Below are 192,835 nucleotides of genomic sequence, written 5' to 3'. Positions count from 1 at the left end.
TCGAAATGCTCATAGCTGTGGCTTATTCACTGAGATATGAAAGGTTGAAAAACCTTGAATTTTCAATAAAAAACACTTGATTATATGAGGAGGGTGAGAGGATATAATATAAAATAGAGGCTTATATTTTGTGTGTTATTTGAAAAATGTTTACGAGAGCATATGAAAAAAATGAATAATCCGGGGTGAAATCCATCGCCTGTTCGGTGTATGGAAATCACTATTCCGTTTTATCCTCTGCCCAGGGCATTGACTAAATATTTTCATTGGTAATCAAACCTGTCTGTATGAGGAAGCGGGAAATCTGCTGAAACAGGAACTCCGGGAGCCGGCCATTTATAATGCAATTATTAAAGCAATTGCAGAGGGCGCTTCCTGAATGAATGATATCAGGATGAAAGTCGGCGAGGATAATTCGGTCGTATCGAAGTATCTGAAAACACTGATTGACCTTGGAATTGCGAAGAAAGAAACCCCAATTACAGAAAAACCGAGCAAGAAAACCATCTATCTGCTGGCTGATAATTTTTTCCGCTTTTGGTATCGGTTTGTCCCGGTTAATATGAGTGCAATAGATTCTGATAGAATTGCAAAGACCTACCCACACGCAGTAAAACAGTATCTTCCGGATTACATGGGTTTGATTTTTGAGAAGATGTGTCAGGATTATTTGCTTTATTATTCAGAGGATCTTCCTATTGAGCTGAGTGAAATTGGTCAGTGGTGGGGGACAGACCCAAAGAAGAAAAAGCAGATACAGATTGATATTGTCGGAACACCTGTGGAAGGTAAGGACTATATCATTGGTTCGTGTAAGTATAGAAATGAGAAAATAGGTGTAGATGAGCTTGATTTGATTCGGGATTACGCATCGGTCTTCGGAAAAGGTAATAACTATTACTATTATATCTTCTCGAAGGGCGGATTTACGGATGGACTTCTTCAGGCACAGGAGCGAGGCGAAGTACGGCTGATAACGCTGGAGGATCTTTACAGGTAAACAATCTAATGGAAACCCTGTTGGTGAAAACTGGCAGGGTATTTTTAGTTTGCGCGCCATGGGCGCGCTCTAACGGGTGAAAGTCCCGAACACGCCTAGGCGACAAGGAAGTGTATAGCTGAACAGCAAGGGTGTCTATCGTAAGGTAGAATCTGAAGGAAGCTGTAAGCAAACTCTTGGTCCGACGGATAGAAATCACATATGAGGCTAGGTTCCGCTTGGTAAGTCTGCTAAATAAGACAAAGCCGTAAAGTTGCCGTTTGTAGGAACCGAGTAAATGTGGCGGATATATGAGAGGAAAGAGCGTGCACCTTAAGCGTGGAGGTCTCACAGAGGTTTCATTAGCCTAGTAACAACGAACTGTGAGAAGTCAGCCGAGCCCATAGTAGCGAAGAAGTCTCTGTAATGGAGATGGAGCGAAGGGGCGAACAATCAATAAGTTTGAGTATGTCTCGTATTGCAGAAATGACAACATCTGCCGTAACCAATCGGAAAAAGGGTGGTCAAATCAAGCGAGACGGAAAGGAAAGAACGCATGGACACAAGTAGTCTAATGAAGCAGATACTATCCAGCGATAATCTCAACAGAGCATATCTGCAAGTCGTACGAAATAAAGGTGCCGAGGGAGTGGACGGAATGAAGTACACAGAACTTAAAGAACATCTTGTAAAGGACGGCGAAATTATCAAGGAACAGTTGAGGACAAGAAAATATAAACCTCAACCAGTACGAAGAGTGGAGATACCAAAGCCAGACGGTGGTGTCAGAAACCTGGGAGTACCAACAGTAACAGACAGATTCATACAACAAGCCATTGCACAGGTCTTAACACCAATCTATGAGGAACAGTTCCATGACCATAGCTACGGATTCAGACCGAATAGATGTGCACAGCAAGCAATCCTAACAGCACTTGATATGATGAATGATGGTAATGACTGGATTGTAGACATTGACTTGGAAAAGTTCTTTGACACAGTAAATCATGATAAGTTGATGACTATTATTGGTAGAACGATTAAAGATGGAGATGTCATCTCTATTGTTAGGAAATACCTAGTCAGCGGAATCATGATAGATGATGAGTATGAGGACTCTATTGTGGGAACACCGCAAGGAGGAAACCTTTCGCCGCTACTGGCAAACATCATGCTGAACGAACTGGATAAGGAAATGGAAAAGAGAGGGCTTAATTTTGTACGATATGCGGATGACTGTATTATCATGGTTGGAAGTGAAATGTCTGCAAACAGAGTTATGAGAAATATCTCACGATTCATCGAAGAGAAACTAGGGCTCAAAGTCAACATGACTAAGAGCAAAGTAGATAGACCAAGTGGACTTAAATACCTTGGGTTTGGATTCTACTTTGATTCAAGAGCACATCAGTTTAAGGCAAAACCGCATGCAAAATCAGTAGCGAAGTTTAAGAAAAGAATGAAAGGACTCACCTGTCGAAGTTGGGGCGTCAGCAACAGCTATAAGGTAGAGAAGCTCAATCAGCTTATCCGAGGTTGGATAAACTACTTCAAGATAGGTAGTATGAAAATCTTATGTGCGAAATTAGATGCAAATATTCGGTATAGACTTCGTATGTGCATATGGAAACAATGGAAAACTCCGCAGAATCGTGCGAAGAATTTGATGAAGCTTGGAATTGACAGGATTACAGCATACAAAGTTGGTTATTGTTCAAGAGCCTATGCTCATGTATGTAGCTGTGGTGCTGTAAATATAGCAATAACAAACAAGAGATTAGCCTCATTTGGACTAATCTCAATGTTAGATTATTACACTGAAAGGTGTGTTACATGTTAAGTTGATTGAACCGCCGTGTACCGAACGGTACGCACGGTGGTGTGAGAGGTCGAAAATTCCTCATCAAGAGGAATTTTCTCCTACTCGATTATCCAATTTTTCGGATAAATGAAAATTATTCGTAAGCACTTAGTTTTTGGGTGAATTCCCATCCATCACCAGATAGCTTATAATGAGCGGATTTTATCTCGGGAACAAGACAGGAGATTGACAGTGGTAAATCCATGTCCATAGTAATTAATATTTGCGTAAACGGTAGAGAGACTATGCCATAGAACATTTCTGCTTTGAGGTGACCAAAGAAGCCCTCACATGCAGAGTTATCAGGAGAACAACCTTTCTTGGACATGGATCGTGTAAGGTTTGCTTCTTCCATTATCTGTATCGAGACCGCTATGCCTATACTCCTTCTATAATCTAGAGGACTAAGTCCTCCGAGTGTTGATTTAATTCTATCTTTGCAATACCAACCCATATAGCCATTTATCTCATGGATAAATTCTTCAATGCTATATTCATCCCAGTCATATCCATAGAACATTTCTGTTTTGAGGTGACCAAAGAAGCCCTCACATGCAGAGTTATCAGGAGAACAACCTTTCTTGGACATGGATCGTGTAAGGTTTGCTTCTTCCATTATCTGTATCCATTCTGGCCAACGATAATGGCATCCCCTGTCAGAATGTACGATAGGTTTTTCGTTTGGTTTAAGTGTAGCAATAGCATTCCTTAACATGGTGTTGGCAAGTTCTGCGTTCGGAGAAGTGCCTATAGTCCAACTCACCGGCATACCATCAAGGCAGTCAATTATCGGCGAAAGATATATTTTTCCTGCTTTGATAGAAAACTCTGTGATATCAGTAAGCCATTTTTGATTCGGTTTTGTAGCATGGAAATCTCTAGCTATAACCTTCTCCACCGCAGGTGTTATTTCACCTTTATAGGAGTTATATTTCTGTCTGCGTTTTCGTCTGATAATTAGTTTTTCCTGCTTCATAATACGACGAACCACTTTTTCAGAAACTTTTATACCCTCACGATGAAGCAGCATATGAATTCTCCGATAACCAAATATATCACGATTTTCATGAAACAGTTGTATGATTCTTTTGCGAAGATTGGAGTATTTATCCTCTGCATAAATGGGTTTTTCTTGATAATAATAGCTACTTTTTGCAAGGTTTAGTTTTTTTAGAAGATCCGGTAGTGAATACTTATTTTTCAGGGCATCGATTATCACTGCCTTCTCCCGATACTCCCTAATCCATTTATATATCAAGGAAGGTGTGTATCCGATTTCTTCTGCCACTAATTTTACAGGCTCGCCCTTAATAAGGCAACGTTTAATTACGTCATGTTTCAATTCTGTTGGAGCTTGTCTCCAATGCTTTTGATTTGGAACATCGTAATATTCAGGATACTTTTTACACCAATGATAAAGCATTGGTGCAGATGGATACCCTAAGGTTTGGACAACTTTGTCTGGGGATCCTGTCGCTTTTAGTAATACAAGTGCTGTCGATATTTGTTCTTGCGTGTACCTCATAACATGTCAGGCATTACACAGTCCAACTTTTCGTCCGCATGCCCCTTTGCAAGGTGGATTTTACTTTTTCAATTCACCTACGTTTCCCAATTAGAAATGGAAGATATCGATCATATACATACATGATTGGTAAATTAGCGGCAATTATCAAAATAAATATTAAAATTTCCCCATATAGATTTGCTGTCAGCAATGGCATGATATTGAAAAATGTTATTGAACACAAATTCCATACGATTCCAAATACTATCATGTGTGTCCCCATCATTGTCATTGTATTTTGTCCTATAAACACAAGTAATTTAGATTTTATGTTCTTCGATAAGCCAATAACCCAATAGGCTCCAATCAGACCACCAATCAAACACAAAATTGGATTTCCCACTCTACTGCCCCAAAAATCAATTTGCCCATTAAGCATCGCTATTATATAGGTAAGGACAACCGAAAGAACAATAACATCCCATTGCTTATTTACATCATTTTTATAGTAATCTTTTAAGTAATACCCCACTAGCATAAAAGTAAATGCAATCACACCACGCACAAAAACATTTATCCAGTGTGTTGAAAATGGATAATACCGAGGTATAATAAGAAATGGAATCCATACAAAATACTTATATATACTTCGATAATATTTTAAGAAAAAGTATAAAAATATTTCTCCTATAAATAGTGCCGATATAAACCAGTTTGCTCCAACATTACAATGAATCGTTAACGTATTTTTCACGACTTCCAGAATAGAAGAAATCTGTATTTCCGAAGAAACAACCGTCCCATATAAACCTGCTGTAATATCCAGAAACAAATATGGGACGACCAATCCCTTCACCTTTTTAATCAAAAAATCAAAAAACGAAAGATTACGAAATGTTTTTTCTGAAAATAATATTCCTGAAAGAATAAAAAACAGTGGCATATGAAACGTATAAATAAAGATTAATATTTGAGAGCACTCTATTCCTTGAGAATCTCTATAAAATTGATTTATATGTCCAAGCACAACAAAAAGAATCCCTATTGCTCTGGCAATATCTATATACGTTAGTCGTTGCTTCATATTTGTTCCCCCCATAATAGGTCTTTCCTCTTTATTTCAACCTGATCTTCGAAGATATTCCAAGCGCAATTCCCAAAATGAATTTCTTATATTTTACCATTACTTTGATGTAAGCACAATGGGTGATGATATTTAATATATGTTAACTTCCAATTATACTCTTAACTTCCAGCGAGAAGTGACACTCAATTGAATAAATACGTCTAAAAAGGGCAGAAAATGATATATACGAGATAAAATAGACGTTGCCATTCCACCCTCATAATGCTAAAATGATCATATCGGTCAGGGTCAATACCTTTTGACTCTGGCCGAGTTGTATTTGGAAGTAATTTAATGGGAAAGGCCGGCAAGAATGGAAAGCTTGAATATTCCGGTAAGAATTTCGGATTTTGGAAAAATCCGTAGCGAAGAATTTTACTATGTGGATAAAACAGGACTGATTGCCGAGCTTCTCAGGGCAAAAGCAGAGGTAACCCTGATTACGCGTCCACGGCGATTTGGAAAGACGCTGGGCATGAGTATGCTGGAGTCTTTTTTTGATATCCGTAAGGACAGTAGAACGTTATTTGAAGGTCTTGAAATAGAAACAAATCCGCTTCTTTGCCGGGAATGGATGAATCAGTGGCCGGTGATTTTTTTGTCGTTAAAAAATGTGGACGGTCTTTGCTTTGCTGACGCATATCAGCAGCTTGTATATGAAATCAGCTGTCTTTATCAGGAACATGCGTACCTTTTAAAAAGCCCTGTTTTGAGTGAGCTGGATAAAGCTACTTTCAAGAGAATCCTGGAGCGTCGGGCGGAAAAAACAGAGGTGTCGCGTTCGATTCAGCTTCTGTCACAATTGATGAACAGATATTATCAGAAAAAAGTGATTCTTTTCGTGGATGAATATGATGTCCCGGTGGCAAAGGCAAACAGCAACGGCTATTATTATAAAGAAATGCTGAATGTTATGAAGAGCCTGATGCATTCCTTGCAGGTATTTTTACGGGCGCAGGTTATATGGTAGATTCCAATAAAGAGCATGGAGAAGGGCGCAGCGACGTCATTGTTTATGATCCGCTTCACGGCCGACTTGCAGTTTTTGAGGCAAAATACGTAAAGAATCTGGAAAAGCTGGAAAGCGAATGTGACGCTGCCTTGTGACAGATTAATACAAGAATGTACGCGAAAGAATTCGAAGAGGATTATGATGAGATTTTGTGTTATGGTATTTCATTCTTTAAAAAGCGCTGCATGGTGAAAAAATCGTAGGATGAAATCCCGCCTTGTTACTCACAGGAAAGTATGATATAGTAAACTGATTGACAGAAACAGAAAGGTTGCAATTTGATGAGCGATATTTTAATAGCAGTATTGGTAGCTGTTTATTATTTCACATGCTTTTTTGTGCTTGGAACCTGCCTGCTGAGGCTGATTCGGGTAGATTTTTCGCTGCCGTTGGCGATGGTGACAGGTGGATTCTCTTATTACCTGTTCTTTAATATCGTAGCGTTACCGATGAAGCTGAAGTTTTATCCACTTTCGACATTGACAAAGACGTGGTGCGGTGTGGTAGTGGTTGGTATGGCGTTGCTGATTGTGCTGGGGCGGAAAGCACTGGGACAGGCCTGGAAAGAGAGCGTTGAGAAAATAAGGAAGAGGCCGAAGTTTTATCTGGGCGTATTCAGTTTGATTCTGGTACAGTATGTCTATATGGGAAGCGTGACAGCCAGCTTATTCGGAGTTACGGATGACAGATATTATATCGGTGATGTAATGACTTCCTTATATACGAATACGATACAGCAATACAGCTATATTGATGGAGGAAAGTATGCTTATCTGGATGTTAATTATTTGCTTCAGATGTACCCGATTCATACAGCTGTAGTTAGCCAGGTGACAGGCCTCCATCCACTGATTGAAAATAAGTGGGTGCTTACGGCAACCTGGCTGATTTTGGTAAACTGTGTATTTTATCTTTGGGGGCGACTTCTGTTCAAAGAAAACAGTAAAAAAGTTTTCTGGTTTCTGGTGATTATCACGTGGTGTACCTATGCACAGAGAGCAGTGGTAGAATCATTCGCCCAGCATCTGGTGTATAGGATGGCAGAAGGAAAGAATCTGTTGGCAAACCTGATTATTCCATTCCTATTTTACTTATTTGCGAGAATTGTGAAATCGGATGGAAAATGGCAGAATTGGTTTCTGGTGTTCTGGATAGTGTGTGGAAGCTATTGTCTGGTAATGTCCTCCTTCTTTATTCTGCCACTTGTGACGGGTAGCTTTTATGCCTGCTATGTGGTACTGGGAAGAAGGTGGAGGCAGCTTGTGCCGGCCGTTCTTTGCTTTGTACCCTGTGTGGCGGTGCTTTATATCTATTTGCTGGAGACAAGCGGAAAATTGCTTTTCTATATTCCGTAGATGAGGTTATAATATGGAATTATTGAACCAATTGTATGAGTTTTACCGGGGAGTTCAGTTCGCACGGATAGGAGATTCTGTCTGGATTCTATTGATGGCAGCGGGCTGTTATGTGATTTATCAGGGAAAAAATGAAGTGTTAAAAAAGGCTGTTATTTTTCCCAGTGTTTTCTATACAATTTTTATAATGAACTCCTATACCATGAATCTTTTATATACAAAATTTGGGTTTGAATCAAGAGCCTATCGCTTTCTGTGGATGTATCCGGTATTATTGATTGTGGGGTACGTGGGAGTTCAGCTATTTGATAAGATACAGTCTAATAGGAAAAGGATATTCCTGGGTATATTTCTGGTAGTTATTACGTTTTTCACGATAAATATAGACACGGAAACATACCGGACCGAGAATATTTATAAGGTACAGAACGAATTACTGCTAACAACAGAATTGATTCACAAAGATGGGGCAGAAGAACCTTGGGTATTCTACGAAGATGAAAACCTATATTTGACAGCAAGACAATATGATGCTTCTATCAAAATTATGTATTGGCAGCCGGCGGTTTCAGAACCGTTAAACCAGGCGAAACAGGAAGAAATCTCCTGGGATACACAGGAATATCACGATTGGCTTGTAGGTCAGTATCTGCAGTACATGGTAATGAATAAAGATACCACCGTTCTCGACGGCGGCCAGTACTTTGAACTGGTGGCCGAGACAGATAAGAGTAAGATTTATCGGGTGAAATAGAATGATGAATATGATAAAAATAGCATATTACCTGTTCCTGTATCCGGTGTTGGCCGGATGCTTTGCGGAACTTCTGCTGAGGCAACCATTGAAAATGCGGACACGTTACTGGTGGGAGGGAGTGCTGTGGGAATTCGCTTCACTCTGGGGAGTTCTTTGTCTTGGTAAATTGGTTCGCTGGGAACTGGCTGGAGTCTATGGCATATACAGGGTAGTAAGCCTGGCAGTAACGATTCTTGCGATAGGTTGGATTGTGAAAGCCGGAATACAGGGCGGAAAACAAAAGAGACAAAAAAAAGAAACTGCGCCGATGGAACGCGATTGGAAAGCGATAACGGCAGCAGTTCTTTTGGCGTTTATCTTTATCGGGCTGATAGGGCTTCAGATTTCAAAAAATGGAACGATTCAGGAAAAATACAACGGGGATCGTATGGCGATTTATATCAATACGATTTTAGAGGATGGCAATCTCAGAGCTACGAATCCGATGACAGGTCTTCCCTATTACGAGGGACAGGCAATCGTGCGTTATCCGGTTTACACGGTATTTTATGCACTGATTGGATATTTATTCCCGGGAAATACATTAAGCCTGGTATATAAGATAATTCCGGTCTGGCTGCTCTGCCTGTTTTACAGCATGCAGTACGGCATTGGCCTGGAACTGCTGGGAGGGAAAAAGTGGAAGGGTCTTCTATATGGGATTGCTGTTTGTGTGTTGAATATTTTTGGAGCAGCAAAGCAGTGGATATGGGGTTCGTTTTTGATGCTTTATCCGTGGACGAACGATTCCATACGGGTGTGCATTATGATTCCGGCTGTGATCTGGCTTTTGGTAAAATTTGTAGCAGCAGTAATGAGAGGAGCAGAACATGAAAGAGCTGATTGAGTTTCTGCATACTACATGGCATCAGGATGTGATGACCTATCAGGGCTATTTTGCCCTGTTTCTGGTGTCGCTGCTTTATGTATACGGATTAAAAAAGAAAAATCGTTTGGTGCGGGGATACCTGGGATTCAGTATGGGATGGATTCTGCTTTTCTGTTTCCTGCCATTTACCTGGGTTTGTACCAGATATCTGACCGGAGAAGGAACCTATTTCCATCTGCTCTGGGCACTTCCGGTGGTGCAGATGATGGCGTATGTGTTCGTGCATTGGATGAGCCGCCTGAAAAAGGTTTCCCAGAAAATAGTCTGGCTCGTCTTTGCGCTGTGCCTCGTCTGGTGGGCGGGAAGCTGTGTATACTGGAGAGCTGACTGGAGTCAGAATGGCTACAGTACCCGAAACCCGGATTTGGAAGAACAGATGGAGATCTGCCTGATTCTGGATGCTTTAGACGGAGACAAAACCGTGATAGCAGACGATGATTTTCTGCCGTTGCTTCGGCAAGTTTCCGGCAGTATCCATCTGCTGTATGGTTCCGATATCGGAGAAGAAGGCGCATATCCGGATGAAATTCAGGATCTTCATAACAAGATGACAGCGGGAATGTTTGATTCACAGTATCTGATCAATACGGCCAGTGATTTGGGAGCGAATTACATGATTGTCGCTCCGGATGTGAACGCACCGATGCCGCGATTGGATGAGCTGGAGAGTAATGGGGAAATTCAGATTTTATATATAACGGAGCATTATACCCTGGTGAAGTTCTGATAATGAGGAGAAAGGTTTTATGATCGTTTTGGTTACAGGCACTCTGGTTCCAGGGGAAAATGTATTTGCATTGCAGCTGGTAGATCGGGATAAAAGAATAGGAGAATATGCGGAAAGCCTGAAGAAGCTTATGGCGGCGAAGTCTGTGGATAAGGTGGTATTTTGCGAAAACAGCGGTGACGAACAGGCCGTAGAGAAACTGAGAGAGCAGCTGTACGATGGAAAACCGGAAAATAAACTGGAGATTCTGAGTTTCCAGGGAGACGGGGATAAAGTAGCGAAGTATGGAAAAGGCTATGGAGAAGGTGAAGTAATAAAATATGCCCTTCATAATAGTAGATTTTTGAAAAATGAAAAAGAGTTTATAAAGCTTACAGGACGTGTAACGGTTGAAAACCTGGATGAAATTATAGAAAAAATGAAAAAAGGAATCCTCTATTTTAATCCAGTAAAGATATATGGGAAAGATAAGCAGACGGACACAAAGTTTTATAAAATTCCTATAAAAGTATATGAAACGTATTTTTTAGAACTATATATGCAGGTAAGAGATAAAGACGGAATTTATATAGAGCACCTGTTCTGGAAATGCCTGAAAGAAAATAGGCTTGCTTTCAGAAATACGCCGGAATATCCCAGATTTCAGGGAACATCCGGTAGCATTGGAATCTCCTATGGGACAACAGAGTGGAAATATCAGATAAAAAATATACTGTGTAAATTGAAGCTCTATAAAAATCAATGAGGATAGAAAATGAAACCGCTTTTAAGCATTGTAATTCCAAATTACAATAACAGTAAATATCTGGATGATTGCGTGGGAGGAATTTTGAAACAGACGTATCGCCCCCTGGAAGTGTTGCTTGTGGATGACTGTTCAACAGATGATTCCCGCAGAAAAATAGAAGAATACACAAAGGCGTATCCATGGATCAAAGGGATTTTTCTGAAAGAAAACGGAGGAGTGTCCCATGCCAGAAATACAGGGGCGGCGGAGGCTTTGGGAGAATATATTACATTTTTGGATGCGGATGATTATTACATAAATCCGGAAAAATTGAATAATGAAATGAATCTCATTTTAAATATGGAGAAGGCAGGCAAAAAAAATATTGGAGCCTTTTCCAAGCTTAGAGCTGTTGATTCAAAAGGAGAGTATTTGTGGGACTATCAGACAAGAAAAAGATTTGATAGAGGAATTTTATCCCGTGATTTCTTGAGTCAGAAAAATATTCAGCTGCCACGCGATTACTGTCTGCGACGCCAACTGTTTCTTGATACAGGAGGGTATACGGAAGGACAAAATTTATATGAGGATACGGAAATTTTGTTGAAAATTTCTGAAAAGTGTGAGTTCGTGTGTACGGATGAAACAGGCTCAGCCTATCGAATTACAGCACAAGGATTATCGAGCGCAGCAAAGGAGAAACATAAAGCGGTTTGGAAAACCCTTCGGGCACAGTACATGCCTACATTGCCGGTATCGGATAGAATATGGGTATATGGAAGTCTGATAAAAAATGAGAGCATATCATTGGCAAAACAAATCTGCAAAGATATTTTGAATATGCTGGGACTTAGAAAAAAGCGAGCATGGGAGTAAGAAGAGCATGAAGATAGGAATTCTCTATGGACAAAAATTGACACCCGAACGGGATATGCGACATCCGGAACTGGGTAATCCTGGGGTGGGAGGAACACAGTTCTGTATCGGAATGCTTGTGCGGTATCTGTCAGAGTATGAAGAGTATCGTATTACAGTCTATCAATATAATGATACGATTTTCCCAGAAAAGGTAAAAATAAAGAAAATAGAGAATTTTGAGCAGGCTCTGCAGGATGCATCAGATCAGGATGCATTTATCTGTGTACAGCCGGAAATACTGGAAGACTATCATGCGATGTCCCGGGCAGCTTGCAAGATAGTACTATGGGTACATAGTCCTTTTAAGGAGGGGGAAGCCGCGAAAGTGGCAGACTGTGCCAATATAAAGAGAGTTGTATTTGTAGGACGTCAGCAGTATGATCAGTATATTGATCATCGCATCTGCAAAAAGGCAACATATGTATTTAATATGTTTTACGGAAAGCTGGCTCAATATCAGAGAAAAGATGATTATGAGAAGATTGTAACCTATATGGGGAGCATTATTCCAAGCAAGGGCTTTCATATTCTGGCGGAACAATGGAAGAAGATTGTTGAGCAGGTACCAGATGCAGAGCTGTACGTGATAGGAAGCGGTTCCCTGTATAGTAAGGGTGCCAGACTGGGAGAGTATGGAATAGCGGATTCGGAGTATGAAAAACGCTTTGTGCCTTATCTCACGGGTGAACAGGGGAAAATTCTAAACTCTGTTCATTTTTGTGGAGTTTTGGGACAGGAAAAGTATGAAATATTTAATAAAACAGCAGTAGGAATTATCAATCCTTCAGCCTGTACAGAGACATTTGGACTCAGTGCAGTGGAGATGGAGGCTTGTGGGATTCCCATTGTCACAAAAGCGAAAAATGGATTGTTGGATACTGTCAGACACCACGAGACAGGTTTGATGTATCATAAAGAAAAGAAGCTTGCGGATGACGTGATCCGGCTTCTTCAGGATAGAAAATTAAATCAGACATTGGGAAAAAATGCTCAAAAGTTTGTCTGTGACGCTTTTGATCCGGAAAAGCTGACAAAAGAATGGATGAAAGTGTTAGAAGAAGTAAAGATGGACGTACCGGCTGTCTATCAGAAGCCAACAGGATTTTTCAGCAATCAGGGAAAATGGCTGAGAATCATAAATCGAAGGATTCAGGTCGTATTTGGAACAGAGAAAAGTCTGGGAGAAATAAAAGCAGTCATTAAGAAATGTGTAGGTAAAAAATGAAAACAATTAAAATCAAATTTACTGGATTTTGGAAGAACTTTAATGAGAATGATAATTTTATTTTAGATATCCTGAAAAAAAATTATGAAGTTGTTCTGTCGGAGACACCGGAATATCTGTTTTACTCGGTGTTTAATGATGATTATATAAAGTATGACTGCGTACGTATTTTTGTGACAGGGGAGAACATCTGCCCGGATTTTCAAATGTGCGATTATGCGATTGGATTTGAACGAATGGAGTTTGAAGATCGCTATTTGAGATGCCCATTTTATTTTGTTATGAAGGAATATCGGGAAGATTTGGATGCGGCGCTCAAAAAGCATTTGAATGCAGAAATGACACTGGCCGGTAAAACAGAATTTTGCAGTTTTGTGTATTCGAATGCGGATGCAGACGAGATGCGTACGGAGATTTTCAGGGCAGTGAATCAATATAAGAATATCAATGCAGGGGGGAAGGTTTTTAATACCTATCAGGGAAAAAGAGTAGATTCTAAAAGAGAATTTGAAAGGAAACACAAGTTTTCGATTGCATGTGAAAACAGCAGACATAATGGATACATTACCGAAAAGATTATGCAGGCTTTTGCGGCGGGAACGATACCGATATATTGGGGAGCGGCCGATATAACAAGGGATTATAATGAACGGGCGTTTATTAATGTGACGGATTTTCCAAGCCTGGAGGAATTGGTTGCTTATGTAAAAAGAGTAGATGAAGATGACGAGCTGTATTTGAAATATTTGTCAGAACCTGCTTTTTCAGAAAAAATTCAACCGGAGAAGATGCAGGAAAAACTGGAGCAATTTATAACACATATTGTGGAACAATCTGTGGAAGCTGCATATAGGAGAAACCGAGTATTTTGGGGGAAAAGCTATCAGAGAAGATATTGGGTATATAAGCGGGCACATGGTTTTCTGATGAAGCTTCAGAAGATAACAGGTCGGAAAGTGATTGAAAAAATAGAAGGTGGAATGTATGAATAAGCTGGTCTCTATCATTGTGCCGGTATATAATGTGGAAAAATATTTGAAAAGATGCATGACTTCTATATTAGAACAGACGTATTCGAACCTGGAAATTTTGTTAATTGATGATGGTTCGCCGGACAACAGCGGAAATCTATGTGATGAAATACAGAGCACGGATGAACGGATTAAAGTGTATCACAAAGCGAACGGTGGTTTGTCTTCTGCGAGAAATTACGGTCTGGAGCGATGCACAGGAGAATATATTTTTTTCATAGATTCAGATGACTGGATAGAAAAGAATGCGATAGAATTACTGGTTTCCCGTGCGGAAGAGACAGGAGCGGATCTGGTCTGTGGATCTTACAAAGAAGTCCGCGAAGATGGAAATGTGATTAGAAACGTAACCCAGGAAAGGAAAACGTTCAATCCAGAAGAGGCTATGTATGCATATTTGAATGGAACAGCGATTCACAGCATTGTATGGGGAAAGTTATATAGAAATACAATGTTTTCTGGGATACGTTTTCCGGAGGGATGCCTCCACGAAGACGAGTTTGTGACTTATCAGTTGATTTATGCGGCAAATCAGATCGAGACTTTGCCAGAGGTACTATATGATTATGTAATACGTGAAAATAGTATAACTTCAAAAAAATTCAGCAAGGCCCGGCTGGTTACGATTGACGCAGCGCGAGGCTTATATGAAGAGACACTCAGGCACGATGCTAAAGAAATACAGGAGTTGGGATATAGAAAGTATATAAAAACCCTGGAAAGTATGTATGTCTGTGCGCAAAAATATCTGGATGACGAACAGATAGGCGGGTTAGAGCAATATCAAAAAGAGATTCATACGGAATGTAAAAAAGCCTGTAAAAAGTTACAGGGAAAATCAGAACTCAGGAGACAGGCATTTTTGATTGCATATTTTCCATTATATTTTACAACAATGCGAAAAGTACGCCAGATAGCGAAAAGAATAGCGGGTAAGAGATAGAAATGAGAAGATTCAAGGCTTTAAAAAATAGTGGATTTGCGATTGCGAGCCAGATTTTAATCGTATTGCTTCAATTTATTAATAGAAGATTTTTTGTATTATTTTTAAGTGAAGAGTATCTGGGAGCAAACGGACTGTTTTCAGACATTCTGAATATGCTGTCGGTGGCGGAACTCGGACTGGGAAGCGCGATTGTTTTTGCAATGTACAAACCGTTTGCAGACCAGGACATCCCAAGGGTGAACGCCCTGATTCGATTTTACAAGAGCTCTTATTACAAAATTGGAGCAGGAGTGACGGCAGTAGGGTTGGCGCTGATCCCATTCCTTAATTTTTTCATAAAAGATCCGGGCAATGTGGAACATATCAGGCTGATTTATTGTCTTGTTTTACTGAATTCCACAGTTACGTATTTCTTTTCACACAAAATTACGATATTAACCGTTGCTCAGAAAAATTATATACAGAATATTTCAAATGTATTTTTTAAAATTGTACAGCTGGTGGGACAGATGGTGGTATTATACCTGACCAGAAACTACTTACTGTACTTAGCGGTACAGTTCCTGTGTACGATCTTAAATTATGTAATTTTATCTGAAATAGCACAAAAGCAGTATCGGGAATATTTTGATACAGATAGTAGTTATGAACTGACGGGGAGTGAAAAAAAAGGTCTATTTAAGAATATAAAAGCATTGTTCATGCATAGAACAGCGTCTTTCCTTGTAAATGGAACGGATAATATTATTCTTTCCAAATTTATGGGACTTGCGACAACAGGCGTGTTCAGTAATTACAATTTGATTTTTACTAATGTAATGAATTTCTTTACCATACCGTTTTCGGCTATTACGGCTACGGTAGGAAATTTCGTCGCGTCAGAGTCCAAAGAAAGCGCGAGAGCTATGTTTTGGAAATTAAATTTTGTCTCCTATTGGCTTGCGGTAGTCTGTGCAACGGCCTTGATGAGTCTCTCATCACCGTTTATCAGATTGTTTTTCGGAGAAAAATACGGCATGAATATGGCGGTTCCGTTGATTATGTCTCTGAATTTTTACATTAATGTAATGCGTCAGCCGGTGAATGTATATAAGAATACAAAGGGGCTCTTCTGGCAGGATAGATATAAACCGATACTGGAATCAGCGGTAAATCTTGCGGTTGGAATATTTTTGGTGAACAGAGTCGGAGTCATCAGTGTACTGCTTGGAACCACAGCCAGTGCGCTGGTAGCGGGATTGCTCATAGAAATCCACATTATATATAAATATGGATTTCAGGTAAGCGCCAAGGAATACTATCTGCGTTATGTAAAAGATTTCCTTATTATGAGCTTAATATGTTTATCCAGCTATCTTTTATGTGGTATAATAAAAAGCAATACATTTTTGAACTTAATTGTAAAGGGCATCATTTGTATGGCTGTTTCGAATGGAGTATTGCTTCTTATTTATGGAAAAACAGATGAATTCCGGTATTATTTGAACTTTGTGAAAGAAATTGTTCAGAGAAAATCAAAGAATTAAGAGAAAGGCGCACCCATGACCACCCCACCCCTCTGCCCAATCCTGGGCGTACACATCGCGGCCGTCGATATGAAAACGGCCCTCAACTATATTCGTGAAAATTTATCTGCCCTGCGGGGAAAATATATCTGCATCTCTAATGTTCATACAACTGTCATGAGCTACGAGGAGGAGAGCTATCGGAAGGTGCAGAATGGAGCGGCGCTGGCGCTGCCTGATGGGAAGCCGCTTTCTGTGGTATGCAGGAAGCGGGGATTTGCGGGGGCGGACCGTGTGACCGGGCCGGATTTGATGCAGGAGATTTTTAAATGCTCCCGGGAATATGGATACCGGCATTATTTCTACGGCAGTACGCCGGAGACGCTGAAGCTGCTGGAGGAGAAGCTCGGAGAGACCTACGGACTGGATATCGCTGGCCTGGAATCGCCGCCCTTTCGGGCACTGACGCCGGAGGAAGATGAGGCGGCGGTAGAGCGGATCAATGCATCCGGCGCTGATTTTGTCTGGATAGGCCTTGGCGCGCCCAAGCAGGAGCGTTGGATGGCGACCCATGAAGGGCGTGTGCAGGGGCTTATGATAGGCGTGGGAGCCGGCTTTGATTATTTTGCTGGCAATATTAAGCGGGCGCCCATGTGGATGCAGAAGCTGAGCCTAGAATGGTTCTATCGGTTACTGCAGGATCCGAAGCGCCTGTTCAAGCGTTATCTTATTACGAATACCAAATTTCTTTGGTTGATTGCGAGAGGAAAATGATGAATTTCTGTACCTTATTTGACAGCTACTATCTGGACAAGGGACTGGCTCTGTACCGCTCCCTGAGCAAAGTGACGGAGGATTTTACCCTGTATGTATTCTGCTTTGATGACAAAGCGAAAGCGATTCTGGACGGAATGACTCTCCCTCATCTGGTGGTGCTGCACCATTCGGATTTTGAGACGGAGGAGCTGCTAAAGCTGAAAAAAGAGCGTTCCCGGGCGGAGTACTGTTGGACCTGTACATCTGTTATTATTGAATATGTGCTGGATCATTATCCGGTGGACAGCTGTACGTATCTGGATTCCGATTTGTATTTTTATGCGGATCCGGCATTGCTGTTTCAGGAAATAGAGGCGGAGAAGGCCGATGTGGTGATTGTGCCCCATCGTTTTAAGGATAATGACTATGGCCGGAAGTTGGAGGAGCGCAACGGTCGGTACTGCGTACAGTTTAACTATTTCCGGCAGACGGAGAACGGACGTCGGGTACTGACCTGGTGGAAGGAAAAGTGCATGGAATGGTGCTTTGACATCCCGGAGCCGGATCGGATGGGCGATCAGAAATATTTGAACGGCTGGCCGGAGAAGTTCCCGGGAGTCTGGGAGCTTCAGCACCTGGGTGGTGGTGTGGCTCCCTGGAATCTGGAACAGTATAGGTTCTGCGGCGCGGAGAACGGGAAGCTTATGATGGAAGACGGAAAGTCGGGAGAGAAATTCCCCCTAGTCTTTTATCATTTCCAGAACCTGCGTTATATGCCGGGACGCCGGGTCAATATCAAGTCCCAGACAAAAAACAAGAAGCTGAAATACCGGATTTATATCCCTTATCTGAAGGAAACGGAAGCGATTCGGAGAATGCTGGAAGAAAAGTATGGTCTGTCTTTTGAGCCAAAGAAGCTGCAGCGTTCCAGTAATGTGCTGGTGGGCTTTTTACAGCGGCATTTTGCGGCCTTTAAGATACAGTCTCTTTCGGATATCATTGACCTGGACAGGCTGGACAGCTATGTGGAGAAGGATGGAAAATAAATGAACTGGGCGATTTTGGAATTATATTGCGGCGGTTCCGGGAAACTGGGCTTCTATAACAGCCAGGAGCTGGGTCTGGCCAGGGCGTTGAAAAAGTCGGGCATGCAGGTGACGATTGTATACCCAGATAAGAGTGGAAATCCGGACTGGGAGGAAAGCCCGGAAGAAGGAATCACCATCCTGCACAAGGCCTGCCGGGCACTGGGAGTACACGGTTTTTACAATCTGGATTTTCTGACAGAGCGGAAGATCGACGTGGTTCATCTGGACAGTGATAATCAGATGTATGCACCGACTGTCGTGCGCTTTTGTGAAAAGCATGGAATTTTCTGCTATCATTATATCGGAACGGTATACAGTGATACGGAAAATGGGCTGAAAAAGCAGCTGATGAATCTGATATCCAGGCGGAATATCCGGATGTTCCGGAAAATGCTGACCATCGGAAAGACGGAGGCGGTCCGAAAAGCGATGGAAAAGAGCGGAGTGAGCGGAGTTCAGGTGGTTCCGGTGGGGCTGGATACCTCTGTGATACAGACTGCGGAGGTGGGAAAGGACGAGCTGCGCAGAATGCTTGGTCTTCCCACAGATAAAAAACTGCTGCTTTTCGTGGGACGACTGGAGAGCTATAAACGTCCCTTTGCCGCCCTGGAGCTTCTGGAGAGACTGGGAAGCTCATACGCGCTGGCCATTATCGGGGACGGCGGGCTTCGGGAGGAGCTGAAAGAGAGAATCCAAAAGAGCGGGAATGCGGATAATATTTTTTATTTTGACCGGATTCCGAATACGCAGATGTATCAATATTATGCGGCAAGTGATTGTTATGTAAACTTTAATACCCATGAAATTTTTGGCATGAGTATTTTGGAAGCCATGTATCAGGGCTGTCCGGTGGTGGCCCGCAGAGCGCCGGGACCGGAGCAGATCGTGGAAAATGGCGTATCCGGATATCTCTGCAATTCTGAGGAGGAAATGGGACGCATCATCGCCGGGGGTATCGCACCGGAGATCGGGCAGCGGGCGGCGGAGCGTATCCGGAAGGAATTTACCTGGGAGAGTAGTGCAGAGAAGATACAGAAGCTGGTCAGGAGCCGTAAGGAGGAATAGAGCATGAAAATAGCGGTAGCGGGAATGGGCTATGTGGGACTGGCCAATGCAGTCCTTTTGTCCCAGCATCATCAGGTGACGGCTGTGGATATCCTGGAGGAACGGGTGGCCATGCTGAATCGCAGGCGGTCTCCCATCGCGGATCCGGAGATCGAACGGTATCTGGCGGAAAAGGAATTACAGCTGTCCGCCACCACAGACGGAGAGGCGGCTTACCGGGACGCAGAGTATGTGATTGTGGCAGCGCCGACCAACTACAATGCGGAAAAGAATTATTTTGATACCTCTGCGGTAGAAGCGGTGATCGAACTGGTGCTGAAGGTGAATCCGGAAGCCGTGATTGTGATCAAATCCACGGTTCCGGTGGGATATACGAAAAGTGTCCGGGAAAAGTATCAGATAAAAAATCTGCTTTTTTCCCCGGAATTTCTGCGGGAAGGAAAGGCTCTGTATGATAACCTTTATCCATCCCGGATTATCGTGGGAACGGATCTGGAAAATCCGGATCTGACACAGGCGGCCCGTACCTTTGCGGAGCTTCTGAAGGAGGGCGCGCTGAAGGAAGAGATCGACGTGCTGCTGACGGCTTATACAGAGGCGGAGGCCGTGAAGCTTTTTGCTAATACCTATCTGGCGCTTCGTATTTCATTTTTTAATGAGCTGGATACTTACGCGGAGATGCGGGGATTGAATACTCGACAGATTATCGAGGGCGTGTGCCTGGATCCGAGAATCGGAAATTATTACAACAATCCGTCCTTCGGGTATGGTGGTTACTGTCTGCCCAAGGATACAAAGCAGTTGTTGGCCAACTATGCGGATGTGCCGGAAAATCTGATTGAAGCCATCGTGGAGTCCAATCGGACGAGAAAGGATTTTATCGCGGATCGGGTTCTGCGCCAGGCCGGATACTATGCCTATGGTGATAATAATACGTATGATGGCCGGAAGGAAAAGAAGGTTACGGTGGGTGTCTATCGTCTGACCATGAAGGCCAACAGTGACAATTTCCGGCAGAGCAGTATTCAGGGGGTCATGAAGCGGATCAAGGCCAAGGGAGCCGAAGTCGTGATCTACGAGCCGACGCTGGATGACACCAATACCTTTTTTGGCAGCAGGGTAACTCATGATCTGGAAGGATTCAAGCGAGAGTGTGATACCATTCTGGCCAACCGATATGACAGTCAGCTGGACGATGTGAGGGAAAAGGTTTATACGAGAGATATATTCAGGAGAGATTGATTCATGAAAATCATGTATGTGGATACCAGTGTGGGCGGCCATCATCTGATTTATGTAAATCATCTGCTGCGCATTGAGCCAGAGGAAAGCTTTGCAGTGCTGCCGGAAGGACAGGAGCAGGTGGAGGGAAGATGTATCCGTCTGCCTGTCCGTTCGATTCGCTGTCCAGGAGATTACCGAAGCTGGATGAAGGAGCTACACCGGATAGCGAAGCATGAAAAACCGGATGTGGTTCATTTCCTGGATGGAGATACCATGATGCGCTATTTTGGCCTGGGACTGGGCGGCTTTGGAAAAAGTAAAATCGTAATTACGTATCATCATCTGTTTCCGGGAAAGGCCCGGGAAATCAGTATGAGACGGATGCTGAAGAAAGCGGCGGCCGGGGTATTCCATACGGAGGAGATACGGCGGACGGTCGAGCAGTATGGCTGTGAAAATACCCGCTGGATTTCGTATCCCTGTTTCCTGAAGACAGAGATGCAGGAGAGCGGTGTGTACCGTCATATGCCGCCCGTGCTGCTGTCTTTGGGAGGAACGAGACAGGATAAGGGACTGGATATTCTGCTGGCAGCGTTGAAAATGGTGAAGACACCGTTTCACCTAGTTGTGGCCGGGAAGGAAGAGGATTTTGACCGGGCCTATATAGAGCGGGAGACGGCTGGATATCGGGACGAGACGGAGCTGATTTTGCGATTTTTGACAGAGAAAGAGGTCCTTGGGTATCTGACAGAGGCGGATATCATTGTGTTGCCCTATCGAAAGGTGTTTGACGGAGCAAGCGGCCCCATGTGCGAAGGCATTTATCTGGGAAAAACCATTGTGGGACCGGATCATGGCAGTCTGGGCAGTCTGATTCGGCAGCAGCATGTAGGGTATTCCTTTGAGAGTGAAAATCCGACAGCGCTGGCGGTATGTCTGGAGAAAGCCCTTAAGGAACCCTGCCGGTATGATGAGACGGCCCGGAAAGCCCAGAAGGAGTTGAGTCCGGAGCTTTTTCGGAAACGATATCGACAATTGTATAAAGAAATTATAAAATAACAGCCAAAGCCCCGACCCTTCCCATCCCAGGGAAGCAGCCGGGGCTTTGCCGTACTTACGTCACCTGCATTGCGGAGATCAGCGGGTAGCGGTTGAGCAGATATTCGCAGAAAATGGCGATGAGGTCTTTGGGATAAGGCGTCTTATCTTCCCAGGCCGGACAGCCGGTCATTTCCACGAGAAGGTGGTGGCCGCCGTTACGCATCATGACGTCCCGGACGGTTCGGATGTTGCGTTCTACGCTGCTGACAGTCGTAGAGAACTCGGATGCTACGGTGACGTAGATTTCTTTGTGAATACACTGGAGCCTCGTAGGGTCCTCAAGGGCCAGCTCCACCGCGCGGATAAAATAGCGGTACCCGCAATAGTGACTGAAAACTCCGGTGGTATTCAGCAAAACCTGGATTTTCTGTTTCATATGTAAAACTCCCCTCGAAAAAAGTAAAACAAAAAGATTTGTTTGCAGTAGATTATAATGAGAAAGTGTCGGAATGGGTAGTATATTCGGAGAAATAGACAAGGATCGACATAAATAGACATAAAGTTATCTGACATCGACAGACGGGTTGACGAATATACGAACTATAATATTTTGCAAAAAAGTACTTGCTTTTTCCGGAGCGCTTTAATATAATAGAGCAAACAAAAAAGACAAATGTGCGCGAGAGAAAGACAATCAACGTTAAAGCGCCGGAAAACGAGGAGGATCTTACAATGTATTCATTGGATGAAGTGAAGGCAGTGGACAGGGAAGTGGCGGCAGCCATCGAGGCAGAAATGTCCCGCCAGAACAGCCACATTGAGTTAATTGCATCAGAGAACTGGGTATCCAAGGCAGTCATGGCAGCCATGGGAAGCCCGTTGACCAATAAATATGCGGAAGGATATCCGGGAAAGCGTTATTACGGCGGCTGCGAATGTGTAGACGAGGTAGAGCGTCTGGCAATCGAGCGGGCAAAGAAGCTGTTCGGCTGCGAGTACGTGAATGTACAGCCCCACTCCGGCGCCCAGGCCAATATGGCAGTGCAGTTCGCCATGCTGAAGCCGGGAGATACGATTATGGGACAGAACCTGGCCCACGGCGGACATCTGACTCACGGAAGCCCCGCCAATTTCTCCGGCACCTATTTTCATGTGGTACCTTACGGAGTCAACGATGACGGCGTGCTGGACTATGACGAGATTCTCCGAATTGCGAAGGAATGCAGACCGAAAATGATTATCGCAGGAGCCAGCGCCTACGCGAGAACCATTGATTTCAAACGGTTCCGGGAGATTGCCGATGAGGTGGGTGCTTACCTGATGGTAGACATGGCGCACATCGCGGGACTGGTGGCTGCAGGCGTGCATCCGAGCCCGATTCCCTATGCCCATGTGACGACAACCACCACACACAAGACCTTACGGGGACCGAGAGGCGGCATGATTCTCTCCGACGCGGAGACGGCGAAGCAGTTTAATTTCAATAAGGCCGTATTTCCGGGAATCCAGGGCGGCCCGCTGATGCATGTGATTGCAGCCAAGGCAGTCTGCTTCCAGGAGGCGCTGCAGCCTGAATATAAAGAATATCAGCAGCAGATTGTGAAGAACGCCCAGGCGCTCTGCAAGGGACTGATGGATCGGGGAATCAAGATTGTGTCAGGTGGTACGGACAACCATCTGATGCTGCTGGATCTGACGCCCTTTGATCTGACCGGTAAAGAGGTGGAAAATCTGCTGGATGGAGCCAACATCACAGCCAATAAGAACACCATTCCCAACGATCCCAAGTCCGCGTTTGTGACCAGCGGCGTCCGGATCGGAACTCCGGCAGTTACAGCCAGAGGGCTGAAGGAAGAGGATATGGAGACCATCGCCGAGGCGGTAGCCCTGATGATCAAAGAGGGAGAAAGCGCCACAGAAAAGGCGAAGACCCTGGTTAAGAGCCTGACAGACAAATATCCGCTGGATATGTAAAAAATACAGAGAAAACAATGTGTGCCCCCGGAACCGGACAGCGGTTTCCGGGGGTTTTTGACGGCCCGGATTTAGGCAAATTAAGAATTAATTAAATAGTTTTTCGTATATCTCTGTGCTATACTGAACATATATAACACTAGATATGGCAGTCGGCGGGAAAATAGCCGGGCTGCGCGCACAGGAGAGAGAGCATGGCGCAGAAAAGAGAACCTGTGATTCAGGTAAAGAATCTGTACAAGATCTACCGGGTCGGCGAGAACAAGGTACGGGCGCTGAACGGTGTGAATTTGACCATCTACCGGGGCGAGTTTTGTTCCATTGTGGGAACCTCCGGTTCCGGTAAGTCAACGATGCTGAATATGCTGGCGGGTCTGGAGAAGCCCACCAAGGGCGAGATTGTCATTGCAGGACAGCATTTAGAAAAAATGAATGAGAATCAGCTGGTAAAGTTCCGGCGGGAGCATGTGGGCTTTATTTTTCAGTCCTTTAATCTGCTGGGAACCATGGACGCGGTGGAAAATGTGGCGCTGCCGTTGATGTTCCGTGGGATTCCGAAGAAGGAACGGATGGCGAAGGCAGATAAGATGCTGGATCTGGTAGGACTGTCCAAGCACAAGGATCATCGCCCCAACGAGATGTCGGGCGGTCAGCAGCAGCGTGTGGGCGTGGCCAGGGCGTTGGTACTGGATCCGGAGATTATCTTTGCGGATGAGCCTACGGGAAATCTGGATTCCAATACATCGGCAGAGGTCATGCGGCTGATGCAGAAGATTGTGCGGGAGCGGAACCAGACACTGGTCATGGTAACCCACGACAATCATCTGGCCAGCTTCGCGGACCGGATTTTCCATATTATAGACGGTAAGATTGTGAAGATAGAAGACAACCGAAATAAATCAGAGCAGATAGAGGGGGAATAAGAAAAATGAAGAATACGTGGATGAAAAAAGTACTGGTGCTGCTGATGTGCGGCGCGCTGGCAGTTCCGGCAGCGGGAATGGCGCAGCCCATGGTGGCGCAGGCGACAAGTCCGGCAACGGGTGGAGGAGCCGCTACGCCGTCTCCTACGCCATCACCCAGTGCGTCTCCGGATAAAACGACAGAATCCCTGAAGGATGCAAAGACCAATATCGCAGCGCAGCTGGACGATTATTACGCTGCACTGGAGTCTTCCATTCCGGATGATAAGAAATCCGCGGCGCAGGAAGAGATAAAGAAAGCGAAGATTGTCATTGAAAATATGAAAACAGCAGAGCAGGTGACCGCATACCTGGCAAAGGTGACAGCCAAGCTGGATTCCTTCGTACCATCTGCCACTCCTGATAACAGCGGCGACACCCCCGACACTACCCCGACGACCACCAACAATAACATCATGGTGGGTGGTAACTGGGTCACTCCGGTGGCCAACGCGGGCCAGCAGGTCAACGTGGTACTTCCGGTGGTGAATATGGGACGTACCGGCGTGAAAAACGCAGTTGTGACTCCGGCTATCAGTGAGGACGCAGCCAAATGGCCCTTTGAGATTGAGACGTCCAACTACAGCCAGACCATCGATTACCTGCCTGGCACCGACGATGGCGGATCCGATATGGATCGGCGCCGGGAGCTGACCTGGACCCTGCGGACCAGAAAGGACGCTCCCAGCGGCTATATGCCCATTTCCTTTAACGTAACCTTTGAAAATGATGATAAGAGCCTGAGCAACGTAACCCTGACTTCCTATGTAAAAGTAGTGGGAACCACAGGAATCTCAGCAGACGGCAAGTCCTCTACGCCCCGTGTCATTGTAACCGGATTTTCCACCAGTCCGGAGACCGTACACGCAGGCGACACCTTCACGCTGACCCTGCACATGCAGAACACCTCCAAGGCTACCGCGGTAAAGAATATGGTATTTGATATCCAGGCAGCCAGCGAGAGCACCGATACCACCTATGTGGCGGCTTCCTTCCTGCCCACTGCAGGATCCAGCACCGTATTCGTGGACAAGATTGCGGCAGGCGCGAACAAGGACATCAGCATTGAACTGGAGGCCCGTTCCGACCTGGCTCAGAAGCCTTACGTCATCAATGTAAAGATGAATTATGAGGACGAGAGTGTCAACGCTTATGAGAATACCGCCAGCGTATCCATTCCGGTGCGCCAGGAGGCACGGATTGACACCAGCAGTATCGAGGTGACGCCCCAGTCCATCGAGGTGGGCGGAGAGGCCAATGTATCCTTCAGCCTCTATAATATCGGCAAAACCAAGCTTTACAATGCTTCTGTAAAATTCCAGGCAGATTCCGTCACCGGCGGCGACACCTATCTGGGCAATATCGATCCGGGCGCAACCGGTTCCGTGGACGCGTATCTGAGCGGCGCGGCAGCCACCACAGACGATGGCAAGGTGAAAATTCTCATTACCTTTGAGGACGAGTCCGGAGAAAAAACAACCATCGAAAAAGAGATGGAGCTCTATGTGACGGAAATGATGAATTATGATGATGGAATGACGGACGACGGAATGATGGACGATGGCAGCCAGTCCCAAGGCGGCTTCAAGATCTGGTATGTCCTGATTCCGCTGGTGCTTGTCCTTGCAGCTGTTGTGGCTGTTATCGTCATTCGTAAGAAAAAAGCAAAGAAAGCGGCAGCTCTTCTGGACGCAGAGGATCTGGACGGCCTGGAGTAAGTGGATCTGGGCGGGGACGCAGAAGACACTGACGACGCAGACGATACAGAAAAGGAGTAATCCATGAGTTTTAGCGATTTGCTCAAAATGAGTCTGAGCAGCCTATGGAGGCGGAAGCTCAGAACAGTTCTGACGGTGCTGGGCGTAGTTGTGGGAACGGCTTCCATTATGGTTATGATTTCCCTGGGACTGGGACTCAGCAAGTCCAATATGGAACAGATCGAGCAGTACGGAGGCCTGACCACGATTACGGTCTATCCCAATGAAAATGGCGGCGGAATGAATTACGGCGGGGGCGGCATGGCCATGACTGCGGAAAGCGGTTCGTCCGGCTCTGCCGGCAATGAGCCGATCCGGATCAACGACACCATGATGGAGACGCTGGCAACCATCGATCACGTGGAGCTCGCCTCCCCGGTTCTCTCCACCTCAGCCATTGCCAAGTATGGAAAATGGGAAGCTTATCTGAATATTCAGGGTATGAGTAAGGAAGCCCTGCAGAAGATGAACCTGGAGCTGACAGAGGGAAGCGAGCTGCCGCTGTCAGATTCGGAGCTGAAATTTTTATATGGAAATACGGTAATCACAGACTTCTATGACGCAAAGACGAACCAGTATTACTGGGATACGGGCCAGCTGGCAGACATTGATTATATGAAGGATCCGCTGTTTATCATTTTCGATACGGACGCCTACTGGAACAGCAAGAATGGAGGTACCGACGAGAAGGGAGCTCCGGTGGCAGCGCCGAAGAAGTATCTGATTCCGGCCTGCGGCGTGATGGCGGGTACGGAAAATGACTATACGGAGAATTCCAACAGCGTACTCTGTGATGTGGAAGCGCTGAAAATGCAGTTGAAAAAGATTTATAAGGGAAAGGCCATTCCGGGTCAGCCTACCACCAAGGCCGGCAAGCCTTATAAGGAGATTTATTACGATTCCGCCTATATCCGCGTGGACGATATGAAGAATGTCAAGGCCGTGCAGCAGGAGATCAAGAACCTGGGTCTGCAGGCCAACAGCAATGCGGAGTGGATGGAGCAGGTGCAGCAGAGCTCCCGTTCCATTCAGGCAACCCTGGGCGGTATTGGCGCCGTATCTCTATTCGTGGCGGCGATCGGTATCGCGAATACGATGATGATGTCCATCTATGAGCGTACCAAGGAAATCGGCGTTATGAAGGTGCTGGGCTGCGATATGGCGGCTATCCGGAATATGTTTCTGGCAGAGGCCGGCTTCATCGGCCTGATCGGCGGCGTAGTGGGAATCGTTCTCAGTTATATGATATCGGCCATTATCAATTTCGTCCTACGGGACAGTTATTACTCGAATGTGTCATACATTCCGCCCTATCTGACCCTGCTGGCGCTGATATTTGCGGTGGTGATCGGTATGGTGGCCGGATTGTTCCCGGCGCTTCGGGCTATGCGCTTAAGCCCGCTGGCGGCGATCCGAAACGAGTAAGCGAAAAGCCCGGAAGAGGGCTGCAGGTAGAAGTAAAGACGGTAAGAGAGTATGAAAAAGAACGGCAGAAAGAGACGGAAAAGAGTATTGCTCCGGCTGCAATATGTTCTGACGGGAGCGGCGGTGGTCTGCGTGGCAGTCATTGCCCTGCTTCTGGTACATACGCTTGGAGACAACGAAATCAGCGGACCTGGCGGGAATGCCGGGTCTGCTCTTTTGGCCTCCGGGGGAAATGCGTTTGCGGCAGCGGGAGAGGAAGCAGCACAGATGGCGGTTCCGGTAGTTTCGGAAGATGCGACAGCAGGACAGGAAAAAAATGGAAACGACGAAATGCCAGACGATGTAGAAGAAATCACACGGTCGAGTCCGGAAGAACTGGCTGCGGAATCTGGGGTTCCCCGTATCCGTATCGTATTGGATCCCGGTCACGGTGGACCCGGAACCACCGACGAGCAGGAGCTGGGCGCGAAATACAGGGATACCTTTGAAAAATACCTGACCCTGAAAATCGCTCAGGCGGCAGGGCAAGAGCTGTCCACCTATGGCAACGTGGAAGTCCTGTACACAAGAGAAACAGATAAAGCCATGACACTGAAGGAGCGGGCGGCCTACGCCAAAGCTGTAGACGGAGACTACCTGATCAGTTTTCACTTAAATGCCTCCGAGGAACATAATTTCTTCGGCTCTGAGGTATTTACATCGGCTTTCGGAAGCTATTACGCCTGGGGCAAGGGCGTCGGTGACCAGGTGCTGAAGCAACTGGAGGCAGACGGCTTTGTATCCAAAGGAGTGAAAACCAGACTGGGCCGGAAGGGTGCTGACTATTATGGAGTGATCCGCGAAAGTAAAGAACAAGGAATTCCCGCGATAATCATTGAACACGGCTATATGGATCAGGACGGCGACTGGAGCCGTATGGATACCGATGAGAAGCTGATACAGCTTGGGAAAAGCGACGCTGCCGGAATTGCCGCGTTCTTTGGCCTGCAGAAAGGCAAAAATTTGTCAGAGCTGCCCGCTGCCGATACCACGGAGCCGGTATCTTCTCCGGTGCGTCCCGACACCACCGATCCGGTCAATGTTTACTACACACTGACCCGCCAGGATACGGCGAACGCCCAGATCACCCTCCACGCCGAAGACCCCGACAGCCGCGTTATGTATTATGATTACAGTATGGACGCAGGGGCTACCTGGTCCGAACTGTATCTGTGGCCGGAAGAAACCGGCGAGGATATTACCTTCATGCTCCCCGTGATGGAAGCCGAGGAAGCAGAGCTTCTGATACGTGCCTATAACACCTACGAGCTCCGAACAGAAGCTGTGAAAAAGTAAATATAAGCGAGAGAAATCCCCTCTCACTGGGAAAACAATGCGTTCCCGGTGAGAGGGGATTTCTCTCGCTTCTGTGTATCAATTTAAGATTCTTTGAGGCCGAGTAGTTTTGCTCCATTCTTATAGAGAATTTTTTCCAATTCTTCATCCGTAAAGCCAATCCGTTTGATATACTCCACGTCCTCCTTCTGGCCGCTCCATGGCGAATCCGTCGCAAACAGGATCTTGTCGATGCCGTGATTCCGGCTCATGCGGAGAATCTGCTCCGGCAGGGCCAGGCGCAGGATGTAGGCCAGATCCATGTAGTAGTCGCCGCCCACCAGAAGCTGCTCGGATTCATTTTCCATATCATGACCGCCCAGGTGCGCCAGAATCAGCCGGGAGGTATCTCCCTTATCATTCGGAAACACATCTTCAATCATGTGATGCAGCCTGGTCGGAGTGGCGTTTACCTGGCGTGGAAAGCCCAGATCCCGGCCGCAGTGGATGGACACGAGAAGCCCCAGCTCGGTGGCATAGCCGATGATACGTTCATAGCGGATATCATCGATGTAAGTGTTCTGATAGGTGGGATGGAGCTTAATGCCCTTCAGTCCCATATCCCGGATAGCCCGAAGCTCGCCTTTGTAGTCGGGGGAATCCGGGTGGATACCGCCGAAGCTGATGATGGAAAGGCCGTCCTCGTCCGGCTCCTCATGGGTGATGGAGCAGGCAAATTCATTGATGTGGCGGAACTGGGAGGGCTTCGTCACGATGGGAAGCACCACCGAATGGGTGACCCCAGCCTCCTTCATAGAGTGCTTCAGATCCTCCAGGGTACCGTCTGTATAGGCCACCACCCGGCCCACCTGCTCCAGGTTGCAGACCGCCCGGTGTGCCACTGTGTTCGGAAATATATGTGTGTGAAAATCAATAATCATTGCGAAAATCCTCCTGTAAATCCATAGAATGAAACATGCGTACGAATTGACATAGTAATATTTATATAGAATGAAATGTGCATATCATATAAAATTTCCAGTAAATTCATAGTATTTAGTATAGGAGATTTTAGTGTATTTTTCAAGTGGAGAGCAGACAGAAGAAGTTTGAAATAAAAAAAGGAATTCTGAATCCTCAGAATTCCTTTTTGATGAGAGCGATAGACGGGGCTCGAACCCGCGGTCTCGACCTTGGCAAGGTCGCGCGTTACCAACTACGCCACTATCGCATTTGTGTCGGCTGTTGTTCATCAGCGACATGTTGTATCTTACAGGATTTCGACTCATTTGTCAACAGGTTTTTCAAAAAAAGTTAAAAAAATTTTCGATAGGGTGCAAACCCTTGTAAACAGGCCGATTATTTCCTATAATAGAAAATAGTGAAAAGGGATTACGATTCAGAAAGACCGCGCGGAACGGCAGAAAGCGTAATACCTGACGAGAGCGACAGGGAGGAATCTACCGCATGAGCTATGCAGATCAGATATTCAAAGAGATGTGCCGGGACATCATTGAGAACGGTACCAGCACCGAAGGGGAGAAGGTGCGGCCCAAATGGGAGGACGGCACTTCTGCCTACACCATCAAGCGCTTCGGCGTGGTGAACCGTTATGATTTATCGAAGGAATTTCCGGCGTTGACGCTTCGAAGAACGGGGCTTAAGAGCTGTATGGATGAAATTCTCTGGATTTACCAGAAAAAATCCAACAATATTCATGATCTGAACAGCCATATCTGGGACGAATGGGCCGACGAGACCGGTTCCATCGGCAAGGCTTACGGCTATCAGATCGGCGTGAAGAGCCATTACCGGGAGGGCGACATGGATCAGATGGATCGGGTGCTTTTCGATCTGAAGCAGAATCCCTACAGCCGCCGGATTATGACAAATACCTATGTATTTTCGGATTTGAGTGAGATGCATCTGTACCCCTGCGCTTACGGCGTTACCTATAATGTGACCAAGCGGCCGGGCGAGGAGAAGCTGGTGCTCAATATGGTGCTGAACCAGCGCTCCCAGGACGTGCTGGCGGCCAATAACTGGAATGTGTGCCAGTACGCCATCTTACTGATGATGGTGGCCCAGGTCTGCGATATGGTGCCGGGCGAGCTCCTGCATGTGATTGCGGACGCGCACATCTATGACCGCCATGTGGATATCATCAGGGAACTGATTGCGAGACCGGAGCATCCGGCGCCGAAGGTGTGGCTGAATCCGGAGGTGAAGGATTTCTACGCGTTTACCACGGAGGATCTGCATGTGGAGGGGTATGAGACCGAGCCGCAGATTAGGGATATTCCGATTGCGGTATAGAAGATTTCCTTAAAAAGTGAAAACAGATAAGGGAAAGCATAGTACTGTTATAAAAAAATGGAAAATGTAATTTGAAATAAATGTAAGTACTTGCGACCGTTGTATGTAAGAAAGTATGTTAAGTAAAAATATGTAAAAGGAGTTTTAGAACTATGAATCTGATCGTTGCCGTAGATAAAAACTGGGCCATCGGCTACCAGAATAAGCTGCTGGTCAGCATCCCGGAGGATATGAAGTTCTTCCGCACTGCCACCACCGGAAAAGTGGTCGTCATGGGCCGGAAAACCCTGGAGACCTTCCCGAACGGCCTGCCCTTAAAGAACCGCACGAACATCGTGCTGACCCGGAATCCGGAGTACCAGGTAAAGGGCGCAGAGGTGGTTCACACGGTAGAAGAGGCGATGGAGCTTATCAGCGAGTACCCGCCGGAGGACGTATATGTCATCGGCGGCGACACCATTTACAGGCAGTTCCTGCCCTACTGCAACGTGGCCCATGTGACCCGTATCGATCATGAATACATGGCCGACGCCTGGTTCCCGAACCTGGAGGAGGATCCGGAGTGGGAGCTGACCGGGGAGAGCGACGAGAAGACCTATTTCGACCTGGAGTTCACCTTCTGCAAATACGAACGAAAAAAATAGGAAATTAACACTTTTTCTCATTGCAGTATCAAAGAATCTGATCTATAATATAAAAAATTAAAGTTCAGTACGGGTAAGACCGCGGCAGCCTCAGTGTGAATACAGGCATACGGCTGGAGTAAATTTTCAGGAATCCCCAAAGGAAAATCAGAAAATTACTGAATGAGTGTAAGGAGGAGCTTTGACATGGAAAAGAAAAATTTAGACTGGTCAAATATTGGTTTCGGTTACGTACAGACAGATAAGCGTTACGTATCCAACTTTAAGGATGGCGCATGGGATGAGGGCGGCCTCACCGACGACGCAAATGTAGTCCTGAATGAGTGCGCAGGCGTTCTGCAGTACGCGCAGACTGTATTTGAGGGTATGAAGGCATACACCACAGAGCAGGGCAAGACGGTTATCTTCCGCCCGGACCTGAACGCAGAGCGTATGGTTCAGTCTGCAAAGCGTCTGGAGATGCCGGTATTCCCGGAGGATCGCTTCGTGGACGCAGTTGTACAGACCGTAAAGGCAAATGAAGCCTATGTACCGCCCTACGGAACAGGCGCAACTCTGTATATCCGTCCGTATATGTTCGGAACCAACCCGGTTATCGGTGTAAAGCCGGCTGACGAGTATCAGTTCCGTGTATTCGGTACTCCGGTAGGACCGTATTTCAAGGGCGGCGTAAAGCCCCTTACCATCAAGGTATCTGATTTTGACCGCGCGGCACCCCATGGATCAGGCCACATCAAGGCAGGTCTGAACTACGCCATGAGTATGCACGCTATCGTAACCGCCCATCAGGAGGGCTTTGATGAGAACCTGTACCTGGATGCAGCGACCAGAACCAATGTGGAGGAGACAGGCGGAGCAAACTTCCTGTTTGTAACGAAGGATGGCAAGCTGGTAACTCCGAAGTCCAACAGCATCCTTCCGTCCATCACACGCCGTTCTCTGGTATATGTAGCAAAAGAGTACCTGGGAATGGAAGTAGAGGAGAGAACCGTGCCGTTTGCAGAGGTAAAGGAGTTTGCGGAGTGCGGACTTTGCGGAACAGCAGCCGTTATTTCTCCGGTAGGAAAGATCGTAGATCATGGCAACGAGATCTGCTTCCCCAGCGGCATGACCGATATGGGACCGGTTACCAAGAAGCTGTATGACACCCTGACAGGTATCCAGATGGGCCGCATCGAGGCTCCGAAGGGCTGGATCAAGGTTGTAGAGTAATTTTTAAACAAGACGGCATTTTAAGTTACATAAGAGGCGGGATAAGGAGACTTATCCTGTCTCTTGTTATGTAATAGAAAAATCCGTTGGAATCCCCTGTTACATAACAAAGGATCTTTGACGGATGTCCGTTTTCGGCTTGCAAGAGGGATGGGAAGAAAGTATAATAAAATGTAAACGAGTTTCAAAAAGGAGTGCCAGATGGCGAATAAAAAGAAAAAGAGAAGAGTTCTCTCTTATCTGTTCAGTTATGATATGAACCTGATCGTAGCCGTCTTATTTTTGATTGTCTTCGGTCTGGTGATGATATACAGTGCCAGTTATTATACGGCCAGCATGAGCGACGCATTCAGGCATGACCCCACATACTTACTGATGAGTCAGCTGAAATACAGCATCGTGGGTATCGCAGTGATGCTGGTTATCGCCAATGTGGATTACCATTTCTGGCGGCATTTCGCCATGCTTGGGCTGGTAGCGTCGATTGTGCTGATTTTGCTGCTGCTGGTGCCGGGACTGGGCGTCACGGTCAAGGGCGCAACCCGCTGGATCCGAATTCCGGGCATCGGACAGTTCCAGGTGGCGGAGCCGGTGAAGGTGGCGATGATTCTGTTTTCAGCGACTCTGATAGGAAATTATTCCAGTCGGCTGAATAATATGAAGACCTTTATCACGGTGCTGATTCCGACGGCTGTAGTGTCCGTCCTGATTTTGAAAATCAGTAACAACATGAGTACCGCCACCATCGTGCTGGGTATCAGCTTCCTGATGGCCTTTATGGTCTATCCGAAGTACTGGCCCTTCGTACTGCTGGGCGGCGCGGGAGCTACGGGAATCGGAGCCCTGATTTTCTACCTGAAGCGGAAGCTGGCCTCAGGCGAGGCAGGCAGCGGCAGCGGTTTCCGTGGCGCGCGTATCCTGGCCTGGCTGGATCCCTATTCCTACGAGTCGGACAAGGCCTACCAGTCCCTGCAGGCGCTGTACGCCATTGGTTCCGGCGGCCTCTTCGGGAAGGGCCTGGGCAATAGCATCCAGAAGCTGGGACGTATCCCGGAGCCCTATAATGATATGATTTTTTCCATCATCTGCGAAGAGCTTGGCATCTTCGGCGCAGGCCTGATTATATTGATGTTTATCTACCTGCTGTACCGGCTCTACAGCGTGGCCCAGGAAGCGGAGGACGTATTTGGAAGGCTTCTGGCCATCGGCGTCTTTTCCCATGTGGCGCTGCAGGTGGTGCTGAATCTGATGGTCGTTACCAGCTTATTTCCCACGACAGGCGTAACCCTGCCCTTCTTCAGCTATGGAGGAACGGCGTCGGTGTTCCTGCTGTTCGAGATTGGCATGGTGTTAAATGTAGAAAAGCAGAGTCGTTTTAAAAAGGAAAAAGAATTACGGGAGGCAAGAGAACATGAGAGAGCATACGAAGGTTATTAAAATCGGCGACCGGGTCATCGGAGGAGGCAATCCGATCCTGATCCAGTCCATGACCAATACAAAGACAGAGGATGTGGAGGCTACCGTGGCCCAGATTCAGGCGCTGACGGCGGCGGGCTGCGACATTATCCGCTGCGCGGTTCCGACCATGGAGGCGGCGGAGGCCCTCGGCGAGATTAAGAAGCAGATTACGATTCCGCTGGTGGCGGACATTCATTTTGATTATAAGCTGGCCCTGGCGGCCATCGAGCACGGCGCGGACAAGATCCGCATCAACCCGGGCAATATCGGAAGCCGGGAACGTGTACAGGCCGTAGTAGACGCTGCGAAGGAGCGTAACATCCCCATCCGCGTGGGCGTCAACAGCGGTTCCCTGGAAAAAGAACTGGTGGAAAAATACCACGGCGTCACCGCAGAGGGTATCGTGGAGAGCGCCCTGGATAAGGTACACCTCATCGAAGACATGGGTTATGACAACCTGGTCATCAGCATCAAGTCCTCCGACGTCATGATGTGCGCCAGGGCCCATGAGCTGATTGCCACGAAGACCAATTACCCGCTTCATGTGGGCATCACCGAGTCCGGTACCCTGTATTCCGGCAATATCAAGTCCGCAGTGGGACTGGGCATCATCCTGTATCAGGGCATCGGCGACACCATCCGTGTGTCCCTGACCGGAGATCCGCTGGAGGAGATTCGCTCCGCAAAGCGCATTCTGAAGACCCTGGGGCTCCGCAAGGGCGGTATTGAGGTCGTATCCTGTCCTACCTGCGGCAGAACCCAGATCGACCTCATCGGCCTGGCTAACCAGGTGGAGCGCATGGTAGAGGATATTCCGCTTAATGATATCAAGGTGGCAGTTATGGGCTGCGTGGTAAATGGACCGGGCGAGGCGAAAGAAGCTGACATCGGAATCGCGGGCGGCAAGGGCACCGGCATGCTGATTAAGAAGGGTGAGATCGTACAGCGGATGCCGGAGAGCGAGCTTCTGGGAGCATTGCGCGAGGAACTGCTGCACTGGAACGAGAACTGAGCTCAGAAACGCAGACAGTGCGCAAGCCTGTGACAGATGAGAATGAGATAGAGAGGGATAGAATGACAAAAATGTTCGCGGAGGTCTTTCCGCCGCTCCATGTGGAGCAGGGGCTTCAGGATCTGCTGGAGCAGGTGAAGGTGGAAAAGGTCACCTCCAACCGGGCAAAAAATTTCATAAGAGTATATCTTGTGAGCGGAAAGCTGATCCATAAGGAGCAGCTTTTTCAGCTTGAAAAGACTTTAAAAAAGCAGCTCTTCGGGGCGTCGGATATCACAGTCAGGATTCTGGAGCGCTATGAGCTGTCGGGGCAGTACAACCCGGAAAAGCTGATGGAGCTCTATAAGGACAGCATTCTCTTTGAACTGCGCCATTACAGCATGCTGGAGTACAACCTGTTCCGGGGGGCGAAGATCGAGTTTCCGGAAGCCAATATCCTGAAAATGGAACTTGCGAAGACCACTCTGGGTGAGGACGCGGCCGATGAACTTATCCGCATTCTGTATAAGATTTTCACGGAACGATGTGGATTGGATGTGAAAATCCAGGTGGAGTTTGTGGATAAAAAGGAAGAAAAGAAGAAGCGCAGCGGCCGTGCGGACGTGGAGAAGCAGGCGGAGGCCCTGAACGCGGCCATGTGGGCGGCCAAGCAGGCGGCAGACGCTGCGGAGAGTGCAGAGAACGCGGAACGCGCGGGCGGAAACAGTACGGCAGCAGGAGACGTCGGCAGCTCCGGCGGCATGAAAACGGAGAAGAAGCCTGCGGCTGCATCCACAGGCGGCAAGAAGAACTTTGGCAATTTCGGCAAAAGCGAGTACGCCTACGGCAAGACCCTGCGTTCCGGCGGTGGTTTCCGAAGCCGTGGCGCCAGCAACAATCCTGACGTGCTTTACGGTCGTGATTTTGACGACAGCGAGCTCATCGATCTGGTGCAGGTCATTGGAGAAATGGGCGAGGTGGTCATCCACGGCCAGGTGACCGGCTGGGACGAGCGGGAGATCCGCGGCGAGAAGACCATTGTAACTATCACGGTGACCGATTACACGGACACCATCCGTATCAAAATCTTCGAGAAAAATGACGAAATGGAAGCCTTCCGGGAGAAGTTGAAAAAGGGAGCCTTCATCAAGCTGAAGGGTCTTACCGCCATGGACCGTTTTGACAACGAGCTGACCATCAGCTCCGTGGTGGGAATTAAAAAATCTTCGGATTTCCGGACGCCTCGGGTAGACAACAGTGAGCTGAAACGGGTGGAGCTTCATTGTCATACGAAGATGAGTGATATGGACGGTGTCTCTGAAGTGGAGGACATTATCAAGCGGGCGAAATCCTGGGGACATAAGGCTATTGCGGTGACGGATCACGGCGTGGTACAGGCTTACCCTGCAGCCAGCCACAGCCTGGAAAAGGGCGATAATTTCAAGGTCATTTACGGCGTGGAGGGCTATCTGGTCGACGACCTGAAGGATATCGTCACCGACGCGGCCGGACAAAGCCTGGACGACGCCTATGTGGTCTTTGACATTGAGACCACCGGCTTTTCCGCGGAAAATGACCGGATCATTGAGATCGGAGCCGTGCGGGTGGAACAGGGTGAGATCACGGACAAATTCAGTGTATTCGTGAATCCCCAGACCCCGATTCCCTTCGAGATTGAGAAGTTGACCGGCATCAACGATGAGATGGTCATGAACGAGCCCACCATCGAGGAAATCCTGCCGAAATTCCTGGATTTCTGCAAGGGCGCGGTCATGGTGGCCCACAATGCGGGCTTCGATATGAGCTTCATCCGCAAAAACAGCGAGCGCCAGGGCCTGCCCTGCGAGTTCACCGTGGTGGATACGGTGGCGCTGGCCCGGATTCTGCTGCCCCAGCTGAACCGTTTCAAGCTGGACACAGTGGCGAAAGCCCTGAATGTGTCTCTGGAAAATCATCATCGGGCCGTGGACGACGCAGGCTGTACCGCGGAAATTTTCGTGAAGTTTGTGCAGATGCTGAAAGAGCGGGATATTTTCGACCTGAACGGCGTCAACCGGATGAGTACCCTGGACGCGGACGCCATTAAGAAGCTGCCCTCCCACCATGTGATTATTCTGGCGAAAAATGAGATTGGCCGAGTGAATCTGTACCGGATGGTATCCTGGTCTCATATGGATTATTTTGCCCGGGTGCCGAGAATCCCCAAAAGCGTGCTCCAGAAGCACCGGGAGGGATTGATCGTAGGCTCCGCCTGCGAGGCCGGAGAGCTCTATCAGGCGCTGGTGCGGTCTGCCCCTGATGAGGAGATTGCGAGACTGGTGAACTTCTACGACTACCTGGAGATTCAGCCTCTGGGCAATAACGAATTTATGCTGCGGGGAGAACGGCCCACCTTCGAGTTGAAGGACGATCTGATCCGTCTGAATAAGAAGATCGTGTCTCTGGGAGAGCAGTTTCACAAGCCTGTGGTGGCCACCTGCGACGTGCATTTCCTGAACCCGGAGGACGAGGTCTACCGCCGGATTATCATGGCCGGAAAGGGCTTCAAGGACGCGGACGATCAGGCGCCGCTGTATCTTCGGACTACCGAGGAAATGCTGGCGGAATTTGAATATCTCGGAAGCGATAAAGCAGAAGAGGTAGTCATCACTAACACAAATAAGATTGCGGATATGATCGAACGGATTTCCCCGGTGCGCCCGGATAAGTGTCCGCCGGTTATCGAGAATTCGGATCAGACGCTCCGTGACATCTGTTACGAGAAAGCCCATTCCATCTATGGCGGGGAGCTGCCCCAGGTGGTAACGGAGCGTCTGGAGAAAGAGCTGCACTCCATCATTTCCAATGGATTCGCGGTTATGTATATCATCGCCCAGAAGCTGGTGTGGAAGTCCAACGCGGACGGCTATCTGGTGGGATCCCGAGGATCCGTAGGTTCCTCCTTCGTGGCCACCATGGCCGGAATCACAGAGGTCAATCCGCTGCCGCCCCACTATTACTGTCCGGCCTGCCATTACAGCGATTTCGAGTCGGAAGAAGTGCGCAAATACGCGGGTGCAGCCGGCTGCGATATGCCGGATAAGGCCTGTCCGGTCTGTGGAGGCCCCCTGAAGAAGGAGGGCTTCGATATTCCCTTCGAGACATTCCTGGGCTTTAAGGGAGATAAGGAGCCGGATATCGACCTGAACTTCTCCGGCGATTATCAGTCCAAGGCCCACAAATATACGGAGGTTATCTTCGGTACGGGTCAGACCTTCCGGGCGGGGACCATCGGAACCCTGGCGGACAAGACGGCCTTCGGTTATGTGAAGAATTATTATGAGGAGCGGGGCCAGCACAAGCGGAACTGTGAGATTGACCGTATCGTGCAGGGCTGCGTGGGCGTGCGCCGCTCGACGGGCCAGCACCCGGGTGGAATTGTCGTACTGCCCCACGGGGAGGAAATCCATTCCTTTACGCCCATTCAGCATCCTGCCAACGATATGACCACGGACATCATTACCACCCATTTTGACTATCACTCCATCGACCACAACCTGTTGAAGCTGGACATTCTGGGACACGATGATCCGACCATGATTCGTATGCTGGAGGACCTGACCGGCCTGGATGCGAAGACCATTCCACTGGATGACCAGGACGTCATGTCTTTGTTTAAGAATACAGAGGCTCTGGGAATCAAGCCGGAGGATATCGACGGCTGCCCCCTGGGATGCCTTGGCATTCCCGAGTTCGGCACCGACTTCGTAATCCAGATGGTGTGCGACGCCAAGCCTCAGTCCTTCTCGGACCTGATCCGGATCTCGGGACTGTCCCATGGTACCGATGTGTGGCTGAACAACGCCCAGCGCTTTATCAAGGAAGGCAAGGCCACCATTTCCACGGCTATCTGTACCCGGGACGATATTATGCTGTACCTGATTCATCAGGGCGTGGAACCCAGCCTGTCCTTTACGATTATGGAGAGTGTACGAAAGGGAAAGGGACTGAAGCCCGAATGGATCGAGGCCATGAAGGCCGAGGGCGTGGAAGACTGGTATATCGAGTCCTGTAAAATGATTAAATACATGTTCCCGAAGGCCCATGCGGCGGCCTACGTTATGATGGCCTGGCGAATCGCCTACTGCAAGATCAATTATCCGCTGGCCTATTACGCGGCCTATTTCAGTATCCGTGCTTCGGCATTCAGCTATGAGCTTATGTGTCAGGGAAAAGAGCGTCTGGCTTATTTTATGTCGGATTATAAGCGCCGGAGTGATTCTCTGTCCAAGAAGGAGCAGGACAGCATGAAGGACATGCACATCGTCCAGGAGATGTACGCCAGAGGCTTCGAATTCTGGCCCATCGACATCTACCGGGCGAAGGCCCATCGTTTCCAGATCATCGACGGCAAACTGATGCCGGCCCTAAGTACCATCGAGGGCCTGGGTGACAAGGCAGCCGATCAGCTGGAAGCCGCTGCCAAGGACGGCCCCTTCCTGTCCCGGGACGACCTGCGGACCAGAAGTAAGCTCTCAAAAACTGTGATTGACTTCATGGGAGATTTGGGATTACTCGGCGACCTGCCGGAGTCCAATCAGTTGTCGCTGTTTGATTATGTATCATAGTGTAAAAACGTACCGTCTTAGACAACCGATATAATAAAACGCAGGATAAAATACCCATCCTGCAAAGTCAGGAAAGAGAGAATGCCTCCCTTGATCTGAGGTTAGCTTGATTTCCCGAGGATTCGTTTGCGCTAGGCAGCCCCCGAAGGAGCCACTGTCTGAGGCCGAAGGCCGAGTTTGGCGGTCGGGGGCGAATAAGCCGTGCGAACCTAATCAGGGAAATCAATGCGTCTCAGAGCGAGGGAGGCATTCTCTCTTTCCGTCCGTTACTATATTTTATATCCTGCGTCCCCGCGCCTGCACCAGCGCCGCCAGCGACACATGAAACGTCGTAATCATATCCTCGATAAACTCCTCCTCCGAAGGAATCTTCCGAAGCAGCACCCGTACAATCATCCCCGTCATACCGCTGGTATAAAAGGAAGTCAGATGCTCCCGGTAAGCGTCGTCAAGCGTTCGTCCGGTCTCGGTTTCGGCTTTCTGAATTACCAGCCGGATAGGTGCGGAAAAATCATCATAGAGAAAATTCCGGAGCTCATCATGCCCCAGTTCATTGATGACACAGGTCAGAAGCTGCCGGTTCTGTTTAATATAATGCAGGGCAAACCGGATCACTTTCTCCGGATCCGACGTCAGCTCATTGCTGTCCACCACCGACAGCAGATCCTGTTCCAGCATCCAGCGCAGCAGCGAATAGATATCCTCAAAGTGATAATAAAAAGTCTTGCGGTTAAACCCGCAGTTCTCCACAATCTCCGTCACCGTAATCTTTGAAAATGATTTTTTCGCCAGAAGCTGCTTTAAGGAATCCGCCAACGCCTGCTTTGTAGCCAGACTCTGTATCTCATGTTTCATAAATATCCCATCCCATCCTGTGTCATTCATTTAAGTGTACTGAATTTCCTCCGGTGAATCAAGGAAATCACTGAAATTTATAAAAAGTTCATCATTTGCAAAGGGAAAAAAGGAAAGTACAGCAAAAATAGTCAAAAAGAGGGGGTAAAAAATGTGGAATCTTGTAAAAGTCAGGAATGGACAATCAGAAAAAATGGGAGTATGATAAAGCAGGTAGCATTTATGAGGGGAATATTATGTAAACGGGATTTTACCGTGGGGATGGAGGTAATAAATGAGAAAAAAATCACATATTTCACTGGCCAGATACATCGCGCAGGACATGGACTTTCCGACCATGAACCATCATCGGAAGGCGTTCTATCTGGGAAGCATACTCCCGGACTGTAAACCGTCCTTTCTGACCCAGCGCCATGAATTCGTAGGAACCTTCGACATGGTTCGGGAGCGCATTTGTAATCTGTCACAGGATTCAGATCTGATGCTGGACAACGGACGCGCCTATATGCGGCGTCTCGGTGAAATCATTCATTATATTGCGGATTATTTCACATTTCCACATAATAAGATTTATGATGGCAATCTGAAAGATCACTGTATCTATGAGAAAGAACTGAAGTTCCGGCTTCGGGAATATGTGAAGAGCGGGGAAGCCTTCCGGGTCCGCATCGATACAAAAAAGTTTGAGACGGCAGAGGCAGTTTGTACCTTTATCAAAAAAGCCCATGAGGATTATTTGAAGATTGAGCATGGGGTGAAGGAGGACTGCGAGTACATTGTGCGCGTATGTCACCAGGTGGTACAGGCTATTCTGAATCTGGTCAGTATCGCAGCAGGAAAGGAAGTCGAGAGACGGCTGTGTCCCGCGTAAGAGCAGGCGAAAAATGAGAAAACAAAAAAAGTCCGGCAGATGTCACCATCTGCCGGACTTTTTTGACTCAGCCCTCCGAAAACCTAATCCACCTGCCGGATGCCGGAGATATCCGAATCGATCATCAGGGAATAATTGGTATAATACACCACGAAACCGGGTTTCGCGCCACCGGGTTTCTTCACCTGCTTCTTCTGGACATAGTCGATCTCTACCTTGTCGCCGCCCCGGTTTTTGGAGTAGTAAGCAGCCAGCTTTCCGGCTTCCTCAAAGGTGCGGTCCGGAAGCTCCTGCCCATTCGTCTTCACGATGACATGGGAGCCGGGCGCGCCCTTGGCGTGGAACCACCAGTCATTTCCGGTGGCAAACTGGAAGGTCAGCTCGTCGTTCTGATAATTATTTTTTCCCACATAGATATCAAAGCCGTCGCTGGAGAGATAGTGATAGGGTTTGGAAGTGATCTTCACCTTTTTGCCACCACCCTTCCGGCGGATATAGCCGGATTCCACCAGCTCCTCCTTGATCTGCACCAGATCCTCCTCGGAGAGAGCCATATCCAGGGCCGTCTGCACGGATTCCAGATGTTCGACTTCAGCCCTGGTTTCAGTCAGCAGGGTGGTTACAGCCTCGAAGGTCCGCTTGAGCTTGCCATATTTGTCAAAATATTTTTTCGCGTTCTCCTGAGCAGAGAGGGTCGGATCGAGAGGAATCGTAACCTCTTCATTGGTGTAATAATTCAGAGCCTGCATGGACTTTGCGCCTTCCGGTACGCCATAACCGTAGGTGTGAATCAGTTCTCCCCAGATCTGATACTTCTCCCGCTTTTCTGTATCGGCCAGCTGTCGGCTCTGCAGATCGTATTTCTTACGGCTTCGCTCCAGGGCCGTCTGCACGATGCGCCGGAGATCCGAGGACTTCTGGCGGATGCGGGTCAGGGTATTCTTTGAAGCATAGTAGCTTTCCAGCAGGGCGGAAATGGAGTCGAAAGCCTGGTCGGTCAGATCCCCGTACATGGTCAGCGGAACTGCGGAGAACTCTGCCGGATCCAGATTCTGCCCGGGCTGTGGGAATACGGTATCGGCGGTGGAGTCTGCATTTTTATAATAAATATGAGGCTTAAAATCACCAGCCTGAACCGTCTCCATAAGCCGCAACAGCTGATGCGCCAGCATCTCCCGCTCCGGAGCCTCTAAAGCCCCCGCAGGCCGCGCAGATTCCACAGAAGCCCGGTGGCAGAGTTCCTCAGCCATGACCGGGGAAAAGCCTGTCAATGTGGTGTAGATGGCCTTGGAGAGGGGCATCGGCTTTTGACAGATAGCTGAAACCATTTCCACGGGATTGGCAGTCAGTGGATCCAGCTTGTCCTGGGTATGGGGAATGAAGTAAGTCCGGCCCGGCAGCACCTCACGGACGGAGCTGACCGCCAGGGACACATGCTTGATGCTGTCCAGGATCATGCCGTCCTCCCTGCAGAAAATCAGGTTGCTGTGCTTGCCCATCAGCTCCACGATGAGGGTCTTGCGGCAGAGATCGCCCATTTCATCCAGATGCTCGATATGGAAATGGAGAATGCGCTCCAGGGAAGGCTGGGTCACAGCCACGATGCGCCCGCCGCCCAGGTGCTTGCGAAGCAGCATACAGAAGCCCGGCGCGGTCATGGGCGCGGGCTTATTTCTGTCCGTCAGGTAGACCAGCGGCAGACTGGCCGAAGCGGAGAGTAGTAGCCGGTACTGATTCGCGTTATTTTTTATGGTAAGCAGAAGCTCGTCGGCCTCGGACTGGACGATCTTGGTGATGCGTCCCCCGGTCAGTTTATCCGACAGCTCCTTTCGAAGACAGGATACAGTAATTCCGTCAAATGCCATGGTGAAAACGGCCTCCTTAAACTAGCTTTTTCCATTAGTATACTTGACATGTTGAAAAAATTCAACTACAATGAAATCCAAATGAGCAGTGCAAAGACTCGGAAGAAAAGACACTGCAGAGCGGAGAAAACAACCATGGTAAAGAGTATGACAGGCTTTGGCCGATGCGAGGTATCCGAAGGGGAACGGAAAATGACGGTGGAGATGAAGTCCGTCAACCACAGATATCTGGACGTGGCCATCAAGATGCCGAAGAAGCTGAACTATTTTGAATCTGCCATCCGAAGCCTCCTGAAGACCTACATCCAGCGCGGAAAGGTGGACGTCTTCATCACCTACGAGGATCTGTCGGAGAGCAATATGGCGCTCCATTATAATAAAGAGATTGCCGCGGAATATCTGAAATACTTAAACCAGATGGCAGAGGACTTCGGCCTGGAGCAGGACGTGAAGGTAGGAGCCCTGTCCCGTTATCCGGAAGTTCTGGTTATGGAAGAGGTACAGGATGACGAGGAGGAGCTCTGGAAGCTTCTGGAAGAGGCCCTGAAGGGCGCCTGCGGACAGTTCGTGGCTGCCCGGGTGACCGAGGGCGAGAACCTGAAGCGGGATCTCTTGGCAAAGCTCGACGAGCTGCTGATCCATGTGGATTATGTGGAGGAGCGATCCCCGCAGATCGTGGCCGAGTACCGGGCAAAGCTGGAGGCAAAGGTGAAGGAGCTCCTGGCAGACACCCAGATCGAGGAGAGCCGCATCGCTTCCGAGGTCACCATTTTTGCGGATAAGATCTGCGTGGACGAGGAGATCGTGAGACTCCGCAGCCACATCGAGCATACGAGAGCCACACTGGAAGAGAAAGAGAGCGTGGGCCGCAAGCTTGACTTCATCGCCCAGGAGATGAACCGGGAGGCCAACACAATCCTTTCCAAAGCCAACGACCTGGAGATTTCCAATCACGCCATTGAACTGAAGACCGGCATCGAAAAAGTCCGGGAACAGATTCAGAATATTGAGTAGGGAGAATAAGATGGACAGAAAAGGAATTTTACTGGTTGTGTCCGGCTTCTCCGGAGCAGGAAAAGGAACGCTGATGAAGGAACTGGTGGGACGTTATGATAATTACGCCCTTTCCATCTCAGCGACCACTCGCAGCCCAAGAGAGGGCGAGTTGGATGGAAGAGAGTATTTTTTCCGCACCAAAGAAGAATTCGAACAGATGATAGCCGACGACGCGCTCATTGAGCACGCCTGCTATGTGGGCAATTATTACGGAACCCCCCGGGCTTATGTGGAAGAACAGCTGGCCCTGGGCAGGGATGTGATTCTGGAAATCGAGATTCAGGGCGCTTTGCAGATTAAAAAGCGGTTCCCGGATACCTTATTATTATTTGTATCCACACCGGACGCGGAGACCCTGAAGAACCGCCTGATAGGCCGGGGAACGGAAAGCCTGGACGTGGTAGAAAAGCGTCTTTCCCGTGCTTCCGAGGAGGCCGCGGGCATCGAGAATTATGATTATTTCATCATCAATGATGATTTAGATACCTGTGTTACACAGGTGCATCAGATTATCCAGGGCGAACACAGCCGTGTCTCCCGCAATCTGGAGCTTATTAACACGATCAAAAAAGATATCAGCAAATTTCAGAAAGGTTAAGGTGAAAACATGTTACATCCGTCATATTCCGATTTAATGAAGGTCGTCAACAGCGAGGTAGAGGAGGGCGAAACTCCGGTCGTGAACAGCCGTTATTCCATCGTGCTGGCTACCTCTAAGCGTGCCCGTCAGATCATCGGCGGCGAGGAGCCGTTCGTAAACGGCAAGGGCAAGAAGCCGCTGTCCATTGCTATCCAGGAACTGGAACAGGGCCTGATCAAGATCATGCCGGAGGATGATGACTCCTCAGATGAGATGGACGCGGAGCGCGCAGTGCTTCACGCAGATCATTACAATGAGGAAATGGCTGCGGAGCGCGCGGCAGAGGCAGAAGAGGAAGCAGAAAAAGAGGCTGCTGCAGACGGCGAAGAGTAAGCCGGAAAAAGACACAGCGATTTTTCATACGGGCGGACAGGCGAGAAACCTGCCGCCCGTATTTTTCTTCCTCTGTAGGAAATACCATGTTACATGAAAGCGTGAAAGTTATGCTTCCTATAGAGCAAAAAACCCTCCGCAGAAAATGTGGAAAGTTGTCTGACATAAGTGGGATTGTGTAGATTTTGGAAAAAGTGTCACAAAAACACAAATAAGTTGTACAAATCGGTAATGCCGTTGACACAGGCTTTTCCCATTGCTAAGATAAAAATATCGATGATATCGTGCAAGGGAGACCACGGTATCAAACCTATGTGAAATATTGATTTCAGGAGGGAATTACTATGAATATCATTACCGTAAAGAACTATGAAGAACTGAGCAAGATGGCAGCGCACATTCTGGCAGCGCAGGTGATCGAGAAGCCGGATAGCGTTCTTGGTCTGGCGACCGGCTCCACCCCCATCGGCATCTATGACTGCCTGGCTGAGTGGTGCAAGAACGGAGAGGTAGACTTCTCCAAGGCTGCTACGGTAAACCTTGACGAGTACAGAGGACTGGATCATGACAATGACCAGAGCTACTACTACTTCATGAACAAGCATCTGTTCAGCAGAATCAACATCGACCCGAGCCGCACCAACGTACCGGACGGAACCGAGCCGGATCCGGAGAAGGAGAGCAAGCGTTACGAGGCACTGATCAAGGAGCTCGGCGGCATTGATATTCAGCTTCTGGGTATCGGTCATGACGGACACATCGGATTCAACGAGCCGAACAGCTTCTTCGATAAAGCGACACATTGCGTAGACCTGACAGAGATGACCATCGAGGCCAACAAGCGTTTCTTCGAGTCCATCGACGACGTACCGCGTCAGGCATACACCATGGGCATCGGAACCATTATGTCCGCGAAGAAGATCCTGATGGTTGTGACGGGCGCAGATAAGGCTGATATCGTGGCAAAGGCCTTCTACGGCGAGGTAACCCCGGAGGTTCCGGCTTCCATCATCCAGTTCCATCCGAACGTAACCGTGATTTGCGATGAAGCAGCTATGTCCAAGGTACAGAAATAGAAAATAACAGAATGAAGCAGGGCCCGCTGTCCGAGAACAGCGGGCCCTGTTTCATTCAGATGAATTGATTGGTGCCGGGGTCGTAAGCGTAGTCAATGGAAGAGAGGGATGCTTCGACAGCTTTCCGCTCCAGGTTCTCTGCGCCACAGAGCTCGTCCAGGGACGGATAGAAGTCACGGAGCTGCGTATTGATCCAGCTTAAGAGCATCGCAGGGTCTTTGGGTGCCATGGGACATTACCTCCTGTCATAGTAAAATATATGGTAACTGTAAGACATCCTGTGGAAACTTGCAAGGTGTATTTTTTTCTGGTACACTAGGAGACAGAGAGTTTACAAAGGAGAAGGAAAAATATGGAAAACAAAGAAGCGATGGAAAAAAAGAAAAAAGCAGCGCAGAAGCTGACCATGCGGGTACTCCTGGCCATGACCTTGATCGTCATCGGCTATGCGGTCTATGGCCTGATCACGAAGGACATTAACATGATTCTGTTCGAGATCCTTCTGATACTGTTCGTGACGGTTTATCTGGTTTTCTCCGACGTGGTGGAACCCTGGAAGACGGGGCTTCTGCAGGATCTGACCCCGGATCGGAAATCGGCGTACCTGAAGATCCTGGCGGCGGACGTGATCGGTGCGGGAGCGCTGTTTTACTGGATCTCCGGGATGAATTCCGAGGCGGGAAATGATTTCCTGATCCCGGTGCTGATCTATTTTGTCGCGACGCAGATGAAACGGAAGATCCGGCCGGAGTTTGAAAACGGAAAAGAAGAAACCGGGACGGAAGCAGAGACAGAGGCAGACCCAGAGGACGATAACGGGGAACAGTAAAAAGACAGGGAGCAGGCTCATACGCCTGCTCCTTCTGCATATATTATAGGAAAAACGAACCGGAGACGGAACGTGAATAATGAGAAAATCAGGCGGATTCCTAAGTGGAAGCGGGGCTTTCTGATCGGCTTTCTGGGTCTGACGCTTACGCTGACGGCGGCCGGTTTCCGGGTCAGGATGGAAAAGGAGGCTCAAAAGGTTCTGGCGGGCGCGAATGCAGTGGAGGCAGGCGTCGAGACCCGACGGATTGCCCTGACCTTCGACGACGGTCCTCATCCCTATTATACGGATTTATTGCTGGACGGTCTTGCGGAGCGGGGTGTGAAGGTCACCTTTTTCCTGCTGGGGGAGAATATCGAGGGCCGGGAGGACGTGATCCGCCGCATGAGCGAGGAGGGGCATCTCATCGGCAACCATACCTTTTACCATGTGGATATCAATAGCCTGTCCATGGAGGAGGCCTGTGCGGAGATAAGGGACACCAGCGAGGCCATCCGCGCCATTACCGGGCAGCAGGTGGAGTATGTGCGCCCGCCCTACGGCAACTGGAATAAGGAGCTGGAATGTCAGGTCATGATGATCCCGGTATTCTGGACCCTGGATACCCTGGACTGGAAGGTGAAAAATACGGACCGGATCGTCCGGGAGGTGCTGGAAGATGTGGAGGAGAACGACGTGATCCTCATGCACGATTCCTACCGAACCACCGTGGAGGCGGCCCTCCGAATCGTGGATGAGCTGCAGAAGAAAGGCTATGAATTTGTGACGGCCGATGAGCTGATTCTGGAATAAAAAGACGGAAAACCGTTCGCGGTTTTCCGTCTGAGAAAAATGCTTATAAAGTCTCCGGTTCCGGATAGTCCACGCCGAAGGTGTCCACGGTGACGCTCTTCATGACCTGCGGAGTCATGGGGCGATCCCGGAAATCAGTCCGGGTGGTGGCGATCTTGTCTACCACGTCCAGGCCCTCGATGACCTTGCCGAAGGCGGCGTAGGAGCCGTCCAGATGGGGGCTGGTCTTATGCATGATGAAGAACTGGGAACCTGCGGAGTCCGGATGCATGGCTCTGGCCATGGAGAGGACGCCCGGTGTGTGGGCCAGATCGTTCTGAACGCCGTTCTGGGCAAACTCGCCCTTGATGGAGTAGCCCGGTCCGCCGGTGCCGATACCGTCCGGGCAGCCGCCCTGGATCATGAAGCCATTGATAACCCGATGGAAAATCAGGCCGTTGTAGAAGCCCTTCTTTACCAGGCTGATGAAGTTGTTGACGGTGTTGGGGGCGATTTCGGGGTAGAGCTCTGCCTTGATGAGATCGCCGTTTTCCATTTCAAATGTAACGACTGGATTCTGTGCCATATTGAATTCTCCTTTTTTATAAAAAACTATCTGTCTTTTATCTTAACGGAAAAGACAGAAAACGTAAAGGGCTTTTTGCTATCTGCGGACACAGTCCCGGGTGATCTCGTCGAGGGACGCGACGCCGCACATGGCCATGGTGTCCTTGAGCTCCGCGCCGATTTTGTTGATATAGGACTCGACGCCCTCCCGGCCGCCGCCGTACACAGCTGTGACGAAGGGACGGGCGATGATGACTGCGTCGGCTCCCAGAGCCAGGGCCTTGAAGACGTCCGTGCCGGAGCGGATGCCACCGTCCACGAGAATCTTCATGGAACCGCCCACGGCTTCGGCGATCTCCTCCAGGACTTCCGCGGTGGCGGGGCACTGGTCAAGGACGCGGCCGCCGTGATTGGATACGACGATGGCTGCGGCGCCGGCTTCTTTCGCTTTCAGAGCTCCTTTGACGGTCATGATACCTTTTACGATGAAGGGTACGCCTGCGGCTTCCCGGATAGCTTTCAGCTCTTCTACGGACTTACTTCCGGCGGGCGGATTCAGATTCTGAAGGAACGGAAGGCCTGCGGCGTCGATGTCCATGGCCACGGCGAAGGGATCCGCGTCGTGTACCAGGGCCATTTTCTCCCGGATGGTCTCGATGTTCCAGGGCTTGACGGTGGGGATACCAAAGCCCTTCGCATTCTTAATGGCTCTGGTGGCTGCCACCATGACGTTGCTGTCGGTGCCGTCGCCGGTGAAAGCCGCGATGCCGAATTCCGCGCAGGCGGAGACCAGGATATCATTGTAGCTCACGTCGTTCAGGGAGTCGCCGTAGTGCAGGTTCACAGCGCCCACGGGGCCCGCGAAGAACGGGTACCGGAAGGTTTTGCCGAACAGGGACAGGCTGGTGTCGATGGGACGTTTTTTCACCAGGGTGTCCATCTGAACCCGGATTTCCTTCCATTTGTTATAGTTACGGATGGCGGTGTCGCCGATGCCCTTGGCTCCTGGACCGGGCATTTTGTTGCCGCAGGCCCGGCCGTTGCACTCGGGACAGGCCTTACAGACCTTGCCCACACGGCCTCTGGCCAGTTCGATGCATTCGTTGTAATTCATACCCATACCTCTTTCTTAAGTTATGTTCCATACGATTCTAAATGATAAAATCGTGAAAGATCCGTGTTGATTATAGTATAAATTTTCCTTCTTTACAAGAAAGATAGAAAGCTGAGGATAAATAAATGACAACGGATCGGAAATTTATAGGCGTTTCCTGTTTTCATAAAATATTAAGAAAAATCGGAATTCATTTGCTTGACAGATACTTTTATCAAATGTAAAATGAACTTAAGTTTCTGTTCGGCAAATGCCGAAAAAAGAATTGGCGATTTTAGAAGATTTTTACGAAGGAAAAGAGCGAAAGGAGGTTTTCGCGTATGAAACGACTGCCAGATTCTGAGCTGGAGCTAATGCAGATTATCTGGGACGCCGGGCATCCGGTGACCCGGCTTGAGATTGAGTATCAGCTGCCGGTGGATCGGAAGCTTTCGGCCACCACCATCCTGTCTTTCCTGTCCAGACTGCAGGAGAAGGGCTTCGTGGACGTGTACCGGGAGGGAAAGAGCAATGTCTATGAGGCGGCGGTGCCGAAGAACGCGTATCTGAAGGAGGAGAGCCGCAGCATCTGGAAGCGGTTGTATCAGAATTCTGTGGGGAATTTTATAGCGGCCCTGGGCAGCGGGGACGAGCTCTCCGATGAGGATTTGGATGAATTGCAGGATTTCCTGGACCGGGAGAGAAGGGAGCGTGGGAAATGAGACAGGCGAAGTACCGGAAGGTATTATGGGTGATTTTGCTGGCTGAGCTTGCGCTGCTCCATGTGGGCGTGCTGCTGCGGCTGTATGTGCTGCGCTGGGAATACCCGCAGGTGCGCCGTCTGGCGCTGCTGTTTCCGATCTGGGCGGCGGGAACGCTTTTGCTTTTGCTGTGGCAGCTGGGGTCTTATCAGCGGTTCCGCCGGAAAGCGATTGCGGCGATGAAGCCGGTGGAAGAGGGCTGGATTCACAGCGCCTGTGAGCAGGCTGCTTCGGAGGTGGAGCTTTCCAAGGCTCCCGCTCTCTATCAGAGCGATGCGGTGACGACGCCGATGATTTTGGGGTTTCTTACTCCGATTATGTTACTCCCGGATACCCGCTACAGCTTTGCGGAGCTTCGGATGGTTTTTCTGCACGAATGTACCCATGCGAAAAAGCGGGATCTCTGGTACAAGCTGATTTTCACAGTGGGAAGCTGTATCTTCTGGTTCCAACCGGCGGTCTGGCTTCTGAAAAACGCGGCATTTCAGGACGTGGAGGTGGCCTGCGACCAGAGCGTGGCAGCCGACAAATCCGAGGTGGAACGGGACGCTTACGCAGAGTTCCTGCTGGATTCCCTGCGGCGGGGACGGGAGAGAAATAAGGCTTATTCGGCTTATTTCTATAACAGCAAGGCGGTCATGCGGGCCAGGCTTCAGGTAGTGACCCGGGAGCAGGAGCCGGGCTTCGTGGCAGGGGCGGCGGCTTTTCTGCTTCTGACGGCGGAGCTCGTAGTCTGCGTCGGACTTCTGGGCGTGTCGGTGCGCCGGGATGTGCGGGAAGAGGCGTATCAGCAGGAGGCCGCGGTGAATCGGTACCTGGGCTATGACGCGCCGGATGGCTTCACGGATACGGCGGTAGAGGCCATGACCGGGCTTACGCCGGTGGATGGCGAGAGCTATTATGAGTGGCGGATGAACGCCATGGAGCAGTATCCGGAGACGGAGTTCGCGGATATGACGGAAGCGGTGTCCGGTCCCTGGCAGCTGCGGGTGAAGACCCGGGCGTCCTATCTGGATACGGTGTCGGATTTTGTCTACCGCTACAGGATGTACTATGAAGACCCGGAGCGGGGCAGCGCCTATAACCCGGAGGAATCCAGCGGCTATAATACATTGGAGATCATCGATCGGACCCTGCTGGCGGGCGACGCAGATGAGTATGTGTGCAGGCTGTTGTTCCGGGACATCGTGTGGGCAGATGAGACTGTGGAAACGGGCCTGCCGGTGGATGGCGGGCGCTATGTGGAAAATGGTACGGAATACCGCTATTTTGACTGGGCAGTGCATGTGAAACGGGTGGGCGAATTTACCTATGAGCTGGTGGGTGTGGCGGAGACGCAGCAGGCGCTGGCAGCCCTGGAAGCGGCGCACCCGGAGGACGCAAAGGCGGCCTTTGCGTCCCTTCCGATGCTGGATCTGAAGCAGCAGGACGGCTGCAGGGCGAGGACCCAGGACGGTGTCCTGCAGGCTACCTGGGACAATGGAGCAAACTGGAGGGACGTCCCGATTTCTCTGGAAAAGCTCACCAGCCGGGGTGATGAGATGGACGGACAGCTTTCTGGTCCACAGGAGAAGAGCTATGTGGTGACGGATGAAGTGACGGCCTTTGCCTACGGCGGTTCCCCGTCGGTTCCGGTGTCTGTGACCTTTAGCCATGATGAAGGAAAAAACTGGAAAACCATCGTCGTGTCAAATATGGATACGAGTGTGCGGAGGCTGTTCTTAAGCTTTCCGGACGCGGAGCACGGTTTTCTGATCTTTACCGGGGATCGGACCATGCACCAGGAGGGCAGCACGCTCTATGTGACAAGGGACGGTGGTGAGAACTGGAGCCCACTGACAGCGGAGACATTCTACGGCTATGGGGGAAGTCATTCCCTGCTGACCGGGGCGGCCTTTGTGTCTGACAAGGTCGGCTTTGTGACCGGCGGCGACGGCTGCTGGCGGACGGAAGATGGTGGAAATAACTGGAAGCAGCTGACAGTCCGGGTTCCGGCTGTGGAGTACGCAGAGAGTTATACGGTCTATTATCCGCCGGAGATCCAGGATGGAAAACTGGTGCTGTATCTGGGCATGGAGGAATACTCGGAATTGGGTGGCACGAAGCTGCGCTATGAGTCGGAGGATCTGGGGCAGACCTGGGTCTATACGGGTATCGTATATCGGAGATAAGGTCGCAGAGACAACTCTGCGAAGCAAGCGTGAGAGGTGACGGACAGATGGAAATGGTCGATAAGGCCACGGAGAAGCGCTGGAAGCGGAAAATGGGGAGATTTTTGTGGGTGTGGCGGCTGTACAGCCCCTGGTTTCTGCTGGTGTATTACTGGTTCTGGCGGACCCTGTTCCGCTTCTGCCAGTGGGGCGGCGTGCGGCGGAGAACGCCGGTTCTGGCAGGCTGTATGGCCCTGTTTTTCCTGTATTTTCTTTTGTTCCTGTGGGAAAAGCATTTATACCGGAGAAACAGCCGGGCAGACGTGATCAAAAAGGCGGAGATAGAGGGAAATACGCTGTGTCTGTCGGATGGCACCAGGATAGACCTCCGGCAGGTGCGTAAGGTTCGGAGAAAAGAGGAGCAGGTGTGGATTTTCCTGAAGGAGCACAGGTTTCTCTGGCTGGATATGACGGAATGGCCGGAGAAGAAACAGGATCTGCTTAGACTTAAGCTAACCCAGCGGGGCCTGCTGGCGGGGCAGTTCTGGAAGGTGCCGGTGGCGGTATGCCTGGCGGTGGTGACACTGCTTGGCTGCGCGGGCGTCGTCTGGACTGCGACTCCTTATAACGGCAAGCTGTCCTGGAAGCTGGATGAATGGCGATATCCGGAGAAGTGGCAGCAGCCGTAGCCATTCAATATGGTCTGAAGCACTTGGTGCTGATTCAGGAGTGCAAAATCCATAAAAATCAGGATATCTTTTTATAAGAACGTAGTGTACAATGATTTTACAGAAGAAAAGGGGATTTTATGAAAAGGAACATGGCGTTATCGACTCTGACCCTGGGGCTGAGTCTGGGACTGAGTCTGGGACTGCTGGCAGGCTGCGGGAAAAAGACAGAGCAGCCCGAAGAACTGCTGACGGAATATATCGATTTTCTGAATCAGGAAGATTACGCGGATATGTATGGCTTCCTGACAGAGGAGGCGCAGGAGACTACAGATAAAGAAACTTATGTAAACCGATATAAGAATATCTACGGTGGAATCGAAGCTTCAGACGTCCGAATCGATATCGCGGACGAGGGCGGGAAAAAGGATGAAAAGGCGGAGACCCAGCGGGTGAAGTATACCCTGACCATGGATACGATTGCGGGGGAGCTGTCCTTTGATACGGTGGCCATTTTCACGAAAAACGAGGATGGGGATTATAAAATGAGCTGGGACAGCCAGGACATTTTTCCGAACCTCTACAATGAGGATACGGTGAAGGTGGTGACCACCCAGGCCAAACGCGGCAATATCTATGACCGCAACCAGGTGGAGCTGGCGAGAGAGGGCGTGGCCTCTTCTGTGGGCCTGGTGCCGGGCAAGCTTCCGGAGGACCGGGACGGGGCCATTGCGCAGCTTTCGGAGCTTCTGGAAATCAGTACGGAGAAAATAGAGAAAGCCTTGAGCGCGGGCTGGGTGCGGGACGATACCTTTGTGCCGCTTCGGACCGTGGCCAAGGACGCCATGGATCTGAAAGAGAAGCTGCTGGAGATTCCGGGGGTCATGATTTCCGATACGAAGGTACGCTTTTATCCTTTCGGTGAGAAGGCGGCCCAGCTGACCGGCTATGTGCAGAATATTACGGCGGAAGAGCTGGAAAAACGGGCCGGACAGGGGTATAATAGAAACAGCATCATCGGCAAGGCCGGCGCAGAGCGCATCTATGAGGAGCAGCTCCGACCGAAGGACGGCTATACGATTCAGATTCTGAATCAGCTGGGCGAAGTCAAGGATACGGTTCTGGAGAAGTCGGCGGAGGATGGACAGGATGTGAAGCTGGCCATCGATATCACACTGCAGCAGTATCTCTATCAGGAGATGGAGGGCGACGAGGGCTGCGCGGTAGCCATGGATCCCACCACCGGAGCCGTACGGGCGCTGGTGAGCACTCCGGCTTACGACCCCAATGATTTCGTTATGGGTTATACCTCCAGCGCCTGGGACGCATTGAACTCCGATGAGGCACAGCCCCTGTATAACCGGTATCTGGCGGCCTGGACCCCCGGTTCCAGCTTTAAGCCGGTGGTGGCGGCGCTGGGACTGACGGAAGGAACGCTGGACCCGGACGAGGATGTGAAAAATGACGGCCTGAAATGGCAGAAGGATAGCAGTTGGGGCGACTACTATGTGACAACCCTGGTGGACTACCCGGTGAAGAACCTGGAGAACGCCCTGGTTCACTCCGATAATATCTATTTCGCGAAAGCGGCCTGCGCCATGGGTACGGATGACTTCGCAAAGGGCTTGGACTCCCTGGGCTTCGGCGAGGAGCTGCCCTTTGATTTTACGGCGACGGCTTCCAGCTTTGGCAGCGACGGCAAGATAGCTTCCGAGACGGAGCTGGCAGACAGTGGCTACGGGCAGGGCAAGGTGCTGATGAATCCGATTCATCTGAGTGTCATCTACTCCGCCCTGGTAAATGGTGGAGATATGGTGAAGCCCTATCTGTTGGACAGTGAGAGTACATCCTGCTGGAAAGAGGGCGTATTCACCAAAGAGGCGGCGGATACGGTGCTAGCAGATCTCTACCAGGTGGTGGAGGACAGCGACGGTACGGCCCATTCCGCGCAGCGCGACGCATTCCGGATGGCGGGTAAGACCGGTACGGCGGAGCTGAAGACCTCCAGGGAAGATACGGAAGGTCAGGAGCTGGGCTGGTTCGTGGGCATCTGCGTGGAGAATACGGAGAAGCCGCTGTTGATCACGATGATGATCGAGGACGTCAAGGGCCGTGGCGGGAGTCATTATGTGATTCCGAAAGTCATGAAGGGCTTTGATGAATATGAATAAGACACAACAGACAGGAGAGCAGGCAGAAATGAAAGAAAACGGACAAGTAAAAAAATATCTGTACAAAAGTCTGGCGGGCGCGGGATCCATTATCATCTGTATCATCGTGTTCTTCGCCATGTACCGCTTTGACCGGATTGTGGCTGCGTACAACCTGATAAAGGGAATTCTGATGCCCTTTATCTACGGCGCGGTCATCGCTTATCTGCTGACCCCTGTCTGCAATTTTATCGAGCGGAATCTGTTCCGATTTTTCAGGAACCGGATGAAGAACCAGAAGAAAGCCCACAGCATCGCCGGGGCGGCCGGCATCGGCCTCAGCATTCTGTTCGGGCTGCTGGTGATTTATCTGCTGCTTGCTATGGTACTGCCCCAGGTATTTGCCAGTATCGGCAGTATCGTGACAGGTTTCCCTTCCATGGTGAATAAGTGGTCGGCCTGGATTCAGAACTATCTGCAGGACAATGAAGTAATATTGAATTATGTAAACCAATTCATGGACACCGTATATACCAATGTGGAAACCTGGCTGGAGACCAAGCTTCTGCCGAATATGCAGACCATCGTCAGCGGCGTGTCCGCAGGTCTCTTAAGCGCCATTGCCACCATGAAAAATATCCTGATCGGCTTGATTGCAGCGGTCTATATGATGGGCAACCGGCGAAAATTCGCGGCCCAGGCCAAGAAGCTGATTTACAGCATCTTCAAGGTATCCCATGCCAACGCAATTCTGGATGAATGTCGGCTCATTGACCGGATGTTCGGCGGATTTATCAGCGGCAAGGTTATTGACTCGCTGATCATCGGCTGCCTCTGCTTTTTCTTCATGAGTATTCTGAAGCTGCCCTATACCATGCTGATCAGCGTGGTGGTGGGTGTGACGAATATCATCCCGTTTTTCGGCCCCTATATCGGAGCCATCCCCAGCGCCATTTTGGTGCTGACGGTAAATCCAATGCAGTGCCTGTACTTCCTGATTCTGATTCTGCTTTTGCAGCAGTTTGACGGCAATTTCCTGGGACCGAAGATTCTGGGCAACTCCACGGGGCTGTCCAGCTTCTGGGTATTGTTCTCCATCCTGGTGTTCGGCGGTCTCATGGGCTTCGTGGGCATGATCATCGGCGTACCGGCCTTTGCGGTCATCTACGATCTGGTGAAGAAGTGTTCCAACTATCTGCTGAAGCAGAAGAAGCTGACCACAGATACGCTAGTATATCAGGAGCTGGTGTCCGTGGAACAGGAAGGCGGAGAGCTTCGCTATATACAGAATCATGATAGGGCAGCGGAAGAAGCCGAAGAAAAACAGGAGGAAGAGGCATGATTTTAGCAGTAGATATTGGCAATACCTACATTGTAGTGGGCTGCATCCGGGACGATGAAATTATCTTTGTGGAGCGGCTTCACACAGATACGAAGAAATCAGAGCTGGAATATGCGATCAGCATCAAGACGGTTCTGGAAATATATGGAGTCGACAGAAGGGAACTGGATGGAGGCATTCTCTCCTCGGCAGTGCCGCCGCTGACCGGCGTCATGCGCCGGGCCGCAGCTAAGGTAACGGGCCGGGAGCCGTTGGTGGTGGGCCCGGGCGTGAAGACCGGCCTGGATATCCGCATCGACAATCCGGCCCAGCTGGGTTCCGATCTGGTGGTGGGCGCAGTAGCCGCCATCGAGGAATATCCCTGCCCGCTGGTGGTGGTAGATCTGGGAACTGCCACTACCTTTACGGTGGTCAACGAGAAGAAGCAGGTCATGGGCGGCATGATTATGCCGGGCGTAGGCGTGGCGCTGGACGCCATGATAAGCCGGACTTCCCAACTTCCGAAGATCAGTCTGGATCCGCCGAAGAAGTTCATCGGCAGCAATACCATCGACTGTATGAAGAGCGGCGTCCTCTATGGCAACGCGGCCTGTGTGGACGGTATGATTGGCCGCATTGAGGAGGAGCTGGGGCAGAAGGTCAGCGTAATAGCCACCGGCGGCATGGCCAAATATATTGCGCCTTATTGCAGAAGAGAGCTTAGGATGGATGACGCCCTGCTTTTAAAGGGACTGAAGCTTATCTATCGGAGAAATCAGTAAGTTCACCCTTGTGGATGGCGTTTTTCCCGTATTTCTTACGGATGGCGTCCATGGCGGCGTCCAGCTTTTTCAGCTTTTCCGGAGAAGGAGACCGAGCGGGTTCTCCTTCTTTTTTTGCGGGGTGTGTTCCGGAGAAGTCCGTCCGGGCGGCATCTGGATCTGGCGGCATGGAAGCCAGGGGCAGATCAAAGATCGAGAGCTGAACCGGCTCTCCTTCAGCTGTGAGCCGGGAGGAGCGGATGCCCAGAAGCCGGATGGGTTCGCCGTTCCAGACCTGGTCAAAGAGGGAACAGGACAGTCGGTAGATGGCGTCTGTGTCATTGCAGGGGGAGAGGGTGGGAGCCTGATGTGAGGCTTTGGTAAAGTCGGCGTACTTGAGCTCAACCGCCACAGTCCCGGCCAGCTGCCCGGCCTTCCGCAGGCGGGCGGCCACGCTCTCCGCCAGGGACAGCAGTACCTTTTTGGCTGCCTCCGCCGTGGTCACGTCTGTGGACAGGGTGATGGAATTACCCACGCCTTTGGCCTCCTGCCGGTTGGACACCACAGGGGAGGGATCGATGCCGTTGGCAAATTCCCACATGAGCCTCCCGTGGCTTTTGAAATGGGCGGTGAGAAAAGAGAGGTCTGTATGGGCCAGGTCGCCGATGGTGCGGATGCCGTAAGTCTTCAGGCGCTCGGCGCTTCTGCGGCCCACCATGAAGAGGTCGGAGACGGGCAGCGGCCACATTTTCAAAGGGATTTCCTCCGGGTACAGCGTATGCACCTTCCCGGGCTTTTCAAAATCACTGGCCATTTTCGCCAGCACCTTGACGTTGGAGATGCCCACATTGACCGTAAAGCCGAAGGTCTCAAAGATGTGATCGCGGATCCGGGCGGCCGCCTCCTCCGGGGATGGATAGAGGTGGGCGATGGGCGTGAAATCCAGATAGCACTCGTCGATGGATACCTGCTCCAGATCCGGCGTATACCCGGACAACAGCTCCATCATGGCCCGGCTGTAGCGGCGGTACATGGTATGATCAGGCTTCTCCACCACGAGGCCGGGACATTTCCGCAGGGCAGAGGCCACCGGCTCGGCAGTCTGAATCCCGTACTTCTTCGCCGGAATAGACTTAGCCAGCACGATCCCATGGCGGCTTTTCTCATCTCCGCCGATAATAGCCGGAATGGTTCGCAGATCTATGTCGCTTCCATTCTTCAGTTTCTCCAGGGAAGTCCAGCTCAAGTAGGCTGAATTTACGTCGATGTGAAAGATAATCGGTTTCATAGCCGTTGATTTGCCTCCTTCCAGTTTAACAGGTTCCTGTCAGAGTTTTCTGCTATTTCTTATCCTGAGTATAACGCAAAGAACATATGTTTGCAACAAAAAACAGGGAAATTGTACGCAGAATCGGGAGGAAAAAGCGGATTATAAATTGATTCGCTTAAGAGAACGTGATACACTGAAACTCATAGGGATTGGTCAGAAAAGGAGAATACATATGACAGAGAACAGAAAAACCCACGCCCAGGAGGAAGACCGGAGATATACCCAGGTATTCGAGGCCAGATGTCCCGTGGACGCCTCCAAAGTAAAACACACCGTCACCTTCATCGCGGCCAGCTGCAGTCGGGTGGATGATCTCATAGAGGATTTTCATTGCAGCCGGAACAGCACCTGTGTGCAGTGCCAGCAGAATTATCTGTAGAATTTTACGGGAAAGCTATTTGACATTGCTTTTTACAGATAAAACAACTATAATAATTCTAACAGTTTAAATACAGCGAGGTAACGGATTATGGAAAAGAAAAAAGTAGTAGTTGCTTTGGGACATAAAGCGCTGGGTACCACGCTGCCGGAGCAGAAGGTAGCGGTAAAAAGTGCGGCGAAAGCCATTGCGGATCTGGTGGAGGAGGGCTGTCAGGTAGCCATCAGCCACAGTAACGCGCCCCAGGTGGGCATGATTCACACGGCTCTCAATGAGTTCGGAAAAGAACACGAGGATTACACTTTCGCGCCCATGTCGGTCTGCTCGGCTATGAGCCAGGGTTATATCGGATACGATCTGCAGAATGCCATCCGTGAGGAGCTTCTGGGCAGAGGCATTCCGAAGACCGTCAGCACCATCATTACCCAGGTGGTGGTAGATCCTTACGACGATGCATTTGCGGAGCCCATCAAGGTCATCGGCCGCTATATGACCAGAGAAGAGGCTGAAGCAGAGGAAGAGAAGGGCAACTTCGTAGTGGAGGAAGAAGGAAAGGGCTTCCGCCGTGTGGTTGCGGCTCCGAAGCCCACGGATATCGTGGAAATCGACGCTATCCGCGTGCTTTTGAATGCGGATCAGGTGGTCATCGCCTGTGGAGGCGGCGGAATTCCGGTGCTTCGCCAGCGCGGCCACTTAAAGGGAGCCAGCGCCGTCATCGAGAAGGACTACGCAAGCGGCAAGCTGGCGGAGCTTCTGGACGCGGACATGCTGATGATCCTGACCGGGGAAAATAAGATTTGCATTAATTATGGGACAGAACGGGAGAAGGAGCTGGACGTAGTAACGCCGGAGGAGGTTGAGACCTACGCGGCAGCAGGACAGTTCCCGCGGGCGTCCGTACTGCCGAAGATGGCAGCGGGAGCCTCCTTTGTGTCAGGCCGTCCGGGCCGTGTGGCCGTGATCGCGGATCTGGCCAGGGCGAAGGATGCATTGCACGAGAAGACCGGAACCATTATCCGGGAAGCAGAATAGAAAAGAAGAATTCAGAAAAGGGGCCGCTGTTGTCAGCGCGCCCCCTTTTTCATGATGACCACCCAGACGGTCATCAGCAGAATGCGAATATCAGATGACAGCGACCAATTGTCAATATATTCCAAATCCAGCTTTACCACTTCCTTGAAGTCCGTGATATCGCTCCGGCCGCTGACCTGCCACAGGCCGGTCAGTCCCGGCTTAATGCTCAGACGTCTGCGGTAATACAGATCGTACTGTTTGAATTCGTCGATGGTAGGCGGTCGGGTTCCCACCAGGCTCATATTGCCAATCAGAATATTGTAAAACTGTGGCAGCTCGTCCAGGCTGGTTTTCCGGAGAAAAGCGCCGACCTTCGTAATCCGGGGATCGTGCTCCACCTTGAACATGGGGCCGTCCATTTCATTCTGGGCCATGAGCTCCTTTTTGCGGGCCTCCGCGTCGATGTACATGGAACGGAACTTGTAGAGCTTGAAATACCGGCCGTTCTTACCCACGCGCTTCTGTGCGAAGAAGACAGGCCCCGGGGAGTCCAGCTTGATGGCCAGGGCAATGAAAGGCGTCAGAACCAGCGTAATCGCCAGCCCCACCAGGGAGCCGATGATATCAATAATCCGCTTAATGAAGAGCCGCCGGTAATCGAAGACGCTGGCCTCGTAGGACAGCACCGTAAAGCCGGCAAAGAGCTCGGTGGTCTTATGGGCCATGACATTGTTGAAGTAGTCGATATTCACATGGACGGTGATGCCCATGCTCTCGAATTTTACGATCAGTTCTTCAATGGTCGATTTAGAATAATCAGGAAGGTGGATGAAAACCTCGTCCACTACCCGGGTCTTGAACTGCTCAAAGAGATCGTCCCCGTGGGCGATGACCGGGATCCCCAGGACGGTCCCGCCTTCTTCTATTCGATCGAGAAGTGCCAGACCCGTGACCTCATAGCTCCATTCAGAAGAGTTCAGCATCCGGCCGAGGATATCGTCGGCGTAGTCGGAGGTAGTGATGACAAAGACCTTATTGCTGCTGGAGCTGACCCGATATACGGAGGTAAAGTACTTCTTAAGCAGCAGGTGTCCCAGATAGGTCAGCAGAATATTGTAGGCAAAGAAATAGACGAAGACCAGCCGGGAAAAATCCTCCGACATCTTGCTCACATAGAGGAAGAAGCTGAGCATCAGAATCAGCACGCTGTTGTATTTGAGAACGGCGATGAGTTCCACATAATAGCCCCGCTTGAAGATATTCGTGTTCCAGTCGAACATATAATAGGAAAGCAGATGGAAGAACAGGATGCAGGCCAGCATAGTGATGTAGGTCCGGGAAAAGCTCAGGTAGCTCTCCTCCAGTCCCCGGGTCAGAACGGCCAGAGTAAAGGAAAGGATGATGCACAGGCATTCCAGACCAAGCAGGGTATAATTTTGAATAAGCCGTTGTTTTTGGCTGATATTTGACATAATCGCAGATTCCTCGCAGTTTATTTTCTATCCTGATAAATATCATAAAAGATTTGGGATTGCTTGTCAAACAATAAGTGATTGGTGTATAATATCCAGATACTTGATTTCGTACAGAAGTGGGAGCTTATAAGATGAAAACCTTCTTTTTAAAGTTGTTTATGGTGTTCAGTCTGTTCTTTCCGGCATTCTGGAGTACCTTTTCAGAGGACTATAAGATGGAATATTACGCGGTCTTCACCGCGGCCTACGGGGCGCTGCTGCTGTGGATGGCTGCCTGCGCCATAAAGGGAGGATGGAAGAAAAAACAGGTGTTTGCGCTGTGCCTCGTGGGAGGACTGCTGATCTACAATATCCTGTCTCTCTGGTTCAATGTGCGGGAACTGCACTGGTTCGGCGAACAGATCGACGATACGGTGGCTTTCCTCTTTCTTCTGGTGCTCTGCATGCAGGAGGAACCGTTGGGAGAGAAGCCGGAGAATCTGATCCGGTTTTTTCTGGGGTGCGCGGTGGTGTCGAATCTCCTCAGCATCGTGTATTTCTTTGCGGGCTACACTAGTTTCCTGATCTGCAATAACCGGTTCTATTTCGGCCAGCTGCCAGCGGATTACTATGAGTTCCGTCATTACTGGCTCTACAGCCACAAGAGCGACTATGCGCTGATGCTGACCCTGTTTCTGGCTGCTGTGGTACATTTCCGCGGTCTGTTCCGGAGAAAATGGATGTTCTTCGGAAGCGTGGCGGTGCTGTTGACAGCCATGTTCCTGTCCCATTCCTGGACCGGCTTCGGCGCGGCGGCGTTGGTGCTTCTGGGCGGTTTCCTGGATCAGGTGGACTGGAAACGGTTTCATTTCCGAAAAATCCATCTGCTGGGGATCGTCGGGGTGGCGGCAGTAGGCGGCGTGGCCGGAAAGCTGCTTTTAAAGGAACGGAATATTTTCTCCATGGGAGACCGGAACCAGATCTGGGCCGGGGCTCTCAGGGAGATTCGCCAGTGTCCGGGCGGCTGGGGCTTTCAGTTCGGGGAACGGCTCTTTGAGGTGCGGTCAGGCTGGTCCACCAACAACTGCCACAATATTTTCCTGAACGCCATGCTGCGGTTCTCGGTTCCGGTGGGCCTGTGTTTTCTGCTGCTGATGCTGGCAGTGCTGATTTACGCCCTTTACAAAAGCAGGAGTTTTCTGGGAACAAGCCTGGTTCTGGGCGTCTTCGTGCTGATGAATATGGATTACGCATTGCTGAATTACGAGATGGGCATGTTCCTGTTCGTGATCTGGCTGGTATGTATTTACAAAAAAGAGGATGGATATGACGGATAAGATACAAAGAGCATGTATAGTACTGTTTTCCGGCGTCTTTGCGCTGATCTGGCTGGCGGTGATGGCGGTGTGCGCTGCGGATCTGAAGCAGAGCAGACAGATCGGCGCACTGGCCGGTGTGCTGGGGCTTTTGCTCCTTCTGGTGCTGCTGTCCGCAAAAAAGCTTCTGGGTTCCCTGTGGGAGAAGGAGAGGTTTTTTACGGGGGTGACAGCGGGAATTTTCGTACTGATGGCGGCGGGACTTCTGTATGCGGCCTTTGAGCTTGAAGTGTACCCGGGCTGGGATTTCGGATCGGTCTACCAGGGGGCGGTGGAGCTGGCGGAAGATGGTTGCTTCTCAGACAACAGCAGCTGGTATTTCACTACCTACCCGAACAACGTGGCGGTCTGCATGTTTCTGGCCGGTATTTTTAAGCTGTTCGGGGGCTTCTGTTCCTATATTACGCTGGGTATCCTGCTGAATGTGGGATTGATTCTGCTGGGGCTGTTCTTTTTCTGGCAGCTGGCCCGGCGACTGTACGGTGTCCGGTACGGGGCTTTCGGAATGTTACTCTGTCTGTTTTTCCTGCCCTTTTACATGCATACGCCGATTTTCTATACGGATACCTTTGCCCTGCCCTTTGTGACGGGGACTTTGTGGTCCTATCAGTTCCGGGAGAAGGATCGCCGGTTTCTGCTTCTGACCGGCGTGATTCTGGCGGCGGGTTACAAGATAAAAGGAAGTCTGGGCGTGATTTTCATCGCCCTGCTCATTTACCTGTGGCTGTGCAGGGACAGTCTGAGGGAACGGTTGATCCGGAGCCTGCTTTTGACCCTGCCTTTCCTGGCCTTGGTGGGTTTCCTGACGGTGGTTCCAGCGAAGTTCTCAGGCCTGAGCGCGGAGGAATCCTATCGCAATGAATTTCCCATGGAGCACTGGGTGGCGCTGGGACTGGTGGACAGCGGCGGTTACAATGCGGACGTCTACTGGATGACGGCTTCCACCGAGGGAAAGGCGGAAAAAGAGGCGGTGGATCGGCTGTTTATCCGGCAGAAGCTGGAGGAATACGGCGCATCCGGGATGCTGGCGCATCTGCGGGAAAAAGTGGTGTTTACCTGGGGCGACGGCGTCTATTTCGCGCCTGAGAAGCTACAGCGGGATCCGCTGAAAGAGAGCTGGCTGCACGACTGGGTGCTGTATTATGGAAAAAACTATTCCTATACATACCGTTACTGCAACGCCGTGCAGCTGTTGCTTCTGGGCGGAATTCTTCTGTCTCTTCTGCGGAATTTTATGGAAAAAGGAAGAATCAGGAAAATTCAGGCCATGCAGCTGTCGGTATTCGGCATTTTCCTGTTTCTGCTGATCTGGGAGACCCGCTCCCGGTATCTGGTGAATTTTGTGCCGGTATTTATTCTGCTGGGGCTGGACGCCATGCAGGCGATCCGGAACCGACTGCTACTTAGAAAGTAGCCTGTGAAAATGAGTTATGGAAAGGAAGAAATTATGACAGAAAAAAAGAAGACGTTGCTGATCTGCGGGCTCCTTCTGGCAGTCTGCCTGCTGGAGCTTCTTCTGGGATGGCAGTACGGAAGACAGAAAACGTATCTGATGTGTGACGAGCTGTTTACCTACACTTCTTCCAACAATGCCGAAATTCAGGCATTTGATATGCCCTTAAATGAATGGCTGGACCGGGACTGGTTTCTCTCCCAGTCCACGGTGACCGAAGGACATGCTTTTGATTACGCCATTCCTTATCGAAATCAGGAGGCGGACGTACATCCGCCTTTTTACTATTTTCTGATGCACACCCTCTCTTCTCTGGTACCCGGGAAGCTGTCCATTCCGGCTGGAGTGGGACTGAACCTGTGCTTTCTGTGGGGCAGTACGATTCTGCTCTACCTGGTGACGAAGGGGATTTTTGGAAGCCGCAGGATCGGGCTTCTGGTGAGTGCCTTGTTCGGAATCAGCTATGGAGCCATGAATATGATTCTGTTTGTGCGGATGTACGCCATGTTCGCATTTCTGCTGCTGGCCCATGTGTATGTATATCAGCGGTTGGTGGAAAAGCGGGAGCTGACCTGGAAGACCTTTCTGCTTTTGGGAATTACGCTTGTATGCGGCGTCCTGACCCACTATTATTTTATCCTTCCAGCCTGCTTTCTGGCCGTTTGGTATTTTGTAAAATTCTGGATGCAGAAGCGGTGGAAGGAGGAGTGCGGCTACCATGTGACCCTGGAGCTCTCCGCGGTGGCGGCCCTGGCCATTTTCCCAACCATGTGGCAGCATATCTTCAATGATTACCGGGGAGAGGGAGCCAGAAATAATTTGGTGAAGCTGTCCGGCTTCGGCGGCAGTCTGAAGACCATGGTGAAAATTCTGAATGATCAGCTGTTCGGGGGCTGGCTGTTCGCGATCCTGACGCTGGCGGTTCTGCTTTTGATCGTGTATCTGATAAAGCATAGAAGCTTCCCGTGGAAGGAGCTGGACAGGCTGTATCCGGTGGTATTTATGACCCTATGTTATTTTCTGATGGTGACCAAGATTGCGCCGTATATGACGGACCGCTATCTGATGCCGGTCTATGCTTTTGTGTATCTGATTGCAGTGGGCGGCTTTGCGTGGCTGCTGGGAAAGCTGATTCGCCCCGGCCGGGCGCTGGCGGTCTGCAGTGCGGTATTTCTGGCGGCCACAGCCGGAAAGCTGGCCCAGGGAGCGCCCGGATATGCATATGCGGATTTTCAGAAGCATCAGGCTCTGGCGGAGGAGTACGGGGATACTTACTGCGTCTATATCGACCGGGAATATAACTGGTGGGAATATTACGGCGTGATACAGCTTTTGCAGGAATACAAGGGCTTTTACTGTATCTCCTACGCGGCGATCACCGAGGATATCCCGGCGGCCATGGAGAAGTTTGCAGACGCGGATCAGGTGGTGGTCTATGTGGGAGATTCCGAGCTCAACGAGGAGATCACAGACTATATCAGCAAGACCGTAGGAGCGGTGGAAATGCAGCCGCTGGATGAATTTGACCGGTATCATATCTACCTGGCGAAGCTTCGATAATTTCGAGAGCGGAAAGAGGAAAAAACTGCCTATGAAAAAGAAAATCTGGGGGGCTTACGGATTTTTATGTGCGGTGCTGCTTCTCATGGCGGCGTCCAGCTTTCTGAGGAAAAGAGTAACTTATGAGATGGGGGTAAACCTGCACGTCACGGAAGGGGAAGTGAAGGAGGCGACCCTTGGCAAACCGCTTGCCCTGTCCCGGGGCGTCTACGAGGTGACGGTGGAGTATCAGGCGGAGGGCACGGAAAATACGATTTTCGCGAAGTCTGATACCCGATCCGGGAAAGTAGGTTCCGATGCGATCCTGCTGGAACGGGGGAAGACAGAGGAAAGCTTCCAGGTCTGGGTATCGGCAGATGTGCCGGATGTGACGATTCGAACCGCTTATCAGGGCTATAACGGGTTCTCTGTGTCGAAAGTGACTGTGAAGGAGAGCATCCAGGGAAGAACGCGGGAGCTAGCGCAGGCAGTTCTCTTTTGCCTGGCGCTGGGGATTTTCTTGCGGTTTTTCGGGCCGGGCGGAAGGCTGGATACCCGGGAGAAGCGGCGGACTGGATATCAACTGCTTGTGACGGTATTTCTGGCGTCCATCCCACTTCTGTCCCGGGGTGTCTACATCGGCCATGACAGCGGTTTCCATTTCCTTCGGATAGAGGGCGTATGGCAGGGGCTTGCCTCCGGCCAACTCCCGGTGCGGATTCAGCCCAACTGGCTTCATGGTTACGGGTACCCGGTATCCCTGTTTTATGGGGACGCTCTGCTCTATGTGCCCGGAGTTTTCCGGATGCTCGGTTTCAGTGTGCAGGAGGTCTACGAAGGGTATGTACTGGCAGTCAACGGATTTACAGCGGCACTGACCTTTTACTGCCTGAAGCGGATACTGGGAGACGTGCGGATGGCAAGTCTTGGCAGCTTCCTGTATACGCTGTCGGCTTATCGTCTGGCGAATGTGTATACCAGGGCGGCTCTGGGCGAATACAGTGCCATGGCTTTTCTGCCGCTGGCGCTCTACGGCTTCTGGTCCATATTCAGTGATTACAGCGGGAAAAAGAACTGGATGGCGCTGGCCATGGGGGTTACCGGGCTTCTGGAGACCCATATGCTCTCCACGGAAATGGCGGCCATGCTGGCCGGCGTGCTCTGTCTCGTGATGATCCGCCGGATCTTTCAGAAGGAGACCTTTCTGGCCCTCATAAAGGCTGTGGTGCTGGCGCTGCTTCTGAATTTATGGTTTCTGATTCCCTTTTTGGACGAGATGCTCCATGAGAAGATGAACATTACAGTGGGAATTCTGTCCGGCAGTGGGATTCAGGAAAATGGCTTGACTGTGGGAGAGCTTTTCCGGATCTGGCAGCATGGAACCGGGATCTGGCCGAACGGCATCCAGGGCGAGCTGCCGCTGGGAATCGGATTGGCCATGCAGCTGGCTTTTTTGATTCTTGCACTGACCCTTATCGTCTGCAGAAGGGATAAGGAGGAACGGAAGCTTCTGGCGTTGAACCTGGGGTTTGCGTTGCTGACCCTGTATGGCGCGACAAAATATTTTCCATGGGATTTTCTGGAAAATGCGGGATTCCATTTCCTGTCTACCCTGCAATTCCCCTGGCGGCTGCTGGGTATGGGAACTCTGTCCCTGACCGTGGGTGTCTGCGCGGCGCTGGCATACCTGAAAAAGCAAGGAAGGCAGAAGCTGGTGCGTCTGTGTACTGGTCTGCTGGTGACCTTCACGCTTCTGGGGAGCGGATATACGCTTTTTACCTTTATGGAGACGGCGGAGGTGGAAGAGTGCCACGAGGAACGGGATGCCACCTATTATGTGTCGGGTGGAGAGTATCTTCCGGCGGATATTGAGCTGGATGAGGAGGAAGCCTTTCATCCGCTGGAGCCCCGGGGAAATGGCGTGGAAATAGAAAGCTTTCAAAAGCAGTACAATAAGATCCGGGTGACCTGTAAGAATACGGAATCAGAGGAGACGGTGCTGGAGGTACCGATTTTACTCTATAAGGGATACAAAGCCTGGGATGCGGAAACAAAAGAGGAATTCCAGATGCTGCGAACAGACTTAGGAATGACAGGAATCATGCTCCCTGCGGATTATGAGGGGACGATCCGGATGGAATTCCTGGCGCCATTGTGGTGGAATGTATCGGAGATAGTCAGCCTCTGCGCCTGGATTGGAGTGCTGGTTTATTATATGGGGAAGAAAAGAAAAAGGCCGGGATCTGACGGTTCGTCAGCCCCGGCGTGAAAAACGGAAGGCTTACTGGACATTCTCGTGGTCCAGCTGATAGACTTCAACCATATGAACCACCTTTTTGCCGAACCATTCGGCTACGGCCTGGTTCTTCCAACAGGTCTCATCGGTATCCAGATTGTCGAAGAAGAGCAGGTGGGGCTCCACAGAGAAATTAGGAACCCAGACCTCATCCACACCCTCCAGGGAAAGCATGGAGATCCGGTCAAGATTTTCCTGGTGATAAGACTGGGCATATCCCTTGTACAGGGCATTGACGGCGGAAAAAGAGGTGATCTGATCCGGCTTGGTGAAGAACAGGGCCACCAGGGTGGTCACAGCGATGCCGGTGTACCAGGACTGCAGGAAAGGTTTCCGGAAAGCTGGGTTCGAGACAGAAACCGTAGTTTTGGAAGCAAGCCATCCAAGAAAATAAATCAGATCCAGAAAAAGAAACAGGTACAGGGCGCACATGATGATGTTCAGTACTCGGGCGTATCCGGCGAAGCCCAGAGAGTAGACCGAGGGCGTGAACATACAGGCATAGCCGCAAAAGGAGAGAAAGATCACTAGGCCAGGTAGCGGGTAACGCCGGTGGGAGCGGGATACGAAATGCCAGATCACCGGAGTCAGGAACAGAAGCAGCAGAAGAAAATAAATGTTGGTCCATTCCTTAAAATAGGTAACGGCATATCGGAAAGAATCATAAATGGCGGTTACCGGGGACAGAGGTGAGATTTCGCCCTGTCGGACCGTGTTGCCCGGTGCGGTTACATTGAAGTAGAGGCCGGTGAGGGTGAAGCCCAGGGGCAGCAGGCACCAGAGTGCTTTCCGGTTCCGGTAAAAGAGACAGAAACCGCCAAACAAGCACAGTAAAACCGGTGTCTGCAGGGCGGTGATGAAGTTGGATCCGCCGCAGATGAGTCCCAGCAGACAGGCGAGAAACAGAAGCAGCGCGCCCCGGATGCGGGAGGACGTCTTCAAAAACAACATGAGACAGGACAGCAGAAACAGCATACAGGAATACATGAAGGTATAGTGGACGCTGCCCACATACCAGTAGTAAGCCTCCACCGGATCCGGCATGGTCTGGATGCAGAGCACCAGAAAGGCCGCCGCGATGGTGATATAATGAACCGGCTTTGCCCCCAGATAATCTCCCAACAGTACTTTGAAGAAAAGAAAATGACTGGCGATCAGCATGCCCAGCATGAGCCAGGCAGTCAGTCCGTAGAGCCGTTCGCTGATAACAGAGGGCTGCAGGGACATGAAAAACGCGGAGGCGAAGGGGCCCTGGTAGGTATACCAGAAGTCATGGGAGGTCTGGAAGGCAGCGCCGATAAGCCTGACCGGCGAGTGGGTCTCCTCCCATACCTGATGGGTATAATTGCCGTAGGTATAGTCGTCCGCGCTGGAATGATCGTACCGAGCGATATAGAGAAGCGGCAGTGTGGTCAGAATCAGGACAAGAACGGTCAGAAAGCAGAGCCGGGCAAGTCCGGAAGCCTGAAAATAGCGTTTCATAAAAATCACCTTTGAATACAGAATTTCGGAAAAACCGATATGGGTATCATAGAAGATAAGCACGCATTTGTCAAATGAGATTTGCAGAATAGAAGGAGAACAAAGGACATGGAGAAAACGAAAAAGAGGTTCTGGCCCATCCTTTTGCTGGCGGTCTATCTGGCCGTAAATATGGCGCTGATCCTCCATCACGAGAACTGGCGTGATGAGGCGCAGGCCTGGCAGATAGCCGGGCTTTTGGATCTGAAGGGGCTGTTCGCCCAGCTGAAATACGAGGGACATCCCTGTCTCTGGTATCTGATTCTGATGCCCTTCGCGAAGCTTCACGCGCCCTTTGGGAGCATGAATGGTATCAGCCTGGTCCTGATGGCTGTGGCAGCCTGGCTGATGCTGACCCGCGCTCCGTTTTCCATGCCGGTTCGGGTTCTGACCGTGTTCAGCGGCTTTTTCCTGTATTACTATCCGGTTATTTCCAGAAGCTATGCACTGGTGCCGCCGTTGCTGGCTCTGCTGGCCCTGTGTTATCCCAGGCGGATGGAAAAGCCTCTGCCCTATGGCATTCTGCTGGCACTTCTGACCCAGACCCATATTTACATGCTGGGGCTGTCCGCAGCCCTGTCCTTCTTCTGGCTGCTGGAGATTCTGCGGGAAATTCCCCTGAAAAAGCCGGAAAACCGGGTGCGTCTGTGTGCCGTGTTTCTGAATCTGGCAAGTGGTCTGTTCCTGATCTGGGAACTCTTCGGCAGCACGGACAGGAATACCGGCGTGAACATTCACATCAGTTCCACCCTATCCTCCAATCTGCACCGGATGAGCGTGGCTTCCCAATGGGCGTCCGGTTTTGCGGTAGGCGGCGGAATCAGCGATGAAACATGGAAAATACTGGTATTTGTAATAGCTCTCTGCTTTTTGCTGCTTCTGCTCTGGTCCTGGAAAGAGACCCTGATTCTGGCAGCGGCTGTGGGCAGCCAGGTGCTGATGTTTACCTATGTCTATCTGCCCTCGGAGCAGAAGGCCATGCTGCTGGTCCATGAACTGATTTTTATTCTGTGGCTGATTTTGGAAAAGAAGAAGGCTTCCGGGGAGAGAGAAGAGACGGACTGGAGAAGAAAAGGAAACCGGGCGGCAGCCGTGGGCTTTCAGGCTCTGCTGGCGGTTCTCTGTCTGCTGTCGGTGGACGGACACCGGGGAGCTATGGAGTCGGACTGGAAGGAGCCCTATTCCGCGGGAAAAGATGCGGCGGCTTATATTGAAAAAGAAATTCCGCAGGAAGCGCTTCTGGTGACAGCCGGAGACGTACCGGCCTACGCGGTGGCAGCTTACGCGCCGGATCGGACGCTCTGGTACCCGCTGACGGAAGCCCCCATCACCTTTTCCGTCTGGAATGAGAGCCGGGAGGAGACCATCGGGTATGAAGAAATGCTGGAACGAATCCGCTCCCATTACCCCGAAGTACAGTCCTTCTGGCTGCTGACCGGAGGTCAGAACAACATCGAGGGCCTCGAAGAGGCCCTCGCAGATACCGTCCCCGTATTTCGGGAGGACGCATTGATTTCCGAAGAAAGTGTCCGGATCTATGATATATCCGGATTTTAAGAAACGTTATTGCAGCGCTATCACCGGGGTGCCTTCGGGCACTCCGAACATTTCTGCGCAATAGAGGTTGAGTTTGTCATTTTCCGTATCAAAACAGATCAGATAGTCATAGCCCAGATCCCGGGCTGTTTCCACCACTTCACTGATATCTTCCCCAGCCGAGGAATTATGTACATCCACCGTGGCAGTATACAATGCGTATTTCACCAGATGATAGGTGTATCCGGAGTCATCCGCCGGTACATAGACCAGGCAGGCGCTGTCTGGCTGCAATCCGTATTCCTGAATCAGGGCTTCCAGCCGATCACGCTGGGTCTCGCCGGAATGTCGCAGAAGAATCCGCGGATTGGCGCCCATGAGACAGAAGACAAAGAGAAATACGAAGGTGAAAATAAAGGCTGTAGGAACCGGAACCATATCCATCCATTTTCCAAAGTGGTACAGAGCAATGGCCAGACAGAAGATGGCGATGGAGCCATAGTACCGGGGATATCCGGCCATCATAAGAGCCTCGCCCTCCGGCATGGAGAAAAGATACATACACAGGCTGCCCAGCTGATAAGCGGCGTAGACCAGCACAAGGAACAGAGCCAGCCTGCCGAAAGCGGGACGGGGAAGCTTCTGAAAGCGGGCGTAGAGAGTCGCCAGCAGAAGCACGGCCAGCAGAAGCAGCAGAATCCGTCCGTGCAGCACCTGAAGCAGGAAAGCCCTGGTAATCTGCGGGATTGTGCCGTCGGCCAGCTTGGCCTGAATATTGGCCAGGTAGACCGACAGGGACATGCTGTGGGGCGAAGATTCGGCGGAGGTGAAGACATAGGCCACATGCCGGTTCCAGGCCAGCAGGGAGAAGAGCGGGAACAGCATCACAGTCAGCCAGGAGCGCCGCTGCATGGATGAGGCGGTCTTCCGGTGGCGGATCCAGTAGATCAGTACCCGTCCGGCGATGAGTGCCCAGAAGAAGATGCCGGAGTTTTTGATCATGATCACGGCTACAGTCGGAAGCACCGTCAGCCAGGCCGTATGCTCATCTACCTCCAGCTCCCGGTTCAGAAGCAGGAATCCGAAAGCACCGCACAGTGGCAGCAAAGTGTCCACATACAGACTGTCCGGTGTGGCGATATAGCTTAGGAAAAACAACGAAGCGCCCAGAAGCAGCAGAAAGCCCGGAAGCTTTCTTTTCCGGATGCCGGAAAATACGGGAAGAATCAGGCTTATGGTCAGCATCGTCTGCGCAAACATCTGACACCCCTCCGACACAGTAGAGATGAGCCTGCTCACATAATAGATGAAGACAGAGCTTCCAAGAGGGTACCCCTGGAACAGAATAATCGGATCCTGCCAGGTGGGGAACCGATCGGTTTGAAGCATCTGTTTCACTACCAGTGCCCAATGGGAAAAATTGTCATATCCGGTAAAGAGCACGCCCTTCAGGAGCAGAAGGAAATAAAGGCAGGCCAGCGCGAAAAAGATCAGGGCCGGCGTCACGAAATCCCGGTATTGCTTCCGGTAATGGAGGGAGCCAAGGGCCAAGAGCAGTCCCACGAGGAAAAGTGCCGGGACCGCCAGAGGCAGAAGATTCAAAAGCCCCGCGAAAAAGAGGATACAGATCTGACCTGTAAAGACCAGGGCCGGAAGAAAATCTACGGAAATCCGGGTTTTCCGGTGAGCAAAGGTCAGATAACCGAAGGTAGAAAGGGCGAAGAGCAGTACCCGCACGCCCAGAAGCAGTGTGTTCATGAAAGATTCCTCCTGAGTTACACAGTCTTAAAGATATAGCGGCGCTGGATCTGATAATTAAACAGATACAGAACCGAGTCCACGATAAGCTTGATTATCGTGGCGGGAAGGGGCAGGAAAGAAAAGAGACTGACCAGACCTGCCGAGCAGAACATGACCAACACGCAGAGAACGTAATATTTGGGCAGCGTACTGGTCGTGCTGCCCTTATCTCCGAAGACCAGCTGCCGGTTACACCAGTAATTGACCAGAGAGGAAATGACTCGGGCGATGACCGTCGCCTGCAGAATTTGCCAGGGACCGGCCGGAAGCAGCAGATGGGCAATGGTAAAGCCAATGAGATCCACCAGAGAGGAGGCCAGGGAGGAAATGGCGTATTTTACAAAAGTTCCCAGCAAAATACGGTAGACCTTCATGGAATCCACCAGGGGATTAAAGTGTGATTCGGAATTATTGTCCAGATAGACAGTGGCGATTTCCACAGCTTCCAGCGGAATCCTGGAAATGGCCGCATCGGTCAGCATATTCATCTCATACTCGAAACGTTCGCCCTTCAGAGAGCACATCCGGGGCAGCAGCTCCCAGGGAATGCCCCGCAGACCGGTCTGGGTGTCGGTGACCTTTACGCCGTAAAGCAGATGGAACAGGGCGCTGGTGATCAGATTGCCGAAGCTGCTGCGCAGGGGTACGTCATCCTGATGAAAGTTCCGGCAGCCCAGCACGATGGCGTTTTTACCGAAAGCGTGGAGCTCCGCCATTTTCTGATCCAGGCGCAGCACATCCGCAGGAAGATGCTGGCCGTCGGAATCAGCGGTGATGACGCCCAGACCCTTCCACTGGGGCTGTTCCAGAATGTAGGTGAAGGCGTCCTTCAGGGCCCGGCCTTTTCCCATGTTGACCGGGTGGGTCAGTACCGTACACTGGGGATGCTTCTCCAGGGTCTCAAAAATGGCCTTCTTTTCCGGGGAGCTTCCGTCGTCCACCAGGAGAAGATGCTCCGCGCCGGAGGCGATGAGCTCGTCCACATAGGAAACAAACTGCTCCGGCGGGTTCAGAGCCGGAATTACAATAATACTTTTCATAACACATACCTCACAATAGAAACAGAATACTAATACACGATGGAAAGGTGCAGGGTTTTGACCCCATACCAGTGGGCCACAGCCTCATTCCGGTAGTCGCCCGGATCATCGGCGGAGAGCTCCTGGGGATCCAGAAGCACAGGACACACGGAGAAGTTGGGAACCCAGACCTCGTCGACGCCCTGAGTCAGCAGGGCGATACGGTACAGGCTTTCCTCATGGTAGCTTCTGGCGTGGCCCCGGACGATGGATTCCGCGGCGGAGATGCCGGTGATCTCATTTTTATCGGAGAAGACCAGAAGTACCAGCGCGAAGAGCACCATTCCGGCGGTGAGGCTTTTGCGGCAGCCCTGCCAGAGACGGGAAAAGAAGGAGAGAAGACTCTCCGTCAGCCCGAACCGGCGGCAGCGGGCAGTCACCCAGCCGGTGAGATAGACCAGATTTAAAAAGTAAAGCAGATAGAACAGCATCCGCATGATATTCAGAGTCCGGCCGAAGATGTAGGTCTGTCCCATGGAGAAGAGGGACGGCGTATAGGAGGCCGCCACCACGCAGTAGGAGAGACCGGCCACAACGCCGGGCAGGGGGAAGTCAAAATTACACCGGGAGAGCCCCACGCAGAGGAAGGGCAGCAGGAGCACGGTAAAAAAGATGAGATATACGGTGGTCCAGTCCCGGATGCCCTTGAAAGCATAGAGAAAGGAATAGTAGACGGCCTCCACAGGTCCCATGGAATCCAGCTGGGCCGCCATGCGGGTGGCGTTGCCGGGAGCCATGGCGTTTACGGCCAGTCCCGCCAGCATAAGCACGAGGGGCAGGATGCAGAAAAGTCCCCGTTTCTTCCGGAAAATAAGACACAGAAGCAGGAGAAAAACCAGCAGCACCGGCGTCAGCAGGGCCGTCACATAGTTGGCGCCGCCGATGACCACGGCCAGAAAACAGGAGAGCAGAAAATACGCCGCGCGGGCTCCCCGCTTCTCCGCCTTCAGGTAGAGCAGTACAAAAGAGAGGAAGAACAGCATGCAGCTGTGCATGAATACATAGTGCAGCGCGCCGTTGAACCAGTAGAAGGCAGATTTTCCTTCATCCAGCACATGGACGGACAGGAACAGCACGGACAGGGCCAGGCTCTGCCAGAGGCTCTTTTCCAGCTTCAGATAGTGGGTGAAAATGGTACGAATCAGCAGCCAGGTGCCACCGCAGAGCATGCCCAGCATCAGAAATGTGGTCAACGGATAGAGCCGCTGGCTGATGACGGCGGGCTGCAGGGACATGAGAAAAATCGATGCATAGGTGCCCTGCCAGGTGTTATAATAGCCCGCTACATTTTGCACGGCAGCCTTCAGAACGGAAATGATGGAATGGGTCTCCTTCCAGGCCAGATGGGCGGCCAGGCCGTAGGCGTAGTCATCTCCGGCCGGGTGGGAATAAAAGGCCAGAGCCAGAACCGGGACGATGCTGACGAGAAAGGCCAGAGCCAGAATCCGGGACAGCCGCTGCGAATGTGACAGATTTTTCCAACTTCCCAATATCTTATGTATCATGAAAAATATACCTCGATTACGAATTATTTATAACTGTTCAGTACCTGACCGGTTATAATGCAAAATCCATGAAAATCGGCTTCGCCGATGGGATTTTGCACACCTGAATCATTTTTTTATGCCTTCAGCAGCAAGTGCTTCAGGCTGTACTGGATAATTATAGCATTTCTATGATAAATATACCGAATCCGAAAAGCCTTGTCAACCGACAGAGGGCAGGGACTGTGGAAAAGTCTTGCCCTCCGCTCTGTTTAATGCTATACTACAATTAACTATGAAGAAAAATAAGAATAAAATCGGAGGATTTTTTTAAAATGAGAACTTATCTTGTAACCGGCGGAGCCGGATTTATCGGCTCCAACTACATTCACTACATGTTCCGCAAGTACGGTGACGCTATCCGCATCATTAATGTGGACGCGCTGACCTACGCAGGTAACCTGGAGAACTTAAAGGACATCGAGGAGCGGGACAATTACACTTTCATCAAGGCAGATATCCGCGACCGCGAGGCCATCGAAAAGATCTTTGCGGAAAATGATATCGACCGCGTGGTTCATTTCGCGGCAGAGAGCCATGTGGACCGCAGCATCGTGAACCCGGAGATCTTCGTGGAGACCAACGTACTGGGAACCCTGGTGATGCTGAACGCGGCAAAGAAAGCCTGGGAGTTGCCGGACGGCACCTTTAAAGAGGACAAGAAATTCCTGCACGTATCCACCGACGAGGTATACGGATCCCTGGAGGAGGGAGATACTTATTTCTATGAGACGACTCCCATCGATCCTCACAGCCCCTACTCCGCGAGCAAGGCTTCCTCTGACATGCTGGTGAAGGCATACTGGGATACTTACCGTTTCCCCATGAATATCACCAACTGCAGCAATAACTACGGACCTTACCAGTTCCCGGAGAAGCTGATCCCGCTGATCATCAATAATGCATTGCAGGGCAAGAAGCTTCCGGTATACGGCGACGGCAAGAATGTGCGTGACTGGTTGTATGTGGACGATCATGCCAAGGCCATCGACATGGTACAGGAAAATGGCCGCCTGGGCGAGCGTTACAACATTGGCGGACATAACGAGAAACAGAATATCGAGATCATCAACATCATCCTGGAAACTCTGCAGGAGATGCTGCCGGACGGGGATCCGAGAAAGAAGCTGGTAAGCAAGGACCTGATTACCTACGTGACAGACCGTAAGGGCCATGACCGCCGTTACGCCATCGCTCCGGACAAGATCAAAGAGGAGATCGGCTGGTATCCGGAGACCATGTTCAAGGACGGTATCCGTCTGACTATCCAGTGGTTCTTTGAGCATGAGGACTGGATGAAGAACGTAACCAGCGGCGATTATCAGAAATACTACGAAGAGATGTATAAGAATAAATAAGGAACGGAACAGATAGGAGAAAATTACAAATGAAGGGAATTATTCTGGCCGGAGGTTCCGGAACAAGACTTTATCCGCTGACAAAAGCGATTTCCAAGCAGATTATGCCGGTATATGACAAGCCGATGATTTATTATCCGCTGTCCACCCTGATGCTTGCGGGCATCCGTGAGGTGCTGATTATCTCTACCCCGCGCGATCTGCCCATCTTCGAGGAGCTTCTGGGCGACGGTTCCCAGCTGGGCATGAAGATGAGCTATGCGGTACAGGAGAGCCCCAGAGGACTGGCTGACGCATTTATCATCGGCGAGAAATTCATCGGCGACGACCGGGTAGCCCTGGTTTTGGGAGACAATATCTTCTACGGACAGAGCTTTTCCCAGGTTCTGAAGAATGCGGCAGAGCGGGAAACCGGCGCTACCATCTTCGGTTATTACGTAAAGGATCCCCGTGAGTACGGCGTGGTAGAGTTTGACCGGGAGGGCAAGGCTCTTTCCATTGAAGAGAAGCCGGAGAATCCCAAGTCCAACTATGCGGTACCGGGTCTGTATTTCTACGACAACGACGTGGTAGAGATCGCCAAGAACGTAAAGCCCTCTGCACGTGGTGAAATCGAGATCACCAGCATTAACAACGAGTATCTGCGCCGTGGAACCCTGCGGGTAGAGACCCTGGGACGCGGCTTTGCATGGCTGGATACCGGCAATCACGACGCGCTCCTCGACGCTGCGGACTTCGTAGCCGCTTTCCAGAAGCGTCAGGGTATGTACATCTCCTGTATCGAGGAGATCGCGTACCGCCGCGGCTTTATCGACAAGGAGCAGCTGGTGAAGCTGGCGCAGCCTCTTCTGAAGACGGCCTACGGTCAGTATCTGATCGACGTGGCCAATGGATTATAAATACAAGCTTACAAGGGAGACAATGAAAAATGGGAAAGATTACAGTTGAGACCTGCCCGATTGAAGGTCTGAAGGTGATTACTCCGACCGTATTCGGCGACGAGCGCGGTTATTTCATGGAGACATATAACTACAACGATTACAAGGAAGCAGGCATCGATATGCCCTTTGTACAGGACAACCAGTCTGCGTCCAAGAAAGGTGTACTGCGGGGTCTGCATTTCCAGATCAACCATCCCCAGGACAAGATTGTCCGGGTGGTAAGCGGTGAAGTATTCGATGTGGCCGTAGACCTGCGCGAGGGATCCGCCACCTACGGACAGTGGTACGGCGTGCTACTCTCCGCGGAGAATAAGAAGCAGTTCTTCATTCCGAAGAACTTCGCCCACGGCTTCCTGGTGTTGTCTGATTACGCGGAGTTCGCGTACAAGTGTACCGATTTCTATCATCCGAACGATGAGGGCGGCCTTCTGTGGAGCGATCCGGATATCGGCGTAAAATGGCCGATCCCGGAGGGAATGGAACTGACTATTTCCGAGAAGGATCAGAAATGGGGCGGAATTAAGGAGTTGAAGAAATAAGATGAGTGAGAGCGTACAGCTGACAGCAGAGGTATTTATTGACACAGGTAAGGATTTCCGGCCGGAGGATTCTCTGACGATGCCCTATACCTGCACGCTCGGTGAGAAGGTCACTCTGGACTTTGACCTTACAGGCTTTGAGCACACCTGCGGCTTCCGTTTCGACCCGCTGCTGGAGGACAGCAGCATGGTGAAGCTGGAGGCGCTCGCCCTGACCTATGAGAATGAAGAAACAAAACAGATAGAAGCGGATCGGCTCAAGACCAACAGCGACGTGGACTTTGATCCCGTCTTTGTCTATCTCCACAACGACCCGAAGTTTTTCGTGGACGAGGCCCTGTGCCTGAAGCTTAAAAGCGCGAAGGTGACCTTCCGGGTACTGGAGCTGGGCAATGGCAAAAAGGAATACTGGCAGGAGATCAAGAAGCACAGCGTCTCCGAAAAGGAGAAGGCGCAGCTTCTCGGCAAGTTGGATATCGCCATGAAGGAAAATAACGCCCTGGAGAAAGAAAATAAACGGCTGAAGGTGGAGGCCGAGGATATCTATTCCTCCGGTATCTGGAAGCTGCAGCATGACGCCCGGGGTCCCATGAAGGTGATTTTCGGCAAGGGCAATATTCTGACCTTCCTGGCGTCTGTCTATCTGGCTCTCTGCAGTGAGCTGTTCATCTTTAATAACGCTTATTACTCCACACCCAGACCCAACGATCAGGTGCTGTGCTTCAGCTTTTTCCGCTTCGGCATGGTATTTCTGGGAGCCTTTGTGCTGATTGCCGTGATCAACCGTGTGATTCAGAAAGGATACCGCCGTGAGCTTGCTTAGTGTCTTTGTTAAATACAGAGCCCTCATTGACCAGCTGGTCATGAGGGACATCAAAACCAAATACCGACGCTCTGTGCTGGGCCTTTTATGGACGGTACTGAATCCTCTTCTGATGATGACAGTACTGTCTATTGTATTTTCCTACTTTTTCTCCCGTTACGGAGATGTGGAGAATTTCCCGGTCTATCTGCTGTGCGGCCAGGTCATCTTTAACTTCTTTAATGAATCGACCAGTATCGCCATGGGCTCCATCGTCCACAGCGGCGAGCTGATTAAAAAGGTGTACGTGCCCAAGTATCTGTTCCCGATTACCAAGGTCATGTCCAGCGGTGTCAACCTGCTGTCCTCCATGATCGCGCTGGTCATCGTGATGGTGGTGACCCGTTCCCGCGTAACGCCGACGGTGCTTCTGGCGGTATTCCCGCTTCTCTATGTACTTTTGTTTTCCACAGGCGTGAGCCTGTTTTTGTCTGCGGCAGCCGTAAGCTTCCGGGATCTGATGCACCTGTACAGTGTGGTGACCACGGCATGGATGTATCTGACCCCGGTCATTTACCCCATGTCCATCCTGGACGGCGCGCCCAGGTGGGCCGTATTCATCATCAATGCCAACCCGCTGACTGCCTTTATCAAGATTTTCCGCGCGGTAGTGCTGGATGGTGTGACAGCGCCCTGGATTCTCCATGTACAGAGTATCATATGGTGTGCGATTGCCCTGGTGATTGGTTCCCTGGTATTTAAGAAATCCCAGGATAAGTTTATTCTGAAGATATAGGAGAGCAGTATGAAGTTAGAAAATGCCATAGAAGTCAAAGACGTGTCCATGTGCTTCAACCTCTCCAGAGAAAAGGTGGACAGCATCAAGGAATACGTGATCAAGGTGCTGAAGCGCCAGCTCTTTTATGAGGAGTTCTGGGCGCTGAATGACGTGAGCTTCGAGATTCGGAAAGGCGATTCTGTGGGACTGATCGGAATGAACGGTTCCGGTAAGAGTACCATGCTGAAAATCATCGCAGGCGTCTTAAAGCCCACCAAGGGAACGGTGGAAACCACCGGAACCATTGCGCCGATGATTGAGCTGGGAGCCGGCTTCGACCACGATCTGACCGCCCGGGAAAATATCTTCCTGAACGGCGCGCTCATCGGTTATTCCCAGGAAATGCTGGAGGAGCGGTTCGACGATATTATCTCGTTCGCAGGACTGGAGCGCTTCGTGGACGTACCCATCAAGAACTTTTCATCCGGTATGCTGGCCCGTCTGGGCTTCTCCATCGCCACCATCGTGGATGCGGATATCCTGATCATCGACGAGATTCTGTCCGTCGGCGACTATCAGTTCCAGAATAAATGTAAAAAGCGTATCCGGGAAATGATGGATCGCAATACCACGGTCCTTTTTGTGTCCCACAGTATCGAGCAGGTCAAAGAAATCTGCAATAAGGCCATCTGGATTGACCGGGGACACGTGCGGATGATCGGCGAGGCGGAGGAGGTCTGCGACGCCTACGAGGATCCCAACGCAAAGGAATAACCGTATTCATAAATAGGATGTTCACAGAGAATAGGTTACTGTGAACGAAGTGAATAGTAATACAGGGGAGTTATGAAGCAAACTATGGATAATCAGGAACAGATGGATTATAAAAAGCTTTACGAGGCAGAGCGGGAAAAAACCGAGGTTCTCGTAAGCAAAATCGAAGAGTCCGAGAAGGAGATCGAGGAGCTGAATTTCAAGCTGGATCGCATCAAGGGAAGCTTTGCCTGGAAACTGGCGATTCCTCTCCGGAAGGGACTGCATTTCTATGAAAAGACAAGGGATCGTCTGACTCGTTACGGTTCTATCCCCGGGATTATGCGGAAGGTAAGAAGCAAGCTGCAGGAGCGCAAGAATATGAAGCGCCACGGCACTGCCAGCTTCCCAGGTCCGGAGGAAGCAAAGGCCCAGCGGGAGACCGTATTTCCCAATATGGTGAAGTTCAGCATTCTGACGCCCCTTTACAATACGCCGGAGAAGTTCCTGACAGAGCTTCTGGACTGCGTACAGGCCCAGACCTATCAGAACTGGGAGTTGTGCCTGGCGGACGGCAGCGACAGCGAGCACGCTTACGTGGGAGAGATCTGCAGAAGATACGCGGAAAGCGATGCCCGTATCAAATATCAGGTGCTGGAGCATAACGAGGGAATCTCCGGCAACACCAACGAATGTCTGAAGATGGCTACCGGCGATTATATCGCCCTGCTGGATCACGACGATATTCTCCATCCGGCGGTGCTGTATGAGTACGCGAAGGTTATCAACGAGAAAGGCGCGGATTATATCTACTGCGACGAGATCACCTTTGAGGGCGACAGCATCGATCATATGATCGTGCTGCATTTTAAGCCGGATTTCGCCGTGGATAATCTGCGGGGCAATAACTATATCTGCCATTTCTCTGCATTTTCAAAGCACCTGCTGGACGAGACAGGCGTATTCCGGAGCCAGTATGACGGAAGCCAGGATCATGACATGATTCTCCGTCTGACCGCAAAAGCAAAGCTGGTATACCATGTACCGAAGGCCCTGTATTACTGGCGTTCCCATAAGGCCAGCGTGGCCCAGGACATCAACGCGAAAACCTATGCGGTGGACGCTGCCAAGCGCGCGGTACACGACCACATTAAGGATGTATATGGCATGGACGTCAAGGTGGAGAGCACCCGGGCGTTCCCGACCATTTTCCGGATCCGCTATCCGCTTCTGGAGCGGCCTCTTATCTCCATTGTGATTCCCAACAAGGATCATATGGAAGATCTGTCCCGCTGCGTGGAGTCCATCGTAAATAAGTCCACTTATGAGAATTACGAGATTGTCATTGTGGAGAATAACAGCGAGACAAAAGAGATCTTTGATTACTATAAGGCCCTGGAGCATAATCCGAAAATCCGGATCGTCAAGTACGAGGGCGAGTTCAACTACGCGAAAATCAATAACTTCGGCGTAAGCTTTACCAACGGCAAGTATGTGTTGCTCCTGAACAATGATATGAAGGTCATCACCAGAGACTGGATAGAGGAGCTTCTGATGTACGCCCAGCGGCCGGATGTGGCTGCAGTCGGCGGTAAGCTTTACTATGCGGACAATACCATTCAGCATGCGGGCATCGTCATCGGCCTCGGCGCTCACCGGGCGGCGGGCCACACCCATTACAAGGATGATAAGATGCATCTGGGCTATATGGGACGCCTGTGCTACGCTCAGGATGTGACGGCAGTGACCGGCGCGTGTCTTCTGGTCAGCCGCGCCCAGTATGACGAGGTGGGCGGCCTGGACGAGGAGTTCCGGGTGGCTTTCAATGACGTGGACTTCTGCCTGAAGCTCCGTCATGCGGGATATCTGAATGTATTTACGCCCTTTGCGGAGCTCTATCACTACGAGTCCAAGACCCGCGGTATGGAGGAGGGCGAGAAACAGAAGCGCTTCCAGCAGGAGGTAGACCTGTTCCGTAAGAAGTGGAAGGCGGATCTGGATGCGGGGGATCCTTATTTCAACCCGAACTTCTCACTGGATTACTCCGACTATACGATTAAATAAGAAACAGGAGAGAAACTTGAACAAAAAGCAGATCACACGAAACAGCATAGCGGTGCTTGCGGCTTTTCTGGCCGTGTGCGGGATCAATCTACTGTACGGAATCCGCGCAGAGAATACCATGCTGTCCAACAGTGTGACAGTAGTGCTGATGTTCGGCGCGTTCGCTTACGTGGGCGCGCAGTTTCTGAAAAAACCGGTTAACGGCAGGCTGCTGGTTTACGGCGCGGCAGACGGAATGCTGTTCGCGGCGCTGATGAGCTGGGGTTTCTCGTTGAATTATACGGATACTGTGTGGAATCCGCAGGTGCTTCCGGCTTTTCTCTGCCTAGCCCCGTTTTTCACGATTTGCGTGAGCGCAAGCTTACGGATGCTGGCGGGGCTGCCGGGAAAAGAAGCAGGTGCAGCGGAAAAATCAGAGGCAGGTTCGGCGGCAGCGCAGGAGGCCGATAAATTGGCAGACGCGCATATCAGCCAGGCGGACGGTCCGACGGCCTATTTCATCGCCTACAGCTTCCCGGTACGAAAGTTCTACTGGTTCTGCTTCGCGGTTCTGTTTCTGTCCTGGGTTCCGGTGCTTCTGGCCTCCTGGCCGGGTATCTTTTCCTATGACTGCGGCTGGCAGCTGGCGGCGGTGGCCGATCACGCATGGACAGCCCATCACCCGATACTCCATACGGCGATGCTGTGGATTACGAGACAGATTGGCCGTGCGCTGACCGGTTCCAACCAGACCGGAGCACTGCTTTACTCCCTGCTTCAGATGGTGATCATGTCCGCCTTATACGCGGACGTCTGCCTGTACCTGCGGCAGAAGAAAGCGCCGAAATGGCTGTGGATGGGGGCACTTATTTTTCTGGGCTTTCACCCGGTAAACAGCCTGATGGCCCTGTGCGCCACCAAGGATTCGATTTTTACCGCAGTTTTCGCGGTTTTTGTGGTACAGCTGCTTCGAATGGCAGAGTACCCGGAGGTGTTCTTCGCTTCCCGGCGCAGACAGCTTTTGTTCTGCGTCAACGTATTTTTCCTGTATGCGTTCCGTAATAACGGTCTGCATACCTTTTTGTTCTGCATTCCCTTCCTGCTGTGGGCGTACCGCAGATATTGGAAAAAAATGCTGCTGCTCTGTGTGATTTGCCTGGGCCTTTACGGCATTTACACGGGACCGGTCTACAGCGCCTTAGGCATCGAGCCCGGAGACGCCAGGGAGATGTGCAGCGTGCTGATGCAGTCGGCGGCCCGTGTATACAATCTGGATTATCAGGGCCTGACGGAGGAGCAGAGAGAGGGGATTCTCGCCATGATCGACGAGGAGGGCCTGAACACCTATATGTCACGTTTTGCCGACCCGGTGAAGGCCTATTTCCACGGCTCTGAATTTGCGGAAAATCCGGTGCCGTTTCTAAAGACCTGGATCAGCGTGGGAATGACCCACAAGAAGATGTATATCGATTCGTTCCTGGCAGGAAGCTTCGGCTACTGGTATCCGGGTGATACCATCGAGGACAATCCGTCCGGAAGAGATTATTTTGAATATTACTGCAAGGAGTTCCGGGAAGACGTGGATGTGACTATGGAATCCAGGATTCCGGCTCTGTCAGAATTTTATAGAAAAATCGGAAATGAAGCTTCTTTCCAGAAAGTTCCGGTCATTGCCGCAACATTTAACCTGGGCGTCTACACCTGGCTGTGGCTGTTCACCATGCTGCTTTTATTCTATGCGAGGCAGTGGCGGCGGCTCATTGTGATGGCTCCCTTTACCGGGTATTTCCTGACAAACCTTCTGGGTCCTGTGGTGAAAATGCGGTATCATTATCCGTTTATCGCCTGCATGCCATTGATGATCTATCTGATCTGGCGTGTATACAAGGAAAAAAAGGGAGAAGATTAATATAGAGGAGACGGAGGACACGTCATTATGGATAAAGTAGCGGTACTGATTCCCTGCTATAACGAAAGTAAAACAGTAAAAAAAGTGGTGGAGGATTTTCGGAAGGCCCTGCCGGAGGCCGCCGTCTATGTCTATGACAACAATTCCACCGACGGAACGGGCGACCTGGCCAGGGAGGTAGGGGCTATCGTGCGCCACGAATACCAGCAGGGCAAGGGCAATGTCATCCGCCGGATGTTCCGGGAGATAGACGCGGAAGTTTATGTGATGGTGGACGGCGACGACACCTACCCGGCTGAGGCGGCCCCGGAGATGGTGCGGAAGGTCCTGGAGGGACAGTCTGACATGGTGGTCGGCGACCGGCTTTCTTCCACCTATTATACGGAAAATAAGCGTCCCTTTCACAATTTCGGCAATTCCTTCGTGAAGAACTGTATCAACCGCTTTTTTGACACGAACATCCAGGATATCATGACCGGTTACCGGGCCTTCAGCTATCAGTTTGTGAAGACCTTTCCGGTGCTGTCCCACGGATTTGAGATCGAGACCGAGATGAGCATCCATGCGGCAGATAAGCACATGCAGGTGGATCATGTGATCATCGATTACCGGGATCGCCCGGCGGGCAGCGTATCCAAGCTGAATACCTATAGCGATGGCTTCAAGGTGCTGACCCGGATTTTGAGTCTCTATAAGAATTACAAGCCTCTGGGTTTCTTTTCCCTGCTGGCAGAGATTCTGACGGCGCTGGGCGTGGCCTTCCTGATCCCGATTCTGACCGAATACTGGGCCACCGGACTGGTGCCCCGCTTTCCGACCCTGATTGTCTGCGGCTTTGTGCTGATCGCGGCCCTGCAGTCTCTGTTTGCCGGGCTGGTTCTGCAGAGTATGGAACAGAAAAATAAACAGGACTTCGAGATGCAGCTGATCGCGGCCCACGAAGCCTATAAGAACCTGCAAAAAGATGAAAAGGAGCAGGAACAATGAGAGAGAACCGGAAAAGAACAGGCGCAGCTGCGGCGGCGTCTGTTCTTCTTGCGTTTATCTTCGGCCTGGCTGTATATCAGACCATGGGCTTTGTCTACGCCATTGCCGACGATGTGATTATGCGGGATATTGCTTCCGGCGCCTTTACGGGCATGCCAGACGGCCACCTGATTTTCGTGCAGTATGCGCTGGGCTGGCTGATAAGCCGTCTGTACCTGATTAACAGGAGCGTGGACTGGTACGGCTTTTTCATGGCCGGAGCCCTGTTCCTCAGCCTGGCGGCGATCCTGTACCGCGGTCTGGCAGCGGAGAAGAGTCTTCGGTGGAAATGCGTCTACAGTGTCGGAGCCATGGGCGTGACCCTGACGGCGCTTGTTGCTCACGCGGCCCAGTTCGAGTGGACCATCAGCGCAGCGTCCCTGGGAGCGGCGGCCCTGTACCTTTATGTGTCGGCTGGACGCGGGAAAACGACTGTGGCAGACGGCGTCTGGATTTGGCTGCTGCTGATCCTGACCTACGGGATCCGTTCGGATGTATTTTTTATGGTATTGCCCGGCTTCGGCCTGGCCTTCCTCTGGAAAACCTTCCGGAAAAATGAAAATGTAAAAAAATGGGAAATTAATCGCCGGGAGCTGGCATTGCCCATCCTGGTATTTTCCGGAATCGGTCTTTTGTTCCTGACGGAGAAGCTGGCCTACCGGGGAGCAGACTGGGCGGAGTTTCAGCGGTTTCAGAATGCCCGCTCGGAAGTATACGATTATGCGGGCGTCCCCACCTATGAGGGGAATCCGGAGTTCTTTGAGGAGAGGAACATCAGCAGCGAGGAGGTACGGGCTCTGCGCCATTACGCCCTGTATCTGGTGGACGGCATGGACGCAGGACTGATGGAAAGCTTAAGCGCCGAGGCGCAGCGTCAGGCAGGCGCGGAGCCGGGCATGATGGCGAAGGTGAAAGCGGCAGTGAAGCTGGCGGCGGAGCAGTTTTTGTCTCCGGAATATTTTACAGCCAGCCTGTCTGCAGTCATATTCCTGGCGCTGGCAGCCCTGCTTCTGTGGAAACGGGAAAAGCGGCTGTTTCTCCCGGTGCTGCTTTATCTCTGCGCCCATGGTCTCCTGTGGCTGGCCCTGGGGTATGTGGGACGCCTGCCCGAGCGGGTGGCATTCTCCCTCCATCTGGTGATGCTGGGGGCCTGCGGCGGTCTCTTTACCTGCTTCTGTGAAAAAGAGGAGGATCGATGCGCATGGCTTCGGCCTGCAGTCGGATTACTCTGTCTGTTGTCCCTGGGCACGGTACTGTTTCAGTGGCAGGGCGCAAAAGCCGGCAATCAGGAGAAGCTGGCCATGGACGGCAGCTTCCAGACCTTCAAGAATGCCTGCAAGGAGGATACAGATCATCTGTATTTTATTGAGACCTATATGGCGGAGCCGGTGGGCGGAGCCCGTGTGACGGTGAATGGCAATTTCAGCCTGAACCGCTGCCTGACCCTGGGAGACTGGTATACGGATTCGCCGCTGGATCAGGAGCGCTTTGCAGCTCTGGGCATTGATTCGGTGGAGCAGACCTTATTGACGGAGCAAAACGCGTACCTGGTGGTGCGTGATGTGGAAGAACCGGGATTTTTCGCCTCCTGGCTGGCCTGGAAGCGGCCGGAAGCGGAGCTTACAGAGGAGGAGTCCCGGGAGATAGACGGAAGAATGTATTATTTTTATCAGGTACAGGAGTGAGACAGATGAGTACAAGGACAAAGGGAGAGAAGAACAGGGGGCTTGAGGTCTTCGGCGCTATGCTGGCGGCCTGTGTGCTGACCTGTCTCTGGTTCTTTTTTGTATATAAGACGGTTCCTTTTATCTATGACATCAACGACGATGTGGCCATGCGGAATGTGGCCGCAGGTGTGATTACCGGTTCTCCGGATGCCCATCTGCTGCATATGAAGTATCTGCTGGGCCTGTGGATCAGCGGTCTCTATCGGCTGGCCCCTGGATTGGACTGGTACGGCCTGACCCTGATTGGGGTAGTGCTGCTGTCCTTTGCTCTGTGCCTGTATCGCGGTCTTGTGGCAGAAAAAGGGATTCTCTGGAAAATCATATATACGACGGCAGTCCTGCTTCTGATGACGGCTCTGGGAACCCAGCATGTATCGGCCTTTCAGTGGACCACGGCGGCCGGCATCGCAGGCGCGGCTGGCATTTTTTTGTTCTACACGGCGGGCAGCGGCCCAAAGTGGCAGATTTATCTGGAGGAAGGAATTGCGGTATTTCTGATTCTGGCGTCCCTTCTCATCCGGGACGACGTCTTTTTGATCACAGTCCCGGCGGCGGCCCTCTGTTTTCTGTGGAAATATGCCGCGAAAGAGAAATGGCAATGTGGAAAAGTCACGCTGCCGTTCCGGTTGACTCACCTTTTCGTGCCGGTGGCCCTGGCCGCGGGCGTGGTGGTGATTCTGGGCGTGGAGGCTTTCGCCTACCGTTCCCCGGAGTGGAAGACCTTCCGGAAGTACAATACGGATCGGGAAGCCATTATGGATTACTATGGGCTTCAGAATTATGAGACGGATCCGGCTGTCTATGAGGAATTGAACATTACGCCCGAGGAGGCGGAGAATCTGCAGCGCTATTCCCTGTATCTGGCGGACGGCCTGTACCCGGACAAAATGGCGGCGCTGGCGCAGCATGAGAAAGAGGTATACACGGCGGAGCATCCGCTGAAGGAGCGTCTCAGCACAGCCTATACAGAGATTTATCAGCATTTTACGAAGGACACCTATCATCCGGCGAACCTGATTGCCCTGGCAGTCATTGCGCTGGTTCTGGCGGTCGCGGCCATGAAGAACCGGCGGGAGCTGGGCCTGGGGCTTGGCTTTCTGGCGCTCTGGTTCGGTTACTGGGGCTATCTGGGTTACCGGGATCGGTTGCTGGAGCGGGTGGGCTTCGTGCTGTACCTGATGGCGATTTTTCTGTTCCTGGCCATCTGGTACCGGATTCTGGCACTGGGCGAGACCGACGACGGGACAAAGCGGCAGCCGGACAACGCGGGAACCATCCGTCCCGGCACCATCCTGCTGACCTTTGGGATTTTATGCGTCCTGACTCTGACGGCCACAAACACCTGGCGGAATGTGAGGGACTACAACACAGGCCGCCGGGATTATAACCTGGAATTCCTGGATGTGAACCGCTACATGGCGGAGCACCCGGACAACGTATACTTTATGACCACTTTTTCCATCGAGACCTATACGGACAATTTCACCATCAAACGGGATTTCGCCTTCAGCAATCTCCTGTCCGTGGGCGGCTGGCACACCTTCTCGCCCCTGGAAAATGAGAAATGCGCGAAGCTCGGCATCACCGACCCGAAGCGGGACATGGCGGAACAGGACAATGTCTACGTGATTTCCCTGGAAAATGTGAATCTGCGGTATATGGACCGGTATTTTGAGGGCGTCTACGGGGACGCCTACAAAGGAAGAGAATTGGTGGATACCTTAAGCTATGGTGAGCAGAGCTTTGAGGTGTATGATTTGGTAGTGGAGGAGTAGTGAATGAAAAAGCAGACTGCAATTGTGTGGTGTGTGTGCATGCTATATCTTTTGATTATAATGCAAGTGATTCCAATAACTTATGCAATCAACGATGATGTAGCGATGCGGGATATTGCGTCGGGCTCATTAACAGGAACACCAGATTATCATTTGATTTTTATAAAGGCGGCCTTTGGATGGGTATTGACCGGATTGTACCGCTGTTTTGAAGGAATAGACTGGTACGGATGCGTGTTTCTGGGGATGATGGTATTATGTTGTGGAATTTTACTGGAACGTTGGAATAGCTGGTGTATACAAAAGGGTAAAAAGCCCTGGTACATAATTGGGTGGTATGTGATTGGAATTACAGGGATCCTTTTGGAACATATGCTGAATTTTCAGTTTACAGTAACGGCAGCCATTCTGGCAGGGACGGCTATATTTCTTTATGGTACAGCGGGACGGGAGGAAAATAATTTCTATGGACGGACAGGAAGCGTTCTGATATTACTTTGGTTGTCATTTTGTGTTCGTTCAGATGTGCTGTTTATGGCAGTCCCATTTGGTGGATTAATATTTCTGGCAAAGGCAGATTCGATAAAAAGAAAGGTAATAACGGCTCTGATAGCCATGGTCGGTTTATTGGGGATTATGGTGTTTGAGAAGGAAGCTTATGGAAGCGAGGAGTGGCAGGCCTACTTGAGCTATAATGATGAACGCTCTATGGTATATGATTATTATGGAGTACCGGCTTATGAGGAAAACAGGGAATTTTATGAGAAAATAGGGCTGAAAGAATATGATGTGGAAAATCTGAAGCGTTACAATCTTTGCTTTGTGAATGATTTGGAAACAGGGAAAATGCATCAGATAGCAGGGTACGCAAAGGAACAGTATTTTGCGGAAAATTCGTTGGGAAAACGGATTAAAGCAGGAATCAAGGCGGCACTTAAGGGTGAACTGGATCCGGAAAATCTGTTGCTGAATGGATTGACAAAATTTGTAATAGGGTTCAATATTTTTTTGAGCCTGAAGCGGAAAAAGAAAAAGGAATTTTTGACGAATCTGGGATTCCTTTTGTGCGAAGGTGGATTGATTTCCTATTTGGGGCTTCAGGGACGATTTCCTACACGTGTCGGGACAGCACTGTTCCTGATAGAGCTAGGTTCGGCGGCGGCGCTTCTTTATCAGGAAGAACTTGGAACCGAGTCTCTGGATTGGCGGAAAAATAAAGTACGGCTCAGTTATATTACGGGAGCTTTGATATTGCTTTTCGGAGCTCGACTGTTCTCAATTAAGCAAAAGCAGCAGAAAATGTATCAGTATAATCGGGAATATGAAATTTTACAGGATTTTTATCAGGAACATGAGGAAAATGTATATTTTATTGCTGAATGGTTTGTAAGTGGATATTCGGATATCTTCCATTTGCAAAGAAAGAACAGCAAAGCAAACGGATTTGAAATGGGAGGCTGGCTTGCGCTGTCGCCAATCTATGAAGAGGAATTGAGGCAAAACGGTATAGAATGCAGTGCGGATGAAGCAATCATAGAAAATGAGAATGTATATGTAATATTAGTAGCACCGTCTTCAAAAATAGAAGCACATTACGAAGAAAAGTATCATGATATTATGTGGGAACAGAAAGACTGTGCGCCGGTTTTCAGTACAGAAGTACCTGTATTTAAAATTATAGGAGGAGAAACAGTATGATAGGATTTAACGTAGCGCCCTTTACGGGAAAAGAATTTGACTATATCAGAGAGGCCATTTCAGCGGAGCATATCTGCGGCGATGGTATGTTTACGAAGAAATGCAGCGCATGGATCGAGGAGAAAACCGGGACGCCGAAGGCTCTTCTGACCACCTCCTGTACCCATGCCACCGAGATGGCGGCCTTGCTCCTTGATATCCAACCTGGCGACGAGGTCATTATGCCGGCCTATACCTTCGTGTCCACAGCGGACGCCTTTGTGCTCCGGGGCGCGACGCCGGTCTTTGTGGACGTCCGTCCGGATACCATGAATATGGATGAAAAGCTGATCGAGGCGGCGATTACAGAGAAGACAAAGGCTATCGTTCCGGTGCATTACGCGGGCGTCTCCTGCGAGATGGACACGATTATGGCCATTGCGAAAAAGTATCATCTGGCTGTCGTGGAGGACGCCGCTCAGGGCGTTTGCGCCTGGTATAAGGGACGGGCGCTCGGTACCATCGGCGATTACGGCTGTTACAGCTTCCATGAGACTAAGAATTTCTCCATGGGAGAGGGTGGCGCGTTGCTGATTCGGGATCCGAAGCAGATCGAGAATGCGGAGATCCTTCGGGAAAAGGGAACGAACCGTTCCAAATTTTTCCGGGGACAGATTGACAAATATACCTGGGTGAATTATGGAAGCTCTTATCTGCCCAGTGACATGAACGCGGCCTATCTGTGGGCCCAGCTGGAGGCAGCAGAGCTCATCAATGCAGACCGCATGGGATCCTGGAACCGGTATTATGAAATGCTTTCCACGCTGGCAGATGCAGGCTGTATTGAATTACCTTTTGTACCGGATGGGTGTGAGCACAATGCCCATATGTTCTGGATTAAGGCTGCCGATCTGGAAGAGCGTACCAGATTGATCGCGTTCCTGAAAGAACAGGGAATTCAGACTGTATTTCACTATATCCCGCTTCACACGGCACCGGCAGGTCAGAAATTTGGTCGTTTCAACGGAGAAGATCGCTATACCACAAAAGAAAGCGAGAGACTTTTACGCCTTCCGATGTACTATGGATTGAAAGAAGAACAGGTACAGTACATTGCGGGAAAGGTAAGAGAATTTTATGGAAAATAAGAAGAAAATTGTGATCATCGGCGCCAACAGCTTCCAGAACCCGCTGATTCTGAAAGCCAGGGCACTGGGCTATGAGACCCATGTGTTTGCCTGGCAGGACGGGGCAATCGGAGAGCGGACGGCGGATTATTTTTATCCCATCAGCATCGTGGAGCGGGACGCCATTCTGGAAAAATGTAAGGAGCTCAGGCCGGACGCGGTGATTTCCATCGGATCCGATCTGGCCATGCTGACGGTCAATTATGTGGCCGGGAAGCTGGGACTGCCCTGCAACAGTATGGAATGTACGGAGATCTCCACGAATAAATACGCCATGCGGAAGGCCTTTCGGGCAGCGGGTGTTCCGGTACCGGGCTTTTTTGAGGCGGATGCGGACACCACGGCGGAAGATCTGAAAGAGTTAAAACTTCCAGTTATCGTAAAACCCACCGATCGTTCCGGCAGCAGGGGGATAACCAAGGTGGAAGAATGGGGACAACTGAAGCTTGCGCTGAAGGACTCTGTGGATAATTCCTTCGAAAAGAAGGCCATTGTGGAAGAATATCTGACAGGCCCTGAATATAGCTGCGAATGCATTTCCTATCGGGGAGAGCATCATTTCCTGGCAGTGACGAAGAAATATACCACAGGCGAGCCCCATTTCATTGAGACCGGACATCTGGAGCCTGCGCCGCTGACAGAAGGCCAGAGAGAGGCCATCCAAAGGGCAGTCTTTGCGGGCCTGGACGCCCTGAAGGTGGAGAACGGAGCCTCCCACACAGAATTCAAGCTGGAAGGAGAGCAGGTGCGCATTATCGAAATCGGAGCCCGTATGGGTGGAGACTGCATCGGTTCTGACCTGGTGGAACTGTCTACCGGCTATGATTTCGTGCGGATGGTCATCGACGTGGCGACCGGACACGAACCGTCCTTTGAAAAGCTACGGGAGCCGAAGACCGCGTACATTCATTTTATTTTCACAAAAAAGGATTTGGAACTGCTGGAGCAGTTCCAGCGGGAGATTCCACAAAAGATACATTTTATCAGCGAGCTGGAAGAAGTGCGGGAAGGCGCCGTTACAGACAGCTCCACGCGATTTGGCTATTTTATCATGGCTTTTGAGAGCCTTACAGAAGCAAAGGAGTATGTAACCATATGAAAAAGATTTCACCGAAACTCATTCTGGCCCTGCAGCTGGTAGTGATGCTTTACACCCTGTCCAGCGTGGCGGCGAAAATGGCTTCGGGCCAGGCTTTTTTAAGCCTGCCCTTCATCGTCTATTACGGCGTGGAAATCCTGATCCTGGGTTTCTATGCCATAGCCTGGCAGCAGATCATCAAGCGCTGTGACCTGTCGGTGGCCTACGCCAACCGCTCCATGGCCATCCTCTGGTCCCTGGTGTGGACCGTGATTTTCTTTCACGAGGCCCTGACCGTAAAAAATATCATAGGAGTACTCATTGTTTTCGCGGGAACAATGATAGTGAACAGCGATGGTGAATAAATATATGCTTTTATTGGTGGCGTCGGTGGTAGTGGCGTCCCTTTCCCAGATTTTACTGAAAAAGAGCGCGGCCAAGACCTATAGCTCTGTCATAAGGGAATACTTGAATCCCTACGTGATCGCAGGCTACGGCATGATGGTACTCTCCACGCTTCTGACCGTGGGCGGCTATGCAGGTCTGGAGTACAAGAACGGAGCCGTCATCGAGTCCCTGGGCTTCGTTCTGGTGATGATCCTGAGCCGCCTGGTCTTCGGCGAGAAGATTACGAAAAAGAAATTGCTTGGAAATGTGTTAATTTTGCTTGGAATCTTCGTGTTCTACAGCTGATACGATCTGACGGATGGTATACTGGGGCGCGTTGTTGATGCTGATGTAGATGCGGCCGATGTATTCGCCAATCAGTCCCAGCATAATCAGAATCAGGCCTCCCAGGAAAAAGATGGAGGCGATGATGGAGCTCCAGCCCATCTCGATGGAGGCATCTACCAGCTTCCGGATGACCACGTAGATTCCGTAGAGGAAGCCGACGCAGGCGCAGGCCATACCACAGAAGGTGGCCACGCGCAGGGGTTTTACGGAAAAGGCGGTAAAGCCGTTGAACCAGAGCCCCAGGAGCTTTCCGAAGGTATAGCCGGATTCGCCCACCATGCGCTCGTGATGGGTCACAGGCACATTGGCAATATTCCGGGTGGCCCGGAATATCAGGCCCTCGATGTAGGGATAGGCGTTTTCATAGCGGAGAATCTCGTCAGCGATAAAGCGGCGCATGATGAAATAGCTGGTGACCCGGAGACCTTTGGGCTTTCCAATCAGGCTTTCAGTCATCCGCTCATTCATCCAGGTGCCGAAATTGCGGAAACCGCTGTGCATCTTGTGGGCGTAGGAGGCGTAGACCACATCCCAGCCCTCCTTCATCTTGTCCACCAGGGTGAAGAGCTCGCAGGCGGGTGTCTGTCCGTCGTCGTCCAGGGAAATGATGAGATCTCCGGTACACTGCCGGTATCCGGCCATCAGGGCCGCATGCTGGCCGAAGTTTTTCGCCAGGTCAATGCCGGTAATATGGGGATCGGAGAGGGCCAGAGCCCGGATCCGGGAGAAGACGTTGTCCGGGGAGCAGTCGTTGACGAGGATGATTTCATAGTCATACTCCGGGCGCTGCCGGAGGGTATCGCGAATTTCATTTACCACGATTTCAATGGTAGTTTCCGAGCCGTAGCAGGGAATTACAAAGGATAATTTTTCCATATAGAATGCTTCCTGTTTCCTTAAAATTTGATAATTTTAAGTATAGCTTCTGGGAGAACTCTTGTCAATCGGGGCGGGAGAGGCTATACTGAAACAGTTGCAGAGACAGAGCAAAAAGAAGGATGTTTTTATGAACAGAGAAACCAGAAAAGAAAAAGGAAATTTTACGATTCCCCATGGCCGTGCCTTAGGAGCCCTGATGCCGGTGCTGGGATATGTGATCTTTGAGACTACCACGGGCAACCTTATGTCTATTACCTTTGCCAGAATGCTCATCAATCTGGCTTTCTATTATCTGATTTACGGTCTGGTCTACCTGGTGGTGAACCGGTTCCGGGCGGCCATGATGGGAACGACGCTCGTGCTCTATATTCTGGCGGCTGTGGACTATTATGTATTGCAGTTCAAGGGAAGCCCTCTGCTTCTGCCCCAGGATCTGACGGCCTGGCGGACCGCGGCAGCCGTAGTCTCCAATTACCATATTACCCTTTCCCGTCCGGTGGTTCTGGGCGCAGTGCTTTTGCTTCTGGTACTGTTCCTGTTGTGGCACACGGACGTGGAAAAAATGAATTTGAAGAAAAGGGGCATATTCGCGGGCAGCTACGCGGTTCTGGCGGCGGCCTGGCTGATTGCCTTCTATCAATATGATGTGAAGCTTCCGCTGGCGGATATCGACGACGACATCTTCTGGTGGAGTCTGGAGGGCAGCTATCAGGATTTCGGCTACGCCACTTCCACGGCGATCCTGATCAAATCCATGGTCTTTGAGAAGCCCGAGGGCTACTCGGTGGAGGCGGCGACGGAGGCCGGGGAAGAAGCTGTCTTCGAGAGCACGCCGGTGTCTGAGACTACGCCGGAGAATCTGATCGTGATTATGAACGAGAGTCTCTCCGATATGCGGGTGATCCGGGATTTTACCACCAACGAAGAATTCTTTCCCTTCATCAGCAGTCTGGAGGAGAACACGATCAAGAGTCATCTCTATGTACAGGTCTTTGGCGGTGGTACCAGCAATACGGAGTACGAGACCCTGACCGGTCACAGCATTACCTTTCTTCCCTATGTCATCAGCGCCTACCAGGCCTACTGTAAGCCGGCGGAATACGGCATGGCGACGACCCTGAAGGCCCAGGGCTACACCACGGTGGCCATGCATCCCAACAGCTCCGCCAACTGGAACCGGAAGACGGTCTATGAGGACATGGGCTTCGACGAGTTCATTTCCCAGTCGCACTACGGCGATGTGGAAAAGCTGCGGAATTATGTCAGCGATAAAGGAAACTATGACAGGCTTATATCCCGGTATGAGGAAAAGACGCCGGGAGAAAAGCTGTTTATCTTCAATGTGACCATGCAGAACCACGGCGGTTATGAGGAGAGCTTCCCGGAATTTCAGGAGGAGATTGAGGCCACCGGGGATGTGGCGGGATACCCGCAGGCCAACCGCTATCTGTCCCTGATGAAGAAATCCGACGAGGCCTTCGAATATCTGATTGACTATTTCTCCCAGGTGGAGGAGCCCACCATGATCGTCATGTTCGGCGATCATCAGGCTTCCGTCGAGACGGAATTTTATGAGAAGCTCTACGGGAAATCCATGAAGGAGCTGACGCCGGAGGAGGCGGATAAGCAGTATGTGACGCCGCTTATCATCTGGACCAACTATGAGATGGAAAAGCCGGAGCTCGACCGGATCAGCTCCAACTATCTGGGGGCGGAGATTCTGAATCTGGCGAACCTTGAGCTCACCGATTACGACCGGCTGCTGCTGGAGGCCCGGGAAGGGATTCCGGTTTTCGGCAAGAACGGTTATTATCTGGCGGACGGCACGTATGTACCGTGGAGTAAAAATGTGGAAAAACCGGAGCTGATGCGCCGTTATCAGATCCTGGAATATAACGCGGTGGCGGACAGAAACAATCGGGTGGATCGTCTGTTTACCCTTACGCCCTAAGGAGGAAGTATGAGCAAAAAAAATCAGAAGGAGATGTCCCATTATTTACGGATCGCGCTGATCATCCTGGTGCCGGTGGCGGCGATTCTGCTGTTTTGCAGCATCTTTGTATTCTCCATCAAGAGCGTGACCCTTTCCGGCGTGCCGGAGGAGGGCTATACCCTGGTGCGCTACACGGACCATGTGGAGGAGACGCTTTCCGCGAAGGTGGAGCGCGGCAATTCCCTGGCATCCTCAAAAATCAGCTGGAAATCCTCAGATCCTGAGGTGGCTGAGGTATCGGAGGACGGCGTGGTTACCGGAAAGAATCCGGGTACGGTGGTCATCACGGCCAAAGCCAAGGGCAATCCCTTTGTGAAGGCCCAGGTGAAGGTTACAGTCATTCAGAAGGCTCTGAGCATGCAGATTGCGTTCCCGGAGGAAATTCCTTCCAATGAATATTACCATCTGCTGCACACCGGCGATCAGCTGTCCTTTGAGACCCTGCCGGATCCGCTGAACGGCCTGGTGGAGAATATCACATATACAAGCAGTAACCCGGAGATTGTGACAGTCACCGAGGACGGCGTCATCGAAGCCCATAAGGGCGGAATCTCCGAGATTACCGTGACCTGGGTAGGCCCCTATACCGAGGAGGGGCAGGAGGAAATCCTGGGTGATTTTCTGGTCAATGTGTGCCGCAGCACCGATCACGACAAGCTGGCGGATCATGAGATCCAGTGGTACGAGGAGAGCTGCCTGATTGCCCATGCCCTGGGAAATGCGGGCGAGTATACCTACACCAATACCCTGGACGCCCTGGAGGAATCCATTTCCGAGGGCTTCCGGACACTGGAGGTGGATCTGAGCCTGACCTCCGACGGCGAGGTGGTCTGCCGCCATACCTGGTATTCAGATGATTTCGACGTATCCTATGACGGCACGGTGCCGGATCTGGCCACCTTCGAGAAGGAAAAGTATTTCGGCAAGCTGACACCCCTGACCGGACGGAAGCTTCTGGAGGTCTGGAGCGGGCATCCGGAGCTCTACTTTGTCACCGATGTGAAGCAGGATGAGAACACCAATCTCTATGAGGTTATGGAGAAGCTGGTGGCCCTGGCCAGGGAGATGGGCCAGGAAAAACTGCTGGATCACCTGATTGTGCAGTTGTATAATATCCCGGATTATGATAAAATCAATGCGATTTACCCGGTAAAGCACTGGCTCTTCACCACTTATCAGCTGCCGGAAACTCCCGGCGCGGAGATTGAGGCGGCGGAGTATTCCGACCAGATGGGCTTCGGAGCCTTTACCGTACCGGCCTGGTGCATGACCAATGATTATTTCATCGATCTGGCGGACGCCAACCACCTGGACCTGTTTGTCCACGTGCTGGATACCAGAGAGCAGGTGTACAAGGCGGCCAACCGGGGAATCTACGGTTTCTATACAGACTTCCTGAATCCCGGCGACCCGGAGGAGCTGCTTCAGGAATAATACAGAGAAAAATGGAGAACGATTTATTATGAAGAAACTGATTGGACAGATTATCAAGTTCGGAGCCGTGGGTTTTCTGTGCTTCTTTATTGATTATTTTATTATGGTAGGCCTGACCGAGCTGGCCGGAGTGCCCTCCCTGATTTCCAGCGGCTGCTCCTACACCATTTCTACGGTGGTCAACTATATCCTGAGCGTCACCGTAGTGTTCGACGCGGACAAAGAGGCCAATAAGGCGGCTCAGTTTACCCTGTTCGTCATCCTGAGCCTCATCGGCCTGGGCATCAATCAGCTGATGATGTGGGGCGGAACCTCCTGGCTGGCGGGACTGATGGAGCAGAACGCAAAACTGGCATCCCTCTCCCGGTACGCGTATATGATCGTCAAGATCTTTGCCACAGCGGTGGTGATGGTTTACAACTTCATTACCCGTAAGATTTTTATTGAGAAACATTAGCAACAGGCCGAAACAGGTGGAAATAATAAACGAAAGGACGAAATTGGGTATTGAATCGTCCTTTTCGGCACGGTATGATAAGGAGAAATGGCTTGAAAAAGCAGAGAGCACTGATACTGAACTGCATATTGCTGGCAGTCTGCCTGGGGGCCATGCTGCTCTGGAACTGCTTTGGAGAGCTGATCTTTCAGAAAAAGGCGGACGCGGAAGAACTGGCGGCCATGAAGGAGACCCACAGCGAGGCGACGGAGCCTTTCTTTACGGATCTGGTTTTTTCCGGGGAGAAGCTGCCCTACGATGAGACCACATCCACCTTTTATCTGCCCCTGAATATGGAAACGGAAGCCTGGGAAAGCGGGGAGATCTCGGCGCTTGCCGGGGATACGGAGCTTCTCTTTGAGGAGAAGCTGACAGATTCGGATAAGCAGGAGGCTATCCGGACAGGAAAAAAATTTCATTTCTATGCGGTAAAGGGGAACGAATACCAGGAGTGTGATCTGGTGCTCACGGGTCTGCCGGTGATTTCCATCGAGACGGCGGAAGATGCCGACACGGAGGTGTTCGGCGGCAGTGCTTATTTCTGGGATAATTCCACCAAGGTGAACTGGACGTCCTCCAGTATCCTGGAGGCCCATATCCGCGGCAATACCAGCCGGATTTATCCCAAAAAAGGATATCGGCTGACCCTGAAAAAGCAGAACAGCACCGGGGCCATCGTATCCGATAAGAAATCCCTGTTCGGCCTCCGAAAGGACGACGAGTGGATTCTGAACGCCATGTACACCGATTCCTCGAAGATTCGGGATAAGCTGTGTGCGGATCTGTGGAATCAGTTTGGAGCGGAACGCCCGGATTTTCCGAAGGCGAATTTCGGTACCCGGATGACCTATGTGGAGGTCTTTTTCAATCACGAGTACTGGGGACTCTATCTGCTGGCCGAGCCGGTGGATTCCAGGCAACTGAACCGGAAAAAGGAAGCTTCGGGAGAAGAGGAGTTTTCCTATAAGTCCATTACATCCCAGAGCCTGGACACTTCGGAGCTTCTGACGCAGAGCGAATATGGCCTGGAGCTGGACGGCTACGAGCTGAAGGGAAAGCATACCTATGTGGATCGCAGCAGCTGGGAGCCCCTGCTGAATTATCTGGCGCTCCGGGATCTGTCTTCGGACGAGGAGTTCCGGGAACGGGCTTCGGCCCTCACAGATCGGGAGGGCGCGCTGAATGTATGGATTTTCCTGCAGGCGGTGTCAGGAATTGACAACCGCGGGAAAAACATGTATTATGTGGCAAAAAGGACTGGCAGCGGTACGAAGATGTATTTTGCCCCCTGGGATATGGATCTGACCTGGGGAGACGCCCTGAGCGAGGGTGAGGGAGATACACTCTGGAATGTGGGGCTTTTTACAGGGCTTTATTCCGAGCGGATCAACTGGGCGTTCGGAGACCGTCTGGTGGAGCTTGACGTGGACGGTTCCCGGGATTATGTGCGGGATACCTGGCAGGAGCTCCGGCAGGGAATTTTTTCGGAGGAGAGCCTGAACCGTGAGATTGACGGGCTGCTGCATCAGATACAGGATTCCGGCGCGCTGGCCCGGAATGAAGAGCGGTGGCCGGACAGCAATGGCGATCAGGATTACAGCCTGTTCCGGAGACTGGCTTTCTATCGCTTTGGCATTCTGGACTATTATTTTGACGGCAATCTGAAAGAATACATGGGGCTGGGCTACGAATAGAGGTCCCGGAGGAGAAAAGATGGATTATCGGCATGAGCTGAAATACGTGGTGACGGCGGCGGAGCTGGCCCTTCTGGAGAATCGGATTAAGGGACTCGTCCGGCCGGACGCGCATGCGGGAGCGGACGGTATGTATCACATCCGCAGCCTGTATTTTGATGATTATTATAACAGCTGCTATAAGGAAAATGAGATCGGAACCGATCCCAGAGAGAAGTTCCGCATCCGAATCTATAATGAGAGCGCGGCGCGCATCAACCTGGAGCTGAAGCGGAAGGAACACGGTATGACCCAGAAGCTGTCCTGCCGCCTGACCGAGGAGCAGTGCCGGAGCCTGATGGTCGGCAGACCCCTTCCACCGGATTCGTCCTATCCGCCGGTTCTGCAGAAGCTGAACCTGCAGATGCGGACCAGACTGCTGCGCCCTGCCGTTATCGTGGAGTATGACCGAGTTCCCTTTGTGGATCCCCTGGGTAATACCCGTATTACCATGGATCTGAATATCCGTTCTTCCAATTATTGCAGCCGCTTCCTGGAGAAGCAGGTGCCCATGCGGCCCATCATGGAAAAAGGAAAGCAGATTCTGGAGGTCAAGTACGATGAGTTCCTTCCGGATTATATCTACCGGAATCTGCAGCTTGAACGCTTAAGACAGACCGCATTTTCCAAATATTATCTCTGCAGACGGTATTCCTTTACGGGAATCCCGGACTGAGAGATACTTAAAAACGAGAATAACGGTTGCGGGAGAGCAGCGTGTATTCATACATATTTTAAGCTTATGAGATGGAGGATATAACAAAATGGGATTTAAAGATGTGTTTAAAAAATCATTTCTGGAAGGATTTACCAGTATGGATATTTCCGCAGGACGAATCATGGCCACCTTCGCGGTAACCTGTATTCTGGCCTGCTATGTATTTCTGATTTACCGTCTGATGACGAGAAAGTCCTTTTATTCCAAGGGCTTCAATGTATCTCTGGCGGCCATGTCCGTGATCACGGCGGCCATCATTCTGGCCATGCAGTCCAATCTGGTCATTTCCCTTGGTATGGTCGGCGCGCTGTCCATCGTGCGTTTCCGTACCGCTATCAAGGATCCGATGGATCTGGTGTTCCTGTTCTGGTCCATCAGTATCGGTATCATCTGCGGCGCAGGTCTCTATGAGGTAGCGCTCCTGACCTGTCTGGTGGTGACGATTCTGATTCTGGTGCTGGAGAACCTGCCGGCGTCCAGAGCGCCCATGATGCTGGTGGTCAATGTGACCGATGTGGACAAAGAGGACGCAGTTCTGGATATCGTGAAGAAATACAGCAACTATTATAAAGTGAAGTCCAGAAACCTGACAGCGGGCACACTGGATATGGTCGTGGAGGTGCGCGTAAAAGAGGAGAGCGCTTTCGTGAAGGAAGTGTCCGCAGTGGATACCGTGCTTTCCGCATCCCTGATTGCCCATGACGGTGAAGTGACTTTCTAGGAAATAGCATTTATGAAGAAACTGATTCAGCTTGGCGGGCGCGGACTGCGGTATATCCGAAAGTACGGGCTCGCCCGGCTTTACTGTAAGGTAATCGAACGAAAAAGAAGAAATCAGGCAGAGGAAGGGTACGACGCGTGGCTGGCGGCGCAGCTCCCGGATGGGGAGACAGAGCGGCGACAGAAGGAGACACGTTTTCCGTATGAACCCTGTATCAGCATCCTTGTGCCGGCCTATGAGACGCCGGAGACCTTTCTGCGGCAGATGATCGAATCCGTGCTGTCCCAGAGCTATGGGAAGCTGGAATTGTGCATCGCGGATGGAAGTCCTTCCGATAAGGTCGAACGGGTGGTGCGGGAATATGAAGAGCAGGATGGACGGATCCGGTACCGGCATCTGGCTGAGAATCTGGGAATTTCTGACAATACAAACGCGGCGCTGACACTGGCGTCCGGAGATTATGTGGGCCTTTTGGATCATGACGATCTGCTGCTTCCGGGGGCCCTTTTTGAGATCCTGCGGGCACTCAACGAGAACGGCGGGGCGGATGCGGTCTATACGGATGAGGATAAGGTAAATATGGAACTGACCCGTCATTTTCAGCCTCATTTCAAGCCCGATTATAATCAGGAATATCTGCGGAGCAACAATTATATCTGCCACTTCTTTGTGGTACGGCGCAGGATTGCCCTGGAGGTGGGCGGATTCCGGGAGGAGTTCGACGGGGCCCAGGATCATGATTTTATCTTCCGCTGTACGGAAAAGGCGGATCGGGTGCTCCATGTGTCGAAGGTGCTCTATTCCTGGCGCAGCCACGAGGCTTCCACGGCCACGAACCCGGAGAGCAAGCTCTATGCCTACGAGGCCGGAAAGCGGGCGGTGGCGGCCCATCTTGGCCGCACCGGACGCAGCGGTCAGGTGCAGGATACAGAGAATTATGGCTTCTATCGGGTCTGTTATCCGGGAAGCCCTGCCATCTTAAAGAATTCTTTAAAAAAATTCGATGGACAAACAGAGGTAAAAGTTGTATATTATGATAAGGCATGTAATATTTCCGTAACAATTTTTGGGAAAGAACGTTATATGCTTTTTGTGCATGTTCAGAATCCGGAGAAGAACCGGATACGGGTACAGAAGCAGTTTTTCGAGACGCTGAAGGCCTGCTGTGACCGACCCGATGCGGGACTGGCCTGCGCGCGGGTCTACGATGCAGGAAAGAGACTGACTTCGGATATCCGGATGCGGGGCGTGCAGGATCCCTTCTCTGACGGGATGAAGGGTCTGAAGGCCGGCTACACCGGGTACAATCACCGGGCGACCCTGCAGCAGGAGCTGGAGACACCCACGGACTGTTTTCTGGTGCGGACGGATGTATGGAAGGCGTGTGTGCCGGAGAGTGGCGGAGTGTCAGTGGAAGAACTGGCAGCGAACCTTACGGCGAGCGGTTACCATATCTATTATGAACCCTGGGCGGTGATGTATGAAGGCTGACAGTCAGGTATCCATTGTGATACCCAATTACAATGGAATGGCTTTTATGGAAGCCTGTCTTACGTCCGTGCTGGCGGACGCGCCGGAGGCGGAGCTCATCGTGGTGGACAATGCGTCGAAGGACGGCAGTCTGGAATATACGAGAGAGCATTTCCCGGAAGTGTGCATTCTGGCCATGGATCAGAACTATGGCTTTGCCCGGGCAGTCAATGAGGGTATCAAAGCGGCCACACGGCCCTATGTGATTCTGCTGAACAACGATACAGAGGTGGAGCCGGGCTTCACCGACGCACTGGCAGAAGCGCTTCAGGACGATGAAAAGGTATTTTCGGCCCAGGCCAAGCTGATTCAGCTTCATCACCCGGAGAAGCTGGACGACGCTGGAAATTTTTACTGTGCGCTGGGCTGGGCATTCGCGAGAGGAAAGGACCGTTCCTCCATATACTATGAAGAGCAGGACCGGGTCTTTGCGGCCTGTGCGGGAGCGGCCATTTACCGGAAAGCGGTCTTTGAGGAGATCGGATACTTCGACGAGGCCCATTTCGCCTATCTGGAGGATATCGACATCGGCTGGCGGGCCCGTATCTATGGATATCAGAACCTCTATGCCCCGCAGGCAAAGGTTCTTCACGCAGGCAGCGGAACATCCGGTTCCCGTTACAATGAATTCAAGGTGACTTTAAGTTCACGGAATAATATATGGATTATTTACAAAAATATGCCCCTTTTTCAGCGGATGCTGAATCTGCCGTTCTTTCTCATCGGCTTCGGGGCAAAGCAGTTATTTTTCTGTAAGAAGGGACTGGGCGGCATCTATGCCCGGGGAATTCTGACAGGAATCCGTACCTGTGACAGGGGGAAAAAGGTTCCTTTCAAGTGGAAGCATTTTCCGGCATATGTCAGAATTCAGTTAGAATTGTGGCGCAATATAGTGAGAAAAGTAATCGTTTAGTACAGGCTGAAGCATTTGCTGCTGAAGCCGTAAGAACATGATTCAGGCGTGAGCAGATTCCATTCGCGAAGCGAATTTTCATGAATCTGCGAATTTCTGTAATTATGAAGGTACTGAATCATTACAGAAAAAGGTTTGTGGGTGAGAAGTAGTGATAAAAGATAATCAGCAGCATTTCAACCGGCTTCATGTGGTGGTGGATGCACTGGTGGTTGCGGCAGCCTATCTGCTGGCGTGGACGATACAGTTTAAAGTGCTGGATAATATATCCGGCTTTGTATTCAAAGATTATATGCTGATTCTGATTCCGCTGGTGCCGGGATATCTGGCGCTTTACGCGGCTTTTGGCATGTATACCACCAAGAGCGTCCGGAGAAAGCGCGTGGAACTGGAGAAGATCGTGCAGGCCAATACCATAGGTCTGGGTCTCTTTATGATGGCCATGTTTTTCCTGCGCTGGAATACAGAGTTCACGAATAACTACTCCCGGCGGATGCTGGTGTATTTCTATATCATCAATATCGTGCTGGAGGCTATGGCCCGCAATGTCATCCGTCTGGCCCTGCATCAGCTCCGGAAAAAGGGCTTCAACCAGAAGCACATGATTCTAGTGGGCTACAGCCGCGCGGCAGAGGAGTACATCGACCGCATCAAGGCCAATCCGGAATGGGGCTATGAGATCATGGGCATTCTGGACGACAATGTGGAGCAGGGCATGAAGTACCGGGGCGTGCAGGTGTTCGGCCGTACCGAGGAAATTGAAGAGGTGCTGGATCGGGCCAAACCTGACGAGATCGCCATTACTCTGGGCTTAAGCGAATATTCCAAGCTGGAACACATCGTGGCGGTCTGTGAGAAGTCCGGCGTGCATACAAAATTCATTCCGGATTACAATAATATCATCCCGACCCGCCCGTATACCGAGGATTTGATGGGGCTTCCGGTGGTTAATATCCGCCATGTGCCCCTGACCAATACATTTAACGCATTTGTAAAACGAAGTGTGGATCTGGTAGGGGCAGTCTGCGCCATCATCATTTTCTCACCGATTATGCTGGTGACGGCCATCGCCATTAAGCTGACCTCTCCGGGGCCGCTGATTTATGCCCAGGAGCGTGTGGGGCTTCACAACCGGAACTTTAAGATGTACAAGTTCCGTTCCATGGATGTCCAGTCTCCCAGGAAGGAGCGGGGCGCCTGGACTGTGCCCAATGACCCCCGGGTCACCAGGGTGGGCAAGATTATCCGCAAGACCAGCATCGACGAGCTGCCGCAGCTCTTCAATATCTTAAAAGGGGACATGAGTCTGGTGGGCCCCCGTCCGGAGCGGCCCTTCTTCGTGGAGAAGTTCCGGGAGGAAATTCCCCGTTATATGATTAAACACCAGGTGCGTCCGGGTATGACCGGCTGGGCCCAGATCAACGGGTACCGGGGCAATACTTCGATCCGCAAGCGGATTGAGTACGATCTCTATTATATCGAGAACTGGACGCTGGGGTTTGATATAAAAATCTTATTTTTGACGATTTTTAAGGGCTTTATCAATAAGAACGCCTACTAAGCGTCAATGCAAGAAAGGATTTCACGTATGGCAGATAAAAGAGGCAGAAATGCGAGAGGACGGGACGAGGAGTACAGTACGCGGAAAAGAGGCAGTCACGGATCCCGCAGCACACACAGCGCACATGATTCTCATGGCAGCAGAAATGCTTATACGGCAGAGGAGAGGCGCAAAATCTCAAGGAAGCGCAAAAGGGCGAAACGGAAAAAACGGATGATTGGAATCCTGGTTCTGGAAATATTCCTGATTCTGATTCTGGGCGTGGGCGTCTGGGGACTGGGGAAGCTTGACAAGCTCCAGAGCGAGGACGTCGGCGAGGTAGACGTCAACGAGGATATGGACGCTGATACTGCCAAACTGCTGAAGGGCTACACCAATATCGCTCTCTTCGGTATCGATACCCGTAAGATTGGCGAGCTGGGCGCAGGCAACCGAAGCGACACCATGATCATCGCCAGCATCAACAACGAGACCAAAGAGGTTAAGCTTATGTCCGTATACCGCGATACCTATTTGAACCGGGCGGACGACACCTACGGCAAATGTAACGCGGCCTATAAGAGCGGCGGACCCAAGCAGGCCATGGAAATGCTGAACACCAACCTGGATCTGAACATCCAGTACTATGTGAGCGTGGACTTCGTGGCTCTGATCAAGACCATCGACGCACTGGGCGGCATCGAGATTGACGTGCAGGACGACGAGTGGGAGTATGTCAACGCCTACATGTATGAGACCACGGAGATTTCCGAGGCTTACCTCGATCACTACAGTCCCTTCCTGGAGGGACCGGGCTTACAGACCCTGGACGGTCTGCAGGCGACGGCCTACTGCCGGATCCGTTATACGGCGGGCAGCGACTTTAAGCGTACCGAACGCCAGAGAATGGTCATCAGCAAGATCGTAGAGAAGGCCAAGGGAGCGGGGCTGGGCACCATCAATAAGATCGTGGACGACGTCTTCCCGCTGGTATCTACGAATATTCCGAAGACCACTATGATCGGAATGGCAGCCAATATGATGTCCTACGATCTGGGCGAGAGCGGCGGCTTCCCGACCTATATCGAAAATAAGAAGATCAACAAGCAGGATATGGTTGTGCCTGCAGATCTGGAACTGAACGTCACCGAGCTGCACAAGTTCCTCTTCAATGAGGAGGATTACTATCCGTCGCCGACGGTTCTGAAGATCAACGAAAAGATCATTTCCGATACAGGCGTGACGGCCAAGTCAACCGAGTAATTACACAGGACAAACGAGATGGACGGGGAAATCAGCCTCGTCCATTTTTTCAGAGGGGGAAACCTATGAACGAACAGACTATCATCGACGTCGTTATCCCGGCTTATCGCCCGGGGGCGGAATTCCGGGAGCTTTTAAAGCGGCTGTCCCGGCAGACCCGGCCGGTGCGCAGAATCATTGTGATGAACACCCGGACGGAGACGGACGTGCAGGCTCTGCTGGCGGATTGCCCAAAGGCAGAGCTCCATGAACTGGACAAAAACGAATTTGACCACGGCGGCACCCGGGACGCCGGCGCGCGGCTGTCTGACGCAGACTACCTGCTGTTTCTGACCCAGGACGCCATTCCGGCGGATGAATATCTGGTAGAGCGTCTGGCGGCGGCCTTTACGGAGCCCCGGATCAGGGCGGCTTACGCAAGACAACTGGCGAGACCGGACTGCAGGGAGCTGGAGCGCTTTACCCGGGTCTTTAACTATCCGGAGGAAAGCCGGGTAAAGACGGCGGCGGATCTTCCGGAACTGGGCATTAAGACTTTCTTCTGCTCCAATGTGTGCGCCCTGTACGAACGGGAGACTTATGTAAACCTGGGAGGCTTTATCAAAAAAACCATTTTCAACGAGGATATGATTTATGCGGGCGGGCTTATTAAGGCCGGTTACGCCATCGCCTACGCGGCGGATGCCCGGGTCATCCATTCCCACAATTACAGCGGTATCGAGCAATTCCACCGGAACTTCGATCTGGCCGTATCCCAGGCCGATCACCCGGAGATCTTCGACGGCGTGGCCTCCGAGGGAGAGGGCATCCGGCTGGTGAAGAAAACCGCAGCCCATTGTCTGCAGATCGGGAAGCCCTGGCTCATCGTGACGCTGGTGTGGCAGAGCGGCTGGAAGTTCCTGGGTTACAGGATGGGTAAGCGTTATCGGAAGCTGCCCCGGTGGCTGGTGCTGGGCTGCACCATGAACCGGGCTTACTGGAAATAAAGCGTGTATCAGCAGGAGGACAGATTTTGGCAGAACTATACGAAAATAAAGAAGCGGCCCGGGAGCGGGTTATTCTCATCGGCGTCTGCACCCGGGAAAATGAAAATGTGGAGGAATCCCTGGATGAGCTGGCAGAGCTGGCTGACACCGCAGGGGCGGAGGCCGTAGGCCGGGTCATCCAGAACCGGGAAAGCATGCATCCGGGCACCTATATCGGCAGCGGTAAGATCGACGAGGTCCGGGAGCTGGCGGCAGAATTGCACGCGGACGGCGTCATCTGCGACGATGAGCTGACCCCGGCCCAGCTGCGTGGCCTGGAGCAGGAGCTGGATCTGAAGGTCATGGACCGGACCCTGGTTATCCTGGATATCTTCGCCCAGCACGCCACCACCAGTGAGGGAAAACTTCAGGTGGAGCTGGCCCAGCTTCGCTATCGTCTGGCGAGACTTACCGGAAAGGGCATCGCCATGTCCAGACTGGGCGGCGGTATCGGTACCAGAGGTCCCGGCGAGAAAAAACTGGAGACTGACCGGAGACTTATCAAGAGCCGTATTGCCCGCCTGAACCGGGAATTAAAAGAGATGCAGATTCACCGGGATACGGCAAGAAAGAAGCGCCTGAATGAGGCAGTTCCGGTGGCGGCCATCGTGGGCTACACAAATGCAGGCAAGTCTACCTTATTGAATGCGCTCACCGGAGCGGGCATCTTGGCGGAAGATAAGTTATTCGCGACCCTGGATCCCACCACCCGAAGAATGGAGCTCCCCAGTGGACAGTCCATTCTTTTGACGGACACAGTCGGCTTTATCCGGAAATTGCCCCACCATCTGGTGGAGGCCTTCAAGAGTACGTTGGAGGAGGCCCGCTATGCCGACTATATTCTTCACGTAGTGGACAGCGTGAATCCGCAGATGGACGCCCAGATGGAGGCGGTCTATGAGACCCTGGATCGGCTGGGTATCGCAGGCAAGCCAGTGATCACATTATTTAACAAGCGGGATCTGGCAGCGGACAGCGAGCTTCCGAAGGATGCGAATGCGGTGCGTACCATCGGCATTTCCGCCGGAACCGGGAAGGGCCTTGAAGAACTTCTGGAGGTCCTGGAGGAGCAGCTTCGGAACAGCAGGGTGCAGGTGGAAAAGCTGTTTCCCTACGCACAGGCGGGGGATATTCAGCGGATTCGCAAAATAGGACAGGTGCTGGAAGAAGAGTATCGCGAGGACGGCATTTTCATCCGGGCCTGGATGCCGCGCAATTATTAAGGGATGGCAACTCCCTCGCAGTTGCAATCCGGAAAAAATTATTATATAATTTTCTCAAATGGGTCTGCGACAGATACGCAAGCCCACAGGGAAACTAAAAAACTCTATAAGACGAAGGAGAACGAAGATGATTAACAAGCTGATTGCAAAGATTCAGAAGACCGGAGCACCCATCGTGGTGGGACTGGACCCGATGCTGAACTATATTCCCGAACATATCCAGAAAAAGGCGTTCGCGGAGTACGGCGAGACCCTGGAGGGAGCAGCAGAGGCCATCTGGCAGTTCAACAAGGAGATCGTGGACAAGACCTACGACCTGATTCCGGCGGTAAAGCCTCAGATCGCCATGTATGAGCAGTTCGGTATCGAGGGCCTGAAGGCATATAAGAAGACCATCGATTACTGCAAATCCAAAGACCTGGTAGTCATCGGCGACATCAAGCGCGGCGACATCGGCTCCACCTCCGCAGCCTATGCGGTAGGTCATCTGGGCAAGGTACAGGTGGGCAGCAAGTGCTACGTTCCCTTCGACGAGGATTTCGCCACCGTGAACCCGTACCTGGGCAGCGACGGCGTGAAGCCCTTCATCGAGGTATGTAAAGAGGAAAATAAGGGTCTGTTTATCCTGGTAAAAACCTCCAATCCATCCAGCGGCGAGTTCCAGGATCAGCTGGTAAACGGCCGTCCGCTCTACGAGCTGGTGGGCGAGAAGGTAGCCGAGTGGGGCGAGGATCACATGGGCGGGTCCGGTTACAGCTACATCGGCGCAGTGGTCGGCGCTACCTATCCGGAGATGGGCGCAGTGCTGAGAAAGCTCATGCCGAAGACCTTTATTCTGGTGCCGGGCTACGGCGCGCAGGGCGGCAAGGGCAAGGATCTGGTGAACTTCTTTAACGAGGACGGTCTGGGAGCCATTGTCAACTCCTCCAGAGGCATCATTGCCGCATACAAGCAGGAGAAGTACGCAAAATTCGGCGCGGAAAACTTCGGCGACGCTTCCCGCGCGGCGGTGGAAGACATGGTAGCCGACATCAGCGGCGCACTGAACGCACGATAGGAGAAGGCTATGAAATATCAGGAAACAGCGCTTATCAAAGAGCAGCGTGAGATTGCCCCGGGCGTCTACAGCCTGTGGCTTCAGACAGAGCATATCGCAGAGGAGGCAAGACCCGGTCAGTTTGTGTCCGTCTACTGCCACGATGAGTCCCGGCTTCTGCCCCGGCCCATCAGTATCTGTGAGATTGATAAAGAGAATAAAACCCTGCGTCTGGTATACCGGAAGGCAGGAGCCGGAACCGCAGAGTTTTCCGGCTACGGCGCGGGAGAGACCTTACGCCTCATCGGCCCCCTGGGAAATGGCTTCCCTCTGGACAAGGGCTATAAAAAAGTATTCCTCATCGGAGGCGGCATCGGCGTACCGCCCATGGTGGAGCTGTCAAAGCAGCTTCCCGGCGAGAAGATCGTGGTATCCGGTTACCGGGGCGGGGATCTGTTCCTGAAGGACGAGCTGTCCCGCCATGCGAAGCTTGTGGTAGCTACAGAGGACGGCAGCGCCGGAACCAGAGGCAATGTGCTGGACGCCATCAAAGAGAACGATCTCCACGCAGACGCCATCTTTGCCTGCGGCCCCGGCCCCATGCTACGGGCCCTGAAGGCTTACGCCGAAGAGCAGGGCATCGACTGTTATCTGTCCCTGGAGGAGCGGATGGCCTGCGGCATCGGAGCCTGTCTGGCCTGCGTCTGCAAGTCCAAGGATGTGGACGCCCACACGAACGTGAAAAATAAGCGCATCTGCAAGGACGGTCCGGTCTTTGCGGCTGACGAAATCGAACTGTAACCGGAGGAAGAAGAGCTATGGAATACAAGACAAGTGTAAATCTGGCCGGAGTCGAGCTTAAGAATCCGGTGATGACAGCCTCCGGAACCTTCGGATCCGCCGGCGAATACGGAGAATTTTACGACCTGGGCGAGCTGGGAGCCGTAGTAACCAAGGGCGTGGCCAATGTGCCCTGGCCCGGCAATCCCACCCCGCGTATCGCGGAAACGAAGAGCGGCATGCTGAACGCCATCGGACTTCAGAATCCGGGTCTGGACGTATTTCTGGAGCGGGATCTGCCGAAGCTTAAGAAATACGATACGAAGATCATCGTCAATGTCTGTGGCAAGACCACCGAGGATTACTGCGACGCGGTGGAACGCCTGTCCGACGCGGACGTGGATATGCTGGAGATCAATGTCTCCTGTCCCAATGTGAAGGAGGGCGGCATCGCCTTCGGCCAGAAGCCGGAGGCCCTGGAGGCCATCACAAAGGAAGTAAAGAAGTACGCGAAGAAGCCGGTTATCATGAAGCTGAGTCCCAACGTGACCGACATCACGGAGATGGCGCGGGCAGCGGAGGCGGGAGGGGCGGACGTACTGTCCCTTATCAATACCCTGACCGGAATGAAGATCGATATCAACCGCCGTACCTTTGCCATTGCCAACAAGACCGGAGGTATGTCCGGTCCGGCTGTGAAGCCTGTGGCAGTGCGGATGGTATATCAGGTGGCAAATGCCGTGAAGCTTCCCATCATCGGCATGGGCGGCATTACCAATGGCGACGACGCCATGGAGTTTATCCTGGCAGGCGCAACGGCCGTATCGGTAGGAACTGCCAATTTTGCCAATCCCTATGCGGCAAAGGAGACGGCAGAGGGTATCCTGGCCTATATGAAAAAATATCAGGTATCCGACATCAACGAGCTTGTTGGAGCCGTCAAATAGTATTGAAAAGCACTGGATGCTTCCAGTGCTTTTTGTATAAGCGGGAAGCGGCTCTGCAATAAGGAGGATGAAAAGCCGGATGAGTTTAGAGAACTTTTTGCATTTGATATCTCTGGAAAACGCGGTAGTCCTTTGTTATCTTGGAATCTTACTGGCGGTGGCTCTGATTGACTGGCGTACCCGGATCATTCCTAACCGGTTTCACATATTCATTTTATTACTGGGAATGGCGCAGCTGTTTCTGGTTCCGGAGCATGGACTTGGGGAACGGCTTACGGGTATGCTGCTTGTGTCAGTTCCCATGCTGCTTCTGACCTTGGCTGTACCGGGAGCCTTTGGGGGCGGAGACATAAAGCTGATGGCGGCATCCGGCTTTTTCCTGGGTATGGACGCCATTGTCTGCGCCATGCTCTTCGGTCTGCTGACCGGGGGCGTCTATGCGGCCTTTATGCTGGCCACAAAGCGCCTGAAAAAGACAGATCAGTTTGCCCTGGGACCGTTTCTGGCCTTTGGCCTTGGCCTGGCGGCTCTGTGGGGAGACCGGATAGCGGCCCGGTATCTGAATTTTTAATTGCCGGATTGCGAAGCAGCGTACTTTATGCTAAGATAAAAGAAATATGGCTTAATACAGGAGGTTCAGATAAAATGGAAGCATACAAGCAGGAATTTATTAAATTTATGGTAGAATCCGACGTTTTGAAGTTCGGTGAATTTACATTAAAGAGCGGCAGAAAGTCCCCGTTTTTCATGAACGCGGGCGCCTACGTGACCGGATCACAGTTGAAGAGACTGGGACAGTATTACGCCCATGCCATCCACGACAGATACGGCGACGATTTCGACGTACTGTTCGGACCGGCTTACAAGGGCATTCCCCTGAGTGTGGTGACGGCTATCGCCTACAGCGATCTGTACGGCAAGGAGGTTCGTTACTGCTCTGACCGGAAGGAAGAAAAGGATCACGGAGCGGATAAGGGAAGCTTCCTGGGAAGCAGCCTGAAGGACGGCGACCGTGTGGTTATGATTGAGGATGTGACCACCTCTGGCAAGTCCATGGAGGAGACCGTGCCGAAGGTAAAGGGCGCGGCTGACGTGGAGATCGTGGGCCTGATGGTATCCCTGGACCGTATGGAGGTCGGAAAAGGCGGCGTAAAATGCGCGCTGGATGAGGTGAAGGATCTGTACGGTTTTGAGACCAACGCCATTGTTACCATGGCAGATGTGGTAGAGCACCTCTATAATCGTCCCTGCCAGGGCAGAGTCCTGATTGACGATACATTAAAAGCGGCTATCGACGCATACTATGAGCAGTACGGAGCAAAATAAGGAGGCGTAGGGTATGAACGAAAAAGCGTATAAGACCATGACACAGACAGGGGCCGGCTCCATCGTCCTGGGAATTATCGCGCTGGTGACCGGTATCGTGACCGGCATTCTCTGCATCGTAAACGGTGCCAGATTGCTGAAAAATAAATCAGACTTGATGTTTTAAGGTGGACAGACGGGCAGCATGAAAAAAGATTCCAGAGACAGACTGAGGAGAATAGGACGGGCGCTGCTGATGATATATCTGGCGTGCCTGATCTATTTTATGTTTTTTTCCGAGGCTTACGGTAGAACCGATGTCAGTCCGGATTATCGGTATAATCTGGTTCTGTTTCGGGAAATTAAGCGATTTCTGATGCACCGGGACGTGCTGGGGACAGCGGCGGTGCTGATTAATATCTGGGGAAATGTGGCCATGGGGATTCCTCTGGGTTTCGCCGTACCGCTCTTATTCCCGTCCATGCAAAGGCCGGAGCGCACGATCATTCTGGCGTTTCTGGCGAGTCTTCTGGCAGAGACCTTTCAGCTTATCTTACGGGTAGGCTGCTTCGACGTGGATGATCTTTTGTTGAACACCATCGGGGGAGCCATCGGCTACCTGATGTTTGTGGTGTTCTGGCATATCTGGAGAAAGAAAAATGGCGAGAAGAAGTTATAAATTTACCGATAAAAAGCATACGAAGCAGGGTCTTCTTTCGGTGGCCTGCGGCGGGGTGGCGCTGATTCTGACAGCAGTCTCCCTGTCACTGGCTTTCCGGATGGCGGGACAGGCCGGAAGCGTCGTGGGGCTTTTGGGCATATTTGCCATGATGGCCAGCGCCGCAGGCTTCGTCCTGGCGATCCGGGGCTTTCAGGAGGAGGATGTCTACATGATCTCCTCCCAGGTGGGCGTGGTGCTGGACGGCCTGCTGTTCATTCTGTGGGCGGTCGTATGCGTGATTGGGATGTAGCGATACCAGGGTACAAAGGTCGGAATCCACATGAGCTTGCTCATGAGTGGATGGAAGACTTTGGTACCCGCAACGGTATGAGCATAAAAGTGGGATGGAAATCCCACGATATATAAGGAGGCACTTTTCGATGGAAGAAATCAAAGAGCGTTATGAGCTTGCGATGGAGCGGATACGGGCGATGAAGCAGGAAAAGACCGTGTCGGCTCCATTTTACGCGTATTTTGAGAAGATGGCGGACTTCCTGTTGGAAATGGATGCTTACCGGGCGGACGTGGAAGCGGGGAAACCGGAGCGCATGAGCCTTGCAGAGCTTCAGGAGCAGAATCGCCGTCTCTACGGGGACGTGGCAGGCGGGGCGTACAAAGAGAGCTACGCGAACCCGGCGAAGGCAGTGGCAGAGCTTGGCGGGGGCTACGGCCAGATTCTGAGTTTTGTATACACGGAGCTGCGGGGCATGCTTATCTGGGCAGTGGAGGGCCGACTTACGGATATGACCGTCACTGCGGAGCTGTTTATCGAGCTTTACAATGCTTTTGAGGAGGAGACGCCCTCTGTCGAAAGCCTGAAGGAAATCATCTACTGGCATATGAGCGACTACTGCGACATTTTCATTCCCGACCGGATTCGGGAGCAGCTGGATCCATCGCTTGATTTTGCGGAGAAGATTATCTGCGGCTCCGATCTCAGTGATCCGCGCTATCTGTACCGCTTCGGCGAGTATATTACAGAAAATGAGCTGGGCGTGAGCCATTTCCTGGCGGGACTGTCCCAGAGTGAGATCGACGCCATGGCCTCCACTTTTACCGAAGGCTACCGGATGGGCTTCGTGGCTGCAGGCATCGACCTGAGCAAAAAGAAGACGGTGAACATCCGTTATTCCCTGGGCTTTGAACGGGTGGTAAAGGCAGCCATCAGCCAGTTTGAGAAAATGGGTCTTCGAAGCGTCATTTACCGGGAGGCCAGTCACAGCATCAACCGGCGGCCCCAGGGCAATCCGGGTTACGGAAGCACGAAGCCGTCCAGACAGTATGAATTTGACCACAAAGAGGACATGGCCCTGTATCTGGATAAGAAGCTGAACGAGCGCCGCTTAAGCGTGCTCCACAGCGCTTACGAGGAATATCAGGAGCTGGCGGCTGTCCACGCGGGACCGGCGGTGATGGAGATTTTCGGCGAGCATCCGTTTATGCCAGAGACCTGTCAGACGGCCCTGCATTTCGATGAGAAGCAGCAGGCTCTGATGGTGTCCTATAACAGCGAGACTGGTCAGATGGTGAACCATTATATCCCCGGCGACGAGCGCAGCTTTACGATTATTGCCTGGCCCATTCCGGAGATTGGCGGCAACTACGAAGAGATTTTCCGGGAAATCGTGAAAATCAATAACCTGGACTATCATCTCTATCAGGGCATCCAGCAGAAGCTGATCGACGCTCTGGACGAGGGCGAAGCTGTCTATATCAAGGGCGCGGGAGAGAACCGTACAGAGATGTATGTACAGCTGTGGCAGCCAGCGGACCGGGAGAAGGAGACTATCTTCGAAAACTGTGTGGCGGATGTAAATATTCCGGTGGGAGAGGTGTTTACCTCCCCGAAGCTTCAGGGAACCCACGGAACTCTTCATGTGAGCCAGGTGTATCTGAATGAATTCCGGTACGCGGATCTGGAGCTCACCTTTGAGGATGGTAAAATCACAGCTTATACCTGCCGGAACTTTGCGGATGAGGCGGAGAATAAGCAGTTTATCCGGGCAAATGTCCTGTTCAACCATGAGACCCTGCCTCTGGGCGAGTTCGCTATCGGTACGAATACCACAGCTTATATGGTGGCGAAGCAGTACGACATCGGGGCGAAGTTGCCGATTTTGATTGCCGAGAAAATGGGTCCCCATTTCGCCGTGGGCGACACCTGCTATTCCTGGGCCGAGGACAATCCGGTATACAATCCGGACGGCAAGGAAATCATTGCCCGGGATAATGAGTGCTCCCTGCTTCGGAAAACCGACGTGTCCCAGGCGTATTTCAACTGCCATACGGACATTACGATTCCCTATGACGAGCTGGATCGGATTGAGGTGGTAAGGCCGGACGGAAGCCGGATTCCTCTCATTGCAGGCGGACGGTTTGTGCTGCCGGGAACGGAGGAGCTGAACCGGCCCTTTGATGAAAGGTAGAAAATAAGAGTTTGATTCACAAAATTTTGTAGGGTTTAGGTGTTGACAGAGTGTGTGATACCCTGTAAACTGGATTTATAAGTAAAACAAAAGTAAAATAAGCTATTTATAAGAAAGACTAATCAATACTTATTGAAAACAAAGCAGAGTTCAGTCGGGAAATTATTTCCTGATTCTGAACAGAAGAACGAAGGAGGTTCAGAGTTATGGCTAAGGTTGGTATTGTGATGGGCAGCGATTCCGATATGCCGATCATGAAGAAGGCAGCGGATGTGCTGGAGCAGCTTGGAGTGGAGTTTGAGATGACGATCATCTCCGCGCACCGGGAGCCGGATGTATTTTTTGAGTACGCGAAGAGCGCGGAGGAGAAGGGCTTCAAGGTCATCATCGCAGGCGCCGGTATGGCAGCTCATCTTCCGGGTATGTGCGCGGCGATTTTCCCCATGCCGGTTATCGGTATTCCCATGCACACCACATCCCTGGGCGGAAGAGATTCCCTGTATTCCATCGTACAGATGCCTTCCGGAATTCCGGTTGCAACCGTAGCGATTAACGGCGGCGTCAACGCAGGTCTTCTGGCAGCGAAGATTCTGGCGACTTCCGATCCGGAGCTGCTGGCGAGACTGAAAGCTTATTCCGAGGATCTGAAAAATCAGGTAGAGAAGAAGGACGCGCGGCTGAAAGAGGTAGGATACAAGAATTATTAAAAACTGTAGGCCCCACCATGGTCACTAAATTCATGCGGCGCGTGCCGCTTGCATTCATTAAGTGTCCAGGTGTAGATTCGCACTAGGCTCGAAAACACCTCGCCAAGTGCTCATACTAGGAGGATAATAAAATGGATTATAAGAACGCAGGTGTAGATATTGAAGCGGGTTACAAGTCTGTAGAACTGATGAAGGAGCATATTAAGCGGACCATGCGTCCCGAGGTACTGACCGGTATCGGCGGATTTTCCGGCGCGTTTTCCATGGAAGCATTCAAGAACATGGAGAAGCCCACGCTGGTATCCGGAACCGACGGCGTAGGAACCAAGCTGAAGCTGGCGTTCCTGATGAATAAGCATGATACCGTAGGGATTGACTGCGTTGCCATGTGTGTAAACGACATTGCCTGCGCAGGCGGCGAGCCGCTGTTCTTCCTGGACTATATCGCATGCGGAAAGAATATCCCGGAGAAAATCGCTACCATCGTAAGCGGCGTGGCAGAGGGCTGCCGTCAGTCTAAAGCAGCGCTCATCGGCGGCGAGACCGCTGAGATGCCGGGCTTCTATCCGGTAGACGAGTATGACCTGGCCGGCTTTGCTGTAGGCGTGGTAGATCAGAAGGATCTGATCACAGGCGCATCCATCAAACCGGGCGACGTACTGGTGGGTATGGCTTCCTCCGGCGTACACAGCAACGGCTTCTCTCTGGTAAGAAAGGTATTTACCATGAAGGAGGAGTACCTGAATACATATTTTGAGAGCCTGGGCAGAACCCTGGGCGAGGCGCTGATCGAGCCGACCAAGATTTACGTGAAGGCTCTGCGCACCGTAAAGGAAGCAGGCGTGACCATCAAGGGCTGCAGCCACATCACAGGCGGCGGTTTCTACGAGAATGTTCCGCGTATGCTGCCGGAGGGCGTGCGTGCCGTGATTAAGAAGGACAGCTATGAGATTCCGGCAATCTTCCATATGCTGCGTGAGGATGGCCGCATCGAGGAGCAGATGATGTACAATACCTTCAACATGGGTATCGGTATGGTTATGGCTGTAGATCCGGCAGACGTGGACAAGTGCGTAGCCGCAGTCCGCGCGGCAGGCGAGACGCCGTACATCCTGGGTCAGATCGAAGCAGGTGAAAAGGGAGTGACCTTATGCTAAAAGTCGCAGTTCTGGTATCCGGCGGCGGCACGAACCTGCAGGCGATCCTGGACGCGGTAGACGCGGGAAGGATCCGGAATGCAGAGATCGTATCCGTCATCAGCAACAATCCGAAGGCTTACGCTCTGGAGCGGGCGAAGAAGCATGGAATTCCCGCAGTCTGCATTTCCCGGAAGGAATGCGGCAGCACAGAGGCCTTTAACGCGGCGCTTCTGAAGGCTTTGCAGGACTGCGGCGCGGATCTGGTAGTTCTGGCAGGCTGTCTGGTGGTGATTCCGAAGGAAATCATCCGTGCCTACGAGGGACGTATCATCAACATTCATCCGTCCCTGATCCCGTCCTTCTGCGGCACCGGCTTCTATGGACTGAAGGTGCATGAGGAGGCCTTGAAGCGGGGCGTAAAGGTGACGGGAGCCACCGTACATATCGTAGACGAGGGAACCGACACAGGCCCCATCCTTTTACAGAAGGCCGTGGAGGTAAAAGAAGGAGATACACCGGAGATTCTGCAGCGGCGTGTCATGGAGGAGGCAGAGTGGATTCTGCTGCCGAAGGCTATTGACATGCTCGCCAATAAGGAGGCATAACCTATGAAGATTTTAGTCGTTGGTTCAGGCGGACGTGAGCATGCTCTTTGCTGGAAAATCGCCCAGAGCCCGAAAGCTGATAAAATATATTGCGCGCCGGGCAACGCGGGTATCGCGGAGTACGCGGAGTGCGTTCCCATCGGAGCCATGGAATTTGAAAAGCTGGCTGCCTTCGCAAAGGAGCAGCAGATTGATTTAACCGTAGTCGGCATGGACGATCCGCTGGTGGGCGGCATCGTGGACGTCTTTGAAAAAGAGGGCTTACGTATCTTCGGACCCCGGGCCAATGCGGCGATTCTGGAGGGATCCAAGGCCTTCTCCAAGGATCTGATGAAGAAATACGGGATTCCTACCGCGGCTTATGAGAATTTCGACGATCCGGAAAAGGCGCTTGCCTATCTGGAGACAGCGGAATTCCCCATTGTCCTGAAGGCAGACGGGCTGGCTCTGGGAAAAGGCGTTCTGATATGTAATAATCTGGAAGAAGCAAAGGAAGGCGTGCGGACGATTATGCTGGACAAGCAGTTCGGCTCCGCAGGCAATCAGATGGTCATCGAGGAATTTATGACCGGTCGGGAGGTTTCCGTCTTAAGCTTCGTGGACGGCAAGACCATCAAATGCATGACCTCTGCCCAGGATCACAAGCGTGCCCTGGACGGGGATCAGGGGCTGAATACAGGCGGTATGGGAACCTTTTCACCCAGCCCCTTCTATACAGAAGAGGTAGACCAGTTCTGCAGGGAGCATATTTACCAGAAGACCGTGGACGCCATGGCTGCGGAGGGCAGAGAATTTAAGGGCGTCATTTTCTTCGGCCTGATGCTGACCCCGAAGGGCCCCCGGGTACTGGAGTACAACGCGCGGTTCGGTGACCCGGAGACCCAGGTAGTCCTGCCCCGGATGAAGACGGATATTGTGGATGTGTTCGAGGCCTGTGTGGACGGCACCCTGGATCAGATCGAGCTGGAATTCGAGGACAACGCGGCAGTCTGCGTGGTGCTGGCTTCCGGCGGTTATCCGGTATCCTATGAGAAGGGCTTCCCCATTCACGGACTGGAGAACTTCAAGAATAAGGACGGCTACTATGTGTTCCATGCGGGAACTAAGCAGGTAGACGGACAGATTGTGACAAACGGCGGCAGAGTCCTGGGCGTTACGGCGGTAGGTCCGGATCTGAAGACGGCACGTGCCAACGCCTATGAGGCAGTGAAGCTGGTAAGCTTTGAAAAGGCCTTCTGCAGAAGCGATATCGGAAAGGCCATCGACGAGGCATAAGAACAGGATAAGCATGATAAAGACGGGAGCGGAAAAACTCCCGTCCTTTTAATGGAATAGGAAATTCCGATAGAATTCCCTATTCCATGAAAGCAAGCAGAGCTTGCAAAGATGCGCACTCGGCGCAGCGGTAGATGGTTGCTGAAGCAACCGCGCCTCGGCGCGAGAATGTGCCAATGGCACATTCTTTTTTACTTGCTATTTTAGTGTGAGTATGCTATATTACTATGTAGTAACATAATAACAATGCAAGAAAAGGAGAAGACATGTATACGGGAGAAACTATTACAAGGGAAGAGCTGTGCCGCACGTTTGATCATTCAAATTTAAAAGCATATGCAGATGAGGCGGCATTCAGAAAGCTTTGCGACGAGGCAAAAGAGAATCATTGCGCGATGGTGGCAATTAATTCAGGTCCGACTGCATTGTGCCATAAGCTGCTTGAGGGAACAGATATTCATGTGGGGGCTGCCATATCATTCCCATTGGGACAGACTACCATAGAAGAAAAAGTGCATGAAACACAGGAAGCTATCAAAAATGGCGCAGATGAAATTGATTACGTATTAAATGTGGGAGAAGTAAAAAACGGAAATTACAATTATATCCGGAAAGAAATGGAAGCAATTGTAGGGGTATGCAGAAGTGCAGGGGTTATTTCAAAAGTAATTTTCGAAATCTGCTATCTCACAGAAGAGGAAATTATCCAGATAGCAAAAATTGCGAAAGAGGTAAAGCCGGATTTTGTAAAAACAAGCACGGGATTTGGTCCGGGCGGAGCAACTGTAGAAGCGGTAAAATTAATGAAACAAACCGTTGGTGATGAGATAAAGGTAAAGGCCGCAGGCGGAATCCGTTCCTGGGCGGACTGCAAAATGATGCTGGATGCCGGCGCAGAACGGATAGGAACAAGCAGTACGCTGAAAATTTTAGAAGAATTTGATGCGGAGCGAAAAAAGGAGAACTAGAATGAAAGAGTATCTGCTGGCACATGATTTGGGAACATCCGGAGATAAAGCCACTCTTTTTACAACGGAAGGAGAACTGGTGGATTCTGAAATAGAAAGCTATCCGGTTCACTACTATAACGGAAACTGGGCGGAGCAGGACGCAGAAGATTGGTGGAGCGCATTTTGTGCTTCGACCAGAAAGCTTCTGGCGCGTACGGGCATTCAGCCGGAACGAATCCGGGCAGTCAGCTTCAGCGGCCAGATGATGGGCTGCCTGTGTGTGGACAGGGAAGGAAAACCGCTTCGTCCATCCATTATCTGGGCCGATCAGAGAGCGCAGCAGGAAGCGGAGGAAATCGAAAAAGCAATCAGTCAGTGGGAATATTATCAGATAACGGGGCATCGGAATACGGCGTCTTACGGCATCCAGAAGCTGATGTGGGTGAAAAAGCATGAGCCTGAAGTATACCGGAATACGTATAAGATGTTGAATGCAAAGGATTTTATGGTGCAAAAATTAACGGGAGTATTTTGTACGGATTATTCGGATGCAAATGGCTGTGGTTTTTTCGATTTAAAAAGGCTGGATTGGTCAGAGGAGCTTCTGAAATTATCGGGAATCGACCGAAGTAAGTTGCCGGATGTGAAGCCGTCCACGTTTTGTGCGGGAAAAATCACAGAAGAAGCGGCGCGGCAGACCGGGCTTACAAAGGAAACAGCGGTAATCATAGGCGCGGGAGACGGAGTGGCTACGAATGTGGGAGCTGGATCGGTCAGCAGTGGAAAGACATTTTGCTGTATGGGAACATCCGCATGGATTACAACCACCAGCGAACAGCCGCTTCTGGATCCCCAGATGCGTACCGTAACCTGGGCACATATGGTTCCCGGTTTATATGCCCCGAACGGAACCATGCAGTACGCAGGCGGTTCCTACAGCTGGCTTAAGGGTTTCCTGAATCCCGAAAAAAAGGAAGGGCAAGGCTCTGTTTATGAAGAGATGAATCGGGAAGCAGAAAAAAGCAGTCCGGGCGCGGGAGGAGTAACCTTTCTTCCTTATCTGCTGGGGGAGAGGGCGCCCAGGTGGGATCCGGACGCCAAAGGCTGTTTTTATGGGATCCAGGCAGATACCACAAGAAATGACATGATTAGAAGTGCAGTGGAAGGTGTGATCTATAATCTTTCGCTCATTTTGGATATCCTGAAGACACAGATGCACATAGAGGAAATAACCGTGCTGGGAGGTGGGGCAAAAGGAGAAATCTGGCGGAAAATCATGGCAGATGTATGGGAGACCCGAATCATCGTTCCGGAGCTTCTGGATGAGGCCGGAGCCATGGGAGCAGCGGTAAATGCAGGAGTTGGAGCAGGAATTTTTAAGGATTTTTCTGCCATAGAACGATTTCAGAAAATAAAATATATACAGCAGCCGGATTTACAGCATCGAAAAGAATATCATGCGGCAAAAACAAGGTTTAATGAAGTGTATGAAGCAATGAAAGGAGTAGAACACGCGTATGAAAAATTATGAATTAAGAAATGGAGTCAGCATCCCGGAAATCGGATACGGAACCTGGAAAACGCCGGATGGGGAAACCTGTGAAAAGGCCGTTGAAACAGCGATCAGACTGGGATATCATCATATCGATGCTGCAATGGTATACGGAAATGAGGAGAGCGTGGGAAACGGTATTAAGAATTCAGGGATTGCGAGGGAAGAGCTCTTTCTGACCGGAAAAGTTTGGAATAGCGATCGCGGATATGGACGGACAATTAGAGCGTTTGAAAAAACATTAAAAGATTTACAGACTGATTATCTGGATTTATATTTGATCCACTGGCCTGCGTCTCCGAATCAGTATCGTTGCTGGGAAGCGTTAAACAGAGAAACCTGGGAAGCTCTGACCGATCTGTATAAGTCGGGGAAAGTAAGGGCGATTGGCGTGTCGAATTTCCGAAGAAATCACCTGACGCCGCTTTTAGATGCAGAGGTAATTCCTATGGTAAACCAATTGGAGCTCCATCCGGGAATGGTTCAGGCAGATATCGTCTCTCTGTGCCGAGAGCATCAGATCCTGCTGGAAGCGTACAGTCCTCTGGGAAATGGAAAATTATTGAATTCGAAGGAGCTTTCCGAGATGGCAGAGCACTATGGAAAAACACCGGCACAGATTTGCATTAAATGGAATCTGCAGCATGGCTTCCTGCCGCTGTCAAAATCCGTGAATGAAGATAGAATGCGGGCGAATCTGGAGGTTGAGAATTTTGAAATTGCAGAAGAAGATATGAGAAAGCTTGATGTTTTGGAAGGCTTTGCTGACGGAAATGATCCGGATAAAGTTCCGTTTTAACGGAAGCTGGAAAGGATTGAAAGAAGGGGCGCCGCAAAATCTAATTTGTGATTTTGCGGCGCCCTTATTCCATAAAAACAAGCAGAGCTTGCAAAGATGCGTACTCTTTTTACAGATGAAAATCCAGCTGACTGAAATACCGATCAAAGCAGAAAAGAGACGCGCCCATCATAGCATAGGGAAGGCAGAATTCCGGCGTGGATCCTCTGCCGGAAAAGCTGAAGGTGAGTTTTACTTCATTTTGAATGTTATGCAGAGAGAGCAGCTGAATCGTCTTGCGGAGATTATCCTGAAAATACCCTTCGGATTCGGCGTATTCTCCCTGAATGATAATCTCGTTGGGGTCATAGGCAATCTGCAGGTTATAGAGCAGGATGGAAAATTGCTGGATAAGAAAATCCAACTGCTTCTGGGCAAAATGATCGCCGGCGTTGGCAGCCAGAAAGATGTCATGCATGGTGAGGGAGGAAATATCCTGCTTCAGCAAGGACTGTGTGTGTAATTTCAGCTCCTTCTGGATCCGGGGAATGACATAATCGGTACCGACGCCGGTCTCAAAGCAGCCATAATTTCCGCATTTGCAGCGCCTTGCGAAGGTATAATCCGTCGTGATATGTCCGTACTCTCCCACCAGTCCGGTAAGCCCGTGGTTCAGATGTCCCATACGGATATTACTGCCTCCGACAGTAGTGCTGGAAAAGATGGTTACAATATTCTGCGTCCGTCGGATGGGATGATTTAATAATTCATAATAGCCGTAGTAACGGCTTGAGTTATCCAGATAGAAAGGGACGGAAAACGGAAGCAGCCGCCGCAAATCTTCGATCACATGCAGATTGGAGGGCCAGCCGGGATCCAGAATCGGCCGGGATATAATTCCTTCCTGACTGAGAACAATACCCGGGCAGTGGAACACGATGCCGCATAACTGATCTTCCGTAAGGCGGGTCTGTGCTAAAAGCGTCTGTATCTGGGCAACCATGACAGAGAGAGCCTCGGGATAGGTATATTCCGTTCCGGATTCGCTTTTCTGGTACAGCTCGGCGATGCAGTTATAATTCAAATTATAAATCTGGCAAAAGCAGGAGTGTTGAGAAAAAAATACCGTCATGGAATATCTGTAATTGGGATTCAGTGCATAAAGCTCCGGCTTTTTCCCTCCCTGCGTGGTGGAATCGCCTTTCCCGATAGAATGGATCGTACCCATCTCGATTAAATTAGTAAGGATGTTGGTGATAGCTGTTTTACTGAGGGAAACGACTTCCATGATATCACGTACAGCAAGCTGGTCCTTATCCCGGAAAAGCTGTAAAATGGCCTGATAATTCTGGCGGCGCAGATCGCCGGGTTTTGCTCCAATGGGTTTTTTCATAGCAGAATCCTCTTTCTTCAAGGAATATAACCTGTTGTTTCTTTTATTATCCACTCAGATGTGAAAAAAGTCAACAAAAAAATAACAAAGTTGACAAACTAAAAAGAAATCAAACAGAAATTAAAATAAAATAAAGAAGGATAATCAAAGTGGATTAGAAAATATGCACAAAATATGCGCAGATATTTAGTAAAACTGATGAATTAGACAATTTAATTGACTAACTATATTGACAAACTGAAGAAAGAACCATATAATAACCTTAGAAAAACAAAAAGACAGGAAAACAAAAAAACAAAAAGGAGGTACGATATGAAAAAGATGAAAGCGGTGTGTGCCAAGGGGGATGGAACAGTAGAAGTGGTAGAGGTTCCGGCTCCGGACATTACAGATGATTATGAATGTCTGGTACGCGTGACGGCTTGCGGTCTTTGCAGCAGCACAGACCTGAAAATTATCGGTTATGGAAGCGTGGGCGAGATGCCGATTGAGTATCCGACGCTGGTGGGACATGAGGGTGTCGGCGTCATCGAAAAAGTGGGAAGCAAGGTCCGGAATTATAAGGTAGGTGATCGGGTTACTTGTCCCATCGGCCTTCCGGTAGAGGGCTACCACAATAACTGGGGCGGCATGAACGGCTATTGCGTGACCTTTGACGCACAGGCGATTTTTGAGGATGGCTTAAAATCAGAGTATGAATTTACAAAGAATCTGGATGACCCCATCGATTTCCTGACGAAACCGATTCCGGAAGGAATGTCAGATCCGGATGCGGTTATGATTCTGACCCTGAAGGAAAACTACAGTGCGCTGAAAAATTTCGGCGTGAAAAAGGGTTCCCGGGTATTGATTTTCGGAGATGGCGCTGTAGCGTTGGGCTTATCGATTTTCGCGAAATGTCTGGGAGCAGAATGGGTAGGAAATATCGGACATCACGACGAGCGACTGGCTCGTATTAAAAACCTGGCAAAGGTAGACATGACAGTAAATTCCCATACAGAAAATGTAGAGGAAGCGATAGGAGATAGAAGATTTGACGTAGTAGTGGATGCGGTAGGAAGCGTAGACATCATCAAACAGGGAGCAAAGTTCCTGGTTCCGGGCGGACTGGTAGGTATCTACGGCGTATTGCATAAAGGACATTCCACACTGGATCTGCAGGATTTACCGAACAATGTAAGACTCCAGATGCTGAACTGGCCTTATCATGAGCACCGTCAGCATGAGGAAATATTAGAATTAATCAGAGAAGGAAAAGTAGACCCGAAAGAATTCTACAGCCATGTACTGCCGATTGATGAAGCGGAAAAGGGCGTGGAAATGATTAAGAAACGGGAAGCATATAAAGTGATTTTTACAATGGAGTAAGGAGCGCCTATGAGTGAAGAATATGCATTGGAGCTGTCCAACATAACAAAAACATTTCCGGGCGTGAAAGCTCTGGATCATGTAAGCTTCGGGGTAAAGAAGGGTACGGTTCATTCTCTCGTAGGTGAGAACGGAGCCGGAAAATCGACCTTGATGAAAGTAATCAACGGAATGCACAAGGCGAACGAGGGAACCGTCGCGGTACATGGAAAGGTAGAAAATATCACCTCTCCGGGTATGGCGGAGAAGCTGGGAATCGCCATGATCTTTCAGGAACTGGTCTATGTGCCGGGACTTACGGTAGCGGAAAACCTGTGTCTGGGCCATCATCCGACGACCAAGCTGGGACTGGTAGACTGGAAGAAAATCAACCGGGAAGCGCAGGAGCTTCTGGACAGGGAAGGTATCCATGTAAAAGCGACGACGATAATGGCAGAGGTTCCCATTTCAGACGCGCAGATGATTGAGATTGCAAAGGCGACCAATAAGGGCGCGAACATCGTAATCATGGATGAGCCGACCTCCTCCCTGACACAGCATGAGTCAGAAAGACTGTTTGCAAAGATTCATGAGCTTCGGAAAAACAACTGCGCTGTGATCTATATTTCCCATAAAATGGAAGAGGTTTTTGAACTCAGCGACTATATCACGATTATGAGAGACGGCCACAGCGTCCAGACAGGACCGATCAGTGAGTTCGATGAAAAGAAGGTTATTTCCGCGATGGTAGGCCGGGCGGTGGAGAATATCTACCCGGTGAAAAAGGGAGAACCCGGGAAAGTCCTGCTGGAAGTAAAGGATCTGAATGCAGGAAGAACCAGCCGCAATATTAACCTGAAGCTGCGGGCCGGAGAAATCGTGGGAATGGCCGGACTGGTAGGAGCAGGAAGAACCGAAACCGTACGCGCTATCTGCGGCCTGGATCCCTTTGAGTCAGGGGAGCTGGTACTGGATGGAAAAACCTACACCAGCATGACGGTGAAGGAGGCAATTAACAACGGTCTGGTGATGGCTACCGAGGACAGAAGAAAATACGGAATTATCCCCTGTAGAAGTATCAAAGAAAATATTTCACTTCCAAACTTGAAAAGTCTCTGCAAAGCTGGCTTTCTTAATAAGAAAAAGGAAAAGGAACAGGTACAGGATTATTTCAAACGCCTTCGAATCAAGGCGAACAGTATGAATGTGGATGCCTACACGCTTTCCGGCGGAAATCAGCAGAAGCTGGTGCTGGCAAAGTGGCTGATGTCGAATCCGAAGGTTCTGATACTGGATGAGCCCACGCGAGGCATTGATGTGGGAGCCAAATATGAAATCTATGAACTGATGAATGAAATGGCTGAGGCAGGAATGGCTGTGCTTATGATTTCGTCCGAGCTGCCGGAGCTGATTGGTATGTGTAAGCGGATTTACGTTATGGCAGAGGGTGAGATCAAAGGGGAACTGGAAAATGAAGATATCAGTCAGGTAAGCGTTATGCAACTGGCGACAGGAGGACACTAGAATGGCGAAAATAAACAGTAAGCAGGCTGTCAATTTTGTGACACAATACAGTATTTATGTTATTACCTTGGTTTTTATGATTATTTGTGCATTTATCAATGACAGGTTTCTGACGGTAGATAATATTATCAATATTCTTCGCCAGGTATCGGTATATGCACTGCTTGCTTTCGCAGAGTCTGTCTGTATTATTTCAGGCAACTTGGATTTGGCTGCGGCGTCCACGCTGGTATTTGCGGGCTGCCTTTCCATATTTGTATATGTGGGAACCGGATCTTTGATTCTGGCGGTGATTGTGGCAATCCTGATAGGCGTGGTGATTAACCTGATCTCTGGTATCATTGTAGCTTATTTCAATATTCCGCCATTTGTGGCGACATTGGGTATGCAGATGTCTGTACGTGGAGCAGTTTACCTGCTGACAGACGGTATGACAATCTCCGAAACAGGCGAGAATTTCAAGGCACTTGGACAGGGATATGTGGGACCCATCCCGAACCCGGTCATTATCATGATGGTTTGCGCGGTTATCTTCTGGGTGATTCTGGATAAAACGCGTCTGGGACGTAATTTCTATGCGGTAGGCGGCAACCGGGAAGCAGCCAGAGCTTCCGGTATCAATCTTCGTAAATATACCATTCTGGCTTATCTGGTTGCAGGCGCCTTCACAGGCCTGGCAGGAATTGTATACTGCTCCCGAATTAACGCGGGAACTCCGGCAGGAGCGCAGGGCTATGAGGGCCAGGGAATTGCAGCGGCGGTTATTGGTGGTATCGGTTTCGCGGGAGGTACCGGTAATGCGTGGGGAGCGGTTATCGGTGCGGTTGTAATTGGTATCATTAATAATATATTGAACCTGATGGGAGTGAATTCATATATGCAGCAGGTGGTAAATGGCCTCGTAATAGTTCTTGCTGTAGGTCTGGATACTTTCACCCGTTCAAAACGTACATCATCATAAAGGAGGAAGAGTATGAAAAAGAGAATTGCGTTACTTTTAGCAGGAGTTATGGTAATCGGTATGCTGGCAGGCTGTGGAGGAAAGAGTGAGACTCCATCCTCTGACACAGCGGCAGCCACCACAGAGGATGGAGGTTCTGGCGCGGCAGCGGAGCTGGCGGGAACGAAGATTGCGTGGGTATGTAACCAGTCTGACGCATGGCATCATCAGACGGCGGTGACAGCACAGGAAAAGTTAAAGGAAAATGGCTATACCATAGATCTGTTTGATACTAAAAACGACGACGCAAAGGGACTGGAGTGTCTGGAGCAGATTCAGATTGCCGGAGATTATGGCCTGGTTCTCTATTCAGGAAATGTAGCTCAGGTAGATGCTTTCAAGAAGCTGATGGACAGCGGAACCAGTGTTGTAATGTATGCGATTGATATCGAAGAGAATCATGACGTGATATCCACCTGGGTATGTTCGGAGTATGACCTGGGATATCTGGCAGCAAAAAAAGCAGCTGAGCAGCTTCCTGAGAATGCGAATATTGTAATCCTCCGCGGCGTGGAAGGTTATTCAGGCTCCGTTCTCCGAGGAGAAGGCTTCCATGCGGCACTGGAAGAGGCAGGCCGTGACGATATTACAGTTCTGGCAGAGAAGTTCCAGAAATTCCAGAAGGCAGACGCGATGACCTGTATGGAGGACTGGATTACCGCTTACGGCGATAAGATTGACGGCGTTATCTCTGAGAATGACGATATGGCCCTGGGCGCAATCGAGGCGCTGCGCGGCGCAGGTATGACGGCAGACAAGGATCACGTTCTGGTATACGGTATCGACGGACTGTACCAGGGCTGCAAGGCCATCAAGGAAGGCAGCATCCAGGCGTCCGCATATCAGAATTCCAATGATTACGCAGATGCAGTACTTACAAGAATCCAGAAGCTGGAGAGCGGCGAGATGAAACCGTCCGACACAGAGGATCTGACCTTTGGAGCTTCTTATATTGATTCTTCCAACGTAGATGAGTTCCTTACCTATTACGAAGAGAACGGAATGGCGCAGTAAGGAAAAGAACTGAAAAAACCGAATAGAGAAAAGAACGAGGCGGAAACGGAGACACCCCTGTGGGTGTCTCCGTTTTAAAATAAAAAGAGTTGTGACAGAGCGAAAGGCGAAAAGGAGATAGGGGTATGAAAAAATTAGTATTGGGCGTGGCCCCCATTAAGCGTTTCTTCCTTCCGATGGAAGCGGCCAAGGAGCAGAAAGATATTTTTATGGAAGTCATCAGGGGAATCCGCCCGGATGCAGTAGAGATTGTAGATATTGACGATTTATGTGAGAATGGAATTGCGTTTGAATATGAGACCGTAAAAAAGGCTGTAGATAAATTTAAGGATGCGAGAATCGATGCACTGTTTCTTCCGTTCTGTGACTTTGGCGAGGAAAGCGTAGCGGCAGGAATCGCTTCTCAGTTCCAGGTTCCGACCCTTGTATGGGGACCGCGGGATACCATCCCGAATACCGATGTCAGCAGAGGAAGAGATACCCAGTGCGGAATCATCGCGGCGACTAAGGTGCTGAGCCGGAGCGGCGTGAAATTCAGCTATATTGTGAATAGTCCCGCAAAAAGTAAGAAATTTACAGATGGATATGAGACCTTTATCCGCACAGCAATGGCGGTAAAAGCGATGAAGGGACTTCGCATCGCGCAGATTGGAAGCCGTCCGGAGCCGTTCATGAGCGTTATTTCCAATGAAGGGGAATTGCTGGAGAAGTTTGGAGTGCAGCTGGTTCCGATCGCGATAACGACGATTGCCGGATATACGAAGCAGATTGTGGAAGAGAACGGCGAGGAACTCAGAAAATACGTAGAAGAGTTCAAGGGCAGAATGGCGTTCGTAAGAAATATGAACGAGGAACAGGTGGTATGGACCTGTGCCATGACCATGGCGATGGAAAAGGCGATTCGGGAAAAGGATTGTACCGCTGCTTCCATGGAGTGCTGGACCAGAATGGAAGAGCTGAAGGGACTTCCCTGTATCAGTATCGGTGAACTGAGTGATCGGGGACTTCCGGTTTCCTGCGAGGGAGACGTAAGCGGAGCAGTAACCCTGGCGATTATGAATGCCTGCTGTCTGGGCGACACGGCACAGTTCTTTGCGGATCTGACCATCCGTCATCCGGAAAACGATAACGCGGAGCTGTTATGGCATTGCGGACCCTTCCCCTATTCCCTGCGGGATCCGGAGAAGAAGGCAGGAATCGACGCGTTCAACGGACGCTGGGAACTGAAAAAGGGCGAGATTACCGTATGCCGCTTCGACAGCATCGGCGGAGAATATGTGCTGTTTGCCGGAGAAGGAAAGGCTACCGACGGACCGGAGACCACCGGAACCTACGTATGGTTTGAGACGGATAACTGGGAGCAGTGGGAAGAGAAGCTGGTATTCGGCCCCTATATCCATCATGTAGGCGGTATGTACGGCTCCTACGCAAGAGCGCTGGAGGAAGCGGCAAGATATCTGAACGTAACCTACGATACACCGGGAAAGAATCAGATAAAAGGTCTGTAGGAAGGAGAAACACGGATGAGAACCATTCAGGCAAAACCCATTACAAGAGAGAATTTCAGAAGCTACGGAGAGATTGTGGATATGTTTCATCCGGATTGCTGGGGCTTTGGAGCCGGGACCGAATCGGCGTTTTTCCCGGATGCATTAACCCTTCCCATGGGAAACAACAATCCGCCTTCCGTATGTATCTGCCAGGTGAAGAAAAGAGAAAATATCATAACCAATTATGAATACCACGATTATACCTGCGAAGGCCTGCTTCCTATTGACGCGGACATCGTTATTTACGCGGGCTGGGGCTTCGGGGAAATTGGACCGGAGTGTATCGAGGCATTCGTGGTACCGGCGGGAACCTTTGTCAAGCTGAAGCCGGGCGTACTGCATGGAACGCAGTTTGTAGTGGATAAGGAGCAGGCGACGATTCTCTGTGAGCTTCCGGGCAGAACCTTTGCGACAGATTTCAAAGGCGGAAGCTTTGAGGAAAAGGATTATATCAAAGTAGAAGTATAGGGCAGGGAGGAGCTCAGATGGCAGAAGGAATTGTTTTTGGAATTCAGAGATTTTCCATCCACGACGGACCGGGAATTCGGACGACTATATTTTTGAAAGGGTGCAATGTGAATTGTGTCTGGTGTCATAATCCGGAGGGAATTCCTCTGCGTCAGATACTTTCCTATAACGCATCCAAATGCATCGGCTGCAGAGGCTGTGAAGCAGTCTGTCCGCAGAAGGTACATACTTTTACGGAGGAAGGACATAAGGTAGACCGGACGCTCTGTCAGTTTTGCGGAAAATGCGTGGAAATCTGTCCGGCAGAGGCCCTGGAGGTCCTGGGCGAGCGGATTACATCGGAAAAAGCAGTTAAGCAGCTTCTCCGTGACAAGCATTATTTTACAGGAGAGGGAGGAATTACCTTATCCGGCGGAGAAGCCCTGATGCAGCGGGAATTCGCGACAGCGATTCTAAAAGGAGTGAAAGCGGAAGGCGTGAACACGGCGCTGGAGACCAATGGAACCCTTCCCTGGGAATACTATGAAGAGGTACTTCCCTATGTGGATATTTTCTTAATTGATTACAAGGTGACGGATCCGGAAGTTTACAAAAAATATGTGGGCGGAGATAACAGTAAGGTCGAAGAAAATATCAGACGGCTTTATGCTTCCGGTGCTAAGCTTCGAATTCGCTGTCCGATTATTCCGGGCGTGAATGATACAGAGGATCATTTTAACAAAATTGCGGAGCTGACGAAGGAACTTCCGGACGTAGAAGGGGCGGAGATTTTGCCTTATCATAAGCTGGGAGTGTCAAAGGCGGCGAGAATCGGCATCGAAAGTGAAGAATTCGAGATGCCATCCAACGAAACAGTAGCAGAATGGAAAAATTATATCTGGAGCCAGGGAGGACGCCTGGTGAATGCAGATTGAGAGGAGGAAAAACGATGAGGGATTTGACAAGAATCAGTTCTGTAAAAGAAATTAAGGGACGCGGCACAGAAAGAATCGAGGCCATGCGGAAGGTGGTACAGGATTTAAACGACGCGGGACTTCGGCAGACGCTGCTTTATACCAATATGGCTGCATCCATAAAGGCAACCAAGGGCGAGCCTACGGCAATCCGCCGCGCGAAGGGCTTTGCGTACCATCTGGATCATATAGAGCTCCCGATCTATGAAGCAGAGCAGCTCATTGGGTCTGTGACAGGTATGTGGCCGGTAGACGAAGAGAGAAATAAGCTGACCTACGAAGATTATTATAAAATGGCTGTGGAAGCCCTGGACGCCCATGAGGCGACACGGGGCGAGCAGGAAGAACGGGAGTCCAGAAGTCACATGAGTGACGGAGAAGGTAATATGTCATTTGAGGAAAATGCGAACTCCGGCAAGATGCGTTTCGGTTCCCTGATGGCCAGAGACCATTACGACGCGTCGATTCCCTTTGATATTCTTCAGAAGCTGATCAAGACGCTGAATGAGGAGCGGGCAGACAGAAAGTATGAGCCCTATGAGGTCGGCAAGGTTCTGGAGCTTACTTTTACCTATGATTACGGAAAAGAGACGACGGACGCGCTGCATGAGATTAACTGGAAGGTTGCAAACCATACCAATCTGAATTATAAGGATCTGGTAAAGCGCGGATATCAGGACATTCTGGATGAAATCAACGAGAAACTGGAAAAGGCACAGGACGAGGACAAAAAGGTCTTCTATGAATCCACCAAGATTGCGGTGGAAGCAGTGATCCATTATATCCGGAAGTACGCGGCTGCAGTAGAAGCGGAGGCAGAAAAAACAGCAGATTCCGTTCGAAAGGAAGAACTGCTGGAAATGGCCCGGATCATGAAGAAAGTTTCCACAGAAAAGCCGGACACCTTTGTGGAGGCCCTGGAGCTGGTATGGCTGACCCAGCTTATCGGCAACCTGGAGGGAGGCTCCGCTCTTTCTCTGGCACGCTTCGACCAGTATATGTATCCCTTCTATGAGAAGGATATGGAAGAAGGAAGACTGACGGAAGAAAAGGCCTTTGAGTGGATGTGTGCGCTCTATCTGAAGCTGAACGAGCCGAAGATGCGTACGGTGCAGAGCCTGTGCGTGGGCGGCGTTACCACAGAGGGCGAAAACGGAGCCAACGAGCTGACAAAGCTTTGCCTGGAGGTCATGACATTTCTGGCAATGCCTTATCCGAACATGTCTGCTCGTCTGAATCCGGAGAAAACACCGAAGTGGCTTTATGAAGAGGTTATTCGTACAGTGAAGGCAGGCTGCGGCCAGCCTCTGGTGCTGAACGACAGTGTCTGGATTCCGAACCTGATGAGTGTAGGCGTTCCCCTTGAGGCGGCACGGAATTATTATAACATGGGCTGTACAGAAATCATGATCGAAGGAAAAGACGCAAACTGGGTGACAGGAGGTATGCTGAGCTTCCCGGAGATTCTGGCAGATCAGGTGCATGCGGCGGCAGCAAGCGGCAAAACGTATGCAGATTTTGACGAATTCCTGGAGGAATATCTGACAGAGCTCCGTCAGGAAGTAGATAACAGCGGAAAGGCTGGCGCAGACTTCCTGAAAGTAGAACGGCAGGGAAGTCAGGATCCCTTTGCGTCTGCGTTAGTCGAAGGCTGCCTGGAAAAAGGACTGGATTATTTCCAGGGCGGAACCCTGATGGGAAGCCCCATCGCCATCATGGGCCAGGGACTGGGAACGGCTACAGACTCTCTCTCTGTTATCAAAAAATTCGTATTTGAAAAGCAGGATCTGACCCTTGCGCAGCTTGCGGAGGCCATGGACGCGGATTTTGAAGGCTATGAGCTTCTCAGAAAGAAGCTGGAGAAAGCGCCGACCTTCGGAAATGACGATGATTATGTGGATGATATTGCGACGAAGATCTTTAATACCTACTCCGCTCAGGTGCGGAAGCAGAATGAGATTTATAAGCTGGATAACGCCCGTTTTGTAAACAATGTGTTCAGCTACAATCTGCATATCGAGCTTGGTGAACTGACGCCTGCCACACCCAACGGAAGAAAGAAAGGAGAGGCGCTCAGCGATTGCGCGGGACCGAGCCAGGGCAGAGACAGCAATGGACCGACCGCGTTGCTGAATTCGATTTTCAAACTGAGTACAGACGATATTACAGGAGCATTTGCGTTAAATGTGAAGATAAGCCCGTCTCTGGTAAAGGATCAGGAGGGAACGGCTGCGGTGGTTCGGCTTCTGGAAACTTATATCAGAGAAAAAGGAGCAGAAGTACAGTTCAATTATGTAGATGCTACAGCCCTGCAGGAAGCCCAGAAGGAACCGGCAAAACATCGGGATTTGGTAGTACGGATTGCTGGCTACTGTGAATATTTTGTAAATCTGGATTACAAACTGCAGAACGAGATTATTGAGCGGACTCTTCAGGAAGCAATGTAACCGATAGAAACCTTCACTACCTGACAGCAGGCGTACAGAGTTCTGTACGCCTGCTGTTGTTTTTAGAATAAAGGAGGAACCCAGATGGGAAGTCAATTGATTTTAGCTTATGATATTGGAACAAGCAGTGTAAAGACGTCTCTGGTAACGGAAACCGGAGAAGTTTACGCATCGGCGAAATGCGATTATGATACGCATCATCCGGAACCGGGAATTTCCGAACAGAACCCGGAGGACTGGTGGAAATGTGCCTGCAAAACTACAAAGGCTTTGCTGGAACAGAAGCCGGACGCGGGAAAACGGATAGCGGCTATCGGTGTCAGCGGCCATATGCTGGGATGTGTCCCGGTCGATGAGAAGTGCAAGGCGCTCCATGCAGCCCTGATTCATTCGGATTCCAGGGCCGGCGCACAGTTTGAAGCGATAAAAGCAGGGATAGGAAAAGAGGAGCTTTACCGAATTTCGGGAAACGTACTGGACAGCCGCTCTTCTCTCTGCAAGATGCTGTGGTTTAAGGAAGAAAGGCCGGAGATCTATCGTAAGACAGCAAAATTCCTGCAGTCCAAGGACTTTCTGACGGCACGGCTTACCGGCAACATCGATACGACGGATTATTCAGACGCAAGCCATGGAGAGCTGATGAATATTCACAAAAAAGCGTATGACGCCGCGGTATATCGGGAGCTGGGGCTTGAGATGGAGAAGCTTCCGGAGCTTCATGCAGGAATGGAAATCGTGGGACATGTTACAGAAGAAGCGGCAAAGGAACTGGGGATTCCTTCCGGCATTCCGGTAATCGCGGGAGGCGGAGACGGAGCCTGTGCGGATATCGGGGCCGGAAATGTAAATACGGGAGACATTTATTGCTCCCTGGGTACGACCGCCTGGCTGTCGCAGTGTATAGAGCAGCCGTATCTGGATCCGGAACAGCGTATTTTTAATATCATGTCCCTGGATGGAATCCACAGCTCTCTGTTTGGAACCATGCAATCAGCGGGAGGAGCCCTGAAGTGGGTGATGAACGTACTTGGAACGCAGGACCTGGACGAATTTAACGCGCTGGCCGGAAAAATAGCGCCGGGAAGCGACGGCCTTATTTTTGTCCCCTATCTGGATGGAGAACGCTCCCCCATCTTTGACGCCAAAGCAAGAGGAATGTTTTTCGGACTGTCCATGTCGCACACAAGGGCGCATTTTATGCGGGCGACCTTTGAGGGCGTCGCGTATGCGCTGAACAGCATTTTAAAAGTGTTTGAAGCGCAGGGAAAGAGCGGACAGATCCGGATTATCGGAGGCGGGGCAAATTCTGCGCTGTGGAAGCAGATCCTGGCAGATGTGTGGAAGACGCCGGTGGCGGCTTTACAGGCCTCAGCCAATGATTCGACGTCTCTTGGCGTGGCGGCCGCGGCGGGAACGGCAGTCGGCATGTTCCGGGATCTGCGGGAAGCAACAGACTACATAAAGGTGAAAAATGTGACGGAACCATCGGATCATCAGAGCGCGTACGATAAATACTTTTCTGTTTATCAGAAGCTCTATGAGGATACGAAAGAGGAAATGCATGCGATAGGCTGATAGGCAGAAAGGATCGCGTATGGCACAGAATATGACAAAAGGAAATCCTACCAAGCTTCTTGTGGAATTTATGATACCTGTTTTAATCGGAAACCTGTTTCAGAATTTATACGGGATTGTGGATTCGATGGTGGTAGGAAGATATCTGGGTGTGGATGCCCTTGCTGCAGTAGGAAGCGTGGGAATTGTCACATTTGGCGTACAGGGACTGGCTATCGGAATGACCAGCGGCTTTGGAATTATCTTTTCTCAATGCTATGGAGGCCAGAAGGAGAGTGAGCTGAGACATCATATCGCGGTTGCGGCATACGTGTCAGTTATGTTTTCTGTGTTGATGACAGGAATTCTCCTGGGATATCTGCCGCTTTTGCTGGAGCTTATGAATATCCCGCAGGAAATCTATGGCGAGACAGAGCTGTATACCCGTATTTTTTTCTGGGGCTTTGGAGCCTGTGTGGCATATAACTTTTTTTCAGCAGCAGCCCGGGCCGTGGGGGACAGCCGTACACCCTTATATTTTCTCATATTCTCATCTGTGCTGAACGTGATTCTGGATATTGTATTGATTCGGGATTTCGGGATGGGAGTAGATGGAGCGGCGGTTGCAACGGTTGCTTCCCAGCTGCTCTCCGGAATTCTGTGCGGAATCTATGTGTTTGCGCGGTATTCCATGCTGCGGGTTCGGAAGGGCGAGTGGGCGTTTCGTGTGAAAAGTGCAGGGAGCCTTTTGAAAATGGGAATTCCGATGGCGCTGCAGTTTTTTATCACAGCTCTGGGCGGAATGATTCTTCAATCCACCCTGAACAGGCTTGGGGCGGCAGCGATAGCGGCATACGCGGCGGCGCAGAGAGTCGGACAGGTGATTCAACAGCCGGGAGTTGCGATCGGAACAGCCCTTGCCACCTATGTGGGGCAGAACACAGGAGCGGGAGAGATAGAAAGAATACGGCAGGGCGTCCGGAAAGCGATCACGATGACCATCCTGATTTTTGGCGTTTTGATGATTGTGTGTTTCTTTGCCGGAGAGTATACAGGCTTATTGTTTTTATCGGAACCGAATCGCGATGTGCAGATGTATTTGAACATGTATTTTCATATAGCGACTTTGTTTTTTATTCCGCTGGGACTTATCTTTGTATACAGAAATGCGCTGCAGGGATTGGGAGACGGTGTGTTTCCCATGCTTGGGGGCGTCTTTGAATTGCTGGGACGGCTGCTGGTGGTCGGGACGATTGGAACGAAGCTTGGATTCTTTGGAATCTGCTTCGGAGATCCGGCGGCCTGGACGATAGCCCTGGTTCCATTGATACCGGTATATTACTACAGATTAACAAAATTGCAGAAAAAAATCGGAGGAGAAGTGGAATGGCAGAGATAAAAGATAGAAATACCATGGGAAATGTTGTTCGGTTTACCAGAGAATATTTTGATTCAATTTTTGTAGAAGAACGTCTGGTAGGGGCAAAAAGGGCGTCCTTGAAAATGGAACTTTTTGGAGAAGAATTTGATTCGCCGATTATGACGCCGGCATTTTCTCATTTAAAAACATTTGCCAGCGAACGTGAAAACGCGCTTTGCGAATATTCCAGGGCAGCTGCGGAAATGAACCAGGTTAACTGGGTGGGCATGATGACCAACGACGAATTTGATCAGGCTCTTAAGACAGGCGCAAGAACCATACGGATTATCAAACCCTATGCAGATAAAGATGAAATCTACAACCGAATGGAATTTGCGGAAAAAAACGGAGCATTTGCGGTAGGTATCGATATTGACCATGTGTTTGGCGAAACAGGAGATTATGATTGCTGCTTTGGAAACTGGATGACGTATCAGACGGAAGAAGATCTGCAGAACTATGTGAAGGCGACGGGGCTTCCTTTTGTAGTGAAAGGCATTTTGAGCGTACAGGACGCGCTTGCGTGCCAGAGAGCGGGAGTAGCCGGTATTGTGGTCAGTCATCACCATGCGCGTATGCCTTTTGCGATTCCTCCGATGATGATTCTTCCGGAGATTGTAGAGGCTCTTGGAAAAGAAAGAAAAATGAAGATTTTTGTGGATTGTAGTATCGATAGCGGTGTAGATGCATTCAAAGCACTTGCTTTAGGGGCAGACGCAGTATCTGCAGGCCGGATTCTGATGCCGGGACTGGTAAAAGAGGGATGCGAGGGCGTAAAAGCATGCCTTGCAAAAATGAATGGCGAGCTTGCGGAAATGATGAATTATACGGGATGCGGTTCGCTGGATAAAATGGACGCGACGGTGCTGCGTTTTAAAGATGGAAGAAGAGTGGTGTAAGGATATCTTTGTGTGCAGACTTCAGAAAGAATGAAAGAAGCTAGCAGGAAAGATTGATAAATGGGAGTGAAGATATGGAAAAATCAAAGGTGTATTTTACAGATTTCCGGGCACGTCTCGGAGAAGGACTTCCGACGAAGCTGAAACGGTTGATGAAAAAAGCCGGCTTTGCCTCTATGGACATGGAAGGAAAATTCGTAGCCATCAAGATACATTTTGGCGAGCTGGGAAATATCAGCTATCTGCGGCCTAATTACGCCAAGGCTGTGGTAGACATGGTAAAGGAGGCGGGCGGAATCCCCTTCCTGACCGACTGCAATACCCTGTATCCGGGCAGCCGTAAGAACGCCATCGAGCATATGTACTGCGCCTGGGAAAACGGATTTACGCCCATGACGGTAGGCTGTCCGGTGATCATCGGAGACGGTCTTAAGGGAACCGACGACATCGCGGTTCCGGTCAAGGGCGGTACCTACATCAAAGAAGCAAAAATCGGCCGCGCCATTATGGACGCGGACATATTCATCAGCCTGACACATTTTAAGGGCCATGAGACCGTCGGTTTCGGCGGTACCATCAAAAACATCGGCATGGGCTGCGGCTCCCGGGCCGGCAAGAAGGATCAGCACTCCAATGGAAAACCGACCATCGACCCGGAGGTCTGTCGCGGCTGCAAGCGTTGTATGCGGGAATGCGCGAACCAGGGACTGGAGTTTGATGAAACCACGAAAAAGATGCAGGTAAACGCGGAAAACTGTTTGGGCTGCGGACGGTGTCTGGGCGCCTGCAATTTCGACGCCATCCGCTTCGTCACTGACGCGGCTACGAAGGAGCTGAACTGCCGTATGGCAGAATACGCCAAAGCTGTGGTAGACGGCCGTCCCAACTTCCACATTTCCCTGATCGTGGATGTGTCCCCCTACTGTGACTGCCATGGGGAAAATGACGCGCCGATACTGCCTAACGTGGGAATGCTGGCTTCTTTCGATCCGCTGGCCCTTGACCAGGCCTGCGCGGATCTGTGCTTAAAGCAGCAGCCTCTTCCCAACAGCGTACTTTCCGACAACATGAAGAAAGCAGACTTCTGCGATCGTCACGATCATTTCGAAAATACGACGGTAGATTCCGAGTACAAAAGCTGCCTGGAGCATGGTGAAGAAATTGGCCTGGGAAGCAGGGAATACGAGCTGATAGAGATGTAGGCAATACAAAAAAATCCTCTTGTCCGAGATATAAAATTCCAGGACAAGAGGATTCCTATTTATTTGTTTTTCAGAAAGAGCGTAACTTCAAACTGGTTATAGTCACCGCGATAACGGGCAATAGAAAACTCGATAGGAGCTCCAACGCTATTGCAGCCGACAGATTCAAAATATTGTATAGGCTTTCCGCGTTTGATTCCCATGAGCTTTTCGTCATTTGCATTGGCTTCCACAGCTTCGACAAGACGTTTGATAAAATAGATTTCCGTGTCTGTCGAGGAAGAAAGAAGCTGGTACAGAGGAGTCTGTTTTAGATCCTGCGTCAACAGAAAGGAGCATTTGTCATAGGGAAGAAAGGTTTCTACCAGTACGATGGGGCGCTTATCGGCAAAGCGTTTACGGTAGAGGTAAATGACAGGATCGCCTTCCGTCAGATTTAATTTTTCAGCAACTTTATTATCAGCAGTCCGTCGGGATAATTCTAAAATTTCTGTAGAAGGGATAGAACCGGAGCGGCGTATCTGTTCATCAAAGCTTTCAAGCTTTTGGATAAAATCCTGATTGATAGGCTTAATGGCAACAAAAGTACCCTTGCTTTTTACGCGGTACAGGTGCCCTTCCTGCACAAGCTCTGTGATGGCCTGCCGGACAGTGGTACGGCTGATATGGAAAAAGGAGCAAATTTCAGATTCTGTGGGAATTATGCTTCCTCCGGGATAATTTCCGTTTTTTATTTCGGACAGAATCAGTTCCTTTAACTGATAATAAAGAGGAATAGGTATATCTTTCTGGATACGGTTCGATTCTAAAATCATGGCAACTCCTAAAAATGAGACGGTAATATAACGTTGAATTTTCATTATCATAACATATTTTTTCATGATTTTCTACTTATTTGAAAAACAGTAAAATTTAAATAAGCAAAATAATAACATAAAGGAGAAAAAATGGCAGCTACAGAGAAAAAATATCAGCTTGGCACAACAGAAAATCAGGAATTCCTGCGGGAAGTAAGAAATGGACTGTTAAATTTCGGACATCTGTTCCCGTCAACGGGAGGAAGCTCTTATTATCTTGGAGACGATGGAACTCCCTGGGAAGACCGGAACCGCGAGACCTGGATCACAAGCCGTATGGCACATGTTTACAGCATTGGTTCCATATTGGGACATGAGGGAAGCGAGGCGCTGGCAGACGCGGCTCTTAAAGGGCTTCGCGGTGAGCTTCACGATGACAGGAATGGCGGCTGGTATGCTGGCCTTACAAGAGAAAATAAGATCGTCCCCACGAAGCAGTGCTACGCTCATGCATTTGTAATTCTGGCAGCTGCCTCTGGAGTATTGGCGGGAAGAGATGGAGCGGAGGGGCTTTTGAAGGAGGCTTTGGCACTTTATGATTTGAGATTCTGGAATGAAGAAGAAGGACTTTCCTGTGACACCTGGAATACCGAGTTTACAAAGCTTGATCCATACCGTGGATTGAATGCGAATATGCATACAGTTGAGGCTTTTCTGGCAGTTGCAGATGTAACAGAAGATGAGAACTATCGTATTCGTGCCGGCAGGATTATCGACCATGTCCTTGTGTGGGCGAAAGACAATCATTGGCGTATTCCTGAGCATTTTTCCAGCGACTGGGTACCGGATCTGGAATGCAATAAAGAGCGTCCGGACGATCCGTTTAAGCCATATGGTGCAACTCCGGGACATGGAATTGAGTGGGCAAGACTGATTACCCAGTGGGCGCTTTCTACTTATAAAGGAGATAAGAATGGTGCAGCGCCATATAGGGAAGCGGCAGAAAATCTGTATAACAGAGCGGTGGAAGACGCCTGGAATACAGACGGCGCGCCGGGAATCGTCTATACTACAGACTGGAATGGAAAACCACTGGTACACGACAGAATGCACTGGACACTTGCAGAGGCGATTAATACATCTGCAGTACTTTACCATGTGACTGAAAATGAGAAATATGCTGCGGATTATGCGGAGTTTATGAAATATCTGGATGAAAAAGTACTGGATCATGTACATGGTTCCTGGTTTCACCAGTTAGATAGAGAGAATCATCTTCTGGAAACCGTGTGGCCAGGTAAATCAGACATCTATCATGCCCTGCAGGCAACTTTGATTCCGTATTATGCCCCAGGTTTATCTATTGCAGTGGCAGTGAAGAAGTCTTTGTAACTTCAACTGTTCAATACCCGGTATATGCTGATCTCCACAATCTGTCATTTGACAAGGCATGGCAATGCGATTATAATGAAATCACTATTGTGAGGATAAGGGAAAGAGAAACACAACATGTGATAATGGAGGATAAAGCGATGAAGAAAAGATACACAGGAGTACTGGCTGCGCTGGCAGCGGGCGTCCTGATTTTCAGTACGGGGCTTACCGGAGAGGCGGCCCGGATCGGAACGATTACCACGGACGGCTCCCGGGTGCGGGCTACGGCGGACGCAGAGGGACAGAAGGTTTGCTCCCTGCCGATCGATACCATGGTAGACATTACCGATGAGACCCAGAGCGGCGGCAAGACCTGGTATCAGATCAGCTTTACCCTGGACGGAGCACAGAAGACAGGCTGGATTCGTTCGGATCTGCTGAGCGTGTCGGAGACCGAAGAGCCGGCGGAGGAACAGCCTGCAGAGGAACAGCCTGCGGAGGGCGAAGGCGGCGCGGACGGAAGTGTGTCCACAGGAGCTTATACCATTCAGGAGCCCGCAGAGGCTTACGCGGGCGCGGATTCTCTGGAGCAGACCACCATCCAGGTGGGAGAGCAGAGCTATACCGCATACCAGAGCACGGCCACCGATCAGCTCTATCTGGTCTGGGCGTCCGGTGAGGATGGCAACGCCGGCTGGTACTGGTATGATCCCGCGGAAGAGACCTTCCAGCAGGATCTGGGACAGTTCAGCCAGCAGGGGCTGGTGAATTCCCTGCAGAGCGAGCTGACGACCTTAAAGAATACTTCGGCGAAATCCTTAAAGCAGCGCCTGTATATCATGGTCGGCCTGGGGGTTTTAAGCGCGATTCTTCTAATTCTGACCATTGTGTTTGCGGTGAAGAGCCGGAATGCGGAATATGAGTATGAGGACGAAGACGACGAGAGCTCCGGAGAGCCGGACGAGGAAGAAGAGTTCGAGGAGGACGAGGCGAGAGAGAAGAAACGCGGAGGACTGTTCGGACGCAGAAAGCGCGACGAGGACGAAGACGGGGATGATTTCGACGACTTCGTGGAGGCTGCGAAAAAGAAACGTGCTGAGAAGCCGAAAAAATGGGTGGATGACAGCGACGAGAGCGCTTATGATGACGAGGTATACAACGAGGCGGCTTACGATGAGGAAGAAAAGCCGGACCTGAGCCTGACGGCTAACCTGCCAGAGATCGATCTGAGCGCTTTGGACGAGGCAGAAAAAGAGGCGGAGAAGGCAGCAGAGCCGGAGGATACAGACGAGGATCTGGATATCGAGATTCTGGATCTGGACGATCTGAATCTGTAATTACACAAAAGAAAGGAAGAAGGCGGGGTGCTAAAGCCCCGCCTGACTTTGCAGTTACATAGACAGGCAGAAGGAAGTGATACAACATGTTTGAACAGTATACAGAAAAAGCGGCCCATGTGCTGAAGCAGGCGAAAAAGGTGTCTGCGGAGCTGGGGCAGAATTACGTGGGCACTGAGCATATCCTGATTGCCCTGCTCCGGGAAGGCGGCTGCGCGGCAGCAGAGCTGCTGGCGGAGCGGAAGGTGGAGGAGAGTACAGTGGAGGAGCTGATCCGCCAGCTTATTTCACCGGAGGGCGGCGTGCTCCTTCAGGAGCGGAGTGGTTTTACGCCGAGAGCCGAGAAGGTGCTGGAGGAGGCGCAGCTGGAAGCGGAACGGTTCCATGAGGAAAAGGCCGGAACCGAGCATATTCTCATTGCCATGCTGAAGGATGTGGAATGCGCAGCCAGCCGTCTTTTGAACACCATGGATGTTAATGTGAAGGAGCTTTACTCAGCGCTTCTGGATTCCATGGGCAGAACGGGCCGGATTTACCGGGAAGAAGCAGCCCGGAGCGCGAAAATGCAGGGGCGGGGAACACCGACGCTCATGCAGTACACCCGGGATCTGACCTTCCTGGCATACGAGCATAAGCTGGAGCCCTGTGTGGGGCGGGAGCAGGAGATCCGACGTCTGATTCAGACCCTGAGCCGCAAGACAAAGAATAACCCCTGTCTCATCGGCGAGCCGGGCGTGGGCAAGACAGCCATCGTGGAGGGGCTGGCCCAGCGGATCGTGGAAGGAACCGTACCGGACTCGGTACGTGGAAAACGGCTTATGACCCTGGATCTCTCGGGCATGGTGGCAGGCACCAAGTACCGGGGTGAGTTCGAGGAGCGCATTAAAAATGTCATGGACGAGGTGCGGGGCGCAGGCGATATCCTGCTCTTTATCGACGAGCTGCATACTCTGATCGGCGCAGGTGGCGCCGAGGGCGCCATGGACGCGGCCAATATTCTGAAGCCGGCGTTGTCCAGGGGCGAGCTTCAGATCATCGGAGCCACTACTGTGGAGGAGTACCGGAAGCACATCGAGAAGGATGCGGCCCTGGAGCGCAGATTTCAGCCCATTACCGTGGAGGAACCCACCGAGGAGGAGACCATTGAGATTCTGAAGGGTATCCGGAAGAGCTATGAGAAGCATCATCAGGTGGAGATCACCGACGAAGCCCTGGAGGCGGCTGCAAAGCTGTCCAAGCGTTACATCAGCGACCGGTTTCTGCCGGATAAAGCGATTGATCTGATGGACGAGGCGGCGGCCAGAGTAAGGCTTGGGGATAACCAGACTGTTCACGCGGCTGCGGAGCTGGAGCGGGAAAGCGGCGAGCTGTTGGAAGAACTGGAGGCAGCCATCAGGAACCAGGATTTCGCGCAGGCGGCGAATCTTCGTGCGGAGCGCCAGACCGTCGAAGAGAAGCTTGAGAAAGAGCGCACGAAAGCGAAACGTGCCCGGAGCCGGAAAACACTGATTGTCGGGGAAAATGAGATCGCCCAGATCGTATCCGAATGGACGAAGATCCCGGTCAACAGGCTTACGGAGACCGAGACACAGCGTTTACAGAAACTGGAAAAGATATTACACAAACGTGTCATTGCACAGGAGGAAGCAGTTACGGCAGTCGCAAAGGCAGTACGGCGTGGCCGGGTAGGTTTACAGGATCCGAACCGGCCCATTGGATCATTTTTATTCCTGGGACCCACCGGCGTGGGAAAGACGGAGCTTTCGAAGGCTCTGGCGGAGGTGCTCTTTGGCCGGGAGGAGGCCATGATCCGCGTGGACATGTCCGAATATATGGAGAAGCACAGCGTCTCCAAGCTCATCGGAGCGCCTCCCGGATATGTGGGCCATGACGACGGCGGCCAGCTGTCTGAAAAAGTGCGCAGGAATCCTTACACGGTGATTCTGTTCGACGAGATCGAGAAGGCCCATCCGGATGTGTTCAACATCCTTCTGCAGGTGCTGGACGATGGACGGATTACCGATTCCCAGGGACGGACTGTGGACTTTAAGAACACCGTCATTATCATGACATCCAATGCGGGCGCGGGCTCCATCATTTCCCCGAAACGGCTGGGCTTTGCGGCTAAGGATGATGAGAAGCAGAATTATGAGGCCATGAAGAACAGTGTCATGGAAGAGGTGCGCCGGATGTTTAAGCCGGAGTTCCTGAACCGTATCGACGAGATCATTGTGTTCCATGCCCTGAATAAGGAGCAGATGAAGGAAATCGTGTCGATTCTCTTTAAAGATCTGATTAGACGCTGCAAGAACCAGATGGGCATCGCCCTGAAGGTGCGTGACAGCGTGAAGGGCCATATCGTAGATACGGCCTACGATGTGAAATACGGCGCAAGACCCTTGAAGCGGGCCATACAGACCAAGGTGGAGGATCCGCTGGCCGACGAGATCCTGGATGGAAAAATAAAACAGGGCGACGAGGTCGTGGTGACCATGCGCAAGGGTATGATTGCATTTACGGTACACACATCATAAGTTCTGTGCATTGTGAAGCATATTCCTGTACACTTTGTGTGCAGGAATAAAAATTACTCTGGAAATGCGAATCAGAATCGTATATAATCATGTATATCAAAAAACGGTCACGCAATGGGCGGGCTAAAGAGAAAGATCCATCAGGAGGACAAAAGAAATGGCAGTAGTAAAAGAATTAATCCGCGCAGAGAAAGACGGAAGCATCAGCTTTGGAGATTACGAGCTGGCTTCCAAGACAAAGAAGCAGGATTTTGAATATCAGGGAGATTTGTACAAGGTAAAGACCTTCCGCGAGATTACCAAGCTGGAGCGCAACGACCTGTTTGTATACGAATCCGTACCGGGAACTGCTGTAGAGCATTTTAAAGTAACTGCGGACAGCGTGGAGTTTCAGGTAGAAGGACCGGAGGACGCGCAGATTACTCTGGGCTTAGAGGATGATACCGAGTACCTGACCGTCGTAGACGGCGTCAGCGCGGGAGCTATTACTACAGGCCTGGGCGGCAAGCTGGTTTTAAGCGTAGAGCTGGGCGGCAAGGACGCTGTTGAGGTAAAGATTAAGAAGGCGTAAGAGCATGATTCAGGAGTGAACATGGCAAAAGGAAAGACCTCTACGGTGTATTTCTGTCAGAGCTGTGGGTATGAATCCCCCAAGTGGATGGGGCAGTGCCCCGGCTGTCGGGAATGGAACACCTTTGTAGAAGAAACGGTAGAAAAGAAAAGTACCGCGAAGGTACACGAAAGAAGGGCAGCCGGTGGTCCGGTCTGCCTTTCTTCGATTGAGACAAAGGAAGAAGACCGGGTGACCACCCGGATGCAGGAGCTGGATCGGGTTCTGGGCGGCGGCATCGTGCCGGGCTCCCTGGTGCTGGTGGGCGGCGATCCCGGTATCGGAAAGTCTACCCTGCTTTTGCAGGTCTGCCAGAAGCTGGCGGACGACGGGCATGAGGTGTTATACATTTCCGGTGAGGAGTCCTTAAAGCAGATTAAGCTGCGGGCTGAGCGCATCGGGCAGTTTTCCGATAAGCTTCGGCTGTTCTGTGAGACGAATCTGGAGCTGATCGGAGATACGATCCGAAATAATAAGCCGGAGGTCGTGATCATCGACTCCATTCAGACCATGTACAATGAGGACGTAAGCTCCGCCCCGGGCAGCGTGTCCCAGGTCCGGGAGTCCACATCGGTGCTGATGCAGCTGGCCAAGGGACTGGGAATCTCAATCTTCATCGTAGGCCACGTGACCAAGGAAGGTACGGTGGCGGGTCCCCGCGTGCTGGAGCATATGGTAGATACGGTGCTGTATTTTGAGGGAGACCGGCACGCTTCTTATCGAATTTTGCGGGCCGTGAAGAATCGGTTTGGTTCGACCAACGAGATTGGTGTGTTTGAAATGCGGGAGAGCGGGCTGGCAGAGGTTGAGAATCCTTCCCAGTTTATGCTGAACGGCCGACCGGAGGAAGCCTCCGGCTCCATCGTGGCCTGTTCCATGGAGGGTACCAGACCCATCCTGCTGGAGATTCAGGCTCTGGTGGCCCGAAGCCAGCTGGCCATGCCTCGGCGTACCGCAGCGGGTATGGATTATAACCGGGTGAATCTGTTGCTGGCGGTGCTGGAGAAACGGCTGAATCTGCATCTTTCCGGCAGCGACGTCTACGTGAATATCGCAGGCGGGATCCGAATCAACGAACCGGCCATCGATTTGGGCGTGGTGCTGGCTATCGTGTCCAGCAGCCGGGATCAGGCCATTGACGAAAAGGTGCTCGCCTTTGGCGAGGTGGGCCTGAGCGGAGAGGTCCGCGCTGTCAGCCAGGCTGCCCAGCGGGTCCAGGAGGCGAAGAAGCTTGGCTTCACCACAGTGATTCTTCCGGAGGTCTGCCGGGAGCAGATCGGCGATGTGAAGGGTGTCCGTCTCATTGGCGTCCGCAGCGTCGGGGACGCGGTAAGGGCGATTTCGTAAAAATAAGGATAGAAAAAAGCCTGTCGGATATGGAATCCGGCAGGTTTTCTATCCTGTAGAGCAGATAACGGGAATCGAACCCGCCTCCCCAGCTTGGGAAGCTGGTGTTCTACCGATGAACTATATCTGCGGAAAGCAGGTATTAAGCAGAAAGCTTTGCACCTGTTATTTTTAGTTAAATTACGGCAAGTCTGCCTTTGGGGACGGGGATTTCCCGGCCTAATTCTCTGGCTGTAGCAAGCCAATCGGCGATAATCTTTTCGACATTTTCCAGGGCCTTGGCTGGTGTGTCGCCATCAGCCATGCATCCGGGAAGCTCGGGGACATCTACAAGCCATTTTTGGTCATCCTCAGACCAGAAAATAATGCGTTCATATTTTGGCATTTTCACACCTCCAAATGATACTTTAAAATCAGGTTACGAATTTGTTTGACCTGATAGGGCTTGGCTTTGCTGCCGTCAGGTTGAAGGTTTATGATTTCATCTATGCCATTTTTCCAGTAAATAAAATGGTCTCCTCTGATTCTGCATTGAAAACCAAATGCAGTAAGTACTTTCTGCAGGTCCGAAAATCGGATATTCCGGTCCTGTGTTCCGCTTAAAGTAGCCTGCATTAGCTTTGCTAATGTTGCCACGTTAGCGGTATCCCCTTTCTTTATGATATGTCTATACTACCACTTTCATACCCAAAATGCAAATAGTATTCTCCTGAAAACCAAGAAAAGCCGCCCGGATACCGGGCGGCTTTTCTTTTTCTTATGAGGGGGGAGATAGTGATGTCTTAATCAACTATCTGACGTTTATTATACGCAGGAAATGTGTTCAAAGTATGTCCAGATTCTAAAAGAATGATAAAAAAAGGACGGATTTCCTTAACGAATACTTAAGAGAAACGAAAATCACTGTAAGGATTGGAAAAGGAAGGGAGAATATGATATAATGTCGCCAGACATGATATCCTGCTCTATAGGAAACACCATGTTACAGGAAAGCACGAAAGTCATGCTTCCTATAGAGCAAAAACCCCTCCGGGGGATGCACACTCTTTTTTGCCGGATGGCTTACAGAGCGGGACGGCGGGTGAAAGAGAAGAAAAACCGGCGGTATGGCCGGGCAGGAGGTATGGAGATGGCAGAAATGCGGACACTGGAAAATGCATATCTGGTAGTAGAGGTGAGCGACGCAGGCGCGGAGCTTTCCAGAGTATATGATAAGAAGAAAGAGCGTGAAGTGCTGTGGAACGCAGACCCCAAATACTGGGGACGTCATTCCCCAATTCTGTTTCCTTTTGTAGGTAAACTGAACGGCGGCGTCTATCATTATGAAGGAACAGAGTACTCCATGAGCGCCCATGGCTTCGCCCGGGACAGCGAGTTTGAGTGCGTGGAGTTAAGCTCGGAGGCCGTGACGCATCGTCTGGTATCCACAGAAATCACAAAGAAGAATTACCCGTTCAACTTCGAGCTTCTGGTCACCCACAGACTTACAGAAAATCATATCAGCGTAGAGTGGACGGTCAAAAATACCGATACCAAGACCCTGTATTACTCTATCGGCGGCCATCCGGCCTTCAACGTGGATTCCGTCATGGGCTGCCGTCTGGTATTCGATGGCTTGGACAAATTGTCCTGTACCGGCATCGACCTGCCCACCGGAACCGCGGATGCGGAGCATCCGGTGATGTTGACGCTGACAGACCACGTATACACGGTGGGTGAGCACACCTTCGACGCCGACACCATGGTTTTCGATGAGGGCCAGGTCAAGAAGGTCACGCTGGAAGAAGCAGACGGAACCGGGCGCGTTACGCTCATTTGCCCGGACGCGCAGCACGTAGGCATCTGGTCTCCGGTACAAAAGAACGCTCCGTTCATCTGCCTGGAGCCCTGGCTGGGCCGTTGCGATAACAAGGGCTTTACCGGCGAGCTGAAGGATAAATACGGCGAGCAGAGCCTGGAGGCCGGGAAGAGCTTCCGGACCGCTTACGAGATCGTGGTTGAAAAATAACGCATCTATTAGAATTGAGATTATTATCAGAACCATAAAATATAGAAGTTAAAAATAAAATCATTGGCATAAATGATTTTGAATGGTTTTAGCATGAGGAGGCAGTAGCATGAGAGCAGCACGCGAATTACTGAAAGATCTGAAATATGAAGTCGTAAGCGGCAGCATCGACGTCAACGTCAGCGAGCTTGTATATAATACCAGAAAAGTAAAGAAGGAGTGCATGTTCGTCTGCATCAAGGGCGCTACCTTCGATAGCCACGACGTGGCAGGCGAGGCGGCGAAGAACGGCGCGGTAGTCATCGTGGCCGAGCGCCCTGTGGACGTACCGGCGGGCACGACTGTCGTACTGGTGGAAGATACCCGCTACGCCCTGGCCCTGATATCCGCAGCTTACTTCCAGTATCCGGCGAAGAAGCTGAAGGTCATCGGCATTACCGGAACCAAGGGCAAGACCACCACTACCTTCATGATCCGATCCATCCTGGAGCATGCTGGTATCCCCACCGGCCTTATCGGCACCATCGAAGTTATCATCGGCGACAGGCACATCCCGGCCCACAACACCACGCCGGAGTCCTACGAGGTGCAGGAATACTTCGCCCAGATGGTGGAGGCGGGCTGCAAGGTGGTCGTCATGGAGGTATCCTCCCAGGGCCTGAAGCTCCACCGCACCGCGGGCATCCAGTTTGATATCGGCATTTTCACGAATCTGGCACCTGATCACATCGGGGAAAATGAGCACGCCAGCTTCGAGGAATACATGGAGTGCAAGAGCCGCCTGTTCCGCCAGTGCGATTTAGGTCTGGTCAATGTGGACGACGCGCACTGCGACGATATCCTGCAGGGCCATACCTGTAAGGTGGAGACCTACGGCTTTTCCGAGAAAGCGGATCTCCGGGCGTCCGATCTGAAACTGGTGAATCGTCCGGGCTTCCTGGGCGTAGACTATCACGTATCCGGCCTCATGGATTTCGATGTGGAAATCGATATGCCGGGCCGCTTCAGTGTATATAATTCTCTGGTGGCTATCGCGGTCTGCCGTCATTTTGACATTCCGAAGGAGGATATGCTGGCAGCCCTGGAGGTGGTACAGACCAAGGGCCGTATCGAGAAGGTGAAGGTCTCCGACGACTTCACCCTGATGATCGACTATGCCCACAATGCCATGAGCCTGGAAAGTCTGCTGACTACCTTAAAGGAATACAACCCGAAGCGTCTGGTCTGCCTGTTTGGCTGCGGCGGCAACCGCTCCAAGCTGCGCCGCTATGAGATGGGTGAGGTGTCCGGCAATTTGGCGGATCTGACCGTTATCACCTCCGATAACCCCCGCTTCGAGGAACCCCAGGCCATCATCGACGACATCAAGATCGGCATCGGTAAAACCAGTGGAAAATACGTGGAAATCATCGACCGGAAAGAAGCCATCCGCTACGTCATCGAGCATGGCCAGCCCGGCGACGTCATTGTCCTGGCCGGAAAGGGTCACGAAGACTATCAGGAAATCTGCGGCGTCAAGCATCCCATGGATGAGCGGGTGCTGATTGCGGAGGTTCTGGAGGAGTTAGGTAGAAAGTGAAATTTGCCAATATCATCGTAGATATCTCCCTGGAAAAGCTGGATCGGACCTTCCAGTACCGGATTCCGGAGGAACTGCAGGACATCTTAAAAGAGGGCATGCAGGTTCGGGTTCCCTTCGGAAATGGGGGTCGGATCCTGACCGGATACGTATTGGAGCTGACCGATAACTGCGAGTGGGATGAGGGGAAGCTGAAGCCCATCCTGGGACTGGCGGAAAAGGGCATTCGGCTGGAGGGGCAGCTCATCGCCCTGGCAGCCTGGATGCGCCGCACTTACGGCTCCACTATGAACCAGGCTCTGAAAACGGTGCTTCCGGTAAAAAAGAGTGTACAGGAAAAAATTTCCAGGGAAGTACGGCTGGCGGTTCCCAGGGAAGAAGCCGAAGCCGTACTGGCAGAAATGGAACGAAAGCACCAGACCGCCCGGGTCCGCATCTTAAAAGCTCTGCTGGAGCAGGCCAGCTTGGACTACGCGGAAGCCCAGAAGGCTCTTGGCCTGACCGCCGCCACAGCCCGGAAGCTGACAGAACTCGGTCTCATCCGTATTGAATCCGACACCATTTTCCGAAATCCGATTCGACCGTCAGAGGTACAGGCCCATCCCTTCGCCCTCTACCCGGCTCAGCAGGCTATTGTGGACGATGTGGCGGCGCGCGCGGCAGCAGGAGATCTGCGGCCTTCCCTGATTCACGGCGTTACCGGCAGCGGAAAAACCGAGGTCTATATGGAACTGATTGCGTCGGTGCTGGAGCAGGGAAAAGAAGCCATCGTGCTGATTCCCGAGATTGCTCTGACCTTTCAGACGGTGCTGCGGTTTTACCGGCGTTTTGGCGATCAGGTGTCGATTATCCATTCGAAGCTGTCCGCCGGGGAGCGCTACGACCAGTTTGAGCGGGCCAGACGGGGCGGGGTGAAAGTCATGATAGGCCCTCGTTCCGCCTTATTTACGCCATTTTCCCATCTGGGCGTTATCGTCATAGATGAGGAACATGAGGGTAGCTATAAGAGTGAAAACGCCCCCCGCTATCACGCCAGGGAGGCGGCCGTCGAACGGGCCCGCATGTGCGGGGCCTTCGTGGTGCTGGGTTCGGCCACGCCGTCAGTGGATTCCTACGAGCGGGCCAGAGAAGGCGTCTATCAGCTTTACGAGCTGCCGCTTCGCATTGAGAACCGGGCCATGCCCGAGACCGAGGTGGTGGATCTCCGGGAAGAACTTCGCATGGGAAACCGCTCCGTCTTCAGTGCCCGGTTAAAGGAGCTCATGGAAGAACGCCTGCGAAAGGGTGGGCAGATCATGCTTTTCCTGAACCGGCGGGGCTATGCGGGCTTTGTTTCTTGCAGAGCCTGCGGACATGTGATAAAATGTCCACATTGCGATGTGTCCTTATCTCTGCACCATGGAGGTCGGATGGTCTGCCATTACTGCGGTTATCAGACCCAGGCGCCGAAGAAATGCCCTTCCTGCGGATCGGTCTATATCGGAGCGTTCCGGGCGGGCACCCAGCAGGTGGCGGAAGCGGCCGCGAAGGCATTTCCGGGAGCGAGGATCCTGCGGATGGATTTCGATACCACGAGGCAGAAGGGCGGCCATGAGCGAATTCTGGAAGCATTTTCCAGGAAACAGGCCGATATTCTGGTGGGCACCCAGATGATCGTGAAGGGACACGATTTTCCGGGAGTGACCCTGGTGGGCGTGCTGGCGGCGGATCTGTCCCTCTATGCGGGCGATTATCGGGCGGCGGAGCGCACGTTTCAGCTTCTGGTGCAGGCGGCGGGCCGGGCAGGCCGGGGCGACACGCCCGGAGTGGCGGTGATTCAGACCTACAGTCCCGACCACTACAGCATTGAGACGGCGGCAGCCCAGGATTACCAGGCGTTTTTTGAAAAGGAAATGGCGTTCCGGCGGATGATGAATTATCCTCCGGCGGCCCACCTGATGGCGCTTTACCTCATGTCGGAGGACGAAGAAGCTCTGAACCGGGGTGCGGAGCGGCTGAAGGTGTTAGCGGCAGCGCATACCCGAAAGGAAATCGTCCTCATCGGCCCCTCGGACCCGGGCCTGTCGAAGCTAAAGGACATCTATCGCAAGGTGCTGTATCTGAAATGTACGGAAATAGCATATTTAACAGAATGGAAGGAATGGCTGGAGGCAGAGCTTCCGAAGGAAAAGCTGCTATCCACCTTCAATATACAGTTTGATATGGATCCCGTGAATCCCTTTTAAAGGGAAACTACGATTCACAGTTACTGTGAACGAAGGGAACGGTAACAGAAAGGAAGGAAAAAAATGGCAATCAGAAATATCAGAGAGCTGGGAGACGACATTCTCCGCAAACACTGTCGTGAGGTCAGGGAGGTGACTCCGAAGATTCAGGAGCTTATCGACGACATGTATGACACCATGTATGAAGCCATGGGCGTGGGTCTGGCGGCTCCCCAGGTGGGAATCCTGAAGCGCATCGTGGTCATCGACACCGACGGACATCCCTATACCATGATCAACCCACGGATTCTGGAGACCGCAGGCGAGCAGGATGGCAGCGAGGGCTGCTTGAGCGTCCCGGGCAAGGCCGGCAATGTGAAGCGCCCCAACTACGTAAAGGCGGAAGCCTACGACGAGAATATGGAGCGCTACGAGGTAGAGGCGGAAGGACTGCTGGCCCGGGCTATCTGCCACGAGCTGGATCACCTAGACGGTAAGCTGTATGTGGATCTGGTGGAAGGCGAGCTCTACGATGTAGAGACAGGCGACGACGAGGAGTAAATGCATATGAAAATTATATTTATGGGAACCCCGGATTTTTCTGTGGGCACACTGGAGGCGCTGATCGCGGCGGGACATGAGATTCCCCTGGTGGTGTCCCAGCCGGATAAGCCAAAGGGCAGAGGGCATGAGCTTCAGCCCACCCCGGTGAAAGAGGCGGCCTTAAAGCACGGCCTGACCGTCTACCAGCCGAAGAAGGTGCGGGATCCGGAAGTGATCGAGAAGCTGCGTGAGACCGAGGCCGATGTGATCGTAGTCATCGCGTTTGGCCAGATCATCCCGAAGTCCATTCTGGAAATGAAGCAGTACGGCTGCATCAACGTCCATGCCTCCCTGCTTCCCAAATACCGCGGCGCGGCCCCGATCCAGTGGGCGGTTATCGACGGCGAGAAGGAGAGCGGCGTGACCATCATGCAGATGGACGAGGGGCTGGATACCGGCGACATGCTCCTGAAAGGAAGCCTGGAGCTTGCGGCGGACGAGACCGGCGGAAGCCTTTTTGACCGGTTAAGCGGGCTTGGCGCAAAGCTCTGCGTGGAAGCGCTGGAGAAGATGGAAAAGGGCGAATTAAAGCCCGAGAAACAGGGGGAAAGCCCGACGGAATATGCGCGGATGCTGACCAAGGATATGGGGGATCTTAACTGGACCCAGAGCGCGGTGAAGCTGGAACGGCTGATCCGGGGCCTAAACCCGTGGCCCAGCGCTTATACAAAGCTGGGCGACAAGACCCTGAAAATCTGGTCTGCGCGGGTCTGTGAGAGAGCGGATAAAAATGCCGCCTGTGGGGAGATCATAAGAGTGACGAAGGATACTGTCTGTGTGGCCTGCGGCGAGGGAGCGCTGGAGATAACAGAGCTTCAGCTTCAGGGAAAGAAACGGATGGATACGGCAGCCTTTTTAAGAGGCTATCATTTAGAGCCGGGCACAAAGCTGGGTTAATCCCGTGCCCGTGATGAAAAGGAGTGTTACGTTATGCCTTATGGATACGGCTATGGTTATTATTTTGACCCCACTTATCTATTAGTACTGATTGGCGTGGTGATTTCCCTGTGGGCTTCGGCCAAGGTGAAGACCACCTATTCCAAATACAGTCGGGTGCGCAGTATGTCCGGCCTCACCGGAGCCCAGGTGGCGGATCAGATTCTGCGGGCCAACGGCATCTACGATGTGCGCATCGAGCATGTCAGCGGCGAGCTGACTGATCATTACGACCCGAAGAACCGGGTCTTACGTCTGTCGGACGTGGTCTATAATTCCACCTCTGTAGCGGCCCTCGGCGTGGCGGCCCATGAGTGCGGCCATGCGGTGCAGGACGACAAAGACTATTTCCCGCTCCGCTTCCGAAACGCCCTGGTGCCGGTGGCAAACTTCGGAACCCAGGCGGCCTGGCCGATTATCATCATCGGACTGGTTTTCGGAAGCAGCAGCTTTTTAATCAATCTGGGAATCCTGCTGTTCTCCCTGGGCGTATTGTTCCAGCTGGTGACCCTGCCGGTGGAGTTCGACGCGTCCCACCGTGCGATCCAGATTCTGGGAAATACGGGAATCCTGTACGGAGATGAGATTCGGGGAACGAAGAAGGTCTTAAGCGCGGCGGCCATGACCTATGTGGCGGCGGCAGCGGCTTCTATCCTGTCTCTCCTGCGTCTCCTGATACTCTTTGGAGGAAGAAGAAATCGTGACTAAAGGAACAGATATGCGTGAGCTGGCTCTGGGGATTCTGCTGGAGGTATCGGCAGGCGAAGAATACAGCCACATCGCGCTTCGAAACGTACTGGATAAATACCAGTATCTGGAAAAACAGGAGCGTGCCTTTCTGACCCGTCTGGTGGAGGGAACTCTCGAGCGGCGGATCGAGCTGGATTACATCATGGACCAGTTTTCCAGCGTCAAAGTGAAAAAACAGAAGCCGGTCATCCGGGAAATCCTCAGGATGTCGGTCTATCAGCTCAAATACATGGACAGCGTGCCGGATTCCGCGGTCTGCAACGAGGCGGTAAAGCTGGCCCAGAAAAAGGGCTTCCGACAGCTGAAGGGCTTTGTAAACGGTGTGTTACGTAACATCGCCCGGAATCTCGGAGAGGTAAAGCTGCCATCCGAAAAAGAGCCGGTGCGTTACCTGTCCGTGCGCTATTCCATGCCGGAATGGATGGTGAAGGAATGGCTCACGATCTACGGACGGGAGCAGACGGAAACCATGCTGGCAGCCTTCTGTAAAAAAGCGCCATTAACTATCCGGGTAAATCAGAACCGGATCAGTCCGGCAGATCTGAAGGTTCGGCTGGAAGCCCAGAATATCCGCGTCCAGGCAGCGCCCTATATCGACGGCGCGCTGCAGATCGAAGGTTTCGATTATCTGGGCGGCCTGCCGGAATTCCGGGAAGGGCTGTTCCAGGTCCAGGATGTGAGCTCCATGCTGGCCGTGGAGATCGCAGGCGTGAAAGCGGGCGACTACTGCATCGACGTGTGCGCGGCTCCCGGCGGCAAGAGCCTGTATCTGGCGGAGAAGACAGGAGAGACGGGCAGTGTGGACGCGCGGGATCTGACGGAATATAAGGCAGACCTGATTCGGGATAATGCGGAGCGTCTGGGTGTAACGAACGTAACGGTGTCCGTGAAGGACGCCTGCGTATATGAGGAAGCGTCAAAAGAAAAAGCCGATGTATTACTGGCTGATTTACCCTGCTCTGGCCTCGGCGTTCTCTCCAAAAAGACAGACATCAAGTACCGCATGAGTAAGGAACAGCAGCAGGAATTACAGGAGCTGCAGCGAAAGATTTTGAGTACCGTGGAAGCCTACGTGAAGCCGGGAGGAACTCTTGTATACAGTACCTGCACCATCAACCAGGGGGAAAATGAGGAAAATGTGCGCTGGTTCCTGTCCCATTTCCCATATGAAGCGGTGTCCTTGGACGACTGTCTGCCAGAGGAGCTTCAGGGCAAAACCACGAAGCAGGGCTATTTACAGCTGCTTCCGGGCGTACATTCCTGCGACGGCTTTTTCATTGCGAAATTCAGAAAGAATAACGGAAAATAGATATGGAACAGACGGATATCAAATCCCTGACCCTGGAAGAACTGAAAACAGAGCTTCAGAATCATGGGGAAAAGGCTTTCCGGGCAGGTCAGATCTACAACTGGATGCACGGAAAGCTGGCTTCCGGCTTTGACGAGATGAGTAATCTCTCCAGAAACTTACGGGAGCTTCTGAAAAATGAATACGAATATACGAATCTGGAAATTGTAGAGGTACAGCGGTCGAAGCTGGATGGAACCTGCAAGTATCTGTTCCGTCTCTCCGACGGCAATGTGATCGAGAGCGTCCTGATGCGCTATCATCACGGCAATTCTGTCTGCATCTCTTCTCAGGTGGGCTGTCGTATGGGCTGTCGTTTCTGCGCCTCCACCATTGGCGGCGTGGTGCGATCCTTAAAGCCCTCGGAGATGCTGGACCAGATTTACCGGATTCAGAAGGACAGCGGCGAGCGCGTCTCCAACGTGGTGGTCATGGGAACCGGCGAACCGCTGGATAATTACGACAATCTCTTACGTTTTATCCGGCTTCTGACCGACGAGAATGGCCTGAACATCAGTCAGCGAAACCTGACTGTATCCACCTGCGGCATCGTGCCGCGGATCCGGCAGCTGGCCGATGAGAAGCTGGCCATTACCCTGGCCCTGTCCCTCCATGCGGTGACCCAGGAGAAGCGGGCGGAGCTGATGCCCATCGCTAATAAATATGCTCTGCCGGAGGTGCTGGACGCCTGCGCCTACTATCATCAGAAGACGGGACGGCGGATGACCTTCGAGTACAGCCTGGTGGGCGGCGTCAACGATCACCCGGAGGACGCGAAAAGACTTGCGGCCCTGGCCAAACCCATTCACAGCCATGTGAATCTGATTCCGGTAAACCCGGTGACCGAGCGGAGCTTTGTGCAGCCGAAAAAAGAGGTCATCGGCAATTTCAAAAAGGAACTTGAAAAATACGGGATAAATGTTACTATTAGAAGAGAAATGGGCCGCGATATCGACGGCGCCTGCGGACAGCTGCGCAGACGCTATCTGAAAAGCGGGGAACCCAGAGAGGAGGAATCAGATGCTGAAAGCCTGGGGCATGAAGGATATCGGTAAGTGCCGCGCGATCAATCAGGACTATATTTATGTATCGGAAGAGCCTGTGGGTAATCTCCCGAACCTGTTTCTGGTGGCGGATGGCATGGGCGGCCACAAAGCAGGCGATCTGGCCTCTGAATATACGGTTGCGAAGGTAGAGGAAGCCGTCTCCAAGAGTATGCAGACGAACCCCTATCAGATTCTGAAGGGCGCGTTCCAGTACGGGAACCAGAAGCTGCTGGAGAAAGCCAGAGAATCGACCAGCTATACGGGCATGGGCACTACACTGGTGGCGGCCACGGTGAATAAGGGCATGGTCTACGTGGTCAATGTGGGAGACAGCCGCCTGTATAAGATCGGCGATCGGATCGAACAGATCACAGAGGATCATTCCCTGGTGGAGGAAATGGTCCGCATGGGAGAGATTTCAGAGGAACAGGCACGAAATCATCCCGACAAAAATATTATTACGAAAGCAATCGGCGTGTCGGATACGGTGGAACCGGATTACTTCGACACGGATCTTCAGAAGGGCGAATGCCTTCTGATGTGCTCGGACGGCCTGAGCAATATGGTCAGCGACGGGCAGATCAAAGAGATTGTGGACATGCGCACGGATCTGGAATCCTGCGCGAAGGAGCTCATAAGAGCAGCCAATCACAACGGCGGGAGAGACAACATTGCTGTCGTATTAATAGAACGCGTGTAATAGTTTGGCTCAGCGCTGAACAGTTACAAACGTGGATAGGATGATGAGGTGAAGTAAATTATGGTAAGAATTGGAATGTTTTTAGGAGATCGCTACGAGATTTTGGAAAAAATTGGATCTGGCGGCATGGCTGAGGTTTTCAAAGGAAAGGACCACAAGCTGAACCGTTTTGTGGCGGTAAAAGTACTGAAGGATGAATTTGTGGAGGATAAAAATTTCGTCCGCAAGTTCAAGGAGGAGGCCCAGGCCGCTGCGGCGCTGGCCCACCCGAATATCGTCAATGTCTATGACGTGGGCGACGAGCAGAATATTTTCTATATCGTCATGGAACTGGTGGAGGGCATCACCCTCAAGACTTATATCGAGAAAAAGGGCCGGCTGACCGTCAAAGAGGCGACCAGCATCGCCATTCAGGTGGCTTCCGGCCTGGAGATTGCCCACAACAATCAGATTGTACATCGGGACATTAAGCCCCAGAATATCATTATTTCCCGGGAGGGCAAGGTGAAGGTGACGGATTTCGGCATCGCCAAATCCATTTCCTCCAATACGAATACTGCGGACGCCATGGGTTCCGTGCATTATACTTCCCCGGAGCAGGCCAGAGGTGGTTACAGCGACGCCAAGAGCGACATCTATTCCCTAGGTATCGTCATGTATGAGATGGTGACCGGACGGGTGCCCTTCGACGGCGAAACCACCGTGGTGGTGGCGGTGAAGCATCTGCAGGAGGATATCGTATCCCCCCGTGTCTATGCTTCCGATGTGCCGGTGAGTCTGGAACATATTATTTTGAAATGTACGGAGAAGAGTCCGGATCGCCGTTACGCAAGCGCGGCGGAGCTGATCGCGGATCTGAAGCAGTCCCTGCTTACGCCGGATGTAAATTTTGTAAAAGAGATTGTGCCGGATGGAGCCAAGACTGTAGCTATCACCCGGGACGAGATTTCCAAAATCAAGCGGGAGACCGGACGGATTCCGGCAGCTTCCGATGACGCTGAGTCCAAATACGCTTATCTGGACCGTCTGAACGCGGAAAAGGATGAGGAATATGATGACGAGGAGTATGAGGACGACGAAGACGACGATTACGAAGACGATGATTACGAGGATGACGATTACGACGAAGACGAAGGACGCGGCAAAAAGGGCGGTCTCTTCGGCTTCCTGAAAAAAGAGAAAAAGGATGAGGACGACGGGGACGAGGAGGATGACGACGATAGCGACGGCGGCATTCTGGATCCGAAGATGGAGAAGATCATGACCATCGGCGGTATCGTGGCGGCCATCATCATCGTGATTATCCTGGCAGTCATCATCGGCAAGGTGCTGGGCTTTGGAAAGGGATCCAGTGATAAGACCACAGACGATACCGAGATCGCAGACGTCCTGAACGAGGAGGTGGAAGTGCCGAATCTGCTGGGCAAGAGCTATTCCGAGGCGAAGGAAGAGCTGAACAAGCTGGGATTGGGCATTACGCTGGGGGAGACCAAGTCCTCCGATCAGTATGAAGCAGGCCAGATCGTCAGCCAGAGTGAGGAAGAGGGCACTAAGGTAGATCCAAATACCACCATCGTAGTGGATGTGTGCGGAGACGGCGAGAAAGTGGAGGTTCCCGATGTGAAGGGCTACACCGAGGCCAAGGCCAAGAGCGCACTGGAGGCGCTGGGACTTTCTGTGGATATCTCAGAGGTGACCAGTGAGGACGTGGCAGAGGGTAAGGTTATTTCCACCTCGCCGGCAGCAGGCAAGAAGATTGACAAGAGCAGCGTGGTGACTGTCGTGGTCAGCAAGGGCAAGGAAGCGAATCAGCAGGTAGAGGTTCCGACCATCACCGGCAAGACCGAGTCCAAGGCCAAGGAGCTCTTAAAGGCAGCCGGACTGGCGTCCGGTCAGGCATCCCAGGAATACAGCGATACGGTGGACGAGGGCAATATCATTTCCCAGAGCCCGTCCGCAGGTACCAAGGTAGACAAGAACACCAAAGTCAGCTATGTGATCAGCAAGGGCAAGAATACGGTCCATGTGGGCGATTACAGAGGCTATACCAAGAGCGAGATTGAGAGCAAGCTGGATGGAAAAGGCCTGAAGGTATCTTATACCGACAGCCAGTACAGCGATAAATATGACAAGGGAACGGTTGTGACCCATTCCCCGATGGACGCGGATGTGGCTGCGGGAAGCACCATAAGCGTTACGTTGAGTGAAGGACCGGAGCCGGCGAAGACGGCGAATGTACCGGGGTCAGGCGACAGCGTCAATGAGATTACAAACCGCGGCTTCACAGTGGGCAATATTACTAAGGAATACAGCGACACGGTGGCAGAAGGCAAGATTATCTCCTGTAGCCCCAGCGGAGCCCAGAATCTGGGAACCAAGATCGACGTGGTGGTAAGTCTCGGCGTCTGCACCCATCCCAACGTGGATGCCAATGGCAAGTGCTCCCAGTGCGGCAAAACCGGACTGACACCGACGGTGACTCCGTCTCCGTCCGCAGATCCGTCCCCGTCTGCCGGTGACGGTACCACCCAGTCAGCAGGATCCGGCGGTCAGGCGCAGTAACAGGACGGATTCATGCAGGGAAAGATAATAAAAGGAATTGCCGGATTCTACTACGTTCACGTGGCGGAATCCGGTATCTATGAATGTAAAGCAAAAGGGGCCTTCCGCAACCAGAAGGTAAAGCCCCTGGTGGGGGACAATATCCGACTGGACGTGCTGGACGAAGAAGAAAAAAAAGGTAACATCGAAGAAATCCTGCCCCGGAAAAATGAACTGATCCGCCCGGCCGTAGCCAATATCGACCAGGCGCTGGTTATCTTTGCGGCGGCGAAGCCGAAACCGAACTTCAATCTGCTGGATCGCTTTCTGATTCTGATGCAGTACCAGAAGGTTCCGGCTGTGGTCTGCTTCAACAAGCAGGACATGGTAAATGAGGAGGAACTTAAGCTGCTCCGGGCTACCTACGAGAGCGCGGACTATCCGGTCCTGTTCACCAGCGCGGCGAAGGAGGAGGGCATTCAGGCTATCCGGGAGCTGTTAAAGGGAAAGACCACCACTGTGGCTGGACCCTCCGGTGTGGGCAAATCCTCCCTCATCAATCTCCTGTCCCCGGAGGCGGGCATGGAGACCGGCGACATCAGCCGGAAGATTGAGCGGGGAAAGCATACCACCCGTCATTCCGAGCTGTTTGCCCTGGATAAGGATACATTTATCTGCGACACGCCGGGTTTCAGTTCCATCTATCTGCCGGACATGGAAAAGGAAGAGCTGGGAACCTATTTTCCGGAATTCGCGAAATATGAACCCTTCTGCCGCTTTCAGGGCTGCGCCCACATCCATGAGCCGGGCTGCGGTGTCAAGGAGGCTCTGGAGGAGAAGAAGATCAGCCCCATAAGATACGAAAACTATAAACTTCTGTATGAGGAGTTGAAGGATAAGAGGAGGTATTAGTTATGATCAACAAGTTGTCCCCGTCCATTCTGGCCGCAGATTTCGCAGCGCTGGGAGAGGACATCCGAAAAGCGGAGGAGGCAGGCGCGGAGTACCTGCACATTGACGTGATGGACGGACATTTCGTGCCGAGCCTGTCTCTGGGCTTTCCAGTCATCGAGGCTATCCGGAAGAAATCCGTGGCAGTCTTTGACGTACATCTGATGATGGATAACCCGGATCCGTACATTAAGGCCTTTGCGGAAGCGGGCGCGGATATTCTGACCGTCCATGCCGAGGTCTGCCCGCACCTGAACCGCACCATCGCGGCTATCAAAGAGAACGGTATGAAGGCCTGTGTGGCCCTGAATCCGTCCACATCCTTAAGCGCGCTGGATTACATTCTGGAGGATCTGGATATGGTACTTCTGATGACGGTCAATCCGGGCTTCGGTGGTCAGAAGTACATCGAGAGCTGTACCGCCAAGATCCGTGATCTGCGGAAAATGATGGAGGAGCGCGGACTGGAGATTGACATCGAAGTAGACGGCGGTATCAAGCTGAACAACGTACAGACCGTTCTGGATGCAGGCGCCAACATCATCGTGGCGGGCTCCGCGGTATTCGGCGGCGATATCGAGAAGAACGTGACAGACTTTATGAAAATATTGGGTGAAGCATGAAGACAGTAATCATCAGCGGGGGCAGAATCGAGCGGGATTTTGCCCTGTCTTTTTTGAAAAATGAGATATTTGACCAGATCATTGCCGTGGATAACGGTCTGAAATTCCTCTATGAGAATCAGATAAGGCCCACCTGGATTGTGGGGGACTTCGACACGGCAGCCCCGGAGCTGGTGGAGTATTACCAGACGCAGACTGACATTCCTATCCGCCGTTTTAACCCGGTGAAGGATTCCACCGACAGTCAGATCGCCATCGAGCTGGCCCTGGAGCTGGGAAGCAGTGAAATTACGATCCTGGGCGGCACTGGCACCCGCCTGGATCACGTGCTGGGCAATATCCAGAGTCTGATGCTGGCCAGGAAGAAAGGTGTGTCCTGTATCATTTTGGACGCCTACAACCGGATTCGGCTGATGGACGGAGTGGTCCATCTGAAAAAATCAGAGCAGTATGGAAAATATGTATCCCTTTTGCCCCTGACCACAGAGGTCACCGGTGTGGAGTTACGTGGATTTAAGTACGAACTGACTGACTATACCTTCACCAGCACCGGAAGCGCAGGACTTGGCGTCAGCAACGAAATTACCGCAGAAATTGCGGAAATCCGCATAAAAACCGGAATTTTTGTATTAATCGAGTCTAGGGACGAGCCGAAACGTTTCCCGGAGGACTGAAAAATTAACAGAAATACAAAGTGAAATCCTGGGTTGTCTGCATCGCAGGAACATTTTAAAATGGAAATTCAGGGGAACAGACTTGAAACAGTGTAAAAATGTCGAAAAATCACGAAAAATGTTTGTGCATAATTACTAAAAAATTGGGCAAACTGTAGGGTGCACAAAGATCTGCGGCGGGGATTGACAAAGTAATTACTTGCTGTCATAATACGTCCAACGAAGTGCAAATGTACTTTGTAACAGACTTAGAATACGTATTCAGGCCTAAAGGAGTGAAGAAATAATGCAGACAAAAAAGATTAAGCTGAATGCAACCGAGGACGTACGGGAGTTTGTACGCGGCGCAAGCCAGTGTGATTTTGATGTGGATGTATATTACAATCGAATCCTGATCGACGCCAAGTCCATTCTGGGCGTGCTGAGCATGGACCTGAACCAGATCCTGACCGTGAAATGTCACGGGGAGAACGGTGAGTTCGACCAGGTGCTGGCAAAATTTGCAGTGGCTTAAAACTGACCGATAAAAAGTAAAATACGGCGACAGAAGAAGGAGTCTCCGGCGTCTGAAGGATGCCGGAGACTCCTTCTTCTGTTGTAAACACCTGTTGCCGGGTGTTGTGGCAAAGCGGGGATGCTTCAGGCGATTTTACAGGAGCGTGCTGCTGTGTTACAATACAAAAAGAAACCAAGACGACAGGAGCCGTCAGAGAAAAGACAGGGAGATCGGCACATGGAAGAGATACGGCCGCAGATCCGCATTTCCGTGCGGGATCTGGTGGAATTTATTCTCCGTTCAGGAGATCTGGACAATCGAACAGGTACGAAGTCGGATCTGGAAGCCATGCAGGCCGGGGGACGGCTGCACCGGAAGATTCAACGGCGGATGGGCGCACACTATACCGCCGAAGTAAGTCTTAAATATCTGGTCTCCATGGGCGACTTCGACTGCCTGGTGGAGGGGCGGGCCGATGGGATCTTTACTGAGGACGGGGAGGTCTACATCGACGAGATTAAGGGCATGTACCGGGATGTGGCCCTGATAGAGGAACCCATTCCCGTGCACCTGGCTCAGGCTCTCTGCTACGCTGGCATCTACGCAAGACAGCAGGATCTGCCCCGGATCGGTATCCAAATGACCTACGGCAACCTGGAGACCGGGGAGCTGCGCTATTTCCGGTCTGTGCGGGAGCGGGAGGAGTTGGAGCAGTGGTTCGATGGGCTGCTGCGCCGCTATGAAAAATGGGCCAGATTCCAGTACGAATGGAAGCGGACAAGAAAGGCCAGCATTCAGCCCCTGGAATTCCCCTTCGCCTACCGGGAGGGTCAGCGGGAGCTGGCAGCGGGTGTCTACCGGACCATTGCCAGGGGAAAGCGGCTCTTTATCCAGGCTCCCACGGGCGTCGGCAAGACCATTTCCACGGTATTCCCGGCGGTGAAGGCCGTGGGGGAGGAGCTGGGCGACCGCATCTTTTATCTGACAGCCAAGACTGTGACGCGGACCGTGGCTGAGGAAGCTTTCGGAATCTTAAGGGATCAGGGCCTGCGCCTGAAAGCGGTCACTCTGACAGCAAAGGAGAAGCTCTGCATCTGCGAGACCCCGGACTGTAATCCGGACGCCTGTCCCTATGCCAAAGGACATTTTGACCGAATCAACGACGCGGTCTACGAGCTGCTGACGGCGGGTCCGGACGCCCTTGATCGGGAGACCCTGCTCTCCCAGGCGGAGCGGCACCGGGTCTGCCCCTTTGAGCTGAGCCTGGACACGGCCTCCTGGACCGACGCGGTCATCTGCGATTACAATTACGTCTTCGACCCAAACGTGCGGCTGAAGCGTTTCTTCGGCGAGGGCGTCAAAGGGGATTACCTGTTCCTCATCGACGAGGCCCACAACCTGGTGGAGCGGGGAAGGGAGATGTTCAGTGCGGCTCTCTGTAAAGAAGATTTTCTGGAGCTGAAGCGGGCATTGAAAGGCCGGGATAGAAAGGCCGAACGGCTGCTGGATCGCTGTAACAAGTATCTGCTGGGCCTGAAGCGGGAGTGTGAGACCTGGCAGCTTCATGAGAATCTCGATCCGCTGATTCTGCTGGCGCTGTCCTTATCGACGGAGCTGGATCGCCTGCGGGAGGAAGGGCTGGAGCCGGAGCTGGATGAGAAGGTGCTGGAATTCTGGTTTACCCTGCGGAATTTTTTGAACACAGCGGATCTGCTGGATGAAAATTATGTGATTTACAGTGAAATCGGGGGAAATGGGAATTTTTACCTGAAACTGTACTGCGTGGAGACGGCAGAAAATATCCGGGCCTGTCTCGATAAGGGCCGGGCGGCTATTTTCTTTTCAGCCACCTTATTGCCTATGCCTTATTACAAGCACCTGCTGGGAGCGGAGGACGACTACGCAGTCTACGCCCGGTCGCCCTTCCGGCCGGAGAAGCGATTGCTTCTGCTGGGCCAGGATGTGAGCAGCCGCTACACCCGCCGAAATCGCAGCGAATATGAGCGGATAGCCGCTTATCTGCGGCAAATGAGCGGCGCGCGCCCCGGCCATTACCTGGCCTTTTTCCCGTCCTACCGGATGATGGAGGACGTCTATGCTCTCTATTTGGAGCTGGATGAGGGCCGGACCGAATGCGTGATTCAGCAAAGTGGTATGCGGGAAACAGAGAGGGAGGCTTTCTTAAGCCGCTATCAGGAGCCAGCCGGGACGCGGAGCCTCCTGGGCTTCTGTGTGCTGGGCGGCATCTTCTCCGAGGGCATCGACCTGAAGGGGGAGAGTCTCATCGGGGCTGCCATCGTGGGGACAGGCCTGCCCCAGATCTGCCATGAGCGGGAGATTCTGCGGCAGTACTACGAGGGACGGCAGATGGACGGCTTCGCCTACGCCTACCGCTATCCGGGTATGAACAAGGTTCTGCAGGCCGCAGGCCGGGTCATCCGGACAGAGGAGGATCTGGGCGTGGTGATGCTCCTGGACGACCGGTTCGGGACCGCCGAGTACACGCGTCTGTTCCCGCTGGAGTGGAGTGGCGTACAGGGGTGCCGGAGCCGGGATGTGGGGGAAAAGATAGAAAAGTTCTGGTGTCAACAGGAAAAGAAAGAACGGACATGAATCAAAGAAACACCGGTAAGTAACTTTATTTGGAGATTACTTATCGGTGTTTTTGTATATTGCCTGTATAAGAATCAGAAAGATACAGCAAAAATGCAACTCATTTTACGATGCAGTAAAGTACTCCAGAAACTGCTTTGCCGCCGGGCTCAAGGGCAGCTGCTCACTATGCACCAGCATCAGCTGTCTGCTGGGCAGTTCCTCTGCCAGCGTCAGCGGAAACAGATCGCAGGAATGCTTCGGCAGACAGTAATCGGGCACAAAGGCGATGCCGAGTCCGATAGCCGCCAGGTCCAGAAGCAGGTCATTACTGGACAGCTCGATTTCCGGAACCAGATCCAGCTGATGCTGCTGGAACAAGGTGTGCAGGTACTCGCTGGTGGTACTCTTGCGGTCCAGCATCAGAATCGGGTAGTTCAGAAGCTCCTTGAAACTTAGCTTCTGGTTTTCCAGATTGAAATAATTCCGGTTGGCGATAAAGACATCCTGAAAGCAGCGAACCTTGGTCATGTGTCCCGTATTACCCAAACGGGAATTGGGATAATTTGTAAAAATCAAATCTACCTGTCCGCTCTCCAGGAGATCTACGCAGCCAATGGAGGTATTGTTCGTAACCTTAATATGGATGCCCGGGAATTCCTTGTGGAATCGGCTTAAGTAAGGCACCAGAAAATACCGGCAGATGGTGTCGCTGGCGCCGATGCGCAGCTGGCCGCCGCCCAGGGAATTGGCTTCCATGATCTGATTTTCACCCCGTTTTATCAGGTTGATGGCGGGCTCGATGTGGCGCAGCAGAATCTCGCCCTCGGGGGTCAGCTGCACCCGTTTCGTGCTTCGGATGAACAGGTTCTGGTTCAGCTTCTTCTCCAGAACCTTGATGGACTGGCTCACTGCCGACTGGGAGATGAAGAGCTGCTTGGAAGCCTCCGAGAAGCTAAGCGTCACCGCCACATGGTAAAAGACTTTATAAAGCTCGTAATTAATATCCATCTTCAGACCTCCTGTGCCGGTACCTGTCCGGCCTTATGTCTCCGATGCAGATAGACGGCGCTGCCAACCAGCAGAAGAAGCGCAGTCAGGGAAATGCAGTCGCCCACCCGGTAAAAGGCAGGCATTTCCATGCGGACTGTGATGCTTCCATCGGAAGTATCGGGCAGTGCCACCCGGAGCCGCAGCAGGTCGCCATGGCTGGTGGCGAGCTGATTGCCATCCTGATCATAGACATGGAGATACGGGTAGTAATAAAGGGGAACGTCAATGTAAGCGTCGCCACCGATGGTATTCCGGTAGGAACAGCCGGCGTCAGTGCCGTCCCGGTAGCAGTCGAAAAGCTCCAGCCCCTCGGAACCGTGGAAGGCCGTATCCTGGGCGTTCATCTGACGGACGCTGACATAAGCCCCGTTGTCGCTGATGAGATAGAGCATGTCCGTATCCCGGGCGTGATCCATCTGATTGTCCCAGTCCACAAAGGTATTGGCGCTGTTGGCAAAGTCGCTCATATATTTGCCGGAGGTGTAGAGGAGCAGCACGCCCAGCAGCAGACACAGCATTTTGCGCTGTTCCCTGTTTTCAAAGAAATAATAGATGGCGATAGACGCCGTGATGCCTAAGAACAGGGAGGCAAAGGGCAGAAAGCGGGACGCAAACTGAATCTTTTCCGCAAACAGGTTCAAAAATGAGATGCGCTGAATAGCTTCCCAGGGAAAATAAACAGAGGAAGCGTAGAGGGAAAAGGCTCCCAGGCCCAGGCACCATTTGCCCATATTCATATGGAAGGTGTTCTTATGCTCCTTCCGGAAGCAGAGCAGCACAAAGAGCAGAATGCCTATCAGCAGAAGCAGGCCTACAGAGAAGGGCATCGAACCGGCGAAGCTGGTCCGTCCCAGAGAGTCCGCGGAAGGGTTGTTCAGGGACAGATCGAAAAACTGGGCCGGGTACACGGAATAGGCATAGAGGTTTCGTTCTTCACCCATGACGAACATGGGATAGCGCATATGATCCAGAAACGGCAGGATGAACCACAGGTTCAGAAGAACTGTGGACACGGCGGCCAGAATCAGATGAATGAGCCGATCTACGGCTTTCAGTTTCCGGATATTCCAGAGAGCGAACAGGACACAGAAGCCCAGAGCGAGCTCTGTGGAAATGACGTGGGACTGGAACAGGCCGGTGAAGGCCAGGACCGCAATCCACCATTTCCGGGAATTGCCGAGAAAGAGCTGGTACATGCCAAGCATAAGGAGCGGCAGGAAAAGCGTGGCCAGAACCTCGCCCATGGCTGCCCGGGTGTACAGGTTGATGAGCCGGTACATGGACAGGGTATAGAGCATGGCCGCGATGAGACCGATCCTGCGGGAGCGGGTCAGCTGGGAGAAGGAATAGTAAGCCACCCAGGCTGTAGCCAGATTGACCGCCAGAATCAGCAGATGCCAGCAGCCGATGGGGGACAGTCCCAGGCGGATCAGAAGGGCAAACGGATACAGGAAGAACTCGGAATACATCATGGGGACGCAGTATCCGAAGCCCCGGGCCATGCTGGCGTGGAACCGGATGGGCAGGAGCGAACGACCCAGCTCCTCCGACAGGCTGAACAGGCGTCCATAGTGGAAATACATATCGTGGCCGTAGGGAAGCCAGGGGAAGCAGGTGGGCAGGGAAGCCCAGAGAGCTGCGAAGACCAGCAGGGCCAGCGGCTCCGGGCGCACTTTATGCTTTCTGCGGTATAAGAAGAACAGCGCGGATGCCAGAACCACCAGTCCCGCGTAGATATAGGGATCCTGATAGAGTCCCCGCTGGGACAGCAGATAGACGCTTTCGAAGGTCATGGGCGTCTGGCAGTTTACCCGGAACTGGATGCTCTCCGCGTAGTCCTCGATGGTGAAGTCAAGATGGATGTTTTCACCGTCCACGGGAACTTCGGCGGAAGCCAGAATCTTACCGGTAGTGTTGTCCTCATTGACATAGAGGGGATCGTACACATCCACTGTATTGCCGGGCTCAGAGGATGTCACGTTGAAGGTGACTTCGTAGGTGCCGTGCCGGAAATAGTGACTGCCGGTGTCCAGCACAAAGGAGCCCAGACCGGCAGGAACCTGGATGGTTCCTGCGTCTGTATTCAGGGTTCCGATGAGATCCTCCGGATAGTTCATGGAATCCATGAGAAAAGTCCGCTCCGTATAGTCCTGAAAGGGCATCAGAAGCAGTAAAAGAACAAAAATCAGGGTGATAAGACCCTGGGTTTTCCATTTGCTGAGATGTTTCATAAGCTTCACTCCTGTATCGAAAAATTTCCATAGATAAATGTATTATATCATAGCTTATCCCAAAAAGCTATTAGATAAAGTTATAAATGATTTTAAATCTATTAATTATACTTATGGAATCTTTTGTGTTATGATAAAGTCAGGAATTGTTAGGAAAGGGATAATGTGGTATAATAATACAAACTATGTACGTTATACCGTGCTGAAAATAATTTTAGGAGGTCGGTTATGAGCAACGTAAGAAGAATCTATGTGGAGAAAAAAGACGCTTTTGCCGTGAAGGCGAAGGAGCTTCAGGAGGAAATTCAGAGCTTCCTGGGGATCGGGGATGTGAAGGGCGTGCGGGTACTGATCCGCTACGACGTGGAGAACATCTCGGACGAGGTATTTGAACGTGCCTGCCGGACGGTATTTTCCGAGCCGCCGGTAGATATGTTATATGAAGAGAGCTTTGAGACAGCGCCGGAGTCCCACGTATTCAGCGTGGAGTACCTGCCGGGACAGTTCGACCAGAGAGCAGATTCCGCCGTACAGTGCGTGCGCTTCCTGAAGGAGGACGAGCAGCCGGTGATCCGCACCGCCACCACCTATGTCATCGAGGGCGCCATTTCCGATGAAGAACTGGCTTCCATCAAGAACTACTGCATCAACCCGGTGGATTCCCGCGAGGCAGCCGTAGAGAAGCCGGAGACGCTGGTAACGGTATTTGACGAGCCGGCGGATGTGAAGATTTTCGACGGTTTCTGCGAGATGGACGAGACCGCTTTAAAAGAGCTGTACAGCTCCCTGAATCTGGCCATGACCTTCCGGGATTTCCAGCATATCCAGAATTATTTCAAGGGCGAGGAGCATAGAAATCCGTCCATGACTGAGATCCGCGTACTGGATACCTACTGGTCCGACCATTGCCGTCATACCACCTTCTCCACGGAGCTGACTGACGTAAGCTTTGAGGAAGGCTATTATAAGAAGCCCATCGAGGCCACCTACCAGCAGTATCTGGCAGACCGGGCGGAGATTTTTAAAGGCAGAAAGGACAAGTTTGTCTGCCTGATGGATCTGGCGCTGATGGCTATGAGAAAGCTGAAGGCAGAAGGAAAATTACAGGATCAGGAAGAATCCGATGAGATCAATGCCTGCTCTATCGTAGTTCCCGTGGAAATCGACGGGGAGACCGAGGAGTGGCTGGTAAACTTTAAGAACGAGACCCACAACCACCCGACGGAGATTGAGCCCTTCGGCGGCGCGGCTACCTGTCTGGGCGGCGCGATCCGCGATCCGCTGTCAGGACGTACCTATGTATATCAGGCTATGCGTGTAACCGGCGCGGCAGATCCCACCGTATCAGTAAAGGAGACACTGAAGGGCAAGCTGCCCCAGAAGAAGCTGGTACGCGGCGCAGCCCACGGCTACAGCTCCTACGGCAACCAGATCGGTCTGGCTACCGGCTATGTAAAAGAGATTTATCACCCCAACTATGTGGCAAAGCGAATGGAGATTGGCGCGGTGATGGGCGCGGCGCCCAGAAAGGACGTCATTCGTGAGACCTCCGATCCGGGAGATCTGATCATTCTTCTTGGCGGCGAGACAGGCCGTGACGGCTGCGGCGGCGCAACCGGATCCTCCAAGGTCCATACCGAGAAGTCCATCGAGACCTGTGGCGCTGAGGTACAGAAGGGTAACGCTCCCACCGAGCGTAAGATCCAGAGACTGTTCCGTCGTCCGGAGGTAACCCGTTTGATTAAGAAGTGTAACGATTTCGGCGCAGGCGGAGTATCCGTAGCCATCGGCGAACTGGCAGACGGCCTGAAGGTAAACCTCGACCTGGTTCCGAAGAAGTACGCGGGACTGGACGGTACGGAGATCGCTATCTCCGAGTCCCAGGAGCGTATGGCTGTTGTAGTAGATAAAAAGGACGAGGCAGAATTCCTGAAATACGCTGCAGAGGAGAACCTGGAGGCTACCACCGTAGCTGTGGTAACCGAGGATCCGAGACTGGTGCTTTCCTGGAGAGGAAAGGAGATTGTCAATATCTCCCGCGCGTTCCTGGATACCAACGGCGCTCACCAGGAGACTACCGTAGCGGTAGACCTGCCCACTGAGCAGGATAAATACTTTGTAAGAAATGACGTCGAGGATGTCCGCGCCAAGTGGCTGGATACCCTGAAAGACTTAAACGTATGCTCCCAGAAGGGCCTGGTGGAGATGTTCGACAGCTCCATCGGCGCAGGCAGCGTCCTTATGCCCTACGGCGGCAAGTATCAGCTGACCGAGACCCAGGCTATGGTAGCGAAGCTGCCGGTGCTGAAGGGTAAGACAGACGTGGTAACCATGATGAGCTACGGCTTTGACCCCTATCTGTCCAGCTGGAGCCCCTATCACGGAGCTGTTTACGCAGTCATTGAGTCTGTGGCAAGAATCGTAGCGGCAGGCGGCGATTACAGTAAAATCCGATTCACCTTCCAGGAATACTTCCGCAGAATGACCGAGGATCCCCATCGCTGGAGTCAGCCCTTCGCGGCACTCCTTGGCGCTTACAGCGCGCAGCTGGGCTTCGGCCTGCCCTCCATCGGAGGCAAGGACAGTATGTCCGGTACTTTCAACGAGATTGACGTACCGCCTACACTGGTATCCTTCGCGGTGGATGTGGCCAGCGATAAGACCATCATTACGCCGGAGCTGAAGAAAGCCGGCCATAAGCTGATTCTGGTACAGATTCACAGAGACGCTTACGATCTGCCGGATTATGAGGAGATCAAGAGCCTGTATGGCCGCTTCTTCGAGGACGTAAAGGCAGGACGGATTGTTTCCGCTTACGCTCTGGACGGTTCCGGTCTGGCAGCCGCTGTCAGCAAGATGTCCTTTGGTAATAAACTGGGCGTTCGGATTGAGCACAGCGTAGATAAGAGAGACCTGTTTACCGCAGGCTTCGGCGATATCGTAGCGGAGGTTCCGGCGGATAAGGTGAGCGAGCTTGGCGTAACCTATACCGTAATCGGTGAAGTGACCGAAAGCGGCTTCGCTTACGGCGATATGAAGATCGATACCGAAGAAGCGCTGAAGACCTGGGAAGAGCCGCTGGAGAAGGTATTCCCCACCACCGCAGTGTCAGGAGCCGAGAAGGTGGAAAGTCCGCTTTACAAGGCAGACAGTGTCTATGTATGCAAGCACAAGGTGGCGCGTCCGACCGTATTTATTCCGGTGTTCCCGGGAACTAACTGCGAATATGACAGCGCAAAGGCCTTTGAGCGCGCAGGCGCGGATGTGATTACCAAGGTATTCCGCAACCTGTCCGCGGGGGATATCCGCGAGTCTGTAGAGGAGTTTGAAAAGGCCATCAACCAGGCGCAGATTATTATGTTCCCGGGCGGTTTCTCTGCAGGCGACGAGCCGGACGGCTCCGCGAAGTTCTTCGCGACAGCCTTCCAGAATGCCCGGATGAAAGAGGCAGTTATGAAGCTTCTGAATGAACGGGACGGTCTGGCGCTGGGAATCTGCAACGGCTTCCAGGCCCTGATTAAGCTGGGACTGGTACCCTACGGTGAGATTGTGGGACAGATGGAGAATTCCCCGACTCTGACCTTCAACACCATCAACCGCCATGTCTCCAAGATGGTTTACACCAAGGTAGTGACCAACAAGTCCCCGTGGCTGGCTGGCGCAGAACTGGGCAAGACTTATGTAAACCCGGCTTCCCATGGAGAGGGACGTTTTGTGGCAAGCAAGGAGTGGATCGACAAGCTTTTCGCGAATGGTCAGGTAGCGACTCAGTATGTCAATCCGGATGGCGAAGCCAGCATGGACGAGTATTGGAACGTAAACGGTTCCTACGCAAGCATCGAGGGAATCACCAGCCCGGACGGACGTATCCTTGGCAAGATGGCGCACTCCGAGCGCCGCGGCGACTCCGTTGCCATCAATATTTACGGAGAGCAGGATTTGAAGATCTTCGAGTCCGGCGTAGCATATTTTAAATAAAGGATAATTTATGGATACAAAAAAGTTTGAATATTTTTGCAGCCGCGTGGCAGCAGGGATAGGAATCCTCATTTTGGGATTCCTGTCCCTTTACAGCTTATTTTACACAGAAGAGTTTACCGCCAACAGGACAGAGGAACTGGAGCTTGTAAAGGATCCGGTTGTTCTGTCATTGCTGTCTATGGCGGTCGTCATTTTTCTGCTGTTTTATGCAGCGAAAATCATCCTGAAAGACGAGGCGCACAGAAAGCGCAATACCCGGATTTTACTGGTCTTTTCCTGTGCCTATGTGGGAATCTTCGGTTTTATCTGGGCCTTTTTATGCCATTATCATATGATGTGGGACGGGGAGATGATTTCCTTCTTCGGCAATCAGTTCGCCAACGGCATCAATGATATCAGCGCCCACGACATCGACTACATCACCTCTTACACCCAGCAGTTGGGCATCATCTCGGTTTTGGAGACGCTTTACCGTATCGCGGGCTGGGAGAATTACCGGATGTTCCAGGCGCTGAACGCGGTGGCGGCGTCCTGTCTGGTACTGACTGGGTACAAGCTGACCAGGGAGATCTCCGGACGGGAAGAGACCGGCGTTTATTTCCTACTCCTGATACTGGGCTGCTGGCCTTTGATCATTTATGTACCCTTTATCTACGGCGAGGTACTCTCGATTTTATTTTCCATGCTGTCCATCTATACGATGCTCCTGTATCTCCGGAAGCAGAGAAAACGGGATATCCTGTACATGGCCCTGGCCATCGCGGCAGCCTGCCTGATCCGGAGCAACTGCTATATCGTGCTGGCGGCCATGGCCTGCGTGCTGGTGGTCAAAGCCATCGGTGATAAGAAGATCCGCCACGTGCTGGCGCTGTTCTGCTGTATCGCAGTCTATTTCGTGGGTCATATGGGCCTGATTAAGGTGTATGAGAACCGTCTGGGCGTAGATCTCCGCCATCCCATGCCTTCCATTCTCTGGGTGGCCATGGCGACCCAGGAGGGCGAGGACGGTAAGGAGGCGGGGTGGTACAACGGTCTGGCCTGGGATCTGTTCGTAGATGAAGCGGGCCGGGATCAGGAGGTGGCCACTGAGATGGCGAAAGAGGTCATCGCGGAGTCCATGGAACGGTTCAAGGGGGATCCCGCCTATATGCTGGATTTCTATAAGCGCAAGATTGTCAGCCAGTGGAGTGAGCCGACCTATGCCTGCCAGGTGGAGACCAACCACCGCTGGTCCGAGCGGAGCGCTTTCATGGATCGGCTGTACAAGGGCGACCTGTGGAAGCCCTTCGTGCGGGTGATGGACATCTACCAGTCCCTGATTTACTGGGGCGCGCTGCTGTTCCTACTGTTGATGATTCGAAAGAAGATTCCGGTGGAGAAGCTGGGCCTGATCATCGTGGCTATCGGCGGTTTCATTTTTTACATTTTCTGGGAGGCAAAATCCCGGTATGTATTCCCATATTTTATGATGATGCTTCCCTGCGCCTGCTGCGGTTGGGATCTGTTCATTCAGAAGCTGTCCCAGTGGTGGAAAAAGGGACGGACGCAGGAGCGGGTAAAAGGACTGACCAGTCATCTGGAGGGCTTCGGCGGCAAGGCGATTCTTTTGCTGGCCGGCGTTCCCAGCGCATTTCTGTTCCTGTACAGCCTGGTCTTTACGACTGTCTATGAGAGCAACGATCTGGAGGTACCCCTTCAGAAAATGGATCCGGCGCCTCTGATTCTGCTTTTTGTGGCGGCGGGTCTGGCGGTTCTGTATTTCGCAGGAAAGCAGCTTCTGAAAAAAGAAGAGAACCGGAAGCGGAACCTGAATCTGCTCCTTCTGGCGGTACTGATACACTGCGCGGTGTTCTGTACAGCCTGGAATCTGCTGGCGAAGAGCGCCCTCCGGGCGGATCCCCTGTATATTCACGCCATCGCGGGCGGTTTTGCCACCGGAGACGTGGGGGAGAGCGCCATGGATTATCTCTATACCTATCCCCATCAGGCAGGCCAGGCTTTGCTTCTGGAGCTGGTTTACCGGATATTCGGCTATGAGAATTTCCTGGCTTTCCGGACCCTGAATACACTGGGCGTCCTGCTGCTGGTATTCTGCGGCTATCGGATCACCGGCCTTCTGTATGAAAATGACCGGGCGAAGGTGAACTACCTGCTGCTGGCGGCAGACTGCATCCCGGTGCTCATCTATACCAACGTGATTTACGGCGAGGTGCTGGCCATTGCGGCAGTATCGCTGGCCCTCTGGATGTTCCTTACGTGGCTGCAGGAGAAGAAGCTGTGGCAGTTTGTATGCATGACCTTGGCGCTGGTGTGCGCGGTTTATATGAAAAATAACGCGTTGATTGCGGTGGTGGCCATCGGCATCGTGATGCTGGTGAAAGCCATCGGGGAGCGGAAGCGGCGGCTGGCCCTGTGGCTGGTTCCGCTGGCGGCAGTCATCCTGCTGGCCCAACCTGCCATGACGAAGCTCTACGAGGCACGCAGCGGCTGGCCCCTCTCGGAGGGGATGCCGAAATCTCTCTGGGTGGCCATGGGTCTGCAGGGCGACGGCATGAGCTCCGGCTGGTGGAACGAATTTCCGGATCAGGTCTATAAGGACGAGGCAGGTTACGATGCGGAAAAGGCGGACGAACTGGCAAAGACAGCCATATCTGTATCCCTGGAGGGCTTCAGGGAGAATCCGAAGGCAGCCGCAGTTTTCTTTGTGCGGAAGTTTGTCAGTCAGTGGAACGATCCCAGCTACGGCTGTCAGGTGACTTCCGGCAGTCAGGAGACACCGGCGCTGGCCTTCTTTATGAACGGCTTTCAGTCGCTGATTTTCCTGGGGGCGGCAGGCTTTGCCATCCTCTGGTTCCGACGGCAAAAGAGTATCGAGCAGAGCCTTCCCATGCTGATTCTGCTGGGCGGTTTCCTGTTCCATCTGGCCTGGGAGGTCAAGGGACGCTACGGCCTGTTCTACTTTGTGCTCCTGCTCCCGGCAGCAGCAGAAGGACTGGCAGCCATCTGCGATAAAGCAGAAAAAAGAGTGAAAAAAGAGGAATGACATGAAAAAGATACATTGGACACTGGAGACCCTGTCCTGTAAGGTGGTCTGGTTCCTGAGCACGGTGATTTTTGTGTTGCTTACGGGGACGGGCCTGATCTTTACCAGGTATTTTGCGGCCGATTATAATGGAGAAATTCCGTATGTGAAAATAGCATGCTTTCCGCTGACACTGTTGGCGGCGCTGCTGATTGGCGGCATCATTTATGCGATTGCAGACAGGGTATCGGAGGATGGACAACGTGGGAAAAAACAGGTGCAGTTTATACTGGCGTGCGTTCTTCTGTGGTGTATAGCTTTTGGAACGGCATGGGTATTGCTGGCTGTGAGCACGCCGGTGTCCGATCAGGCCATGGTGACAAGCAGTGCGGAACGGTTCCTGGAAGGGGATTATGGACGACTGGGATACAGTAAATATCTGTATTATTATCCGTTTCAAATTAGTCTGGCAGCCTTCGAAGAACTGGTGTTTTATCTGTTCGGGGTTAATAATTATACGGCGTTTCAGTTACTAAATGTTCTGGAAATTACCGGTACAGTTTATGCAGGGTATCGGATTACAGCATTGCTTTTTGACAGAAGAAAAGTAGAAGTAAGCTATTTGCTGTTGGCAGCGGTTTGCTTTCCGTTTCTAATTTTCAGCGCTTATGTATACAGTGATGTGGTTGCCATTTTTATGTCGGTAGTATTGATATGGCAGACCCTGTCTTTATTGAAAACAGGGAAAAAACGTTATATTCTGGGAATGATTCTTGCGGCCAGTCTGGCGGTGCTGCTGCGCAGCAATAGTCTGATTATTTTGATTGCGGTCTGCTGCGTACTTGTGGTAAAAGCAATTTCAGAAAAGAAATGGATTTATCTGCTTTGTATTTTGCTTATGGGCGCTGGGATTCTGGGAAGCCGCGAGACATTATATCGGTATTATGAAGAAAAATCAGGGATGGAATTAAATGATGGCATGCCATCGGTTCTCTGGATTGCCATGGGTATGCAGGAGGGGGATAAAGAGGCAGGCTGGTATAATGGATATTCCATGTATACATATCAGGATGTGTGCCTGTATCACGGCCCGACGGCAAAAGTGCTTGGAATTGCAGAAATTAAGGCGCGTGCCAAGGGATTTCTGAAGGATCCGCTCTACGCGGTGGATTTCTATTTCCGGAAATTCACCAGTCAGTGGAATGATCCGACGTATGGCTGTTTTATTATGACTCACGCTACGGATCTGGAACGAAATGCCCTGGGTATCAGTATGTATGACGGAAACATCAAGAAGCTGCTGGAGCATTTCATGGATCCCTACCAGCTGCTGATCTACGGCAGCATCCTCTTTCTGCTTTTGTATCGGCGGAAGGAAAAGCGGTCGGTGGAATGGTACATTCTCCTGATCGGCGTACTGGGAGGCGTGTTGTTCCATGAGCTCTGGGAGGCGAAATCCCGCTATGTGCTTCCCTATTTTATTATCATGATTCCCATGGCCGCGGCGGGGCTTTCGGAGCTGGGCGACGCGGTGGGAAGATGGAGGACGAAGGATGAAGCTGTTAAAGCTGGCTGACAGGACCGTATCGGTTCTGGGACTGATTCTGTTCGGAGTTCTGACAGGCTTCAGCCTGTTTCTGACCTCGTATTTTGCGCTGACCTATGAGGAAATCCCCCACACAAAGGGGGATATCTTTCCACTGGTTCTGCTGATCTGTGGATTACTGACCTTTCTGATGTACCGTTTTTCCGGCTGGATGCTGAAAAAGGAAGAGGGGCAGGAGCGCCGCATCCGTATTCTGGCAGGCGCTGTGTGCCTGTACGCCCTGGTTTTCGGTATCTGGTGGGTGGGCGCGGCCAAGTGCCTGCCCCTGGGTGATCAGAATTCAGTCTGCACGGCGGCGGCCCAGTTCCGGGAGGGCAATTATGAGATGCTCACCATCGATTCCTATGAGAAATATCTGTTTATTCATCCCCATCAGCTGGGACTGACCGCGCTCATCGAGCTGACCTTCGCTCTGTTTGGCAATGGCAATTATGTGGCCTTTGAATATCTGAACTGTGTGGGTGCGGCGGTGACCCTGTACGCGGGGTATCGGATTACCCGGGTGCTGACGAATCGGAAGCAGGCCTGGATATATTACCTGCTGCTGGCGGCTGCCTGCTTCCCGCTGCTGTTCTATGTGGTGTTTGTGTACGGTGAGATTCCGTCCATCACCTTTTCCGCACTGGCGATTCTGGGCTTTCTGGAATACCGGAAGCAGGGGGTGGGACAAAAGAGACTGCTGTGGCTGGCCTTTGCCTGCGTCACCTGCGCCCTGGCCTGCCTGGTCCGCAATAACTGCCTCATTCTCCTGCTGGCCTTTGTGCTGATTCTGGTGACGACGGCTCTGGGAGAGCGGAATATCCGGCCGCTGGTGGCCGCGCTGCTTCTGGTGCTGACCTTCGGGGGAGCCCGGACAGCCCTGCGCAGCAGTTACGAAGCCCGCTCCGGCATAGAGTTGAACCGGGGAGCGCCCATGCTGCTCTATGTGGCCATGGGTATGCAGCAGGGCGAGGGAGCGCCCGGCTGGTCCAACGGTTATATCTTACATAATTACTGGGGTGTATCGGATTTTGACTATGCGGCCTCGGAGGCCATGGCGAAGCAGGACATCCGGACTTCGGCCTCAGAATTTGTGCATCATCCCAAGTACGCGCTCCGCTTTTTTGTGGGGAAATTTGCCAGTGAGTGGAACGATCCCACTTATGAATGTTACGCTATGACCCACATCGGTGGGGATGACCCCAGAGGGGCGGTGGCGGACAGCATTTTTAACGGAACACTGCACACCGTTTTTGAATGGTTTATGAATCAGTATCAGAGCCTGATTTACGGCGGCGTATTTCTGTGGCTGCTGTACGGCTTTTGGCGGAAGAAGGATCTGTCTGTATTGGTGCTGATAACCGTCATCTTCGGCGGCTTTCTGTTCCACATGCTCTGGGAGGCCAAGGGGCGGTATATCCTGCCCTATTTTGTGATGATGCTGCCCATGGCGGCCGCGGGACTGTCGGAGCTGTCTGACCGGGTAAACAGCTGGCTTCGAAAACATGGCAAAGTGCCGGACCGGACAAAAGGGTAAGACGGGAGAAAGAGGATGAAAGGTTTTTGGATGAAATACAGGGGACAGCTGCTGGCCACGGTCGTATTGCTTCTGCTGGTGGCCGCAGCGCCCATGCAGACTTATTATGAACGGGAATTCACAGCGCCGGATCTGGAGATCCCCACAGAGGCGGAAAAGAGCGTGCAGCTGACGGAGGACGAGGATCCGGTGCTTAAGGCGGAACCGGGTTTTCAGGGAACCGTGGCTGCAGCGGAGTGTGTAACCCTTCAGCGGGGTACCTATCGGATTCAGGCGGTGGCCTGGTCGGAGGGCGACGGAAACCGACTGGAGATCTACAGCCCCAGACATTTGAATGAGGATAACACCGAGGGACAGCTGGTGGCGGAAAGTGCTCTCGGAAAGAACGGCGAATTACTGGAGACTACCTTTCAGGTCACAGAATCTCTGGAGGATATCAGCTTCCGGGTGTGGTACGATGGGGAGGGGGACTTCAATATTACCAGCCTCTATCTGACCAGCACCGGGCGGATGTATCAGGATCCGTTCATTTTGATGGGACTGATCGTTCTTGCCTCTCTGCTGATTCTTTTGGGACGCATGAAATGGGGCGAGCCGGATCGGGCGGAAAAACGGGCTCTTCTGGTGCTGGGCGTGGCGGTGCTGGCGGCGTCACTGCCGCTCTGCTTCCCCTATGTGCTGGACGGAAACGATCTTTATTACCAGTTCAACCGGATTCAGGGCATTCAGGAGGCAATGAAGAGTGGGCAGTTCCCGGTGAAGCTGCACAGCACCTTCCTACACGGCTATGGCTATGGATCCTCGATTTTCTATCCGGAACTGTTTCTGTATATCCCGGCGATCTTCGGGTGCCTCGGCATGTCGCTGATTGGCTGTTACCGTCTGCTTCTGCTGTTGGTACACGGAGCGACGGCCTTTGTGAGCTACCGTTCCTTCTCAGGTGTATTCCGTTCGAAGGAAAAGGGACTTCTGGCGGCCTTTCTCTACACACTGTCCATCTACCGACTCATCGATCTGTACACCCGGGCGGCCCTGGGCGAGGGCATGGCTATGATTTTCCTCCCTCTTGTGATGTGGGGGATGTATGAGCTGTTCCTGGGAAATGAGAAAAAGTGGTATCTGGCGGCCCTTGGCTTCACCGGTGTGATGCAGTGCCACATTCTGTCCACAGAGCTGGCGGTCTGCTTCGGCGGTCTGTTCGGCCTTCTGTATATCGGACGACTCCGGGAAAAGGGACGGTTCCGGGCGCTTCTTGCAGCGGCGGGCAGTACGGTGCTTTTGAATCTGGGGCTGATGCTGCCGATTCTGCAGCACAGCGCGTATCCGTTCCATGTATTTTCAGTGGAGAGTACCTTGAGCTGGTGGACGACCACGCTGCCGAAGCTTTTTGATGTGCTGATGATGAATCCCACCGAGCGGATGTACGCAGGCCTGGAAAATAGCGGGGAGATGCCCTGTACGGTGGGGCTGGTGCTGCTTCTGGGCGTGGCGGCCTTCCTCTATGTGTGGGTGCAGGAGGAAAAGCGGAAGCAGGATAAGACACTTCGTACCTGCATGATGGCGCTTGTGCTGGCACTTCTTGGAATCTACGCTTCCACCAGTTATTTCCCCTGGGATAAGGTGCAGAGCATCGGTCTTGTCAGCAGGGCGGTGACCACACTGCAGCTGCCCTGGCGCTGCCTGGCCATCTCCACGGCTTTGCTGTGTCCGGTGACGGCGGAGGCAGTCTGGCGGCTGGGCGAGAGGCGGGAGATTCGGAAGCTTCTGTATCTGGGCGTCGGGAGCTTAGGTCTGGCGTGCAGTCTGATTTATGTCAACCGCTATAACGAGGAGGCCTTTCCCAGATATACCTGTCTGAATCAGTATCAGCGGGAGCAGGCCCAGGTGGATGTGATGTATTTTATCGATGTGGAGCACTCCAACAGCTTCCGTATGTGGAACCGGGAGAATATCTTTGTGGCTTCGGAGGGCGTGACCCTTTCCGACTGTACGAGAACGGAGAAGCCGACGGCCGGTTTTACCTATGAGAAGGCGGGCGACGGGGAGAGCTTTGTGGACGTATCCCTGACCTGGTACCCGGATTATCAGGCGGAGCTTGCGGATGGAACAGCCCTTCAGACCGGCGTGGGCGACGGCGGCGTGCTGCGGGTGTACCTGCCGGAGCAGACGAGTGGAACGGTGCGGGTTGTTTACCGGGAGCCCTGGTATATCCAGGGGGGACGGCTGGTTTCCCTGACGGCTTTGGCAGGCCTTTGCATTTTTATTTTCAGACGGAAAAAGAACACAAAGAACGCATAGAATCAGGTGAATCACACATACTAGCGAAGAAGCTTTATGATAACTTTCAGGAGGTATGTGTGCGATGACAAAACTGGACTGTACGGTGAGCAGCTGTCTCTACAATAAGGAGCGGTGCTGCTGCAAGGACAATATCGAGGTATCCGGCCAAAATGCGAAGCATTCCCGGGAAACCTGCTGCCGGAGCTTCCGGGAGCGGGACGCGGGACAGGCCCTGAGCGCGGTGGACATCCCCACGAAAAATACGGAGGTGGCCTGCGGAGCCTGTGACTGTACCTTCAATGAAGATTGCAGATGCACGGCGAAGCACATCGGGATCGCGGGCGGAGCAGCCTGCGAGTGTGGGGAGACGGAGTGCGCTACGTTCCGCTGCAAGTGCGAGTAAGGGGCAGGGAACTGCTATATACGGTAGGAGAATTATGTGGTGCCCCGGGAACCAGATGCTCTCCCAGGGAACTGTGTGGGTTTTTCTGCTCCTCGCAGATGGCCTATACGCACCTGACCGGCAAACTCGGCCCTGAAGGGCCTCAAACAGTGCCTCCTTCAGGTGCTGCCAATCTGCTTGTCGCTTCGAAAAACCCACAGAAGTTCCCCGGTTGAGCACCCGGCCCCCGGGGCAGGCATATAATCTCTCACGACAACATCCCCCCGAAGCACCCTCCGGCCATGCAGAGCAGCAGTGTAGTCAGGAGGCTGGAGGGCGTTCCGGAGAAGCCCTGGCGGGCGGCCAGGGAGATCAGAGCCAGCAGGGCGAAATACAGGAGGCCGCCTGCCGCACCCCAGAGGTACTTGCGGGTTTTCATCATTTTACCCAGGAGAAAGCCGGTCAGAAAGCAGGCCAAAAGGTAAATGGCAGTGATCCCAAGATTTATGACCGCCTCGGACAGACGCAGCTTATAGAGCAGCAGAGCCAGCAGAAGCAGCAACAGCCCGGTGACAATATAGGCGGCCAGCAGGGCCTTCAACAGCCGTAGGGCCGCGCCCTGGTAATGCTTCATTTTATCCATATGAATACCTCCCCACGGGCGGCATCTGCAGGAGCCGCCTTTCTGGTTCAGTATATGAGAGGAAATTTTCATCCATGCATAGAAAAAAAAGCTTTTAAAATCACGGCATTTATGCTATACTGTTCTGTAACTACAGGGCATGATATCCATAAGCCCTGGAAGAAATAAAGTTACTGTCCACAGATGCTGTTCCGCGAGGTGTTTTGGCATGGATATGCCAAAATCCCGAGTTGTGCAAGCGCGAAATTACGCAAATGCGTAATTTCTGTGCATCGCGAAACGTGTTACTGAGAACGGAGTGAGCAGTAACGATAGAGAGACAGGAGGGAAACCAAGATGAAGCATATTCAGACACTGAACACACAGATTCTGCAGAATACCGTGAAAAAAGGTGGCTGCGGAGAGTGCCAGACATCCTGCCAGTCAGCATGTAAGACATCCTGCACCGTAGGAAACCAGACATGCGAGCAGCATAAATAAGGCATTAAAAAAAGCGTTTAGAATACCCCGCCGCTGACGGCGGGGTATTTGATCGCTCAAAGATATTTAAGGAGAAAACATGATACATCGTTATTATAACAATGGATATTATATCGTCCTGGACGTGAATAGCGGCGCGGTTCATGTGGTGGACGAGCTGGCATATGAGGTGATTGGCCTGGTGGACGAGGCCTGTCAGCCGGAGGAGATTGTGGTTCGGTTAAAGGACCGCTGGCCCGAGAGCGATATCCGCGAAGTACTGGAAGATGTGGAGGATCTTAAAAAACAGGGTGTCCTCTTTACAGAAGATACATACAAGGACAAGATCATTGATTTCAAGAAGCGTTCTACCGTAGTGAAGGCCCTGTGTCTGCATATTGCCCATGACTGTAACCTGGCCTGTCGCTACTGCTTCGCGGAGGAGGGCGAATACCACGGACGCAGAGCGCTGATGACCTATGAGGTAGGAAAGCAGGCGCTGGACTTCCTGATTGCCAATTCCGGAAGCCGCCGGAATCTGGAGGTGGACTTCTTCGGAGGCGAGCCGCTGATGAACTGGCAGGTGGTAAAGGATCTGGTGGCCTATGGACGGGAGCAGGAGAAGCTTCACGATAAGAAGTTCCGTTTCACGCTGACCACCAACGGCATCCTCTTAAATGACGAGGTGCAGGAGTTTGTCAACAAAGAGATGAGCAACGTAGTCTTAAGTATCGACGGACGAAAGGAAGTCAACGATAAGATGCGTCCTTTCCGGAACGGGCATGGCAGCTACGATATCATTGTTCCCAAGTTCCAGAAGCTGGCGGACAGCCGGAACCAGACGAATTACTATGTGCGCGGTACCTTTACCCACAACAACCTGGATTTCTGTGAGGACGTGCTGCATATGGCAGATTTAGGCTTCAAGCAGGTGTCCGTAGAGCCGGTTGTAGCGCCGCCGGAGGAGGATTACGCTATCCGCGAGGAGGATATCCCCTTTATCTGCCAGCAGTACGATAAGCTGGCGGCTGAGATGGTGAAGCGTCACGGCAAGGAAAATGATTTCAACTTCTTCCACTTCATGATTGACCTGACCGGAGGCCCCTGTGTATACAAGCGTCTGTCCGGCTGCGGATCCGGAACCGAGTACCTGGCTGTGACTCCCTGGGGCGATCTGTACCCCTGTCATCAGTTCGTGGGAAATGAGAAGTTCCTCATGGGAAATGTCTGGGACGGCGTGAAAAATGAGGAGCTCCGCGATGAATTCAAGTGCTGTAATGTCTACGCAAAGGAGAAATGCCAGAAGTGCTTCGCCAAGTTCTACTGCAGCGGCGGCTGCGCGGCCAACTCCTACAATTTCCATGGAAGTATCAACGACGCTTATGACATTGGCTGCGAGCTTCAGAGAAAGCGTGTGGAATGCGCGATTATGATTAAGGCAGCTACGGCTGGACAAGGAGAATAAAGAATCATGAAGAAGAATACAGGAATCATCAGCCTGATTTTGACTGTGGCAGTGACAGCGGGACTGCTGGCACTGGCTGCCGTAGGAGTGGGCGAGAACAAAACAGGAGCCGCAAAGAACATTCCGCTGGGTCTTGACCTGGCAGGCGGCGTAAGCATTACCTATCAGGCAAAGGGAGAGACGCCCAGCGCCGAGGAGATGAACGACACCATCTACAAGCTGCAGAAGCGTGTGGAGGGCTACAGCACCGAGGCGCAGGTTTATCCCCAGGGAGACAACCGGATCAACATAGAGATTCCGGGCGTGACCGACGCCAACGCGATCCTGGAAGAACTTGGAAAGCCTGGCTCTCTTTCCTTCCAGGATATGTCCGGTAACGAACTGCTGTCCGGAACGGATATCAAGACGGCAGAGGCAAAAACCTACAAGGACAATCTGAACAATGTCGATTATGAAGTGGCTCTGACTTTGACGGACGAGGGCGCCGAGAAGTTTGCGGAGGCGACTGCGGCTAATATCGGTTCCCGCATTGCCATCGTATACGACGGCGAGACCATCAGCGCGCCCACCGTACAGAATGCTATCACCAACGGTAATGCAGCCATCACCAATATGGAGTCCTATGAGGCGGCTGAGCAGCTGGCTTCCACCATCCGCATCGGTTCCCTGAAGGTGGAGCTGGAGGAGATCCAGTCCAAGGTAGTAGGTGCGCAGCTCGGCGCTGACGCTATCCGTACCAGTCTGCTGGCCGGAATCATCGGCTTTGCGCTGGTTGTAATTTTCATGATTGTGATGTACCGTCTGCCGGGTGTGGCTGCCGGTATTGCGCTGACCTCTTACGTGGGTCTGACACTGGGACTTTTAAATGCCTTTGAGATTACCCTGACCCTGCCGGGTATCGCAGGTATTATCCTGGGTATCGGTATGGCCGTGGACGCCAACGTTATTATCTTTGCCCGTATCCGGGAGGAGATTGGCGCAGGCAAGTCGGTAAAGGGTTCTATTAAGACGGGCTTCCAGAAAGCGCTGTCCGCTATCCTGGACGGCAACATTACTACGCTGATTGCGGCGATTATCCTGAGCCTGAAGGGCTCCGGATCGGTTAAGGGCTTTGCCCATACGCTGGCTTTAAGTATCGTGGTTTCCATGTTTACGGCCCTGGTGATAACCAGACTGGTTATGAACGCGTTTTACGCGCTGGGTCTTCAGGATGCGAAGCTTTACGGTATTCAGAAGGAGCGTAAGACCATAAACTTCCTCAGCAAGAAAAATATCTGCTTTGTGATTTCCGCAGTGCTGATTCTGGGCGGACTGGCAGTGATGGGCGTGAACGGATCCAAGGGTAAGGGCGCGCTGAATTACAGCCTGGAGTTCCAGGGCGGTACCAGCATTACCATTCCGATGAATGAGGCCCTGTCCATTCAGGAGATCGACGAGACTGTGAAGCCGGTGGTAAGCGAGGTTATCGGAAGCAATGAGATTCAGGCCCAGAAGGTAGACGGCAGCAACGATGTCATCGTGAAGACCAGAGCCCTGGATCTGGAGACCCGAGAGGCCCTGTGCCAGGCTCTGGTGGAGAAGTTTGACGTAGATGAGAATCAGATCGCTATCGAGAACATCGGTGCGGCAATCAGCAGCGAGATGCGTTCCGACGCCATCACCGCTGTACTGCTGGCAGCCCTGTTCATGCTGCTGTACATCTGGTTCCGGTTCAAGGATATCCGGTTCGCGACCAGCGCGGTGGCGGCTCTTCTGCATGACGTGCTGGTGGTACTGGCCTTCTATGCAGTGGCAAGACTGTCTGTGGGCAGCAACTTCATTGCCTGCATGCTGACCATCGTAGGTTATTCCATCAATGCTACCATCGTCATCTTCGACCGGATCCGTGAGAATCTGGCAGTAGCTGGACGGAAGGCGGATCTGCAGGAGCTGGTAAACCGCAGCATCACCCAGACCCTGTCCCGAAGCGTCAATACCTCTGTGACGACCTTTATCACCGTTGCAGTGCTGTATGTGCTGGGCGTCGCGTCTATCCGTGAGTTTGCCCTGCCCCTGATGGTAGGTATCGTCTGCGGCGCGTACTCCTCTGTATGTATTACAGGCGCGCTGTGGTATGTGATGAAGACGAAGCTGGGTAAGAAGAACTAAACTTTTGCGGGAATTTTATATTGAGGAAAAAGGGGATGTGAAAAAACTTAATTGAGTTTTTTACATCCCCTTTTTTCGAACAATTTCTTTCGTGTCACGAAAGAACTTCCTGCACCCTACTTGCCCATGTATTGTAACTTATTGTATTATAATCCTACAATGGCACTTGTGAGAAGTCACCAGGATTGGTTTACTTAACAAAACGAGCGTGCTATAATTTTATAATGAGTTTTTATAATTGCAAGCGTTGATATGAACTGCACGGAGGATGATATCTTGGAAATTATACCGGATAGTTCAGACAATGGGACGGATGAATAAGTGCTGTAAGGAGGGGAAGAGTATGAGCAAAAACGAAATCACCTCGATTAACCAAAGTTTTCTGGAAAATGTTTCCGAGGTTCTGGCACAGGCCAGAAAGAATGCCAAAACTGCCGTAAATCTCGCTATGGTCTATGCTTACTATGAAATTGGCAGAATGATTGTGGAAGAAGAACAGAACGGTCAGAACAGAGCCGCCTATGGAAAGCAGATTTTGCAGGAACTGTCCCAATATCTTAACGGGAAATTCGGGAAGGGATTTTCAACGACAAATTTGAAGCAAATGCGGCAGTTTTACACGGTTTATTCGCAGGATCAAATCAGTCAGACACTGTCTGACCAATTCAAGAACCTTCCTGCGGTCAGCACCGGCAGAAAGTTTTATCTGAGCTGGTCTCATTATCTCAAGCTCATGCGGATAGACAACATAGACGAGCGCCATTTTTATGAAATTGAATCCGTAAAAAATGATTGGAGCCTTGCTGAGTTGAAACGGCAATATGGCAGTTCACTCTATGAGCGCCTTGCCCTTAGTACGGATAAGGACAAGGTTTACCGTTTGGCGCTGGAAGGACAGAAGGTTGAGAAAGCGGAAGAGGCGGTCAAAGACCCGTATGTATTGGAGTTCCTTGGCCTGAAGGAACTGCCGGAATATTCCGAGAGCGAGTTGGAGAATCGTATCATCGACCATTTGCAGCAGTTCCTGCTGGAGCTTGGCACCGGCTTTGCCTTCATCGGAAGGCAGGTACGGTTTACGTTCGACGAAGAGCATTTCATGGTGGATTTGGTTTTCTACAACCGTCTGTTGCGTTGCTTTGTTCTGTTTGATTTGAAAATCGGCGAATTGAAGCATCAGGATATTGGCCAGATGCAGATGTATGTTCACTACTATGACCGGAGAGTGAAACTGCCGGATGAGAATCCAACGATAGGAATTATACTTTGTAGAGACAAGAACAATGCTGTTGTAGAAATGACTTTGCCGGAGGATAATACGCAGATTTTTGCAAGCAAATACGAGACAGTCCTGCCGAGTAAGGAAGCTTTGCAAAAACTGTTGGAAGAACAATTATCGGATGAGAATGGAAGCGAAGACGATGATACATACGAAATATGAGTTACGGGAGATTGTGCATATATGAAGGAACAGTGGATCGAAGCCCCCAGAATCGAAGGCAATCAGGAGCTGGCGGAGAAATTCGGGGTAAGTCCCATGGCCATGCGTCTGATCCGCAGCCGGGCGGGCTTAAGTGAAGCGGAAGTCCGGGCCTACCTTTACGGTACTCTGGACGATCTGGCGGACGCCCGGCGGATGAAAGGCATGACGGAGGCCGTGGAGCTGCTACTTCGGAAGATCCGGGAGGGCGCGCCGATCCGTATCATCGGCGATTATGATATCGACGGCGTAAACGCCACCCACATTCTGGTGACAGGCTTAAGAAGAGCCGGCGCAAGGGTAGATACGGTGATTCCCGACCGACTGAAGGACGGCTACGGCATCAATGAGCACCTGATAGAACAGGCGAAGGAGGCAGGTATCGACACCATTGTCACCTGCGACAACGGTATCGCCGCAGCCAAAGAAATCGCCTATGCAAAAGAACTTGGCATGACCGTTATCGTCACCGACCACCACGAGATCCCCTACCGGGAGGAGCCGGACGGCACCCGCACCACGATTCTGCCTCCGGCGGACGTGATCGTGAATCCGAAGCAGGCAGACTGTCCTTATCCCTATAAGAAGCTCTGCGGAGCGGCCGTGGCCTGGCGGCTGGTGGAGGTACTCTATCAGGAGGCGGGGGTTCCCCGGGAAGAATTTCTGAGACTGGCCCAGTTTGCGGCAGTGGCCACCATCGGCGACATCATGGATCTGACCGGGGAAAACCGGATTCTGGTAAAATATGGACTGCGGCAGCTGGAGCAGACAGACAACCCCGGTTACCGGGCTCTGTTGGCGGTCAACGGCCTGGAGGGGAAGAAGCTGACCGCCTACCATATCGGCTTTGTCATCGGCCCCTGTATCAACGCCAGCGGACGCCTGGACACGGCGAAGCGAGCCCTGGAGCTTCTGGGCGCCGGAACCGCCGCAGAAGCAGAAAAGCTAGCGGGCGATCTGAAAGCCCTGAACGATAGCCGGAAGGATCTGACGGCGAAGGGAACAGAAGAGGCTATCCGTCTGGTGGAGGAGACAGAGCTGGGAAAGGATCGGGTGCTGGTGATCTATCTACCTGATTGTCACGAAAGTCTGGCAGGGATTATCGCAGGACGGATCCGGGAGCGGTATTTCCGTCCCTGCTTTGTGCTGACCGACGGGGAGGAGGGTGTGAAGGGCTCAGGCCGTTCGATTCCGGGCTACCATATGTTTGAGGAAATGACGAAGGTGGCGGAATTATTTACCAAATTCGGCGGCCACCCCATGGCGGCGGGCCTGTCCATTCCCACCGAAAACGTGGAGATTTTGCGGAAACGCCTCAATGAAAACTGCCGTCTGACCGACGAGGATCTGGTTCCGAAGCTGCCCTACGACGCGGTCCTGCCCATTCAGTACGCAGGCGAGCAGATCATCCGGGAGCTGGAGCTTCTGGAGCCCTTCGGCAAGGAAAACGACAAGCCTCTGTTCGCGGCGGCGAACGTCCGGGTGAAAAGCGCCCGTATCATCGGCAAAAACCGCAATGTGTTGAAGACCGTTCTGGAGGATGCCAAGGGCAGCCGACTGGAGGGCATCAGCTTCGGCGACGTGGAAGCTGATTTGAACTACATAGAAAGCAAAGATACCGTCTGCCTGCTCTACGACCCGGAAATCAACGAATTCCAGGGCCGGAGAACCGTACAGGCAGTCATCGAGAGCTGGAGATAAAAAACGACGGATCTGGTTCGTGAACATATAAAATGTAAGAAAATAGAAAATTAACAGATTAAATTGTTAAGATTGCACAAAAACAGATAGAAATCACGAAAAAGGGTTGTATACGGAAAGAAGATGTCCTATAATACCCCTTAGCTTCAAAAAACAAAAGAAAGACAATAAGAGGGAAAATGTTATGACAGCAAACAGGAAGGTAACAGCGCGTTACGCGGAGATTGCTCAGTTCTTGGGCCTGCATTTTAACGAGGAATTCTGTGTGGCTTATGGAGAAAAAGACGGATTTACACTGCGCGTCAGCGGTCTTGATACTGGCAGGGGTATCGAGTACGGTATGGTCTGCATAGCGGTCGGTGTGGCTGAGAACGGCGTGAAGTTTGAACAGAATAAACAGTTCCGCAAGGAACATCAGACTGTAGACAAAACGCTTTTGGTCAGCACTCCAGAAGCGTTTTTCTTGTTTTGGGTTCAAAAAGTGTGTACTTGATCAATAATAAACAC

160 protein-coding genes, 2 tRNA genes and 1 pseudogene are annotated in these 192,835 nt (G+C 51.6%); 138 read left to right on the top strand and 25 right to left on the bottom strand.

Annotation, left to right across the window (positions count from 1 at the left end):
• Window positions 1-379: 379 nt before the first annotated feature.
• Together OCV63_RS06505 and ltrA are read left to right on the top strand one after the other, a co-directional pair.
• Entirely contained in the window at window positions 380-1,000 is a 621-nt protein-coding gene (locus OCV63_RS06505) for a DUF234 domain-containing protein (RefSeq protein WP_262670674.1), read from the top strand.
• Between the two features lie 535 nt (window positions 1,001-1,535).
• A complete protein-coding gene (gene ltrA / locus OCV63_RS06500; RefSeq protein WP_158362941.1) occupies window positions 1,536-2,819 on the top strand; it encodes a group II intron reverse transcriptase/maturase in 1,284 nt (427 codons plus the stop codon).
• Window positions 2,820-3,237: 418 nt separating this feature from the next.
• On the opposite strand, the pseudogene OCV63_RS06495 reads toward ltrA, so the two are convergent.
• Window positions 3,238-4,263: pseudogene (locus tag OCV63_RS06495) on the bottom strand (IS3 family transposase); the annotation flags it as partial.
• A gap of 175 nt (window positions 4,264-4,438) precedes the next feature.
• A complete protein-coding gene (locus tag OCV63_RS06490) occupies window positions 4,439-5,446 on the bottom strand; it encodes an acyltransferase family protein (RefSeq protein ID WP_158362939.1) in 1,008 nt (335 codons plus the stop codon).
• Window positions 5,447-5,786: 340 nt separating this feature from the next.
• Between OCV63_RS06490 and OCV63_RS06485 the strand changes: the two genes are divergently transcribed.
• The 17 genes from OCV63_RS06485 (at window position 5,787) to OCV63_RS06410 (ending at window position 21,796) form a co-directional block, all read left to right on the top strand.
• Complete coding sequence (locus OCV63_RS06485) at window positions 5,787-6,443, top strand: AAA family ATPase (RefSeq protein ID WP_317245679.1); 657 nt, start codon at window positions 5,787-5,789, stop codon at window positions 6,441-6,443.
• Entirely contained in the window at window positions 6,437-6,580 is a 144-nt protein-coding gene (locus tag OCV63_RS17425) for a hypothetical protein (RefSeq protein ID WP_317245678.1), read from the top strand. Before OCV63_RS06485 ends, OCV63_RS17425 begins: the two co-directional genes overlap by 7 nt.
• A gap of 186 nt (window positions 6,581-6,766) precedes the next feature.
• Window positions 6,767-7,840 carry a DUF6077 domain-containing protein gene (locus tag OCV63_RS06480; RefSeq protein ID WP_158362937.1) on the top strand — a complete coding sequence of 358 codons (1,074 nt, stop codon included), beginning with the start codon at window positions 6,767-6,769 and terminating at the stop codon, window positions 7,838-7,840.
• A 13-nt stretch (window positions 7,841-7,853) separates the two neighbouring features.
• Window positions 7,854-8,594: a hypothetical protein gene (locus OCV63_RS06475; RefSeq protein WP_158362935.1), complete on the top strand. Its 741-nt coding sequence runs from the start codon at window positions 7,854-7,856 to the stop codon at window positions 8,592-8,594.
• Window positions 8,595-8,604: 10 nt separating this feature from the next.
• Window positions 8,605-9,483, top strand: coding sequence for a DUF6077 domain-containing protein (locus tag OCV63_RS06470; protein ID WP_158362933.1), 879 nt, complete (start codon window positions 8,605-8,607; stop codon window positions 9,481-9,483).
• The gene (locus OCV63_RS06465; RefSeq protein WP_158362931.1) at window positions 9,467-10,252 is read left to right on the top strand and encodes a hypothetical protein; all 786 of its coding nucleotides are present in this window, start codon (window positions 9,467-9,469) and stop codon (window positions 10,250-10,252) included. The genes OCV63_RS06470 and OCV63_RS06465 overlap by 17 nt, the downstream gene beginning before the upstream one ends.
• A gap of 19 nt (window positions 10,253-10,271) precedes the next feature.
• Window positions 10,272-10,997 carry a hypothetical protein gene (locus tag OCV63_RS06460; RefSeq protein WP_158362929.1) on the top strand — a complete coding sequence of 242 codons (726 nt, stop codon included), beginning with the start codon at window positions 10,272-10,274 and terminating at the stop codon, window positions 10,995-10,997.
• 9 nt (window positions 10,998-11,006) lie between these two features.
• Entirely contained in the window at window positions 11,007-11,855 is an 849-nt protein-coding gene (locus OCV63_RS06455; protein WP_158362927.1) for a glycosyltransferase family 2 protein, read from the top strand.
• Window positions 11,856-11,862: 7 nt separating this feature from the next.
• Window positions 11,863-13,122, top strand: a complete 1,260-nt coding sequence (locus tag OCV63_RS06450) for a glycosyltransferase family 4 protein (RefSeq protein WP_158362925.1) — start codon at window positions 11,863-11,865, stop codon at window positions 13,120-13,122.
• Entirely contained in the window at window positions 13,119-14,114 is a 996-nt protein-coding gene (locus OCV63_RS06445) for a glycosyltransferase family 10 domain-containing protein (protein WP_158362923.1), read from the top strand. Before OCV63_RS06450 ends, OCV63_RS06445 begins: the two co-directional genes overlap by 4 nt.
• Complete coding sequence (locus tag OCV63_RS06440; RefSeq protein ID WP_158362921.1) at window positions 14,107-15,096, top strand: glycosyltransferase family 2 protein; 990 nt, start codon at window positions 14,107-14,109, stop codon at window positions 15,094-15,096. Before OCV63_RS06445 ends, OCV63_RS06440 begins: the two co-directional genes overlap by 8 nt.
• 2 nt (window positions 15,097-15,098) lie before the next feature.
• The gene (locus OCV63_RS06435) at window positions 15,099-16,625 is read left to right on the top strand and encodes a lipopolysaccharide biosynthesis protein (protein WP_158362919.1); all 1,527 of its coding nucleotides are present in this window, start codon (window positions 15,099-15,101) and stop codon (window positions 16,623-16,625) included.
• 15 nt (window positions 16,626-16,640) lie between these two features.
• Window positions 16,641-17,378 carry a WecB/TagA/CpsF family glycosyltransferase gene (locus tag OCV63_RS06430; protein ID WP_158362917.1) on the top strand — a complete coding sequence of 246 codons (738 nt, stop codon included), beginning with the start codon at window positions 16,641-16,643 and terminating at the stop codon, window positions 17,376-17,378.
• Complete coding sequence (locus tag OCV63_RS06425; protein WP_158362915.1) at window positions 17,378-18,406, top strand: glycosyl transferase; 1,029 nt, start codon at window positions 17,378-17,380, stop codon at window positions 18,404-18,406. The genes OCV63_RS06430 and OCV63_RS06425 overlap by 1 nt, the downstream gene beginning before the upstream one ends.
• The gene (locus OCV63_RS06420; RefSeq protein WP_158362913.1) at window positions 18,407-19,513 is read left to right on the top strand and encodes a glycosyltransferase; all 1,107 of its coding nucleotides are present in this window, start codon (window positions 18,407-18,409) and stop codon (window positions 19,511-19,513) included. It begins immediately after the preceding gene.
• Between the two features lie 3 nt (window positions 19,514-19,516).
• A complete protein-coding gene (locus OCV63_RS06415; RefSeq protein ID WP_158362912.1) occupies window positions 19,517-20,755 on the top strand; it encodes a nucleotide sugar dehydrogenase in 1,239 nt (412 codons plus the stop codon).
• Window positions 20,756-20,758: 3 nt separating this feature from the next.
• Window positions 20,759-21,796 carry a glycosyltransferase family 4 protein gene (locus tag OCV63_RS06410; RefSeq protein ID WP_158362910.1) on the top strand — a complete coding sequence of 346 codons (1,038 nt, stop codon included), beginning with the start codon at window positions 20,759-20,761 and terminating at the stop codon, window positions 21,794-21,796.
• 55 nt (window positions 21,797-21,851) lie between these two features.
• Here the strand turns inward: OCV63_RS06410 and OCV63_RS06405 are convergent, their stop codons facing one another.
• Entirely contained in the window at window positions 21,852-22,214 is a 363-nt protein-coding gene (locus tag OCV63_RS06405; RefSeq protein ID WP_158362908.1) for a sporulation initiation factor Spo0A C-terminal domain-containing protein, read from the bottom strand.
• A gap of 296 nt (window positions 22,215-22,510) precedes the next feature.
• Here OCV63_RS06405 and glyA point away from each other — a divergent pair, with 296 nt between their 5' ends.
• The 5 genes from glyA (at window position 22,511) to OCV63_RS06380 (ending at window position 29,231) form a co-directional block, all read left to right on the top strand.
• Complete coding sequence (gene glyA, locus OCV63_RS06400; protein WP_158362906.1) at window positions 22,511-23,752, top strand: serine hydroxymethyltransferase; 1,242 nt, start codon at window positions 22,511-22,513, stop codon at window positions 23,750-23,752.
• A 194-nt stretch (window positions 23,753-23,946) separates the two neighbouring features.
• Window positions 23,947-24,675, top strand: coding sequence for an ABC transporter ATP-binding protein (locus tag OCV63_RS06395; protein ID WP_158362904.1), 729 nt, complete (start codon window positions 23,947-23,949; stop codon window positions 24,673-24,675).
• A gap of 5 nt (window positions 24,676-24,680) precedes the next feature.
• A complete protein-coding gene (locus tag OCV63_RS06390) occupies window positions 24,681-26,432 on the top strand; it encodes a COG1361 S-layer family protein (protein WP_158362902.1) in 1,752 nt (583 codons plus the stop codon).
• A 63-nt stretch (window positions 26,433-26,495) separates the two neighbouring features.
• Entirely contained in the window at window positions 26,496-27,896 is a 1,401-nt protein-coding gene (locus OCV63_RS06385; RefSeq protein WP_158362900.1) for an ABC transporter permease, read from the top strand.
• 51 nt (window positions 27,897-27,947) lie between these two features.
• Entirely contained in the window at window positions 27,948-29,231 is a 1,284-nt protein-coding gene (locus tag OCV63_RS06380; protein ID WP_158362898.1) for an N-acetylmuramoyl-L-alanine amidase family protein, read from the top strand.
• A gap of 83 nt (window positions 29,232-29,314) precedes the next feature.
• Here OCV63_RS06380 and OCV63_RS06375 read toward each other — a convergent pair whose 3' ends face one another.
• Both OCV63_RS06375 and OCV63_RS06370 read right to left on the bottom strand, forming a co-directional pair.
• Window positions 29,315-30,151 (bottom strand): amidohydrolase family protein, encoded by an 837-nt coding sequence (locus OCV63_RS06375; protein ID WP_158362896.1) that lies wholly within the window; start codon window positions 30,149-30,151, stop codon window positions 29,315-29,317.
• 217 nt (window positions 30,152-30,368) lie between these two features.
• Window positions 30,369-30,441, bottom strand: a tRNA-Gly gene (locus OCV63_RS06370).
• Between the two features lie 236 nt (window positions 30,442-30,677).
• Here OCV63_RS06370 and thyA point away from each other — a divergent pair.
• From thyA to OCV63_RS06340, 6 genes are all read left to right on the top strand, one after another.
• A complete protein-coding gene (gene thyA, locus OCV63_RS06365) occupies window positions 30,678-31,526 on the top strand; it encodes a thymidylate synthase (protein WP_158362889.1) in 849 nt (282 codons plus the stop codon).
• A 152-nt stretch (window positions 31,527-31,678) separates the two neighbouring features.
• The gene (locus OCV63_RS06360) at window positions 31,679-32,170 is read left to right on the top strand and encodes a dihydrofolate reductase (RefSeq protein WP_158362887.1); all 492 of its coding nucleotides are present in this window, start codon (window positions 31,679-31,681) and stop codon (window positions 32,168-32,170) included.
• A 186-nt stretch (window positions 32,171-32,356) separates the two neighbouring features.
• Window positions 32,357-33,382 carry a branched-chain amino acid aminotransferase gene (locus OCV63_RS06355; protein WP_158362885.1) on the top strand — a complete coding sequence of 342 codons (1,026 nt, stop codon included), beginning with the start codon at window positions 32,357-32,359 and terminating at the stop codon, window positions 33,380-33,382.
• Between the two features lie 201 nt (window positions 33,383-33,583).
• Window positions 33,584-34,819, top strand: coding sequence for an FtsW/RodA/SpoVE family cell cycle protein (locus tag OCV63_RS06350; RefSeq protein WP_158362883.1), 1,236 nt, complete (start codon window positions 33,584-33,586; stop codon window positions 34,817-34,819).
• Complete coding sequence (gene ispG / locus OCV63_RS06345; RefSeq protein WP_158362881.1) at window positions 34,794-35,852, top strand: flavodoxin-dependent (E)-4-hydroxy-3-methylbut-2-enyl-diphosphate synthase; 1,059 nt, start codon at window positions 34,794-34,796, stop codon at window positions 35,850-35,852. The genes OCV63_RS06350 and ispG overlap by 26 nt, the downstream gene beginning before the upstream one ends.
• A 62-nt stretch (window positions 35,853-35,914) precedes the next feature.
• Window positions 35,915-40,438: a PolC-type DNA polymerase III gene (locus OCV63_RS06340; RefSeq protein WP_158362879.1), complete on the top strand. Its 4,524-nt coding sequence runs from the start codon at window positions 35,915-35,917 to the stop codon at window positions 40,436-40,438.
• Window positions 40,439-40,714: 276 nt separating this feature from the next.
• Here the strand turns inward: OCV63_RS06340 and OCV63_RS06335 are convergent, their stop codons facing one another.
• Complete coding sequence (locus OCV63_RS06335; protein WP_262670673.1) at window positions 40,715-41,293, bottom strand: TetR/AcrR family transcriptional regulator; 579 nt, start codon at window positions 41,291-41,293, stop codon at window positions 40,715-40,717.
• 274 nt (window positions 41,294-41,567) lie between these two features.
• On the opposite strand from OCV63_RS06335, the gene OCV63_RS06330 reads away from it, so the two are divergent.
• A complete protein-coding gene (locus tag OCV63_RS06330; RefSeq protein WP_158362875.1) occupies window positions 41,568-42,164 on the top strand; it encodes a zinc dependent phospholipase C family protein in 597 nt (198 codons plus the stop codon).
• 83 nt (window positions 42,165-42,247) lie between these two features.
• On the opposite strand, the gene OCV63_RS06325 is transcribed toward OCV63_RS06330, so the two are convergent.
• Window positions 42,248-44,029 (bottom strand): Rqc2 family fibronectin-binding protein, encoded by a 1,782-nt coding sequence (locus tag OCV63_RS06325; protein WP_158362873.1) that lies wholly within the window; start codon window positions 44,027-44,029, stop codon window positions 42,248-42,250.
• A 135-nt stretch (window positions 44,030-44,164) separates the two neighbouring features.
• Between OCV63_RS06325 and OCV63_RS06320 the strand changes: the two genes are divergently transcribed.
• The 4 genes from OCV63_RS06320 to nagB all read left to right on the top strand — a co-directional run bounded on the left by OCV63_RS06320 (window position 44,165) and on the right by nagB (window position 47,134).
• Window positions 44,165-45,043 carry a YicC/YloC family endoribonuclease gene (locus OCV63_RS06320; protein ID WP_158362871.1) on the top strand — a complete coding sequence of 293 codons (879 nt, stop codon included), beginning with the start codon at window positions 44,165-44,167 and terminating at the stop codon, window positions 45,041-45,043.
• A 10-nt stretch (window positions 45,044-45,053) separates the two neighbouring features.
• A complete protein-coding gene (gmk, locus tag OCV63_RS06315; protein ID WP_158362868.1) occupies window positions 45,054-45,683 on the top strand; it encodes a guanylate kinase in 630 nt (209 codons plus the stop codon).
• A gap of 9 nt (window positions 45,684-45,692) precedes the next feature.
• Complete coding sequence (rpoZ, locus tag OCV63_RS06310; RefSeq protein WP_158362866.1) at window positions 45,693-46,058, top strand: DNA-directed RNA polymerase subunit omega; 366 nt, start codon at window positions 45,693-45,695, stop codon at window positions 46,056-46,058.
• 344 nt (window positions 46,059-46,402) lie between these two features.
• Entirely contained in the window at window positions 46,403-47,134 is a 732-nt protein-coding gene (nagB, locus tag OCV63_RS06305) for a glucosamine-6-phosphate deaminase (protein ID WP_158362864.1), read from the top strand.
• 55 nt (window positions 47,135-47,189) lie between these two features.
• Here the strand turns inward: nagB and OCV63_RS06300 are convergent, their stop codons facing one another.
• Window positions 47,190-47,363 carry a DUF4250 domain-containing protein gene (locus tag OCV63_RS06300; protein ID WP_158362862.1) on the bottom strand — a complete coding sequence of 58 codons (174 nt, stop codon included), beginning with the start codon at window positions 47,361-47,363 and terminating at the stop codon, window positions 47,190-47,192.
• 123 nt (window positions 47,364-47,486) lie between these two features.
• On the opposite strand from OCV63_RS06300, the gene OCV63_RS06295 reads away from it, so the two are divergent.
• Both OCV63_RS06295 and OCV63_RS06290 read left to right on the top strand, forming a co-directional pair.
• Window positions 47,487-47,963 carry a hypothetical protein gene (locus tag OCV63_RS06295; protein ID WP_158362860.1) on the top strand — a complete coding sequence of 159 codons (477 nt, stop codon included), beginning with the start codon at window positions 47,487-47,489 and terminating at the stop codon, window positions 47,961-47,963.
• Between the two features lie 72 nt (window positions 47,964-48,035).
• Window positions 48,036-48,755: a polysaccharide deacetylase family protein gene (locus OCV63_RS06290; protein ID WP_262670672.1), complete on the top strand. Its 720-nt coding sequence runs from the start codon at window positions 48,036-48,038 to the stop codon at window positions 48,753-48,755.
• Between the two features lie 43 nt (window positions 48,756-48,798).
• On the opposite strand, the gene OCV63_RS06285 is transcribed toward OCV63_RS06290, so the two are convergent.
• Complete coding sequence (locus OCV63_RS06285) at window positions 48,799-49,320, bottom strand: peptidylprolyl isomerase (protein WP_158362858.1); 522 nt, start codon at window positions 49,318-49,320, stop codon at window positions 48,799-48,801.
• A 78-nt stretch (window positions 49,321-49,398) separates the two neighbouring features.
• A complete protein-coding gene (locus tag OCV63_RS06280) occupies window positions 49,399-50,415 on the bottom strand; it encodes an alpha-hydroxy-acid oxidizing protein (RefSeq protein WP_158362856.1) in 1,017 nt (338 codons plus the stop codon).
• A 320-nt stretch (window positions 50,416-50,735) separates the two neighbouring features.
• On the opposite strand from OCV63_RS06280, the gene OCV63_RS06275 reads away from it, so the two are divergent.
• The 6 genes from OCV63_RS06275 (at window position 50,736) to OCV63_RS06250 (ending at window position 58,226) form a co-directional block, all read left to right on the top strand.
• Window positions 50,736-51,116 carry a BlaI/MecI/CopY family transcriptional regulator gene (locus OCV63_RS06275; RefSeq protein WP_158362854.1) on the top strand — a complete coding sequence of 127 codons (381 nt, stop codon included), beginning with the start codon at window positions 50,736-50,738 and terminating at the stop codon, window positions 51,114-51,116.
• Entirely contained in the window at window positions 51,113-53,326 is a 2,214-nt protein-coding gene (locus tag OCV63_RS06270; RefSeq protein WP_158362852.1) for a M56 family metallopeptidase, read from the top strand. The genes OCV63_RS06275 and OCV63_RS06270 overlap by 4 nt, the downstream gene beginning before the upstream one ends.
• Window positions 53,327-53,373: 47 nt before the next feature.
• The gene (locus OCV63_RS06265; RefSeq protein ID WP_158362850.1) at window positions 53,374-53,994 is read left to right on the top strand and encodes a hypothetical protein; all 621 of its coding nucleotides are present in this window, start codon (window positions 53,374-53,376) and stop codon (window positions 53,992-53,994) included.
• Between the two features lie 119 nt (window positions 53,995-54,113).
• A complete protein-coding gene (locus OCV63_RS06260; protein WP_158362849.1) occupies window positions 54,114-56,144 on the top strand; it encodes a penicillin-binding transpeptidase domain-containing protein in 2,031 nt (676 codons plus the stop codon).
• Between the two features lie 28 nt (window positions 56,145-56,172).
• Window positions 56,173-57,465: an AI-2E family transporter gene (locus tag OCV63_RS06255; RefSeq protein WP_262670671.1), complete on the top strand. Its 1,293-nt coding sequence runs from the start codon at window positions 56,173-56,175 to the stop codon at window positions 57,463-57,465.
• A complete protein-coding gene (locus tag OCV63_RS06250) occupies window positions 57,462-58,226 on the top strand; it encodes a type III pantothenate kinase (RefSeq protein WP_158362845.1) in 765 nt (254 codons plus the stop codon). Before OCV63_RS06255 ends, OCV63_RS06250 begins: the two co-directional genes overlap by 4 nt.
• Here OCV63_RS06250 and OCV63_RS06245 read toward each other — a convergent pair.
• A complete protein-coding gene (locus OCV63_RS06245) occupies window positions 58,204-59,493 on the bottom strand; it encodes a DNA polymerase Y family protein (protein WP_158362843.1) in 1,290 nt (429 codons plus the stop codon). The genes OCV63_RS06250 and OCV63_RS06245 overlap by 23 nt on opposite strands.
• A gap of 214 nt (window positions 59,494-59,707) precedes the next feature.
• Here OCV63_RS06245 and OCV63_RS06240 point away from each other — a divergent pair, with 214 nt between their 5' ends.
• Both OCV63_RS06240 and arcC read left to right on the top strand, forming a co-directional pair.
• Window positions 59,708-59,914: a hypothetical protein gene (locus tag OCV63_RS06240; RefSeq protein WP_158362841.1), complete on the top strand. Its 207-nt coding sequence runs from the start codon at window positions 59,708-59,710 to the stop codon at window positions 59,912-59,914.
• Window positions 59,915-60,004: 90 nt separating this feature from the next.
• Window positions 60,005-60,946, top strand: a complete 942-nt coding sequence (gene arcC / locus OCV63_RS06235) for a carbamate kinase (RefSeq protein ID WP_158362839.1) — start codon at window positions 60,005-60,007, stop codon at window positions 60,944-60,946.
• Between the two features lie 32 nt (window positions 60,947-60,978).
• Here arcC and OCV63_RS06230 read toward each other — a convergent pair whose 3' ends face one another.
• On the bottom strand, window positions 60,979-62,400 hold the full coding sequence (locus OCV63_RS06230) for a sugar transferase (protein WP_158362837.1): 1,422 nt from the start codon (window positions 62,398-62,400) through the stop codon (window positions 60,979-60,981).
• 134 nt (window positions 62,401-62,534) lie between these two features.
• Between OCV63_RS06230 and OCV63_RS06225 the strand changes: the two genes are divergently transcribed.
• Genes OCV63_RS06225 through OCV63_RS06210 form a run of 4 tightly spaced genes read left to right on the top strand, consistent with a single transcriptional unit; the run spans window position 62,535 to window position 69,019 of the window.
• A complete protein-coding gene (locus OCV63_RS06225; RefSeq protein ID WP_158362835.1) occupies window positions 62,535-63,719 on the top strand; it encodes an O-antigen ligase family protein in 1,185 nt (394 codons plus the stop codon).
• Window positions 63,709-65,172, top strand: a complete 1,464-nt coding sequence (locus OCV63_RS06220) for a glycosyltransferase family 39 protein (RefSeq protein ID WP_262670670.1) — start codon at window positions 63,709-63,711, stop codon at window positions 65,170-65,172. Before OCV63_RS06225 ends, OCV63_RS06220 begins: the two co-directional genes overlap by 11 nt.
• Before the next feature lie 33 nt (window positions 65,173-65,205).
• Window positions 65,206-66,771, top strand: a complete 1,566-nt coding sequence (locus OCV63_RS06215; protein WP_262670669.1) for a glycosyltransferase family 39 protein — start codon at window positions 65,206-65,208, stop codon at window positions 66,769-66,771.
• Between the two features lie 31 nt (window positions 66,772-66,802).
• Window positions 66,803-69,019, top strand: a complete 2,217-nt coding sequence (locus OCV63_RS06210; protein WP_158362829.1) for a hypothetical protein — start codon at window positions 66,803-66,805, stop codon at window positions 69,017-69,019.
• Window positions 69,020-69,031: 12 nt separating this feature from the next.
• Here OCV63_RS06210 and OCV63_RS06205 read toward each other — a convergent pair whose 3' ends face one another.
• A complete protein-coding gene (locus tag OCV63_RS06205) occupies window positions 69,032-70,528 on the bottom strand; it encodes a DUF6056 family protein (protein ID WP_158362827.1) in 1,497 nt (498 codons plus the stop codon).
• Window positions 70,529-70,636: 108 nt separating this feature from the next.
• On the opposite strand from OCV63_RS06205, the gene OCV63_RS06200 reads away from it, so the two are divergent.
• Window positions 70,637-72,124 carry a hypothetical protein gene (locus tag OCV63_RS06200; protein WP_158362825.1) on the top strand — a complete coding sequence of 496 codons (1,488 nt, stop codon included), beginning with the start codon at window positions 70,637-70,639 and terminating at the stop codon, window positions 72,122-72,124.
• Window positions 72,125-72,130: 6 nt separating this feature from the next.
• Here OCV63_RS06200 and OCV63_RS06195 read toward each other — a convergent pair whose 3' ends face one another.
• From OCV63_RS06195 to OCV63_RS06185, 3 genes are read right to left on the bottom strand one after another with little or no spacing between them, the layout of a single operon-like run.
• A complete protein-coding gene (locus tag OCV63_RS06195; protein ID WP_158362823.1) occupies window positions 72,131-73,861 on the bottom strand; it encodes a hypothetical protein in 1,731 nt (576 codons plus the stop codon).
• Between the two features lie 17 nt (window positions 73,862-73,878).
• Window positions 73,879-74,943: a bifunctional glycosyltransferase family 2/GtrA family protein gene (locus OCV63_RS06190; protein ID WP_158362821.1), complete on the bottom strand. Its 1,065-nt coding sequence runs from the start codon at window positions 74,941-74,943 to the stop codon at window positions 73,879-73,881.
• A 29-nt stretch (window positions 74,944-74,972) separates the two neighbouring features.
• Entirely contained in the window at window positions 74,973-76,487 is a 1,515-nt protein-coding gene (locus OCV63_RS06185) for a DUF6056 family protein (RefSeq protein WP_158362819.1), read from the bottom strand.
• Between the two features lie 314 nt (window positions 76,488-76,801).
• Here OCV63_RS06185 and rfbB point away from each other — a divergent pair, with 314 nt between their 5' ends.
• The 16 genes from rfbB to OCV63_RS06105 all read left to right on the top strand — a co-directional run bounded on the left by rfbB (window position 76,802) and on the right by OCV63_RS06105 (window position 94,812).
• The gene (rfbB, locus tag OCV63_RS06180) at window positions 76,802-77,884 is read left to right on the top strand and encodes a dTDP-glucose 4,6-dehydratase (protein WP_158362817.1); all 1,083 of its coding nucleotides are present in this window, start codon (window positions 76,802-76,804) and stop codon (window positions 77,882-77,884) included.
• Between the two features lie 29 nt (window positions 77,885-77,913).
• The gene (rfbA, locus tag OCV63_RS06175) at window positions 77,914-78,783 is read left to right on the top strand and encodes a glucose-1-phosphate thymidylyltransferase RfbA (RefSeq protein WP_158362815.1); all 870 of its coding nucleotides are present in this window, start codon (window positions 77,914-77,916) and stop codon (window positions 78,781-78,783) included.
• 29 nt (window positions 78,784-78,812) lie between these two features.
• Window positions 78,813-79,364 carry a dTDP-4-dehydrorhamnose 3,5-epimerase gene (gene rfbC / locus OCV63_RS06170; protein ID WP_158362813.1) on the top strand — a complete coding sequence of 184 codons (552 nt, stop codon included), beginning with the start codon at window positions 78,813-78,815 and terminating at the stop codon, window positions 79,362-79,364.
• Between the two features lies 1 nt (window position 79,365).
• Window positions 79,366-80,187, top strand: coding sequence for a hypothetical protein (locus OCV63_RS06165; protein WP_158362811.1), 822 nt, complete (start codon window positions 79,366-79,368; stop codon window positions 80,185-80,187).
• On the top strand, window positions 80,174-80,962 hold the full coding sequence (locus OCV63_RS06160; RefSeq protein ID WP_317245655.1) for an ABC transporter permease: 789 nt from the start codon (window positions 80,174-80,176) through the stop codon (window positions 80,960-80,962). Before OCV63_RS06165 ends, OCV63_RS06160 begins: the two co-directional genes overlap by 14 nt.
• A 9-nt stretch (window positions 80,963-80,971) precedes the next feature.
• Window positions 80,972-81,718: an ABC transporter ATP-binding protein gene (locus tag OCV63_RS06155; protein ID WP_158362807.1), complete on the top strand. Its 747-nt coding sequence runs from the start codon at window positions 80,972-80,974 to the stop codon at window positions 81,716-81,718.
• Window positions 81,719-81,802: 84 nt separating this feature from the next.
• Window positions 81,803-83,761, top strand: coding sequence for a glycosyltransferase family 2 protein (locus OCV63_RS06150; protein ID WP_158362805.1), 1,959 nt, complete (start codon window positions 81,803-81,805; stop codon window positions 83,759-83,761).
• Window positions 83,762-83,777: 16 nt separating this feature from the next.
• Complete coding sequence (locus OCV63_RS06145; protein ID WP_158362803.1) at window positions 83,778-85,649, top strand: DUF6020 family protein; 1,872 nt, start codon at window positions 83,778-83,780, stop codon at window positions 85,647-85,649.
• Between the two features lie 27 nt (window positions 85,650-85,676).
• A complete protein-coding gene (locus OCV63_RS06140; protein WP_158362801.1) occupies window positions 85,677-86,636 on the top strand; it encodes a glycosyltransferase family 2 protein in 960 nt (319 codons plus the stop codon).
• Window positions 86,633-88,360 carry a hypothetical protein gene (locus OCV63_RS06135; RefSeq protein WP_158362799.1) on the top strand — a complete coding sequence of 576 codons (1,728 nt, stop codon included), beginning with the start codon at window positions 86,633-86,635 and terminating at the stop codon, window positions 88,358-88,360. Before OCV63_RS06140 ends, OCV63_RS06135 begins: the two co-directional genes overlap by 4 nt.
• A gap of 5 nt (window positions 88,361-88,365) precedes the next feature.
• On the top strand, window positions 88,366-90,177 hold the full coding sequence (locus OCV63_RS06130; RefSeq protein ID WP_158362798.1) for a hypothetical protein: 1,812 nt from the start codon (window positions 88,366-88,368) through the stop codon (window positions 90,175-90,177).
• Window positions 90,178-90,180: 3 nt separating this feature from the next.
• Window positions 90,181-91,875, top strand: a complete 1,695-nt coding sequence (locus OCV63_RS06125) for a hypothetical protein (protein ID WP_158362796.1) — start codon at window positions 90,181-90,183, stop codon at window positions 91,873-91,875.
• Complete coding sequence (rffA, locus tag OCV63_RS06120) at window positions 91,872-93,002, top strand: dTDP-4-amino-4,6-dideoxygalactose transaminase (protein WP_158362794.1); 1,131 nt, start codon at window positions 91,872-91,874, stop codon at window positions 93,000-93,002. Before OCV63_RS06125 ends, rffA begins: the two co-directional genes overlap by 4 nt.
• The gene (locus OCV63_RS06115; protein ID WP_158362792.1) at window positions 92,992-94,140 is read left to right on the top strand and encodes an ATP-grasp domain-containing protein; all 1,149 of its coding nucleotides are present in this window, start codon (window positions 92,992-92,994) and stop codon (window positions 94,138-94,140) included. The genes rffA and OCV63_RS06115 overlap by 11 nt, the downstream gene beginning before the upstream one ends.
• Window positions 94,137-94,484 (top strand): EamA family transporter, encoded by a 348-nt coding sequence (locus OCV63_RS06110; protein ID WP_158362790.1) that lies wholly within the window; start codon window positions 94,137-94,139, stop codon window positions 94,482-94,484. The genes OCV63_RS06115 and OCV63_RS06110 overlap by 4 nt, the downstream gene beginning before the upstream one ends.
• Window positions 94,485-94,488: 4 nt before the next feature.
• Window positions 94,489-94,812, top strand: a complete 324-nt coding sequence (locus OCV63_RS06105) for an EamA family transporter (RefSeq protein WP_262670668.1) — start codon at window positions 94,489-94,491, stop codon at window positions 94,810-94,812.
• Here OCV63_RS06105 and OCV63_RS06100 read toward each other — a convergent pair.
• The gene (locus OCV63_RS06100; protein ID WP_158362786.1) at window positions 94,777-95,730 is read right to left on the bottom strand and encodes a glycosyltransferase family 2 protein; all 954 of its coding nucleotides are present in this window, start codon (window positions 95,728-95,730) and stop codon (window positions 94,777-94,779) included. The two genes, OCV63_RS06105 and OCV63_RS06100, sit on opposite strands and share 36 nt — an antisense overlap.
• A gap of 130 nt (window positions 95,731-95,860) precedes the next feature.
• On the opposite strand from OCV63_RS06100, the gene OCV63_RS06095 reads away from it, so the two are divergent.
• From OCV63_RS06095 to OCV63_RS05960, 28 genes are all read left to right on the top strand, one after another.
• Complete coding sequence (locus OCV63_RS06095) at window positions 95,861-97,684, top strand: LTA synthase family protein (protein WP_158362784.1); 1,824 nt, start codon at window positions 95,861-95,863, stop codon at window positions 97,682-97,684.
• Between the two features lie 9 nt (window positions 97,685-97,693).
• Window positions 97,694-99,160, top strand: a complete 1,467-nt coding sequence (locus OCV63_RS06090) for an Ig-like domain-containing protein (RefSeq protein ID WP_158362782.1) — start codon at window positions 97,694-97,696, stop codon at window positions 99,158-99,160.
• Between the two features lie 28 nt (window positions 99,161-99,188).
• The gene (locus OCV63_RS06085) at window positions 99,189-99,617 is read left to right on the top strand and encodes a GtrA family protein (RefSeq protein ID WP_158362780.1); all 429 of its coding nucleotides are present in this window, start codon (window positions 99,189-99,191) and stop codon (window positions 99,615-99,617) included.
• A gap of 92 nt (window positions 99,618-99,709) precedes the next feature.
• Window positions 99,710-101,350, top strand: coding sequence for a CotH kinase family protein (locus tag OCV63_RS06080; RefSeq protein WP_262670667.1), 1,641 nt, complete (start codon window positions 99,710-99,712; stop codon window positions 101,348-101,350).
• Between the two features lie 19 nt (window positions 101,351-101,369).
• Window positions 101,370-102,065 (top strand): polyphosphate polymerase domain-containing protein, encoded by a 696-nt coding sequence (locus OCV63_RS06075; RefSeq protein ID WP_158362776.1) that lies wholly within the window; start codon window positions 101,370-101,372, stop codon window positions 102,063-102,065.
• A gap of 88 nt (window positions 102,066-102,153) precedes the next feature.
• Window positions 102,154-102,828 carry a DUF4956 domain-containing protein gene (locus OCV63_RS06070; protein WP_158362774.1) on the top strand — a complete coding sequence of 225 codons (675 nt, stop codon included), beginning with the start codon at window positions 102,154-102,156 and terminating at the stop codon, window positions 102,826-102,828.
• A 12-nt stretch (window positions 102,829-102,840) separates the two neighbouring features.
• Window positions 102,841-104,319, top strand: a complete 1,479-nt coding sequence (locus OCV63_RS06065) for a glycosyltransferase family 2 protein (RefSeq protein WP_158362772.1) — start codon at window positions 102,841-102,843, stop codon at window positions 104,317-104,319.
• Window positions 104,309-105,271: a glycosyltransferase family 2 protein gene (locus OCV63_RS06060; protein ID WP_158362770.1), complete on the top strand. Its 963-nt coding sequence runs from the start codon at window positions 104,309-104,311 to the stop codon at window positions 105,269-105,271. Before OCV63_RS06065 ends, OCV63_RS06060 begins: the two co-directional genes overlap by 11 nt.
• A 151-nt stretch (window positions 105,272-105,422) precedes the next feature.
• Window positions 105,423-106,832, top strand: a complete 1,410-nt coding sequence (locus tag OCV63_RS06055; protein ID WP_158362768.1) for an undecaprenyl-phosphate glucose phosphotransferase — start codon at window positions 105,423-105,425, stop codon at window positions 106,830-106,832.
• A gap of 27 nt (window positions 106,833-106,859) precedes the next feature.
• Window positions 106,860-108,074: an LCP family protein gene (locus OCV63_RS06050; RefSeq protein ID WP_262670666.1), complete on the top strand. Its 1,215-nt coding sequence runs from the start codon at window positions 106,860-106,862 to the stop codon at window positions 108,072-108,074.
• Window positions 108,075-108,139: 65 nt separating this feature from the next.
• On the top strand, window positions 108,140-109,060 hold the full coding sequence (locus OCV63_RS06045) for a glycosyltransferase family 2 protein (protein WP_158362764.1): 921 nt from the start codon (window positions 108,140-108,142) through the stop codon (window positions 109,058-109,060).
• Between the two features lie 26 nt (window positions 109,061-109,086).
• Window positions 109,087-110,322: a GTPase HflX gene (gene hflX / locus OCV63_RS06040; protein WP_158362762.1), complete on the top strand. Its 1,236-nt coding sequence runs from the start codon at window positions 109,087-109,089 to the stop codon at window positions 110,320-110,322.
• 127 nt (window positions 110,323-110,449) lie between these two features.
• Complete coding sequence (gene pyrF / locus OCV63_RS06035; protein ID WP_158362760.1) at window positions 110,450-111,379, top strand: orotidine-5'-phosphate decarboxylase; 930 nt, start codon at window positions 110,450-110,452, stop codon at window positions 111,377-111,379.
• A 9-nt stretch (window positions 111,380-111,388) separates the two neighbouring features.
• A complete protein-coding gene (locus OCV63_RS06030; RefSeq protein ID WP_158362758.1) occupies window positions 111,389-112,159 on the top strand; it encodes a dihydroorotate dehydrogenase electron transfer subunit in 771 nt (256 codons plus the stop codon).
• Window positions 112,160-112,176: 17 nt separating this feature from the next.
• Window positions 112,177-113,085: a dihydroorotate dehydrogenase gene (locus OCV63_RS06025; protein ID WP_158362756.1), complete on the top strand. Its 909-nt coding sequence runs from the start codon at window positions 112,177-112,179 to the stop codon at window positions 113,083-113,085.
• 79 nt (window positions 113,086-113,164) lie between these two features.
• Window positions 113,165-113,656, top strand: coding sequence for a prepilin peptidase (locus OCV63_RS06020; RefSeq protein ID WP_262670665.1), 492 nt, complete (start codon window positions 113,165-113,167; stop codon window positions 113,654-113,656).
• Between the two features lie 74 nt (window positions 113,657-113,730).
• Entirely contained in the window at window positions 113,731-114,411 is a 681-nt protein-coding gene (gene pyrE / locus OCV63_RS06015; RefSeq protein WP_158362752.1) for an orotate phosphoribosyltransferase, read from the top strand.
• Window positions 114,412-114,424: 13 nt separating this feature from the next.
• A complete protein-coding gene (locus OCV63_RS06010) occupies window positions 114,425-114,577 on the top strand; it encodes a hypothetical protein (protein ID WP_262670664.1) in 153 nt (50 codons plus the stop codon).
• Window positions 114,578-114,595: 18 nt separating this feature from the next.
• Window positions 114,596-115,069, top strand: coding sequence for a VanZ family protein (locus OCV63_RS06005; protein ID WP_158362750.1), 474 nt, complete (start codon window positions 114,596-114,598; stop codon window positions 115,067-115,069).
• Entirely contained in the window at window positions 115,050-115,361 is a 312-nt protein-coding gene (locus OCV63_RS06000) for a DUF6142 family protein (protein ID WP_158362748.1), read from the top strand. The genes OCV63_RS06005 and OCV63_RS06000 overlap by 20 nt, the downstream gene beginning before the upstream one ends.
• 130 nt (window positions 115,362-115,491) lie before the next feature.
• Window positions 115,492-117,537, top strand: a complete 2,046-nt coding sequence (locus tag OCV63_RS05995) for an aminopeptidase (protein ID WP_158362746.1) — start codon at window positions 115,492-115,494, stop codon at window positions 117,535-117,537.
• A gap of 206 nt (window positions 117,538-117,743) precedes the next feature.
• Complete coding sequence (gene purE / locus OCV63_RS05990) at window positions 117,744-118,244, top strand: 5-(carboxyamino)imidazole ribonucleotide mutase (protein ID WP_158362744.1); 501 nt, start codon at window positions 117,744-117,746, stop codon at window positions 118,242-118,244.
• Window positions 118,245-118,375: 131 nt separating this feature from the next.
• The gene (purM, locus tag OCV63_RS05985) at window positions 118,376-119,401 is read left to right on the top strand and encodes a phosphoribosylformylglycinamidine cyclo-ligase (protein WP_158362742.1); all 1,026 of its coding nucleotides are present in this window, start codon (window positions 118,376-118,378) and stop codon (window positions 119,399-119,401) included.
• Complete coding sequence (gene purN, locus OCV63_RS05980) at window positions 119,395-119,988, top strand: phosphoribosylglycinamide formyltransferase (protein ID WP_158362740.1); 594 nt, start codon at window positions 119,395-119,397, stop codon at window positions 119,986-119,988. Before purM ends, purN begins: the two co-directional genes overlap by 7 nt.
• A 3-nt stretch (window positions 119,989-119,991) precedes the next feature.
• Window positions 119,992-121,263 carry a phosphoribosylamine--glycine ligase gene (purD, locus tag OCV63_RS05975; RefSeq protein WP_158362738.1) on the top strand — a complete coding sequence of 424 codons (1,272 nt, stop codon included), beginning with the start codon at window positions 119,992-119,994 and terminating at the stop codon, window positions 121,261-121,263.
• 266 nt (window positions 121,264-121,529) lie between these two features.
• Entirely contained in the window at window positions 121,530-122,231 is a 702-nt protein-coding gene (gene deoC / locus OCV63_RS05970; protein ID WP_158362736.1) for a deoxyribose-phosphate aldolase, read from the top strand.
• Window position 122,232: 1 nt separating this feature from the next.
• Entirely contained in the window at window positions 122,233-123,744 is a 1,512-nt protein-coding gene (gene xylB, locus OCV63_RS05965) for a xylulokinase (protein WP_158362734.1), read from the top strand.
• Entirely contained in the window at window positions 123,731-124,564 is an 834-nt protein-coding gene (locus OCV63_RS05960; protein ID WP_158362732.1) for an aldo/keto reductase, read from the top strand. Before xylB (OCV63_RS05965) ends, OCV63_RS05960 begins: the two co-directional genes overlap by 14 nt.
• 109 nt (window positions 124,565-124,673) lie before the next feature.
• On the opposite strand, the gene OCV63_RS05955 is transcribed toward OCV63_RS05960, so the two are convergent.
• Window positions 124,674-125,936, bottom strand: coding sequence for an ROK family protein (locus OCV63_RS05955; protein WP_158362730.1), 1,263 nt, complete (start codon window positions 125,934-125,936; stop codon window positions 124,674-124,676).
• Between the two features lie 312 nt (window positions 125,937-126,248).
• Between OCV63_RS05955 and OCV63_RS05950 the strand changes: the two genes are divergently transcribed.
• The 12 genes from OCV63_RS05950 (at window position 126,249) to OCV63_RS05895 (ending at window position 141,314) form a co-directional block, all read left to right on the top strand.
• Window positions 126,249-127,304 carry a zinc-dependent alcohol dehydrogenase gene (locus OCV63_RS05950; RefSeq protein WP_158362728.1) on the top strand — a complete coding sequence of 352 codons (1,056 nt, stop codon included), beginning with the start codon at window positions 126,249-126,251 and terminating at the stop codon, window positions 127,302-127,304.
• A 9-nt stretch (window positions 127,305-127,313) separates the two neighbouring features.
• A complete protein-coding gene (locus OCV63_RS05945) occupies window positions 127,314-128,807 on the top strand; it encodes a sugar ABC transporter ATP-binding protein (protein WP_158362727.1) in 1,494 nt (497 codons plus the stop codon).
• 1 nt (window position 128,808) lies between these two features.
• Complete coding sequence (locus OCV63_RS05940; protein WP_158362725.1) at window positions 128,809-129,768, top strand: ABC transporter permease; 960 nt, start codon at window positions 128,809-128,811, stop codon at window positions 129,766-129,768.
• A 12-nt stretch (window positions 129,769-129,780) separates the two neighbouring features.
• Window positions 129,781-130,821, top strand: coding sequence for a sugar ABC transporter substrate-binding protein (locus OCV63_RS05935; RefSeq protein ID WP_158362723.1), 1,041 nt, complete (start codon window positions 129,781-129,783; stop codon window positions 130,819-130,821).
• A 125-nt stretch (window positions 130,822-130,946) separates the two neighbouring features.
• Window positions 130,947-132,329 (top strand): L-fucose/L-arabinose isomerase family protein, encoded by a 1,383-nt coding sequence (locus OCV63_RS05930; RefSeq protein WP_158362721.1) that lies wholly within the window; start codon window positions 130,947-130,949, stop codon window positions 132,327-132,329.
• A 15-nt stretch (window positions 132,330-132,344) separates the two neighbouring features.
• The gene (locus tag OCV63_RS05925) at window positions 132,345-132,839 is read left to right on the top strand and encodes a hypothetical protein (RefSeq protein WP_158362719.1); all 495 of its coding nucleotides are present in this window, start codon (window positions 132,345-132,347) and stop codon (window positions 132,837-132,839) included.
• Window positions 132,840-132,856: 17 nt separating this feature from the next.
• The gene (locus tag OCV63_RS05920) at window positions 132,857-133,753 is read left to right on the top strand and encodes a glycyl-radical enzyme activating protein (RefSeq protein WP_158362717.1); all 897 of its coding nucleotides are present in this window, start codon (window positions 132,857-132,859) and stop codon (window positions 133,751-133,753) included.
• Window positions 133,754-133,767: 14 nt separating this feature from the next.
• Window positions 133,768-136,239: a pyruvate formate lyase family protein gene (locus OCV63_RS05915; RefSeq protein WP_262670663.1), complete on the top strand. Its 2,472-nt coding sequence runs from the start codon at window positions 133,768-133,770 to the stop codon at window positions 136,237-136,239.
• A gap of 84 nt (window positions 136,240-136,323) precedes the next feature.
• Window positions 136,324-137,814 carry a xylulokinase gene (gene xylB / locus OCV63_RS05910; protein WP_158362714.1) on the top strand — a complete coding sequence of 497 codons (1,491 nt, stop codon included), beginning with the start codon at window positions 136,324-136,326 and terminating at the stop codon, window positions 137,812-137,814.
• A gap of 19 nt (window positions 137,815-137,833) precedes the next feature.
• Entirely contained in the window at window positions 137,834-139,192 is a 1,359-nt protein-coding gene (locus OCV63_RS05905; RefSeq protein WP_158362712.1) for an MATE family efflux transporter, read from the top strand.
• On the top strand, window positions 139,180-140,112 hold the full coding sequence (locus tag OCV63_RS05900; RefSeq protein ID WP_158362710.1) for an alpha-hydroxy-acid oxidizing protein: 933 nt from the start codon (window positions 139,180-139,182) through the stop codon (window positions 140,110-140,112). Before OCV63_RS05905 ends, OCV63_RS05900 begins: the two co-directional genes overlap by 13 nt.
• A 74-nt stretch (window positions 140,113-140,186) precedes the next feature.
• The gene (locus OCV63_RS05895; RefSeq protein WP_158362708.1) at window positions 140,187-141,314 is read left to right on the top strand and encodes a DUF362 domain-containing protein; all 1,128 of its coding nucleotides are present in this window, start codon (window positions 140,187-140,189) and stop codon (window positions 141,312-141,314) included.
• 59 nt (window positions 141,315-141,373) lie between these two features.
• On the opposite strand, the gene OCV63_RS05890 is transcribed toward OCV63_RS05895, so the two are convergent.
• Window positions 141,374-142,195, bottom strand: a complete 822-nt coding sequence (locus tag OCV63_RS05890; RefSeq protein ID WP_262670662.1) for a GntR family transcriptional regulator — start codon at window positions 142,193-142,195, stop codon at window positions 141,374-141,376.
• Window positions 142,196-142,261: 66 nt separating this feature from the next.
• Between OCV63_RS05890 and OCV63_RS05885 the strand changes: the two genes are divergently transcribed.
• The 5 genes from OCV63_RS05885 (at window position 142,262) to radA (ending at window position 149,313) form a co-directional block, all read left to right on the top strand.
• Window positions 142,262-143,503 carry an AGE family epimerase/isomerase gene (locus tag OCV63_RS05885; RefSeq protein WP_158362706.1) on the top strand — a complete coding sequence of 414 codons (1,242 nt, stop codon included), beginning with the start codon at window positions 142,262-142,264 and terminating at the stop codon, window positions 143,501-143,503.
• Window positions 143,504-143,643: 140 nt separating this feature from the next.
• Window positions 143,644-144,822 (top strand): SH3 domain-containing protein, encoded by a 1,179-nt coding sequence (locus tag OCV63_RS05880; RefSeq protein ID WP_158362704.1) that lies wholly within the window; start codon window positions 143,644-143,646, stop codon window positions 144,820-144,822.
• 86 nt (window positions 144,823-144,908) lie between these two features.
• Complete coding sequence (locus tag OCV63_RS05875) at window positions 144,909-147,356, top strand: ATP-dependent Clp protease ATP-binding subunit (RefSeq protein ID WP_158362702.1); 2,448 nt, start codon at window positions 144,909-144,911, stop codon at window positions 147,354-147,356.
• A gap of 157 nt (window positions 147,357-147,513) precedes the next feature.
• Window positions 147,514-147,927 (top strand): endosialidase, encoded by a 414-nt coding sequence (locus OCV63_RS05870; RefSeq protein WP_158362700.1) that lies wholly within the window; start codon window positions 147,514-147,516, stop codon window positions 147,925-147,927.
• 21 nt (window positions 147,928-147,948) lie between these two features.
• Window positions 147,949-149,313 (top strand): DNA repair protein RadA, encoded by a 1,365-nt coding sequence (gene radA / locus OCV63_RS05865; RefSeq protein WP_158362698.1) that lies wholly within the window; start codon window positions 147,949-147,951, stop codon window positions 149,311-149,313.
• A gap of 59 nt (window positions 149,314-149,372) precedes the next feature.
• Here the strand turns inward: radA and OCV63_RS05860 are convergent.
• The 3 genes from OCV63_RS05860 to OCV63_RS05850 form a co-directional block, all read right to left on the bottom strand.
• Window positions 149,373-149,443, bottom strand: a tRNA-Gly gene (locus tag OCV63_RS05860).
• Window positions 149,444-149,488: 45 nt separating this feature from the next.
• Window positions 149,489-149,698, bottom strand: a complete 210-nt coding sequence (locus OCV63_RS05855) for a type II toxin-antitoxin system HicB family antitoxin (protein ID WP_158362696.1) — start codon at window positions 149,696-149,698, stop codon at window positions 149,489-149,491.
• 2 nt (window positions 149,699-149,700) lie between these two features.
• Window positions 149,701-149,949 (bottom strand): type II toxin-antitoxin system HicA family toxin, encoded by a 249-nt coding sequence (locus OCV63_RS05850; RefSeq protein WP_158362694.1) that lies wholly within the window; start codon window positions 149,947-149,949, stop codon window positions 149,701-149,703.
• 493 nt (window positions 149,950-150,442) lie between these two features.
• On the opposite strand from OCV63_RS05850, the gene OCV63_RS05845 reads away from it, so the two are divergent.
• The 15 genes from OCV63_RS05845 to OCV63_RS05775 all read left to right on the top strand — a co-directional run bounded on the left by OCV63_RS05845 (window position 150,443) and on the right by OCV63_RS05775 (window position 168,385).
• Entirely contained in the window at window positions 150,443-151,321 is an 879-nt protein-coding gene (locus tag OCV63_RS05845; RefSeq protein WP_262670661.1) for an aldose 1-epimerase family protein, read from the top strand.
• A gap of 109 nt (window positions 151,322-151,430) precedes the next feature.
• Window positions 151,431-152,900: a UDP-N-acetylmuramoyl-L-alanyl-D-glutamate--2,6-diaminopimelate ligase gene (locus tag OCV63_RS05840; protein ID WP_158362690.1), complete on the top strand. Its 1,470-nt coding sequence runs from the start codon at window positions 151,431-151,433 to the stop codon at window positions 152,898-152,900.
• Window positions 152,897-155,125: a replication restart helicase PriA gene (gene priA / locus OCV63_RS05835; RefSeq protein ID WP_158362688.1), complete on the top strand. Its 2,229-nt coding sequence runs from the start codon at window positions 152,897-152,899 to the stop codon at window positions 155,123-155,125. Before OCV63_RS05840 ends, priA begins: the two co-directional genes overlap by 4 nt.
• Before the next feature lie 63 nt (window positions 155,126-155,188).
• The gene (def, locus tag OCV63_RS05830; RefSeq protein ID WP_158362686.1) at window positions 155,189-155,665 is read left to right on the top strand and encodes a peptide deformylase; all 477 of its coding nucleotides are present in this window, start codon (window positions 155,189-155,191) and stop codon (window positions 155,663-155,665) included.
• Window positions 155,666-155,671: 6 nt separating this feature from the next.
• The gene (gene fmt, locus OCV63_RS05825; RefSeq protein ID WP_158362685.1) at window positions 155,672-156,604 is read left to right on the top strand and encodes a methionyl-tRNA formyltransferase; all 933 of its coding nucleotides are present in this window, start codon (window positions 155,672-155,674) and stop codon (window positions 156,602-156,604) included.
• Between the two features lie 33 nt (window positions 156,605-156,637).
• Window positions 156,638-157,351, top strand: a complete 714-nt coding sequence (locus OCV63_RS05820) for a zinc metallopeptidase (protein ID WP_158362683.1) — start codon at window positions 156,638-156,640, stop codon at window positions 157,349-157,351.
• On the top strand, window positions 157,344-158,702 hold the full coding sequence (gene rsmB / locus OCV63_RS05815) for a 16S rRNA (cytosine(967)-C(5))-methyltransferase RsmB (protein WP_158362681.1): 1,359 nt from the start codon (window positions 157,344-157,346) through the stop codon (window positions 158,700-158,702). The genes OCV63_RS05820 and rsmB overlap by 8 nt, the downstream gene beginning before the upstream one ends.
• A 2-nt stretch (window positions 158,703-158,704) precedes the next feature.
• Entirely contained in the window at window positions 158,705-159,796 is a 1,092-nt protein-coding gene (rlmN, locus tag OCV63_RS05810; protein ID WP_158362679.1) for a dual-specificity RNA methyltransferase RlmN, read from the top strand.
• The gene (locus OCV63_RS05805) at window positions 159,762-160,487 is read left to right on the top strand and encodes a Stp1/IreP family PP2C-type Ser/Thr phosphatase (protein WP_262670660.1); all 726 of its coding nucleotides are present in this window, start codon (window positions 159,762-159,764) and stop codon (window positions 160,485-160,487) included. The genes rlmN and OCV63_RS05805 overlap by 35 nt, the downstream gene beginning before the upstream one ends.
• A 60-nt stretch (window positions 160,488-160,547) precedes the next feature.
• Complete coding sequence (gene pknB / locus OCV63_RS05800; protein ID WP_158362677.1) at window positions 160,548-163,049, top strand: Stk1 family PASTA domain-containing Ser/Thr kinase; 2,502 nt, start codon at window positions 160,548-160,550, stop codon at window positions 163,047-163,049.
• Window positions 163,050-163,061: 12 nt separating this feature from the next.
• A complete protein-coding gene (gene rsgA, locus OCV63_RS05795) occupies window positions 163,062-163,940 on the top strand; it encodes a ribosome small subunit-dependent GTPase A (RefSeq protein WP_158362675.1) in 879 nt (292 codons plus the stop codon).
• Window positions 163,941-163,942: 2 nt separating this feature from the next.
• Window positions 163,943-164,602: a ribulose-phosphate 3-epimerase gene (gene rpe / locus OCV63_RS05790; RefSeq protein WP_158362673.1), complete on the top strand. Its 660-nt coding sequence runs from the start codon at window positions 163,943-163,945 to the stop codon at window positions 164,600-164,602.
• Complete coding sequence (locus tag OCV63_RS05785) at window positions 164,599-165,276, top strand: thiamine diphosphokinase (RefSeq protein WP_158362671.1); 678 nt, start codon at window positions 164,599-164,601, stop codon at window positions 165,274-165,276. Before rpe ends, OCV63_RS05785 begins: the two co-directional genes overlap by 4 nt.
• A 286-nt stretch (window positions 165,277-165,562) precedes the next feature.
• Window positions 165,563-165,790, top strand: a complete 228-nt coding sequence (locus tag OCV63_RS05780; RefSeq protein WP_158362669.1) for an HPr family phosphocarrier protein — start codon at window positions 165,563-165,565, stop codon at window positions 165,788-165,790.
• 219 nt (window positions 165,791-166,009) lie between these two features.
• On the top strand, window positions 166,010-168,385 hold the full coding sequence (locus tag OCV63_RS05775) for an ATP-dependent DNA helicase (RefSeq protein ID WP_158362667.1): 2,376 nt from the start codon (window positions 166,010-166,012) through the stop codon (window positions 168,383-168,385).
• A gap of 105 nt (window positions 168,386-168,490) precedes the next feature.
• On the opposite strand, the gene OCV63_RS05770 is transcribed toward OCV63_RS05775, so the two are convergent.
• Both OCV63_RS05770 and OCV63_RS05765 read right to left on the bottom strand, forming a co-directional pair.
• Complete coding sequence (locus tag OCV63_RS05770; protein ID WP_158362665.1) at window positions 168,491-169,375, bottom strand: LysR family transcriptional regulator; 885 nt, start codon at window positions 169,373-169,375, stop codon at window positions 168,491-168,493.
• Between the two features lie 2 nt (window positions 169,376-169,377).
• Window positions 169,378-171,648: a hypothetical protein gene (locus OCV63_RS05765; protein ID WP_158362663.1), complete on the bottom strand. Its 2,271-nt coding sequence runs from the start codon at window positions 171,646-171,648 to the stop codon at window positions 169,378-169,380.
• Window positions 171,649-171,876: 228 nt separating this feature from the next.
• On the opposite strand from OCV63_RS05765, the gene OCV63_RS05760 reads away from it, so the two are divergent.
• The 6 genes from OCV63_RS05760 (at window position 171,877) to OCV63_RS05735 (ending at window position 184,456) form a co-directional block, all read left to right on the top strand.
• A complete protein-coding gene (locus OCV63_RS05760) occupies window positions 171,877-175,626 on the top strand; it encodes a phosphoribosylformylglycinamidine synthase (RefSeq protein WP_158362661.1) in 3,750 nt (1,249 codons plus the stop codon).
• Between the two features lie 10 nt (window positions 175,627-175,636).
• On the top strand, window positions 175,637-178,672 hold the full coding sequence (locus OCV63_RS05755; RefSeq protein WP_158362659.1) for an ArnT family glycosyltransferase: 3,036 nt from the start codon (window positions 175,637-175,639) through the stop codon (window positions 178,670-178,672).
• A gap of 1 nt (window position 178,673) precedes the next feature.
• Window positions 178,674-180,227 (top strand): ArnT family glycosyltransferase, encoded by a 1,554-nt coding sequence (locus tag OCV63_RS05750; RefSeq protein WP_158362657.1) that lies wholly within the window; start codon window positions 178,674-178,676, stop codon window positions 180,225-180,227.
• A complete protein-coding gene (locus OCV63_RS05745; RefSeq protein ID WP_158362655.1) occupies window positions 180,205-181,773 on the top strand; it encodes a glycosyltransferase family protein in 1,569 nt (522 codons plus the stop codon). The genes OCV63_RS05750 and OCV63_RS05745 overlap by 23 nt, the downstream gene beginning before the upstream one ends.
• A gap of 15 nt (window positions 181,774-181,788) precedes the next feature.
• Window positions 181,789-184,071 carry a hypothetical protein gene (locus OCV63_RS05740; RefSeq protein ID WP_158362653.1) on the top strand — a complete coding sequence of 761 codons (2,283 nt, stop codon included), beginning with the start codon at window positions 181,789-181,791 and terminating at the stop codon, window positions 184,069-184,071.
• Window positions 184,072-184,135: 64 nt separating this feature from the next.
• Complete coding sequence (locus OCV63_RS05735; RefSeq protein WP_158362651.1) at window positions 184,136-184,456, top strand: DUF1540 domain-containing protein; 321 nt, start codon at window positions 184,136-184,138, stop codon at window positions 184,454-184,456.
• A gap of 247 nt (window positions 184,457-184,703) precedes the next feature.
• On the opposite strand, the gene OCV63_RS05730 is transcribed toward OCV63_RS05735, so the two are convergent.
• On the bottom strand, window positions 184,704-185,078 hold the full coding sequence (locus OCV63_RS05730; RefSeq protein ID WP_158362649.1) for a TIGR04086 family membrane protein: 375 nt from the start codon (window positions 185,076-185,078) through the stop codon (window positions 184,704-184,706).
• Window positions 185,079-185,414: 336 nt separating this feature from the next.
• Between OCV63_RS05730 and scfA the strand changes: the two genes are divergently transcribed.
• From scfA to OCV63_RS05700, 6 genes are all read left to right on the top strand, one after another.
• Window positions 185,415-185,558, top strand: coding sequence for a six-cysteine ranthipeptide SCIFF (gene scfA / locus OCV63_RS05725; RefSeq protein WP_158362647.1), 144 nt, complete (start codon window positions 185,415-185,417; stop codon window positions 185,556-185,558).
• 79 nt (window positions 185,559-185,637) lie between these two features.
• Complete coding sequence (gene scfB, locus OCV63_RS05720; RefSeq protein ID WP_158362645.1) at window positions 185,638-187,002, top strand: thioether cross-link-forming SCIFF peptide maturase; 1,365 nt, start codon at window positions 185,638-185,640, stop codon at window positions 187,000-187,002.
• 6 nt (window positions 187,003-187,008) lie between these two features.
• A complete protein-coding gene (secD, locus tag OCV63_RS05715) occupies window positions 187,009-189,150 on the top strand; it encodes a protein translocase subunit SecD (protein WP_158362643.1) in 2,142 nt (713 codons plus the stop codon).
• A gap of 343 nt (window positions 189,151-189,493) precedes the next feature.
• Window positions 189,494-190,588: a PDDEXK nuclease domain-containing protein gene (locus OCV63_RS05710; protein ID WP_158362641.1), complete on the top strand. Its 1,095-nt coding sequence runs from the start codon at window positions 189,494-189,496 to the stop codon at window positions 190,586-190,588.
• A 21-nt stretch (window positions 190,589-190,609) separates the two neighbouring features.
• Entirely contained in the window at window positions 190,610-192,328 is a 1,719-nt protein-coding gene (gene recJ, locus OCV63_RS05705) for a single-stranded-DNA-specific exonuclease RecJ (RefSeq protein WP_158362639.1), read from the top strand.
• A gap of 184 nt (window positions 192,329-192,512) precedes the next feature.
• Window positions 192,513-192,821 (top strand): hypothetical protein, encoded by a 309-nt coding sequence (locus tag OCV63_RS05700; protein WP_158362637.1) that lies wholly within the window; start codon window positions 192,513-192,515, stop codon window positions 192,819-192,821.
• Window positions 192,822-192,835: the final 14 nt, after the last annotated feature.

The sequence above is a fragment of the Laedolimicola ammoniilytica genome, assembly GCF_025567165.1.
In the GTDB taxonomy this organism is placed as follows: Bacteria; Bacillota; Clostridia; order Lachnospirales; family Lachnospiraceae; genus Laedolimicola; species Laedolimicola ammoniilytica.
The sequence above is the reverse complement of the archived record's forward strand: the minus strand, read 5'-3'. Positions and strand labels throughout refer to the sequence as shown.

Excerpts from the sequence above, each read along its gene's own strand:
- OCV63_RS06425 (WP_158362915.1), top strand. The coding sequence starts at position 17,378 with ATGAATTTCTGTACCTTATTTGACAGCTACTATCTGGACAAGGGACTG.
- OCV63_RS05730 (WP_158362649.1), bottom strand. The coding sequence starts at position 185,078 with ATGGATAAAATGAAGCATTACCAGGGCGCGGCCCTACGGCTGTTGAAG.
- OCV63_RS06240 (WP_158362841.1), top strand. The coding sequence starts at position 59,708 with ATGACAGAGAACAGAAAAACCCACGCCCAGGAGGAAGACCGGAGATAT.
- OCV63_RS06110 (WP_158362790.1), top strand. The coding sequence starts at position 94,137 with ATGAAAAAGATTTCACCGAAACTCATTCTGGCCCTGCAGCTGGTAGTG.
- OCV63_RS06330 (WP_158362875.1), top strand. The coding sequence starts at position 41,568 with ATGAGAAAAAAATCACATATTTCACTGGCCAGATACATCGCGCAGGAC.
- scfA (WP_158362647.1), top strand. The coding sequence starts at position 185,415 with ATGAAGCATATTCAGACACTGAACACACAGATTCTGCAGAATACCGTG.
- OCV63_RS06380 (WP_158362898.1), top strand. The coding sequence starts at position 27,948 with ATGAAAAAGAACGGCAGAAAGAGACGGAAAAGAGTATTGCTCCGGCTG.
- ltrA (WP_158362941.1), top strand. The coding sequence starts at position 1,536 with ATGGACACAAGTAGTCTAATGAAGCAGATACTATCCAGCGATAATCTC.
- OCV63_RS06215 (WP_262670669.1), top strand. The coding sequence starts at position 65,206 with ATGACAGAAAAAAAGAAGACGTTGCTGATCTGCGGGCTCCTTCTGGCA.
- OCV63_RS06445 (WP_158362923.1), top strand. The coding sequence starts at position 13,119 with ATGAAAACAATTAAAATCAAATTTACTGGATTTTGGAAGAACTTTAAT.
- thyA (WP_158362889.1), top strand. The coding sequence starts at position 30,678 with ATGAGCTATGCAGATCAGATATTCAAAGAGATGTGCCGGGACATCATT.
- OCV63_RS06075 (WP_158362776.1), top strand. The coding sequence starts at position 101,370 with ATGGATTATCGGCATGAGCTGAAATACGTGGTGACGGCGGCGGAGCTG.
- OCV63_RS06165 (WP_158362811.1), top strand. The coding sequence starts at position 79,366 with ATGAGTGAGAGCGTACAGCTGACAGCAGAGGTATTTATTGACACAGGT.
- OCV63_RS06275 (WP_158362854.1), top strand. The coding sequence starts at position 50,736 with ATGAAACGACTGCCAGATTCTGAGCTGGAGCTAATGCAGATTATCTGG.
- OCV63_RS05765 (WP_158362663.1), bottom strand. The coding sequence starts at position 171,648 with ATGAAACATCTCAGCAAATGGAAAACCCAGGGTCTTATCACCCTGATT.
- OCV63_RS06460 (WP_158362929.1), top strand. The coding sequence starts at position 10,272 with ATGATCGTTTTGGTTACAGGCACTCTGGTTCCAGGGGAAAATGTATTT.
- OCV63_RS06270 (WP_158362852.1), top strand. The coding sequence starts at position 51,113 with ATGAGACAGGCGAAGTACCGGAAGGTATTATGGGTGATTTTGCTGGCT.
- OCV63_RS06045 (WP_158362764.1), top strand. The coding sequence starts at position 108,140 with ATGAACGAACAGACTATCATCGACGTCGTTATCCCGGCTTATCGCCCG.
- purN (WP_158362740.1), top strand. The coding sequence starts at position 119,395 with ATGCTAAAAGTCGCAGTTCTGGTATCCGGCGGCGGCACGAACCTGCAG.
- OCV63_RS06410 (WP_158362910.1), top strand. The coding sequence starts at position 20,759 with ATGAAAATCATGTATGTGGATACCAGTGTGGGCGGCCATCATCTGATT.
- OCV63_RS05945 (WP_158362727.1), top strand. The coding sequence starts at position 127,314 with ATGAGTGAAGAATATGCATTGGAGCTGTCCAACATAACAAAAACATTT.
- OCV63_RS06420 (WP_158362913.1), top strand. The coding sequence starts at position 18,407 with ATGAACTGGGCGATTTTGGAATTATATTGCGGCGGTTCCGGGAAACTG.
- rfbB (WP_158362817.1), top strand. The coding sequence starts at position 76,802 with ATGAGAACTTATCTTGTAACCGGCGGAGCCGGATTTATCGGCTCCAAC.
- OCV63_RS05900 (WP_158362710.1), top strand. The coding sequence starts at position 139,180 with ATGGCAGAGATAAAAGATAGAAATACCATGGGAAATGTTGTTCGGTTT.
- OCV63_RS06440 (WP_158362921.1), top strand. The coding sequence starts at position 14,107 with ATGAATAAGCTGGTCTCTATCATTGTGCCGGTATATAATGTGGAAAAA.
- OCV63_RS05755 (WP_158362659.1), top strand. The coding sequence starts at position 175,637 with ATGGATACAAAAAAGTTTGAATATTTTTGCAGCCGCGTGGCAGCAGGG.
- OCV63_RS05940 (WP_158362725.1), top strand. The coding sequence starts at position 128,809 with ATGGCGAAAATAAACAGTAAGCAGGCTGTCAATTTTGTGACACAATAC.
- OCV63_RS06415 (WP_158362912.1), top strand. The coding sequence starts at position 19,517 with ATGAAAATAGCGGTAGCGGGAATGGGCTATGTGGGACTGGCCAATGCA.
- OCV63_RS05740 (WP_158362653.1), top strand. The coding sequence starts at position 181,789 with ATGAAAGGTTTTTGGATGAAATACAGGGGACAGCTGCTGGCCACGGTC.
- OCV63_RS06020 (WP_262670665.1), top strand. The coding sequence starts at position 113,165 with ATGAGTTTAGAGAACTTTTTGCATTTGATATCTCTGGAAAACGCGGTA.
- OCV63_RS06005 (WP_158362750.1), top strand. The coding sequence starts at position 114,596 with ATGAAAAAAGATTCCAGAGACAGACTGAGGAGAATAGGACGGGCGCTG.
- OCV63_RS06470 (WP_158362933.1), top strand. The coding sequence starts at position 8,605 with ATGATAAAAATAGCATATTACCTGTTCCTGTATCCGGTGTTGGCCGGA.
- OCV63_RS05750 (WP_158362657.1), top strand. The coding sequence starts at position 178,674 with ATGAAAAAGATACATTGGACACTGGAGACCCTGTCCTGTAAGGTGGTC.
- OCV63_RS06490 (WP_158362939.1), bottom strand. The coding sequence starts at position 5,446 with ATGGGGGGAACAAATATGAAGCAACGACTAACGTATATAGATATTGCC.
- rpoZ (WP_158362866.1), top strand. The coding sequence starts at position 45,693 with ATGTTACATCCGTCATATTCCGATTTAATGAAGGTCGTCAACAGCGAG.
- OCV63_RS05925 (WP_158362719.1), top strand. The coding sequence starts at position 132,345 with ATGAGAACCATTCAGGCAAAACCCATTACAAGAGAGAATTTCAGAAGC.
- OCV63_RS06480 (WP_158362937.1), top strand. The coding sequence starts at position 6,767 with ATGAGCGATATTTTAATAGCAGTATTGGTAGCTGTTTATTATTTCACA.
- purE (WP_158362744.1), top strand. The coding sequence starts at position 117,744 with ATGGCTAAGGTTGGTATTGTGATGGGCAGCGATTCCGATATGCCGATC.
- OCV63_RS06190 (WP_158362821.1), bottom strand. The coding sequence starts at position 74,943 with ATGAAAAGTATTATTGTAATTCCGGCTCTGAACCCGCCGGAGCAGTTT.
- OCV63_RS06465 (WP_158362931.1), top strand. The coding sequence starts at position 9,467 with ATGAAAGAGCTGATTGAGTTTCTGCATACTACATGGCATCAGGATGTG.
- glyA (WP_158362906.1), top strand. The coding sequence starts at position 22,511 with ATGTATTCATTGGATGAAGTGAAGGCAGTGGACAGGGAAGTGGCGGCA.
- OCV63_RS05960 (WP_158362732.1), top strand. The coding sequence starts at position 123,731 with ATGAAAAATTATGAATTAAGAAATGGAGTCAGCATCCCGGAAATCGGA.
- scfB (WP_158362645.1), top strand. The coding sequence starts at position 185,638 with ATGATACATCGTTATTATAACAATGGATATTATATCGTCCTGGACGTG.
- OCV63_RS06505 (WP_262670674.1), top strand. The coding sequence starts at position 380 with ATGAATGATATCAGGATGAAAGTCGGCGAGGATAATTCGGTCGTATCG.
- deoC (WP_158362736.1), top strand. The coding sequence starts at position 121,530 with ATGTATACGGGAGAAACTATTACAAGGGAAGAGCTGTGCCGCACGTTT.
- OCV63_RS06260 (WP_158362849.1), top strand. The coding sequence starts at position 54,114 with ATGAAAAGGAACATGGCGTTATCGACTCTGACCCTGGGGCTGAGTCTG.
- OCV63_RS05820 (WP_158362683.1), top strand. The coding sequence starts at position 156,638 with ATGCCTTATGGATACGGCTATGGTTATTATTTTGACCCCACTTATCTA.
- rfbC (WP_158362813.1), top strand. The coding sequence starts at position 78,813 with ATGGGAAAGATTACAGTTGAGACCTGCCCGATTGAAGGTCTGAAGGTG.
- OCV63_RS06325 (WP_158362873.1), bottom strand. The coding sequence starts at position 44,029 with ATGGCATTTGACGGAATTACTGTATCCTGTCTTCGAAAGGAGCTGTCG.
- def (WP_158362686.1), top strand. The coding sequence starts at position 155,189 with ATGGCAATCAGAAATATCAGAGAGCTGGGAGACGACATTCTCCGCAAA.
- OCV63_RS05935 (WP_158362723.1), top strand. The coding sequence starts at position 129,781 with ATGAAAAAGAGAATTGCGTTACTTTTAGCAGGAGTTATGGTAATCGGT.
- OCV63_RS06475 (WP_158362935.1), top strand. The coding sequence starts at position 7,854 with ATGGAATTATTGAACCAATTGTATGAGTTTTACCGGGGAGTTCAGTTC.
- purD (WP_158362738.1), top strand. The coding sequence starts at position 119,992 with ATGAAGATTTTAGTCGTTGGTTCAGGCGGACGTGAGCATGCTCTTTGC.
- OCV63_RS05840 (WP_158362690.1), top strand. The coding sequence starts at position 151,431 with ATGAGAGCAGCACGCGAATTACTGAAAGATCTGAAATATGAAGTCGTA.
- OCV63_RS06385 (WP_158362900.1), top strand. The coding sequence starts at position 26,496 with ATGAGTTTTAGCGATTTGCTCAAAATGAGTCTGAGCAGCCTATGGAGG.
- OCV63_RS06205 (WP_158362827.1), bottom strand. The coding sequence starts at position 70,528 with ATGAAACGCTATTTTCAGGCTTCCGGACTTGCCCGGCTCTGCTTTCTG.
- rlmN (WP_158362679.1), top strand. The coding sequence starts at position 158,705 with ATGGAACAGACGGATATCAAATCCCTGACCCTGGAAGAACTGAAAACA.
- OCV63_RS05950 (WP_158362728.1), top strand. The coding sequence starts at position 126,249 with ATGAAAAAGATGAAAGCGGTGTGTGCCAAGGGGGATGGAACAGTAGAA.
- rfbA (WP_158362815.1), top strand. The coding sequence starts at position 77,914 with ATGAAGGGAATTATTCTGGCCGGAGGTTCCGGAACAAGACTTTATCCG.
- OCV63_RS06030 (WP_158362758.1), top strand. The coding sequence starts at position 111,389 with ATGAAATATCAGGAAACAGCGCTTATCAAAGAGCAGCGTGAGATTGCC.
- OCV63_RS06000 (WP_158362748.1), top strand. The coding sequence starts at position 115,050 with ATGGCGAGAAGAAGTTATAAATTTACCGATAAAAAGCATACGAAGCAG.
- OCV63_RS06390 (WP_158362902.1), top strand. The coding sequence starts at position 24,681 with ATGAAGAATACGTGGATGAAAAAAGTACTGGTGCTGCTGATGTGCGGC.
- OCV63_RS06050 (WP_262670666.1), top strand. The coding sequence starts at position 106,860 with ATGGCAGATAAAAGAGGCAGAAATGCGAGAGGACGGGACGAGGAGTAC.
- rsgA (WP_158362675.1), top strand. The coding sequence starts at position 163,062 with ATGCAGGGAAAGATAATAAAAGGAATTGCCGGATTCTACTACGTTCAC.
- OCV63_RS06435 (WP_158362919.1), top strand. The coding sequence starts at position 15,099 with ATGAGAAGATTCAAGGCTTTAAAAAATAGTGGATTTGCGATTGCGAGC.
- OCV63_RS05745 (WP_158362655.1), top strand. The coding sequence starts at position 180,205 with ATGAAGCTGTTAAAGCTGGCTGACAGGACCGTATCGGTTCTGGGACTG.
- OCV63_RS06060 (WP_158362770.1), top strand. The coding sequence starts at position 104,309 with ATGAAGGCTGACAGTCAGGTATCCATTGTGATACCCAATTACAATGGA.
- pyrF (WP_158362760.1), top strand. The coding sequence starts at position 110,450 with ATGATTAACAAGCTGATTGCAAAGATTCAGAAGACCGGAGCACCCATC.
- OCV63_RS06265 (WP_158362850.1), top strand. The coding sequence starts at position 53,374 with ATGGAAATGGTCGATAAGGCCACGGAGAAGCGCTGGAAGCGGAAAATG.
- OCV63_RS06340 (WP_158362879.1), top strand. The coding sequence starts at position 35,915 with ATGACAAAAATGTTCGCGGAGGTCTTTCCGCCGCTCCATGTGGAGCAG.
- xylB (WP_158362714.1), top strand. The coding sequence starts at position 136,324 with ATGGGAAGTCAATTGATTTTAGCTTATGATATTGGAACAAGCAGTGTA.
- OCV63_RS06125 (WP_158362796.1), top strand. The coding sequence starts at position 90,181 with ATGAAAAAGCAGACTGCAATTGTGTGGTGTGTGTGCATGCTATATCTT.
- OCV63_RS06220 (WP_262670670.1), top strand. The coding sequence starts at position 63,709 with ATGACGGATAAGATACAAAGAGCATGTATAGTACTGTTTTCCGGCGTC.
- OCV63_RS06065 (WP_158362772.1), top strand. The coding sequence starts at position 102,841 with ATGAAGAAACTGATTCAGCTTGGCGGGCGCGGACTGCGGTATATCCGA.
- OCV63_RS06255 (WP_262670671.1), top strand. The coding sequence starts at position 56,173 with ATGAAAGAAAACGGACAAGTAAAAAAATATCTGTACAAAAGTCTGGCG.
- OCV63_RS06350 (WP_158362883.1), top strand. The coding sequence starts at position 33,584 with ATGGCGAATAAAAAGAAAAAGAGAAGAGTTCTCTCTTATCTGTTCAGT.
- OCV63_RS06085 (WP_158362780.1), top strand. The coding sequence starts at position 99,189 with ATGAAGAAACTGATTGGACAGATTATCAAGTTCGGAGCCGTGGGTTTT.
- radA (WP_158362698.1), top strand. The coding sequence starts at position 147,949 with ATGGCAAAAGGAAAGACCTCTACGGTGTATTTCTGTCAGAGCTGTGGG.
- OCV63_RS06095 (WP_158362784.1), top strand. The coding sequence starts at position 95,861 with ATGAACAGAGAAACCAGAAAAGAAAAAGGAAATTTTACGATTCCCCAT.
- OCV63_RS06230 (WP_158362837.1), bottom strand. The coding sequence starts at position 62,400 with ATGTCAAATATCAGCCAAAAACAACGGCTTATTCAAAATTATACCCTG.
- OCV63_RS06360 (WP_158362887.1), top strand. The coding sequence starts at position 31,679 with ATGAATCTGATCGTTGCCGTAGATAAAAACTGGGCCATCGGCTACCAG.
- OCV63_RS06430 (WP_158362917.1), top strand. The coding sequence starts at position 16,641 with ATGACCACCCCACCCCTCTGCCCAATCCTGGGCGTACACATCGCGGCC.
- OCV63_RS05735 (WP_158362651.1), top strand. The coding sequence starts at position 184,136 with ATGACAAAACTGGACTGTACGGTGAGCAGCTGTCTCTACAATAAGGAG.
- OCV63_RS06395 (WP_158362904.1), top strand. The coding sequence starts at position 23,947 with ATGGCGCAGAAAAGAGAACCTGTGATTCAGGTAAAGAATCTGTACAAG.
- pyrE (WP_158362752.1), top strand. The coding sequence starts at position 113,731 with ATGGAAGCATACAAGCAGGAATTTATTAAATTTATGGTAGAATCCGAC.
- ispG (WP_158362881.1), top strand. The coding sequence starts at position 34,794 with ATGAGAGAGCATACGAAGGTTATTAAAATCGGCGACCGGGTCATCGGA.
- OCV63_RS06090 (WP_158362782.1), top strand. The coding sequence starts at position 97,694 with ATGAGCAAAAAAAATCAGAAGGAGATGTCCCATTATTTACGGATCGCG.
- nagB (WP_158362864.1), top strand. The coding sequence starts at position 46,403 with ATGAATATCATTACCGTAAAGAACTATGAAGAACTGAGCAAGATGGCA.
- xylB (WP_158362734.1), top strand. The coding sequence starts at position 122,233 with ATGAAAGAGTATCTGCTGGCACATGATTTGGGAACATCCGGAGATAAA.
- OCV63_RS06455 (WP_158362927.1), top strand. The coding sequence starts at position 11,007 with ATGAAACCGCTTTTAAGCATTGTAATTCCAAATTACAATAACAGTAAA.
- OCV63_RS05845 (WP_262670661.1), top strand. The coding sequence starts at position 150,443 with ATGGCAGAAATGCGGACACTGGAAAATGCATATCTGGTAGTAGAGGTG.
- OCV63_RS05770 (WP_158362665.1), bottom strand. The coding sequence starts at position 169,375 with ATGGATATTAATTACGAGCTTTATAAAGTCTTTTACCATGTGGCGGTG.
- rpe (WP_158362673.1), top strand. The coding sequence starts at position 163,943 with ATGATCAACAAGTTGTCCCCGTCCATTCTGGCCGCAGATTTCGCAGCG.
- OCV63_RS06225 (WP_158362835.1), top strand. The coding sequence starts at position 62,535 with ATGAAAACCTTCTTTTTAAAGTTGTTTATGGTGTTCAGTCTGTTCTTT.
- OCV63_RS06250 (WP_158362845.1), top strand. The coding sequence starts at position 57,462 with ATGATTTTAGCAGTAGATATTGGCAATACCTACATTGTAGTGGGCTGC.
- OCV63_RS05870 (WP_158362700.1), top strand. The coding sequence starts at position 147,514 with ATGGCAGTAGTAAAAGAATTAATCCGCGCAGAGAAAGACGGAAGCATC.
- OCV63_RS06405 (WP_158362908.1), bottom strand. The coding sequence starts at position 22,214 with ATGAAACAGAAAATCCAGGTTTTGCTGAATACCACCGGAGTTTTCAGT.
- OCV63_RS05895 (WP_158362708.1), top strand. The coding sequence starts at position 140,187 with ATGGAAAAATCAAAGGTGTATTTTACAGATTTCCGGGCACGTCTCGGA.
- OCV63_RS06185 (WP_158362819.1), bottom strand. The coding sequence starts at position 76,487 with ATGATACATAAGATATTGGGAAGTTGGAAAAATCTGTCACATTCGCAG.
- pknB (WP_158362677.1), top strand. The coding sequence starts at position 160,548 with ATGGTAAGAATTGGAATGTTTTTAGGAGATCGCTACGAGATTTTGGAA.
- gmk (WP_158362868.1), top strand. The coding sequence starts at position 45,054 with ATGGACAGAAAAGGAATTTTACTGGTTGTGTCCGGCTTCTCCGGAGCA.
- OCV63_RS06285 (WP_158362858.1), bottom strand. The coding sequence starts at position 49,320 with ATGGCACAGAATCCAGTCGTTACATTTGAAATGGAAAACGGCGATCTC.
- OCV63_RS05700 (WP_158362637.1), top strand. The coding sequence starts at position 192,513 with ATGACAGCAAACAGGAAGGTAACAGCGCGTTACGCGGAGATTGCTCAG.
- OCV63_RS06155 (WP_158362807.1), top strand. The coding sequence starts at position 80,972 with ATGAAGTTAGAAAATGCCATAGAAGTCAAAGACGTGTCCATGTGCTTC.
- fmt (WP_158362685.1), top strand. The coding sequence starts at position 155,672 with ATGAAAATTATATTTATGGGAACCCCGGATTTTTCTGTGGGCACACTG.
- OCV63_RS05915 (WP_262670663.1), top strand. The coding sequence starts at position 133,768 with ATGAGGGATTTGACAAGAATCAGTTCTGTAAAAGAAATTAAGGGACGC.
- OCV63_RS05805 (WP_262670660.1), top strand. The coding sequence starts at position 159,762 with ATGCTGAAAGCCTGGGGCATGAAGGATATCGGTAAGTGCCGCGCGATC.
- OCV63_RS05955 (WP_158362730.1), bottom strand. The coding sequence starts at position 125,936 with ATGAAAAAACCCATTGGAGCAAAACCCGGCGATCTGCGCCGCCAGAAT.
- OCV63_RS06150 (WP_158362805.1), top strand. The coding sequence starts at position 81,803 with ATGGATAATCAGGAACAGATGGATTATAAAAAGCTTTACGAGGCAGAG.
- OCV63_RS05710 (WP_158362641.1), top strand. The coding sequence starts at position 189,494 with ATGAGCAAAAACGAAATCACCTCGATTAACCAAAGTTTTCTGGAAAAT.
- OCV63_RS06200 (WP_158362825.1), top strand. The coding sequence starts at position 70,637 with ATGGAGAAAACGAAAAAGAGGTTCTGGCCCATCCTTTTGCTGGCGGTC.
- OCV63_RS05890 (WP_262670662.1), bottom strand. The coding sequence starts at position 142,195 with ATGAAAAAATATGTTATGATAATGAAAATTCAACGTTATATTACCGTC.
- purM (WP_158362742.1), top strand. The coding sequence starts at position 118,376 with ATGGATTATAAGAACGCAGGTGTAGATATTGAAGCGGGTTACAAGTCT.
- OCV63_RS05775 (WP_158362667.1), top strand. The coding sequence starts at position 166,010 with ATGGAAGAGATACGGCCGCAGATCCGCATTTCCGTGCGGGATCTGGTG.
- OCV63_RS06375 (WP_158362896.1), bottom strand. The coding sequence starts at position 30,151 with ATGATTATTGATTTTCACACACATATATTTCCGAACACAGTGGCACAC.
- OCV63_RS06245 (WP_158362843.1), bottom strand. The coding sequence starts at position 59,493 with ATGAAACCGATTATCTTTCACATCGACGTAAATTCAGCCTACTTGAGC.
- rffA (WP_158362794.1), top strand. The coding sequence starts at position 91,872 with ATGATAGGATTTAACGTAGCGCCCTTTACGGGAAAAGAATTTGACTAT.
- OCV63_RS06295 (WP_158362860.1), top strand. The coding sequence starts at position 47,487 with ATGGAAAACAAAGAAGCGATGGAAAAAAAGAAAAAAGCAGCGCAGAAG.
- OCV63_RS05875 (WP_158362702.1), top strand. The coding sequence starts at position 144,909 with ATGTTTGAACAGTATACAGAAAAAGCGGCCCATGTGCTGAAGCAGGCG.
- OCV63_RS06010 (WP_262670664.1), top strand. The coding sequence starts at position 114,425 with ATGAACGAAAAAGCGTATAAGACCATGACACAGACAGGGGCCGGCTCC.
- OCV63_RS06140 (WP_158362801.1), top strand. The coding sequence starts at position 85,677 with ATGGATAAAGTAGCGGTACTGATTCCCTGCTATAACGAAAGTAAAACA.
- OCV63_RS05760 (WP_158362661.1), top strand. The coding sequence starts at position 171,877 with ATGAGCAACGTAAGAAGAATCTATGTGGAGAAAAAAGACGCTTTTGCC.
- OCV63_RS05905 (WP_158362712.1), top strand. The coding sequence starts at position 137,834 with ATGGCACAGAATATGACAAAAGGAAATCCTACCAAGCTTCTTGTGGAA.
- OCV63_RS05880 (WP_158362704.1), top strand. The coding sequence starts at position 143,644 with ATGAAGAAAAGATACACAGGAGTACTGGCTGCGCTGGCAGCGGGCGTC.
- OCV63_RS05780 (WP_158362669.1), top strand. The coding sequence starts at position 165,563 with ATGCAGACAAAAAAGATTAAGCTGAATGCAACCGAGGACGTACGGGAG.
- OCV63_RS06485 (WP_317245679.1), top strand. The coding sequence starts at position 5,787 with ATGGAAAGCTTGAATATTCCGGTAAGAATTTCGGATTTTGGAAAAATC.
- secD (WP_158362643.1), top strand. The coding sequence starts at position 187,009 with ATGAAGAAGAATACAGGAATCATCAGCCTGATTTTGACTGTGGCAGTG.
- OCV63_RS06320 (WP_158362871.1), top strand. The coding sequence starts at position 44,165 with ATGGTAAAGAGTATGACAGGCTTTGGCCGATGCGAGGTATCCGAAGGG.
- OCV63_RS06335 (WP_262670673.1), bottom strand. The coding sequence starts at position 41,293 with ATGAAACATGAGATACAGAGTCTGGCTACAAAGCAGGCGTTGGCGGAT.
- OCV63_RS06195 (WP_158362823.1), bottom strand. The coding sequence starts at position 73,861 with ATGAACACACTGCTTCTGGGCGTGCGGGTACTGCTCTTCGCCCTTTCT.
- recJ (WP_158362639.1), top strand. The coding sequence starts at position 190,610 with ATGAAGGAACAGTGGATCGAAGCCCCCAGAATCGAAGGCAATCAGGAG.
- OCV63_RS06025 (WP_158362756.1), top strand. The coding sequence starts at position 112,177 with ATGGAATACAAGACAAGTGTAAATCTGGCCGGAGTCGAGCTTAAGAAT.
- OCV63_RS06070 (WP_158362774.1), top strand. The coding sequence starts at position 102,154 with ATGGGATTTAAAGATGTGTTTAAAAAATCATTTCTGGAAGGATTTACC.
- OCV63_RS06105 (WP_262670668.1), top strand. The coding sequence starts at position 94,489 with ATGCTTTTATTGGTGGCGTCGGTGGTAGTGGCGTCCCTTTCCCAGATT.
- OCV63_RS06210 (WP_158362829.1), top strand. The coding sequence starts at position 66,803 with ATGAAAAAGAAAATCTGGGGGGCTTACGGATTTTTATGTGCGGTGCTG.
- OCV63_RS05855 (WP_158362696.1), bottom strand. The coding sequence starts at position 149,698 with ATGCCAAAATATGAACGCATTATTTTCTGGTCTGAGGATGACCAAAAA.
- OCV63_RS05920 (WP_158362717.1), top strand. The coding sequence starts at position 132,857 with ATGGCAGAAGGAATTGTTTTTGGAATTCAGAGATTTTCCATCCACGAC.
- OCV63_RS06300 (WP_158362862.1), bottom strand. The coding sequence starts at position 47,363 with ATGGCACCCAAAGACCCTGCGATGCTCTTAAGCTGGATCAATACGCAG.
- OCV63_RS17425 (WP_317245678.1), top strand. The coding sequence starts at position 6,437 with ATGGTAGATTCCAATAAAGAGCATGGAGAAGGGCGCAGCGACGTCATT.
- arcC (WP_158362839.1), top strand. The coding sequence starts at position 60,005 with ATGGAAAAGAAAAAAGTAGTAGTTGCTTTGGGACATAAAGCGCTGGGT.
- OCV63_RS06355 (WP_158362885.1), top strand. The coding sequence starts at position 32,357 with ATGGAAAAGAAAAATTTAGACTGGTCAAATATTGGTTTCGGTTACGTA.
- OCV63_RS06135 (WP_158362799.1), top strand. The coding sequence starts at position 86,633 with ATGAGAGAGAACCGGAAAAGAACAGGCGCAGCTGCGGCGGCGTCTGTT.
- OCV63_RS06130 (WP_158362798.1), top strand. The coding sequence starts at position 88,366 with ATGAGTACAAGGACAAAGGGAGAGAAGAACAGGGGGCTTGAGGTCTTC.
- OCV63_RS05995 (WP_158362746.1), top strand. The coding sequence starts at position 115,492 with ATGGAAGAAATCAAAGAGCGTTATGAGCTTGCGATGGAGCGGATACGG.
- OCV63_RS06280 (WP_158362856.1), bottom strand. The coding sequence starts at position 50,415 with ATGAATTACAACGAATGCATCGAACTGGCCAGAGGCCGTGTGGGCAAG.
- OCV63_RS05785 (WP_158362671.1), top strand. The coding sequence starts at position 164,599 with ATGAAGACAGTAATCATCAGCGGGGGCAGAATCGAGCGGGATTTTGCC.
- OCV63_RS06115 (WP_158362792.1), top strand. The coding sequence starts at position 92,992 with ATGGAAAATAAGAAGAAAATTGTGATCATCGGCGCCAACAGCTTCCAG.
- OCV63_RS06450 (WP_158362925.1), top strand. The coding sequence starts at position 11,863 with ATGAAGATAGGAATTCTCTATGGACAAAAATTGACACCCGAACGGGAT.
- OCV63_RS06100 (WP_158362786.1), bottom strand. The coding sequence starts at position 95,730 with ATGGAAAAATTATCCTTTGTAATTCCCTGCTACGGCTCGGAAACTACC.
- OCV63_RS05930 (WP_158362721.1), top strand. The coding sequence starts at position 130,947 with ATGAAAAAATTAGTATTGGGCGTGGCCCCCATTAAGCGTTTCTTCCTT.
- OCV63_RS05885 (WP_158362706.1), top strand. The coding sequence starts at position 142,262 with ATGGCAGCTACAGAGAAAAAATATCAGCTTGGCACAACAGAAAATCAG.